At 64.1% G+C, this 223,817-nt stretch carries 218 protein-coding genes, 2 tRNA genes and 2 pseudogenes (2 of these 222 only partly in view); 116 read left to right on the top strand and 106 right to left on the bottom strand.

Translation table 11 applies throughout. The features are described 5' to 3' along the window. The 8 genes from ureC to NKJ26_RS07325 all read left to right on the top strand — a co-directional run. Window positions 1-1,585: the 3' portion of an urease subunit alpha gene (gene ureC, locus NKJ26_RS07290; protein WP_502903090.1), read on the top strand. 128 nt of this gene lie to the left of the window's left edge; only the last 1,585 of its 1,713 coding nucleotides appear in the window; its start codon lies beyond the left edge, outside the window; it ends in the stop codon at window positions 1,583-1,585. A gap of 68 nt (window positions 1,586-1,653) precedes the next feature. After that, entirely contained in the window at window positions 1,654-2,142 is a 489-nt protein-coding gene (locus tag NKJ26_RS07295; RefSeq protein ID WP_352602727.1) for a DUF29 domain-containing protein, read from the top strand. A 44-nt stretch (window positions 2,143-2,186) separates the two neighbouring features. Continuing rightward, window positions 2,187-2,780, top strand: a complete 594-nt coding sequence (locus NKJ26_RS07300) for a hypothetical protein (RefSeq protein ID WP_352602729.1) — start codon at window positions 2,187-2,189, stop codon at window positions 2,778-2,780. A 126-nt stretch (window positions 2,781-2,906) separates the two neighbouring features. Then, window positions 2,907-3,518 (top strand): urease accessory protein UreE, encoded by a 612-nt coding sequence (locus tag NKJ26_RS07305; protein WP_352694750.1) that lies wholly within the window; start codon window positions 2,907-2,909, stop codon window positions 3,516-3,518. Continuing rightward, window positions 3,511-4,182, top strand: coding sequence for an urease accessory protein UreF (locus tag NKJ26_RS07310; protein ID WP_352694899.1), 672 nt, complete (start codon window positions 3,511-3,513; stop codon window positions 4,180-4,182). The genes NKJ26_RS07305 and NKJ26_RS07310 overlap by 8 nt, the downstream gene beginning before the upstream one ends. Beyond that, a complete protein-coding gene (locus tag NKJ26_RS07315; protein ID WP_352694751.1) occupies window positions 4,179-4,619 on the top strand; it encodes a DUF3995 domain-containing protein in 441 nt (146 codons plus the stop codon). The genes NKJ26_RS07310 and NKJ26_RS07315 overlap by 4 nt, the downstream gene beginning before the upstream one ends. After that, complete coding sequence (gene ureG, locus NKJ26_RS07320) at window positions 4,616-5,248, top strand: urease accessory protein UreG (RefSeq protein WP_352602735.1); 633 nt, start codon at window positions 4,616-4,618, stop codon at window positions 5,246-5,248. The genes NKJ26_RS07315 and ureG overlap by 4 nt, the downstream gene beginning before the upstream one ends. 73 nt (window positions 5,249-5,321) lie before the next feature. Continuing rightward, window positions 5,322-6,089: a class II aldolase and adducin N-terminal domain-containing protein gene (locus NKJ26_RS07325; protein ID WP_027024026.1), complete on the top strand. Its 768-nt coding sequence runs from the start codon at window positions 5,322-5,324 to the stop codon at window positions 6,087-6,089. A 271-nt stretch (window positions 6,090-6,360) separates the two neighbouring features. Here the strand turns inward: NKJ26_RS07325 and NKJ26_RS07330 are convergent, their stop codons facing one another. Continuing rightward, window positions 6,361-6,993, bottom strand: coding sequence for an HAD family hydrolase (locus NKJ26_RS07330; RefSeq protein ID WP_352602739.1), 633 nt, complete (start codon window positions 6,991-6,993; stop codon window positions 6,361-6,363). A gap of 256 nt (window positions 6,994-7,249) precedes the next feature. Between NKJ26_RS07330 and NKJ26_RS07335 the strand changes: the two genes are divergently transcribed. Beyond that, complete coding sequence (locus tag NKJ26_RS07335) at window positions 7,250-8,209, top strand: sugar-binding transcriptional regulator (RefSeq protein ID WP_352602741.1); 960 nt, start codon at window positions 7,250-7,252, stop codon at window positions 8,207-8,209. Between the two features lie 67 nt (window positions 8,210-8,276). On the opposite strand, the gene NKJ26_RS07340 is transcribed toward NKJ26_RS07335, so the two are convergent. After that, window positions 8,277-8,462 (bottom strand): hypothetical protein, encoded by a 186-nt coding sequence (locus NKJ26_RS07340; RefSeq protein ID WP_352694752.1) that lies wholly within the window; start codon window positions 8,460-8,462, stop codon window positions 8,277-8,279. Between the two features lie 109 nt (window positions 8,463-8,571). Between NKJ26_RS07340 and gcvA (NKJ26_RS07345) the strand changes: the two genes are divergently transcribed. The 9 genes from gcvA (NKJ26_RS07345) (at window position 8,572) to NKJ26_RS07385 (ending at window position 18,593) form a co-directional block, all read left to right on the top strand. After that, window positions 8,572-9,477, top strand: a complete 906-nt coding sequence (gene gcvA / locus NKJ26_RS07345) for a transcriptional regulator GcvA (protein WP_352694753.1) — start codon at window positions 8,572-8,574, stop codon at window positions 9,475-9,477. Between the two features lie 212 nt (window positions 9,478-9,689). Next, a complete protein-coding gene (locus NKJ26_RS07350; protein WP_352694754.1) occupies window positions 9,690-11,000 on the top strand; it encodes an ABC transporter substrate-binding protein in 1,311 nt (436 codons plus the stop codon). A gap of 124 nt (window positions 11,001-11,124) precedes the next feature. After that, complete coding sequence (locus NKJ26_RS07355) at window positions 11,125-11,997, top strand: carbohydrate ABC transporter permease (RefSeq protein ID WP_352694755.1); 873 nt, start codon at window positions 11,125-11,127, stop codon at window positions 11,995-11,997. An 11-nt stretch (window positions 11,998-12,008) separates the two neighbouring features. Continuing rightward, a complete protein-coding gene (locus NKJ26_RS07360) occupies window positions 12,009-12,833 on the top strand; it encodes a carbohydrate ABC transporter permease (RefSeq protein WP_352694756.1) in 825 nt (274 codons plus the stop codon). 50 nt (window positions 12,834-12,883) lie between these two features. After that, window positions 12,884-13,882, top strand: a complete 999-nt coding sequence (locus tag NKJ26_RS07365; protein ID WP_352694757.1) for an ABC transporter ATP-binding protein — start codon at window positions 12,884-12,886, stop codon at window positions 13,880-13,882. 2 nt (window positions 13,883-13,884) lie between these two features. Beyond that, window positions 13,885-14,655 carry an L-iditol 2-dehydrogenase gene (locus NKJ26_RS07370; RefSeq protein ID WP_352694758.1) on the top strand — a complete coding sequence of 257 codons (771 nt, stop codon included), beginning with the start codon at window positions 13,885-13,887 and terminating at the stop codon, window positions 14,653-14,655. 175 nt (window positions 14,656-14,830) lie between these two features. Beyond that, window positions 14,831-16,309, top strand: a complete 1,479-nt coding sequence (locus tag NKJ26_RS07375; RefSeq protein ID WP_352694759.1) for a mannitol dehydrogenase family protein — start codon at window positions 14,831-14,833, stop codon at window positions 16,307-16,309. A gap of 14 nt (window positions 16,310-16,323) precedes the next feature. Next, window positions 16,324-17,007 carry an HAD family hydrolase gene (locus NKJ26_RS07380; RefSeq protein WP_352602756.1) on the top strand — a complete coding sequence of 228 codons (684 nt, stop codon included), beginning with the start codon at window positions 16,324-16,326 and terminating at the stop codon, window positions 17,005-17,007. Continuing rightward, complete coding sequence (locus NKJ26_RS07385) at window positions 17,004-18,593, top strand: FGGY-family carbohydrate kinase (RefSeq protein WP_352694760.1); 1,590 nt, start codon at window positions 17,004-17,006, stop codon at window positions 18,591-18,593. Before NKJ26_RS07380 ends, NKJ26_RS07385 begins: the two co-directional genes overlap by 4 nt. Before the next feature lie 300 nt (window positions 18,594-18,893). Here the strand turns inward: NKJ26_RS07385 and NKJ26_RS07390 are convergent, their stop codons facing one another. The 6 genes from NKJ26_RS07390 to NKJ26_RS07415 form a co-directional block, all read right to left on the bottom strand. Then, window positions 18,894-19,982 (bottom strand): ABC transporter ATP-binding protein, encoded by a 1,089-nt coding sequence (locus NKJ26_RS07390; RefSeq protein ID WP_352694761.1) that lies wholly within the window; start codon window positions 19,980-19,982, stop codon window positions 18,894-18,896. Window positions 19,983-19,987: 5 nt separating this feature from the next. Then, window positions 19,988-21,034, bottom strand: a complete 1,047-nt coding sequence (locus NKJ26_RS07395; protein WP_352602764.1) for an NAD(P)-dependent alcohol dehydrogenase — start codon at window positions 21,032-21,034, stop codon at window positions 19,988-19,990. Window positions 21,035-21,049: 15 nt separating this feature from the next. After that, complete coding sequence (locus NKJ26_RS07400; protein ID WP_352602766.1) at window positions 21,050-21,862, bottom strand: carbohydrate ABC transporter permease; 813 nt, start codon at window positions 21,860-21,862, stop codon at window positions 21,050-21,052. Between the two features lie 11 nt (window positions 21,863-21,873). Next, window positions 21,874-22,740, bottom strand: a complete 867-nt coding sequence (locus NKJ26_RS07405; protein WP_352602768.1) for a carbohydrate ABC transporter permease — start codon at window positions 22,738-22,740, stop codon at window positions 21,874-21,876. 155 nt (window positions 22,741-22,895) lie between these two features. Next, window positions 22,896-24,167 (bottom strand): ABC transporter substrate-binding protein, encoded by a 1,272-nt coding sequence (locus NKJ26_RS07410; protein WP_502903091.1) that lies wholly within the window; start codon window positions 24,165-24,167, stop codon window positions 22,896-22,898. A 243-nt stretch (window positions 24,168-24,410) separates the two neighbouring features. Further along, complete coding sequence (locus NKJ26_RS07415) at window positions 24,411-25,328, bottom strand: AraC family transcriptional regulator (protein WP_352602770.1); 918 nt, start codon at window positions 25,326-25,328, stop codon at window positions 24,411-24,413. Between the two features lie 266 nt (window positions 25,329-25,594). Between NKJ26_RS07415 and NKJ26_RS07420 the strand changes: the two genes are divergently transcribed. The 5 genes from NKJ26_RS07420 (at window position 25,595) to NKJ26_RS07440 (ending at window position 31,065) form a co-directional block, all read left to right on the top strand. After that, window positions 25,595-26,998 (top strand): MATE family efflux transporter, encoded by a 1,404-nt coding sequence (locus tag NKJ26_RS07420; RefSeq protein WP_352694763.1) that lies wholly within the window; start codon window positions 25,595-25,597, stop codon window positions 26,996-26,998. Window positions 26,999-27,206: 208 nt separating this feature from the next. After that, the gene (locus tag NKJ26_RS07425; protein WP_352694764.1) at window positions 27,207-28,067 is read left to right on the top strand and encodes an FAD binding domain-containing protein; all 861 of its coding nucleotides are present in this window, start codon (window positions 27,207-27,209) and stop codon (window positions 28,065-28,067) included. Next, complete coding sequence (locus tag NKJ26_RS07430; RefSeq protein ID WP_352694765.1) at window positions 28,067-28,543, top strand: (2Fe-2S)-binding protein; 477 nt, start codon at window positions 28,067-28,069, stop codon at window positions 28,541-28,543. Before NKJ26_RS07425 ends, NKJ26_RS07430 begins: the two co-directional genes overlap by 1 nt. Window positions 28,544-28,545: 2 nt before the next feature. Next, window positions 28,546-30,810, top strand: a complete 2,265-nt coding sequence (locus NKJ26_RS07435) for a xanthine dehydrogenase family protein molybdopterin-binding subunit (RefSeq protein ID WP_352694766.1) — start codon at window positions 28,546-28,548, stop codon at window positions 30,808-30,810. Between the two features lie 9 nt (window positions 30,811-30,819). After that, a complete protein-coding gene (locus NKJ26_RS07440; protein ID WP_352602777.1) occupies window positions 30,820-31,065 on the top strand; it encodes a MoaD/ThiS family protein in 246 nt (81 codons plus the stop codon). Window positions 31,066-31,136: 71 nt separating this feature from the next. Here NKJ26_RS07440 and NKJ26_RS07445 read toward each other — a convergent pair whose 3' ends face one another. The 4 genes from NKJ26_RS07445 to speB all read right to left on the bottom strand — a co-directional run bounded on the left by NKJ26_RS07445 (window position 31,137) and on the right by speB (window position 34,394). After that, complete coding sequence (locus NKJ26_RS07445; protein WP_352602778.1) at window positions 31,137-31,784, bottom strand: amino acid ABC transporter permease; 648 nt, start codon at window positions 31,782-31,784, stop codon at window positions 31,137-31,139. Then, on the bottom strand, window positions 31,781-32,437 hold the full coding sequence (locus NKJ26_RS07450) for an amino acid ABC transporter permease (RefSeq protein ID WP_352602779.1): 657 nt from the start codon (window positions 32,435-32,437) through the stop codon (window positions 31,781-31,783). Before NKJ26_RS07450 ends, NKJ26_RS07445 begins: the two co-directional genes overlap by 4 nt. Window positions 32,438-32,443: 6 nt before the next feature. Next, window positions 32,444-33,253, bottom strand: coding sequence for a transporter substrate-binding domain-containing protein (locus tag NKJ26_RS07455; protein WP_352694767.1), 810 nt, complete (start codon window positions 33,251-33,253; stop codon window positions 32,444-32,446). Between the two features lie 82 nt (window positions 33,254-33,335). Beyond that, a complete protein-coding gene (gene speB / locus NKJ26_RS07460; protein WP_352602783.1) occupies window positions 33,336-34,394 on the bottom strand; it encodes an agmatinase in 1,059 nt (352 codons plus the stop codon). 208 nt (window positions 34,395-34,602) lie between these two features. On the opposite strand from speB, the gene gcvA (NKJ26_RS07465) reads away from it, so the two are divergent. The 8 genes from gcvA (NKJ26_RS07465) (at window position 34,603) to NKJ26_RS07500 (ending at window position 43,464) form a co-directional block, all read left to right on the top strand. Then, window positions 34,603-35,577 (top strand): transcriptional regulator GcvA, encoded by a 975-nt coding sequence (gene gcvA / locus NKJ26_RS07465; protein WP_352694768.1) that lies wholly within the window; start codon window positions 34,603-34,605, stop codon window positions 35,575-35,577. Between the two features lie 149 nt (window positions 35,578-35,726). Next, complete coding sequence (pncB, locus tag NKJ26_RS07470) at window positions 35,727-37,031, top strand: nicotinate phosphoribosyltransferase (RefSeq protein WP_027028286.1); 1,305 nt, start codon at window positions 35,727-35,729, stop codon at window positions 37,029-37,031. Window positions 37,032-37,110: 79 nt separating this feature from the next. Further along, the gene (locus tag NKJ26_RS07475; protein ID WP_352694769.1) at window positions 37,111-38,499 is read left to right on the top strand and encodes a hypothetical protein; all 1,389 of its coding nucleotides are present in this window, start codon (window positions 37,111-37,113) and stop codon (window positions 38,497-38,499) included. 163 nt (window positions 38,500-38,662) lie between these two features. After that, on the top strand, window positions 38,663-39,967 hold the full coding sequence (locus tag NKJ26_RS07480) for an ABC transporter substrate-binding protein (RefSeq protein ID WP_352602791.1): 1,305 nt from the start codon (window positions 38,663-38,665) through the stop codon (window positions 39,965-39,967). A gap of 218 nt (window positions 39,968-40,185) precedes the next feature. Then, entirely contained in the window at window positions 40,186-41,067 is an 882-nt protein-coding gene (locus NKJ26_RS07485) for a branched-chain amino acid ABC transporter permease (RefSeq protein WP_352694770.1), read from the top strand. Continuing rightward, the gene (locus tag NKJ26_RS07490; RefSeq protein WP_352694771.1) at window positions 41,064-42,026 is read left to right on the top strand and encodes a branched-chain amino acid ABC transporter permease; all 963 of its coding nucleotides are present in this window, start codon (window positions 41,064-41,066) and stop codon (window positions 42,024-42,026) included. Before NKJ26_RS07485 ends, NKJ26_RS07490 begins: the two co-directional genes overlap by 4 nt. After that, the gene (locus NKJ26_RS07495) at window positions 42,023-42,748 is read left to right on the top strand and encodes an ABC transporter ATP-binding protein (protein ID WP_352694772.1); all 726 of its coding nucleotides are present in this window, start codon (window positions 42,023-42,025) and stop codon (window positions 42,746-42,748) included. The genes NKJ26_RS07490 and NKJ26_RS07495 overlap by 4 nt, the downstream gene beginning before the upstream one ends. Further along, window positions 42,745-43,464 carry an ABC transporter ATP-binding protein gene (locus tag NKJ26_RS07500; RefSeq protein ID WP_352694773.1) on the top strand — a complete coding sequence of 240 codons (720 nt, stop codon included), beginning with the start codon at window positions 42,745-42,747 and terminating at the stop codon, window positions 43,462-43,464. Before NKJ26_RS07495 ends, NKJ26_RS07500 begins: the two co-directional genes overlap by 4 nt. Here the strand turns inward: NKJ26_RS07500 and NKJ26_RS07505 are convergent, their stop codons facing one another. Together NKJ26_RS07505 and pncA are read right to left on the bottom strand one after the other, a co-directional pair. Continuing rightward, complete coding sequence (locus NKJ26_RS07505; RefSeq protein WP_352694901.1) at window positions 43,465-44,847, bottom strand: sodium:proton antiporter; 1,383 nt, start codon at window positions 44,845-44,847, stop codon at window positions 43,465-43,467. It lies immediately after the preceding gene. A gap of 70 nt (window positions 44,848-44,917) precedes the next feature. Next, on the bottom strand, window positions 44,918-45,532 hold the full coding sequence (pncA, locus tag NKJ26_RS07510; protein WP_352694774.1) for a bifunctional nicotinamidase/pyrazinamidase: 615 nt from the start codon (window positions 45,530-45,532) through the stop codon (window positions 44,918-44,920). A 262-nt stretch (window positions 45,533-45,794) separates the two neighbouring features. Between pncA and NKJ26_RS07515 the strand changes: the two genes are divergently transcribed. From NKJ26_RS07515 to NKJ26_RS07540, 6 genes are read left to right on the top strand one after another with little or no spacing between them, the layout of a single operon-like run. Then, window positions 45,795-46,646 carry an FAD binding domain-containing protein gene (locus NKJ26_RS07515; RefSeq protein WP_352694776.1) on the top strand — a complete coding sequence of 284 codons (852 nt, stop codon included), beginning with the start codon at window positions 45,795-45,797 and terminating at the stop codon, window positions 46,644-46,646. Then, entirely contained in the window at window positions 46,643-49,459 is a 2,817-nt protein-coding gene (locus NKJ26_RS07520) for a molybdopterin-dependent oxidoreductase (RefSeq protein WP_352694777.1), read from the top strand. Before NKJ26_RS07515 ends, NKJ26_RS07520 begins: the two co-directional genes overlap by 4 nt. Further along, window positions 49,456-51,000: a 6-hydroxynicotinate reductase gene (locus NKJ26_RS07525; RefSeq protein ID WP_352694778.1), complete on the top strand. Its 1,545-nt coding sequence runs from the start codon at window positions 49,456-49,458 to the stop codon at window positions 50,998-51,000. Before NKJ26_RS07520 ends, NKJ26_RS07525 begins: the two co-directional genes overlap by 4 nt. Then, window positions 50,997-51,878, top strand: coding sequence for a UPF0280 family protein (locus tag NKJ26_RS07530; RefSeq protein ID WP_352694779.1), 882 nt, complete (start codon window positions 50,997-50,999; stop codon window positions 51,876-51,878). The genes NKJ26_RS07525 and NKJ26_RS07530 overlap by 4 nt, the downstream gene beginning before the upstream one ends. Beyond that, complete coding sequence (locus tag NKJ26_RS07535) at window positions 51,871-52,455, top strand: amino acid synthesis family protein (protein WP_352694780.1); 585 nt, start codon at window positions 51,871-51,873, stop codon at window positions 52,453-52,455. Before NKJ26_RS07530 ends, NKJ26_RS07535 begins: the two co-directional genes overlap by 8 nt. Then, a complete protein-coding gene (locus NKJ26_RS07540) occupies window positions 52,452-52,913 on the top strand; it encodes a MarR family winged helix-turn-helix transcriptional regulator (RefSeq protein WP_352602811.1) in 462 nt (153 codons plus the stop codon). The genes NKJ26_RS07535 and NKJ26_RS07540 overlap by 4 nt, the downstream gene beginning before the upstream one ends. 265 nt (window positions 52,914-53,178) lie before the next feature. On the opposite strand, the gene NKJ26_RS07545 is transcribed toward NKJ26_RS07540, so the two are convergent. The 3 genes from NKJ26_RS07545 to NKJ26_RS07555 are packed head-to-tail and all read right to left on the bottom strand — an operon-like array spanning window position 53,179 to window position 57,040. Next, window positions 53,179-54,147, bottom strand: a complete 969-nt coding sequence (locus tag NKJ26_RS07545) for a substrate-binding domain-containing protein (RefSeq protein ID WP_352603495.1) — start codon at window positions 54,145-54,147, stop codon at window positions 53,179-53,181. Next, window positions 54,144-55,463: an ABC transporter permease gene (locus NKJ26_RS07550; protein ID WP_352694781.1), complete on the bottom strand. Its 1,320-nt coding sequence runs from the start codon at window positions 55,461-55,463 to the stop codon at window positions 54,144-54,146. Before NKJ26_RS07550 ends, NKJ26_RS07545 begins: the two co-directional genes overlap by 4 nt. After that, entirely contained in the window at window positions 55,460-57,040 is a 1,581-nt protein-coding gene (locus NKJ26_RS07555; RefSeq protein ID WP_352694782.1) for a sugar ABC transporter ATP-binding protein, read from the bottom strand. Before NKJ26_RS07555 ends, NKJ26_RS07550 begins: the two co-directional genes overlap by 4 nt. A gap of 220 nt (window positions 57,041-57,260) precedes the next feature. On the opposite strand from NKJ26_RS07555, the gene NKJ26_RS07560 reads away from it, so the two are divergent. Continuing rightward, window positions 57,261-58,280: a LacI family DNA-binding transcriptional regulator gene (locus NKJ26_RS07560; RefSeq protein WP_352603489.1), complete on the top strand. Its 1,020-nt coding sequence runs from the start codon at window positions 57,261-57,263 to the stop codon at window positions 58,278-58,280. 15 nt (window positions 58,281-58,295) lie between these two features. On the opposite strand, the gene NKJ26_RS07565 is transcribed toward NKJ26_RS07560, so the two are convergent. From NKJ26_RS07565 to NKJ26_RS07580, 4 genes are all read right to left on the bottom strand, one after another. Beyond that, window positions 58,296-59,066 (bottom strand): inositol monophosphatase family protein, encoded by a 771-nt coding sequence (locus tag NKJ26_RS07565; RefSeq protein ID WP_502903092.1) that lies wholly within the window; start codon window positions 59,064-59,066, stop codon window positions 58,296-58,298. 105 nt (window positions 59,067-59,171) lie between these two features. Beyond that, complete coding sequence (locus NKJ26_RS07570) at window positions 59,172-60,173, bottom strand: LLM class flavin-dependent oxidoreductase (protein ID WP_352694784.1); 1,002 nt, start codon at window positions 60,171-60,173, stop codon at window positions 59,172-59,174. 67 nt (window positions 60,174-60,240) lie between these two features. After that, window positions 60,241-61,410 carry an AI-2E family transporter gene (locus NKJ26_RS07575; RefSeq protein WP_352694785.1) on the bottom strand — a complete coding sequence of 390 codons (1,170 nt, stop codon included), beginning with the start codon at window positions 61,408-61,410 and terminating at the stop codon, window positions 60,241-60,243. 249 nt (window positions 61,411-61,659) lie between these two features. After that, window positions 61,660-62,721, bottom strand: coding sequence for an LLM class flavin-dependent oxidoreductase (locus NKJ26_RS07580; protein ID WP_352694786.1), 1,062 nt, complete (start codon window positions 62,719-62,721; stop codon window positions 61,660-61,662). 284 nt (window positions 62,722-63,005) lie between these two features. Between NKJ26_RS07580 and NKJ26_RS07585 the strand changes: the two genes are divergently transcribed. Beyond that, window positions 63,006-63,434, top strand: a complete 429-nt coding sequence (locus NKJ26_RS07585; RefSeq protein WP_352603479.1) for a DUF6481 family protein — start codon at window positions 63,006-63,008, stop codon at window positions 63,432-63,434. Between the two features lie 76 nt (window positions 63,435-63,510). On the opposite strand, the gene sugE is transcribed toward NKJ26_RS07585, so the two are convergent. Together sugE and NKJ26_RS07595 are read right to left on the bottom strand one after the other, a co-directional pair. Beyond that, window positions 63,511-63,825 (bottom strand): quaternary ammonium compound efflux SMR transporter SugE, encoded by a 315-nt coding sequence (sugE, locus tag NKJ26_RS07590; RefSeq protein WP_352694787.1) that lies wholly within the window; start codon window positions 63,823-63,825, stop codon window positions 63,511-63,513. Between the two features lie 255 nt (window positions 63,826-64,080). Further along, a complete protein-coding gene (locus NKJ26_RS07595) occupies window positions 64,081-64,206 on the bottom strand; it encodes a hypothetical protein (RefSeq protein ID WP_352603477.1) in 126 nt (41 codons plus the stop codon). 232 nt (window positions 64,207-64,438) lie between these two features. On the opposite strand from NKJ26_RS07595, the gene NKJ26_RS07600 reads away from it, so the two are divergent. Together NKJ26_RS07600 and NKJ26_RS07605 are read left to right on the top strand one after the other, a co-directional pair. Next, window positions 64,439-65,413 carry a cation diffusion facilitator family transporter gene (locus NKJ26_RS07600; RefSeq protein ID WP_352694788.1) on the top strand — a complete coding sequence of 325 codons (975 nt, stop codon included), beginning with the start codon at window positions 64,439-64,441 and terminating at the stop codon, window positions 65,411-65,413. Between the two features lie 29 nt (window positions 65,414-65,442). Beyond that, window positions 65,443-65,847, top strand: a complete 405-nt coding sequence (locus NKJ26_RS07605) for a GFA family protein (RefSeq protein ID WP_352694789.1) — start codon at window positions 65,443-65,445, stop codon at window positions 65,845-65,847. A gap of 17 nt (window positions 65,848-65,864) precedes the next feature. Here the strand turns inward: NKJ26_RS07605 and NKJ26_RS07610 are convergent, their stop codons facing one another. After that, window positions 65,865-67,112, bottom strand: coding sequence for a DNA recombination protein RmuC (locus tag NKJ26_RS07610; RefSeq protein ID WP_352603471.1), 1,248 nt, complete (start codon window positions 67,110-67,112; stop codon window positions 65,865-65,867). A 103-nt stretch (window positions 67,113-67,215) separates the two neighbouring features. Between NKJ26_RS07610 and def the strand changes: the two genes are divergently transcribed. The 5 genes and pseudogenes from def to truA all read left to right on the top strand — a co-directional run bounded on the left by def (window position 67,216) and on the right by truA (window position 70,139). Beyond that, window positions 67,216-67,746 carry a peptide deformylase gene (gene def / locus NKJ26_RS07615; protein WP_352603469.1) on the top strand — a complete coding sequence of 177 codons (531 nt, stop codon included), beginning with the start codon at window positions 67,216-67,218 and terminating at the stop codon, window positions 67,744-67,746. Between the two features lie 8 nt (window positions 67,747-67,754). Further along, a pseudogene (locus tag NKJ26_RS07620) lies at window positions 67,755-67,891 on the top strand (type II toxin-antitoxin system VapC family toxin); the annotation flags it as partial. Between the two features lie 40 nt (window positions 67,892-67,931). After that, a complete protein-coding gene (gene fmt / locus NKJ26_RS07625) occupies window positions 67,932-68,867 on the top strand; it encodes a methionyl-tRNA formyltransferase (RefSeq protein ID WP_352603467.1) in 936 nt (311 codons plus the stop codon). Further along, window positions 68,864-69,370, top strand: coding sequence for a GNAT family N-acetyltransferase (locus tag NKJ26_RS07630; protein WP_027028316.1), 507 nt, complete (start codon window positions 68,864-68,866; stop codon window positions 69,368-69,370). Before fmt ends, NKJ26_RS07630 begins: the two co-directional genes overlap by 4 nt. A 19-nt stretch (window positions 69,371-69,389) precedes the next feature. Further along, window positions 69,390-70,139, top strand: a complete 750-nt coding sequence (gene truA, locus NKJ26_RS07635; protein WP_352603465.1) for a tRNA pseudouridine(38-40) synthase TruA — start codon at window positions 69,390-69,392, stop codon at window positions 70,137-70,139. Window positions 70,140-70,193: 54 nt separating this feature from the next. On the opposite strand, the gene NKJ26_RS07640 is transcribed toward truA, so the two are convergent. Both NKJ26_RS07640 and dapE read right to left on the bottom strand, forming a co-directional pair. After that, window positions 70,194-70,826, bottom strand: a complete 633-nt coding sequence (locus NKJ26_RS07640) for a transporter (RefSeq protein WP_352694790.1) — start codon at window positions 70,824-70,826, stop codon at window positions 70,194-70,196. Between the two features lie 5 nt (window positions 70,827-70,831). Further along, window positions 70,832-72,025 carry a succinyl-diaminopimelate desuccinylase gene (gene dapE / locus NKJ26_RS07645; protein ID WP_352603461.1) on the bottom strand — a complete coding sequence of 398 codons (1,194 nt, stop codon included), beginning with the start codon at window positions 72,023-72,025 and terminating at the stop codon, window positions 70,832-70,834. A 127-nt stretch (window positions 72,026-72,152) separates the two neighbouring features. Here dapE and NKJ26_RS07650 point away from each other — a divergent pair, with 127 nt between their 5' ends. Beyond that, window positions 72,153-73,196, top strand: coding sequence for a 2-dehydropantoate 2-reductase (locus tag NKJ26_RS07650; protein WP_352694791.1), 1,044 nt, complete (start codon window positions 72,153-72,155; stop codon window positions 73,194-73,196). On the opposite strand, the gene NKJ26_RS07655 is transcribed toward NKJ26_RS07650, so the two are convergent. From NKJ26_RS07655 to dapD, 4 genes are all read right to left on the bottom strand, one after another. Then, entirely contained in the window at window positions 73,162-73,872 is a 711-nt protein-coding gene (locus tag NKJ26_RS07655; protein ID WP_352694792.1) for a hypothetical protein, read from the bottom strand. The two genes, NKJ26_RS07650 and NKJ26_RS07655, sit on opposite strands and share 35 nt — an antisense overlap. Before the next feature lie 15 nt (window positions 73,873-73,887). Next, window positions 73,888-74,280, bottom strand: coding sequence for a DUF805 domain-containing protein (locus tag NKJ26_RS07660; protein WP_081689702.1), 393 nt, complete (start codon window positions 74,278-74,280; stop codon window positions 73,888-73,890). After that, window positions 74,258-74,620 carry a DUF805 domain-containing protein gene (locus NKJ26_RS07665; protein WP_352694793.1) on the bottom strand — a complete coding sequence of 121 codons (363 nt, stop codon included), beginning with the start codon at window positions 74,618-74,620 and terminating at the stop codon, window positions 74,258-74,260. The genes NKJ26_RS07660 and NKJ26_RS07665 overlap by 23 nt, the downstream gene beginning before the upstream one ends. Window positions 74,621-74,692: 72 nt before the next feature. After that, complete coding sequence (gene dapD, locus NKJ26_RS07670; RefSeq protein WP_352694794.1) at window positions 74,693-75,547, bottom strand: 2,3,4,5-tetrahydropyridine-2,6-dicarboxylate N-succinyltransferase; 855 nt, start codon at window positions 75,545-75,547, stop codon at window positions 74,693-74,695. A 144-nt stretch (window positions 75,548-75,691) separates the two neighbouring features. On the opposite strand from dapD, the gene NKJ26_RS07675 reads away from it, so the two are divergent. After that, window positions 75,692-76,537, top strand: a complete 846-nt coding sequence (locus NKJ26_RS07675) for an LOG family protein (RefSeq protein WP_352603455.1) — start codon at window positions 75,692-75,694, stop codon at window positions 76,535-76,537. A 47-nt stretch (window positions 76,538-76,584) separates the two neighbouring features. Here NKJ26_RS07675 and NKJ26_RS07680 read toward each other — a convergent pair whose 3' ends face one another. Then, complete coding sequence (locus NKJ26_RS07680; protein WP_352603453.1) at window positions 76,585-77,295, bottom strand: pyrimidine 5'-nucleotidase; 711 nt, start codon at window positions 77,293-77,295, stop codon at window positions 76,585-76,587. A gap of 161 nt (window positions 77,296-77,456) precedes the next feature. On the opposite strand from NKJ26_RS07680, the gene NKJ26_RS07685 reads away from it, so the two are divergent. The 3 genes from NKJ26_RS07685 to NKJ26_RS07695 all read left to right on the top strand — a co-directional run bounded on the left by NKJ26_RS07685 (window position 77,457) and on the right by NKJ26_RS07695 (window position 80,067). Then, complete coding sequence (locus NKJ26_RS07685; RefSeq protein ID WP_352603451.1) at window positions 77,457-78,218, top strand: GGDEF domain-containing protein; 762 nt, start codon at window positions 77,457-77,459, stop codon at window positions 78,216-78,218. A gap of 212 nt (window positions 78,219-78,430) precedes the next feature. After that, entirely contained in the window at window positions 78,431-78,631 is a 201-nt protein-coding gene (locus NKJ26_RS07690; protein ID WP_352694795.1) for a hypothetical protein, read from the top strand. After that, on the top strand, window positions 78,628-80,067 hold the full coding sequence (locus NKJ26_RS07695; RefSeq protein ID WP_352694796.1) for a GMC oxidoreductase: 1,440 nt from the start codon (window positions 78,628-78,630) through the stop codon (window positions 80,065-80,067). The genes NKJ26_RS07690 and NKJ26_RS07695 overlap by 4 nt, the downstream gene beginning before the upstream one ends. A gap of 70 nt (window positions 80,068-80,137) precedes the next feature. On the opposite strand, the gene phhA is transcribed toward NKJ26_RS07695, so the two are convergent. Continuing rightward, window positions 80,138-80,974: a phenylalanine 4-monooxygenase gene (phhA, locus tag NKJ26_RS07700; RefSeq protein ID WP_352694797.1), complete on the bottom strand. Its 837-nt coding sequence runs from the start codon at window positions 80,972-80,974 to the stop codon at window positions 80,138-80,140. A 139-nt stretch (window positions 80,975-81,113) separates the two neighbouring features. On the opposite strand from phhA, the gene NKJ26_RS07705 reads away from it, so the two are divergent. Continuing rightward, the gene (locus NKJ26_RS07705) at window positions 81,114-81,590 is read left to right on the top strand and encodes an Lrp/AsnC family transcriptional regulator (RefSeq protein ID WP_352603443.1); all 477 of its coding nucleotides are present in this window, start codon (window positions 81,114-81,116) and stop codon (window positions 81,588-81,590) included. Window positions 81,591-81,806: 216 nt separating this feature from the next. On the opposite strand, the gene argB is transcribed toward NKJ26_RS07705, so the two are convergent. Both argB and NKJ26_RS07715 read right to left on the bottom strand, forming a co-directional pair. Continuing rightward, complete coding sequence (argB, locus tag NKJ26_RS07710; protein ID WP_352603441.1) at window positions 81,807-82,700, bottom strand: acetylglutamate kinase; 894 nt, start codon at window positions 82,698-82,700, stop codon at window positions 81,807-81,809. Window positions 82,701-82,920: 220 nt separating this feature from the next. Continuing rightward, on the bottom strand, window positions 82,921-84,417 hold the full coding sequence (locus NKJ26_RS07715) for an amidase (protein WP_352694798.1): 1,497 nt from the start codon (window positions 84,415-84,417) through the stop codon (window positions 82,921-82,923). A gap of 150 nt (window positions 84,418-84,567) precedes the next feature. On the opposite strand from NKJ26_RS07715, the gene NKJ26_RS07720 reads away from it, so the two are divergent. From NKJ26_RS07720 to msrB, 4 genes are all read left to right on the top strand, one after another. Then, window positions 84,568-85,107, top strand: coding sequence for a sigma-70 family RNA polymerase sigma factor (locus NKJ26_RS07720; protein ID WP_352603503.1), 540 nt, complete (start codon window positions 84,568-84,570; stop codon window positions 85,105-85,107). Next, entirely contained in the window at window positions 85,104-85,826 is a 723-nt protein-coding gene (locus NKJ26_RS07725; RefSeq protein ID WP_352694902.1) for an anti-sigma factor, read from the top strand. The genes NKJ26_RS07720 and NKJ26_RS07725 overlap by 4 nt, the downstream gene beginning before the upstream one ends. 221 nt (window positions 85,827-86,047) lie before the next feature. Next, on the top strand, window positions 86,048-86,605 hold the full coding sequence (locus tag NKJ26_RS07730; RefSeq protein WP_352603437.1) for a fasciclin domain-containing protein: 558 nt from the start codon (window positions 86,048-86,050) through the stop codon (window positions 86,603-86,605). A gap of 203 nt (window positions 86,606-86,808) precedes the next feature. Further along, window positions 86,809-87,312 carry a peptide-methionine (R)-S-oxide reductase MsrB gene (gene msrB / locus NKJ26_RS07735; protein WP_352694799.1) on the top strand — a complete coding sequence of 168 codons (504 nt, stop codon included), beginning with the start codon at window positions 86,809-86,811 and terminating at the stop codon, window positions 87,310-87,312. A gap of 334 nt (window positions 87,313-87,646) precedes the next feature. On the opposite strand, the gene NKJ26_RS07740 is transcribed toward msrB, so the two are convergent. Next, the gene (locus tag NKJ26_RS07740; protein ID WP_352694800.1) at window positions 87,647-89,236 is read right to left on the bottom strand and encodes a DHA2 family efflux MFS transporter permease subunit; all 1,590 of its coding nucleotides are present in this window, start codon (window positions 89,234-89,236) and stop codon (window positions 87,647-87,649) included. Window positions 89,237-89,258: 22 nt separating this feature from the next. Further along, complete coding sequence (locus NKJ26_RS07745) at window positions 89,259-90,443, bottom strand: HlyD family secretion protein (RefSeq protein ID WP_352694801.1); 1,185 nt, start codon at window positions 90,441-90,443, stop codon at window positions 89,259-89,261. 126 nt (window positions 90,444-90,569) lie between these two features. Between NKJ26_RS07745 and NKJ26_RS07750 the strand changes: the two genes are divergently transcribed. Beyond that, on the top strand, window positions 90,570-91,304 hold the full coding sequence (locus tag NKJ26_RS07750) for a TetR/AcrR family transcriptional regulator (protein WP_352603431.1): 735 nt from the start codon (window positions 90,570-90,572) through the stop codon (window positions 91,302-91,304). Window positions 91,305-91,649: 345 nt separating this feature from the next. On the opposite strand, the gene yihA is transcribed toward NKJ26_RS07750, so the two are convergent. The 5 genes from yihA to rpmH form a co-directional block, all read right to left on the bottom strand. Beyond that, a complete protein-coding gene (yihA, locus tag NKJ26_RS07755) occupies window positions 91,650-92,309 on the bottom strand; it encodes a ribosome biogenesis GTP-binding protein YihA/YsxC (RefSeq protein ID WP_352694802.1) in 660 nt (219 codons plus the stop codon). Continuing rightward, window positions 92,306-92,944: a CatB-related O-acetyltransferase gene (locus NKJ26_RS07760; protein WP_352603427.1), complete on the bottom strand. Its 639-nt coding sequence runs from the start codon at window positions 92,942-92,944 to the stop codon at window positions 92,306-92,308. The genes yihA and NKJ26_RS07760 overlap by 4 nt, the downstream gene beginning before the upstream one ends. 272 nt (window positions 92,945-93,216) lie before the next feature. After that, window positions 93,217-95,037 (bottom strand): membrane protein insertase YidC, encoded by a 1,821-nt coding sequence (gene yidC / locus NKJ26_RS07765; protein ID WP_352694803.1) that lies wholly within the window; start codon window positions 95,035-95,037, stop codon window positions 93,217-93,219. 14 nt (window positions 95,038-95,051) lie between these two features. Then, window positions 95,052-95,405 carry a ribonuclease P protein component gene (rnpA, locus tag NKJ26_RS07770; RefSeq protein ID WP_352603423.1) on the bottom strand — a complete coding sequence of 118 codons (354 nt, stop codon included), beginning with the start codon at window positions 95,403-95,405 and terminating at the stop codon, window positions 95,052-95,054. A gap of 14 nt (window positions 95,406-95,419) precedes the next feature. After that, on the bottom strand, window positions 95,420-95,554 hold the full coding sequence (gene rpmH / locus NKJ26_RS07775; protein WP_008833937.1) for a 50S ribosomal protein L34: 135 nt from the start codon (window positions 95,552-95,554) through the stop codon (window positions 95,420-95,422). Between the two features lie 279 nt (window positions 95,555-95,833). Between rpmH and NKJ26_RS07780 the strand changes: the two genes are divergently transcribed. From NKJ26_RS07780 to NKJ26_RS07805, 6 genes are all read left to right on the top strand, one after another. Continuing rightward, complete coding sequence (locus NKJ26_RS07780; RefSeq protein ID WP_352694804.1) at window positions 95,834-97,321, top strand: ATP-binding protein; 1,488 nt, start codon at window positions 95,834-95,836, stop codon at window positions 97,319-97,321. A 265-nt stretch (window positions 97,322-97,586) separates the two neighbouring features. Next, window positions 97,587-97,663, top strand: a tRNA-Arg gene (locus tag NKJ26_RS07785). Window positions 97,664-97,816: 153 nt separating this feature from the next. Then, complete coding sequence (locus NKJ26_RS07790) at window positions 97,817-98,233, top strand: hypothetical protein (RefSeq protein ID WP_352694805.1); 417 nt, start codon at window positions 97,817-97,819, stop codon at window positions 98,231-98,233. A gap of 459 nt (window positions 98,234-98,692) precedes the next feature. Continuing rightward, on the top strand, window positions 98,693-100,207 hold the full coding sequence (locus NKJ26_RS07795; RefSeq protein ID WP_352694806.1) for a multicopper oxidase family protein: 1,515 nt from the start codon (window positions 98,693-98,695) through the stop codon (window positions 100,205-100,207). Window positions 100,208-100,233: 26 nt separating this feature from the next. Continuing rightward, window positions 100,234-100,770 carry a cytochrome c gene (locus tag NKJ26_RS07800; RefSeq protein ID WP_352694807.1) on the top strand — a complete coding sequence of 179 codons (537 nt, stop codon included), beginning with the start codon at window positions 100,234-100,236 and terminating at the stop codon, window positions 100,768-100,770. 182 nt (window positions 100,771-100,952) lie between these two features. Continuing rightward, window positions 100,953-101,186, top strand: a complete 234-nt coding sequence (locus NKJ26_RS07805; protein ID WP_352603411.1) for a hypothetical protein — start codon at window positions 100,953-100,955, stop codon at window positions 101,184-101,186. 100 nt (window positions 101,187-101,286) lie between these two features. On the opposite strand, the gene NKJ26_RS07810 is transcribed toward NKJ26_RS07805, so the two are convergent. Together NKJ26_RS07810 and NKJ26_RS07815 are read right to left on the bottom strand one after the other, a co-directional pair. Continuing rightward, window positions 101,287-102,075, bottom strand: coding sequence for a hypothetical protein (locus NKJ26_RS07810; RefSeq protein WP_352694808.1), 789 nt, complete (start codon window positions 102,073-102,075; stop codon window positions 101,287-101,289). Window positions 102,076-102,187: 112 nt separating this feature from the next. Next, window positions 102,188-102,889, bottom strand: a complete 702-nt coding sequence (locus NKJ26_RS07815; protein ID WP_352694809.1) for a GntR family transcriptional regulator — start codon at window positions 102,887-102,889, stop codon at window positions 102,188-102,190. A gap of 242 nt (window positions 102,890-103,131) precedes the next feature. On the opposite strand from NKJ26_RS07815, the gene NKJ26_RS07820 reads away from it, so the two are divergent. The 7 genes from NKJ26_RS07820 to NKJ26_RS07850 all read left to right on the top strand — a co-directional run bounded on the left by NKJ26_RS07820 (window position 103,132) and on the right by NKJ26_RS07850 (window position 111,308). Beyond that, the gene (locus NKJ26_RS07820; protein ID WP_352694810.1) at window positions 103,132-104,172 is read left to right on the top strand and encodes an ABC transporter substrate-binding protein; all 1,041 of its coding nucleotides are present in this window, start codon (window positions 103,132-103,134) and stop codon (window positions 104,170-104,172) included. An 80-nt stretch (window positions 104,173-104,252) separates the two neighbouring features. Continuing rightward, the gene (locus NKJ26_RS07825; RefSeq protein WP_352694811.1) at window positions 104,253-105,335 is read left to right on the top strand and encodes an ABC transporter ATP-binding protein; all 1,083 of its coding nucleotides are present in this window, start codon (window positions 104,253-104,255) and stop codon (window positions 105,333-105,335) included. Further along, on the top strand, window positions 105,335-106,261 hold the full coding sequence (locus NKJ26_RS07830; RefSeq protein ID WP_352694812.1) for an ABC transporter permease: 927 nt from the start codon (window positions 105,335-105,337) through the stop codon (window positions 106,259-106,261). Before NKJ26_RS07825 ends, NKJ26_RS07830 begins: the two co-directional genes overlap by 1 nt. Continuing rightward, window positions 106,258-107,058 carry an ABC transporter permease gene (locus NKJ26_RS07835; RefSeq protein WP_352694813.1) on the top strand — a complete coding sequence of 267 codons (801 nt, stop codon included), beginning with the start codon at window positions 106,258-106,260 and terminating at the stop codon, window positions 107,056-107,058. The genes NKJ26_RS07830 and NKJ26_RS07835 overlap by 4 nt, the downstream gene beginning before the upstream one ends. Before the next feature lie 47 nt (window positions 107,059-107,105). Beyond that, a complete protein-coding gene (gene ggt, locus NKJ26_RS07840) occupies window positions 107,106-108,692 on the top strand; it encodes a gamma-glutamyltransferase (RefSeq protein WP_352694814.1) in 1,587 nt (528 codons plus the stop codon). Window positions 108,693-108,804: 112 nt separating this feature from the next. Beyond that, the gene (locus NKJ26_RS07845) at window positions 108,805-110,325 is read left to right on the top strand and encodes an acyl--CoA ligase (protein WP_352603396.1); all 1,521 of its coding nucleotides are present in this window, start codon (window positions 108,805-108,807) and stop codon (window positions 110,323-110,325) included. A 2-nt stretch (window positions 110,326-110,327) separates the two neighbouring features. Beyond that, window positions 110,328-111,308: a 2-dehydropantoate 2-reductase gene (locus NKJ26_RS07850; RefSeq protein WP_352694815.1), complete on the top strand. Its 981-nt coding sequence runs from the start codon at window positions 110,328-110,330 to the stop codon at window positions 111,306-111,308. A gap of 565 nt (window positions 111,309-111,873) precedes the next feature. Here NKJ26_RS07850 and NKJ26_RS07855 read toward each other — a convergent pair. The 8 genes from NKJ26_RS07855 to NKJ26_RS07890 all read right to left on the bottom strand — a co-directional run bounded on the left by NKJ26_RS07855 (window position 111,874) and on the right by NKJ26_RS07890 (window position 120,546). After that, window positions 111,874-113,631 carry an ABC transporter ATP-binding protein gene (locus NKJ26_RS07855; protein ID WP_352694816.1) on the bottom strand — a complete coding sequence of 586 codons (1,758 nt, stop codon included), beginning with the start codon at window positions 113,629-113,631 and terminating at the stop codon, window positions 111,874-111,876. A 127-nt stretch (window positions 113,632-113,758) separates the two neighbouring features. Continuing rightward, entirely contained in the window at window positions 113,759-114,703 is a 945-nt protein-coding gene (locus NKJ26_RS07860; RefSeq protein ID WP_352694817.1) for an acetamidase/formamidase family protein, read from the bottom strand. Next, window positions 114,693-116,336, bottom strand: coding sequence for an ABC transporter substrate-binding protein (locus NKJ26_RS07865; protein WP_352694818.1), 1,644 nt, complete (start codon window positions 116,334-116,336; stop codon window positions 114,693-114,695). Before NKJ26_RS07865 ends, NKJ26_RS07860 begins: the two co-directional genes overlap by 11 nt. A 34-nt stretch (window positions 116,337-116,370) precedes the next feature. Further along, complete coding sequence (locus NKJ26_RS07870; protein WP_352694819.1) at window positions 116,371-117,291, bottom strand: ABC transporter permease; 921 nt, start codon at window positions 117,289-117,291, stop codon at window positions 116,371-116,373. Next, the gene (locus NKJ26_RS07875; RefSeq protein ID WP_352603499.1) at window positions 117,288-118,154 is read right to left on the bottom strand and encodes an ABC transporter permease; all 867 of its coding nucleotides are present in this window, start codon (window positions 118,152-118,154) and stop codon (window positions 117,288-117,290) included. Before NKJ26_RS07875 ends, NKJ26_RS07870 begins: the two co-directional genes overlap by 4 nt. 19 nt (window positions 118,155-118,173) lie before the next feature. Next, window positions 118,174-118,776: an ANTAR domain-containing response regulator gene (locus NKJ26_RS07880; RefSeq protein WP_352694820.1), complete on the bottom strand. Its 603-nt coding sequence runs from the start codon at window positions 118,774-118,776 to the stop codon at window positions 118,174-118,176. Continuing rightward, window positions 118,773-119,867: a transporter substrate-binding protein gene (locus NKJ26_RS07885; RefSeq protein WP_352694821.1), complete on the bottom strand. Its 1,095-nt coding sequence runs from the start codon at window positions 119,865-119,867 to the stop codon at window positions 118,773-118,775. Before NKJ26_RS07885 ends, NKJ26_RS07880 begins: the two co-directional genes overlap by 4 nt. 190 nt (window positions 119,868-120,057) lie before the next feature. Continuing rightward, window positions 120,058-120,546, bottom strand: coding sequence for a hypothetical protein (locus NKJ26_RS07890; protein ID WP_352603380.1), 489 nt, complete (start codon window positions 120,544-120,546; stop codon window positions 120,058-120,060). 525 nt (window positions 120,547-121,071) lie between these two features. Here NKJ26_RS07890 and NKJ26_RS07895 point away from each other — a divergent pair. From NKJ26_RS07895 to NKJ26_RS07905, 3 genes are all read left to right on the top strand, one after another. Continuing rightward, window positions 121,072-121,926, top strand: coding sequence for a MetQ/NlpA family lipoprotein (locus tag NKJ26_RS07895; protein WP_352603378.1), 855 nt, complete (start codon window positions 121,072-121,074; stop codon window positions 121,924-121,926). Between the two features lie 96 nt (window positions 121,927-122,022). Beyond that, complete coding sequence (locus NKJ26_RS07900; protein ID WP_352694822.1) at window positions 122,023-123,111, top strand: methionine ABC transporter ATP-binding protein; 1,089 nt, start codon at window positions 122,023-122,025, stop codon at window positions 123,109-123,111. Next, entirely contained in the window at window positions 123,092-123,748 is a 657-nt protein-coding gene (locus tag NKJ26_RS07905; RefSeq protein WP_352694823.1) for a methionine ABC transporter permease, read from the top strand. Before NKJ26_RS07900 ends, NKJ26_RS07905 begins: the two co-directional genes overlap by 20 nt. A 16-nt stretch (window positions 123,749-123,764) precedes the next feature. On the opposite strand, the gene NKJ26_RS07910 is transcribed toward NKJ26_RS07905, so the two are convergent. From NKJ26_RS07910 to NKJ26_RS07925, 4 genes are read right to left on the bottom strand one after another with little or no spacing between them, the layout of a single operon-like run. Next, window positions 123,765-124,340 carry a Fic/DOC family protein gene (locus tag NKJ26_RS07910; protein WP_352694824.1) on the bottom strand — a complete coding sequence of 192 codons (576 nt, stop codon included), beginning with the start codon at window positions 124,338-124,340 and terminating at the stop codon, window positions 123,765-123,767. A 3-nt stretch (window positions 124,341-124,343) separates the two neighbouring features. Then, window positions 124,344-124,676 (bottom strand): hypothetical protein, encoded by a 333-nt coding sequence (locus tag NKJ26_RS07915; protein ID WP_352694825.1) that lies wholly within the window; start codon window positions 124,674-124,676, stop codon window positions 124,344-124,346. Continuing rightward, window positions 124,673-126,373 carry a hydantoinase B/oxoprolinase family protein gene (locus NKJ26_RS07920; protein WP_352694826.1) on the bottom strand — a complete coding sequence of 567 codons (1,701 nt, stop codon included), beginning with the start codon at window positions 126,371-126,373 and terminating at the stop codon, window positions 124,673-124,675. Before NKJ26_RS07920 ends, NKJ26_RS07915 begins: the two co-directional genes overlap by 4 nt. Window positions 126,374-126,375: 2 nt before the next feature. After that, window positions 126,376-128,460: a hydantoinase/oxoprolinase family protein gene (locus NKJ26_RS07925; RefSeq protein ID WP_352694827.1), complete on the bottom strand. Its 2,085-nt coding sequence runs from the start codon at window positions 128,458-128,460 to the stop codon at window positions 126,376-126,378. Between the two features lie 230 nt (window positions 128,461-128,690). Between NKJ26_RS07925 and NKJ26_RS07930 the strand changes: the two genes are divergently transcribed. The 5 genes from NKJ26_RS07930 to NKJ26_RS07950 all read left to right on the top strand — a co-directional run bounded on the left by NKJ26_RS07930 (window position 128,691) and on the right by NKJ26_RS07950 (window position 134,954). Then, the gene (locus NKJ26_RS07930; RefSeq protein ID WP_352694828.1) at window positions 128,691-129,518 is read left to right on the top strand and encodes a ferredoxin--NADP reductase; all 828 of its coding nucleotides are present in this window, start codon (window positions 128,691-128,693) and stop codon (window positions 129,516-129,518) included. A 151-nt stretch (window positions 129,519-129,669) separates the two neighbouring features. Then, window positions 129,670-130,719: a deoxyribose-phosphate aldolase gene (gene deoC / locus NKJ26_RS07935; RefSeq protein ID WP_352694829.1), complete on the top strand. Its 1,050-nt coding sequence runs from the start codon at window positions 129,670-129,672 to the stop codon at window positions 130,717-130,719. A gap of 75 nt (window positions 130,720-130,794) precedes the next feature. After that, entirely contained in the window at window positions 130,795-133,167 is a 2,373-nt protein-coding gene (locus tag NKJ26_RS07940; protein ID WP_352694830.1) for an aldehyde dehydrogenase family protein, read from the top strand. 184 nt (window positions 133,168-133,351) lie between these two features. Continuing rightward, complete coding sequence (locus tag NKJ26_RS07945) at window positions 133,352-134,083, top strand: SDR family oxidoreductase (protein ID WP_352694832.1); 732 nt, start codon at window positions 133,352-133,354, stop codon at window positions 134,081-134,083. 25 nt (window positions 134,084-134,108) lie between these two features. Further along, on the top strand, window positions 134,109-134,954 hold the full coding sequence (locus NKJ26_RS07950) for a fumarylacetoacetate hydrolase family protein (RefSeq protein ID WP_352694833.1): 846 nt from the start codon (window positions 134,109-134,111) through the stop codon (window positions 134,952-134,954). Between the two features lie 291 nt (window positions 134,955-135,245). On the opposite strand, the gene NKJ26_RS07955 is transcribed toward NKJ26_RS07950, so the two are convergent. The 6 genes from NKJ26_RS07955 to NKJ26_RS07980 all read right to left on the bottom strand — a co-directional run bounded on the left by NKJ26_RS07955 (window position 135,246) and on the right by NKJ26_RS07980 (window position 141,890). After that, window positions 135,246-136,244 (bottom strand): ABC transporter ATP-binding protein, encoded by a 999-nt coding sequence (locus NKJ26_RS07955; RefSeq protein ID WP_352603355.1) that lies wholly within the window; start codon window positions 136,242-136,244, stop codon window positions 135,246-135,248. Window positions 136,245-136,470: 226 nt separating this feature from the next. Further along, window positions 136,471-137,532, bottom strand: a complete 1,062-nt coding sequence (locus tag NKJ26_RS07960; RefSeq protein ID WP_352694834.1) for a Gfo/Idh/MocA family protein — start codon at window positions 137,530-137,532, stop codon at window positions 136,471-136,473. Then, window positions 137,529-138,368: a carbohydrate ABC transporter permease gene (locus tag NKJ26_RS07965; RefSeq protein WP_352694835.1), complete on the bottom strand. Its 840-nt coding sequence runs from the start codon at window positions 138,366-138,368 to the stop codon at window positions 137,529-137,531. Before NKJ26_RS07965 ends, NKJ26_RS07960 begins: the two co-directional genes overlap by 4 nt. A gap of 125 nt (window positions 138,369-138,493) precedes the next feature. Beyond that, window positions 138,494-139,423: a carbohydrate ABC transporter permease gene (locus tag NKJ26_RS07970; protein ID WP_352603349.1), complete on the bottom strand. Its 930-nt coding sequence runs from the start codon at window positions 139,421-139,423 to the stop codon at window positions 138,494-138,496. A gap of 245 nt (window positions 139,424-139,668) precedes the next feature. Continuing rightward, on the bottom strand, window positions 139,669-140,928 hold the full coding sequence (locus NKJ26_RS07975; RefSeq protein ID WP_352603347.1) for an ABC transporter substrate-binding protein: 1,260 nt from the start codon (window positions 140,926-140,928) through the stop codon (window positions 139,669-139,671). A gap of 2 nt (window positions 140,929-140,930) precedes the next feature. Then, window positions 140,931-141,890, bottom strand: coding sequence for an N-acetylmuramic acid 6-phosphate etherase (locus NKJ26_RS07980; protein WP_352694836.1), 960 nt, complete (start codon window positions 141,888-141,890; stop codon window positions 140,931-140,933). A gap of 198 nt (window positions 141,891-142,088) precedes the next feature. Here NKJ26_RS07980 and NKJ26_RS07985 point away from each other — a divergent pair, with 198 nt between their 5' ends. From NKJ26_RS07985 to NKJ26_RS08005, 5 genes are read left to right on the top strand one after another with little or no spacing between them, the layout of a single operon-like run. After that, on the top strand, window positions 142,089-142,970 hold the full coding sequence (locus NKJ26_RS07985; RefSeq protein WP_352694837.1) for a glucosamine kinase nucleotide-binding domain-containing protein: 882 nt from the start codon (window positions 142,089-142,091) through the stop codon (window positions 142,968-142,970). Continuing rightward, window positions 142,967-143,749: a GntR family transcriptional regulator gene (locus tag NKJ26_RS07990; RefSeq protein WP_352694838.1), complete on the top strand. Its 783-nt coding sequence runs from the start codon at window positions 142,967-142,969 to the stop codon at window positions 143,747-143,749. Before NKJ26_RS07985 ends, NKJ26_RS07990 begins: the two co-directional genes overlap by 4 nt. Window positions 143,750-143,802: 53 nt before the next feature. Further along, window positions 143,803-144,816 carry an SIS domain-containing protein gene (locus tag NKJ26_RS07995; protein WP_502903094.1) on the top strand — a complete coding sequence of 338 codons (1,014 nt, stop codon included), beginning with the start codon at window positions 143,803-143,805 and terminating at the stop codon, window positions 144,814-144,816. Beyond that, entirely contained in the window at window positions 144,813-145,991 is a 1,179-nt protein-coding gene (nagA, locus tag NKJ26_RS08000; RefSeq protein ID WP_352694840.1) for an N-acetylglucosamine-6-phosphate deacetylase, read from the top strand. Before NKJ26_RS07995 ends, nagA begins: the two co-directional genes overlap by 4 nt. 9 nt (window positions 145,992-146,000) lie before the next feature. After that, window positions 146,001-147,113, top strand: coding sequence for an NAD(P)/FAD-dependent oxidoreductase (locus tag NKJ26_RS08005; RefSeq protein ID WP_352694841.1), 1,113 nt, complete (start codon window positions 146,001-146,003; stop codon window positions 147,111-147,113). Between the two features lie 135 nt (window positions 147,114-147,248). Here the strand turns inward: NKJ26_RS08005 and NKJ26_RS08010 are convergent, their stop codons facing one another. The 5 genes and pseudogenes from NKJ26_RS08010 to NKJ26_RS08030 form a co-directional block, all read right to left on the bottom strand. Continuing rightward, window positions 147,249-148,766 (bottom strand): malonate--CoA ligase, encoded by a 1,518-nt coding sequence (locus tag NKJ26_RS08010; RefSeq protein WP_352694842.1) that lies wholly within the window; start codon window positions 148,764-148,766, stop codon window positions 147,249-147,251. A gap of 247 nt (window positions 148,767-149,013) precedes the next feature. Continuing rightward, window positions 149,014-149,757, bottom strand: a complete 744-nt coding sequence (locus NKJ26_RS08015; RefSeq protein ID WP_352694843.1) for a GntR family transcriptional regulator — start codon at window positions 149,755-149,757, stop codon at window positions 149,014-149,016. Window positions 149,758-150,176: 419 nt separating this feature from the next. Then, entirely contained in the window at window positions 150,177-150,854 is a 678-nt protein-coding gene (rpe, locus tag NKJ26_RS08020; protein WP_352694844.1) for a ribulose-phosphate 3-epimerase, read from the bottom strand. A gap of 362 nt (window positions 150,855-151,216) precedes the next feature. Then, a pseudogene (locus tag NKJ26_RS08025) lies at window positions 151,217-154,699 on the bottom strand (DUF7929 domain-containing protein); the annotation flags it as partial. 10 nt (window positions 154,700-154,709) lie between these two features. Beyond that, window positions 154,710-156,962 carry a hypothetical protein gene (locus NKJ26_RS08030; protein ID WP_352694846.1) on the bottom strand — a complete coding sequence of 751 codons (2,253 nt, stop codon included), beginning with the start codon at window positions 156,960-156,962 and terminating at the stop codon, window positions 154,710-154,712. Window positions 156,963-157,175: 213 nt separating this feature from the next. Here NKJ26_RS08030 and dnaK point away from each other — a divergent pair, with 213 nt between their 5' ends. The 6 genes from dnaK (at window position 157,176) to NKJ26_RS08060 (ending at window position 162,975) form a co-directional block, all read left to right on the top strand. Continuing rightward, complete coding sequence (dnaK, locus tag NKJ26_RS08035) at window positions 157,176-159,092, top strand: molecular chaperone DnaK (protein WP_352694847.1); 1,917 nt, start codon at window positions 157,176-157,178, stop codon at window positions 159,090-159,092. 213 nt (window positions 159,093-159,305) lie between these two features. Further along, window positions 159,306-160,436, top strand: coding sequence for a molecular chaperone DnaJ (dnaJ, locus tag NKJ26_RS08040; RefSeq protein WP_027027784.1), 1,131 nt, complete (start codon window positions 159,306-159,308; stop codon window positions 160,434-160,436). A gap of 155 nt (window positions 160,437-160,591) precedes the next feature. Further along, window positions 160,592-161,197 carry a phospholipid N-methyltransferase PmtA gene (pmtA, locus tag NKJ26_RS08045; RefSeq protein WP_352694848.1) on the top strand — a complete coding sequence of 202 codons (606 nt, stop codon included), beginning with the start codon at window positions 160,592-160,594 and terminating at the stop codon, window positions 161,195-161,197. Between the two features lie 154 nt (window positions 161,198-161,351). After that, window positions 161,352-161,948, top strand: a complete 597-nt coding sequence (locus NKJ26_RS08050; protein ID WP_352694849.1) for an NADPH-dependent FMN reductase — start codon at window positions 161,352-161,354, stop codon at window positions 161,946-161,948. An 11-nt stretch (window positions 161,949-161,959) separates the two neighbouring features. Beyond that, on the top strand, window positions 161,960-162,658 hold the full coding sequence (gene pyrF, locus NKJ26_RS08055) for an orotidine-5'-phosphate decarboxylase (RefSeq protein ID WP_502903095.1): 699 nt from the start codon (window positions 161,960-161,962) through the stop codon (window positions 162,656-162,658). Window positions 162,659-162,687: 29 nt separating this feature from the next. After that, window positions 162,688-162,975 carry a DUF1330 domain-containing protein gene (locus NKJ26_RS08060; RefSeq protein ID WP_352603319.1) on the top strand — a complete coding sequence of 96 codons (288 nt, stop codon included), beginning with the start codon at window positions 162,688-162,690 and terminating at the stop codon, window positions 162,973-162,975. Window positions 162,976-162,989: 14 nt separating this feature from the next. Here NKJ26_RS08060 and NKJ26_RS08065 read toward each other — a convergent pair whose 3' ends face one another. After that, window positions 162,990-163,730 carry a GntR family transcriptional regulator gene (locus tag NKJ26_RS08065; RefSeq protein WP_352603317.1) on the bottom strand — a complete coding sequence of 247 codons (741 nt, stop codon included), beginning with the start codon at window positions 163,728-163,730 and terminating at the stop codon, window positions 162,990-162,992. 118 nt (window positions 163,731-163,848) lie between these two features. On the opposite strand from NKJ26_RS08065, the gene NKJ26_RS08070 reads away from it, so the two are divergent. The 4 genes from NKJ26_RS08070 to NKJ26_RS08085 all read left to right on the top strand — a co-directional run bounded on the left by NKJ26_RS08070 (window position 163,849) and on the right by NKJ26_RS08085 (window position 165,715). After that, a complete protein-coding gene (locus NKJ26_RS08070) occupies window positions 163,849-164,403 on the top strand; it encodes an autotransporter (RefSeq protein ID WP_352694851.1) in 555 nt (184 codons plus the stop codon). A gap of 95 nt (window positions 164,404-164,498) precedes the next feature. Next, on the top strand, window positions 164,499-164,819 hold the full coding sequence (locus NKJ26_RS08075) for an ArsR/SmtB family transcription factor (protein WP_352603313.1): 321 nt from the start codon (window positions 164,499-164,501) through the stop codon (window positions 164,817-164,819). Beyond that, a complete protein-coding gene (locus NKJ26_RS08080; RefSeq protein WP_352603311.1) occupies window positions 164,816-165,280 on the top strand; it encodes an SRPBCC family protein in 465 nt (154 codons plus the stop codon). Before NKJ26_RS08075 ends, NKJ26_RS08080 begins: the two co-directional genes overlap by 4 nt. Before the next feature lie 18 nt (window positions 165,281-165,298). Next, the gene (locus NKJ26_RS08085) at window positions 165,299-165,715 is read left to right on the top strand and encodes a GFA family protein (RefSeq protein WP_352694852.1); all 417 of its coding nucleotides are present in this window, start codon (window positions 165,299-165,301) and stop codon (window positions 165,713-165,715) included. A 157-nt stretch (window positions 165,716-165,872) separates the two neighbouring features. Here NKJ26_RS08085 and NKJ26_RS08090 read toward each other — a convergent pair whose 3' ends face one another. The 7 genes from NKJ26_RS08090 to NKJ26_RS08120 all read right to left on the bottom strand — a co-directional run bounded on the left by NKJ26_RS08090 (window position 165,873) and on the right by NKJ26_RS08120 (window position 174,092). Beyond that, the gene (locus NKJ26_RS08090; RefSeq protein ID WP_352694853.1) at window positions 165,873-166,946 is read right to left on the bottom strand and encodes a D-alanine--D-alanine ligase family protein; all 1,074 of its coding nucleotides are present in this window, start codon (window positions 166,944-166,946) and stop codon (window positions 165,873-165,875) included. A 287-nt stretch (window positions 166,947-167,233) separates the two neighbouring features. Then, window positions 167,234-168,115: an SMP-30/gluconolactonase/LRE family protein gene (locus NKJ26_RS08095; RefSeq protein ID WP_352694854.1), complete on the bottom strand. Its 882-nt coding sequence runs from the start codon at window positions 168,113-168,115 to the stop codon at window positions 167,234-167,236. After that, on the bottom strand, window positions 168,115-168,753 hold the full coding sequence (locus NKJ26_RS08100; protein ID WP_352603303.1) for a 2-dehydro-3-deoxy-6-phosphogalactonate aldolase: 639 nt from the start codon (window positions 168,751-168,753) through the stop codon (window positions 168,115-168,117). The genes NKJ26_RS08095 and NKJ26_RS08100 overlap by 1 nt, the downstream gene beginning before the upstream one ends. Continuing rightward, a complete protein-coding gene (locus tag NKJ26_RS08105) occupies window positions 168,750-169,709 on the bottom strand; it encodes a 2-dehydro-3-deoxygalactonokinase (RefSeq protein WP_352694855.1) in 960 nt (319 codons plus the stop codon). The genes NKJ26_RS08100 and NKJ26_RS08105 overlap by 4 nt, the downstream gene beginning before the upstream one ends. Further along, entirely contained in the window at window positions 169,706-170,473 is a 768-nt protein-coding gene (locus tag NKJ26_RS08110) for an SDR family NAD(P)-dependent oxidoreductase (RefSeq protein WP_352694856.1), read from the bottom strand. Before NKJ26_RS08110 ends, NKJ26_RS08105 begins: the two co-directional genes overlap by 4 nt. Window positions 170,474-170,736: 263 nt before the next feature. Next, window positions 170,737-172,086 carry a putative bifunctional diguanylate cyclase/phosphodiesterase gene (locus NKJ26_RS08115; protein ID WP_352603296.1) on the bottom strand — a complete coding sequence of 450 codons (1,350 nt, stop codon included), beginning with the start codon at window positions 172,084-172,086 and terminating at the stop codon, window positions 170,737-170,739. A 209-nt stretch (window positions 172,087-172,295) separates the two neighbouring features. Beyond that, the gene (locus NKJ26_RS08120) at window positions 172,296-174,092 is read right to left on the bottom strand and encodes a GtrA family protein (protein ID WP_352694857.1); all 1,797 of its coding nucleotides are present in this window, start codon (window positions 174,090-174,092) and stop codon (window positions 172,296-172,298) included. A 167-nt stretch (window positions 174,093-174,259) separates the two neighbouring features. Between NKJ26_RS08120 and NKJ26_RS08125 the strand changes: the two genes are divergently transcribed. The 5 genes from NKJ26_RS08125 to NKJ26_RS08145 all read left to right on the top strand — a co-directional run bounded on the left by NKJ26_RS08125 (window position 174,260) and on the right by NKJ26_RS08145 (window position 178,687). Continuing rightward, window positions 174,260-175,270 carry a glycosyltransferase gene (locus NKJ26_RS08125; protein ID WP_352603292.1) on the top strand — a complete coding sequence of 337 codons (1,011 nt, stop codon included), beginning with the start codon at window positions 174,260-174,262 and terminating at the stop codon, window positions 175,268-175,270. Between the two features lie 3 nt (window positions 175,271-175,273). Then, window positions 175,274-175,600, top strand: coding sequence for a GtrA family protein (locus NKJ26_RS08130; RefSeq protein ID WP_352694858.1), 327 nt, complete (start codon window positions 175,274-175,276; stop codon window positions 175,598-175,600). Between the two features lie 115 nt (window positions 175,601-175,715). Further along, the gene (gshB, locus tag NKJ26_RS08135) at window positions 175,716-176,657 is read left to right on the top strand and encodes a glutathione synthase (RefSeq protein ID WP_352694859.1); all 942 of its coding nucleotides are present in this window, start codon (window positions 175,716-175,718) and stop codon (window positions 176,655-176,657) included. 183 nt (window positions 176,658-176,840) lie between these two features. Continuing rightward, a complete protein-coding gene (locus NKJ26_RS08140) occupies window positions 176,841-178,373 on the top strand; it encodes a YifB family Mg chelatase-like AAA ATPase (RefSeq protein ID WP_352603288.1) in 1,533 nt (510 codons plus the stop codon). Window positions 178,374-178,474: 101 nt separating this feature from the next. After that, window positions 178,475-178,687 carry a TfoX/Sxy family DNA transformation protein gene (locus NKJ26_RS08145; RefSeq protein WP_352694860.1) on the top strand — a complete coding sequence of 71 codons (213 nt, stop codon included), beginning with the start codon at window positions 178,475-178,477 and terminating at the stop codon, window positions 178,685-178,687. A gap of 161 nt (window positions 178,688-178,848) precedes the next feature. Here the strand turns inward: NKJ26_RS08145 and NKJ26_RS08150 are convergent, their stop codons facing one another. The 5 genes from NKJ26_RS08150 to NKJ26_RS08170 form a co-directional block, all read right to left on the bottom strand. Beyond that, window positions 178,849-181,023 carry a malate synthase G gene (locus NKJ26_RS08150; protein WP_352694861.1) on the bottom strand — a complete coding sequence of 725 codons (2,175 nt, stop codon included), beginning with the start codon at window positions 181,021-181,023 and terminating at the stop codon, window positions 178,849-178,851. A gap of 256 nt (window positions 181,024-181,279) precedes the next feature. Next, on the bottom strand, window positions 181,280-183,322 hold the full coding sequence (locus tag NKJ26_RS08155; RefSeq protein ID WP_352694862.1) for a hydantoinase/oxoprolinase N-terminal domain-containing protein: 2,043 nt from the start codon (window positions 183,320-183,322) through the stop codon (window positions 181,280-181,282). A gap of 139 nt (window positions 183,323-183,461) precedes the next feature. Continuing rightward, complete coding sequence (locus tag NKJ26_RS08160) at window positions 183,462-184,088, bottom strand: CDGSH iron-sulfur domain-containing protein (protein WP_352694863.1); 627 nt, start codon at window positions 184,086-184,088, stop codon at window positions 183,462-183,464. A gap of 117 nt (window positions 184,089-184,205) precedes the next feature. Further along, a complete protein-coding gene (locus tag NKJ26_RS08165; protein ID WP_352606802.1) occupies window positions 184,206-184,577 on the bottom strand; it encodes a hypothetical protein in 372 nt (123 codons plus the stop codon). Between the two features lie 160 nt (window positions 184,578-184,737). Then, window positions 184,738-185,094 (bottom strand): hypothetical protein, encoded by a 357-nt coding sequence (locus NKJ26_RS08170; protein ID WP_352694864.1) that lies wholly within the window; start codon window positions 185,092-185,094, stop codon window positions 184,738-184,740. 222 nt (window positions 185,095-185,316) lie between these two features. Between NKJ26_RS08170 and NKJ26_RS08175 the strand changes: the two genes are divergently transcribed. After that, window positions 185,317-185,493 (top strand): hypothetical protein, encoded by a 177-nt coding sequence (locus NKJ26_RS08175; protein WP_352694865.1) that lies wholly within the window; start codon window positions 185,317-185,319, stop codon window positions 185,491-185,493. 176 nt (window positions 185,494-185,669) lie between these two features. Here the strand turns inward: NKJ26_RS08175 and NKJ26_RS08180 are convergent. The 9 genes from NKJ26_RS08180 to NKJ26_RS08220 form a co-directional block, all read right to left on the bottom strand. Next, a tRNA-Leu gene (locus NKJ26_RS08180) sits at window positions 185,670-185,754 on the bottom strand. Window positions 185,755-185,840: 86 nt separating this feature from the next. Next, window positions 185,841-186,461 (bottom strand): 2,3-bisphosphoglycerate-dependent phosphoglycerate mutase, encoded by a 621-nt coding sequence (locus NKJ26_RS08185; protein WP_027026907.1) that lies wholly within the window; start codon window positions 186,459-186,461, stop codon window positions 185,841-185,843. A 42-nt stretch (window positions 186,462-186,503) separates the two neighbouring features. Then, complete coding sequence (dapB, locus tag NKJ26_RS08190; RefSeq protein WP_352694866.1) at window positions 186,504-187,331, bottom strand: 4-hydroxy-tetrahydrodipicolinate reductase; 828 nt, start codon at window positions 187,329-187,331, stop codon at window positions 186,504-186,506. Further along, window positions 187,328-189,187, bottom strand: a complete 1,860-nt coding sequence (locus NKJ26_RS08195; RefSeq protein ID WP_352606792.1) for an ABC transporter ATP-binding protein — start codon at window positions 189,185-189,187, stop codon at window positions 187,328-187,330. Before NKJ26_RS08195 ends, dapB begins: the two co-directional genes overlap by 4 nt. A gap of 77 nt (window positions 189,188-189,264) precedes the next feature. Beyond that, window positions 189,265-190,305, bottom strand: coding sequence for a glucokinase (locus NKJ26_RS08200; RefSeq protein WP_352694867.1), 1,041 nt, complete (start codon window positions 190,303-190,305; stop codon window positions 189,265-189,267). 179 nt (window positions 190,306-190,484) lie between these two features. After that, entirely contained in the window at window positions 190,485-191,564 is a 1,080-nt protein-coding gene (mepA, locus tag NKJ26_RS08205; RefSeq protein ID WP_502903093.1) for a penicillin-insensitive murein endopeptidase, read from the bottom strand. 73 nt (window positions 191,565-191,637) lie between these two features. Continuing rightward, window positions 191,638-192,561: an SDR family oxidoreductase gene (locus NKJ26_RS08210; protein ID WP_352694869.1), complete on the bottom strand. Its 924-nt coding sequence runs from the start codon at window positions 192,559-192,561 to the stop codon at window positions 191,638-191,640. After that, window positions 192,558-193,712, bottom strand: coding sequence for a tRNA epoxyqueuosine(34) reductase QueG (queG, locus tag NKJ26_RS08215; RefSeq protein ID WP_352694870.1), 1,155 nt, complete (start codon window positions 193,710-193,712; stop codon window positions 192,558-192,560). Before queG ends, NKJ26_RS08210 begins: the two co-directional genes overlap by 4 nt. Beyond that, a complete protein-coding gene (locus NKJ26_RS08220) occupies window positions 193,693-194,385 on the bottom strand; it encodes a glutathione S-transferase family protein (protein WP_352606783.1) in 693 nt (230 codons plus the stop codon). Before NKJ26_RS08220 ends, queG begins: the two co-directional genes overlap by 20 nt. Window positions 194,386-194,533: 148 nt before the next feature. Here NKJ26_RS08220 and NKJ26_RS08225 point away from each other — a divergent pair, with 148 nt between their 5' ends. Beyond that, entirely contained in the window at window positions 194,534-195,340 is an 807-nt protein-coding gene (locus NKJ26_RS08225) for an undecaprenyl-diphosphate phosphatase (protein ID WP_352606781.1), read from the top strand. A 68-nt stretch (window positions 195,341-195,408) separates the two neighbouring features. Here NKJ26_RS08225 and NKJ26_RS08230 read toward each other — a convergent pair whose 3' ends face one another. After that, window positions 195,409-195,789, bottom strand: a complete 381-nt coding sequence (locus NKJ26_RS08230) for a YraN family protein (protein ID WP_352606779.1) — start codon at window positions 195,787-195,789, stop codon at window positions 195,409-195,411. A gap of 57 nt (window positions 195,790-195,846) precedes the next feature. Next, a complete protein-coding gene (gene rsmI / locus NKJ26_RS08235) occupies window positions 195,847-196,743 on the bottom strand; it encodes a 16S rRNA (cytidine(1402)-2'-O)-methyltransferase (protein ID WP_352606777.1) in 897 nt (298 codons plus the stop codon). 237 nt (window positions 196,744-196,980) lie between these two features. Between rsmI and NKJ26_RS08240 the strand changes: the two genes are divergently transcribed. Continuing rightward, on the top strand, window positions 196,981-197,169 hold the full coding sequence (locus NKJ26_RS08240) for a hypothetical protein (protein WP_352606775.1): 189 nt from the start codon (window positions 196,981-196,983) through the stop codon (window positions 197,167-197,169). A 148-nt stretch (window positions 197,170-197,317) separates the two neighbouring features. Here NKJ26_RS08240 and hemW read toward each other — a convergent pair whose 3' ends face one another. Genes hemW through rph form a run of 4 tightly spaced genes read right to left on the bottom strand, consistent with a single transcriptional unit; the run spans window position 197,318 to window position 200,289 of the window. Next, complete coding sequence (hemW, locus tag NKJ26_RS08245) at window positions 197,318-198,481, bottom strand: radical SAM family heme chaperone HemW (RefSeq protein WP_352606773.1); 1,164 nt, start codon at window positions 198,479-198,481, stop codon at window positions 197,318-197,320. Continuing rightward, entirely contained in the window at window positions 198,478-199,140 is a 663-nt protein-coding gene (rdgB, locus tag NKJ26_RS08250) for an RdgB/HAM1 family non-canonical purine NTP pyrophosphatase (RefSeq protein WP_352606771.1), read from the bottom strand. Before rdgB ends, hemW begins: the two co-directional genes overlap by 4 nt. Beyond that, the gene (locus NKJ26_RS08255) at window positions 199,140-199,550 is read right to left on the bottom strand and encodes a VOC family protein (protein ID WP_352694871.1); all 411 of its coding nucleotides are present in this window, start codon (window positions 199,548-199,550) and stop codon (window positions 199,140-199,142) included. The genes rdgB and NKJ26_RS08255 overlap by 1 nt, the downstream gene beginning before the upstream one ends. Window positions 199,551-199,572: 22 nt before the next feature. Then, window positions 199,573-200,289, bottom strand: coding sequence for a ribonuclease PH (gene rph / locus NKJ26_RS08260; protein WP_352606769.1), 717 nt, complete (start codon window positions 200,287-200,289; stop codon window positions 199,573-199,575). 220 nt (window positions 200,290-200,509) lie between these two features. On the opposite strand from rph, the gene hrcA reads away from it, so the two are divergent. The 6 genes from hrcA to NKJ26_RS08290 all read left to right on the top strand — a co-directional run bounded on the left by hrcA (window position 200,510) and on the right by NKJ26_RS08290 (window position 206,057). Further along, the gene (gene hrcA, locus NKJ26_RS08265; protein WP_352606767.1) at window positions 200,510-201,592 is read left to right on the top strand and encodes a heat-inducible transcriptional repressor HrcA; all 1,083 of its coding nucleotides are present in this window, start codon (window positions 200,510-200,512) and stop codon (window positions 201,590-201,592) included. An 81-nt stretch (window positions 201,593-201,673) separates the two neighbouring features. Then, window positions 201,674-201,871, top strand: a complete 198-nt coding sequence (locus NKJ26_RS08270; RefSeq protein ID WP_352606765.1) for a hypothetical protein — start codon at window positions 201,674-201,676, stop codon at window positions 201,869-201,871. Between the two features lie 93 nt (window positions 201,872-201,964). After that, on the top strand, window positions 201,965-203,314 hold the full coding sequence (locus tag NKJ26_RS08275) for a PQQ-dependent sugar dehydrogenase (protein WP_352694872.1): 1,350 nt from the start codon (window positions 201,965-201,967) through the stop codon (window positions 203,312-203,314). Between the two features lie 189 nt (window positions 203,315-203,503). Next, on the top strand, window positions 203,504-204,121 hold the full coding sequence (locus tag NKJ26_RS08280; protein WP_352694873.1) for a LysE family translocator: 618 nt from the start codon (window positions 203,504-203,506) through the stop codon (window positions 204,119-204,121). Between the two features lie 179 nt (window positions 204,122-204,300). After that, the gene (gene cysK / locus NKJ26_RS08285; RefSeq protein ID WP_352694874.1) at window positions 204,301-205,281 is read left to right on the top strand and encodes a cysteine synthase A; all 981 of its coding nucleotides are present in this window, start codon (window positions 204,301-204,303) and stop codon (window positions 205,279-205,281) included. A 122-nt stretch (window positions 205,282-205,403) separates the two neighbouring features. Beyond that, window positions 205,404-206,057, top strand: a complete 654-nt coding sequence (locus NKJ26_RS08290) for a glutathione S-transferase family protein (RefSeq protein WP_352606810.1) — start codon at window positions 205,404-205,406, stop codon at window positions 206,055-206,057. Window positions 206,058-206,082: 25 nt separating this feature from the next. Here NKJ26_RS08290 and NKJ26_RS08295 read toward each other — a convergent pair whose 3' ends face one another. Both NKJ26_RS08295 and NKJ26_RS08300 read right to left on the bottom strand, forming a co-directional pair. Then, a complete protein-coding gene (locus NKJ26_RS08295) occupies window positions 206,083-207,327 on the bottom strand; it encodes an RNA polymerase sigma factor (protein WP_352694875.1) in 1,245 nt (414 codons plus the stop codon). A 7-nt stretch (window positions 207,328-207,334) separates the two neighbouring features. Continuing rightward, entirely contained in the window at window positions 207,335-207,703 is a 369-nt protein-coding gene (locus tag NKJ26_RS08300) for a YciI family protein (protein ID WP_352606755.1), read from the bottom strand. Window positions 207,704-208,130: 427 nt separating this feature from the next. Between NKJ26_RS08300 and NKJ26_RS08305 the strand changes: the two genes are divergently transcribed. From NKJ26_RS08305 to NKJ26_RS08315, 3 genes are all read left to right on the top strand, one after another. Beyond that, the gene (locus NKJ26_RS08305) at window positions 208,131-209,090 is read left to right on the top strand and encodes a TAXI family TRAP transporter solute-binding subunit (RefSeq protein ID WP_352694876.1); all 960 of its coding nucleotides are present in this window, start codon (window positions 208,131-208,133) and stop codon (window positions 209,088-209,090) included. Window positions 209,091-209,159: 69 nt separating this feature from the next. Beyond that, window positions 209,160-211,259, top strand: coding sequence for a TRAP transporter permease (locus NKJ26_RS08310; protein ID WP_352694877.1), 2,100 nt, complete (start codon window positions 209,160-209,162; stop codon window positions 211,257-211,259). Then, a complete protein-coding gene (locus NKJ26_RS08315; protein WP_352694878.1) occupies window positions 211,256-211,639 on the top strand; it encodes a DUF1850 domain-containing protein in 384 nt (127 codons plus the stop codon). The genes NKJ26_RS08310 and NKJ26_RS08315 overlap by 4 nt, the downstream gene beginning before the upstream one ends. A 13-nt stretch (window positions 211,640-211,652) precedes the next feature. Here NKJ26_RS08315 and NKJ26_RS08320 read toward each other — a convergent pair whose 3' ends face one another. From NKJ26_RS08320 to NKJ26_RS08335, 4 genes are all read right to left on the bottom strand, one after another. After that, window positions 211,653-212,111, bottom strand: a complete 459-nt coding sequence (locus NKJ26_RS08320) for a thiol-disulfide oxidoreductase DCC family protein (protein WP_352694879.1) — start codon at window positions 212,109-212,111, stop codon at window positions 211,653-211,655. A 51-nt stretch (window positions 212,112-212,162) separates the two neighbouring features. Continuing rightward, window positions 212,163-212,288 (bottom strand): hypothetical protein, encoded by a 126-nt coding sequence (locus NKJ26_RS08325; RefSeq protein WP_352606743.1) that lies wholly within the window; start codon window positions 212,286-212,288, stop codon window positions 212,163-212,165. Between the two features lie 2 nt (window positions 212,289-212,290). Then, window positions 212,291-212,431 carry a hypothetical protein gene (locus tag NKJ26_RS08330; protein WP_352606741.1) on the bottom strand — a complete coding sequence of 47 codons (141 nt, stop codon included), beginning with the start codon at window positions 212,429-212,431 and terminating at the stop codon, window positions 212,291-212,293. 191 nt (window positions 212,432-212,622) lie between these two features. Beyond that, the gene (locus NKJ26_RS08335) at window positions 212,623-212,811 is read right to left on the bottom strand and encodes a hypothetical protein (RefSeq protein ID WP_352694880.1); all 189 of its coding nucleotides are present in this window, start codon (window positions 212,809-212,811) and stop codon (window positions 212,623-212,625) included. Here NKJ26_RS08335 and ku point away from each other — a divergent pair. Together ku and ligD are read left to right on the top strand one after the other, a co-directional pair. Beyond that, the gene (ku, locus tag NKJ26_RS08340; RefSeq protein ID WP_352694881.1) at window positions 212,810-213,682 is read left to right on the top strand and encodes a non-homologous end joining protein Ku; all 873 of its coding nucleotides are present in this window, start codon (window positions 212,810-212,812) and stop codon (window positions 213,680-213,682) included. The two genes, NKJ26_RS08335 and ku, sit on opposite strands and share 2 nt — an antisense overlap. Window positions 213,683-213,695: 13 nt before the next feature. Beyond that, window positions 213,696-216,197, top strand: a complete 2,502-nt coding sequence (gene ligD / locus NKJ26_RS08345; RefSeq protein ID WP_352694882.1) for a DNA ligase D — start codon at window positions 213,696-213,698, stop codon at window positions 216,195-216,197. 23 nt (window positions 216,198-216,220) lie between these two features. On the opposite strand, the gene NKJ26_RS08350 is transcribed toward ligD, so the two are convergent. Next, on the bottom strand, window positions 216,221-216,895 hold the full coding sequence (locus tag NKJ26_RS08350; protein WP_352694883.1) for an ArsR/SmtB family transcription factor: 675 nt from the start codon (window positions 216,893-216,895) through the stop codon (window positions 216,221-216,223). Window positions 216,896-217,065: 170 nt separating this feature from the next. Between NKJ26_RS08350 and NKJ26_RS08355 the strand changes: the two genes are divergently transcribed. Continuing rightward, a complete protein-coding gene (locus tag NKJ26_RS08355) occupies window positions 217,066-217,398 on the top strand; it encodes an NIPSNAP family protein (RefSeq protein WP_352694884.1) in 333 nt (110 codons plus the stop codon). Beyond that, window positions 217,395-217,739, top strand: a complete 345-nt coding sequence (locus NKJ26_RS08360; protein WP_352694885.1) for an antibiotic biosynthesis monooxygenase family protein — start codon at window positions 217,395-217,397, stop codon at window positions 217,737-217,739. The genes NKJ26_RS08355 and NKJ26_RS08360 overlap by 4 nt, the downstream gene beginning before the upstream one ends. 40 nt (window positions 217,740-217,779) lie before the next feature. Here the strand turns inward: NKJ26_RS08360 and mbfA are convergent, their stop codons facing one another. Beyond that, a complete protein-coding gene (mbfA, locus tag NKJ26_RS08365) occupies window positions 217,780-218,763 on the bottom strand; it encodes an iron exporter MbfA (protein ID WP_352694886.1) in 984 nt (327 codons plus the stop codon). 162 nt (window positions 218,764-218,925) lie between these two features. Between mbfA and NKJ26_RS08370 the strand changes: the two genes are divergently transcribed. Together NKJ26_RS08370 and NKJ26_RS08375 are read left to right on the top strand one after the other, a co-directional pair. Further along, window positions 218,926-219,249 (top strand): hypothetical protein, encoded by a 324-nt coding sequence (locus NKJ26_RS08370; protein ID WP_027026873.1) that lies wholly within the window; start codon window positions 218,926-218,928, stop codon window positions 219,247-219,249. Window positions 219,250-219,387: 138 nt separating this feature from the next. Beyond that, the gene (locus tag NKJ26_RS08375) at window positions 219,388-220,365 is read left to right on the top strand and encodes a threonine/serine dehydratase family protein (protein ID WP_352694887.1); all 978 of its coding nucleotides are present in this window, start codon (window positions 219,388-219,390) and stop codon (window positions 220,363-220,365) included. A gap of 102 nt (window positions 220,366-220,467) precedes the next feature. Here NKJ26_RS08375 and NKJ26_RS08380 read toward each other — a convergent pair whose 3' ends face one another. The 4 genes in view from NKJ26_RS08380 to NKJ26_RS08395 are tightly spaced (each overlapping or abutting the next) and all read right to left on the bottom strand, a layout consistent with a single transcriptional unit that may run on beyond the window. Beyond that, window positions 220,468-221,607, bottom strand: a complete 1,140-nt coding sequence (locus NKJ26_RS08380) for an ABC transporter permease (protein WP_352608262.1) — start codon at window positions 221,605-221,607, stop codon at window positions 220,468-220,470. After that, the gene (locus NKJ26_RS08385) at window positions 221,604-222,524 is read right to left on the bottom strand and encodes an ABC transporter ATP-binding protein (RefSeq protein ID WP_352694888.1); all 921 of its coding nucleotides are present in this window, start codon (window positions 222,522-222,524) and stop codon (window positions 221,604-221,606) included. The genes NKJ26_RS08380 and NKJ26_RS08385 overlap by 4 nt, the downstream gene beginning before the upstream one ends. Then, the gene (locus NKJ26_RS08390; RefSeq protein ID WP_352694889.1) at window positions 222,521-223,474 is read right to left on the bottom strand and encodes an HlyD family secretion protein; all 954 of its coding nucleotides are present in this window, start codon (window positions 223,472-223,474) and stop codon (window positions 222,521-222,523) included. Before NKJ26_RS08390 ends, NKJ26_RS08385 begins: the two co-directional genes overlap by 4 nt. Beyond that, window positions 223,471-223,817 carry the 3' end of a CerR family C-terminal domain-containing protein gene (locus NKJ26_RS08395; RefSeq protein WP_352694890.1) on the bottom strand. It continues 373 nt past the right edge of the window, so 347 of the gene's 720 nt are visible here — the last part of the coding sequence; the start codon falls outside the window, past its right edge; it ends in the stop codon at window positions 223,471-223,473. Before NKJ26_RS08395 ends, NKJ26_RS08390 begins: the two co-directional genes overlap by 4 nt.

Genomic DNA, 223,817 nt, shown 5'->3' on the forward strand with positions numbered 1-223,817 from the left:
GAAATTCGGTGGCGGCAAGGTCATCCGCGACGGCATGGGCCAGAGCCAGGTGTCGCGAGCGCAAGGCGCGGTCGACACCGTCATCACCAACGCGCTGGTGGTCGATGCCGGCGCCGGCATCTTCAAGGCCGATATCGGCTTGCGGGACGGGCGTGTCGCGGCGATCGGCAAGGCCGGCAATCCGGACATGCAGGACGGCGTCACCATCATCATCGGCCCCGGCACCGAGATCATCGCCGGCGAAGGCAAGATCCTGACCGCCGGAGGCTTCGACGCGCACATCCACTTCATCTGCCCGCAGCAGATCGAGGAAGCGCTGATGAGCGGCATCACCACCATGCTTGGCGGCGGCACCGGCCCGGCGCATGGCACGCTGGCGACGACCTGCACGCCGGGGCCATGGCACATGGCGCGCATGATCCAGTCCTTCGACGCCTTTCCGATGAACATCGGCCTGTCGGGCAAGGGCAATGCATCGCTGTCCGCCGCGCTCGAGGAAATGGTGCTGGGCGGCGCCTGTTCGCTGAAGCTGCATGAGGACTGGGGCACGACGCCGGCGGCGATCGACTGCTGTCTGTCGGTCGCCGACGACTACGACGTGCAGGTGATGATCCACACCGATACGCTGAACGAATCCGGCTTCGTCGAGAACACGGTGGCGGCGATCAAGGGCCGCACCATTCACGCCTTCCACACCGAGGGCGCCGGGGGCGGCCACGCGCCCGACATCATCAAGGTCTGCGGGCTGCCCAACGTCATCCCGTCCTCGACCAATCCGACGCGGCCCTACACGGTCAACACGCTGGCCGAACACCTCGATATGCTGATGGTCTGCCACCATCTGTCGCCATCGATTCCCGAAGACATCGCCTTCGCCGAAAGCCGCATCCGCAAGGAGACCATCGCGGCGGAGGATATCCTGCACGATATCGGCGCCTTCTCGATCATTTCGTCGGACAGCCAAGCCATGGGCCGCGTCGGCGAGGTGGCGATCCGCACCTGGCAGACCGCCGACAAGATGAAGCGCCAGCGCGGCTCGCTGCCGCAGGAGACCGGCAACAACGACAATTTCCGCGTCCGCCGCTACATCGCCAAATACACGATCAACCCGGCGATCGCGCATGGGCTTTCGAAGGAGATCGGCTCGATCGCGGTCGGCAAACGCGCCGACCTGGTACTGTGGAACCCGGCCTTCTTCGGCGTCAAGCCGGACATGGTGCTGATCGGCGGCATGGTCGCCGCCGCCCCGATGGGGGATCCCAACGCGTCGATCCCGACGCCGCAGCCGATGCACTACCGGCCGATGTTCGGCGCCTATGGCAAGGCGCGGACCAATTCCTCGGTGACCTTCGTTTCGAAGGCGGCGCTCGAGTCCGGCCTGCATGGCAGGCTTGGTGTCGACAAGCAGTTCGTCGCCGTCGAGAACACGCGCGGCGGCATCGGCAAGCATTCGATGGTGCTCAACGATGCCACGCCGCATGTCGAGGTCGATCCAGAGACCTACGAGGTTCGCGCCGACGGCGAACTCTTGACCTGCGAGCCGGCGACGGTGCTGCCGATGGCGCAGCGGTATTTTCTGTTTTGAGTTGCCTTATACCGCGCCCGTCCCAAGAAGCCGTTTAAACGTGACGCGCTTTAGGGCATTATGCGCCCATGAACAGGATTGATCGCTTGAGGGCCCTCACGCCCTACGAAACGGATTTCGTGCAATGGAGCGCCGAACAGAGCGCGCTATTGCGCGAGGGGCGTCTTGCCGAGCTTGATCGGGAGAACGTGGCCGAGGAGATCGAGAGCTTGGGGAGGAGCGATAGGCGAGAGATCCGCAGCCGGATGGAAGTGCTGATCGCACATCTCCTGAAATGGGAGTTCCAGCCGGGCCACAGATGCCATAGCTGGCAGGCTTCAATTTCCGAACAGCGCGTTTGGATCGGAAATATCATCAAGGACAGCCCGAGCCTCCGCCGCTATCCCGCGCAGATTTTCGACGAGGCGTACAAAGACGCTTTACCTGTCGCGGTAAGGGAGACAGGTCTAAGGAAATCCCATTTCCCAAGCGAACCTCCCTTTACATCCAAGCAGGCGCTCGATGGACGATTTTGGCCTGGCGGCCCGCTTTCGATGAACGATTTTCTGCGAGACTAGCCCAGAACCCCAAGAGCGCCGTCACTCCTTAGCTTGTCGAGGCCATGGCCAACGAAATAGCCTCTCCCCACGACATCTTCCCGCATATCCGCATCGTCATGGGCATGGTGATCGGGCTTGGCGTCGCCCGCTTGCTGTCGGGGGTGGCCCGCATCGTCCAGCATCCCGGCCAGTACCGGCTCTATCCCGTGCATCTGGCCTGGGTCGCCTCGGTGCTGTTGATGCTGGTGCATTTCTGGTGGTGGGAGTTCGGCCTCTACGCCATCGAGACCTGGACCTTCGGCAAATACCTTTTCATCATCTTCTACGCCATCACGCTGTTCCTGCTCTGCGCCCTGCTGTTCCCGGATTCGATGCTGGACTACACCAGCTACGAGGATTTCTTCTATTCGCGCCGGGCCTGGTTTTTCGGCCTGCTGGCCGCCACTTATTTGCTCGACGTGATCGACACATTGCTGAAAGGACCGGAGCATTTCGCCCGCTTCGGCAGTGAATATCTGTTCCGCACGCCGGTCTTCGTCGCGTTCTGCATCGCCGCGATCCTGGTGCGCGACCGCCGCTTCCACGTCGCCTTTGTCGCCGCCGCGCTCATCTACCAGATATCGTTCATCCTGCGGCTCTTCGACACGATCGTTTGAGCGGCATTGGGATGATGCGGGGGATGGTCTAGGTTTGCCGGAAAATGGATAGTCATAGCGCATCAACGGCCGTTCGACCGGTCCCGGCACGACGCGTCCGTCCGCAAGCCAACAGGGGTCCTTTCGATGAAGCTCGACATCAAGACCGATTTCACCAAATTCCCGCGCGCCGTCTCGGTTCTGACCGCCGCCAATGCAGGAGCCGCCACGCCGTCGGGCCGTGCAGTGCTCGCCCATGACGAGCGGCATCTGCGTCGCCGGGCTGTCGAACTTTCCGACGGCAGCAGAGTGCTGGTCGACCTGCCCGAACCTGTCACCCTGAACGATGGCGACCGGCTGGTGCTCGAAGACGGCGGCCAGATCGAGATCGTCGCGGCGCCGGAAGAGGTCTACGACATCCGCGCCCGCGATGCCGTGCATCTGGCCGAACTCGCCTGGCATATCGGCAACCGGCATCTCGCCGCGAGCATCGAGGCGCACCGCATTCTCATCCTGCGCGACCATGTCATCAAGGCGATGCTGGAGGGGCTCGGCGCCACGGTGACGGACGTCTCCGAGCCATTCAAGCCGGTGCGCGGCGCCTATTCCGGCCATGCGGATCACGGCCATGATCACGGCCACGCACATAGCCACGCCGAAGCGCATTCCCACGCGCATGGCGAAGCGCATTCCCACGCGCATGGCGAAGCGCATTCCCATTCGCATTCCCATGCAGGCCATCATCACGACCATGACTGACCAGCCGTCCACCGTCGCCCTGCTGCGGCTGATGGCGTGGCTGTCGCCGGCCTTTCCGGTCGGCGGCTTTTCCTACAGCCATGGTCTCGAGCGGGCGGTGCATGACGGGCTGGTCGACGATGCCGGCAGCCTTGCCGGCTGGCTGGAGACATTGGTCGAAATGGGCTCGGGCTGGAACGACGCGGTGCTGTTCGCCGAGAGCTGGCGCCGCGCCCGGCATGCCGGCGATCTCGACGAAGTAGCGGCACTGGCCGAAGGGCTCGCCGGCTCACGCGAGCGCCACGCCGAGACAATGCTGCAAGGCGCCGCTTTCCTGAAAGCGGCAGCGGCCTGGCCCAACCCTGTGCTGGAGCGCCTGCCGGCCGAATGCGCCTATTGCGTCGCTGTCGGTGCCCTTGCCGGCGGCAACGGCATTGCGCTTCAAGACGCGCTGTCCGCCTTCCTGCAAACCTTCTTCTCAAACCTCGTGCAGGCGGCCATCAGGCTCGGCATTGTCGGCCAGAGCGGGGCCACGGCACTGCTTGCCGGCTTCGAGCCGCTGGCATTGTCGACCGCTGCCCGCGCCGCTCGCTCGACATTGGACGATCTCGGCGGCTGCGCCTTCGTTTCCGACGTCATGGCAATGAAACACGAAACCCAATACTCGCGATTGTTTCGCTCATGATCATCCTCGCCTTCGTGCTTTCGGCCGTCCTGCTGCTGATCACCGCATTGCATGTCTATTGGGGTATCGGCGGCATCTGGCCGGGCAAGGATGCGGCCTCTTGCGCCCGCGCCGTCGTCGGCTTTCGTGGTGTCGACGAAATGCCGACGCCCCTGGCCAGTTTCGCCGTTGCAGCGTGCCTTTGCCTAGCCACGCTGTGGCCACTGGCGCTTGAAGGCGTGTTTGCGTCGCCCTTCCCCAGGGAAGGGCTCGCCGCCACCTCGCTGCTCATCGGCTTGGTGTTCCTGGGACGAGGCATTGCCGGTTTCACGCCCTGGTGGCGGCGGCTGGCGCCGGAGCAGCCTTTCGCGCGGCTCGACCTGCGCTATTATTCGCCGCTGTGCCTGCTGATCGGGCTCGGCTTTGCCGTCCTTGCCATCACGGAGTTTCCCGCATGACACAGAAAAATGGTCCGCTGCGCGTCGGCATTGGCGGCCCGGTCGGCTCGGGCAAGACGACGTTGACCGAAAAGCTGTGCAAGGCGCTGCGCGACGAATTCTCGATCGCCGTCGTCACCAACGACATCTACACCAAGGAAGACGCCATGATGTTGGCCCGGCTGCAGGCGCTGCCGGAAGATCGCATCATGGGGGTAGAGACCGGCGGCTGCCCGCATACGGCCATCCGTGAGGACGCCTCGATCAATCTGCAGGCGATCGCCGAGATGAACCGGAAATTTCCGGATCTCGACATCGTTTTCATCGAATCCGGCGGCGACAATCTCGCCGCCACTTTCTCGCCGGATCTCGCCGACCTGACGCTCTATGTCATCTCGGTCTGCCAGGGCGAGGAGATCCCAAGGAAGGGCGGGCCGGCGATCACCCGCTCCGATTTCCTGGTCATCAACAAGAGCGATCTGGCGCCTTATGTGAACGTCAACCTGGATGTCATGGAGAGCGACGCCGGCCGCATGCGCGGCAAGCGTCCGTTCGGCTTCACCGACCTGTCGCGCGGCAAGGGGCTCCAGGCGGTCATCGATTTCATCGTCGAGCATGGCGGACTGCATTCCGCCCGTTCGGCCGCCTGACAACTGCGCCACCAGTTTGCCGTTGCTGGCCGGCGGCCGGCACGGCATTCTCTCCAAAACCGGAGGATTTTCGATGAGCATCGCCCGCCTGCAAAAGGAAACGCTGAGCAACCTGCCGTTCTACGCGGAGCGTGTCGATCTCGCTTGCGCCTTCCGCTGGACGGCAAGGCTCAACATGCACGAGGCCGTGGCCAACCATTTCTCGTTGGCCGTCAACGACGACGGAACGAAGTTCCTGATGAACCCCAACCAGGTGCATTTCTCGCGCATCAAGGCGAGCGACCTGATCGAGATCGATGCCAACGACCCCGACACGCTGTCCGGCCCCGACGCGCCCGACCCGACGGCCTGGGGCCTGCACGGCGCCATCCATCGCAACGTTCCCCACGCGCGCTGCGTCATGCATGTGCACTCGATCCACGCCACGGTTCTGGCTTCGCTCGCCGATTCTCGCCTGCCGCCGATCGACCAGAATTCGGCGATGTTCTTCAACCGCCATGTCGTCGACGCGCATTATGGCGGGCTGGCCTTCGAGGAGGAAGGCGAGCGCTGCTCGCAACTCCTTGCCGACCCCAAGGTCAAGGTGATGGTGATGGGCAATCACGGCGTGCTGGTCATCGGCGACACGGTCGCCGACGCCTTCAACCGCATGTTCTATTTCGAACGCGCCGCCGAGACATACATCAAGGCGCTGTGGACCGGCCGCCCGCTGCGCACGCTTTCCGACGAAATTGCGGAAAAGGCGGCGAGCGAGATGGACGACTATCCCGGCCAGGCCGAACGCCATCTCAGCGAGCTGAAGGCGATCCTCGACGAGCAGGAGCCGGTTTATCGGAATTAAAGCCGGACTCTTCCTTCTCGCCGTTTACGCTACGCTATCCATCTTTTGTGACCGGCGTGAACGACCGGCCCGAGGCTTGATTGCCAGGTGGTTCCCCCAATCCGTCGCTGCTTCGCAGCGCCACCTTTCCCCCCTCCGGAGGGAAAGGAAGGGAGCGTTGCTAGACGAGCGTTGATGAAAAAAAAGCTTGGCGCCCTTCCTCTCCCCCGTCGATCGGGGGAGAGGTGGCTCGGCGAAGCCGAGACGGAGTGGGGGTCGACCAGCGCTTAGCTCAAAGCCCCAGTTCTCTGCGCAATTCCCCGGCGCTGCTGATGACGATGGCACCCGGCGGCCCTTCCATCGGCTTTTCAGGCCAGAAGATCGTCTTCATTCCCGCCGCCAGCCCCGCCATGGCGCCCGGCCAGCTGTCGTCGATCGCCACCGCCTGCGCGGGATCGACATCGGCGAGATAGGCGGCGCGCAGGAACGGCTCGGGGTGTGGCTTGCCTTCGCGCACGTCGTTGCGGCTGATCGTCTTCATGCCGGGATAGATCATTCCGACCATGCGCAGATTGGCGTCGACGATCATCCGGTCCGAATTCGAAACCACGGCTTGCTGCACGCCAAGCCCGCGCAATTCGTTGAAGATCTCGATCGCGCCGGGGCGCGGCTTCAAGGTCGCGACAAGCGGCAGATAGTGCTCGTATTTGTGAACGATCCACTCGTCGAAGGGCAGATCCAGGCCGAACTCGTCGCGCATCATCAGGTAGACCGGCCAGGCAGCGACGCCGAGAACGCGTTCGTGCAGGTCGGGTGGGGGCGTGAGGCCGACATAGCGCATCGCCGCCACCAGGGCTGCTTCGTGCAGCGGTTCGCTGTCCACCAGCGTGCCGTCCATGTCCCAGAAAACCGCTTTCGGTGTCATGCAACGCTCCTTTTTGCGTTCCCTTAAAGGGTTTGCCTCGGGAGATAAACCATCCGGGCGGCAGAACGTGCCGCCTGCCCGGATGGAAAAACGTCCTTTTCCCTGCCGCGGGATGCGCAGGCCGAAGACGTTCCGGCCGAGCCGTGCACCGGCCGAGGCAAGCAATTGCCCTGGAGATTGACAATTGCGCAGCAGCCTGTTCCCTGCGAAAGTAGGACGGGCCGCCCTGATGACTGGCGGTTTCGGGAGGCAGGACGTGAATACCCGGCAAGATAGCGGCAGCAACAGGCTGGACGAGGCGGCGCGTGCCGGCTGGCTTTATTATGTTGCCGGCAATACGCAGGACCAGATCGCCGCCACGCTCGGCATCTCGCGGCAGACGGCGCAGCGGCTGGTGTCGCTGGCGGTGTCGGAAGGCTTGATCAAGGTCCGCGTCGACCATCCGATCGCCAACTGCCTCGATCTGGCGAGCCGGCTGAAATCCCGCTTCGCGCTCGACCTGGTCGAGGTCGTGCCGAGCGATCCCACCTCCTCGTCGACGACGATCGGCATTGCGGAGGCAGCCGCAGCCGAGATTGAAAAACGGCTGAGATCGCCGACTCCGATCGTGCTGGCGATCGGAACCGGCCGTACGCTGAAGGCGGCGATCGAACAATTGCCGCCGATGGAGTGCCCGCAGCACAAGGTGGTTTCGTTGACCGGCAACATCTCGCCGGACGGTTCGGCCGCTTTTTACAACGTCATCTTCACCATGGCCGACAGGGTCAAGGCGCGATCATTCCCGATGCCGCTGCCGGTCATCGCCTCCTCGCCGCAGGAGCGCGAGATGCTGCTCAATCAGCCGATGATCCAGCCGACGCTGGCGCTTGCCGCCGAGGCCGACGTGACCTTCGTCGGCATCGGCGACCTCGGTCCGAAGGCACCGCTCTACGAGGACGGCTTCATTTCCGAAGCGGAGCTGAAGGCGCTGCAAAAGGCAGGAGGCATTGCCGAGATCGTCGGCTGGGTGTTCGATCGCGACGGACGGATGATCGAAGGCATCACCAACGACCGCGTGTCGTCGGCGTCGCTGCCGTCACGCGAGAAGTCGCTGGTCATCGCGCTTGCGATGGGCGAACGCAAGCTGCCGGGCATCCTGGCGGCCGTGAACCGCCGGCTGGTCAACGGGCTCATCACCGACGAACGGACGGCCGCCGCCCTGCTGGCCGGCGCATGACGCCGGACTGCCATCGTATGCGAGGCCGCGGCAGCGCGGCGCGCGATTTGCGATAAGGCCAGCCGGGCTATCCATGCCGTCCGAAAGGATCGTTGCCGTCGAGGAAACCGAGGTCCCGTTGCAGATGCGGCGACAGATCCCGTATATCGAGATGCGCGCGTTTTCTGATCGCGAACCAGCCGAATCCGTCCGAAAGCCACGAAATCCAGCGGTGATCGGGAGTGGGACTGCACTTTTGCTGCGCCATGGTCATGATCGTCAACCTTCGCTATCTTGAACCCTGATGACGGGTAACGATGAATGTCGGTCTTGCCAGCCGCCTTTGCCAATCGAACCTCGATAATGACCCATAAGGAGGCTTTATGCCTGACCTGAGCTCGCGACAGGTTTCGCAGCTACCGCCGCTGCAAGCGATCCGGGTGTTCGAAGCGGTGGCGCGGCAGCTTTCCTTCACCAAGGCCGCCGAGGAACTCGGCATGACACAGGCAGCGGTCAGCTATCAGATCAAGGTGCTGGAGGAGCGGGTGGGCGGGCCGCTGTTCCTGCGGCGGCCGCGCCAGGTGGCGCTGACCGAAGCCGGACAGCGCCTTGCACCTGCGGTCAGCGAGGCCTTCGCCATTCTCGGTCAGGCCTATGCCGCGGCGCGCGCGGGAGCCGATGGATTGCTGTGCGTGAGCACGGTGCTGACCTTTGCCTCGAACTGGCTGGCACACCATCTGGGCTCGTTCCAGATCGCTCATCCATCACTTGCCGTGCGGCTCGACACGTCGAGCCGGCTGACGGATTTTGCCCGCGAGGACGTCGACCTCGCCATCCGTTCGGGCGGCGGTAAATGGCCGGGGCTGGAAGCGCACAAGCTTTTCGATGCCGATTTCACGCCGATGCTGAGCCCCAAGCTCGCGGCGAGCATCGGCGGTATCAAGGAACCGGCGGACCTGTTGCGGCTGCCGATCCTTGATCCCGGCGACATCTGGTGGACGCAGTGGTTCGAAGCTGCCGGCGTGCACTCGCACGACCTTGCCAGGCGGCCGGGCAGCAGCATGGGCGCACAGGCCTACGAGGCCAATGCGGCAATCGCCGGCCATGGCGTGGCAATCCTGACCAGGGCGCTGTTCAAGGCGGAGCTGGCCGACGGCCGCCTGGTCCAGCCTTTCGATCTGGTTGGCGACGACGGCCACGCCTTTTGGCTGGTCTATCCGGAGGCGCGCCGCAACCTGCCGAAGATCCGCGCCTTCCGCGACTGGCTGCTGGCCGAGATCGCCTGCTGAGGGGCAGCCTATACAGTCCCGAAGCCTTGCTGGCGTCGCCCGATATCCGTGCGGCGGCTGAGACCAGCCTTGCAATCTTCATGCGCTCGTTGCCCGCCGGCGTCAGCCAGTGCTGCGCTGCAGCATCGAATCCGGCTTGACATAATTAATGCCAAATGAATAATTGCTCACAGCCAAGGCAAATGCTCATCTTGGTTTATGGGAGGAATTTGATGAAACTTCGTACGCTCATCCTGGGCTTGTGCTCGGCCAGCGCGCTTGCGTTCGCCGCCCACGCCGAATCCATCACCATCGCCACCGTCAACAATGGCGATATGGTCCGCATGCAGAAGTTGACCGACGACTTCACCAAGGCCAACCCCGACATCCAGCTCAACTGGGTCACGCTCGAGGAAAACGTGCTGCGCGAGCGCGTCACCACCGACATCGCCACCAAGGGTGGCCAGTACGACGTGATGACCATCGGCACTTACGAAGTTCCGATCTGGGCCAAGCAGAGCTGGCTGTTGCCGCTCGACAAGCTCGGCGACGACTACGACACCAAGGATATCATTCCGGCGATCGCCGGTGGCCTCTCGGTCGACGGCAAGCTCTATGCCGCGCCATTCTACGGCGAAAGTTCCTTCGTCATGTACCGCAAGGACCTGATCGAGAAGGCGGGCCTGAAGATGCCCGACGCGCCGACCTGGGATTTCATCAAGCAGGCCGCAGACAAGATGACCGATCGCGCCAATGGCGTGAACGGCGTCTGCCTGCGCGGCAAGGCCGGCTGGGGCGAGAACATGGCCTTCCTGACGGCGATGTCGAATTCCTTCGGCGCCCGCTGGTTCGACGAGAACTGGAAGCCGCAGTTCGACCAGCCCGAATGGAAGAACACATTGCAGTTCTATGTCGACCTGATGAAGGCCGACGGCCCGGAGGGCGCGTCCTCCAACGGCTTCAACGAAAACCTGGCGCTCTTCCAGCAGGGCAAGTGCGGCATGTGGATCGACGCCACCGTCGCCGCCTCCTTCGTCTCCGACCCGAAGGCATCGCAGGTCGCCGACAAGGTCGGTTATGCGCTGGCGCCGGACAATGGCTTGGGCAAGCGCGGCAACTGGCTGTGGGCTTGGTCGCTGGCTATTCCCGCCGGCACCCAGAAGGCCGATGCCGCCGAGAAATTCGTGTCATGGGCAACCAGCAAGCATTATGCTGAACTGGTCGCGTCGAAGGAAGGCTGGGCCAACGTTCCGCCGGGAACGCGCTCCTCGCTCTACGCCAACCCCGAGTACCAGAAGGCGGCTCCATTCGCCAAGATGACGCTGGACTCGATCAACGCCGCCGACCCGACGCATCCGACCGTCAAGCCGGTGCCCTATGTCGGCGTCCAGTTCGTCGCCATTCCCGAGTTCCAGGGACTTGGCACCACTGTCGGCCAGCTCTTCTCGGCGGCTCTTGCCGGACAGTCGAGCGTCGACGATGCGTTGAAGCAGGCCCAGGACGCCGCCACCGCGACGATGACCGAAGGCGGCTATATCAAGTAAGGCTCCTCCCGGTGCCTAAGGCCGGCCGCCGACCATGGCCGGCAACGGCCGCCCGAAACCCAGTTCGGGCGGCCACTTTCGACAGCTTGAGAAAATTCCGTCCGATCCTTGAAGGGTGACCGTCATGGCTACTCAGCAGACCCGTTCGCTTGCCCGCTTCATGATGGCGCCAGCAGTGGTGTTGTTGTTCGTCTGGATGATTGTTCCGCTGCTCTTCACTCTGTGGTTTTCCTTTCTGCAGTACAATCCGCTCAATCCGATCCGCGACGGGTTCGTCTGGTTTTCGAACTACACGTTGTTCTACTCCAATCCGGCTTTCCTTCAGTCGATCCTCAACACCCTCACGCTGGTGGTCAGCGTGCTGTTGATCACGGTGATCGGCGGCATCCTGCTGGCGCTGCTGATCGATCAGCCGATGTGGGGACAAGGGATCGTCCGCATCCTCGTCATCTCGCCGTTCTTCGTCATGCCGCCAGTGGCGGCATTGGTCTGGAAGAACATGATCATGCACCCGCAATACGGGGTGTTCGCCGATATCGCCCGCTTCTTCGGTGTGCAGCCGATCGACTGGTTCGGGCAACATCCGATGCTGGCGATCATCATCATCGTCGCCTGGCAGTGGCTGCCTTTCGCGACATTGATCCTGCTCACCGCGCTGCAATCGCTCGACGCTGAGCAGAAGGAAGCCGCCGAGATGGACGGCGCGGGCTTCATCAGCCGCTTCATCTACCTGACGCTGCCGCATATGTCGCGCGCCATCACCGTCGTCATCCTGATCCAGACGATTTTCCTGCTTTCCGTCTATGCCGAGATCCTCGTCACCACCAATGGCGGTCCGGGATACGCTTCCACCAACTTGCCCTTCCTCGTCTACCAGAAGGCGTTGCTGGAGTTCAAAATCGGCCAGGCATCCGCAGGCGGTGTGATCGCCGTCATTCTCGCCAACATCGTCGCCTTCTTCGCCATGCGCGCCGTCGGCAAGAACCTGGACAGATAAGGGAGGACAACATGGCACGTGCAGTCACCACCCGGCACAAGACGATCGCGACCGCGGCCGCCTGGATCGTCGCTTTGCTGATCTTCTTCCCGATCCTCTACACCATCATCACCTCGTTCAAGTCGGAGCAGGAGGCGATCCAGGGCTTCAACCTGATCCCGTCCGGGACGTTCGAGAGCTATTCCGAGGTCCAGGCGCAGAACGGCTATTTCAAGTTCTTCTTCAACTCGGTGCTGCTCTCGGTCGGCTCGACCATCCTTGCCTTGCTGTTCGCCATCCCGGCGGCATGGTCGATGGCCTTCTCGCCGACCAAGCGGACCAAGGACATCCTGATGTGGATGCTGTCCACCAAGATGATGCCGGCGGTTGCCGTGCTGTTCCCGATCTATCTTATCTTCCGCGACACCGGCCTGCTCGACAGCCGCATCGGCCTGATGATCATGCTGATGCTGATCAACCTGCCGATCGTGGTGTGGATGCTCTACACCTATTTCCGGGAAATACCGGGCGAGATCCTGGAAGCAGCGCGCATGGACGGCGCCTCGCTGTGGAACGAGATCATCTATGTGCTGACGCCGATGGCCGTGCCGGGCATCGCCTCGACCATGCTCCTGAACATCATTCTGGCCTGGAACGAGGCGTTCTGGACGATCCGGCTGACCACCACGGAAGCAGCGCCGCTGACGGCCTTCATCAGTTCCTTCTCCAGCCCGCAAGGCCTGTTCTGGGCCAAGCTTTCGGCCGCCTCGACGCTGGCCATCGCGCCGATCCTGATCATGGGCTGGTTCAGCCAGAAGCAGCTGGTGCGCGGCCTGACATTTGGTGCCGTGAAGTAATACCGCCGCAAGCGACAGACGCCGGACAATAAGCCCTCGGGGAGGAAACCATGGGAAACATCACGCTCAAGAACGTCTCCAAATCCTTCGGATCGACGTCCATCATCCCCGGCCTCGACCTGGTGATCGAGAATGGCGAGTTCGTCGTCTTCGTCGGCCCGTCGGGTTGCGGCAAGTCAACGCTGTTGCGGCTGATCGCCGGGCTGGAGGACACAAGCGGCGGCAGCATCAACATCGACGGCCGTGACGTGACCGGCGAGGCGCCGGCCAAGCGGAAGCTGGCCATGGTGTTCCAGTCCTACGCGCTTTACCCGCATATGACGGTGGCCAAGAACATCGCCTTCCCGCTGAAGATGGCGGGCGAGGATCCGGCGACCATCGACAGGAAGGTGAAGGACGCGGCACGCGTGCTGAACCTGACCAACTATCTCGAGCGCCGGCCCGGCCAACTCTCCGGCGGCCAGCGCCAGCGCGTCGCCATCGGGCGCGCCATCGTGCGCCAGCCCTCGGCCTTCCTGTTCGACGAGCCACTGTCCAACCTCGACGCCGCACTGCGCGGCACCATGCGGCTGGAGATCAGCGAACTGCATCATCAGCTCAAGACGACGATGATCTACGTCACCCACGACCAGGTCGAAGCCATGACCATGGCCGACAAGATCGTCGTGCTGAACGCCGGCAATATCGAGCAGGTCGGCTCGCCGATGGAGCTCTACAAGACGCCGCGCAACCTGTTCGTCGCCGGCTTCATAGGCTCGCCGAAGATGAACCTGATCGAAGGCGCGCCGGCCGCCAAAAATGGTGCCAAGACGATCGGCATCCGTCCCGAGCATATGCAGATTTCGACGACGGCAGGCGATTGGAAGGCAACTGTCGGCGTTGCCGAGCACCTCGGCTCCGACACCTTCCTGCACGTCCAGGCCGATGGCGTCGGTCCGCTGACGGTGCGCGCCGACGGCGAACTCGCGGTGCGCCATGGCGACACCATCTACCTGACCCCGGACAAGACCAAGCTGCATCGCTTCGGCGCCGACGGCAAGGCGATGTGAGCATGCGGCTGGCCGGTAAATCTGCGCTGATCACGGGTTCGGCGCGCGGCATCGGCAAGGCTTTCGCCGAAGCCTATGCGCGCGAAGGCGCTACGGTGGCGATCGCCGACATCAACCTCGAAGCTGCCGAGAAGACGGCCGGCGAGATCGGCGGCAAGACCTACGCCGTAAAGCTCGACGTCACCGACCAGGCCTCCATCGACGCAGCGGTAGGAGTGGTGGAGACCAGGACCGGCGGCCTCGACATCCTGATCAACAATGCCGCTTTGTTCGATCTCGCGCCGATCGTCGAGATATCGAGGGCGAGCTATGAAAAGCTGTTCTCCGTCAACGTCGCCGGAACGCTGTTCATGCTCCAGGCGGCCGCGCGCTCGATGATCGCGCGGGGCAAGGGCGGCAGGATCATCAACATGGCGAGCCAGGCCGGACGACGTGGTGAAGCGCTGGTCGGCGTCTACTGCGCGACCAAGGCCGCCGTCATCTCGCTGACCCAGTCGGCGGGGCTCGACCTGATCAAGCATCGCATCAACGTCAACGCCATCGCGCCGGGTGTCGTCGACGGCGAGCACTGGGATCATGTCGATGCGCTGTTCGCCAAATATGAAAACCGGCCGAAGGGCGAGAAGAAGAAGCTGGTTGGCGAGGCGGTTCCCTATGGCCGTATGGGCACGGCCCAGGACCTTGCCGGCATGGCGGTGTTTCTCGCCAGCGCCGACGCCGAATACATCGTCGCCCAGACCTACAATGTCGATGGCGGCCAGTGGATGAGTTGAGGGCGGGACGGCCTCTTCTTCCCGTACCTCCGCGGGAGAAGAGGCCAGCACGCAGATGGGGGGCGGCATCGACCTCGGAAGGGAAGCGCCGCCCCTCCTCTTATCCTCTTCCCGCGAAGGACGGGGAGAGGGGGAATGACGAAGGCCGTAGCCTGGCCAAAAAGGGTCGAAAAACATGACTGTGAAACTCTCTTCTTCCAATCTCGCGAACCTGCCCGCCAACGTCGCCGGTCCGAAATACGACCGCTCCAAATTGAGGGCCGGCATCGTTCATTTCGGCGTCGGCAATTTCCATCGCTCGCACCAGGCGGTCTATCTCGACGACCTGTTCAATTCGGGCATCGGCCATGATTGGGCGCTGGTCGGCGCCGGCGTGTTCGAGGGCGAGAAGGCCGGCCGCGCCAGACTGGAGGAGCAGGACTGGCTGACTACCGTGGTCGAGCAGGATAGCGGCCATATGAGCGCCCGCGTCACCGGCTCCATGATCGACTTCCTGACGCCGGGGGATGCCGCCGGCATCGTCGAGCGGCTTGCCGACCCGGCGATCAAGATCGTGTCGCTGACCATCACCGAAGGCGGCTATTTCATCGACCCGGCCTCCGGCGTCTTCAACCCTACCCACCCCGACATCGTCGCCGACGCGCAAGCAGGCGCGACACCGAAGACGGTGTTCGGCATCATCCTCGCCGGACTGGTGCGCCGCCGCGACGAGGGCACAGTGCCGTTCACCGTGATGTCCTGCGACAACATCCCCCACAACGGCCATGTCACCTCCGACGGCGTCATCGGCCTTGCCCGTCTGATCGACGAGGATCTGGCAAGCTGGGTCGGGGATCATGTCGCCTTTCCCAACGGCATGGTCGATCGCATTACGCCCGCCACGTCAGATCGCGAGCGCGGCATCCTGGCCAAGGACTTTGGCGTCGAAGACAACTGGCCGGTGTTCTGCGAGCCGTTCCGGCAATGGGTGCTGGAGGACCATTTCACCGACGGTCGCCCGCCGCTGGAAAAGGTCGGCGTGCAGTTCGTCAAAGACGTTGCGCCGTACGAGTTGATGAAGATCCGCATCCTCAATGGCGGCCACGCCACCATCGCCTATCCAGCCGGGTTGATGGATATCCATTTCGTCCATGAGGCGATGCAGGAGCCATTGGTCGCCGGCTTTCTGGCAAAACTCGAACGGGAAGAAATCATCCCGACCGTGCCGCCGGTTCCGGACACCGTTCTGGAGGAGTATTATCAGCTCATCGAAAGCCGCTTTTCCAATCCCAAGATCGGCGACACGGTGCGCCGGCTCTGCCTCGACGGCTCCAACCGCCAGCCGAAATTCATCATCCCGACCATCGCCGACCGGCTGAAAGCGGGAAAAGGTGTCGCCGGACTGGCGCTGGAATCGGCCCTTTGGTGCCGATACTGCTACGGCACGACGGACAGCGGCGCCGCCATTGAGCCCAACGACCCGAGCTGGGACCGGCTGCAGGCGACGGCGAAGGCGGCAAAAGACGCGCCCGCCGCCTGGCTTGCCATGGAGGATATCTATGGCGACGTCGGCCGTGCCACGGCGTTTGTCGAGGCCTTCGCTCACGCGCTCAATGTGCTATGGGCAAATGGCACGCGCGCCACGCTGACGCGCTATCTCGCCGGCCAGCTCTGAGCGCATTCGATATTATGGCGCCTGACCTGGTCATCTTCGACTGTGACGGCGTGCTGGTCGACAGCGAGGCGCTGTCGGTCTCGGCGCTGCTGGGCATGATCGAACTCGCTGGCGGCAGCGTCGGCGAGGATGCCGCCTACGAACATTTCCTCGGCAAGAGCATGAAAAGCGTGCGCGAGATCCTCGCCCGCGACTTCGGCCTTGAGATCAGCGATCAGCATCTCACCGCGATGCGGGTCGATCTCATGCGAAAGTTCCGTGAGGAGCTGAAGCCGATACCCGGCGTCAAGCAGATGTTGCCGAAGCTCGGCCTGCCGTTCTGCGTTGCCTCCTCGGGCACGCTGGAACGCATCCGCTATGCGCTCGACGTCACCGGGCTGCTTGGGCTGATGGAGCCGCATCTGTTCAGCGCCGCCATGGTGCCGCGCGGCAAACCGGCGCCCGACCTTTTCCTCCATGCCGCCGCCGCCATGCGGGCGCATCCGCGCAAATGTCTCGTCATCGAGGACAGCCCCGCCGGCGTCGCCGCGGCGCGTGCGGCGGATATGCGCGTCTTTGCCTTCACCGGCGGCACGCATGCCGGCAATCCGGCATTGAAAGCGCGGCTTGCGTCGAGTGAACCGGACTTTATATTCGCTGACATGCTGCAATTGCCCGATCTGATTGCAGGCCTGGGAGCGAGAGCAAGAACATCTTGACGAAACAGCAGTTCGTTTGCGCGGTCGATGTCGGCACCGGGAGCGCCCGCGCGGGCATTCTCGACACCAAAGGCAGCTTGCTCGGCCGCGCCGAGCATCCGATCGCGATGCATCAGCCGAAGGCCGATCATGCCGAGCATGATTCGCGCGACATCTGGTCCGCCGTCTGCATTGCCGTGCGCGCCGCGCGCGAAAAGGCCGGTGTCGCCGCCGAAGATGTCGTCGGCATCTCCTTCGATGCCACCTGCTCGCTGGTGGTGCGTGACCGGCAAGGCGGCCAGCTCAGCGTTTCGGTGACCGGCGAAAAGCGCTGGGACACCATCGTCTGGCTCGACCATCGCGCCATCGCCGAGGCCGACGAATGCACGGCGAGCGGCCACGCCGTGCTCGATTATATCGGCGGCGTGATGTCGCCGGAGATGGCGACGCCGAAGCTGATGTGGCTGAAGCGCAACCTCCCGGAGACGTGGGCTCAGGCCGGCACTCTATTCGACCTCACCGATTTCCTCACCTGGCAAGCGACCGGCTCGCTGGCCCGTTCGCAATGCACGCTGACCGCCAAATGGACCTATCTGGCGCATGAGAAGGCCGCATGGCGGCGTGATTTTTTCGACGTCGTCGGCCTCGGCGATCTCTTCGAACATGGCAATCTGCCTGAAAGGGCCAGTCCGGTCGGCAGCGATATCGGCCAGTTGACGGCCCAAGCAGCAGTCGAGCTTGGCCTGACGGAGAAATGCCGGGTCGGCGCCGGCGTCATCGACGCCTATGCCGGGGCTCTCGGCGTGCTGGGCGGCTTTGCCGGCGACGAGCAGAATATCGGCCGTCATCTGGCGCTGATCGCCGGCACGTCGAGCTGCGTCATGGCGATGTCGCCCGACCCGCAGCCTTTTGCCGGGGTCTGGGGACCATATTACGGCGCGGCATTGCCGAAGCTGTGGCTGTCGGAAGGCGGCCAGTCGGCCACCGGCGCCTTGCTCGACCACATTATCCGCTGGCACGGCGCCGGCGGCGAGCCGGATGCCGCCATGCATGCCAAGATCGCCAGGCGCGTCACCGAACTGCGCGCCACAGAGGGCGAGAACCTTGCCGCAAGGCTGCACGTGCTGCCGGATTTTCACGGCAACCGCTCGCCGCTCGCCGATCCGCATGCCGTCGGCGTGGTCAGCGGGCTGACGCTGGATTCCTCCTTCGACAGCCTGTGCAAGCTCTACTGGCGCACCGCCGTCGGCATCGCGCTCGGCGTGCGCCACGTGCTGGAGGCGCTGAACGAGAACGGCTACCTGATCGACACGCTGCACGTCACCGGCGGCCACACCAAGAACCCACTCCTGATGGAACTCTATGCCGATGCCACCGGCTGCACGGTGATCGAGCCGCTGGCCGACGAAGCGGTGCTGCTCGGCACCGGCATGGTCGCCGCCACGGCGGCCGGGCTCTTCCCCGATCTCAACGCCGCCTGTCTCGCCATGCAGCAAGGCGGCAGGACGCGCGCGTCGAACCCGGCATCAGCCGGACGCTTCGACCGCGATTATCGCGTGTTTCTGGAGATGCACAGGCAGCGGCAGGCGCTCGACGCAATCCGGTAAATGATAGTTTGCAACTGGGCGGAGGCCGCCAATCGTCAGCGCCGCCGCCGCCCCTCATTGCCCTGCCGGGCATTTCTCCCCGTATAATGACGGGGAGAAAGTAGCTGGCCGCAACGTCGCTGCTCTCTTTGCGACGTTGGTGATTGGCGAAATCATTCATGACAGCGCCCCTCGCCCCGTCACTATACGGGGAGAGGATGCCGGTCCACCCTCCGCAGCTGCAGCGCAGCTGCTGCGGAGGACGGGCAGGCAGGTGAGGGGCAGCGCAAACATCTGAGGAGGAGTGACGAGGGCGAATTCCTATTGTCTCAGCAAAGACACTCCGGACTTGGCGTCGAACAGATGCAGGCTTTCTTCCTCGAATGTATAACGAACATCGCTGCGAACGACGGGGCACGCGCGACTGGGGACCAGCGCGCTGATTTCCTTGCCGCCCAGCCCGAAAGTCACCAGCGCATCGTTGCCATGGAACTCGATGAGATCGGCCGTGCCTTCGAGAACGTTCGGGCCGGCATCGCGGCTCGCGGTCTTCAGGTCCGGAGGTCTGATACCAAGCACAGCGCCCTCGCCATGCTGAAGCTTGAAGCGTGAGCCGTCGATGGTGAAGATGGTTCCGCCACTGGTCAGCATCCAGCCGTCTCCTTTTCGGGCTACCGTGACGTCGATGAAATTCATGTTCGGCGTCCCAATGAACCCGGCGACGAACAGATTGCCTGGCCGCTCGTAGATTTCCGCCGGCGAGCCGATCTGCTCGATCCTGCCGTCCCGCAGCAGCACGATGCGGTCGGCGAGCGTCATCGCCTCCAGCTGGTCGTGGGTGACGTAGACGGTGGTCGTGTTCAGCGACTGGTGCAGCCTCGCGATCTCGACGCGCATGTGGTTGCGCAGCTTGGCGTCGAGATTGGACAAGGGTTCGTCGAACAGGAAGACCTTCGGCGTCTTGATCATGGCACGCGCGATCGCCACGCGCTGCTGCTGGCCGCCGGACAGTTCGGCCGGCTTGCGGCCGAGATAGGGATCGAGCCCCAGCGTCTTCGACACCGCCTCGACGCGCTGCTGTATCTCGGCCTTGGCCACTTTCTGGCGCTTCAGGCCGAATGCGATGTTGTCGAAGATCGTCATGTGCGGGTAGAGCGCATAGTTCTGGAACACCATGGCAATGCCGCGGTCGCCCGGGTCGAGATCGTTGACCACTTTGCCGCCGATCGACACCTCGCCGCCGCTGATGTCCTCAAGTCCGGCCAGCATGCGCAGCAAAGTGGACTTGCCGCAGCCCGACGGGCCGAGAAAAACGACGAACTCGTGATCCTCGATGGCAAGGTTCAAGTCGCGGATGACGGTCGTGGCGCCATAGGATTTATCGACATGGGAACAGACGATCGCGGACATGGTCGTCAGGCCTTCTCGCTCGAAATCAGGATCTGCAATTTGACGTCCTCCGGGTTGCCCGCGGCCGCCCGCTCGAACGCCTCGATGCTGTCGTCGAAGGCATAGGTGCCGGTGATCAGCGGGTTGAGGTCGACCTTGCCGGAGGCTATGAGCTGCAAGGCACGGTCGAAGATATTGGCATAGCGGAACACGGTTTCGATGCGCACTTCCTTCGATATGGCCGCCGGCACGTTGAGCGCCACCGGCTCTACCGGCAACCCGACGAGGACCACCGCGCCGCCGGGGCGCACGACATCGAACAGATTAGCGAACGCCTTCGGGCTGCCGCTGGCCTCGAACACGATGTCCGCCCCCCAATTGTCGGTCGCCGCTGCAACCGCCTCGGTCAGCGACCGCTCGCCGATATTGACCGGGACGATGCCCGGATACCGGCCCGCGATCTTGAGCTTGGGGGCGGAGAAGTCGGAAATCAGCACCTTCGAGCAACCGCCGGCAAGGGCGGCCAGCGCGATCATGATGCCGATCGGGCCGCAGCCAACGACTACCGCCACGTCGCCCGGCACGATGCGCGCGCGTGCCGCCGCCTGCATGCCGATCGCGAACGGTTCGACCATCGCGCCTTCGGCGAAGGAGACATTGTCGGGCAGCTTGTAGGTGAACGCGGCCGGATGCACGGCTTGCGGCGCCAGAATCCCATGCACCGGCGGCGTCGCCCAGAAGGTGACGTCCGGGTCGACATTGTATATGCCGAGTTTTGTTGCCCGCGACGACAGGTTCGGCACGCCCGGCTCCATGCAGACGCGATCGCCGACCTTCAGCGTCCTGACATTGGCGCCGATTTCGATGATCGTTCCGGACGCTTCGTGGCCGAGCACCATCGGTGCGCGCACTACGTAACTGCCGATGGCGCCATGGGTGTAATAATGCACGTCGCTGCCGCAGACGCCGACCGTATGGATGGCGATCCTGACGTCGTCCGGGCCGACATCGAGCGGCAACGCGATCTCGCGCAGGGCCAGCTCGCCCTTTTTCTCAAGCACTAGTGCCCGCATCGTGTCGTCCTCGCTTCAAGTCTTTTTTTGCCGAAAAACGGAATTCAGGAAGCCGCTGAGCACGCCGAGAAACAAAAGCGGCGGCAGCGATAGAAGCACGACCGAGGCGTTCAGGATGCCCCACGGCACGTTCATGCCTTGCTGGGACAATTCCGAGGCGACGATCGGCAAGGTCTTGGCGTTGGAACTCGACAGCATCAGCGCGATCAGGAACTCGTTCCAGACCAGAACGAAGCTGAACGCCACCGCGCCGATCAGCGAACGCGCCGCGACCGGCAGCGCGATCCGCCAGAACACCGAATAGGCGCCGTAGCCGTCGACGAAGGCGGCCTCCTCGACTTCCTTCGGCACGGCCTGGAAGGCGGGAATGGCGAGCCACATGATCACCGAGATGGTGAGCAACGAATAGGTGACGATCAGCGCGGCGAGCGTGTCGTAGAGCCCGAGTTGCAGCCAGATCACCATCAGCGGGATGGCGACCGCCACCGGCGGCAGGAAGCGAAGCGACAAAACGAAGAACTGGATGTCGCCGGCCCAGCGGTTCGGGTAGCGCGCCACCGCATAGGCGGCCGGCAGGCCGAGCACCACACCGATCAGCACCGCGACGCCACAGGCTACGACCGAATTGTAGAGGCCGGTCATGACGCTGTCGCGGCCGATGATATAGTTGATGTTGGCAAGTGTCGGCGTGAACACCAGGCGCGGAACGCGGGTGATGATGTCGACGTTGTTCTTCAGCGAATTCAGCGCCGTCCACAGCAGCGGAAACACCGCCACGAAACCGGCGAATGCCAGCACTGTCTTGCCGATCAGGCGGCCCGGTCTCATACGATATGGTCTCATGCCTGCACCCGCTTCCACAGCATGGTGAAGGTGATGACGGTGGCGATCATCATCAGCACGGCCATGGCCGAGGCGTAGGACACCTTGCCAGACTCGATGAAGCCTTGCGAAAACGCGTACATATCGAGCGTCTCGGTCGCCACGCCAGGCCCGCCGCGGGTCATCACGTAGATCAGGTCGAAGGAGCGCAGCGATTCGATCATCTTGACGAACATCAGGCTGATCAGCGGCGCCTTCAGCATCGGCAAGGTCACATAGGCGTGGATCTGCCAGCGCCTGGCATGATCGAGCCGAGCCGCCTCGATCGGCTGCGGCGGCAGCGTTTCCAGCAGCTTCAACACGATGACGGCGAAGAACAGGCCCCATTGCCAGACATCGACCGACGCGACCGCGAACAACGCCGTCGACGGCTTGGACAGCGGGTCGAAGATCAGGCCGCCGGTCAACAGCCGGTAGGGGTAGGTGGCGATGCCATAGAGCGGATGGTAGGCGAACTTCCAGACGAAGGCCGCCGAGACACGCGGCAGCAGCACCGGGATGATGAACAGCAGGCAGTAGAAATTGCGCAGGCGCGGCGACGCGACCTCGAACATCAGCACGCCCAGCCCGATCGCCACGGCCATGGTCGCGACGACGGTGACGATCTCCCATTTCACCGACACCCAGACGGCATTCAGAAAGCGCCGGTCGAAGAACAGGTCGTAGAAATTCGAGAACCAGACATAGGAATAGTTTGCCGAGCTGAGCTCCCGGTTCTGGAGGGCGATGACGATCGCGTAGAGCGTCGGCACCATCGACAGGACAAGCAGGATGGCGAGCGTCGGCACGACAAAGGTGATTGGCAAGGAGGAACGTCGAGGCATCTGTCTATCCTGGCTTGCGTCTCGAGCAATTGAACATGGCTGGACTTTTTTCGCGCGAAGTCTTGCTCGAGCGGCCATGTTGGAAGGGCCTGCGACGCACAGGTCCCGGCATTCCACCGAATGCCGTGGACCGTGCGCCGCAGGGGGAGGATGGCTTATTTCTTCACCAGATCGTTGGCATAGGCTTCAAGCTCGTTGAGGCCGCCCTTGACGTCGGTGCGGGTACCGGTGACCAGTTCTTCGAGGATGATGCCCCAGCGGTCGCCGAGATCCGGCCAGCGCGGGTCTTGCCAGAAGTTGACCGCCGTGACCTTGCCTGTCTCTGCCAGCGCCTGGCCGAGATCGGCGCCGTAGATATCGGCGAATTCCTTGCTGGACAGGATGCTGGTGCGGTTCAGCTCACCGAACTGATGGGCGTCGAGCCGCCGCTTCTCGTTTTCCTTCGATGTCGCCCAGGCGACGAACAGGCCGGCGCATTTCTTCGACGCATCGTCGGCATTGGCTTTTGCCGCGATGGCGAGACCATGGCCGTAACCGCCGCCGGTGAGCGGCGCCGGCGGTGGCAGGAAGCCGATCTTGCCGACCACTTGCGAGGTCTTCGGATCGACCGACATACCCGACAGCGGCGTCGATTCGACGAGGATCGCCACCTGGCCCGACAGGAACGCGCCGGTCGATTCATCCCAGCTGCCGGTCTGCGTGCCAGGTGCCGAATCCTTGAACAGCTTCAGATAGGTTTCGGTCGCCTTGACGGCGGCGTCCGAATTGAAGGCGGGCTTGTCGCCGTCGAACCATTGCCCGCCATAGGCCTTGAAGAAGGGCATCCAGCGCCAGACATTGGCGCCTGAGCCACGGGCGCCGCGCAGCGCAATGCCGTACATGCCCTTGTCCGGATCGGTCAGCTTCGGCACGTCGGCGATCAGCTCGTCCAGCGTCTTCGGCGGCTGGATGCCCGCGGCCTCCAGGACATCCTTGCGGTAGACCATCAAATCGCCGCCGCCGGTCAGCGGCGCGAACCAGACCTTGCCGTCATAGGTGGCGACCTTTTGGCGGCCCGGATCGAAGTCGGCATAGTCGTAGTCCGCCGGATAGTAGTCGGTCAGCGGCACGATCCATTTCGACGACGCGAACAACGCGACGTTGGCTTCGTCGACATAGTAGACATTGTAGTTGCCGACGGTGGATGCATCGGCGCGCGATTTCGCCCGGCGGTCGTTCTCGTTCAGATAGTCGATCTGGAAGCTCGCCCCGGCGAGCTTCTGGAACTCGTCCTTGGAGTCCTCCAGAAGCGTCAGGCCGTCACGCGGCTGCGCCAGCACCTTGACCGGCGCGGAACAGACCGGCGCCTGCGCCGACGCAATGGTGGAAACGGCAGTGGAAAGCATAAAAGCTGCGCCAAGGCTGGCAGCGAGCCGAATTGGTTTCATGGTCTTTTCTCCTCCAGGAACACTTCGCAGGAAGCAGACGTCCTCGGGCTACGCGATCCTCACCATCGCCCGATTGACATGCCACCCATCGTCAAGATGCGGAGTTGCGGCGGGCCAAGCTAGGGGCCTCGTTGCAGCAGACCTGTACTTTTATGCATTGTGCGGCGCAAAAACCGGCATCCACTTGCGGAGCTTGTCACACGAGTATCGATCGAATTCCAGGACGTGATTTTTAGGATGCGCTTATGCTCGCAATGTCAGCCGTTGCCGAGACAGCCGGCGATAGGACGACGGGGTCATCCGATGCTTGCGCATGAAGGCGCGATTGAAGTTCGAGATGTTCATATAGCCGACCTGAAAACAGATGTCGGTGATCGGAATATCAGTATCCGCCAAGAGCTTGCATGCCTGCCAGAGCCTGAGCTTGGCGAGGTGGTCGCTGAAGCTGTTGCCGGTATTCTTCTGGAAGAAACGCGAGAATGTGCTCTCGGTCATTCCCGCCAGTTCCGCCACTTCCGGAAGCTTCAGATCCTCGGCGAAATGCTGGAACAGGTAGGTCAGCGTGCGTTGGACGATGTCCAGGGAGGCTGCGTCGAGGACCGGCGAGAAATCCGGCGAAGACAACAATTCGTATTCGTCGGTCCTGGCGAGAATATCCACGAGGCGCAGGAAAAGACAGAACCTGGTTAGCCCGCTAACCTCGCCCATCCGCTCCATCAGCTCGGCGCCTTCCAGCGCGGTGTGGCCATGGAAAACCATGCCGCGCAGAGATCGTTCCAGGAATGGTTCCAGCTCGCGCAATTCGGGCAGCAGGCCTGCCGACCCACGCAACCTCTCGGCGTCGAATTGCAGAACGATGTCACGGCCTTCGATCAGCTCGCCCGGCTGCACCGCCGTCACCCAGTCATGCGGCAGCCCGCCACCGACGATCGTCAGATAGCCCGGGCCGAACTCGCCGATGTGATCGCCGACCAAAACCACGCCCGAGGATTTTCGCAGCAGGTGGATTTCGTACTCCGGATGGAAATTCCAGACGTTGCGCTCCCACGGATAGTCGTCGAGCCGCCACAGAAAACTGTCGCTCGCCTCGGTGACGATATGTTCGAAGGCCGGCGCCGTCCGAAGTGTGGCGACCGGGTTCCTTCTGCGCTTGAACTGCATCCTGCCTCCTGCAAACCGGAATCTATGGTGGCACGTCTCCATGCAATCCGTAGCAGTCCACCGTCTTCAAGTGAAATGACCTCCTGTTGCGAGCCTTCCGCACTGGGCGTCCCCGCTGGCTCAATCTGTTCCCGTCCTCCTCCCTTGCCTTCATGTCGCGTTTCGTCCAAAAGCTGACGCAAACGCTGCGGAACCGAAGGTTCTGCCGTTTGCAATGCGGCTTCCGGCTCTGTGCCGACGTGCCGCAAATCGGAAAGAGCGGAATAATGTCTGCGATCGAAGCCGGCGCTCGCGCGCCGGAAAATCTTTGGCGTCAGGAAATCCGGGCGACGCTGGCGCTCGCCTGGCCCATGGTGCTGACCAATCTCGGCCAGACCGCGATGACGGCGACCGACGTCATGATGATGGGTCGGCTGGGGCCGGATACGCTGGCCAGCGGCGCGCTTGGCGCCAATCTCTATTTCATGCCGCTGATCTTCGGCCTCGGCCTGATGCTGGCGACGTCGCCGATGATGGCGACCGAGCTTGGCCGCCGCCGCTATTCGGTGCGCGACCTGCGTCGCACCGTGCGCCAGGGCCTGTGGCTGGCGATCCTCATCTCAATCCCGATCTGGGTGTTCCTCTGGCATGGCGAGAGCCTGCTGCTGGCCATGGGCCAGGAACCCGTGCTGGCGCACCAGGCCGGCATCTATCTGCGCTGGCTCGAATGGGCGGTGCTGCCGTTCTACGGCTACATCGTGCTGCGTTCGTTCATCTCGGCGCTGGAGCGGCCGGGCTGGGCGCTGGTCATCGTCTTCGTCGCCGTCGCCTGCAATGCCTTCTTCAACTGGCTGTTCATGTTCGGCAATCTCGGCGTGCCTTCGATGGGCATCGCCGGCTCGGGCCTTGCCACGTCACTGTCGAGCACGCTGATGTTCGCCGGCATGGCCGTTGTGGTGATGCTGGAAAAGAAATTCCGGCGCTATCGTCTCTTCGGGCGCTTCTGGCGGTCCGATTGGCCGCGCTTCAAGGGGCTGTTGCGGCTTGGCCTGCCGATCGCCGGCATCCTTGCCTTCGAAGTGACGATCTTCAACGCGGCGGCGCTGCTGATGGGCCTGATCGACGCGGATTCGCTGGCCGCGCATGCGATCGCCATCCAGATCGCCTCGATCAGCTTCATGGTGCCGCTCGGCCTCAACCAGGCGGTGACGGTACGCGTCGGCCTTGCGCATGGCGCCGGCAATCCGGAAGGTGTTTCCCGCGCCGGCTGGACGGCCTTTGTCATCGGGGTCTCGTTCATGGCACTGATGGGGCTGGTGATGATCCTGTGGCCGCACCCATTGATCAGCGCCTTCATCGATCTCGCCAACCCGGCCAATGCAAGGGTGATCGCGCTTGCCGTTTCGTTCCTGGCCTTCGCCGCGCTGTTCCAGGTTTTCGACGGCGCGCAAGCGGTTGCCGCCGGCATGCTGCGCGGCCTGCACGACACCAAGGTGCCGATGATCTACGCCGCGATCGGCTATTGGGGCGTCGGCCTGCCGCTCGGTGTGCTGCTCGCCTTCCATTTCGGCTTCAATGGCGTCGGCATCTGGATCGGCCTGTCGACCGGGCTCGCCGTGGTGGCGGCCTTGTTGCTGGCGCGCTGGCTACGCCGGGACCGCCTGGCGCCGCCGCTCGCCTTCGGGCATTGAACGAACGGCACCGGTTGTCCGCCGGCCGTCAAGTCCTGGCGTCGTGGCTAGCGGCGCTGGCAGGGTGTGCCTCACGGGGCGCCAATTCAGTTCGGTTGGAACTGGATTTACGGCGCCTGGCCTAATCGCCAGGACTGAGGAAGAGGATGGCCATTATGAGGAGACCCTTTATAACGGCCGATGAGATTGCGATACTCAAGGGGAGACGATGCGCTACATACGTCCGCTTTCAATCGAAGATGCCGCTGGCCTGCTGGCCGGCTCCACCGGCACGGCCGCCATACTCGCCGGAGGCAGCGACCTGCTGGTGAGGATGAAAGGCGGCTTTATCGAACCCGACCTGATCGTTGACATCAAGGGCATCGACGGGCTCGGCGAGATCAAGGAAACCGCGGAAGGCTTCAGCATAGGTGCTGCCGTCCCCTGCGCCGTGCTGGGAGAAAGCGATGCCCTGAAGAAGGCATGGCCAGGCGTTGTCGAAGCGGCCAAGCTGATCGGCTCGAAGCAGGTGCAGGGGCGCTGCACCATATCAGGCAATCTCTGCAACGCCTCGCCGGCGGCCGACAGCGTGCCGGCGCTGGTGGCTGCCGGTGCCAGGGCATTGGTTGTCGGGCCGGGAGGCAGGCGCACCATTGCGGTGGAGAGCGTGCCGATCGGGCCGGGCAAAACGTCGCTGGCCAAAGGCGAGATCATCGAGGCGATCCTGCTCGACAGGCGCCCGGCGCGTTCGGGCGATGCCTATTTGCGTTTCATTCCACGCACGGAGATGGATATCGCGGTGGTCAGCGCCGGGGTGAATTTGACACTCGATGAGCAAGGGGTCGTCAAAGCGGCCCGCGTGGCGCTGGGCGCCGTGGCGGCGACGGTGCTTCTGGTCGAAGAGGCCGCCGAGGTCCTCATCGGCTCCAAGCTGGACGAAGCCACGCTTGAGCGGCTCGCCAAGGTCTGCTCGGGAGCTTGCCGTCCGATCGACGACAAGCGAGGCACCGTCGAATTCAGAAGGAAGGTTGCGGGCGTGCTGGCCAAGCGGGCCGCCACGACCGCCTATGCACGTGCAGGAGGCAAATGATGGCCGGTATAGCAGTCTCAACGACAATCAACGGCGACAGCGTCGAATATCTTTGCCAGCCGGACGAGACGCTGCTCGACGTCCTGCGCGATCGCCTGGGGCTGACGGGCGCCAAGGAAGGCTGCGGCACCGGCGATTGTGGCGCCTGCAGCATCATCCTCGACAACCGGCTGGTGTGCTCGTGCCTGGTGCTCGGCGCGGAGGCTGAGGGCCGGCGCGTCGAGACCATCGAGGGCATGGCCCAAGGCGACAGGCTGCATCCATTGCAGCAGAAGTTCCTCGAACACGCAGCACTTCAATGCGGCATCTGCACGCCTGGTTTCCTGATCGCGGCGAAGGACCTGCTGGCCAAGAACCCTGACCCGACCGAGGAGGAAATCCGCTTCGGCCTCGCCGGCAATCTCTGCCGCTGCACCGGCTATGACAAGATCGTGCGTGCCGTCCAGGATGCCGCCAGCGTGATGAAGGGAGCATGACGATGAATTTCGATCCGCGTTACTCCACTCGCAATTTCACATCGGTCGGCACCCGGCCCATCCGCCCTGACGGCGTCGACAAGGTGACGGGCCGCGCGCGCTACGGCGCGGACTTCAACATGGCCGGCCAGCTGGTCGGACGCATCCTGCGCAGCCCCCACGCACACGCAAAGATCCAGAAGATCGACATCTCGAAGGCTGAGAAGCTTCCGGGCGTGAAGGCGGTGATCACCGCAGCCGACCTGCCCGACCTCACCGATGGCGATTCCGCCATGTACGACATCCTCGACAACTGCATGGCGCGCAAGAAGGCGCTCTACGACGGCCACGCGGTGGCCGCGGTCGCCGCCGTCGACGCCCGCACGGCCAGGCAGGCGCTGAAGCTCATCGAGGTCGAATACGAGGTCCTGCCGCATGTCACGGATGTCGACGAGGCGGCGAAGCACTCGGCACCCCTGATCAACGACACGATCTTCACCGAGGGCCTCGAGGAAAAGCCGGTAAAGCCGTCCAACGTCACCAAACGTAGCCAGTTTGGCCACGGCGATACCCATCAGGGTTTCGGGCACGCCGATTTTATCGTCGAGCGCTCGTTCAAGACCGAGCAGACGCATCAGGGCTATATCGAACCGCACGCCTGCGTGGCGAGCGTCTCGTCCGACGGCACCGCCGACCTCTGGGTCTGCACGCAGGGCCATTTCGTCTATCGCCAGCATTGCGCCCAGCTGCTCGGCATGGAAGCCTCGAAGCTGCGCGTCACCTCGTCGGAGATCGGCGGCGGTTTTGGCGGCAAGACCCATGTCTGGGCCGAGCCGGTGGCGCTGGCGCTGTCGCGCAAGGCGGGGCGCCCGGTCAAGCTGGTGATGACCCGCGACGAGGTGTTCCGCGCCTCGGGCCCGACCAGCGCCACCTCGATCGACGTGAAGATCGGCGCTCGCAAGGACGGCACCATCACCGCCGCCGAAGCGACGCTGCGCTACAGTTGCGGACCGTATGCCGGCTCCTGGGCCGAGATCGGCGCCATGACGGCGTTTGCCTGCTATAAGCTCGATAACGTCAAGACGGTGGGCTACGAAGTGCTGGTCAACCGGCCGAAGACGGCGGCCTATCGCGCGCCCTCCGCACCGATGGCGGCGTTCGCGGTGGAAAGCGCCGTCGACGAGCTGGCCAAGGAGATCGGCATCGATCCGGTCGAGTTCCGCATCAGGAACGCCGCCCAGGAAGGCACCAGGTCTTCCTACGGCCCGGTCTACGGCCCGATCGGCATCGGCCCGACGCTCGAGGCTGCGAAGGACCATCCGCACATGAAGGCTCCGCTCGGCAAGAACCAGGGCCGCGGCATGGCTTGCGGCTTCTGGTTCAACTTCGGCGGCCAGACCTGCACCGACCTCAATATCGGCATGGACGGCTCGGTCTCGCTTGCCGTCGGCACGGTGGACGTCGGTGGTTCGCGCGCGTCGCTGTCGCTGGTGGCGGCGGAGGAGCTCGGCATCGACTACGCTCAGGTCAAGGCTGTAGTCGCCGACACGTCCAGCCTCGGCTACAACGACATGACGGATGGAAGCCGGGGCACCTTCTCCTCCTCGATGGCGACGATCTCGGCCGCCCGCAATGCCATCAAGATCCTGCGCGAACGCGCAGCGCAGATGTGGGACATTGCCGTCGACGACGTGGTCTGGGAGAAGGGCCATGCAATTGCCAAAGGCGAGAAGCACGGCAATCTCGGAAAACTGTCGCTGAAGGAGATCGCGGCCGATTCGGGCAAGACCGGCGGACCGATCGCAGGCCACAGCGAGCTCGTCGCCGATGGGGCAGGCGTCTCCTTCGCCACTCATATCTGCGATATCGAGGTCGATCCCGAGACCGGCGCCACGCGGGTCATCCGCTACACGGTGGTGCAGGATGCTGGCAAGGCGGTGCACCCGACCTATGTCGAGGGCCAGTACCAGGGCGGTGCCGCGCAAGGCATCGGCTGGGCACTCAACGAGGAGTATATTTACGGCCAGGACGGGCGGCTGCAAAACCCCGGCTTCCTGGACTATCGCATCCCGGTCTGCTCGGACCTGCCAATGATCGACACGCAGATCCTAGAGATTCCCAACCCCAACCATCCCTATGGTGTGCGCGGCGTCGGCGAGACGTCGATCGTGCCGCCGCTGGCGGCGATCGCCAATGCGGTGTCGAACGCCGCCGGCGTGCGCATGACGCACATTCCGATGTCGCCGCCACGGATTCTCGCGGCGATCGAGGCGGAACGGGGAGGCTAGAGCTGGCGGATGGTCGAAGTCACGCTCTGGGGCGCGCTCGGCCAACTCGCCGGCGGCAAGAGCAAGGTCGAGGTCGAAGCCAAGGACATAAGGGAGCTGTTCAGAAAACTGGCTGAACAGTATCCCGGCCTTGAGCCGCTGATCGACCGCGGCATCGCCGTCGCCATCGACGGGACGATCTATCGCGATACGTGGTCGAAGGAACTGCCGCAGGGGGCGGAGATCTTCCTGCTGCCGCGTCTTGCCGGGGGATGACCTGGACGACCGCCTGATGACCATCGACGACCACGGCCGGCGGTTCACCGCTTCACGGATGCGCTCGTGGCTCAGCGCGCCGGCGCCCGCTTTTCGAGCCGGCGAGCATATTGCGTCAGCGGAAAGCACATGACGAAGAAGATCAGCGCCACCAGCCCATAGACTTTGAACGGCTCGAATGTCGCATTGTTGATGGCGTTGGAGGTCCGTACCAGCTCCTCGAAGCCGATGATCGAGGTCAGCGCCGTCGACTTGATGAGCTGCACCAGGAACCCGACAATCGGGGCGCGGGTGATAGAGAATGCCTGCGGCAGGATGATCAGCCTGAGCTCCTGCAGGCGGTGCAGGCCAAGGCTGGCACCGGCGTCCCATTGGCCTGATGGCAGCGCGTCGACGCCGGAGCGCCAGATTTCAGCGAGATAGGCGCTGGCAAAGAAGGTGAGGCCGAGCACAGCGGCCGTCCACGGCTCGATGCGCAGGCCGAGCATCGGCAGCCCGAAGAACATCAGGAAAAGCTGCATCAAGAGAGGCGTTCCCTGGAACAGGGCGATGTAGCCGGAGGCAAGGCGCCGGCTCCATCTGTTTTTGGCGATCCTGAAGAACAGGACGATCATGCCCACGACCGCACCACCGGCGAATGCGGCCAGCGACAAAAGCACGGTCCAGCGGGCGGCAAGCAGCAGGTTGCGAACGATGTCCCAGAAGGTGAATTCGATCATGACACGCCAGCCCCCAAGGCGCGGCGTCCGCCTGTAACCAGCAGACGGCGCAAGGCCATCGACAGGACGAGATAGACCAGCGTCACGACAAGATAAGTCTCGAAGGAGCGGAAGGTGCGCGCCTGCAGCATGTCGGCCTCATAGGTCAGTTCGCGCACGGCGATCTGCGAGACGACGGCGGACTCCAGCATCATGATGACGATCTGGCTGGTGAGCGCCGGATAGATCACCTTGAGCGCCTGCGGCAACACTATCTTGACGAACACCTGGCGTGGCCGCAGCCCGAGCGCCAAGGCGGCTTCCGTCTGCCCGCCAGGCACGGCGTCAAGTCCGGCCCCCACGATCTCGATCGTGTAGGCCGCCATGTTGAGCGTCATCGCCAGCATGGCGGCCAGCATCGGGTCGAGCCGTATGCCGAGGCTCGGCAGCCCGAAGAAGATGAAGAACAGCTGCACCAGGAAGGGTGTGTTGCGGACGATCTCGACATACCAGGCGATGGCCCGGCGCAGCAGCACCGGGCCGTTTCGCCGTCCCGCGGCACCCAGGATGCTGAGGAAGGTTCCGGCAAGCGTGGTCACGGCGATCAGCAGGATCGTCGTGGCCGCCCCGCGCGCGATATCTCCCGCAGCACCGGGAAGCCAGGCAAAGGCCACGGAAACTCAGTCCTTGAGGTTGTCGGGATTGAGCGGCGTCTTCAGCCAGGCTTTCGAGCTTTCGTCCAGCTTGCCGTCGGCCAGCATCTTGGCGATGGCGTCGTTGACCGCCTTCTTTAGAGTATCCTCGTTCTTGTTGAGACCGATATGCGAGGGCGAGGTCAGAAGCTGGAACTTCTGCTCCGGCTTCAGCGCTTCCTGGCGTGCCAGCACCTGCGCGCCGACATCGTTGCCGACTACCATCAGCTGGGTCTGGCCGGAAATGAAAGCCTGGATCACCGAATTGTAGTTGTCGAAACGCTTGATGTCGGCCGACGCGGGCGCGGCCTCGGTCAACGAGGTGTCCTCGAGCGTGCCGCGATTGACGGCGATAGACTTGTCGGCGAGGTCTTCCTTGCCTTTGACCGCCATCGCCGCAGGGCCGATCACCGCGATGTAATAGGGCGCGTACGCGGCGGCGAAGTCGATGACCTGCTCACGTTCCTTCGAATAGCCGACGCTCATCAGCAGGTCGACGCGATGGTCGTTGAGATAGGGAATGCGATTCTGGCCGGTGACGGCAATGAGGTTGAGCTTCACCTTGAGCGTGTCGGCAATGTATTGCGCGACGTCCATGTCGTAGCCCTTGAGGCTCATGTCGGCGCTGGCCGAGGAGAAGGGCGGAAAGTCGGCGAAGACGCCGACATTGATGGTGCCGGCCTTGGTGATGTCCGCCAGCGCGTCGGCATTGGCGGCCTGTGTCGCGAGGCCGAGACCAACGGTGCCGAGCATCAGAGCAGCGGCGATGGATGATCTGAGTGTCGTATGGATTGTCATTGCTATTCCCCTGTCTGGAAGCTTTTGATTGTTTGAGGCGGCCGCCGGCTCCAGCGCGGCGGCCGCCTTGGTTTTCCGGATTTCAGGCTCGCTTGGCGATGGCCGGGCTGAACACCATGAGGCTGAGTATCTCGAACAGCACCTGGGCACCGGCATGCGCCGTGTTGGTGGTGGCGTCATATTGCGGCGCCACCTCGACGACGTCGCCGCCGACGATGTTGAGGCCTTTGAGACCGCGCAGCAGCTCGAGCACTTCGCGCGTCGTCAGTCCGCCGACTTCCGGCGTGCCGGTGCCGGGCGCGAAGGCCGGATCGACGCTGTCTATATCGAAGGAGACATAGGTCGGCCCGTCGCCAACGATCTTGCGCGCCTTCTCGATGATGGCGGGGATGCCGAGACCGGTTACCTCCTCGGCGTGGATCACGGTCATGCCGGATTCATAGGTGAACTCCCACAGATACTCGGCCGAGCCGCGGATGCCGATCTGGATGGTGCGCGTCGGATCGAGCACGCCGTCGAGCACCGCATTGCGGAACGGGCCACCATGGTGGAACTTGGTCATGTCGAACAGGCCGCTGGTGTCGCAATGGGCGTCGATGTGGATCAGGCCGACAGGAGCCTTCTTGCCAACGGCCTTCAGGATTGGATGGCTGATCGAATGATCGCCGCCAACCGACAGTGGAATGACGCCGGCATCGACGATCTGGTTGGTGCGCAGCTCGATATCTTCATGGCTGATCTCCAGCCGGTAACGGCTGCGGAACGGTGTGTCGCCGATATCGGCGACCCGGAGTTCATGCGTGGGGGCGCATTCCAGCACGTGATTGTAAGGGCCGATCCGCTCGATGGCGCGCAGTGCCCTCGGCCCGAAACGCGAGCCCGGCCGGTTGGTGACGCCGAGATCCATCGGCACGCCGATCATCGCCACCTGCAGGTCGCCGAAATCCGGGTTCTCGGCTGTGATTTCACGATAGGGCGCGGCAAGGAAGGTCGGGATGCCGGAATAGGGCGCCAGCCGCGTGCCGCTCTTGGAAAAGATCTTGTCCGCGACCTTGCGGAATTTCGGGTCGAACATCTCGCCGCCATGGCTCTCGCCATATTTGCGACGCAACGCATCGAGCTTGCCGCGATCGTAACCCATCCCATTTCTCCCGGGCTGATGCAGTGCAATTCCAGCGACATCTGCCGAACCGGCCTTCATCCGGCCGGTTCGCTGCCCCGCTGGCTACCTGCTGATTTCACGTCTTGATGCTGGTCCGGGCCAAAGTGTCCGGCAGCCGCATTGAAAAATCAAATGATATTGTTAGGGTATTCGCTGTGAGAAAACCTCACAATTAACCCGGATGCCGATGGCCAACCGCCTGCCGCCCCTGAACCCGTTGCGCGCCTTCGAGGCAACGGCACGCCATGGCTCGTTGACCAAGGCCGCGAGTGAGCTGAATGTCACCCATGGCGCCATCAGCCACCAGATCAAGGCGCTCGAGCAATCGCTAGGCGTCAAGCTGTTCGAGCGTGTCGGCCAGCGGATCAAGCTGACGCCGCATGGCGCCGAACTTGTGCCGGCGGTATCGGCCGCATTCGAAGGCATCGCCGCCGCCACCCAGCGGCTGACACGGCCGGCGAGCAGCGGCGCGCTGTCGGTCTCCTGCGTGCCGGCATTGCTGTTGTTGTGGATGACGCCTCGGCTGGGCAGCTTCACCGCGCAATATCCCGATATCCAGCTGACACTTGTCCCGTCCAACGATGCCAGGGATATTCGCGCGGCGCACATCGATGTCTGCGTGCACTATGGCGACGGCAGCTGGACCGATTGCTGGATGCGCAAATGGTCGGGCCTCGAACTGTTTCCCGTGGTCAGCCCGACCCTGATCAACAACCGGCCGATCCGCGGCGTCAGGGATCTGGCCGACCATGTCTTCCTGCACGGCGACGACGGCCGAGAGTGGCACACCTGGCTGGCCGCCGCGGACGCCCTGGATCTCGAGCGCGGCCGCCGCCATCATCTCGGCGACGCGCGAATGGCGGCCGAGGCCGCGGTTCATGGCCATGGCGTGGCGCTCGGCGATTCGGTGACGGCAAGCGCGCTGCTGGCCCGGGGCATGCTGGTCGCGCCGTTCAGCCTGTCGGTGCCGGCGGTCGACGATTTCTACATCGTCTGCCGCAATGAAATGCGTGCGACGCCTATCGTGCAAGTGTTCATCGACTGGCTGTTTGCCGAGAAGGCGCAGGATGACGGCCGCGCCGATGCTCCAGTGGCGGGCCGCCTCGTCAGCCGCCGTAAGCGCCCGGCACTCAGGGTCATCGGCGGCAAACCTGGGAGTTGATAGCGGCGTGTCGCCGTTGATTGCCAGCAGGGATGCGCAGGGTTTTCTTTTTGTCGGGCCAGCCTGAAACCGGGCAGCGTTTTGGTCAATTCGATGCTATGAGGCCTGTCGCGGTTGTGGATAGCAGGCAGCGAAGGCAGTGTTGAAACATGGCTAAGACCGATATTGCGCGGCGTGTCTACAACCACACCTGGAAGCTCGACCCGATCGTGCGCAGCCTGCTCGACACGGATTTCTACAAACTGCTGATGCTGCAGATGATCTGGGGCATGTACCCCAAGGTCGAGACCACCTTCTCGCTGATCAACCGCACCACATCCGTGCGGCTGGCCGACGATATCGACGAAGGCGAACTCCGCGAGCAGCTCGACCATGCCCGTACCTTGCGCTTCTCCAAGAAGGAGATGATCTGGCTCGGCGGCAACAATTTCTATGGCCGCAAGCAGATTTTCGAGCCGGAATTCCTCGCCTGGCTGGAAGGCTTCCGCTTGCCTGACTATGAACTCTCCAAGCGCGATGGCCAATACGAGCTCTCCTTCAGCGGCCCGTGGATGTACGCCACACTCTGGGAGATCCCGGCGCTCGCCATCATCAACGAACTCCGGTCACGCGCGGCCATGCGGGCCTTCGGGCCCTTCGCACTCGATGTGCTCTATGCCCGCGCCAAGTCCAAGATGTGGGCCAAGACCGAACGGCTGAAAGCATTGCCCGGCATCCGCATTTCGGACTTCGGCACGCGCCGACGCCATTCCTTCCTATGGCAGCGCTGGTGCGTCGAGGCGCTCAAGGAAGGCATTGGCGAGGCTTTCACCGGCACCTCCAACGTGCTTCTGGCCATGGACAACGATCTCGAAGCGCTGGGCACCAACGCGCATGAACTGCCGATGGTGTTTGGGGCGCTGGCCAATTCGGAAAAGGAATTGAAGCAGGCTCCCTACAAGGTACTGCAGGACTGGCAGCGCTACTATGGCGGCAATTTGCTGATCGTGCTGCCCGACGCTTTCGGCACCGCCTCGTTCCTACGCGACGCGCCGGACTGGGTGGCCGACTGGACCGGCTTCCGCCCCGACAGCGCGCCGCCGATCGAGGGCGGCGAGAAGATCCTGTCCTGGTGGCGCGAGAAGGGCAAGGACCCCAAGCAGAAGCTGCTGATCTTCTCCGACGGGCTCGAGGTCGAGACCATCGAGGAAACCTACCGCCACTTCAAGGGCAAGGTGCGCATGTCCTTCGGCTGGGGCACGAACCTGACCAATGATTTCGAGGGCTGCGCGCCTACGGCAACCGACAGCCTCGACGCCATATCGCTGGTCTGCAAGGTCACCGAGGCCAACGGCCGGCCAGCGGTCAAGCTCTCCGACAATCCGGCCAAGGCGACCGGCGATCTCAAGGAGATCGAGCGGTATCTGCGCATTTTTGGGGAAAAGGATCGCGTGGAGCAACTGGTCAAGGTGTGAGTGGTGGGCAGGGCCAGCCAAGATGGCAATCTTGGATAGCATGAGTTCCTTGGCGCCCGCCGTAGAGCGTCAGCGTCTGATGCTGGTTCTCGTAGCAGTCCTCGCCCTCCTCCCCACCCCGTCCTTCGCCCATGCCTCCGCCCGTGGCCATGTCCTGCTTCTGCCGACCGGCTATTATCTGATCGGAGGCGCTTTTGCCGTGGCAATCAGTTTTCTGGTGCTGGCGCTGTTGCCGGCGGAAAGGCTTCAGCGTTTCTGGCGCCGCCGCCTGCCGCTGCTCACCCTCGGCGACAGCGCCCGTCCCGTCATCAGCCTGATCTCCTTTGCCGGCTTTGCAATTCTACTCGCCGCCGGCGTTTTCGGCAGCCGCGACCCGCTGTCCAACCCGCTGCCGCTGATGATCTGGACCTTGCTGTGGGCCGGCATCACGCCGCTGCAAGGCGTGTTCGGCGATCTCTGGTCTTGGCTCAACCCGTGGTATGGGCCATGGCAGGTCATCTCATGCCTGTTTAGCAGAGGCGACGAGGGTGCATGGCGCTTTCCCCGCTGGCTTGGCTGCTGGCCGGTAGTGATATTGTTTTTCGCCTTTGCCTGGTTCGAACTCATCGATCCGGCGCCCGACGATCCGGCGCGGCTGGCCTGGGCCGCCGGTCTCTACTGGCTGTTCTCTTTCCTCGCCATGCTGGTGTTCGGACATCGGCAATGGAGTCGCAGCGGCGAGTTCCTGACGATCTTCTTCTCGATGGTGGTGCGTTTCGCAATCGTCGAGCGTAACAAAACCGGCCGGCTTGGCCTGTGCTGGCCGGGCGCCAAGCTTTCAGCCGCCGAGCCGTTGCCACCCAGCGGCATCGCGTTCTTGCTGCTGGCCCTGTCGTCAGTGTCCTTCGACGGCCTGTCGAAAACCTTCTTCTGGCTCGGCCTGTTCGGCATCAATCCGCTCGAATTCCCCGGCCGCACAGCGGTGATCGGCAGCGGCAGCTTGGGACTGGTCCTGGCTTTCGTACTGCTGGCAGCGGTGTTCCTTTTCGCCGTCTGGCTCGGCCAGCGGCTTGCCGGCAGCGATCGATCATTCGGCCAAGCCGCGGGGCTGCTGGTCTGGTCGATCGTGCCGATCGCGCTTGCCTATCATGTGGCCCACTATCTGACGGCATTGCTGGTCGACGGCCAATATGCGCTTGCCTCCCTGTCCGACCCGTTCGCGCTAGGCTGGAACCTGTTTGGCACCGCCGACATGCAGATCGAAGCCGGTATCGCTGCCGGCGCGGACTCAGCCTGGTGGCTGTGGAATGTCCAGGCCGGGGCCATCGTTCTTGGACACGTGCTGGCCGTCCTCGTCGCCCACGGCTTTGCCTGGCGGATGCACCCGCAGCCCGCCCGCGCCATGCTCAGCCAGTTCCCGCTTACCTTGCTTATGATCGCCTACACCGTCTTCGGTCTCTGGCTGCTTGCAACCCCGACGGTCGGCTGAGCCGGTTGCGCTGGAAAATAAATCGGGATTCCCCTAGGGAACCGGCATTGCCGTGTCCGGACTTTGGTGATTTAGTTTGTACACATGCAATTTTGCCCATCTGCAAAGATGGGCATGCTACGTTCCAGCCATTGGTCAAAACTCAAAAGACAGGGGAACTGCCGTGACTGACAAGAATGGGTTTTTCGATCTCTCCAAGACCGGTTTCACCCGCCGCACCGCGCTGAAAGGACTGGCTGCCGGCGCTGGCCTTGCCGTGGCGCCAGGCTTCGTCCGCTATTCCCAGGCGCAGAGCTCGGCGCCGATCAAGATCGGCTTCCAGTCGCACCGCACCGGCATCGGCGCCGCCTATGGCCGCTGGTACGAGAAGACTACCGCCGCGGCGGTCAAGGCGATCAACGCCGCCGGCGGCATCAATGGCCGCCAGGTCGAGGTTATCATCGAGGATGACGGCACCGATCCGGGCCGCGGCGCCGAGGTTGTCGGCAAGTTCGCCACTCAGCACAAGACCGACATCGTCTTCGGCACGCTGTTTTCGCACGTCGTTATCGGCTCGGCACCCGCCGCCGGCGAAGCCAAGATGCCCTACTTCGTCGTCAGCGAGGGCCATCACGTCGCCTCGACCAAGCTCAACCGCTACGTCTTCCAGCCCGGCATTACCGATGTGAAGAGCCAGATCCAATCGATGGCGCCTTGGATCGCGGCCAATGCCGGCAAGAAGGTGACGCAGATCTTCCCCGATTTCGCCTTCGGCTACGACCACCGCGATTACCTGCCGCCGGCACTGAAGGCGCAGGGCGCCGACGTCATCGCCCAGATCGCCATCCCGCCGACGGAATCGTCCTTCACCAAATATTTTCCGCAGATCCCGGCCGAGACCGAGGTGATCTACCACGTCATGGTCGGTCCGGCCGTGCTCACCTTCGTCAAGGAGCTCGGCGAGTTCTACGGCTCCAACCGGCCGCAGCTGTTCGGCTTCATCGATTCGCTGGAGGCCGTCGACATCAACAGCCCCGGGCTGGAATTCCTCGACGGCAGCCATTTCTGGGAAGGCTCTCCGCGCTATGCGCAGCCCGATGATTCCGAGGCGCAGAAAGCCTATCGCGCCGCCGTCGGCATCGACGACAATGGTGCGGCCGTCGGCGATCCCAAGGACGTCTCCACCGCCGCCCACATGTTCGGGTGCTGGGAGACGCTCTATGTCGTCAAGAAAGCGATGGAGGATGCCGGCTACAAGGGCCCGGAAGACCGCGCCAAGCTGGTCGAGGCGACCGAGGCGCTGACCGCCTTCGCCGAAGGCCCCGAGCACCCGCAGGGCGCAAAAACCTTCAACGGCAAGATCCACCAGTGTTTCGGCATCCAGAACATCTCCAAGGTCGAAGGCGGCAAGCTCAAGGTCGTGCACAAGACCAAGATCGAGGACGGGCTTTACGAGGCCGAGGGGGATTATACGAAGCAGGCGCTCTAGGCCTAGCTCCTCCAGCAAACGTGAGCGCCAAGCCACCCCCCTCTGTCCTGCCGGACATCTCCCCCTCAAGGGGGGAGATTGGCTGTCCCCGCCGCTTTCGCCAAATGCCTAAGCCGGTAAATGGCCGCCATCGCAGAAACTGCCAATCTTCCCCCTTGAGGGGGAGATGGCCGGCAGGCCAGAGGGGGGTGCTTCGCGCATCCGCCGGTGCATAGCCGATGCACTTCGGTCCCCACCTCCTCCTCGCCGCCCTCGAAGGCCTGGTCACCTCGGCCGTGCTGGCGCTGACGGCGCTTGGCCTGTCGCTGGTGTTCGGTGTCATGCGCGTCGTCAATGTCGCCCATGGCGAGTTCTTCATGCTCGGCGCCGTGCTCGCCTGGGCGATCACCACCGCAATCGGCGGCCATCCGGCGCTCGGCTTCCTGGCGGCATTGGTGATTGCGCCACTGATCGTCGGCGCCATTGCGTTGATTGCCGAGCGGCTAGTGCTGCGCCGGCTCAACTACAATCCGGAAGCCACCATCGTGGCCACCATCGGCATGCTCTACATCATCCAGCAGCTGGCCCTGACCTTCTATGGTCCAGAGGCGCGGCCCGTAGAGCCGCCCTTCAGCTACCGCATCCTTTTGCCGTGGTTCGGCTATTCCGGCTACAAGCTCTCGATCATCGCCGCATCGGCGCTCCTGCTGATCGCGACATGGCTGGTGCTGACGCGGACCAAGATCGGCCTCGTGATGCGCGCCACACAGTATGACAGCGAGACGGCGCAGGCCTTCGGCATTCCTGTCGGCCGCGTCTATGGCGGCGTCTTCGCGCTTGGCGCCATGCTGGCGGCCCTCGCCGCGGTGCTTATCGTGCCGATCAGCCAGGCGCATTATCTGATGGGACAGGACCCGCTGCTGCTGTCGTTCATCGTGGTCATCATCGGCGGTCTCGGCTCGCTGCGCGGCTCCGTCGTCGCCGCCGTCCTGATCGGCCTTTCCGATGGCATCATCTCGATGTTCTTCTCGCCGACCCTGGCCAAAATCATAGCCACATTGCTGGTCGCCATGGTGCTGGTATTCCGGCCACAAGGCCTGTTCGGAACGGCCGCGCGATGAGCGAAGCTTCGCCGGCAAAAGCCTATGGCCTGCATATCGGCGTCATCGCGCTGCTCTTCGCGCTGAACTTCCTGCTGCCGGACTATTATCACGGCCTGCTTGCCCGTATCTTGGTGCTGGCGGTCTTCGCCATGGGTTACAACATGCTGTTCGGCTATGTCGGCCTGCTCAGCCTCGGCCACGCCATGTTCTTTGCCGCCGGGCTCTACGGCGCCGGCCTTACGGTCATCCATCTCGGCTGGAGCGTGCCGGCGGCATTCGCCGCAGGTCTCGGCTGTGGTGTCGTTCTTTCGCTGGTGATCGGCTTCCTGGCGCTGCGCACCACGGGCGTCGCCTTCATGATCGTCACCATGATGTTCGCCCAAGTGTTTTACCTGGTTATCCTCTACTTCGCGGCATGGACCGGCGGCGATCAGGGCATGGTGGTGCCGCAGCCGGCGCGTTTTCTGTCCCTTGGCGCGACATCATTCGACCTCACCAACCCGACTGTCCGCTATATGGTTGCACTGGTATTGTTCTCACTCGTGCTGTTCGTCACGCTGGCGACCGTCCGCTCCAGATATGGCCGCGTGCTGGTCGCCATCCGCGAGAACGAGGAGCGGACGAAGATGCTCGGCTATGATACGTTCTCCAACAAGCTCGTCGCCGTGCTTGTCTCCGGCACGATCTGCGCTGCTTCGGGCGCTGCCTACGCGTTGCTGTTCGGCTATGTCGGCTCGAGTTTCGCTTCGGTGCAGTACTCGATCCTGCCGCTGCTCTGGGTGCTGCTCGGCGGCGCGGCCACCACGCTCGGGCCGCTGCTCGGGACGCTGTTCATGTATTATGTCATCGACATCACCAGCGGCTACACCTCGGCCTATCTGCTGATCGTCGGCATCGCGCTCATTCTGCTGGTGCTGTTTTTTCCGAAAGGCATTTTGGGCACCATCCGCCAGCGCTGGCTCGGGTGGCTGCCATGACACCTCTTCTGACGACGAAAGGCCTATCGCGCAATTTCGGCGGCCTGCGCGCGGTCGACAGTGTCGATTTCACCTTGGTGCCGGGCGAGATCCGCGCCGTCATCGGGCCCAATGGGGCCGGCAAGACGACATTCGTCAGCCTGATCAGCGGCCGCATCCAGCCGTCTTCGGGGGCGATCATCTTCGACGGCACCGACATTACCGGCCTGCCGGCCTACGCCAGGGTGCGGCGGGGCATCGCCTACACCTTCCAGATCACCAGCGTCTTCGCCAACCTCAGGGTCTACGACAATGTCGCGCTGCCGGTGCAGCTCACGCTGAGCGATGGCCTTTCGAAGGGCGCGATCAAGGCAGGCGTCATGTCGGCGCTCGAACGCACCGGCCTGGCCGACCGCGCCCATATGCCGGCCGGGCAGTTGTCCTATGGCCACCAGCGGCTGCTGGAGGTGGCGATGGGCCTGGCGCTGAAACCGCGCCTGCTGATCCTCGACGAGCCGACGCAGGGGCTGGCCGACAGCGAGATCGACAATTTCATCGCACTTGTGCGCGACATCGCCAACAGCGCCACGGTGCTCCTGATCGAGCACAACATGCCCGTCGTCATGCAGCTGGCCGACCGCATCACGGTCTTCAACGCCGGCAAGATCCTGGCCGAAGGCACACCCGAGGCGATCCGCGAAAACGCGGCGGTGCAGGAAGCCTATCTGGGGACGGCCCCGTGACCGCGGCAAACTCCGAAGCGCTCACCATCTCGGGACTGGACTGTTTCTATGGCGAGGTCCAGGTGCTCTACGGCCTCGACCTGGTGCTGAACAGGGGCGAGGTGCTGTGCCTGTTCGGCCGCAACGGCGCCGGCAAGACGACGATGCTGAAGGCTATCATGGGCCTTGTCCCGCCCAGCGCCGGTTCGATCAGGCTCGGCGGCCAGGAATTGACCGGGCTGCCGGCGCATGAGGTGCCGAAGGCCGGTGTCGCCTATGTGCCGCAAGGCAGGCGGCTGTTCGCCGAGATGACGGTGGCGGAAAACATCGAGATCGGGCTGATGGCCCGAGGCAAGGGGAAGGCGGTGCGGGAAAACGTCCTCGACCTTTTCCCGCTGCTGCGCCAGCGGCTCAGGCAGCGTTCGGGCACCTTGTCCGGCGGCGAGCAGCAGATGTTGGCCATGGCGCGCGCGCTCTGCCTGGAACCCCAGGTGCTTTTGCTCGACGAACCGACCGAGGGGCTGATGCCGTCGATGATCGCAAAAATTCGCGAGACGGTGTCGAAGCTGCGCGGCATGGGCGTCTCGACCATCCTGGTCGAACAGCGGGTCGATGCGGTGCTGTCCGTCGCCGACCGGGTTTGCTTTATCGAGAACGGTCGCAACCGCGAGACGGCCGATGTCGAGGACCTGCGCGCCGACCCGTCGGCTGTCAGGCGCTATGTCGGCGTGGGCTGATCAGCCGAAAAACAGAAAACCGGCGATCAAGAATGTCGGGATCAGCACCAGCCCCGACCACAGCATGTAGCCGAAGAAGCTGGGCATGCCGACGCCGCGCTGCCTGGCGATGGCATAGACCATGAAGTTGGGGGCATTGCCGATATAGGTGTTGGCGCCCATGAACACGGCACCCGCCGAGATCGCCGCCAATGTCGAGGCAAGATCACCCATCAGGTGCCGCGGGTCACCGCCGGCGAGTTCGAAGAACACCAGATAGGTGGGGGCATTGTCGAGGAAGGACGACAGTGCCCCGGTCAGCCAGAAATAGGCGAGGTCGATGGGCTCGCCCGAGGACGAGGTGACCAGCGCGACCAGCGGCGCCAGCGCGCCGTCGTGACCGGCCCTGAGGATGGCGACGACCGGCACGATGCAGATGAAAATGCCGGCAAACAGTTTCGCCACTTCCGATATCGGCTCCCAATTGAAGCCGTTCGCCTCGCGGTATTGCTTGCGTGAAACCGCTAGCGAAACGAAGGCCAGCGCCAGGATGAGGGCATCGCGCACCAGGTTTTGAAGTTCGAGGCTGACGCCTTGGATGGAAAAGCTCACGCCGGGGTTCCAGGTGGCGGAAAGCAGGATGGCGCCGATGACGCCGGCCAGCAGCGGGATGTTGGCCAGACCGCGGATGCGTATCTTCGTATCCGGTGTCGGATCCTTGATCTTCGGGGCGCCGGCCTCGCGCCGGTGCACGATGATGTCGGTCGCCAGGAACACCACCAGCACCACGCCGCCAACGAAAAAGGTCTCGCGCCAGAGGTTCGCGGTGGTCCAGAAGAAATCGACGCCACGCAGGAAGCCGACGAACAGCGGAGGGTCGCCGAGCGGCGTCAGCGATCCGCCTATGTTCGAAACCAGGAAGATGAAGAAAACGATGACATGGGCGTTGAACGGCCTGGCGTCATTGGCGCGGATGATCGGCCGGATCAGGATCATCGAGGCTCCGGTCGTGCCGATGACCGAGGCCAGCAGCGCTCCGATCAGAAGCAGCCCGGCATTGACCAGCGGCGTGCCGTGAATGTTGCCGGCTACCAGAATGCCGCCCGAAATGGTGAACAACGCGAAAAGCAGGATGATGAAGGACATGTATTCGGTGAGCAGGGCATGCAGCACCGCCTCGCTCGCGGCGGCAGCACCGAAAGCCGATGCCAGAGGCACGACCACCAGCGCCGCCCAAAGGGCCGCGATCTTGCCGCAGTGGTGCTCCCAGACATGATGGAAGAGCAGCGGACCGGTGGCGATCGACAGCAGCAGGCCGGCGAAAGGCAACGCCCACCACAGCGACATCGAGGCGCCGGGCAGGCCACGTTCTTCCGCCGCCAGCGCCTGTGCAGGCAACAGCATGGCGAAGGCGATGACAACGCCCGCGCCTATCCAAGCCGGCAAAAACCCCCTCGACCCCCCCATGCCCCGTTCAGTCCGCCGCGTGATCTTCAAGCGTCACGCCGGCGTCGCTCATTTTCGCCAGCATCGTCTCGACCGAACCGTTGAGATCGATGCCGCGACAGGCATCGAGCCGCACGGTGGTCTTGAAGCCTTGGCCGACGGCGTCAAGCGCCGAGAAGGCGACGCAGAAATCGGTCGCCAGGCCGACCAGGGTCAGCGTGTCGATGCCGCGTTCCCTGAGATAGCCGGCGAGGCCGGTCGGCGTCGCGCGGTCGTTCTCGAAAAAGGCCGAATAGCTGTCGATCGCAGGCCGAAATCCCTTGCGGAGGACGAGTTCGGCCTTGGTCCAGGCGAGGCCGGAGTGGAAATCCGAACCGAGGCTGCCTTGGATGCAGTGATCCGGCCATAATGTCTGCTGGCCATAGGGCATGTCGATCATCGTGAAAGGCTGCGCGCCCGGATGGCTGGAGGCAAAGCTCGAATGGCCGGCGGGGTGCCAGTCCTGCGTCAGCACGACATGATCGGTTCGCCGGATCAAATCGTTGACCAGCGGCACGATTTCGTCGCCGCCGGCCACCGCCAGCGCGCCGCCAGGGCAGAAGTCGTTCTGCAGGTCGATGACAACAAGCGCTTCGTCGGCCATGGGCTTCCTCTTGGTTGTCGCGGGAGTGCGCTTCAGTGAAAAAATGCCGCTGACGCGACCGGACGCAGAAACTTGACCAGATGGCCGGCTGCGTCAACCTCTGGCAGCATGACAATGCGTGCCGGCCAAGTTTCGGCAAACTCCGGCTTTGACAATTCCCACGGGCTTGATATCATTTGCATACGAATGAATTTTGCCCGGTACTGACGCCGGAGAATTTCGAAGTACCGGTTCTGACAGGCCTCTTTCTGGAAGGCAAAGCGTGATCCGTTACGCGAAACCCACCACGGTCGACGAGGCGCTCGCTCTGCTTGGCGAGGGCGCCTGGCGTATCCTTGCCGGCGGCACCGATTTCTATCCGGCGCAGGGCGCCAGGCCCTTTCGCGACGACGTTCTCGACATCAACGGCCTCGCGGCATTGCGCGGCATTGGCGAAACCGGCAGCCACTGGGTCATTGGGGCGCGGACGACCTGGACCGATATCATCCGCCATCCCTTGCCACCCGCTTTCGATGCGCTGAAGCAGGCGGCGCGCGAGGTCGGCTCGGTGCAGATCCAGAACGTCGCCTCGGTCGCCGGCAATCTCTGCAACGCCTCTCCAGCGGCCGATGGCGTGCCGGGCCTGCTGGTCCTGGATGCCGAGGTCGAATTGCGTTCGGCGGCCGCGACGCGCCATCTGCCCTTACCGGACTTCATTCTCGGCAACCGCCGCACGGCGTTGCAGCCGGGCGAGATGGTCACAACCATCCGGGTGCCTAAGCCTGCCGGCACGTCGGCTTTCGTCAAGCTCGGCGCGCGCCGCTATCTCGTTATTTCCATCGCCATGGTGGCTGCACGGCTCGTCGTGGAAAATGGAATGCTTGCGGACGTGGCCGTCGCCGTCGGCTCCTGTTCGGCGGTGGCCAAGCGGCTTGCCGGCGTCGAAGCCGCGTTGCTGGGATTGCCGGCGGATCGTGGGCTCGCCGCTGCGATCCAGTCCGCGCCGATGACCGAGCTGTCACCGATCGCCGATGTGCGCGGCAGCGCCGAATATCGGCTCGATGCGGTGCGCGAGATTGTCGCCCGCGCCGTGCTGATGGCCTGCGGACAGACGAACGAGATGGTGGCGGCATGAGCCAGATTCTGCCTGAAGTAGATAAAACTCTGCCCGATCTCGGCGGAGTTCGCGCTGGCATCGGCCCTGAGCGCGCCGACATCGCCTTCGCGGTCAACGGCGCTGCCGTCTCGGTCAATGTGCCGCCGCTACGCCGATTGTCCTCGGTGCTGCGCGACGAATTGTTGTTGACCGGCACCAAGGTGGGCTGCGACGCCGGCGATTGCGGCGCCTGCACGGTGCTGGTCGACGGCGATCCCGTCTGCGCTTGCCTGATGTCGGCAGCATCCGCCGCTGGTACATCGGTGACGACGATCGAAGGGCTCGCCAATGGCCGGCTGTCGGCATTGCAGGCCTCCTTCCTCTCCCATGGCGCGGCGCAATGCGGCATCTGCACGCCGGCCTTGCTGGTCGCGGCAACCGCGCTGCTGGACAAGAGACCCAGCCCAACCGAGACGGAAGTGCAGGATGCCCTGGGCGGTATTTTGTGCCGCTGCACGGGCTATCGGAAGATCATCGCGGCGGTGATGGATGCCTCCCGCCAAGCCGACGACCTCGACTTCCGTCTGCCTCAATCGGGCCATGCTGTGGGCTCCTCGCCCATCAGGTTGGATGGCGCACCAAAAGTCACCGGGGCTGAAAAATTCGGCGGCGATTCCTTCCCCGCCGATGCACTTTGCGTGCTCGTGGTCCGCTCGCCGCACTATCACGCCAGTTTCGCCTTCGGTGACCTCGACGGCTGGGCGAAAGAGCATCATGGCATAGCCGGCGTCTTCACCGCCGCCGATATTCCCGGAAAGAACTGTTTCGGCGTTATCGGCCCGTTTGCCGACCAGCCGGCGCTGGCCGAAGGGTTTGCTCGCCTGCGCGGCGAGGCGGTGGCGTTGGTCGCCGGCGAGCGCGAGGCCATCCTCGATCTCGACCTGTCGGATTTCCCAATCCGCTGGACCGAGTTGCCGCATCTCCTGCGGCCCGGCGAAGCGCAGGCCGATGGCGCGCCGCTGATTCATGACCGCCGTCCGGTCAACCTGCTCACCTCCGGTTTTGTCGAACGCGGCGATCCCGAAGCGGCACTCGCCGGAGCAGCGATCACGGTCTCGGGCGCGATCGACACCTCCTATGTCGAGCACGCCTATATCGAGCCGGAAGCCGGCTATGCCTATGTGGATGGTGACACGCTGGTCGTGGTCGCCTGCACCCAGGCGCCCTATATGGACCGCGACGACACAGCGAAGGTGCTTGGCCTGCCCGTCGACAAGGTGCGCATCGTGCCGACCGCTACCGGCGGCGGCTTCGGCTCGAAGCTCGATGTGTCGCTGCAGCCGCTGATCGGCCTTGTGGCTTTGAAGACCGGCCGGCCGGCGGCGCTCACCTACACGCGCAACGAATCGATGATATCGACGACCAAGCGTCATCCGGCCGAGATGAAGGCGACCATCGGGGCCGATGCCGACGGCCATGTCACCGGCATGATTTTCGATGGCGATTTCAACACCGGCGCCTATGCCAGTTGGGGGCCGACCGTCGCCAATCGCGTGCCGGTGCATGCCTCAGGACCTTATACGACGCCGAACTACCGGGCAGAAGGCCGGGCCATCCACACGAACGGCCCAATCTCCGGAGCCTTCCGCGGCTTCGGCGTGCCGCAGGCGACGATCATGCAGGAGACGCTCTATGACGAGCTGGCCGGCAGGCTCGGCATGGACAGGCTCGAGTTTCGGCTGAAGAACTGCCTTCGGAACGGCTCCGAAACGGTTACCGGGCAGAGGCTGGACTCCGGCGTCGGCATTGCCGAGTGCCTGGAAGCCCTGCGGCCGCATTGGACACGGGCGAAGGTCGATGCGGATGCATTCAATAACGCCACGGTGGATAGAAAGCGCGGCGTTGGCGTCGCGTCATGCTGGTATGGCTGCGGCAACACTTCACTGCCCAATCCGTCGACCATCCGGGTCGGCATCGCCGCTTCGGGCGACGTCATCCTGCACCAGGGCGCCGTCGATATCGGCCAGGGCTCGAACACTGTCATCACCCAGATCTGCGCCGATGCACTCGGCCTGCCGCTGGAGAAATTTAGGCTGAAGAGCGCCGATACGGCAATCAGCCCCGACGCCGGCAAGACGTCCGCGTCGCGCCAGACCTTCGTCACCGGTAAGGCGGCGGAGAAAGCCGGCCGTGCCTTGCGCGAAGACATCCTGCGCTTTGCCAATGTTTCCGAAAAGGCATCCCTCCGGCTGGACGGGCCTGCCATCGTCATCCGCGAAGGCGAGGCCGCGCGCCGCATCGATCTTGCCACTCTTGACGCGGATGCCGACGGCTTCGTCTTCCGCGCCGAGGAGACCTACGATCCGCCGACGCTGCCGCTCGACGCCAAGGGCCAGGGCAAACCCTATGCAGTCTATGGCTATGGCGCACAGATCGCCGAGCTTGAGGTCGATCTCAAGCTCGGAACGGTGAAGCTGATCAAGATCACCGCCGCGCACGATGTCGGCAAGGCGATCAATCCGCTGCTGGTCGAGGGCCAGATCGAAGGCGGCATCGCGCAAGGCATCGGCATGGCGCTGATGGAGGAGTATATCCCCGGCCGCACCGAGAATCTGCACGACTATCTCATTCCGACCATCGGCGACGTGCCGCCGATCGAGACCATCCTGATCGAAGTTCCGGATCCGGAAGGGCCGTTCGGAGCCAAGGGCCTGGGCGAGCATGTGCTGATCCCGACGGCGCCGGCGATTCTCAACGCCATTCGCCACGCCACAGGTGTCCTGGTCACCAAGATTCCGGCGACGCCGGCACGTATCCGTGCCGCCATCCGCGAGAAGGAGGCGCGCCAATGAGCGAGCTTGCCGAGCGTTTTGAGACGCATGATCCCGGCGAGAAGCTGGTGGCGGAAAAGATCCGCTGCGATGCCTGCCCGGTCATGTGCTACATATTGGATGGCCGCACCGGCGCTTGCGACCGCTACGGCAATATCGGCGGCAGGATCGTGCGGATGGACCCGCTGACCATCCTCGACCATGCCTCCGAGACCGGCGCCGCCGTGGTGCCTTTCGTAGCCGAAGGCGAAGCGTGGGACGGCGAACTGGTCAACACCGGCCGCCGCTTCGTCACCGCCATCGGCGCGGGCACCACCTATCCCGACTACAAGCCGGCTCCGTTCATCGTCAGCCAGGAAGTCGAGGGTGTCGATCTCGTCACTGTCGTCACCGAAGGCATCTTCTCCTACTGCGGCGTCAAGGTGAAGATAGACACCGACCGTCATATCGGACCCGAAACGGCTGTCGTGCGATCGCAAGGCGAGGCGATCGGCCATGTCACCACGGGCGAATATGGCTCGCAAATGCTGTCGCTGGGCGGCGTGCATCATCTGACCGGCGGTTCCAAGGCCGAAGGCCGCGCCACCTGTGATGCGCTGCTCGATTTGTGCAATCGCAAGCCGGTGGAACTTGCAATCGACGGCGGCGCCACCATCATCGTCGAAGCCGGCAAACCGCCTGTCATCGACGGCAAGCAGGAACACCGCATGCGCGTCGGCTGCGGCTCGGCCACGATCGGCATGTTCGCCACGCAATGGCGCGGACTGGTTGACGAGGTGGTGGTGGTCGACGACCACATTACCGGCGTCGTTTCCGAACACCAGGCTGGCAAGGTGCTGGGCTGGCATGACACCGGCATAAAAATCATCGGTCGCCGTTCGACGCCGGGCCGCTATTTCAAGGTGTCCGAGCCCGGCCTTGGCTGGGGCGGCACCAGTATTTCCGACCCGCTGTCGATCCTTGGCGAATGGAATGCCAAGAAGGGCGCGCGGCCCGGCCTGTCGCTGCTGATGGTTTCGACCACCGGCGAACAGTTCGCCTATTACGAGCTCGACGACGACTTGAAGCCGGTCCAAAAACCGTTTCCCGAACGGCTGCAGAAGTCCGTCGAGCTGATCGAGGACAATTGCGAGCCGGCATTGTGCACCGTGCTGTTCATTGGCGGCGCCGGCGGCTCGCTGCGCGCCGGCGTCACTGAAAATCCGGTCAATCTCACCCGCTCGGTGCAAGGCCTGACCACCTACGTCACCGTGGGCGGCGCGCCGGTCTATGTCTGGCCAGGCGGCGGCATCACGCTGATGGTCGACGTCACACGGGTGCCGGAAAACGCCTTCGGCTATGTGCCGACGCCGGCACTGGTGGCGCCGATCGAATTCACCTTGCGCCGCGACGACTATGTCAGGCTCGGCGGCTACGAAGCCGAGATCCGCAGCCTCGACGATATCGTCGCCAAGGGCGGCGAGTACCTCAATCCGCGCCATGGCACGGGTGCCGCGGTCGGCAACCCATGGCCGCCGCTGGCGCAATTGCGCCGCGCCGGCTCGGACGGGGCCGGACGATGAACGGCCCACAAGCGCATTGGCTGCAGGACGGCAAGCGGCTGCATCTCAACCACGGGCCGATCGACCTGATCGTCGAGGTTTTTGGGGAAGCGCGCGAATGCCGGCAGGCCTATGAGCAGGCCGTGGCGCGATTCCAGACCATCCTGCCCGAACTGGTGGAGGAATTGGCCGAACTTCGGCGGCCAGCGAGCCTCCATTCACGCAGCTTCGCCGGTCCAACAGCGCGGCGCATGGAGGCGGCGGCCGCGCCGCTGGCGCAAGACTTCATCACGCCGATGGCCGCCGTCGCCGGTTCGGTAGCCGACGAAACACTTGAAGCGCTGCTTTCGGGTCGCCGGCTGGACCGCGCCTATGTCAACAATGGCGGCGACAGCGCGATTCATCTCGGTGCCGGCCAGTCGATAACCCTTGCCATTGCCGGGACTGGCCACGGCCTTGCCGACCGCATCGCCATCGGCGCCGGGGATGGCGTACGCGGCGTCGCCACCAGCGGCTGGCGCGGACGCTCGTTTTCCCTGGGCATAGCCGACGCCATCACGGTGCTGGCGCGGACCGGCGCCGAAGCCGATGCAGCCGCGACGTTGATCGCCAATGCCGTCGACTTGCCCGGCCACCCGGCCATTCGGCGCGTGCCCGCGCATGATCTGGCGCCGGACAATGACCTTGGCGACAGGTTGGTGACGCAAGAGGTCGGCCCGCTTTCTCCAACCGAGATTGCCGCGGCGCTGGACAGCGGACTTGCCGTTGCCGAAGATTTCCGCCGCAGGGGATTGATCGCCGCATCGGCACTGTTCCTTGCTGGCCAGAGCCGCATCGATGGTTCCATGGCGCTTGCCGCGCCCCACAAAAGTCCAGGGAAGGAAGTTGCCCATGCCTGAGTTTCCGATCCGCAAGATCGTGGTTCTGACCGAAGAGATCTTTCACGAGGGCGGGCCGGCGGCCAAAGTGCCGCGCCGCCGCGCCGCCGCCATGGCGCTGGTGAAGAACCCCTTCGCCGGGCGCTATGTCGAGGATTTGCAGAGCGCCATGGACGATCTGAAGCCGCTCGGCTTGCTGCTCGCAGACCGGCTGATCGCGGCCCTCGGCGGCGACGTCAAGCTGATCGACGGCTACGGCAAGGGCGCCATCGTCGGCACATCGGGTGAACTCGAGCACGGCGCGCTCTGGCATGTGCCGGGCGGCTATGCCATGCGTGAGCGGCTCGGCGACGCCAAGGCGATCGTGCCTTCGGCCAAGAAGGTCGGCGCCTTCGGCTCGCGGCTGGATGTGCCGCTCGGCCACATCAACGCCGCCTATGTGCGCAGCCATTTCGACGCCATGGAAGTCGGCGTCAGCGACGGCCCGCGCCCGGATGAGATCCTGTTCTGCCTCGCCATGACCTGCGGCCCGCGCGTGCACGACCGCATGGGCGGTCTGGCCGCCGGGGATATCAAGGCTTGGGACGGGCTGCGATGAGCGCCGAGGACAATTTGCTCAAGCTCGTCGAGGCCGAAGAGCCTGACGAAAACGACTATCGCTTGCAGGAGCAGGTCGGCTTCATTCTGCGCAAGGCACACCAGCGCCACGTCTCGATCTTTGCCGCGCATATCGGCGATCTGACGCCGCCGCAATTCGCGGCACTGGCCAAACTGCGCGACGTCGGCGAAACCTCGCAGAACCAGCTCGGCACGCTGATCGCCATGGACGCGGCAACGGTCAAGGGCGTCATCGACAGGCTGAAGGCGCGCGGCCTGGTCGAGCTTTCCAAGCATGAGATCGACAAAAGGCGGCTGCTGGTCAACCTCACCGCGCAAGGCCGCGACGCGATCGAGCGCCTGATCCCGCTGGCCCGCGAGATTACGGAGGAAACCTTGGCGCCGCTCACGGCCAAGGAGATCGCCATCTTCATGAAATTGTTGGCGAAGCTGGCGTAGGTGCGGCAGCAAAATCCTTTCCTCTCCCTCCGGAGGGGGCAGGTGGCGCTGCGAAGCAGCGACGGAGTGGGGGAACCACCTGGCAACCGCCGCCAACGGATATTGAAAGGCGATCAGGGCAAGAATCTTTCGCCAAGGGTCGACCCCCACTCCGTCGAGCTGCGCTCGACACCTCTCCCCCGCTCGACGGGGGAGAGGAAAGGTGCCAAGCTGTCCCTGGTACGAAGAACCTGGACCTGGGCCGGCGCTTATCTGCCGTGAAAACTTACAGTCCGTTGTCCTTCAGCACCTTGGCGGCATTCTCCTTGGTGATCTTCTCGGTCGGCAAAGTGATGGTCTTCTCGACCTTCTCGCCGTTGAGGAACTTGATCGCCTGGCGTAGGCCTTCCGCACCGGGGGTGACATAGGTGAAGGTCGCCGTGAGCTCGCCCTTGTTCACCATTTGCACGCCTTCGTTGGGCAGGCCGTCGATGCCGATGAACTTGATGTCCTTCTCGCGGCCGACATCCTTGGCGGCGAGGTAGGCGCCGTAGGCCATCGGATCGTTGTGACCGTAGACGAGATCGATCTTCTCGTTGCTCTTCAGCGCGTTGGCCATCAAATTGTAGGCCTGGTCCTGCTTCCAATCGCCCGACTGCTGGTCGAGCAGGTACTTGATGCCCGGCTCCTTGTCGGTGAATTCATGGAAGCCGTCATGGCGGTCATGCGCCGGCTGGGTGCCCATGCCGCCCCAGATCTCGACGACGTTGCCCGAAGCCTTGCCCTTGCCGCCGAGCAGTTCGACGGCATATTCGCCGGCCGCGCGGCCGATCAGCTTGTTGTCGCCGCCGACGAACTGGGTGTAGTCCTTGGTTTCGACATTGCGGTCGAGCACGAAGACCGGGATCTTGGCATCGATCGCCTGCTGCACGACGCCCGTCAGGCCGGCGGATTCCTTCGGCGACACCAGCAGCGCATCGACTTCCTGGCGGATCAGGTTCTCGACGTCGGCGACCTGCTTTTCGGTCTTGTCCTCGCCGTCGGTGACGATCAGCTCGACTTCGGGATGCTTGGCCGCCTCGGCCAGAATGTCCTTGTTGAACTGGGCGCGCCAGGGTTCGATCGTGGTCACCTGCGAAAAGCCGATCTTCCACTTCTTGTCCTGGGCGTAGGCATCGTTGCTGGTCAAAACCGCGGTAGTGGTCAGCAGGGCCGCGGTAATGGCGGCAAGCTTCAACATGTCACGTCGTTTCATTTCTTGTTTCCTCCAAGATTTAGAGACGGTGTCTCTTGCGACGGTCGCTTTGCCGCGGCCGTTTCCTTGTGCGCCGCTTGCCCGCCGGGCAGACGCAGATAGCTGAGAAGATCAGCGGCATTGCGCTCCTGGACGAGCACGGTGCCGATGATGATCATCCCCTTCAGCACCAGCTGAAGGTTCGAATTGATGTTGTGGAGCTGCAATATGTTGGACAGCAGCCCGAAAATCAGTACGCCGCAAAACGTTCCGATGAGGCTGCCGCGGCCGCCCATCAGGCTGGTGCCGCCGATGACCACCGCGGCGATGGCGTCGAGCTCCAGCCCGGCGCCGGCATCCGGCTTGCCTTGCCGGTACTGCGCGACATAGAGCACCGCGGCGATGCCGGCGAGCAGGCCCGATATGGCATAGGTGGCGATCTTGACGCGGCCGGCGGCGATGCCGGAGAGCCGGGCCGCCTCCTCATTGCCGCCAATGGCATAGACATAGCGCCCGAAAGGCGTGAAGCGCAGCACCGCGCCATAGATGACGATCGCGCCGAGGAAGAACAGGCCGGGCATCGGGATGACGCCGAACACCAGCGAGCGCAGCATCTCGAAATCGGCGGTGGCATTCGAGCCGGTATAGACCGGCAGCACAGCATTGTTCTGGCCGGCGGTCAGACGGGCGATGCCGAGCGCCGTCACCATCATCGCCAAGGTGACGATGAAGGGCTGCAGCCGCCCGGCAACGATGATGAAGCCGTTGATCGCGCCGAACAGAAGGCCGACACAAGGCGCCACGAGCAGTACGCCGAGCACGCCGAACTTGGGTTCGATCTGCGGCAGCAGGTACCACAGGGACAGGCCGCAGAGGACCACGCCGACGACGGCCGGCGTGATCAGGCCCCGAACGCCGTCCAGCCTGACGTCGCGCGCGGCGGCATCCGTACCGGCGCGGGACTTTTCCAGGTTGAGGAAGATGAAGCGGGTGACGACGAAGCCCAGGCAAAGAGCCACCAGCGCGACCGTCGGCACGCCCAGCACGACGCCCGGCGTTACGCCCGGAACCGTCAGCAGCATGGCGCAGACCACCGAGCAGATGGCCATCAACGAGCCGACCGACAGGTCGATGCCGCCGGTGATGATCACCGCCGTCATGCCGGTGGCGATCAGGCCGGTGGTCGACACCTGGCGCAGCACGTCGAGCAGATTGCCATAGGACAGGAAGATGTTGTTGCCCTTCGAACTCACCGGCGAGGCCAGTACGCCGATCAGGAATATGGCGATCAGACCCCAATAGAGCTTGGTCCGGGAAAGAAGTTTCAGGGCAGTCATGCAGCGGATCTCGAAATGGTTCGACGGGGTGCGGCGAGGCGCATGATGGCTTCCTCGCTGGCGGAGTCGCGGGAAAGGATACCCGTCTGGCGGCCATCGGCCATCACCAGGATGCGATCGGAGAGATGCAGCAACTCCGGCAATTCGGAGCTGATGACGGCGATGGCGAGGCCATCCCGCGCCAGCTTGAAGATGAGGTCGTAGATCTCGCGCTTGGCGCCGACATCGATGCCGCGCGTCGGCTCGTCCAGCAAAAGCACTCTTGGCTTGGTCGCCAGCCACTTGCCGATGACGACCTTCTGCTGGTTGCCGCCCGATAGCGTGCCGGCGGGTTGGTCGATGTCCCGGCAGCGGATGCCGAGTGCCTTGACCGCTTGCCGCGCCAGCCCCTGTTCGCCGGCAAGCGAGCGGATGCCGAAGCGTGCCAACGATCCGACCAGCGGCAGCGCCACATTGTCTGATATCGATGCCTGGAGATGCAGGCCTTGGGTCTTGCGGTCTTCGGTCACCAATGCGATGCCCAACCGCCTTGCGTCGCGCGGCGAACGGATATCGACGAGCCGGCCATCGACACGGATCTCACCGCCGGCGCGGCCATCGCTCGAGCCGAAGATCGCTTCCAGGATCTCAGTGCGCCCCGAGCCCAGCAGGCCGCCGATCCCGAGTATTTCGCCTTCGGCAAGATCGAAGCTGACGCCGCCGATCACTGGCCGCCAGCCATGGGCATCGGGCTTCGACAGCGCCAGGTTGCTAACCGAAAGCACGGTCTCACCGCCGGGGTGCCGCTCTTCCTGGGAGGAAGCCAGCAGGTTGCGACCGACCATCGCCGAGATGATGGCGTCCTCGTCGAGCTTGACCATCGCCTCGGTGAGCACATGGCGCCCATCGCGAAACACGGTGACGCGACTGGCCAGATGCATGACCTCGTCGATACGGTGGGAGATGTAGACAATGGCGACGCCGCTCTCGGCAAGCTGGCCGATGATCCGGAACAGCCGCTGGCATTCGGCTGGCGACAGCGCCGAGGTCGGCTCGTCCATGATCAGGATGCGTGCCGACATCGACAGCGCCTTGGCAATCTCGACCAATTGCTGTTCGCCGACGCGCAGGGCGCCGACACGCGCTTCCGGATCGAGTTCGATGCCAAGCCGCTGCAGAAGGGCCGCCGCCGCGCGGCTGCTCGCCTTGCGATCGACGATCAGCCCGGCGATCAGCTTCTCGCGGCCAAGGAAGATGTTGTCGGCGACGCTGAGTTCGGGGACCAGGTTGAGCTCCTGGTGGATAATGGCGATGCCGGCATCTTCGGCATCGCGCACGCCGGCGAAGCTGACCGGACGGCCATCGACGCTGACCGCACCTTCATAGCCGGTATAAACGCCGGAGAGTATCTTCATCAGCGTCGACTTGCCGGCGCCGTTCTCGCCCATCAAAGCATGAACCTCGCCGCGCCGCAGCTCGAAGCCGACATCGACCAGGGCAGCGATGCCGCCGAAACTCTTGGAAATGCGCTCCGCGCTCAGGACGACATTTGAACCGTCGGTCGCCGCGGCATGGGCGGTTGAACTTCTCTGCTCCATGACAGTGGCGGCCTCCCTTCCGTCGTCGTCAGATTTCCACAAACGCTAATCTAAACGTTTCGATCGTGTCAAGCCGATATCTGATAACGTGGGATTGATCCATTTCAAATCTTGCGAAAAATTGCGGTATTACGTAGGTATGGCGAAGAGATGGGCGGCGAAACGTTTCGAAATGACAATATCCAGGCGAACGAAACAGCGGAAATCCACGGCGCCGACCATGCTTCATGTTGCGGAGGCGGCGCGGGTCTCGGTCGCCACCGTATCGGCGCTGATCAACGGCACGGCAACCGTCAGCCCGGAGCTCAGCCAGCGCATCGAACAGGCGATCCGCGACATCGGCTACAAGCGCAATGCGATCGCGCGCAGCCTGAAGATGGGCACGACGCGCACCATCGGCTTGACGGTGCCGCACATTACCAACCCGTTCTTCACCGACGTCGTTTCGGTCATCCAGCAGGCATTCGACCGGGCCGGATATGCCGTCATGCTGTGCTGCACGGACGAGGATCTAAACACCCAGGACGACCAGATCAGGCTGCTGCTCGACCGCATGGTTGACGGGCTGATCGTGGCGCGTGTCGGCGACGGCGCGATCCTCAAGGCGATTGTCGATGACGCCAATGTGCCGGTCGTGCTTCTGGACCGTCTCTGCGAAGGCGTCGACACCGACGCCGTGGTCCTCGACAACCAGCGCGCGGTGTTCGACGCGATCACCTACCTGATCGATCTAGGCCACCGGCGCATCGGGTACATCACCGGAACATCGGATATTTCGCCCATGCATGACCGCATGGCGGGTTATCGCGAGGCGCTTCAGGCAGCCAATTTGCCGATAGCGGAGGAGCTGATCCGCTTCGGCAATTTCCATGAGATCGACGGCTACAACGCGACCATGCAACTGCTTTCGGCGCACGACCGGCCAAGCGCGATCTTCTCCGCCAACAACCCGATGGTGATCGGCACCATGAAGGCGATCCGCGATATCGGCCTGTCCTGCCCGGAAGACATTTCAGTCGCCTGCTTCGACGATTTTCGCTGGTCGGACGTGTTCCAGCCGCAGATGACCACCGTGGCGCAGCCGGTGCAGGCGATCGGCGAGCAGGCGGCCAATCTTCTGCTCGACCGGCTCGCCGGCAACCGGGAGGCGCCGCCGCGCAAGCTGGTGCTCAAGGGCCGTCTGATGATCCGTGATTCATGCCGGCCGCTGCGAGCGGTGGTGCAGAGCGTGAGCGCCTGACCGTCGCGTCCAGAATCAAGCGCCAAACGCCTCCGAACAAAGCTCGCGCAGCTTCGGAAACACGCCCTTGCCGCCCGTGATGACCAGCGCCCCGTCCAGCAGCACCGTCTGTGGATCGGGCTTCACCACCGTGCCCCCGGCCTCCTCGACCAGCAGCATGCCGGCCAGGCAATCCCAGGCGTTCATATGTTCCTCGACATAGCCAAGCAGCCGGCCGGAAGCCACGTAAGCGAGCATCAGGGCACCTGACGCGTTGCGGAAGAAAACGCCGCCTTGCGTCAGGATCATACGGACCAGCATAGCGACGTTTTCAGTATCGGCCCGGTTCGAAAATCCCGTCCCCACCGACCCTTCTTCGAGGCTGGTCGCCACGCTCGTCCTGATCGCTCTGCCGTTGACGAAGGCGCCGCCGCCGAGGCGGCCGTGGAAGGTCTCGCCTGTCGACGGCTCGTGGATAACGCCAACCACCGTCTCCCCGTCCTTGGCGCAGGCGATCACCACGCACCAGGCCGGGATGCCCCGCACGAAATTGGCGGTGCCGTCGATCGGATCGATGACCCAGACGTGGCCAGTCGAGCCCGCGACCGAGGCATGTTCCTCACCGACGATGCCATCTTGCGGATAGGCGGCGGCGATTGCCGCGCGTATGAACAGCTCGACTTCGCGGTCTGCTTGCGAGACCAGGTCCTGATGACCCTTGCTCTCAATGGTCAGGTTTTCCAGGTCGCGGAAATATTTGAGCCCGAGCTCGCCGGCGCGCCGCGCCAGCTCGATTGCAAACTGCATGCGCGCGTCATGGTCATTCGTCACGGGGTGCCCGATCTTCCTGAGGAATACCGGCCCATAGCAAAACAACGCCGTCTGCGACAGTGCCAGACAGCGGGAAGCCGGTCACGCCGCTTGCGACAGCGATTTGTGCGCGTCAGCCAAAATCTCGAACGACCGCACCCGTGCCGCATGGTCGAAGATCTGCGCGGTGACCATCAGTTCGTCGGCGCCGGTGCGGCGCACGAACGCGTCGATGCCTTCACGGACCGTTTCGGGAGAACCGACGACGGCGCAGGACAGCGCCTGGCCGAGCATGGTCTTCGCCATCGGATCGAGATCGCGATCATAGCCTTCGACCGGGGGCGGCAATTTACCGGGCCTTCCGGTGCGCAGGTTGACGAAAGCCTGCTGCAGCGATGTGAAAAGCAACCGCGCCTCGGCGTCGGTCGGTGCGGCAAAGACATTGAGGCCGAGCATGACGTGTGGCTTGTCGAGCTGTTCAGACGGCTGGAAGCGCGAGCGGTAGATGTCCAGCGCATGATCGAGCTCCGCCGGCGCGAAATGCGAGGCGAAGGCGTAGGGCAGGCCGAGCATGGCGGCAAGCTGGGCGCCATAAAGGCTGGAGCCGAGGATCCAGATCGGCACGTTCTGGCCCTCGCCTGGCACGGCGCGGATGCGCTGGCCTTCCTCGGCCGGCTGGAAATAGCCCGTCAGCTCGACGACATCCTGCGGGAAATTGTCGACACCGGCCTCGAGATTGCGGCGCAGTGCGCGCGCCGTTCCCATGTCCGTACCCGGCGCCCTGCCGAGGCCGAGATCGATACGGCCGGGGAACAAGGCGGCCAGCGTGCCGAACTGCTCGGCAATCACCAGCGGCGCATGGTTGGGCAGCATGATGCCGCCGGCGCCGACGCGAATCGTCTTGGTGCCCCCGGCGACATGGGCGATGACGACAGCCGTCGCCGCGCTGGCGATGCCCGGCATATTATGGTGCTCGGCCAGCCAGTAGCGTTTGTAGCCTAGACGCTCGGCATGACGGGCAAGATCGAGCGAATTGGCGAGCGAGTGCGAGGCATCGCTGCCTTCGACGATCGGCGACAGGTCGAGAACGGAAAGGGCGGTCATGGGCGGAATCCTGTGTGGGAACCGCATGTAGGAAGCGGCCTGCGACGCCGCAAATTCAAAAAATTGATCAGCCCTTCGTGGATTCGGCGTCGGCCATCTCGTCCTCGTCCACCACCGCGGTATGCTGTGCGGCAAGAAAATTGCCGACATGGCTGAGCCCGTCGAAGTGGTCGCAAAAGGCCTTGATGACGACCAGCAGCGGCACCGCCATCAGAGCGCCGACGAAGCCCCAGAGCCAGGACCAGAAGGCGAGCGCGATGAGGATTGCCACGGCGTTGATCTCGAGGCGCCGGCCAACCACCGTAGGGGTCACGAACTGGCCTTCGATGATGTCGCATAGCAGCACGAAAGCCGGGGCCAGCAGCGCGTAGGAGATGGTGTCGAAACTGATCAACGCCATGATGGTGACGAGCAGGATCGTGATCAGTGCCCCGATATAGGGCAGGAAATTGAACAGGGCGGCGGCCACACCCCAGACCGACGGATTGGGCACCCCAAGCGCCCACAGGCCAAGAGCTATGACCGTGCCGAGACCGGCGTTGATGAGGGTGACGGTGAGCAGATAGTGCGAGATCTCGCGCTCGACGTCGTAGATGACGCGCAACGCCCGCTTCTTCTCGCTGAGGCTGGCGAAGGACTGGATGATCTTCTCATAAAACATGGTGCCCGAAGCGAGCAGGAACAAGGACAACACGAAGATGATGGTGAGGCTTGTTCCCGCCGACAGGAGGTTGCTGGCGGCTGACGACAGAACGCCGGACTGCGCCACCGCCACCTTCTGGATGCCGGGTTCCTGCGATGTCTCGGTCAGCTGTTCGATCTGATGCGATATCTGCATGATCCTTTCGAAGGGCCGCCGCAATTGCGCCAGGCGCTCGGTCAGTTGCTGGCCGATCGACGAGGTGTTGTTGATGATATCGATGATCGGACCGCTGAGCAGATAGCCGGCGCTGGCGAAGACGCAGATCGACAGCACCACCAGCAGCGTCGCCGAAACCAGCTCGGGAATGCCGTGCCTGCGCAGCAGCCGGACAATCGGCGTCAGCGTCAACGCCAGCAGGAAGGCCAGGATCACCGGCATGAAGAAGGCGCGGGCGAAATACAGCGCATAGACGACCATCAGCAGAAAGATGCCGACGAGCAGCAAACGCATCATGTGCGTGTCCGCGCGCGCCGCGGCGCGCGGGTCTGGGCTTTCGGCGACGCCTGCGCTCAAGACAGTGGGTTCGGTTTTCATAGTCACCCCTCGAGCGGGCGTCCCTCCGCGCGGTTATTGCTTGCATGGAACGCGCAGTTCCGGACGCCGGTTCCATGAGCCGGCTTTGAACCTGGGCTGTTGGCGCTGGGGCTCGGCGGGGAACCAGACGGCAGCCGAACCTACCGGTCTGACACAGGTCGGGCACATCGAACGGCTATCGGATGCAATCGAGACCGCGCCTTCGCAAGGTCCAAGCCGTCATGAGCCGGGACAAGCCCGGCCCGCAGCTCAGGCGACGGGCGCCGCTACCGCCGGTGCGGACTTCGCCGTTTCCTTGCGCACGATCGGCGCCACCTTGATGCCGTAGAGTTCGATCGCCTTCATGATCTTGGCGTGCGGCATGGTGCCGATCGCCATCTGCAACAGGAAGCGGTCATTGTTGAAAATCCGGTGGTGGGCGACGATTTTTTCAGCCACCTGCTCGGGATTGCCGACGAACAGGGCGCCATCGGGACCACGCGACTGATCGAAATGTGCCCGCGATGTCGGGCCCCAGCCGCGCTCGCGGCCGATGCGGTTCATCACTTCCGCCTGCGGCCCGTAGAAATCGTCGGCCGCCTGCTCTGTCGTGTCGGCGATGAAGCCGTGCACGTTGATGCTGGTGGCGAGGCCGGCCGGGTCGCTACCGGCACGCCTGGCGGCCTCGCGGTAGAGATCGAACAGCGGCGCGAAGCGCGCCGGCTCGCCGCCAATGATGGCGAGCGCAAGCGGCAGGCCAAGCGCGCCGGCGCGGGCGGCAGATTGCGGCGTCCCACCAATGGCGATCCAGATCGGCAGTTTTTCTTGCAAGGGGCGCGGATAGACGCCGCGATCGTTGATCGGCGCGCGCAGATTGCCCGACCATGTGACCGTCGCCTGGTCGCGGATGGCAAGCAGGAGATCGAGCTTTTCAGCGAAGAGTTCGTCATAGTCCTCGAGATTGTAGCCGAACAGCGGGAAGGATTCGATGAACGAACCGCGTCCGGCCATGATCTCGGCACGGCCGCCCGACAGCAGATCGAGCGTCGCAAACTGCTGGAAGACGCGGACCGGATCGTCGGAGGAGAGCACGGTGACGGCGCTGGTCAGCCTGATGCGCTTCGAGCGCTCGGCAGCCGCGGCCAAAGCCACGGCCGGTGCGGATGCGGCATAGTCGGGCCGGTGATGTTCGCCGAGGCCAAAGACGTCGAGGCCAACCTGATCGGCGAGTTCAACCTCCTCGATCAGGTTGCGCAATCGCTCATGCGGACCGATGGCGCCCGGGCCGGGCTGCGGGCTGACGTCGGCGAAGGTGTAGAGACCGAGTTCCATCTCAATGTCATCCTGGTTTCGGCGAATCGTATTCGCGAGGGATCCAAAAACGGCGCGCGGCGAATAGACCCGCCATGCCGGCTTCTGCTTCGCACCAGAGTTAGCGACCCGCCCACCGCGCCGCCAGAGGGCTGGACGGTGAACAGTGCATGTCGGTTTCGGGCCGAAAGGCGTCTCCCGCGCGCAACAGACCAGAATTTCATGGCTGGCATACCGTTTTGGCGCTTGAACTCTCGGTTTTCACGCGTATGTAAGCCTCGCGAATTGACTCTAGGGAAGTGGACTTGGCTATTTACAGGGAAAAAGACGTTTTCGAGCGGCGCAACGCCGCAAACGAGGCAAAGAAGGCGCTTCTCGAGCGCTTCAAGGCAAAGCCGGCCGCGGACGATCCCGCAGTGCTGGCACGGCAGGCAGAACGCAAGGCTATCCTCGCGGCCCGCGAAATCCGCGAGGCCGAGAAGGCCAGGCTGAAACAGGAAAAGCTGGCACGCGAAGCGGTCGAGAAGGCCGAGCGCGAGGCAGCAGCCGAAGCGGCACGCATCGCGGCCGAAGAGGCAGCACAGGCTGAAGCCAAGATTCGGGAAGCCGAAGAAAACGAGCGTATCGCCCGTTTTCTGGCCGACGAAGCCGAACGCAAGGCCAAGCGCGACGCGCGTTATGCGGCGCGCAAGCAGCGCACCGGCAGAACGCCTCCAGGCTTCTCCGCCCGCTAGCCTTCAGGTTACCGGAGCAATCTGCTTCGAGACTCAGGGTCGCCTCGCAGCGGCCCTGAAGGCGTTTGTCGTATGATCAGGCGGCGAACTTCAATCCCATGATACCGCAGACGATCAGCGCGATGCAGGCCAGCCTGATCGCGGTGGCTGGCTCGCCGAGCAGCCAGATGCCGAGCAGTGCCGTGCCGACGGTGCCGATGCCGGTCCACACCGCATAGGCGGTGCCGACGGGAAGAGCTTTCAACGCCAAGCCGAGCAGAGTGAGACTGACGATCATCGAGGCTACCGTAAGCACGGTCGGGACCAGCCTGGTGAATCCGTCGGTGTATTTGAGGCCGATCGCCCAGCCGATCTCGAACAGGCCGGCGCAAAACAGCAAGATCCATGACACGGGAACGCTCCACCAGCATCGGGCCGAAAAGCGTCCGGATTTCGGACAATCCGATGCGCAATCAGCCAAGCACCAAGCCGAAATGAAACCCGGTTCTCGCGTGCTCAATGGACGGGTCGTCCGGCCGAATTTCTGGGAGGTGCGGGCCGTCCCCGCGCCACACACATAGAGCTGCCCAAACGTCCGATCAGCAGCCTGCCGGCGACACACTCGAATGCCGCCGGTGAAATCTCGCCGTGCCGAGGCTACCGAGGCTTACTTTTCCTTGAGCCTCGTTGCCTTGACCGGCGGCGCCTTCAGGACCGGAGCGGGTACGGGCTTCTTGGCGTCCTTCTTCGGCTTGCGGGCTTCCTTGCCTGCCTTCATCGCACCTTTAGCCATGATTCGTTCCTCCAATTGCGGGAAACGAAGTGAAACAAGAGAAACGCCGGTAAGCAAGGGGCTGTTTCCAGCTGGTCGCAGGGCGCGGATGGCTGTCAACCGGTTTCGTGGATCCGCACGGGCTCCACACGCAGGCACGGACTGACGGTCGATGGCCGTGTATTGCCGATAGCTATGGAGCTTCGGCGGGCGGGCCGCTAAGCTTCGCCTCATCGAGCAAGGCGAGAAAGCGATGGCGGGGCACGGCGGCTCTCGAAAGGTCATCTATGCGGCGCTGGCCGGCAATCTGGCCATCGCTGTAACCAAATTCGCCGCCGCTTTCTTCACCGGCAGCTCGGCGATGCTGTCGGAAGGCGTGCATTCGCTGGTCGATACAGGCAATGGCGGCCTGCTGCTCTACGGCATGCGTCGTGCAGCACGCCCGGCCGACCGCACGCATCCGCTCGGTCACGGCCGCGAACTCTATTTCTGGAGCTTCATCGTGGCACTTCTCGTCTTCGCGCTGGGCGCGGGCGTGTCGTTCTACGAGGGTATCATCCACATCATGGCGCCGGAACCGATCGCCAACGCCAAGGTCAACTACATCGTTCTCGGTCTGTCCTTCCTGTTCGAAGGCAGCTCCTGGCTGGTGGCGCTGAGGGAATTCCGCCGGCAGAAGGGCCAGCAGGGCTGGCTGCAAGCCGTGCAATCGAGCAAGGATCCAAGCGTCTACACCGTGCTCTTCGAGGACAGCGCCGCCCTTCTCGGCCTCGTCGTCGCCTTTGCCGGCATCTTGGCGGCGGAATTGCTTGAGATGCCGAAGCTCGACGGCGCCGCTTCAATCGGCATCGCGCTCATCCTCGGCGCGACGGCGATCTTCCTGGCACGCGAAAGCAAGGGCCTGCTGATCGGCGAGCCGGCATCGCCCGAGGTGCAGAGACAAGTGCTCGCCATCGTCCAGAAGGATCCTGCGGTGCAGCAGGCGAACGGCGTGCTGACCGTTCACATGGGACCGGAGGAGATCGTCGCCGCCCTGAGCATCGAGTTCGAGGATCACCTGACGGCGCCTGAAATCGAAGCCTGCGTCGAGCGCCTCGAGGCGCGGCTGAAGAACGAGATGCCGGAGATCGCCCGGCTGTTCGTCAAGCCGCAGACGACCGGCACCTGGGAAAAGCGTCGCAAGATCGTCGAAGCCGCGTCAGGAGACGAGCCGGACCGGGCCGGCTAAGATGCTGGTGAGACAGGAGGAGGAAGACAATGAAGATCGACGGCGGATGCCATTGCGGCGCCATCACCTACGAAGCGGAGGTCGACCCGGAAAACACCGGAATCTGCCACTGCACCGATTGCCAACAACTGACCGGAACGGCTTTTCGAGTGACTGTGGGCGCTCCGGAAGACCGCTACCGGACCACCAAGGGCGCACCGAAGGTCTATATCAAGACCGGGTCCAGCGGCGCCAAACGCGCGCAGGGCTTTTGCGGCGAGTGCGGCTCGCATCTCTACGCCACGTCGGTTGGAGATGGACCGAAGGTTTATGGCATCCGGGTCGGCACGGCGCGGCAACGCGACGAGTTGGTTCCGCGACGACAGAGCTGGCACCGCTCGGCGCTGCATTGGCTGCCGGAATTTCAGGGCATGGCGACCATCGAGGAGCAGTAGCGCTCCTTCGGCCGAAATCAGTCGCCGTCCTCGACGACCCGCAGCCTGAGCTGCCCGGTCTTGGAATCGGCAACGCGCGTCGCCGTTTCGGTCTTGTCGCCGCGCGGCGGCTCGGCTTCGCTTTCGCCAAACTCCAGCGCCTCGATCTTCTGGCCGCGCTTGGTCACCTTCGACGTCGAGACGAGAATGTCGTCGATGTCCTTGGCCGACTGGCCGAAATGGACCTGCAATTTGCGCACCCGCTCGTCGACCCGCGCGACATCCTCCATCAGCCGGATCACTTCGCCCTGGATCAGGTGTGCCTGCTCGCGCATGCGGGCATCCTTGAGAATGGCCTGGATGACCTGGATCGACAGCATCAGCAGTGACGGCGAGACGATGACGACGCGGGAGCGGTGCGCCTTCTGGATGATCGCCTCGAAATTCTCGTGAATTTCGGCGAATACCGATTCCGACGGCACGAACATGAAGGCGGTATCCTGCGTCTCGCCCCGGAGCAGGTATTTTTCCGCGATATCGCGGATATGAACCTCGATGTCGCGCCGGAACGCCTGGGCGGCTACCTTCTGCAGGTCGGCGCCGTCGGCGGCGCGGATGGCGTTCCAGGCTTCCAGCGGAAACTTTGCGTCGATGGCGAGCGATGGCGCGCCGTTCGGCATCTTCACCAGGCAATCGGGCCGGCTGCCGTTCGACAGCGTCGCCTGAAATTCGTAGGCGCCGTGCGGCAGGCCGTCGGCGACGATCGCCTCCATGCGCGATTGGCCGAAGGCGCCGCGCGTCTGCTTGTTGGAGAGGATCGCCTGCAGCTGCACGACCTGGCCGGCGAGGGCCTGGATGTTGCCTTGCGCGGTGTCGATGACCGCCAGGCGCTCCTGCAGCCTGGCCAGGTTTTCATGCGTGGATTTGGTCTGCTCGGTCATGGTCTGGCCGATGCGGCCGGTCATGGCGTCCAGTCGCTGGCCGATCGACTGCGTCAGCTCCGCCTGCCGTGCCCCGAACACTTCGGCGATCGCCCCCATGCGGCCCTGCATCTCCGCCTGGCTTTGCAGAATGCCAGCCATCCGCGCCTCGGCGTCGCGGGCATGGTCGGCGGCTTCCGCGGCGGCGACGGCGCGCGCCTTGGCCGACCGCCACAGCGCGACGACAAGCGCCACGAACAGGCCGAGAAACAGCAAGGCGCCGAACGCCAAGGCATGGCCGAGCGTGATGGTGGTTGCGCCAAGCCGCGCGACAGGTTCGGAAAGGATGGTGCTCAGATCGTTCATGGGGACAGCATAGCCGATTCGCGCGGCCGGCACAGATCAAAACGTGAACGCCGTTCAAGCGCACCGGTTGACGCTTTTCGCTGGACGTCTTAGGTGGAACGCCATGCCGATCAAGCCGCTCATCATCCTTCCCGATCCCGTCCTGCGCCAGGTTTCCAAGCCGGTGGAGCGCGTCGATGCGCCTTTGCGCGAACTGGCCGACGACATGCTGGCGACCATGTATGACGCGCCCGGCATCGGGCTCGCAGCAATCCAGGTCGGCGAGCCGCTGCGCATGCTGGTCATCGATCTCGCCAAGGAAGACGAGACCCCGGCGCCGCACGTCTTCATCAACCCGGAAATCCTGGAAAGCGCCGACGCTCGATCGGTGTATGAGGAAGGCTGCCTGTCGATCCCGGATTACTACGCCGAGGTCGAACGCCCGGCCGCGGTTCGGGTCAAATATCTCGACCGCGACGGCAAGTTGCAGGAGATGGAGGCCGAGGGCCTGATGGCGACCTGCCTGCAGCACGAGATCGACCACCTCAACGGCGTGCTGTTCATCGACCACATCTCGAAGCTGAAGCGCGACATGGTGGTGAAGAAGTTCAAGAAGCTCGCCAGGGACAAGGGGCCCGGCAAGTTGGTGGGATAGGGAGCAATGGCCGCCCAATCAGTCTTTCCGACGCCATGATTGCCGCGCTTTGTCTTGCCCATGACGCTGCGCTTGCGACTCGCAATGTTCGCGACTTTGAAGGCTTGACCTGAGGATCATAAACCCGTTTGAAGCGGATGCCTGAGCCGGCTCACGGCGGGGGCGCAAGACAGGATCCGAAGAAAATGCCTCTTCGCGTCATCTTCATGGGCACGCCGGAGTTTTCGGTGCCGACGCTGCGCGCGATCGCGGAAGCTGGCCATGATATCTCAGCCGTGTACACGCAGCCGCCGCGCGCCGCCGGACGGCGCGGCCTGGAATTGACGCCGTCGCCGGTGCAGCGCGAGGCGGAACGGCTGGGCGTCGAGGTGCGTACGCCGGCATCGCTCAGGGGCGAGGCCGAGCAGGCGGCATTGCGTGCCTTACAGGCCGATGTCGCCGTGGTCGTCGCTTACGGCCTGCTGCTGCCGAAGGCGGTTCTCGAGGCGCCCAGGCTTGGCTGCATCAACGGCCATGCATCGCTTCTGCCGCGCTGGCGCGGCGCCGCCCCCATCCAGCGCGCCATCATGGCCGGTGACCGCGAAACCGGCATGATGGTGATGCGCATGGATGAGGGCCTGGACACCGGCCCGGTGGGATTGGTTGCAAAATGCTCCATCGAACCCGATATGACGGCCGGCGATCTGCATGATCGATTGATGACCATTGGGGCCGCGCTGATTGTGGAAGCGCTGGCGGGACTGGAGGGAGACGCCCTGGCGTTTGCCGCACAAGCGGTGGAAGGGGTGACTTACGCCAGAAAGATCGATAAGTCCGAGACGCGCGTGGATTGGACACGGCCTGCGGTCGAGGTCCACAACCACATTCGCGGCCTGTCGCCCTTTCCCGGCGCTTGGTGCGAGGTTGAAATTGGCGGCCGCGTGGAACGGCTGAAACTGCTTCGCTCGACGCTTTCGCAAGGCATCGGCGAGTCGGGAGGAATTCTCGATGACCGGCTGACGGTCGCCTGCGGAACAGGCGCGGTCAGACTGGTCGAAGTTCAACGGGCGGGCGGAAGGCCCGCCGCCGCGTCGGAATTCCTGCGCGGGGCCAAGATCGAAAAAGGAACGAAGTTGTCATGAGCATGATGTCGATACGCGCGGCGACGCCGCGGGATCGCGAGGCCATCCGCCTCGTCGAGGAGCACGCTTTCGGCCAGCAGGCGGAGGCCGGGCTGGTCGACGCGCTGGTCACCGGCGGCGATGCCGTTGCCGAACTGGTGGCGGAAGAAGACGGACAGGTGGTCGGCCATATCCTGTTTTCGCGGCTGTTCGTCCAGAACGGCGGCAAGAGTTTTGCGGCCGTGGCGCTCGCGCCGTTGGCGGTCGAGCCCTCGTTCCACGGCAGCGGCATTGGCGGCGCGCTCATCCGCGAGGCGCATATCCGCCTCAGGGATGCCGGCGAGACGCTGGCCGTGGTGCTGGGCGATCCGGCCTATTACGGCCGTTTCGGCTACAGCCACGCTCGCGCCGAGAAGTTCGAGAGCAAATACCAGGGCGAAGCGCTGCAGGCGCTGGCTTGGGGCGACGCACCGCAGACCGGCAGACTGGTCTACGCCTCGGCGTTCACCGCGCTCGCCGCCTAGGCGCGCGCGCTCGTCTGCCATGCCGCGTTTTCGCCTCGACATCGAATATGACGGCAGCCTGTTCGCCGGCTGGCAGCACCAGGCGGATCAGCCTTCGGTGCAGCAGGCGATCGAGCAGGCGATCGAAAAATTCTGCGGCGAGGCGGTCCGGTTGCGGGCGGCCGGCCGCACCGATGCCGGCGTGCATGCGACCGCCCAGGTGGCACATGTCGACCTCGTCAAGGCGTGGCCCGACGACAAGGTGCGCGATGCCGTCAACGCCCATCTGCAGGCGGCCGGCGCGCGCATCGCCATCCTGAAGGCCACCATCGTCCCGGAGGACTTCGACGCGCGCTTTTCAGCCACCGGCCGACACTATCTCTACCGCATCCTCAACCGGCGCGCGCCGTCGGCGCTGGAAAAGGGCAAGATCTGGTGGGTGCCGAAGCGGCTCGACGCGGGCGCCATGCACGAGGCGGCGAAAATCCTGCTCGGCCGGCATGATTTCACCACCTTCCGCTCGACGCAGTGCCAGGCCAACAGCCCGATCAGAACGCTGGAGCGGCTCGATGTCAGCCGGACGGGTGACCTGATCGAGGTGCGGGCGTCGGCGCGCTCCTTCCTGCACAACCAGGTGCGCTCCATGGTCGGCTCGCTCAAGCGCGTCGGCGAAGGCGGCTGGACCGCCGCCGACCTCAAAACGGCACTCGATGCGCGCGACCGTGCAGCCTGCGGCCAGGTGGCGCCGCCCGACGGACTTTTCCTGGTTGGCGTCGACTATCCAGGATAGAGAAAGCTCTATCCGGGCTAGAGAAAGAAAGCTCTATCCGGGCTAGAGAAAGCTCTATCCTGAGATGAGCCCGGAAAGACTCTGAGGCCCGACATCGTCCGGCACGCTGATGCCGAGCAGCATCTTAAGGCCGAACAGCACCACCAGCGACACGATGAACATGCCGACGAAAACCGCTGTGCCCACCGCCGCGCCCCTGCCGATCGTCGCATTGGTCATGCGCCAGGTCAGCACCATCGACAGCGCGAACAACAGCAGCGACACAAGGCTTGAAACCTGGCTTGCCGACGACAGGAAAAGCCTGGCCAGCGCCGAGGGCAGCATCAGCCAGGCGGTGATGGCCGAGGCCCAGTTGCTGGCAACGACGTAATGGACGAAGCGGCCGCCAATGCCGGCGCGCGGCGCGATTAGCGCGAGCGCGACCAGCGGCAGCACCCAGGAGCCGATATCGACGGTCGCCAGACGCAACAGCATGCTGAAACGGCCCGCGAAGGCATCGGGATCGCCGATTTCATTGGCGATGCCGACCCAGCCGACGATCAGCGCAGGCGCCGCAACGACGATAGCGAAAAAGGAATTCCAGAAACCATCCGCCGACAGGTCGAGCAGGCGCAAGCCGTCGACCTTTCCCAGCATCAGCCGCCAGGCGCCGGTCAGCGAAGCTTGGGTTTCATCCGCCGAAAGCATGCTACTCAGTCCTGTCCGAACCAGTCTTCGATGAAGCGCTGATAAATCTGCGTCAGCGTTTCGAGGTCGGCAATGGCAACGCGCTCGTCGACCATGTGCATGGTCTTGCCGACCAGGCCGAACTCGACCACCGGGCAGTAATCCTTGATGAAGCGCGCATCCGATGTGCCGCCGGAGGTGGAGAGCGCCGGCTGCTTGCCGACGACCGCCTTGATCGAACCGCCGAGCGTCTCGATCAGCCTGTCGTCGCGGGTCAGGAAGACATGGCTCGGCCGGTCGCGCCAGACGAGATCGTAGTCGACCGGCGTTTTCTTGGCCTGCCGGTATTTCCTGCGTTTGGCCGCCTGGTCGAGGCGGTTGTGAATCTCGGCCTGCACGGTCTCCGCCGTCCAGCTGTCGTTGAAGCGGATGTTGAAGGTAGCTAGCGCCTTGGCCGGGATGACATTGGTGGCCGGGTTGCCGACATCGATGGAGGTGACCTCCAGATTGGTCGGCTGGAAATCCCTGGTTCCCTTGTCGAAGACAGGATGCAGCAGGGCGTCGACCAGGCTCATCAGCCCGCGCACCGGATTGTCGGCAAGCTGCGGATAAGCGGCATGGCCCTGGCGGCCATTGACGGTGATGGCGCCGGAGATGGAGCCGCGACGGCCGATCTTGATCATGTCGCCCAGCGCGTCCGGGTTGGTCGGCTCGCCGACGATCGAGGCATCCCACTTCTCGCCCCTGGAAGCCGCCCATTCGAGCAGCTTGACCGTGCCGTTGATGGCCGGGCCTTCCTCGTCGCCGGTGATCAGCAGCGAGACCGAACCTTTTGGGCCGCCATTTGTTTCGACATGGCGCGCCACGGCGGCGATGAAGCAGGCAATGCCGCCCTTCATGTCGACGGCGCCCCGGCCATACATCTCGCCATTGGCGATCTCGGCGGCGAAAGGCGGATGCGTCCAGGCGGCTTCGTCGCCGACCGGCACCACGTCGGTATGGCCGGCAAACATCAAATGGCGGCCGTTGCCGGAACGCCGTGCATAAAGGTTTTCGATATCGGGCGTGCCATCCTCGGAAAACACCGGCCGATCGACCAGGAAGCCGAGCGGTTTCAGCATTGTTTCCAGCGCGCTCAGCGCGCCGCCTTCGGCGGGCGTCACCGAAGCGCAACGGATAAGAGCGGCGAGGTTTTCGGCGGGATCGGTCGGCAGCGTCATGGCAAAAGCGATAGTCGAAAGCAGGGGGCCTGTCACGGCCAGACATGGCGACCAGCCCAATGGCCGGCGATACCGCCGACATTATGGTTTTCATGTCGTATAGTTGGTGCCGGTGCGGAGCGACGGGATGGTGGAAGCGGACAAGACGATCGTCATCGCGGGCGCCGGCAGCATCGGTTGCTATGTCGGCGGCTGCCTGTCGCTTGCCGGGCGCCGGCTTATTCTGCTGGCCCGGCCTCGCATCCAGGCGGCGTTGCGGCAAGGCGGATTGCGGATCACCGACCTCGAAGGCCGCGATCGCCCGATCAAGCCGGAGGCGCTTGTCGTCACCACCGATCCGGCCATCGCCTTGCCGCGGGCGGATGTGATCCTGGTCACGGTCAAGAGCGGCGCGACCGAAGACATGGCCGCGCTCATCAGGGCTCACGCTCGCCCCGACGCTGTGGTGGTCAGCCTGCAGAACGGCGTCGACAATGCCGACAGGCTGCGAGCCGGGCCTGACGGCCGAACGGTGCTGGCCGGCATGGTGCCGTTCAATGTCGTGCAATCGCCCGACGGCGAGTTGCCGCTGCGCGTCCACCGCGCCAGCGACGGCAAGGTGATGGTGGAGGACGGCGCCGCCGGGCTTGTCGGCCTTCTCGGTGTCGAAGGGCTTGCGGTCGAAACCCATGGCGACATGAAGGCGGTGCTGTGGGGCAAGCTGCTGATGAATTTGAACAATGCGCTGGTGGCGCTCTCCGGTCTGCCGCTCGCAACCGAATTGTCCGATCGGCGCTGGCGGCTGATCCTGGCCGGCCAGATCGACGAGGCACTGGCCGCAATGAAGGCCTCCGGCATCGTGCCGGCACGGATCGCGGGCTTGCGGCCGGCACTGCTGCCGAAAATGCTCAGCTTGCCGGACTGGCTGTTCAGGCTGCTGGCGCGGCGCTTGCTGGCGATCGATCCTGAGGCGCGTTCGTCGATGTGGGACGATTTGCAGCGCGGCCGGCGAACGGAAATCGACGAATTGCAAGGCGCCATTCTGCGGCTGGCGGACCAAGCGGGCACGCCGGCGCCGACGATCAAACGGATCGCCGGCTTGGTGCGCGAGGCGGAAACGGGCAGGCATGGCTCGCCCGGCCTGACGCCGGAGCAGGTCAGCGCGCGGCCGGACGACCTTCGATCAGCGTGATCTTCTGCCAGATCTTGCGTGACAGGTTGGATGCCAGGTTCTCGATGTCGTTGACGCCGTCGATAACCACGTCGTCATTGACCGACTGGGCGAACAAGGCCGCGATCTTGCCGGTGATCGACAGCATTTCGGAGCAATAGTCGAGGTAGCGTGCCAGATCGGCGGGTTTGGTGATACGGGCCGGCGAATGCGTGGTCGGTTTGAAACTGGTGGAAAGAGCGGCCGGGTCCTTGGTCAGCTGGTGCATGTCGATGACGTGGATCAGCGATCGCAGGCCGTGCAACTGGCGAAAGACCTGCTTGCGCTTGATGCGCTCCTCGGAGCGGATCAAGGCGAGGAAGCCGACAATGGCGAGGATGAGCATGTTGAGCGAGGCTTCGATGCCTTGCACCGACTGGACGGCGTCACCGGGTTTGGAAATGCGGTCGAACGGCAGCACCGTGCCGACGAAGATGAACATCAGTGCGCCGGCGGCGACAGCGGCAATGACGAGGCCGCGCAACCACCAGATCGGCGCTTCCAGCGCCTTGGCGCCCTTTGCCAGATCGCGCGAAAGGGACACTAGCTCGGCGGCGACGCCGCGCAGGCCCGCCTCGGGAAAACGCTCGGCGACGCGCACTTCGAGCCGTTGCGCGGTCTCGATGATCAGTTCCGGATCGAGCGTGCGGTAGCGCATGGCGCCGGTCGCCCCTCAGGGTTGGGCAGGCTCGTTGGTGCGCCGGCCATAGCGGTTGGGCCCAGGCTGCCCTGGAAACAGGCACAAGACAAGGAAGGCGACGATCGAGACGACCGGCACGAATAGGATCACCGCGGCGATACCCGGCTTGTCAAAATCATGCAGCCGCTTCACCGCCAGCGCGATGTTCGACCAAAGCGATGCGATGAAGGCGACGAAGAAGATGAACGACCACATGTTGCTCTCCGCCGAGCCCTCCGGCACCAGCGTGAAACGGTACAGCGGAAAGGCCTGTATAATGGCGACGAGCAATCCGCCAAGAAAATAGGCCGCGCGACTGACGCGGCCCGATGTCTTGAAGAAAAGCCAGGTGAGATCCGGTCTGTCAGGCAAGCGGGTCCTGTCCATATTGATTGGCACCCCGGGTGCCTTCGAGGATGCCGAGTTCGAGCAGCAGCCAGATGCCGCCGATAAGGGGTACGAGGCCGATCAACGTCCACCAGCCCGACTTGTTGCGGTCGTGCCAGCGTTTGGCGTAGAGGGCAATCGCGAAATAGATCGACGCCAGCGCAAACAGGATGCCGAGGATGCCGATCTGGGCACCGCTGGCCGTGGTGAAACGTGTGCCGAGGATCGCATCGAGAATGAAGGCAACGATGCCGACAGCGACGAATATGCCGATACCGGCCCAGAACTTGGCGCGGTTGATGCGGCCGTCGAAACTTGTGAGCAGATATTTCCAGTCCATATCACCCCTCCATATTGAACCAGCGCGACCGATTGTCGCGCCGGCGGAAGGTGCGCCCGCTTTGCGGAAAGATCAATCGCGCAACAATTCGTTGATCGAGGTCTTGGACCGGGTCTTGGCGTCGACGCGCTTGACGATGACGGCGCAATAGAGGCTGGGGCCCCAGTTTTCGCCCGGCACGTTCTTGCCCGGCATCGTGCCGGCGACGACGACGGAATTCGGCGGCACTTCGCCATAGAAAACCTCGCCGGTTGCGCGGTCGACGATCTTGGTCGACTGACCGATGAAGACGCCCATGCCAAGCACCGAGCCTTCGCGCACGATGCAGCCTTCGACCACCTCCGAGCGGGCGCCGATGAAGCAATTGTCCTCGATGATGGTGGGGCCGGCCTGCATCGGCTCCAGCACGCCGCCGATGCCGACGCCGCCAGACAGATGCACGTTCTTGCCGATCTGGGCGCAGGAGCCGACCGACGCCCAGGTGTCGACCATGGTGCCCGAGTCGACATATGCGCCGACATTGACGAAGGACGGCATCAGCACCGCGCCCGGCGCGACATAGGCGGAGCGGCGCACCACCGACGACGGCACGGCGCGGAAACCCGCCTTCTCGAAATCGACGGCGCTCCAGCCGTCGAATTTGGAAGGCACCTTGTCCCACCACACCGCCTGGCCGGGACCACCCTTGATGATCTCCATCGGGTTCAGCCGGAAGGACAACAGCACCGCCTTCTTCAGCCACTGGTTGACATGCCATTTGCCGTCGGGCTGGCGCTCGGCGACGCGGGCGACGCCACGGTCGAGCAGGTCGAGCGCCGACTGGATGGCGTCTCGCGTCTCGCCGCTCGTCGCCGTCGAAATCGCGTCGCGTTCCTCGAAAGCCTTCTCGATGGTCTTTTCGAGGCTCGCCAGATCGGGCTTCGACATGATTTCGCTCCATTACCAAGCTGTTAAGGGCCTGAGCCTTAACCTGTCTAAAAGTCGCGCGGACCCTATGTTAAGGCTCAAAGGGGGTCAATCGCGTGTGCGTCACGGGACGGCGCAGTTAAGGGAATTGGACGGGTGGATTTGATGACTCCCATGGAAAAGGCGGGATGGACGCCGCTGCCGCACTCGGACGAGGATCTGGAGCGGTCGAAAAGCGTGCCGGACACGCCGCAGACGCGCGCCGAAACCTACCGGCTGGCGTGGAACGACCCCGACTTCATGACGCGGCGCGAACTGCGCGCGGTGCGCCTGCAGCTGGAACTCCTGAAACCGGAAATGATCCTGGCCGAACGCGGCATCCGTTCGACGGTGATCCTGTTCGGCGGCGCGCGCCTGCCCGAGCCCGGCGGCGAGGCCTGGGCGGCCAAGAACGAGACGCAGAAGAAGAACCTCGAGGAAAACAGCAAATATTACGAGGAGGCGCGCAAATTCGCCCGCCTCTGCTCGCAACAGTCGGCCACTTCATACTACCGGGAATATGTGGTGGTGACCGGCGGCGGGCCCGGCGTGATGGAGGCGGGAAACCGTGGCGCCGACGATGTCGGCGCACCCTCGATCGGCCTCAACATCGTCTTGCCGCATGAGCAGGCGCCGAACGCCTATGTGACGCCTGAGCTCTGTTTCAACTTCCACTATTTCGCTATCCGCAAGATGCACTTCGTCATGCGCGCCAAGGCGGTCGCGGTGTTTCCTGGTGGCTTCGGCACGATGGACGAGTTCTTCGAGACGCTGACCCTGATCCAGACCGGGCGCATGGAACGCGTGCCGGTGATCCTGTTCGGCAAATCGTTCTGGAAAAGGGCGATCGACCTCGACTTCCTCGCCGAACAGGGCACGATCAGCCCCGGCGACCAGGACATCATAGATTTCGTCGACACCGCCGACGAGGCATGGGGCATCATCAGCCAATTCTATAAGCTAGGTGAGTAGTGAGTAGTGAGTAGTGGAGACTGCAAGCGGCTCCTACTCACTACTCACTACTGCCTTATTCCCACAACTATCTCCGTCAGGAACTCGGCAAGATCGTCGGTGACGAAGTCGACGTCGTCTTCCTGGGCGGGATCACGTTCCCATATCTCGGAGAAGGTCGGTTCGAAATTGCGCGGCACCACCAGCACCGTGGTCATGCCAAGCGACTTCGGCACGGAAAGGTTGCGGGCGAGGTCCTCGAACATCACTGCATTGTGGCCGGTGACGGCGTGCAGCTCGGCGAACTTTTCATAGGTCTGACGCGCCGGCTTGGGATTGAGGCCGGCGGCGACGATGTCGAAGATGTCGTCGAAATGATCAAGGATGCCGAGCTGGCGGGCGGTGCGTTCGGCATGCCTGCGGTCGCCGTTGGTGAAGATGAACTTGCGGCCCGGAAGCTGGCGGATGGCGGTGCCGAGAACGGGATCCGGCACCAGCCACGAATAGTCGATGTCATGCACCTTTTCGAGAAAATCGTCGGGATCGATATTGTGGCGCGTCATCAGCCCGTTCAGCGTCGTGCCGTATTCCAGATAAAGCTCCTTCTGCAACTTGCGCGCCTCCTCGCGCGGCAGCGCCAGCAGTTCCCCGACATAGGCGGTCATCTTGACGTCGATCTGCGAAAACAGATTCGAATGATGCGGATAGAGCGTGTTGTCGAGGTCGAACACCCAGTCGGTGACATGAGCGAAACGGGCGGGATCAGGGAGCGTCGTCATGCGCTCCTTATCGCATGAAACGTCGGGACTGAAAGGAACTTTATCCACAACTTCTACGCGACGAGAGTGGCAGAAATGGCTTTACGATTCAAATTTTAAGCATCCCGGAAAGGTGACATTCAGGGCTTGCTGGCACAGAGACAGTCCTGTGGGAGCCAGCGATGAACAGCATAATTCTGAAATCCGCCGCCATCGCTTTCGCCTCAGTCGCCGCCTCTCTCCTGCTGACGCTGATCATCGTTCCGGCCATGGGATTCCCGGTCAACCGGACGATCTGGTTGACCTCGACGCTTTGTCCGCTGGTGCTTGCATGGGCGGCCTGCGCCGGCACCGTCTGGCAGAGCGACAGGCTGAAAAACGCGCATCGCGAGCTTGCCCGCGCCCATGCCCAGCTTGCCGCCGCGCACCGCCGCCTGGCGGAAAAGGCAAGCCGCGACGACATGACCGGCATGCTCAACCGGGAGAGCTTCTTTGCAGCGCTCGACGGTTCGCGCCGCAAGTCCGATCGCGGCGCGCTGCTGATCATCGATGCCGACCACTTCAAGGCGGTCAACGACAGTTTTGGCCACCTGACCGGCGATGACGCGCTGCTGTTGATCGCCAGCGCCATTGAGCGCGGCGTGCGCGGCGGCGATGTGCTCGGCCGCATCGGCGGGGAGGAGTTCGGCGCGTTTCTCGTCGGCGCCACCGAACAGGAAGCCAAGCGCGTTGCCGAACGCATTCGCCGCGAAGTCGAGTTGATCCGCTTCCGGCCCGTCGACGAACGGACCATTCCGCTGACCGTCAGCATCGGCGGGACCGTCTGCGGCGAAGACGTCAACGTATCGGAGCTGATGCGGGCCGCGGACAGGCGCCTGTATCAAGCCAAGCATCGCGGGCGCAACCTGGCGATCCTCGACACCGACCTTTCCGAGGCGGCGTGAGGCTGGCCGATCCAGCGCACGCTCAATCCAGGGCCCCGCTAAGGGTTCTCTAACCCTGTTTGCATTCGGTTGTGCCGCTTGCACGCCGTTTTGGTGGGTTGCTGCCAAGCTTGGCACGATACTGGCTTCAGTCGTGATGCGTGTTCCGTTTCGGGGAACTGTCGTTCCGGGAACGCCATGCGGATCGAGGCCCCTTACCCGAGAGACCGGTCATGAGTTTCTTCATAAAAAACATATCGCGCCGCACGATCGTGCAGGCGCTGATCGCACTGCCTGCCCTGTCCTTGTTCCGCAAGCTGCCTGATGCCGATCCTTCGCATGCCGGTCCATCCCGGGCCGACCCATCCAGAAACGACCCGGACGAGATCGTCGAGGTCAATGGCTGGATCCTGAAGCGGAGTGACCTGGCATGATCTTCGACAGCTACGAGGCGTATCGCGCCGCCGACTTCAAGCCCAGGGTCTGCATCCTGGGTTCCGGCCCGGCCGGCACCACCATTGCCCGCAAGCTTGGCGCCTCGGGCATTCCGGTGGTGGTGCTGGAGGCCGGTTCCAGGGACTTCAGCGACGAGTCGCAGGATTTCTACCGCGGCGCCACGGTCGGCGATTTCTATTTCGATCTCGACATCACAAGGCTGCGATACATGGGCGGCAGCTCCAACCACTGGGCCGGCTGGTGCCGTGTGCTCGACAAGCAGGACTTCGAGCCGAAGGCTTGGGTGCCGGATACCGGATGGCCTATCCGCCGCACCGACATCGAGCCGTATTTGCCGGAAGTGCGCGACATCCTCGACCTCCCCGACTTCCGCCCTGACATGCCGGTCTCGGACGACATCCGCTGGGTGCAATTGATCAAGAGCCCGGCGGTGCGCTTTGCCGAAAAGTTCGGCGACGAACTCGACAAGAGCCGGAACATCGCCGTCGTGCTCAACACCTATGCCACCTCGCTCGCCGGCGACGGCAGGCGCGTGACGGGCGCCAGACTGTGGTCCGACGGGCAGGACGCCGGCTCGTTCAGCGCCGATTATTTCATCGTCTGCACCGGCGGGCTGGAGAATTCACGGCTGTTGCTTTGGTCGAACCAGCGCTCGAATGGCGGCGTGGTGCCGAACGCGACGGCGCTCGGCCGCTACTGGATGGAACACCCGACCTTCCAGGGCGGCAACGCCATCCTGTCAAACTATGGCGAGTTCGAGGTGGATGCCGTCAACGAGGCCTTCTTCTCGCCGACGCTTGCCGCGACGGAGCGCCTGCGGATCATGAATTTCGGGATCAGGCTGATCAAGACGCCTTATCCGGGTGTCAAGAACCTCATCGCCGATCTCGCCTGCACGGCGCCGAACATGGCCGAGTGGATGTCCTCCAAGCTCAGCCAGAACCTGCGCTGCGCGGCCCAGCTCTATGTCGCCTGGGAGCAGGCGCCGCTGGCCGCCAACCAGATCGACCTGTCAAAGACCGAAGTCGACCATGCCGGCGTGCCGCGCATCGAGCTGCACTGGCAGAAATCGGAACTGGAACGCCGCACCCTTCTCGAAGGACTGAGGCTGTTCGGCACGACGTTGATCGAGAAGAATCTCGGCCGCGTACGCATCGCCGACTGGATCATCAATGATCAGGACTATCCGACCGATGACGAGACCGCGGGCCACCACCATATGGGCGGCACGCGCATGGGTAGCGACGTCACCAAGAGCGTGGTGGACGCCAACTGCAAGGTGCATGGCATGGACAATCTCTATGTCGGCGGCTCATCGGTGTTCTGTACATCCGGTCAGGCCAACCCGACGACGACGATCACCGCGCTGGCCTGCCGGCTGGGGGAACATCTGAGCAAGGTGGTCGGCGCCTGACAATTCCGCCGGCAAACTCTCCGCATCGCTGCAACACGATGTTCGGCGATGCGGAATTCGCCAGCGTGGGTCAGACCGTCGCCGGATCGAGCGCCGGCTGGCCCTTGCGGCGGGCGACGATCGCCTCGAAATCAGCGGTCTGGAAGGCGTCGCGCAAGGCGTCGAAGGACGGCAGCACGAAATAGGCCCGCTGGAACTTGTCGATCTCGTAGCCGGTGCGCATCACCGTTTCCAGGTCGAAGGGTACATGGTGGGCGTCCTTGCCGTCGACGGCGAACTGCAATTCGGTGAAGGACGACATCAGGCCGGCGCCAAAGGCCTTCAGCGGCTGGCCGGCCTCCTGGATGAGGCCGTATTCGGCCGTGTACCAGTAGAGCCGGGTGATCATCTCGTCGCCGCCCAGCGCAATGATGTCGCCGGCCTTGCGGCCGTACATCTGCATGAAATCGGCGAACACCGGCTGCGACAGCACCGGCACGTGGCCGAAGAAATCGTGGAACATGTCCGGCTCAACGATGTAGTCGAGTTCCTGCCTCGTGCGCAGCCAGTTGGTGACGGGGAAGCGGCGGTTGGCGAGGTGGTCGAAGAACGGTGCGGCCGGAATGAGACCGGGCACGGCCACGATCTCCCAGCCGGTCAGCTCACGCAGCTTGGCGCTGACCTCGTCGAAGTCCGGGATGCGGTCCAGCAGGCCGAGCTTCTCGACACCGTCGAGGTAGGAGTGGTGGGCGAGCTTGCGCGTCAGTTTGGTCTGGCGGTCGCAGAGCGTGCGCCACACCGCCTGTTCCTCGGTACTATAATCATAGCCCTGCGCCACGGTGAAATCGGCGCGGCAGACCGAATAGTCGCCGCGCAACCCTTGCGCCGCGCAGTCGCGGGCATATTCGGCAACGCTCATCGTCGTCATGGCTTTTCTCCTCGCAAATCATGAATGGCTGACGTGCAGCAAGACTAACCGGATTTGCCGAGGCAAATCGGTTTCGATGATGGCGCGAACGCAACATTTGGGATAACATTCACTCATAAAATAAATCAGGGGAGTGAAAATGCCTCAATTCGACGATTTCGAGATTAGGATGCTCGACGTGCTGCAACGCGACGGACGCAAGCCTGTGTCCGAATTGGCGCAGGAGGTGGGCCTGTCGACGACGCCGTGCGCGCGGCGTTTCGAGGCGTTGCAGGATGCCGGCATCATCAAGGGCTTTGCCGCCGTGATCAGCCGCCGCGCCGTCGGCCTGATGGTCGAGGTGTTCATCCAGGTTCGCCTCGTCAGCCATAGCGACGGTTCGCCCGAGAGCTTCATTGCCGCGGTGCAACGCATGGACGAGGTGTCGTCATGCTGGACGATGACCGGCGACCACGATTTCCTGCTGCATGTCATGGTGCCGTCGGTCGACGAACTCAACGCCTTCGTCATGCATCGGCTGATGCGGCTCGAGGGCGTGCGCGACGTCCATACGCAATTGGTGCTGCAGAACATCAAGGGACCCGGCCACGTGCCGCTTGGACATCTCAGGCGGTGACATCGTTTCGTTTCGGCATTCCTGCCGAAAAGCTGCACGCAAACTGCTGAAACGGGCCAATCGGGCGTCGACATCGCCGGCCGGCATGCACGGACCAATTTCCCGGAGGTCCGCCATGAAAGGCCTGACGCTTGCCGAATTCTGGGGGCGCGCCACGGGACGCGGAAGAGGAATCGACGACCGGCGCGCAAGCCTGCCTGACCGGCCGGCGGCCGCTCAGGGCACGATCAGCGTGCCGGCGCCGTGTTCGGTGAACAGTTCGAGCAGCACCGAATGCGGCGTCTTGCCGTTGAGGATGACGACACCCTCGACGCCGCGCTCGATCGCCTCGATGCAGGTCTCGACCTTGGGGATCATGCCGCCCGAGACCGTGCCGTCCCGGATCAGCGCCCTGGCCTCGGCAACGGTCAGTTCGTCGATCAGCTTCTTGTTCTTGTCGAGCACGCCCGGCACATCGGTCAGGAACAAAAGGCGCGAGGCCTTGCAGGCGCCGGCGATGGCGCCGGCGAAGGTGTCGGCATTGATGTTGTAGGTGTGGCCGTCGCGGCCGGGCGCCACCGGCGCCAGCACCGGGATCATTTCAGAGCGCGCCAGAAGGTCGAGCAGCGTGCGGTCGACCTCGACCGGCTCGCCGACGAAACCGAGATCGAGCACCCGCTCGATGTTGGAGTCCGGATCAATCATCGTCTTGCGGGCCTTTTCGGCGAAGACCATGTTGCCGTCCTTGCCGCACAGGCCGATCGCCCATTCGCCCTCGGCATTGATGAGAGCGACGATCTCCTTGTTGATCGAGCCGGCCAGCACCATCTCGACGATCTCGACCGTCTTCTGGTCGGTGACGCGCAGGCCGCCCTCGAACTTGGATTCGATGCCCATCTTGGTCAGCATGGCGCCGATCTGCGGCCCGCCGCCATGGACGACGATCGGGTTGACGCCGGACTGCTTCAACAGCGCGATGTCGCGCGCGAAGGCCTTGCCGAGTTCGCTGTCGCCCATGGCGTGGCCGCCATATTTCACCACGACCGTCTTGTTCTCATAGCGCTGCATGTAAGGCAGCGCCCTGGAAAGCAGGGCTGCCTGCATCTCGGCGGTGGCGGTTATCTCCGTCATCGGCGTGGTTCCCGGCTTTTGATTTTATGCATCTCGTTGTCCCAAAACCGCGAAGCACTTTTGGGCGACATGCACTTGGTTTTTGCATGTCGTTGTCCCGCGACATGCACTTGGTAAGGACGGCGGCGTCTTAGCGGGAATTGATGCGCGCCGCAAATGGCTTTGCTGTCATATTCGAGCGCCTCATGACCTCGTCATCACGATGGCACCACCGGGGCCATCACGATGGCACCATCAGCGGCGCCCTGCGGCCGAGCCAGCCCGAGATCTTCTCCATCTGCGCGGCCAGCGACAGCAGCGTCTCCTCATCGCCCGGGCGGCCGGCGGCCTGGATGCCGAGCGGCAGGCCGGCGTCGGTGACATGGACGGGCAGCGCGATCGACGGTTGGCCGCTGACATTCTGGATCGACGGCCACGGGGTGAACCAAAGGCTCTTGTCCATCATCTGGCCGAAAAACGGCCTCAACTTCAGCAGCGGCGTGAGGTGAAGCCTGTCGAGCAGGTTTTCGATGAGTTCATCGGCGCCTTTCGGATCCATCGCGCCGCAAGTCAGCGGCGGATGGGCGATGATCGGCATCAGCACGGCGTCATAGTGCGCGGTCTCTTCGATCACCCGCCGCGAGGCCGCGTGCAGCCGCTGCAGCGCGGCATAGGTCTCGCCGGCCGAAACCAATTCACCCAACCTGCCGAGCACCCGCGTGGCGCGCTCGACGTCGCCGGTCACGGAACGGCCGACGCGCTGCTTTTCGGCCCGCATGGTGCCGGCGACGGCGGAAGCAACCGTCCTGCAGAAGTCGGCGACGAACTCGCGGCCGATGGAGGGCAGGTCGATTTCCTCGACCGTGTGGCCGCCCTCGCGGGCGAGCGCCACCGCCGTGTCGAGTGCTTTCAACGTCTCGGTCGAAATCGGCAGGCCGAGCGGCGATTTGCGGTACATGGCGAGCCTGAGCTTGCCGGGATCGCGCGCGGCGGCGGAAGCGAACGTCCCCTTCGGCGGCGGGGCGGCATAGGGCGACAGAATATCCGGACCATGGGTGAGATCGAGCAGCAGTGCGCAATCGCGCACCGAACGGGTGACCGCATGGTCGACGACCATGCCGTACCAGCTTTCGCTCACCAGGGGCGTCAGCGGGATTCGGCCCCGCGAGGTCTTGAGCCCGACAAGCCCGGTGCAGGCCGAAGGCACCCGGATCGAACCGCCGCCATCGGAGGCATGCGCAACCGGCACGACGCCGGCGGCGACCAGTGCCGCCGACCCTCCGGATGAGCCGCCGCTGGTGTGGCCGGTGTTCCACGGATTGCGGGTGATGCCGAAAGCCCTGGATTCGGTCATCAGCCGCAGCCCATGTTCCGGCGACGTCGAGGTGACGATCGGAATGAGCCCGGCGGCGAGATAGCGATCGGTCATCACCGAATTGACGTCGGGCAGCCAGGCCGGAATGCGGCTGCCGCCATGCGTCGGCACGCCCTTGATGGCGATGCCGAGATCCTTGATGGCGAAGGGAACGCCGGCCAGCGGCAGCGAGCGGTCGATGCTCTTCGCCCGCGCCCGCGCGGCGTCATAGAGCGGCTGGGCGGTCGCATTGATTTCCGGCCTTGTGGCCTCGGCGCGCGCGATCGCCGCTTCGGTCAGCTCGATCGCGGACAGCTCGCCCTTGCGGACCAGCCCTGCGAGGCCGGTGGCGTCTTCTTGCCAAAGTATCCGTTCGACCGACATGCGCGTTCCCCCACTGCCGGCAAGCTAGCCAGTGGCGATTTCCTTGGCAATCAAAGGTTTGCGTGCGCGGGGCGACACCCGCGATGTTTGAGGTCCGCAAGTCAATTTCCGCCGTTGCAAACACATTACAACAGCCTAATTTGCCTGGCCATGACGCCGCAGGACATCACCAAGCTGATCGTCCGGACCTCGATGAAGGATCGGGCCGCTTTCGATCTGCTCTACAGGCAGACCAGCGCGAAACTTTTCGGCGTGTGCCTTCGTGTATTGAACGACCGGGGAGACGCGGAAGAAGCGCTACAGGAAGTCTTCGTCAAGATATGGACGAAGGCCGACCGTTTTGCCGTCTCCGATCTCAGTCCGATCTCCTGGCTGGTGGCGATCGCGCGCAATCACGCGATCGATCGCGTGAGGGCGCGGCGCAAGCCTGCCGCCGATATCGACGCCGCGCTCGACGTGGCCGATCCGGCGCCGGGACCTGAAGCGATGGCGGTGTCGGGCGACGAATCCGAACGCATCCATCATTGTCTCGAGGAGTTGGAGCAGGACCGGGCGGCGGCCGTCCGGGGCGCCTATCTCAAGGGCGAAAGCTATGCCGAACTGGCGGAGCGCCACAGTGTGCCGCTGAACACGATGCGTACCTGGCTGCGCCGCAGCCTGATGAAACTGAGAGAATGCCTGGAAAGATGACGCTTGCAGAGGACAATGGACCGGAACGTGGAGGCGACGATTTGCTCGCCGCCGAATACGTTCTCGGCGTGCTGCCGGCGGACGAGCGGCAGCTTGCGTCCAGGCGCATCGACGCGGAAAGCGGTTTCGCGCGGCTTGTCGAAGGCTGGGAGGTTCATCTCTCGCCGCTGGCCGCCGCATATCCGGAAATCGAGCCCCCGGCTTCGGTGAAGCCGGCGATAGATCACCGGTTGTTTGCGTCAGGGGCGGCGACGCCCGCCGAATCGCGCGGTGGGCTGTGGTCGAGCCTCGCCTTCTGGCGCGGCCTTGCGGCGGCGGCGGTTGCCGCGCTGGCGATCTACATCGCCGTGCCCATTCTCAACCCGCCGGCCGTGCAGCCACAGACGCGCCTTGTCGCCTCGCTTGCCGCCGCCGGCTCCGACGTCAAATATCTCGCCATCTACGACGCCGCGCATCATGACGTCAGCCTGTCGCACGTTTCCGGCGAGCGCGCCGCCGGCAAGGACTTCGAACTGTGGATGATCGAAGGCAAGAATGCCCCGGTCTCGATGGGCGTCATCCCGGCCGGTACGACGGCACGTCTGGCGATTTCGCCGGCCGTGCAGGAAAAGCTCGCCATGGGCGCGGTGCTGGCCGTCAGCCTCGAACCGACAGGCGGTTCGCCGACCGGCCAGCCGACCGGGCCGGTGGTTGCCGCAGGCGATTTGAAGAGCATCTGAGCGACCGATCTCGCGCCAGCGATCAACAGAATATTTCAAGTCTATCCTCCGTTTGCCGTGACCTGTCGATTCTATGGCAGGAACATCCTGGCGCACAAAAAATCCGTCCAGCACCACGAAGGAACAAAAAACTGCGAACGTTCTGAAACTCTCGCTTTTGTGCTCCGTATCTCCTCGCGTCCCTAAAAATGGGAAGAGAAAAACCCGAGGAGTTTGACATCATGCGTAAATTCGCCACCCTTTTGCTTGCCGGTACGGTCGCCGTTTCAGCGCTTGCCACTGCGGCCTATGCCCAAAATCCGATGGTCGGCGGCGCCGCCATGTTCGCCAACAAGACCATCGTCGAGAACGCCGTCAACTCGAAGGACCACACAACGCTGGTCGCCGCTGTCAAGGCTGCCGGCCTGGTCGACACCTTGCAGGGCGCCGGTCCGTTCACCGTGTTCGCGCCGACCAACGAGGCCTTCGCCGCACTGCCCGCCGGCACCGTCGAGACGCTGCTCAAGCCCGAGAACAAGGACAAGCTCACCAAGATCCTGGCCTGCCATGTCATCGGCGCCAAGGCGATGGGAGCCGATGTGGCCGCCATGGCCAAGGCCGACGGCGGCGCGCATCAGGTCAAGACCGCCGGCGGCTGCGAATTGTCGCTCAAGGCCGAGGGCGGCAAGGTCACCGTCACCGACGAGAACGGCAATGTCGCCAATGTGACGATCGCCGATGTCGAACAATCCAACGGCGTCATCCACGTCATCGACAAGGTTCTCTTGCCCAAGATGTAACAAAGGGCCTGCCGCGGGCGAAGTTGCAGCAAGGGCTCTCGGTCGGTTGCAGGTCTCGCTCCCGTGATCCGCAACCGGCACGCGCTCCGCGCCGTTCAGATGTGGAACGGCGCGGAGTATCCGTTCCGGGAACTCACCCGTCACCGGCTTTTGATTTCCGACTGGCGGCATAGTTGGCTAAGAGACGACAGGAGGAACTGGTCATGAACCGTCGCGACTTTCTTTTGAGCGGCGCCGCGACGATCGGCATCGTCGGGGCCGCGGCGACAATGCTGCGGATGGGCAAACCTGAGGCCGCGCGGGCCGCCGAAAGATTCGAAGTCACCAAGACAGAGGCCGAGTGGAAGGCCATCTTGTCGCCGGCCGCCTTTGACGTTCTGCGCAAGGAAGGCACCGAATATCCCGGCACCAGCCCGCTTCTCAACGAACACCGCAAGGGCATCTTCGCCTGTGCCGGCTGCGACCTGCCGGTTTACCCGTCCGAGACGAAATTCGATTCCGGCACCGGCTGGCCGAGCTTCTGGCAAGAGATCGCCAATGGCATCGGCAAGACCGAGGACAGGTCGCTCGGCATGACCCGCGTCGAGGTGCATTGCCGCCGCTGCGGCGGCCATCTCGGCCATGTCTTCGACGATGGCCCTGCGCCGACCGGCCTGCGCCACTGCATCAACGGCGTGGCGCTGACCTTCAAGCCCGCAACGGCCTGACAAGAACCGTTCACGGGAACGCAGAACCGCTCGATTTCCGACAGCCGCCGCCTTGGAATGAGGGTGTCTCGAGATTTCCACTGCGCTAGACTCCGCTTTGGCGATAATAGGATTATATTCTCACATCGGGGCGGATTTGTCAAGCCCATAATCGTCGTGGGACCAGATCCCGGCCGGAATACGAAAAACTCCGGGCTTGCGGCCCGGAGTTTTTGCGCGGTCAGAATTTTCGGGCCTGGACTGGAGGAGCTTCCCGAAACCGCTGCCCACGGTCCTTGTTTCAGCGCATTCCCGACGGAAAACCGTTTCACAGTTTTCCTGGAATTGCTTGGTATCAGTGCCCGCCGCCGCCGCCGGCCGCGACCGGCTTGCGGATCAGCATGGTGAACAGGCCGAGCGTCGCGAACAGCACCGTCAGCATGTAGAACACGTCCATGAAGGACAGCAGCGCCGCCTGCTGATGGACCATGCCCGACAGCTTGGAAATCGCGGCGCTGGCGGCATCGAGGCCGGCGGTCTGCTCGAAATTGACCGTCATGTTCCGCAGCTTTTGCTGCGCGGCGGCACTGCCCCACTCCACATGTTCGGAGAGCCGGGCGTAGTGGAAGGCATTGCGGTCGATCAGCACGGTGTTGATGATGGCAAGGCCGACGGCGCCGCCAAGGTTGCGGGTGAGATTGAACAGGCCGGATGCATTCTTCAGCCGCTCGGGCGGCAAGGTGCCGAGCGCGATGTTGTTGATCGGCACCATGCACAGCATCATCGAACAGCCGCGCAGGATCTGCGGGATGAGCAGCTCGTAAAAATCCCAGTCGGCAGTCAGATGCGTCATCCACCACGTGCCCGTGGCGAAGCCGAAGAAGCCGATCATCATCATCAGGCGCGGATCCATCTTGTTCGACAGGATGCCCGAGACCGGCGCGGTGAAGAACATGGCCAGTCCGCTGACGAACAGCGCCTCGCCGATCATCATCGAATCGTAGCCGCGGATGCGCCCGAGGAAGACCGGATAGAGATAGGTCAGGCCATAGAGGCCGATGCCGATGACGAAGGAAAACAGCGAGCCGAAGGCGAAGTTGACGTTGCTGAAGGCCCGGAGGTCGACGATCGGTTCCTCGGCGGTGAAAACGCGCCAGAAGAACAGCACCGCGCCAATGGTCATGATGACGGCGCAGATCAACACCGCCTGGTCCTGCAGCCAGTCATTGTTCGGCCCTTCCTCGAGCACATATTCCATGCAGCCCAGGAAGGCGGCCATGCCGGCGAGACCCCACCAGTCGAACTTGCTGAACAGTTTGAGATTGGGCTTGTCGAAGTCGATCAGCGACCAGGCCGCGGTCGTCACCAGGATGCCGGGCACGACATTGACCAGGAACAGCCAGTGCCAGGACATGGCGTGGCTGATATAGCCACCGACGGTCGGGCCGATGGTCGGCGCCAGGGTCGCGACAAGGCCGATCATCGGTGAAACGACGGCGCGGCGCGAGGGCGGGAAAATGGTGAAGGCGGCCGCGAACACGCTCGGGATCATGCCGCCGCCGATGAAGCCCTGGATGGCGCGGTAGACGATCATCTGATCGATGTTGGTGGCGGTCGCGGCGAGCGCGCTGGCCGCGGTGAAGCCGGCGGCCGAGACCGTGAACAGCACCCGCGTCGACAGCATCCGGCTGAGAAAGCCCGACAGCGGGATCATCACCACCTCGGCGATGAGGTAGGCGGTCTGCACCCACGGGATCTCGTCGGAACTGGCGCTCAGGCCCGCCTGGATCTCGGCCAGCGAGGCCGAGACGATCTGGATGTCCAGGATCGCCATGAACATGCCGAACACCATCGCCAGGAAAGCGATGACGCGCCGCGTCGAGATGGTCTCGGGGGCGGCCGGCCTCGCCGGCGGCGCTCCCGCGGTCAGGGTTGCTGTTGCCATGGCATTGCTCCCCGGCGTCCGATCAGTTCGACGACGCGACGGGTGCCGTGCGGCTGTCGACGTCGACGATGACGCTCAAGCCGGCGCGCAGCCTGCCGCTCTTCAGCACGTCGGCCGGCACGTCGATGCGGACCGGAACGCGCTGCACCACCTTGGTGAAGTTGCCGGTGGCGTTTTCGGGCGGCAGCAGCGAGAACACCGCTCCCGAAGCCGGCGCCAGCGACGAGACGGTGCCCTCGAAATCCTGGCCGCCGATCGCGTCGACCGAGATCTTGACCTTTTCGCCTGGCACGAGGCGGGCAAGTTGGGTCTCCTTGAAGTTGGCGACGATGTAGAGCTTGTCCATAGGCACGACGACGGCGAGCTTCTGGCCCGGGCTGACGAGATCGCCCTGTTCGACGGAACGGTTGCCGACGACGCCGTCATAGGGCGCCTTGAGCACGGTGAAGGAAAGGTCGCGGGCGGCCTTGTCGCGGGTGAGCTGCAGGGAGGCGAGCGTGCTTGCCGATTCGGCACGCTGCGCCTCGAGCACGCCGATGTTGGCCTGTGCGGCGGCGATCTGCGCGTCGGCGCCGACCAGGGCGGCATTGGCCTGGTCGAGCGCGGTCTGGGCATCGTCCAGCTGCGCCTGCGTGCCGACATGCGTCTTGAGCAGTTGCGCGGCGCGCTGCTGGGCGCGAGCGGCGTTGCCGGCGGCTGCCTGGTCGGCGACCTTCTGTGCCTGCGCCTGCTGCAGCGAAGCCTGCGCGGCCTTGGTCTGCGCGTCGATGCGGTCGAGCGTCTTCGACAGCGTGGCCATCTGCGCCTCGGCCTGGGCAACGGCTATCTTGTAATCGCCGCTATCGATCGTCAGCAGCGGGTCTCCAGCCTTGACCAGCTGGTTCTCGCTGACCTTGACCTGGTCGACATAACCGGAAATCTTGGGCGAAACGAACGCCATGTCGGCCTGGACATAGGCATCGTCGGTCGAGATCATGAAACGGCCCGTGGTCCAGTAATTATAGCCATACCAGGCGCCGGCGCCGAGCAGCGCGAGGCCGATGACCGGCAGCAGAAACGAACGTACGGAGCGCTTCTTCCTGGCCGGCGCCTCGACCGGCATAGCGACGGCAGGTTGGACAGGCACTTCCGGTGCTTCCGTTGCCGGGGCAACCTTGGCGGTGGGGAAGGGGCGGACTTCGGCTGACGTGGGCGCGTTCGAGGACATGACATCTCTCTAATTTAACAAAACTGAACCGTTCGGTTCGATCGAGCCGTTGACATAGCGCGGAAAGAGGACCATATCAAGAGCAATCGAACCGCTTGGTTCGAATTATTTCGAGGTGCGACTTTTATGGCCGAGACTACGCCCGACGCCGAAAACGATGCCTGCGGCGACCTGCTGGACAGCCTGCGCCGGGGCCGCCCCGCCGCCGGCCAGGACCCGGTCAAGCGCAGCCAGATCATCGAGGGCGCGCGTCGCGTGTTCATCGAGAAAGGCTTCGAGGCCGCGTCGATGAACGACATCACGCGCGAGGCGGGCGTTTCCAAGGGAACGATCTATGTCTATTTCGCCAACAAGGAAGAGCTGTTCGAAGCGCTGATCGAGGAAGAGCGCGGCACCATCTTCAAGAACATGTACGACGTGCTCGACCGGGCCGACGACCTTCGCGAGACGCTGGTGAAGTTCGGCAAGGTGCTCGCCATCAAGATCACCTCGGCCAAGGTCATCCAGGCGCAGCGCACGGTGATCGGCGCGGCCGACAGGATGCCCGAACTTGGCGCGCGTTTCTATGAGCGCGGGCCGCGGCGCGGCCATGACAAGATCGTGGCCTTTCTCAACACCGCCATCGAGCGCGGCGTGCTGCGGATCGATGATGTCGATCTCGCTGCCTACCAGTTCACGGATCTTTGCCTGGCCGGTCTTTTCCGCCAGTGCATTTTCGCCTACCGCACCAAGGCGCCCAGCCAGAATGAGATCGACCACATCGTCAGGTCCGGCGTCAGCATGTTCCTGAAGGCCTATGGCACCGAAAGCCTTGTCTCGGAAGAAAGCCACCAGACGATCGCTCTGGAGGCAAAGCGGTAACATAGCCGGTCATGCCTCGACCATAACGAGCGATCGGAGCGCCTCCCCATCCGCTGCATCTCTCGGCAGGCGTCGCGGCATGGATCCTAGGGTCTGCGCCGCGTCGCTACGCTCCTTGCTCCGCCCTAGGATGACGAGGCGTGGAGGGCCTGAGACTAATCGTAAGCGCTGGAGCTTGGCATCGGTGGATGCTTGGTATCAACGGAACTCGGTATCAATGGTCGTCGGCAACCTTCGAGATTAGCCCAAACATCTCTCCCGTCGTCATCCACGGGCGGAGCAAGGAGCGAAGCGACGCGGCGCAGACCCGAGGATCCATGCCGCGACTTCAAACGACGACATGTATCAGCCGCCATTGGCGGCGAGCACGATTGCCGCGCGCAGCTCTTCGAGGCCCTCGGCCTTTTCCGACGACGTCGCCAGGACGAACGGAAACGCCGCCGGCCGCTTCTTGATTTTCTGCAACGTTTCCTCGATCAGCCGCGGCACGCCGGCGGCCTTTATCTTGTCGGTCTTGGTCAGCACGATCTGGTAGGACACCGCCGCCTTGTCGAGCAGCGACAGCACCTCGTCGTCCTTAGCCTTGATGCCGTGGCGGGCGTCGATCAGCACATAGACCCGCTTCAGCGTGACCCGGCCCTTGAGATAGTCGAAGACCAGCTTGGTCCATTCGTCGACCTTCTCCTTGGGCGCGGTGGCGTAGCCGTAGCCCGGCATGTCGACCATCGCCATTGGTGGCAGGTCGGCGCTCTCGCCCGTAAATCCATCCGGCACGAAATAATTGAGCTCCTGCGTGCGCCCCGGCGTGTTGGAGGTGCGGGCCAGGCCCTTCTGGTTGACCAATGCGTTGATCAGCGACGATTTGCCCACGTTCGAGCGGCCGGCAAAGGCGATTTCCGGCGGTCCTTCCGGCGGCAGGAACTTCATTGCCGGCACGCCGCGGATGAAGATCCATCCACGCGTAAACAGGTCGATGCCGATCGCGGTGCTGTTCAAGGCGTTCAAGTTGCTGCCTCCAGAAGAGAAATATCGGCGCCTCTGATGGCGTCGAGGTTGCGGCTGACCTTGTCCGCGGGCCAGTCCCACCATGCCACCGAAAGCAGCCGCCTGATTGTCCTGTCGTCGAAACGCATCTTCACCACCTTGGCAGCATTGCCGGCGACGATCGCATAGGACGGAACGTCGTGCGTGACCACCGATTTCGCGGCGATGATGGCGCCATGGCCGATTTGCACACCGGGCAGGATGACCGCCTCCATGCCGATCCAGACATCGCTGCCGACCACGGTGTCGCCGCGCACTTCCCTGGACCAGGTGGTCGGGTCGAAACCGTTCTCCCAGCCATGGCCGAAAATGTTGAACGGATAGGTGGAAAAACCGGACATGGCGTGGTTGGCGCCGTTCATGATGAAGCGCACGCCCTCGGCAATGGCGCAGAACTTGCCGATGACCAGCCTGTCGCCGATGAAGGCGTAGTGGTGCAGCACGCATTTTTCGGCGAATTTGTCCGGCCCGTCCGGATCGTCATAATAGGTGAAATCGCCGATCTCGATATTCGGCGCGGTGACCAGCGGCTTCAGGAACCCGACGCGGGTATGCATCGGGATCGGGTGCTTGATGTTGGGGTTGGGTCCGTCCATGTCGGTTCGTCCAGGAATTGGGTCGGTTCGTCCAGGAATTGGTCGCCAGTTGCGTCGGATATCCGCACGCGCCGGTCAAAAATAGCGCGATCCGCCCTATAGCACCAATTGCCCGGCGAGCGAGCCTTTCCTGGGCGGCCAGGTCCTCTTATTGCCGCGGGCACGCCCCAGCAGCACCGGGCTTCACCTATCCGGCCAAGCCTGCCAGCGTCCCCAACCTGAGCCCAAACAAAAAGCCCCGAACGGGGCTTTTTGACGCAAGAAATGGCGTTTTATTCCGCTGGTGACGGTTTCTTGCGGAACAGCGCGACCAGATTGTCCCACAGCTCGATCTTGGCGCCCTGGCGCTTCATGATCACGCCTTGCTGGAGGATCGAAAGCGTGTTGTTCCAGGCCCAGTAGATGACGAGGCCGGCCGGAAAACCCGCCATCATGAAGGTGAAGATGACCGGCATCCAGGTGAAGATCGCGGCCTGGGTCGGGTCCGGCGGCGTCGGGTTCATGCGCATCTGCAAGAACATGGTGACGCCCATGATCAGTGGCCACACGCCGATCATCAGCATGTGCGGCAGCGTGACCGGAACGAGGCCGAACAGGTTGAAGATCGACGTCGGATCGGGTGCCGCAAGATCCTGGATCCAGCCGAAGAACGGCGCGTGCCGCATCTCGATGGTGATGTAGAGCACCTTGTAGAGCGAGAAGAACACCGGGATCTGCAGCGCCACCGGCCAGCAGCCGGCAAGCGGATTGATCTTCTCGGTCTTGTACAACTCCATCATCGCCTGCTGCTGCTTCATCTTGTCGTCCGCGTATTTCTCGCGGATCTCCAGCATCTTGGGCTGCACCTTCTTCATGTTCGCCATCGACGCGTAGGACTTGTTGGCGAGCGGGAAGAAAATGGCCTTGACGATAACGGTGGTGGCCAGGATCGCCAGGCCGAAATTGCCGAGGAATTTGTAGAGCGTATCGATCAGCCAGAACATCGGCTTGGTGATGAAGTGAAACCAGCCCCAGTCGATCAGCAGGTCGAACCGCTTGATATGGCGGTCTTCCGCATAGGCGTTGATCTTGGCTACTTCCTTGGCACCGGCGAAGATTTCGGTCTCGACGGTCGCCGACTGGCCGGCCTCGACATTGATCGGGTCGGTGAGGAAGTCGGACTGGTAGCGGTGGCGGCCGTCCTCGAAATAGGCATAGCGCGGCTGGAACGGCTGCTTCTCGGTCGGCACCAGCGTGACGGCCCAGTATTTGTCGGTGATGCCGAGCCAGCCGTCGGTCGATTTGCCCGGCTGGTACTGCTTGTCCTTCTCGACGGACGCGTATTTGTGCTCCTGCAGGCCTTCCGCGCCGGTGAAGCCGATCAGGCCCTCATGCAGCACATAGGTGCTGGCGACCGCCGGCTTGTCGTAGCGCGTGACGCGGCCGTAGTTGAACAGCGAAACCGCGCCGCTGCCGGAATTCTGCACCGTGTCCGAGACCGTGAACATATAGTCGTGGTCGACGGAGAAGGTGCGCTTGAAGGTCAGGCCCTTGTCATTGGTGTAGGTCAGCGTCACCGGCGTCGACGGGCTCAACGTCGGATTGCCCTCCACGCTCCACACCGTCTCCGAGCCCGGCACCGCACCGGTCTTGTCGTTGCCGACGAAGCCGATCTCGGCGAAATAGCCGGTGGGCAGCGCCTGCGGATTGAGCAGTTCGATCTCGGGCGAATTCTTGTCGACGGTTTCCGTGTAGTGCTTGAGCTTGAGGTCGTCGAGGCGCGCGCCGGTCAGGCTGATCGAGCCTTCGAGGCTCGGCGTGTCGATCTTGACGCGCTTCGAAGCTGCCAACGCCTGATCGCGGCTGGCGGTGGTGACGGTTTCGCCGCCGGGCGCATTGGGAATGGCATCTGGAGCCGTGGTACCCGGCGCCGGCGTTCCCGCGCCCGGGTTGGTCGCCTCGGCCGTCTTCTTCTGTTCTTCCGTGCGCTGCTGTTCGACGCGCGCGGCCTCTCGCTGCTGCTCGACGCGCGGGTTCATGTAGAACACCTGCCACAAAGTCAGGATCAGCACCGACAGCGCGATGGTGATGAAGAAGTTCCGGTTGTTTTCCATCGAGAGCCCTTGGCCTATCGTGTTCCGCGAATTCGGCGGGAGAGTTCGGCCTTCAATTGGCCGAAGGGGGCGCGGAGCGCATCATCGCGCCCGACGATGACATAATCATTGCCGGGCATCATGTCATCGGCCGCATGGACGCGAACGGCTTCTTTCAGCCGCCGCCTGACGCGGTTGCGCACGACGGCGTTGCCGACCTTCTTGGTGACCGTGTAGCCGACGCGCGGCGCTCCGCCGTCGCCGCGGTCGAGAACCTCGACGAGGAAAAACCGCCCGCGGCGCTTTTCACCACGGCGGACGGCCAGGAATTCCGCGCGTTTCAGAAGCCGACTGGGGCTTTTCCCCTCTGGCTTGCCGGTTGCGGGCAACGATCTCGTCTCGCTTAGGCGCTGAGCCGCTTGCGGCCACGATTGCGGCGAGCTGCGACGACGCCGCGACCACCCTTGGTGGCCATGCGGGCACGAAAGCCGTGCCGGCGTTTGCGGACGAGTTTGGACGGTTGGTAGGTACGCTTCATTTGTTTTAATACCGCGGGGTGCGGCCCTTCTTGATTCTGTCACTCTGTAACAGGAGCTTAGCCGGGCCGGCTTTGGCGCGATCGAAACCGCGCCGGGACGAATGGCCCGAGCGTGTGCGGGCTTATAGAAAGAAGGGGTTTGGAAGTCAATCCGGCGTTGGCGTGCCGTAAACGCACGCGTTCCGGCACGAATTATCGCTTCCGACCAAGGATGAAATTGGCAAAAAAGCCACGATCGCCTAAAGTCGGCCGATCAAGTGATTGTGAAGATGGGACCGCATGAGCGAAGCCACGCAACCGGGGGAAGGGATCGGCACGGCGCCCGCCGCCGTCCGCACCGTTCCCTTGTCGCGCGGGTTGTCGACGAAACTGCTGCTCTTGACCATTGTTTTCGTGTTGCTGGCCGAGGTGCTCATCTTCCTGCCCTGGATCGCGAGTTACCGGCTGAGCTGGCTCAAGGAGCGGCTGAGCACGGCCGCCGCGGTATCGATCGTGCTGGTGCAGGGCGAGCTGACCTCATTGTCGCGCGCGGCCCAGAACGACGTGCTGATGGCGATCGGCGCCAAGGCGATCGCGGTGCGCGACGGCGGCGTCTCCCGGCTGCTGGTGGTGGCCGACATGCCGCCGCAGGTCGATTCGCACATCGACCTCGCCAATGTCGGGATGATCAAGGGCATGACCGGCGCGCTGGACACGCTGTTCTTCGGCGGCGACCGGATGCTGCGCGTTTTCGGTCCGGTCGGCGACAGCGACAAGGAATTCGAGCTGATCATGCAGGACTACTCCCTGCGCAATGCCATGCTCATCTATTCGCGCAATGTCGCCTTCGTTTCGCTGCTGATCTCATTGTTCACCGCCATGCTGGTTTATGCGGCGATCGACCTCATCATGATCGGGCCGATCCGCGCGATGACGCGCTCGATGCTGTCCTTCTCCGAAGCTCCCGACGATCCCGGGCGCATCATCCACCCGGCCGCCCGCGCCGACGAGATCGGCGTCGCCGAGCGCGAGCTTTCGCAGATGCAGGTGCGGCTGCAAAAGATGCTTTCCGAGCAAAAGCATCTTGCCGACCTTGGCCTGGCCGTGTCGAAGATCAACCATGACATGCGCAACATCCTGGCCTCGGCACAGCTGATGTCGGACCGCCTGCGCCAGGTCAAGGACCCGACCGTGCAGGCCTTCGCGCCGAAACTTCTGCGCGCGCTCGACCGCGCGGTTTCCTACTCGGAAGGCGTGCTGGCCTATGGCCGCACGCAGGAGCCGCCGCCTTCGCGGCGCAGGGTGAGGCTGCGCCAGCTGGTCGAGGACGTGCACGGCCTGCTCGACATCGGACAAGGCATCGAGTTCGTCAATGCCGTCGAGACGACTTTCGAGGTCGATGCCGATTCCGACCAGTTGTTCCGGGTGCTCACCAATCTGTGCCGCAACGCGGTGCAGGCGATGGCGGCGGACAGCGAGAGCGCCCTTGTGCGGCGCCTGGCGGTGTCGGCCGAGCGCATGGGCAGCGTCAGCCGCATCGTCGTCACCGACACCGGCCCCGGCCTGCCGCCAAAGGCGCGCGAGAACCTGTTCGCGGCGTTCCGCGGTTCGGCCCGCAGCGGCGGCACCGGCCTTGGCCTGGCCATCGCCTATGAATTGATCCGGGCGCATGGCGGCACGGTGGAACTGGTCGAGAGCATAGGCGGACGCACCACATTCGCGGTCACCATTCCCGACCAGCCGGTGCGGCTCGACCAGGCCCGCGGCAATTTGCGCCGCCCGGCATGAGCTTCGGCGCCGGTTTCCGTTGGCCCTCGCCTCCTCGCCCAAGCCCTTCCCGGCCTTCCAGGTCCCGGTACTTTCCCATTCCCGGCTGAATTCAGGCGGTTCGAGCCGCCGGGGTCCGGGTTCGCCTCGCCGGATGAGGGATCTTGCGACAAAACTTTTGCCGGATCGGCTTGCTTTTCGCAAATTCAGTCGCTAGGGAACAGCTCACATCGCGGCCGGCCGTCAAGGACTGGACCGCGAGGTCATGAAAAGCATGGCCTGTTGCGCGCCCGTAGCTCAGCTGGATAGAGCACCAGACTACGAATCTGGGGGTCAGGAGTTCGAATCTCTTCGGGCGCGCCATTTCGGAATATGCTATCGCCGCCAAAATCAGCAGGTTCTTCGATTCACCAAGTCAAACTGTCGAATCGGCTCGGCGCATATTGTCGCCAAATTGGTCGGTCATATGGGAACTGTCAGTTCATGAGAGGTGAGAGTTCGAAGAAGGTCGGTCCAGTGTGCCGCCCGATCAGCATAGTCTGGTACGAGCGGCTCGCTGTCGCAGGGGTCGCTGCCGCTCTGGCATCCGCCGCCGCGGACGGGGCGACTCTCGCCAAGTATTACAGCCAGAACCCGATCTTCTATCCGATCTTGATCGCCTGCGTCTTTGCTGTGCAGTTGCTGTGGATCTGGCTGATCGCTCGCAAGCGACAGAATTGGGCCCGCTGGATCAGCCTCGTCGTGATGGTTCTCGGAATTCCAGCTGAAATCCTGGGTTTCGACGAACGCGTCCGGTTCAATGCAACCTCGGCAATCGCCTCTTACGCGGCATTCGTCATATGGTTGGCTGCCGTGTTGCTGCTCTTCCGCCGCGACGCCCGTGGGTGGTTCGCGGGCCAGCGCTTCGCACCGGACGCAGGTCAGCCGTCGTAAGAGACGGCTTTACCTGCATCTTTACCCGTATTTGTATCTTCGGTGCGCCTTCGGAAGAAAGATGCCCCATGCAGCCGCCTCGCTTACCTCGTTCGGGCAATGTCATCGAGTTCCGATTTCGGTCCCATAATGCATCTCGGTAGACCTCGACGCGTTGCGCGAGCGCCCAAATGGTCCCGCCGATATGTCCATCAGCGCGCCGTCTCCTTGTGGTCGCGTGCCAGAGCCATCCAGATCGCGCGGGCAGCGTGCCCCATTTAGCTCAGCTCGGATCATATTCGGCGAATATTTCTCGCCCCATTCCGATAAATTCGACGATGTTGTCGTCGGATCCTCGACAAAGATGGTGCCGATGCCGAAGTCGAGCGGCTGCTCGATCCCACTTGACCTTCCAGCCGCTGGAACCCTTAGCGTTCCGGGGCGGTCATCCGGCGGGGCTTTCCAGTGAGGAGCAAAAGAATGCATCGACGCGGTTTTCTGGCGGCAGGCCTGGCGACGGTTCTGGCGAGCTCGCGCGCGCTGGCGCAGATGAAGATGGACGACACGTCGATGCCCGGCATGGACATGGGCGGCAATGCCGGCCACGACATGGGCGCGATAGCGCAAGACGCCGTTACCCTGCCGGATGGCCAGGCGTTGCGCGACCTGCCGCTGCTTGCCAACGAAACTGATAGACCTGGGCTGTTCAGGGCGAGGCTGACAGCGGAGCCGGCCGTCGCGAGATTTGCCGAGGGGCTCGACACGCCGATCCTCGCTTATAACGGCATGACCCCGGGGCCGCTGATCGAAGCCTTCGAGGGCGACCGTGTCGAGATCACCTTCGCCAACCGCATCGATGGCGAGGCGAGCACTATCCACTGGCACGGCATGCCGGTGCCGCCCGACCAGGACGGCAACCCGATGGATCCGGTCGCGAGCGGCACCGAGCGCGTCTACGCCTTCGATCTGCCGGAGGGCTGCGCGGGCTCCTATTGGTACCACCCGCATCCCCACGGAAGGACGGCGGAGCAGGTCTATCGTGGCCTTGCCGGTGCCTTCATCGTCAAGGCCAAAGCCGATCCCGTCCCGATCGAGTATGGCGACACGGTGCTGGTCTTCACCGATCTCAGGCTCGCCGCCGATGGCTCGATGCCCGGAAACGGCATGAGCGATCTGATGAATGGCCGCGTCGGCGACCACGTGCTGGTCAACGGCCAGAAGAATCCCAGGCTCGCCGTGGCGAAGGGCGCAAGGCGTCGCCTGCGCCTCTACAACGCCACCAATGCGCGCTTCCTGAAGCTTGCCTTCGACGGCGCGACGATGACGGTCATCGGGACGGATGGCGGGCTGCTCGCGGCGCCGGCCACGGCGGACGAGGTCCTGCTCAGCCCGGGCGAGCGCATCGAGCTGATCGCATCCTTCAACAGGCCCGGCCCCGTCACCTTGTATACGCTCGATTACGACCGGGGCTGGATGGGCGCTGGCCGCCCGGCCGATGCCGGGCTGACGCTGCTGACGGTCGATGTCTCTGAGGCGGAAGCCGAGGGAATGCCGCCGCTACCGGCGCGGCTGCGCCCGATCGCACCGCTCGCCGCTCCTGCCCTCAGCCGGCGGCTGGTCTTGACGGAAACCATGGCGATGAACGCCACCGGCATGGAGATGGGCTTTCTGATCAACGGCAAGGCCTTTGACATGGCCCGCGTCGACATTGTCGCCAAGGTCGGTGAGACCGAGCTTTGGGAGATCGTCAACCAGGCCGACATGGACCACCCGTTCCACGTCCACGGCACACAGTTCCAGGTGATCGAGCGCGAGCGCGACGGCATGGTCTCGAAGGCGCCCTACCTTGCCTGGAAGGACACCGTCAACGTAGCGCGCGGCGAGACGGTGCGGCTCCTGCTGCGCCAGGACCGCCCGGGACCGCGCATGTATCACTGCCACATCCTCGAGCATGAGCAGCTCGGCATGATGGGCGTACTCGACGTCGTGGCATGAAGGCCCTCAACGCGCCCGGGGCGGCCATGCTGGCGCTGGCCGGTTCGCTGACACTATCGTCGCCACAGGCCGTCGCCTCCGGCGATGGGATTGTGGCCGCGCGTCAGGCCTCCATGAAGGCGATGGCGTCGGCGGCAAAAGCCATCGCCGGGATGTTCGACGGCAAGCTTGCCTATGACGCCGCCAGATTCAAGACCGCGGCCAAGGCGCTCAGCGCCCGCACCGGCCCCGCCTTGATCGCGGAATTCCCTGCCGGCACCCTGGGCCCGCCGTCGGGCGCCAAAGCGGAGATCGAGCAGGCGCGGCCGGAGTTCGAGGCCCTCGCCAGCCACATCGACAAGCTTGCGGGTGCGTTGGCCGTGAAGGCCGAAGCGGCGCCTGCCCAGATCACCGGCGACATGCGCATGGGCGCGAAGGCGCCGATGGACGGCGGCAGCCTGCTCGGCAAGCGGCTGAGGGCAACGCAAGCAGATCCGGCCGGATTACCGGCGGAACATCTCCTGCACCTTATCCTCCAGGACTGCTCAAGCTGCCATTCCAAGTTCCGGCAACAGATCAAATGAGAATGGGGCGACGGCGCCGGGCGCGGCCAGCGGAATCCATGTGCCGCCAAGCACAGGCTCGGCCAGATCACGAACTGGCTGGACTATGCTGCAATTCGGGGCTTCCGGCGTCCTACTCGGCCTATCGGCGGAGCCGCGAATCTGTGCTAAGCCGCCGCCCAACCAATTAAAGGACGACACCTGTGAGCGAACCGACCGTGGCCGAAGCGACCGAAAATATCTATGCCTCGCTCCGGGCGGACAATGCCGATATCGACGCACATATCGCGACGCTTAAGGCAGCGCTGACGCGAGAGGGCATAAAACAGGCGGTGTTCGATCCGACCAAATTAGCGCAAAGCAACCGCTCGGGCCGCAAGTTGATGCAGGCTTATTTTCGGCAGCGCGGCGTGAGCGTGAGGTTTTCGGACCAGTAGAACCGCGCCTGACCTCAAGCGCGCCGTTGCTCGGCCGGTCCGGTGGTTTGCCAACCAGAATCAGCAGGCCCGCATCGGGTCATACGCCGACAGAAAACCTCTAAAAGTGCCATATGTCCGGCTGCTTCCATAGATCGATCGGCGCTCGCCAAAGCCGGTAGCTAGCCGCCTGCTCGATCTGCTGGCTGACGGCCAGGTGGCCGTTGCCCGCAAAGAACGTCTGAAGACGCCTTCGGGCAAAAAGTTTCCGGCCTCTGGTGGTGTAGTTTCGAAGCGGCAGGCGGTGTGGGGCTATCCTGCATCCATTCCTGGACAGCGCGACGCCGATGCAAAACTGTTCCAGCGTATGCGCGCTTACGACACCAATCAGTTGCTCGATGGCGCGATAGGCGTCGGCCAGGGCGGGAAGAGCGGAGTTGTGGACGCCGAGGACCCCGCTGCTCCACATCGGCTCGTCGCCGGTCAGCATCTTGTCACCAAGCATGAAATGCCTGCCTTCGATCGCTCGATAAGGAACCTTTGGCCGTCCTTCCAATCTGTTCATTACGGAGTGTGACGGCGAAATCCGGTCGAAACAGCCCGACATGTCACCAACCGGGTACATGTCGGTATCCATGAGGAACAGGCGGTCGCAATGCTTGAGCAGGTCGACAAGGCCTGCCGCCTTTATGCCGAAACGATACCGGCCGCCGAAAGACATTTCGGTCATCCGGCTGGCCGTCAGCTCTACCGTCTGGATGGGATAGCCGTCGAAAACGCACGTCCGATCGGTCAGAACCGTGACCTTCGCAGCCGGGCAATAATGCAGCAACCTCAGCGCACTGAACAGCGCGCCGCGCGCGTATAACTCGTCGTCGCCGAACGCGATATATCCGAAACTGTCGCCCATTTCCGCCCTGCAGGAGCACCGCACACCTTGATTTCGCTTAAATCTGCAGAGGAGTCTATAAGCTATAACTTATACAGCTTGCCGAAATGTTCGAAGGCGATGATCGCCGGTATCAGGATGCCTTGGCCAGGAAGTTCTGATAATCCGACTTGGCCTGCAAAAGGCGCAGCACATTGTTGCGCGATCCCCGTACATGGGCGCGTGCCAACGTGCCGGCGCGGCTGGCGTCGCCGGCACAAATCGCCTCAACAATCCCGGCATGCTCGTCGCGGGCGATCTTCCATTCGTCCAGCCACAGCAGCTCCGTCCAGACATAGTGCTGGCACTTGTCGAGAATGCCGCACAGCATGCCCTGCAGCATGGCATTGCCGCTGATCTCGGCGATGACGCGATGCAGGTCGATGCCGACCTCCAGCTCCTGGAATTTCTCCCTGGTGGTGCGCTCCGGGATGGCGGCCAGCCGCTCGCATTCGGCCAGCATGGCGCGCAGCCGCGCCTTGTCCTTCTCCGTCGCCGCGGCCGCCGCCAGTTCGGTCGCATGGCCGTCGAGCAGCTCGCGGATCTCGAAGGCCTCGCGAAACATGTTGATGTCGAACTCCGTGACGACATAACCCTGGCGCGGCCTGCCGGTGACGAGGCCATCGCGCTCGAGGCGGTTGAAAGCCTCGCGCACCGGCGTGCGGCTGACATTCAGCTTCACGGCGATGTCGTTCTCGGTGACGCGCGAGCCCGGCGGGATCTGACCGGTCACGATCATCGCCTTGAGCGATGAGTAGACCGAGTCGCGCAGCGTGTTTTTGGTTTCCTTGGCCAAGGTTCCGTTTCCCGTTCTCCGGGCTTTCGGCCGGAAGTAGATGTTTGCTCGATCGTATCTGTATTCAAAGCCGGCGCCATTTGCCACGTCTCGACGAGGCCGTTCCTGCATCCCTGTTGGATGCGTTCGCGACGCGCGCTCGATGGTGTTGACATCGCCGGTCCCGAAGCTACACTCAAAATTGTATACAAAATAGCATGCGAAATCAAAAAATCATGGGAACACCGGTCGGAGAGCCGAAAATGAACAGAACCAGAAGCGTTAGCATCGTTGCGATGGCGGGCCTCATGGCGTCGCTCGCGGCCCCCGCCATGGCGGGCGATACCATCACCGTCGCCTCTTGGGGCGGCACTTACCAGGAGGCGCAGACCAAGGCCTTCTTCAAGCCGGCCGCCGATGCGCTCGGCATCACCATCAAGGAAGACACCACCAACGGCCTCGACGACGTGCGGCTGCAGGTGACAGGCAATGCGGTGAAATGGGATATCACCGAGCTCGGCGCGGACGAATGCGCGCGCGGTTCGAAGGAAGGGCTGTTCGAAAAGCTCGATTACGCCGTGATCGACAAGAGCGGCATCAACCCGAAGCTTGTCCATGACGACTGGGTCGGCATTTCCTACACCTCGGTCGTGCTGATCTACCGGACCGATGTTTTTGGCGACAAAGGCCCCAAGAGATGGGCCGATTTCTGGAACGTGGAGAAATTTCCCGGACGGCGCGCGCTGAGCGGCAGCCAGGCGACCGAAACGCTGAGCGTCGCGGCACTCGCCGAAGGCATTCCGATCGACAAGGTCTATCCGGTCGATGTCGACGGCGCGCTGAAATCGGTCGACAAGATCCGCGGCCATGTCGACGCCTGGTGGACTTCCGGCGCCCAGGCCATGCAACTGGTGAAGGACGGCGAAGTCGACATGGCGAGCATCTGGAACGGCCGCGCCGGCACCTTGAAGAAGGAAGGCGCGCCGGTCAGCTTCTCGTTCGACCAGGGTGTTCTCACCGCCGACTGCATGATCATCCCCAAGGGCGCCAAGAACAAGGACGCGGCGATGAAGGCGCTGGCGATGTTCGTCAGCCCGCAATTGCAGGCCAATCTGCCGCTCTATGTCGACAATGGGCCGGTCAACGAAAAGGCCTTCGAGACCGGCAAGATCCCGCAGGAGCGGATCAAGGACATCAACTCGTCGCCCGAAAACGTCAAGAAACAGGTGCTGCAGGATGCCGGGTTCTGGCGCGACAATCTGGTCGAGGCGACGGAAAAGTTCGACAATCTGATTCAGCAATAGCCGCGGCCGGAACCAAACCACGGCAGGGCGTTAGCCGCCGCTTCGCCCTGCTGCCGCCCTGCCCTCAGGAGACGATGATCTTGTCCATTGCACCATCCGCGCTGCCGATCAGCATGCGCCGGATAGAGAAACGATTTGGCAGCGTCGCGGTGCTGCGCGACCTGAACCTCGATGTCGAGGCCGGCGAGTTCCTGACGCTGCTGGGGCCTTCCGGATCCGGAAAGACGACGCTGCTGATGATCCTGGCCGGGTTCGTCCGGGCCAATGCCGGCTCGATCAAGGTGGGCGACGAAGAGATCATCACCACGCCGCCTCACAAGCGCAACATCGGCATGGTGTTCCAGAACTACGCATTGTTTCCGCATATGAACGTGTTTCACAACATCGCCTTTCCGCTGAAGCAGCGCGGCGTCGCGCCCGCCGAGACGGCCGAGCGTGTGGAGAAGGCGCTGGAGCTGGTGAAATTGCAGGGCCTGGGCGAGCGCCGGGTCGACCAGCTCTCCGGCGGCCAGCGCCAGCGCGTGGCGCTGGCACGCGCCATCGTCTTCGAGCCGCGCATCGTGCTGATGGACGAACCCTTGTCGGCACTCGACAAGGGCTTGCGCGAACACATGCAGATCGAGCTGCGCGCCCTGCATCGCCGGCTTGGCATGACCACGGTCTATGTCACGCATGACCAACGCGAAGCCATCACCATGTCCGACCGTATCGCCGTCATGAATGCCGGGCGGATCGAACAGCTCGACCGGCCCGAGACCCTCTACGCCACGCCACGGACGCGGTTCGTCGCCGGCTTCATCGGTGAATCGAATTTTGTTCCCGTCGAGTGCCGCAACGGTTCGGTCTGGTACGAGGACAGGCGCATCCACACGGCGGCGCCCGCACCCTCGTCGGGCCAGCACCTGATGGTAGTGCGGCCGGAAAAGCTGCGGCTGCTCGCAAATGCCGAACCGGCTAGCGGCGTCAATGTGCTCGACGCGACGCTCAGCGACATCATCTATCAGGGCGACAGCTTCGTCTGCTACGCGGTGTTGCGCGATGGCCGCCAGCTGACGCTGCGCGATTATTGCCGCAGCGACGTGTTGGCGAAAATGCCGGCTCCCGGCCAGCCGGTCAGGCTCGGCCTCGATGCGCAGGACACCATCCTGGTGGCGGCCGACTGATGAGCGCGCAATCCGTCCTCATGGAGGAGACCGGCGGCCGTGCGGGTCAGGAGCTGAACACGCGGGCGCTGCACGCCGACGCCCGGCGCGAATCGCTGCGGCTGCTGGCGCTGCTGTCGCCAAGCCTGTTGCTCGTCTTCGCCATCGTCATCGTGCCGATCGGCTGGCTGTTCTGGCTGTCTCTGTTCGACGAAACCGGCGCCCTCAGCGCGGCCAACTATGCGCGCTTCTTCGAACAGGGCTCCTACATCAAGACCTTCGTCACCACCTTCAAGGTCGCCTTCATCGTCACCGGCGCCTGCGTCCTGCTCGGCTATCCCCTGGCCTACATGCTGTCGCAACTGCCGCGACGGGCGGCGTCGATCTGCCTGATTTTCGTCATCCTGCCGTTCTGGACGTCGGTGCTGGTGCGCACCTATGCCTGGCTGGTGATCCTGCAGCGCAAGGGCCTGATCAACAGCTGGCTGATGGACCTCGGGGTGATCAGCCAACCGCTATCCCTCGCCAACAATCTGTCGGGCGTCGTCATCGGCATGACGCATATATTGCTGCCGTTCCTGGTGCTGCCGCTTTATGCCTCGATGAAGACGATCGACACCGACTGCCTGCGCGCCGGGATGAATCTTGGCGCCGGTCCGACCGCGACCTTCCGGCAGATCTTCTTTCCGCTGTCGCTGCCGGGTCTTGCCTCGGGCGTGGTCATCGTCTTCGTGCTTTGCCTGGGTTTCTTCGTCACCCCGGCGCTGATGGGCGGCGGCAAGGTGATCATGTGGGCCATGCGCATGGAACAGACCACCAGCCTTTATTCCAACTGGGGCGCGGGCGCGGCACTTGGCGTCGTGCTGCTCGTGGTCACGCTGGCGCTTCTCGGCCTCTTCCAGTGGCTGCTCGGCGCGCGCGCTACCGGCGTGTGGAGTTCGCGATGAGCGAGGATGTCGGCCTGCCGATTTCGCACCGCCAACGGCTTTGGCTCTACGCGCTCGGTGGCCTCGTGCTTCTGTTCCTGATCGCGCCGTCGATCATCATCGTCATCATGTCCTTCTCCGACTCGACGCTGCTGCAATTCCCGCCGCAGCAATGGTCGCTGCGCTGGTACCAGACCTACTTCCAGTCGCTGGAGTGGCGCGACGCGACGATCGTCTCGGTGAAGGTGGCTGTCATGACGGTGCTCGTGGCGACACCGCTGGGCACCGCCGCCGCCTATGCGATCAACAGGGGCACGCTGCGCTTCAACGGCACCATCAACGCGCTGCTGACGGCGTCGCTGATCGCCCCGGTGATCCTCATCGGCATCGGGACCTTCTTCCTCTATGCCAGCATCGGGCTCAACAACACACTGACCGGCCTGGTCATCGCGCATACGGTGCAAGCGCTGCCGCTGGTGGTGCTGACCGTGCTGTCGGGGTTGCGCTCCTACGACATGAACCAGGAGCGCGTCGCGCGCAGCCTAGGTGCCGGACGCATCGCCGCGTTCTGGCAGGTGACCATGCCGCAGATTCGCTTCTCGATCGTTTCGGGCGCGCTGTTCGCCTTCATCACCTCTTTCGACGAGGTGGTGGTTTCGCTGTTCATATCGGGCGGCGACACGACGACATTGACGCGCCGCATGTTCAATGCGCTGCGCGACCAGATCGACCCGACGATCGCCGCCATCTCGACTTGCCTGATCGTGCTGTCGATCATCCTTTTGTCGATTGCGCAGATCTTCGGGCGGCGGCAATGATTTCATCCGGCCAATTCGCTTCAAGTGAGAGGGGATATCCAGACAGAATGCGTGATTTCCAGTTTCCCGGCCGCTCGCCGGTCCGTGCCACGGAAGCCATGGCAGCGACCTCGCATCCGCTTTCGACCCTTGCGGCCATCGACATGCTGCGCTCCGGCGGCAATGCCATGGATGCCGCTGTGTGTGCCGCCGCCGTGCAGGCCGTGGTCGAACCGCAGTCGACCGGCATCGGCGGCGATTGCTTCGTGCTTTACTGCCCGGCGGGGCAAGGCGACGTGCTGGCCTTCAACGGCTCCGGCCGCGCCCCTTCCAAAGCAACGGTCGACTGGTATCTCGAACAAGGCTTCGACCGCATCCCGTTGCAAGGCCCGCATGCGGTCACCGTGCCGGGCGCCGTCGACGCCTGGAGCCGCCTGCTCGAGGATCATGGCCGCAAGGGTCTTGCCGATGCGCTGGCGCCGGCTATTCATTACGCCGAGGACGGCTATGTCGTGCATGACCGCGTCGCCTTCGACTGGGCGGAACCGGAAACCGACCTTTCGGCCGACGAGCATGCCGCGCGCATCTTCCTGCCGGGCGGCAAGGCGCCGAAGGCCGGAGATGTCCACCGGCAGCCGGAACTCGCCGCCACCTTGCGCATCGTCGCCAGGCACGGCCGCTCCGGTTTCTACGAAGGCGTCGTCGCCGACGACATCGTGCGCCGGCTCAACGAACTGGGCGGGCTGCACTCGCGCGAGGATTTCGCGGCGACCAAAGGCGACTATGTAGCCCCGGTCAGCACCTCCTATGGCGGCTACGACATTCACCAGATGCCGCCGAACAATCAGGGCCTGACGGCGCTCTTGATGCTGAACGTGCTGTCGGGTTTCAAGCTTGGCGGGCTCGACCCCAACGGTGCCGAACGCCTGCATCTCGAAATCGAGGCCGGGCGGCTGGCTTATCGCGATCGCGATCGCTACGTCGGCGACCAGGACCATGTTCCGGTGCCGGTGGAGCAGCTTCTGTCCGGCGCCTATGCCGACAGGCTGCGCGCCGAGATCGACCGCGACCGCGCCATGACGCATCTGCCGCCCATGGAGTTGCCTGGCAGCGACACGGTCTATATTTCCATCGTCGACCGCGACCGCAACGCGGTCTCCTTCATCAACTCCACCTATTATTCCTTCGGCAGCGGCGTCGTCAGTCCGAAAACCGGTATCGTGCTGCAGAACCGCGGCTCGAGCTTCCGCCTCGACCCGTCGCATCCAAACGCGATCGCGCCCGGCAAGCGACCGATGCACACGATCATGCCCGGCATGGCAACCAAGGGCGGCCGCGTGGTGATGCCGTTCGGCGTCATGGGAGGCGGCTACCAGCCGTTCGGACATGTGCATCTTTTGACCAACATGATCGACTTCGGCATGGACCCGCAGCAGGCGCTGGATGCGCCAAGGGTGTTCCATAGTGACGGCATGGTGGAGGCCGAGCGCGGCGTTCCGGCCGAGGCGATCGAAGGCTTGCGCCGGCGCGGCCATCGCATGGGCGAACCGCATCACCCGCTTGGCGGCGGGCAAGTGGTGGCGATCGACTGGGAGAAGGGAACGCTGACCGGCGCCTCCGATCCGCGCAAGGATGGGATGGCGCTGGGGTATTGAGGTGGTTGGGGAATTGGAGGACTGCTTTCAAGGCGCCAGCGTCGACAATTGTCCGGACCGGAATCGTCCGCTGGACTTTCAAAAGCTGCCGTTTGAACCATAATCGGTGACCATGAGCACGAATTCAAAAGACCTCTCACGCCGTCTTGCCGCCGGCGCCGACGACGCCCCGGCGATCCTGGCACCCGAACGGACGACGCTCACCCATGGCGGGTTGCGCGATCTCATCGCGGCCACGGCGGCCGCCCTGCATGCGCGCGGCATCGGACGGGGCGACAGGGTGGCCATCGTGCTGCCGAACGGGCCGGAGATGGCCACCGCCTTCGTCGCCGTGGCGGCAACCGCCTCGACGGCGCCGCTCAATCCGGCCTACCGGGCCGACGAGCTCGATTTCTATCTCACCGACATCGGCGCCAAGGCGGTCCTCGTTGCGGAAGACGAAACCGGACCCGCGGTGACGGTGGCCGAACGCCTCGGCATCGGTGTGCTCAGGCTTGTGGCGCAGCCCAACGAACCGGCGGGAAGTTTCACGATCGAGGGCTCGGCGATCGGTGCGCCGGCTGCGCCCGACATGGCGCGGGACAGCGACATCGCGCTTTTGCTGCACACGTCCGGCACCACGTCGCGGCCCAAGCTGGTGCCGCTCAGCCATGCCAACATCGCGGCCTCGGCCGTGCACATCGGCGCGACGCTTGGCCTGACGGCCGATGACCGCTGCCTCAACATCATGCCGCTGTTCCACATTCATGGCCTGATCGCGGCGGTGCTGTCGTCGCTGGCGTCAGGCGGCAGCATTTACTGCACGCCAGGCTTCAACGCGCTGCGCTTCTTCCAGTGGCTGGGAGAGGCGCGGCCAAGCTGGTACACGGCGGTGCCGACCATGCATCAGGCGATTCTGCCGCGCGCGGCACGCAATGCCGAGGTGCTGGCGGCGGCGCGTCTGCGCTTCATCCGCTCGTCCTCGGCGTCGCTGCCGGCGCAAGTCATGGCCGAACTCGAGGCGACCTTCGGCTGTCCGGTGATCGAGTCCTATGGGATGACCGAGGCCGCGCACCAGATGGCGTCGAACCGGCTGCCGCCAGACCGGCGCAAACCGGGCAGCGTCGGTGCCTCCGCCGGACCGGAAGTGGCTGTCATGGCGCCCGACGGGCGACTGCTCAAGGCCGGCGAGACCGGCGAGATCGTCATTCGTGGACCCAATGTGACGGCGGGTTACGAGAAGAACCCCGATGCCAACGCGACGGCCTTCGCGCATGGCTGGTTCCACACCGGCGACCAGGGCGTGCTCGACGAGGACGGCTATTTGCGCGTCACCGGCCGGCTCAAGGAGATCATCAACCGCGGCGGCGAAAAGATCTCGCCGCTCGAGATCGACGACGTGTTGATGGACCATCCGGCGGTGGCGCAAGTCGTCACCTTCGCCATGCCGCATGACAAGCTTGGCGAGGAGGTGGCGGCGGCAGTCGTGTTGCGCGAAGGCATGGTTGCCGACGAGACCGATATTCGCGCTTATGCCGCGATGCGGCTCGCCGACTTCAAGGTGCCGCGCAAGGTGCTGATCCTGGCCGAGATCCCCAAGGGCGCGACCGGCAAGCTGCAGCGCATCGGCCTGGCCGCCAAACTCGGGCTTTGACGATGAAGATCACCATTTTTGGCGCCGGTGCGATCGGTGGCTATCTCGCCGCCAAGCTTGCCCTGGCTGGCAGGACCGATCTGTCGGTCGTGGCGCGCGGCGCGCATCTGGAAGCGATCAGGGCAAATGGACTTCGCCTGATCGAAGACGGCCAGGAATCGGTGGCTGCCGTCCGCGCCGCGGCGGACGCCGAGGAGCTTGGCGTGCAGGACACCGTCGTGCTGGCGCTGAAGGCGCATTCGCTCACTCCCGCCCTCGACCAGATCGCACCATTGCTTGGACCGGAAACCGCTGTCGTCACCATGCAGAACGGCGTGCCGTGGTGGTATTTCCACAAATTGGGCGGGCCGCTCGAAGGCGTCAGGCTGAACGCGGTCGATCCCAACGGCGCGATCTGGCAGCGGATCGGGCCGCAACGCGTCATCGGCTCGGTCGTCTATCCCGCGGCCGAAGTCGACGCGCCTGGCCTCGTCCGCCATGTCGAGGGCAAACGTTTCTCGCTCGGCGAACCCTCCGGCGAGCGCAGCGAACGGGTCGTGAAACTGGCCGAGGAAATGGTCAAGGCCGGCCTGCAGGCGCCTGTGCGCGACGACATACGCAGCGAAGTCTGGGTGAAGCTGTGGGGCAACCTCTCCTTCAACCCGATCTCGGCGCTGACCGGCAGCACGCTGGCAGCGATCGTCGCCGACGATGGCACCCGCACGCTTGCCCGCACCATGATGCTGGAAGCGCAGGCGATCGGCGAAAGCCTCGGCGTGCGTTTTCCCATAGCCGTCGACCGGCGCATCAAGGGCGCCGGCGATGTCGGCGAGCACAAGACCTCGATGCTGCAGGACCTGGAACGCGGCCGGCCGATGGAGATCGACGCGCTGGTAGGCGCGGTGCAGGAACTGGGGCGACTGACCGGGAATTCAACGCCGACGATCGATGGAGTGCTGGCGCTGGTAAGGCGGCTGGCGGTGGAGCGGGGATGTTACGGGTAAGGCAGTCCGTTTGGTCTCGACGCGCCGGCGGCGTACTGCGCCGAAGCGATCAAAGGCCGAAGCTGGGAACGACCCAAGGTTCCCCGATGTATCCCAAGCGCGGCTCGAGCTTTTCGTCTGCAGCGCCACGCCACACTGGCGATACGGTTCCTGTTGAACGGCAGTCCAGCCCTTTCCGCCCATTTAGAACCGTACGAGACAGATCGGCGCGTGGCGGAGCTATGATCTTTGTCAGTTTCTTCTCGTGCGCATCGGCGGCGGTGAATCCGGAAATCACGATGGCCGCGCACACAATAGCCGATCTCATCCTACATCTCCCATTACAGCACATCCCATAAGAGGAGGTGATCCGCCCTTACGGGCAGTGTCGTTGGGATGGGCGTTTGACCTCGGCCGGTCTTGAGGCGTCGGCTTGCCGGAGATCGTGGCGTTATATTAGCAATGGCGCAATTAGCTCTTTCGACGTAGCACAGGGGCACGATCGACGAGCGGTTTGAATTTGCGGCGCAATCCTGTGTCGGCCCGTGCGACGCCTGGACCCTGGACGGGCCACGCATCCCAGCCCTCATCCCGCCACCAGATGCCCGCCTCCGACATCGCTCAGCACCAGCCTCCGCGGGCTCTCGCCAACCCTTCTCGTCGCGCTCGGGATCTCCTGGTCCAGCCTTGCGAACCGGCTCCTGCGCTGCGCCGGGTCGGGCACCGGCACGGCTTCGATCAGGCGTTTGGTGTAAGGATGGCGTGGGTTGGAAAAGACTTGGTCGCGCGTGCCCATCTCGACGATCTGGCCGAGATACATGACCGCGACGCGGTCGGAGATGTTTTCCACCACCGCCATGTCGTGCGAGATGAAAAGGTAGGCGACGCCGAATTCGCGCTGCAATTCCTTCAACAGGTCGAGCACGCGCGCCTGCACCGAGACATCGAGCGCCGAGACGCTTTCATCGGCGATGATCAGCTTCGGCCGCAGCGCAAGCGCCCGTGCGATACAGACGCGCTGGCGCTGCCCACCCGAGAATTCATGCGGATAAAGCTCCATCTGGACGGCCGACAGGCCGACGCGCTCGAACAACGATGCCACACGCTCCCTGCGCTCTTCTTTTGAAGCGATGCCATGGATGACGAGCGGCTCGGCGACGAGATCGCCAACGCGCATGCGCGGATCGAGCGAAGCGAAGGGGTCCTGGAAGATCATCTGGACGTCGCGGCGCACTGCCTTGCGCGCGTCACGGCCGAGACCGGACAGATTGCGCCCACCGATGACGATGCCGCCGCTGTAAGGCACAAGCCCGGCCAGCGCCTTGGCGGTGGTCGACTTGCCGCAACCGGACTCGCCAACCAGTGCCAGCGTCTCGTTGGGTGCGATCGAGAAGCTGACGCCCTCGACGGCATGAACTCTGGCGTTGACCCGGCCGAAGACGCCGCCGCGCAGGTCGAAGCGGACATGCAGGTCGTTGACCTCGGCGACATTGGCCGGCGTCGCCGTCTCGGCGTCCCTGGACGTCTGGCGGCCGACGCCGCTGCCGATGCGCGGCACGGCGGCCAGCAGCTCTCGGGTGTAATCGGCTTGCGGCCGGGCGAAAATATCAGCGGTTTTTCCCTCCTCCACCATGCGGCCGTGCCGCATGATGATGACGCGATCGGCCATTTCGGCGACCACGCCCATGTCGTGCGTGATCAGGATGACGCTGGTGCCGTGCTGGCGCTGCAGATCGCGCAGCAGTTCCAGCACCTCGCCTTGCACGGTGACATCGAGCGCCGTCGTCGGCTCGTCGGCAATCAGCACGTCCGGTTCGAGAGCCAGCGCCATGGCGATCATCACACGCTGGCGCATGCCGCCCGACAGTTCGTGCGGAAACTGCTTTAGCCGGCTTTCAGCTTCTGAAATACGCACCGCTTTCAACGCCTCGATGGCACGCTGACGTGCCTGCGTCGGTGACAGGCTGGTGTGCGCCTCGATGGATTCGGTGAGCTGCCGGCCGATCGACAGCACCGGATTGAGCGAGGTCATCGGCTCCTGGAAGATCATGGCGATGCGGTCGCCGCGAATGCGGCGCATCCGGCGCTCGTCGAGCGCTGTGAGTTCCGTCTCACCAAGGTGGATCGCGCCTGAGGATATGCGAGCCGCTGGCTGCGGCAAGAGCTGCATGATCGCCAACGCGGTCATCGATTTGCCGGAGCCGGATTCGCCGGCAATGCAGAGCGTCTCGCCGCGTTTGAGCGTCAGCGACAGGTTGGAGACGACATCGCGCTCGCCGTCCTCGCCACGCACGCTGACGGAGAGATTGGCGATGTCGAGGATTGTTTTGCCGGCTGAGGTCATTGCAGACGCAGACCTGCAAGGGATTTATTCTGTGGCGCCCCCCTCTGTCCTGCCCACCCTCCGCAGCAGCTGCGCTGCAGCTGCGGAGGACGGGCAGGGCAGAGGGGGGTGCCTTGGCGCTGACCTCTCATTCGAACACGCAGCGCGGGAAGTAGAACGACACCACCCAGTTCGGCAGGTCGACGATCTCGCTGATGCGGAGATCGCCGCAGACCGAGGCCAGCATATAGGCCTCGACCGGATCGATCTTGTGGCGGCCGGCGAGCAGGTCGACCATCTGCAGAACCGCCTCCCTGGCGCCGGCCATCAGGTCCGGGCCGATGCCGGTCGTCACCTCATAGCCCTTGCCGTCGAGATGGCGGGTCACCGGCCCTGATGTGGTGAAGCGCGGTGTCTTTAGCCTGGCGTCCTTGACCAGGTCGAGCTTGATCACCACGTCCATCGGGCTTTCGATCGCCGTGCCGCAGACCTCGCCGTCACCCTGCGCGGCGTGCGTGTCGCCGACCGAAAACAGCGCGCCGGCCACTTCCACCGGCAGATACAGCGTTGTGCCGGCGGCGAGATCGCGGATATCGAGATTGCCGCCGACGCGCCTGGGCGGCACCACCGAATGATGGCCCAGCTCGCCCGGCGCGTTGCCGATGGTGCCGGCGAACGGTTTCAGCGGCACGCGGGCGTTCCTACCGAACAGCGCCGGCTCGAGCGAGGCGGCGTCGTACTTCCAGATGTTGAGCGCCGGCTCCTTGAAGTCGTCGGCGAGCAGCCCGAAACCCGGAATGTTCGCCGTCCAGCCGAAGCCGGACGGCTTGAACATCTCGATCGTCACCTTCAGCGCGTCGCCGGGCTCGGCGCCCTCGACGAAGATCGGCCCGGTGACCGGATTGATGGTGGCGAAATCGAGCTTGGCGATGTCGTCGACCGTGCTGGCGGCGTTCAACTGGCCGCCGGAGGAATCGAGGCACTGGAACTCGATGGTCGATCCAGGCGCCACCCGCTCGGCCGGGGCAAACGAATTGTCCCAGCCGAAATGGTGATGGCGCCCGTGGATGGTGTAGTCGCAGCTATTGCACATCTTTTACGTACACATTGTCGTAGTTGATCGGAATATGGACTGGGTCGACATAGAGGTTGTCGGCGCCGCCCATACGGGCCGATTTCATGGTGAAGCGCTGCTCGTTGAAGACCGGCGCCCAGGGCGCGTCTTCCATCACCTTGTCGTAGATGGCGCTCCACATCTTGCTGCGCTCGGCGGCTTTCGCCGGGTCGACCACCGAATCGGCCTCGGCAGCCTTGGCATCGAGATCCTTGTTGCAATACCAGGACCAGTTCCAGCCGCCCGGAACCGCGCCGGCGCAGCCGAGGATCGGGCCGTAGAAGTTGGACGGATCGGGGAAGTCGGCGATCCAGGCCATGCCGCCGGACCAGATCATCGGCGCGCCGTTTTTGTCGCCGCCGGCGGCGATGACGTTGGCCTGCGCCAGCGACTGGATGCTGGCCTTGATGCCGATCGCGGCCAAATCCTGCTGGATCGCCTGGGCGATGCGCGGGTTGGGATCGGTGTTCATGGCGAACAGTTGCGTGTCGAAGCCGTCGGCATGGCCGGCCTCGGCGAGCAGCGCCTTGGCCTTGGCGACGTCATAGGGATAGCCCTTGTATTCCTTGTCGTAGCCCGGCATCGACGGCGGCAGCGGCTGGTTCGCCGGCACGGCGCGGCCGTTGATGATCTGGATAATGCGCGCCTTGTTGATCGCCATGTTGACGGCCTGCCTGACCTTCACATTGTCGAACGGCGCCATCGTCGTGTTCATGGTGATGTAGCCGGTGTGCAACTGGCCGCCTTCGACGACACGCGCCTTCTGCTCGGTATCGGCCATCACCTCCTGGAACTTGGCCGGCGGAATGCCGTCGCCGGGCACATCGATCTCGCCCTTCTGCAGGCGTAGCAGCGCCACGATCGGCTCCTGGCCGATCTCGAAGGTGATCTTGTCCAGATGCGGCAGGCCCTTGTGCCAATAGTCGGCGTTGCGCTCGAAGACGATGCGCTGGCCGAGCGTCCATTCGGCCAGCTTGAATGCGCCGGTGCCGACCGGATGCTTGCTGAAATCGGCGCCGTATTTCTCGACCTCTTCCTTGGGCACGACATGCGAGAAGTTGATCGCCATGACATGCAGGAAGGTGGCGTCGGGCCGGGTCAGTTCGAACTTGACCGTGTAGGGGTCGATAGCGGTGACGCCGGAGAGGCTTTCGGCCTTGCCCGCGACGACATCGTCATAGCCCTTGATCGAGCCGAAGAAGCCGGCGCCGGGGCTCTGCGTCTTGGGGTTGGTGACGCGGTCGAGCGAGTATTTCACATCATCGGCCGTCATTTCGCGGCCATTGTGGAATTTGACGCCATGGCGCAGCTTGAAGGTGAAGGTCTTGCCGTCGGGTGAAATTTCGTAGCTTTCGGCGAGGTCGGGCTTCAAATTGGTGGTGCCCGGCTCATAATCCATAAGCCCGTCGAACAGGCTCTTGATCATCGACCAGTTCTGCCAGTCGTAGCCGATCGCCGGATCGAGGGTCGCGACATCGTCCTTGTAGGTGATGGTGATGGCGCCGCCCTGCTTGGCATTCGGATCGACGGCGTCTTCGGCGCGCGCGCTTGCCATACCGAGCATCAGCGCCAGCGCCGATGCGGCCACGGTGGATGCCAGAAACTTTTTCATTTTCATGTTCCCTTTCTCTGTTTGTTTTTCATTTTCATCTGAGCTTGATGCGCGGATCGATGAAGGGCGCGATGATGTCGGCCAAGAGATTGCCGAGCACGATGGCGAAGGCCGACACCAGCGTGACGCCCATGATGATCGGGATGTCGACGCGCTGGATGGCCTGCCACGCCAACTGGCCGATGCCGGGCCAGCCGAACACGCTTTCGACGACGACGATGCCGCCCATGAAGATGCCGATATCGATGCCGATCATGGCGATGACCGGCAGGATGGCGTTGGGGAGCGCATGGCGGAACAGGATGGCGCGGCGCGCAAGGCCCTTGGCGCGGGCGGTGCGCACATAATCCTGGCGCAGCACGTCGATCATCGACGAGCGCATCATGCGCGCGTACCAGCCGGCGCCGAGAATGCCCATCGTGAGCGAGGGCAGCACCAGATGGCGCCAGCTGCCGTAGCCGCCGATCGGGAACCAGCTCAGCCGCACGGCGAAGACATAAAGCAGCAAGAGCCCGACGACGAATTGCGGTGCCGAGACGCCGACGAAGGAGGCGACCATCAAAGTCTGATCGGTGGCGGTGCCACGCTTGACGGCGGCGATCAGGCCCATGCTGAGGCCAATCAGAAGTTCGCACAGGATGGCGCCGACCATCAGCAGCAGGCTGGCCGGCAGCCGCGAGACGATCAGTTCGGTCACCTCGGAGCGCTGGATGTAGGAGCGGCCGAGATCGCCGCTGGCGAGCCTGGCCAGATAGTGCCAGTACTGGATGACGAAAGGCTGGTCCAAGCCGAGCTGCTGGCGGATGTTCTCGACCGTCTGCGGCGTCGCGCTGCGGCCGGCGATCTGCCGCACCGGATCGGCCGGCAGCAGATAGAGCAGCGCAAAGGTGATCAGCGAGACGCCGAGCAGGATGAGCAGCGACTGGATCAGGCGGCGGCCGAGATAGGCGATCATGCGCGGCCCCTTTGCGTCGGATCGAGAATGTCGCGCAGCGCATCGCCGATCAGGTTGAAGGCCAGCGCCAGCGCCAGGATCGCGGCACCGGGGAAGAACACCAGCCAGGGCGCGGCTTGGAAGTAGGTCTGGTTCTCGAAGATGATGTTGCCCCAGGAGGCGGTCGGCGGCTGCACGCCGATGCCGAGGAACGAGAGCGTTGCTTCCAGCAGCACCGTGGTCGAGATGCCGAGCGTGCCCCAGACGATGATCGTCGGCAAAAGATGCGGCAGGATGTGGCGGAACAGGATGCGCGGCGCGCTCGCCCCGATGGTCCGCTCGGCGTCGATGAACTCGCGTTCGGCCAGCGAAGAGGTTTCGGTGTAGATGACGCGGGCGGTCTGCACCCAGTTGACCAGGGCGATGACCATGGCGACGATCCACAGGCTGGGCTGGAAAACCGCCGCCAGGCAGATGGCGAGCAGCAGCGCTGGAAACGCCATCATCAGGTCGGTGAAGCGCATCAGCGCGCTGCCGACCCAGCCGCGGAAATAGCCTGCGGTAACGCCGACCAGCGTTCCTATGAACAGCGCCACGCCATTGGCGACGATGCCGATGATCAGCGAGGTGCGGGCACCATAAAGGATGCGGGTCAAGAGGTCGCGGCCGAGCAGGTCGGTGCCAAGCCAGAATTTTGCGTCGGGCGGCAAGGGCGAGCCTTCCAGCGTCAGCCCGTCGAACATCTGCTCATTGGGATCGTAGCCGGTCAGCCATGGCGCCAGGACAGCGCCGACGACGACGATGGCGACGATCACCAGGCCAAGCAGCGCCAGACGGCGCTTGACCAGCCGGCGCCAGACGCCGGCGCGCGGCTTGACCGGCATGCGCCCGGCGGCCGGGAGATCAGGCGCGATGGGACTGGTCATCGCCGCCTTCTTCCTCGGTCATCGCCACGATCCGGCGCGCAGCGTCCTCGACGCTGATCTGCCAACCCATCGCCAGCGAGCGCAGCTGCGCATAGGCGCGGCCGCCATCGATGCCTTTCGAGAGTGCGGCCACCGCGCGCACGATGGTTTGCCGCTCGGCGACGCGCTGGCGAAGCGAGGCGATCTCGCCGGCCAGGTGTTTGCGCGCCTCGAAACTCTGCCGCGCGATCAGCAGCGCGCTGTAGACGCCGGCAGTGCCGACCGGCTTCAGCAGCTGCGCATCGGCCTTGTGCGACAGCGCCCATTCGATGCGGCCCGGCGCCTCGGAGCCGATCAGCGCCACCAGCGGCATCGGCGCCTCGCCCGGCTTCCAGGGGAATTGCTCGTCGAAGCCGAGATCGGCGTCGAAGAAGACGAAATCGGCGGCCAGCGCCTCGGGCGGCAGTTCCGGCCAGCAATCCAGCGTGATCAGGCCGATGGCCGACAATTGCCTGGTGATCGCCTGCACCGTCGGGTGCGGGCGATGCAGGATGAACGCCCTGGCGCCGCCGAGATTGGGGATGCGTGGCGCCCTGGTCACGACACCACCCTCAGGCGCGGCCGACCGAATGTCCTGGCGGGATCGTAGCGCGACAGATACGGGTCCGGCGCGACCTCGTGCTGCCGGCTGACGACCTCGAAGAAGCCGTCGGCGATCCGCCCGATGATCACCGGCAGCGTCGCGTGCTGGGAGCGGGCGTCGATGGCGATGGGGCCGAGCCGGGTTGAGAAGCGCCGCTCGGCGAAAGCCTTGGAAAATTCCGCCGGACCGGCGTCGGGATCACGCGAAAGCACGTCGGCCATCACTTGCACCGAGGCATAGGCGGATGCTTCGAAAGACGAGGCGAAGGCCGCCGGTCGTGGTGCGAAATAAGGCCCGACCGACAAATGCCCTTTTCCGGATTCGCCGATGGCCGGCAGCTCGCCTTCGGTGAGGTTGCAGGAGATGACAGGGCAGGTTTCTGGGCTGAAGGCCTGATCCTCGACGCCCAGGTCGCGATAGGCGGCCAGGAAGGCGTAGGACGAGGTGCCGATCAGATTGTTGAGAATGAAATTTGGCCGCGTGGCGCGGATTTCGGCAATCAGCCGCGACACGTCGGTCTCGCCGATGCGCAGATAGCGCTCGCCTAAAACCTTGCCGCCGGCATCCGCGATCAGGTCGCGCGCGACGCGGTTCATCTCCCAGCCCCAGATATAGTTCGAGCCGAGCAGGAAGCCGTTGGCGCCGAAGCGAGGCACGACATGGGCCATCAGCGGCACCAGATGCTGGTTGGGGCAAGCGTGCATGTAGACGACGTGCTCGTTCGCCTCGAACCCCTCATAGGGGCAGGCGTACCAGAGCATGCCGCCGGCTTTCTCCAGCACCGGGATCGTCTCCTTGCGGCTCCAGGAGGTGACGCAGCCGACGACGTGGCGCGCGCTGCTGGTCTTGAAGATGTCCTCGCACAGCGTTGCGTAGCGATCGGCATTGCTTTGCGGATCGCGCTCGACCGGCACCAGTTCGATGCCGTGGCTGCGGTCGGCGTTGATGTCTGCGATGGCGCGCATGGCGCCCATCCGGCACGCATCGGAGACGAGCTGATAGCTCCCCGAGCGGGAATAGAGGATGCCGATCTCGATGCGCCGTTTCAAACAGAACCCCAAAAATAACAATGCCCCGCAGCCGCCGCCGGAGGGCGAGGCATACGAGGCATTCTTGCCGCCCGGCGATCAGGGCCGGTATTTTTCCAATCGCCAGCCTATTCGGTACGGCCGGTCAGTCAAGCCCTCAAAGCGACAGCCCTCAAAGCTAGCCGCGTGCAACACGGTCGGCCATCGACGGCTATTTGGCCGCCGGCCTTTGATTGCGTTGGCGGGCATAGGCCACGCAGGCGTCCACCGTGCTGACACAGAGCGCGTCGCGGCTGTTCGGCATATTGTTGTCGCCGGCGTAGGCGACTTCGGCGACGCGGCCGTCGACCAAGCGAATTTGCGTGTTGCAATAGCCGCCGGGGGCGACATTGACGGAGCCGCCTACCGCCGGGATCGCACCCAGGCCCAAGGTTGGAACCACGATGCTGAGATTGCCGCGCTGGACGGCGCGCTGATAAGTCCAGATCTGGCCAGATGGGCCAGCGTCCGCGGTGGCGGTCGGAAACCCCGCGCACATTCGAACGTCGGCTTCGCTGAGACCGACCATCTCCTTGCGCGCCGCCGCCGTCGTCGGGTCGATCTTGGCGATGCGCGACGTGTCGTCGGGAACGACGCAGGAAGACAGGACAACGACCGAGAGAACAGCAAGGGCAAGCTTTCGAATGCAGGAAAATGTCATGCCGATTTTGGATTTTCTATCGGATTTACGTGGCGCCCGCCGTTCCTCTACCTAGGCGACCGGACCACCGGATCAACCCGTGCAGCTTCACGAAAAAGGTAGCCATGCTGGTGCATCACCTCCGGCAACCGGGGCCAACGTCCCCTGCGCAAGACGCGGGAAGCGCACTAGGTGTCTGCGCGGCGGGGCTGCTCCAGCCTGTCATGTCCGAAGCGCTGTTCGGTGTCGTCATAGATGACGCGGCGCTCGGGTGAGAGGGCGTCGATCAGAGCCGAGCCGGACGGCGCTACCGTCGGGCGACTCGGCGGCCGGGCCTCCGAGAATCCGACCTTCCTCTCGGGCACGGTTGCGGGCGGACCGGTGGCGTCCTGTGCTCGCTGCCGTGAAATTTTTGAGAGAATATTCCCGGCTTCGGCCAAGCCGAGAAACGCCGTTCTTTGATATGAGTGATAGAATTTCTGATGATGTGACCAAGGCTAGGTAAACCGCTTGGCCGCCACGACTTCACAACTGCAGAGATCAACAATGTCCGATTTCAAGAACACTTTGCCATCTTCCCTTTGGTCAGCCATCAACCGCCGCAGTGGCCTCGCTCTGCTGTTCGCATCGGCTGTCGCGATCGGCAGCCTGATGGCGCCCGGTGCGTCGTTCGCCGAAGACAAGAAGGCGATCAAGGTCGGCATCATCAGCGGCGAAGACGAGGATGTCTGGCGCGTCGTCGTCGCTCAGGCAGCCGAAAAGGGCCTGACCATCGAGACCGTGGTGTTCAACGACTACACCCAGCCCAACGAGGCGCTCGAGCGCGGCGAAATCGACGCCAATGCCTTCCAGCACCAGCCCTATCTCGACAACCAGATCAAGACGCAAGGCTACCATATCGTGCGCGTCGGCTATACCGGCGTCTGGCCGATCGGCCTTTACTCCAAGAAGTACACCAAGGTCGCCGACCTGCCAGAGGGCGCGGTCATCGGCGTTCCGAACGACCCGTCCAATGAAGGCCGGGCGCTGCGCGTGCTGCAGAACGAGGGCGTGATCAAACTCAAGGACGGCACCGGCATTCTCGCCACCACCGCCGACATCGCTGAGAACGCGAAGAAGGTCGAGATCAAGGAATTGGATGCGGGCATCGTCGGGCGGTCGGTCGAGGATCTCGACGCCGCCGTGGTCAACACCGACTGGGCGCTGAAAAGCGGCCTGACGCCGGAAAACCGCATCGCGCAGGAGCCGATCGCCGACAATCCCTACCGCAACTTCATCGCGGTGAAGGCCGGCAGCGAGAACGAGCCCTGGGTGAAGACGCTGGTTGCCTCCTACCAGAACGAGGCGGTGAAGGCCGAGTTCGACAAGGTTTACAAGGGGACCGGCCTCAGCGCCTACTGAGAAGGTCGGCGCCGGCAGGCGTCATCCATCATGGCGGTCCGCGCGCAAGGCGCGGGCCGCGTTCGCGTTTAGCGGATCATGAGAACAGGGCCGCGAATGAACCAGCATGTCACCGCAACCGCCGAGACCGCGGATTCTCCGAGCACGACGCCGCACGATGTGGTGCGCCTCGTCGAGCTGAGGCGCCGCTTCGGCGTCACGCCGGCACTCGATGGCGTCTCGCTGACCGTGCGCAAGGGCGAGATTCTCGGCATCATCGGCCGCAGCGGCGCCGGCAAATCGACGCTGATCCGCTGCCTGAACGGGCTGGAACGGCCCGATTCCGGCGAAGTGTTCATCGAGGGCCGCGAGATCAGCCGGCTCGGCGAGCGCGATTTGCAGCCGCTGCGGCGGCGCATCGGAATGATCTTCCAGCATTTCAACCTGCTGTCGGCCAAGACCGTCGAAGACAATGTGGCGCTGCCGCTCAAGATCGAGGGCCGCCCGAAGGCGGAGCGGTTGCAGCGCGCCGCTGAGTTGCTTGAACTGGTCGGACTGTCGGAGAAGGCAAAGGCATATCCGGCGTCGCTGTCGGGCGGACAGAAGCAGCGCGTCGGCATCGCCAGGGCGCTTGCCGCGCGGCCGGCGCTGCTGCTGTCGGACGAAGCGACCTCGGCGCTCGATCCGGAGACGACGCGGTCCATTCTCGCCTTGCTGAAAGACATCAACCGGCAGCTTGGCCTGACCATCCTGCTCATCACTCATGAAATGGAAGTGATCCGCTCGATCGCCGACCGGGTGGCGGTGATCGATGCCGGGCGCATCGTCGAGGAAGGGCCGGTCTGGTCGGTTTTCTCCGACCCGCGTTCCGGCATCACGAGAAGCCTGCTTGGTGCTATCCGGCCGCAACTGCCGGCCGAACTGGCGATCCGGCTGGTGCCGGCGGCCGGAGCTGAAACCATCCTGCGCGTCGACGTGGCCGGCGAGGCAGCGCGTAGTCCGCTGCTCTCCGACCTTGCCGCTGCCGTGCCAGGCTCCTTCCGTCTTGTCCATGGCGGCATCGACCATGTCCAGCAGCAACCGGTCGGCACGCTCTTCCTGTCTGTCCCGGGCAGCGATGCGGATCACCTCGCTGAAGTAATCACATTCCTGAAGGCTCGCCAGGCGCGGGTGGAGGTGCTTGGCCATGTCGCCAGTTCTGTTTGAACTCCTGCTGCGTTCGATCTGGGAAACGGTGCTGATGACGGCCGCATCCGGCCTGATCTCGCTCGTTTTCGGCCTGCCGCTTGGTCTCGCTTTGATTGCGACCGAGCGTGGCGGCATCGCCGAAAGCCTGTGGGTGAACCGCGTGCTCGGTGCCGTGATCAACGGCTTCCGCTCGGTGCCGTTCATCATCCTTCTGGTGGCGCTGATCCCGGTGACGCGGCTGATCGTCGGCACCTCGATCGGCACCTGGGCGGCCATCGTGCCGCTGTCGATCGCCGCCACCCCCTACTATGCGCGCATCGCCGAAGTGTCGCTGCGCGAGGTTGACCACGGGCTGATCGAAGCGGCGCGCGCCATGGGCGGTAACCGCTGGACGATCATCCGCGAGGTGCTGGTGCCCGAAGCGCTGCCTGGCATCGTCGCCGGCTTCACCGTGACGCTGGTGACGCTGATCGGCGCCTCGGCCATGGCGGGAGCCATTGGCGCCGGCGGGCTCGGCGACCTCGCCATCCGCTACGGCTATCAGCGCTTCGAGACGTCCGTCATGATCGCCGTGGTCATCGTGCTGATCATCCTGGTCTGCGGCATCCAGTGGGCCGGCGACCGCCTGGTGGCGAGGCTGGATCGGCGAGGATAGAGACTGGACCGGCGAGCTAGGCGATGATGTCTTCGATGAGAGCCTGCAGAGGCGTTTCGGAACCGCTGAAACTGTCGATCATGGCCTGGATTACGCGATCACGGTCGAGAATGTCTGCGTTGAACGTGAAGCCTGCATGCTCGGCGAGCATGGCGAGGAATGTGAGCTGGGTGCGCCCATTGCCTTCGCGAAACGGATGCACGGCATTGATTTCGGCGACGACGTGCGCCACGAGACTGGCAAACCGAGTGCTTTCAAGATCCGCCAGACGATCGGGGTTCCCGAGTTCGCGGAACACTCGGGCCATCTCGCTGGCGATGTGTTCGGGATAACAGAACCAGCTGCCGCCTTTGCCGATGCGAATACTGCGCACCTGACCGGCCCAGGCATATAGGTCCTGAAACAGGTGCCGGTGCAGGCTAAGGTAGTGCTGGAAGTCGAGTTCGCCCGCCGGCAAGGGCTCGTCGGCGCGAGTCAGGAACAGAGCGAGCTCGACCTCGTCAAGTTTGGCCTGATCTCGGATGTCCAGCAAATTGATGAGCACCGACGTGCCGGGGTAGCAGAGCGGATCGAACTCGGCAGCGTAGACCAACGTCTATTTCTTCTTGCGGATTTCTTCCTTAATGAGCGAACGCCGCTCATCGCCGGACAATCCGCGCCGCACACCTAGGCTGAGGACCTCCCTCATGCGGGGCGACAGCTTCATACCTTCCACCGCGCTGATCTTCTCGCCACGCGCGCTCGTCAGCACGAACTGGCCGGTCTTGGCCGAGCGGCCGATTCTGGAACCAGGAGACTTCATTTGAAAATCATACCATAACCCCGGTAGGGAGGCCAAAACGATTTCCGGGACAAGCAATGCCAGCCACGCAGCCTGGCTCCTTCCGGATCGAAAAGCGGGATCGGTGTCGCGAGCGACCGTTCTCACGCGGCCCCAAACATCTCCCTGGCTTGCTCTGCCGTGTAATAACCAAGCCTGACGTCCTGAGCTATCAATTCCGGGTCGCGCTCCAGCGGATCGCCGTAGCCACCGCCACCGGGCGTGCCGACACGCACGCGGTCGCCGGCCGTGAGCGCAATGTCCTGCTCCTTGGAGAGGTGTGGCGGCACATGTTCCTCGCCGTTGCGGAAGACGGTCACGGTGTTCGGTGCGCCGTCCTTGCCGCCGAGCGCGCCTTGCGGGCCGAACCGGCCGTGGTCCATGACGAAAGAGGCGCGTGCATCGCCACGCAGGATCTCGACCTCATAGGCCAAGCCAAAGCCGCCGCGATGCTTGCCGGCCCCACCGGAGCCCTCGCGCAACGCATAGTGGCGGTAGAGCACCGGAAAAGCCTGTTCCATGATCTCGACCGGCGGCGACTTGGAGATGCCGATGGTCGAGCAGCCATTGGTCAGGCCGTCATGGTCCGCGTTGCCGCCATAGCCGCCGCCGGAGATCTGGTACATGACGTAGTCGCGGCCGCGCGCCGGATCGTTGCCGCCGAGCGCGAAATTGCCGCTGGAACCGGCGGGCGCCGCCGTCACCTTGTCGGGCAATGCCTGCACCATGGCCGCGAACACCGCCTCGGCGATGCGCTGCGACACCTCCGCGGCGCAGCCGGAAACGGGCCGCGGATATTTGGCGTCGAGGAAGGTACCTTCCGGCCGCTTGACGACCAGGGGTTCGAACGCACCGGCGCTGATCGGCACATCCGGGAAAATATGGCGCATGGCGAGATAGACCGACGACAAGGTCGTCGCCAGCACGCTGTTCATCGGCCCGGCGCATGGCTTTGACGAGCCGGCAAAATCGAAGGTGAGCATGTCGCCCTCCTTCTCGACGGCGAGTGCGATGGTCAGCGGCTCGTTGACCACGCCGTCGGAATCGACAAACGCCTTCGAGCGGTAAGTGCCATCGGGGATCGCCGAGATGTGGGCGCGCATCTGTTCGGCGGCGCGGCGGCGCAATTCGGCGATCGCCTCGACAACTGTTTCGTCACCGTAACGATCCAGGATTCCGTCCAGCCGGTCCTGGCCGATCAGCAATGCGGCGGCCTGGGCGCGGATATCGCCGATGCGCTGGTCGGCGACGCGGATGTTGGAACAGATGATGGCGTAGATTTCCGCGTCGAGCAGACCCTTCTTGAACAGTTTGACCGGCGGCAGCCGCAAGCCTTCCTGCTCGACCGCCGTTGCCGATGCGGAAAAACCGCCCGGCACCGAGCCGCCAATGTCGGGCCAATGGCCGGTGTTGGACAGCCAGCAGAAGATTTTTCCCGCGCGGTAGACCGGCATGACGAAGCGCACATCCATCAGATGGGTGCCGCCGAGATAGGGGTCGTTGACGATGTAGATATCGCCGGGTTCGGGCGCCAGGCAGCGGCCGTCGGCGATCATCTCGATCACCGTTTTGGTCGAGTATTGCATGACGCCCACGAAAACCGGCAGGCCTTGGCTGCCTTGCGCGATCAGCGAGCCGTCAACGGCGGAATAGATGCCGTCGGAGCGGTCGTTGGCCTCGGCGATGACCGGCGAGAAGGCGGCGCGGGAAAACGTCAGGTCCATCTCGTCGCAGACCTGCTGCAAGGCCGCCTGGAGAACCGAAAGCGTGATGGCGTCGAGCTTTGCCCCTGTTAAAGCCGGCATTGTCAGGCCTCGCCGATGTCGATGATGATATTGCCGTCGACGTCCGAGCGGGCGCGGTCGCCGGGTTCGAGCACGGTGGTGGCGTCCATCTGTTCGAGGATCGCGGGCCCTTCGACGACCGCGTCGAGCGGAAGCTTTTCCCTGACATACACCGGTGTGTCGTGCCAGCGTCCGCTGTACCAGACCGGCCGGATCTCGCGCCGCGCCTCATCGAGCGTCTTTGCCCGTCCGGCAGGATCGATCAGCCGCGACAGATCGATCGCCGGCCTGACACCCGTCACGGACGTGTTCAGGTTGACCAGATTGGCGCGGATTTCCGGCAACTCGACCTTGAAGCGGGCGAAATAGGCCTTTTCGAACAAGGCTTGCAATTCCTGCCGGGTCACCGACGAGGACGGCAGCGCCACATTGATGATGTGAGTCTGACCGACGAACTGCATGTCGGCGGAATGGGTGACACGGATCGTCTGCGGCTTCACCGCTTCCTTGCCGATCAGCTCCTCGCCTTCGTTTCGGTGCCGTTCCAATACCGCGTGGAGTTGGGCTTCGTCGAGAACAGCCACCGGCTGGTTGACTGTGTTGACGAAATCATGGCGCAGATCGGCGACGACGCAGCCGAGCGCGTTGGTGATGCCGGGCCGGGCGGGTACCAACACCCGGGGCAGGCCGAGTTCGCGGGCCAGGGCGGTGGCATGCAGCGGCCCGGCGCCGCCGAAGGCGAACAGCGCGAAATCGCGCGGATCATGGCCGCGCGACACCGAGACCATGCGGATGGCGCCGGCCATTTTCATGTTGCCCAGCCGCAGCACCGCACCGGCCGCCTCGACCCCGGACAGGCCGGTGGCCTTGCCTATCCTGTCCTCGAAGATACCGGTGACACGCTCGACGGTGACTGGATTTTCGACGGCAAGCAGCTTCTTCGGCGCCAGCCGGCCGAGCACCAGATTTGCATCGGTGATGGTCGGCTCCAGGCCGCCGCGCCCGTAGCAGATCGGGCCGGGATTGGCGCCGGCGCTTTCCGGGCCGATCTGGATCAGGCCGGCGGCATCGACGCGGGCGATCGAACCGCCGCCGGCGCCGACCGTGTGCACCGCCACCATCGGCACGTGGATCGGCATCGCGTATTCGATCTCGATCTCGTTCGATACCGCCGGTTCGGCGTTGCGGATCAGCGCCACGTCGGTCGAGGTGCCGCCCATGTCGTAGGTGACGAGATTTTCGAAGCCGGCACGCTTGCCGGTATAGGCGGCGGCGATGACGCCCGAGGCCGGACCGGACATGACCGTCTTGGCCGATTCCCGTGTGACGAAGCGGGCCGAGATCATGCCGCCATTGCCGTTCATGATCAGGAAGTCGCGTGCATAGTCCTTTGCCGCCAACTCCTTGCGCAGCCGCTCGACATAGCGTTCGAGGATCGGCTGCACCGACGCATTGACCGAAGCGGTGACGCCGCGCTCGAATTCGCGCGCCTCCGACAGCAGGGCATGGCCTGTCGTGATGTAGCCGTTCGGCCAGGCTTCGGCGGCGATTTCGGCGGCGCGCCGCTCATGCGTGGGGTTGGCGTAGGAATGCAGGAAATGGATGACGAGGGATTCGCAGCCGGCCGCGATCAGCGTCTTCACCGCCGCGCGCATTTCGGCCTCGTCGAGCGGCGTGCGAATGGCGCCCGATGCTTCGACGCGCTCCGCCACTTCGAGCCTGAGATCGCGCGCGATGATCGGCACGAAGCTGCCGGTCATGCCATAGGCTTGAGGTCGCGTGCGCCGGCCGAGTTCGATCACGTCACGAAAGCCGCGCGTCGTGATCATGCCCGTTTTCGCCAGCCGGCGCTCGAGCACGGCGTTGGTGGTTGTGGTCGTGCCATGCACGATGAGGTCGATGCCGGCGATGGCAAATCCGGTGGCGCCGAGTGCCGAAACGACGCCGAAAGCCTGGTTGTCGACCGTGGTCGGGGTTTTGGCGATGTGCACCTTGCCACCGTCCTTGCCATCGATCAGAAGCAGGTCGGTGAAAGTTCCGCCGACATCGATGCCGGCGACGACGCTGGCTTGAGAATCTGGCCGCCGCACCGAAAAATTCTGTTTCATTGTCGAAACCCGAAACGCTGAGACTACGGATATGTCACAGTTTGGAAAGGTGTTTTACGGTAGCGTCTTGACGCAAATATCGTTTGTATACTAATAAATTCCGGACACAAGAGCTTACCCGCTTCTCCAAGCTTCGAAGTGTGGGAACAGCACGCCGGGACCTGACTGGTCCGGGCGCGCAGGAAAAGTTTGGCGCCCACGTCCGCAGTTGGGCCACAAGGTTGGATTTGATGAACACCACATCCGCTCTCAACATCGCCGGCGCCCGCCCGCTGCAATTCCCAATACCGGCCAACGTCTATGCCGAGACCGTCGTCTCGGTGAAGCACTACACCGACCGGCTGTTCTCGTTCCGCATCACCCGCCCGCAGTCGCTGCGCTTCCGCTCCGGCGAGTTCGTCATGATCGGCCTGCCCAATGCCGAGAAGCCGGTGTACCGCGCCTATTCGGTTGCCAGCCCGGCCTGGGACGAAGAGCTGGAATTCTTCTCGATCAAGGTGCCGGACGGCCCGCTGACCTCGGAGCTGCAGAAGATCCAGGTCGGCGACACCGTCATCATGCGCCAGAAGTCGACCGGCACACTGGTGCTCGATGCGCTGACCCCGGCCAAGCGGCTGTTCATGATCTCGACCGGCACCGGCATCGCGCCTTTCGCCAGCCTGCTGCGCGACCCAGACACCTACGAAAAATTCGAGCAGGTGATCCTGACCCACACCTGCCGCGACATCGCCGAACTCACCTACGGCCAGGAACTGGTCGCGGCGCTCGAAAGCGATCCGTTGATTGGCGAGCTGACCGGCGGCCGCGTCACCCTCTACAATTCGACGACGCGCGAAGAGTCGCCGCGTATGGGCCGCATCACCGCGCTGATCGGCTCCGGCAAGTTCTACACCGATCTCGGCATCGACAAGCTCGATCCCGAGACGGACCGCATCATGATATGTGGCTCGATGCATATGCTCAAGGACGTCAAGGAGCTGGCCGAGAGCCTTGGTTTCAAGGAAGGCTCGCTCAGCCATCCGGCGACATTCGTGGTCGAGCGCGCTTTCGTCGGCTGAGACCAGCGCCTCGCTCAAAAACGAGTTTTGACCTTTCGGTCAAAAACTAGCTGCTTTCGCAGCCTTTTTCGGCTATCCCTCGCTTGAGGACTCGTGAAGCGTCAATTCACGGGCTATCTTCGGCGCACGTCGCTGAATGAAAGGGCAGGAGATGAGCAGCACAATCCGCGAAGCCGAGCTTGGCTCGTCCAAGGTGACGCCGCTGCCTGCGCGTGCCGCCGCCAACACCCCCATCCCGCTGGACCACCGCATCGCGCGCAACCCCGGCATGAAGCTCGACCTCGGCTTCATGGAATCGGTACGCAGCGTCAACCGCTCGGCGCTGGAACGGCGCGTCGCCAGCCTCACCAAGCGGCGCTCGATCAAGGCCGACAACCAGGCGGCCTGGCTGCTGCGCGCCGTCGCCTGCATGGATTTGACGACGCTGAACTCCAACGACACCGAGGAGCGCGTGCGCCGGCTCTGCGCCAAGGCGATCAACCCGTTCCGCCGCGACATCGTCGAGGGTCTCGGCATTTCCGGCGAAATCATCCGCCCGGCCGCGATCTGCGTCTACCACCCCTTCGTCGCCACCGCTGTCGACGCCGTGCGCGGCACCGGTATCCATGTCGCCGCCGTCTCCACAGCCTTCCCGCATGGCCTTGCGCCGCTCTCCACCCGCCTGCAGGAAATAGAGGCCTCGGTGAAGGACGGCGCCGACGAGATCGACGTAGTCATTCCACGCGGCCTGGTGTTCGGCGCCAAATGGCGCGAGCTCTACAATGAGATCGTCTCGATGCGTGCCGCCTGCGGCGATGCGCATCTGAAGGTCATTCTCGGCACCGGCGACCTCGCCACGCTGCGCAATGTCATGCTGGCCTCGATGGTGGCGATGATGGCCGGCGCCGACTTCATCAAGACCTCGACCGGCAAGGAAAGCGTCAACGCCACGCTGCCGGTTGGGCTGGCCATGGTGCGCGCCATCAGGGCCTATTTCGAGGAGACGGGTTATCTCATCGGCTTCAAACCCGCCGGCGGCATTTCAACCGCAAAAGCCTCGCTCGATTGGCTGGTGCTGATGAAGGAAGAGCTCGGCCGGCCGTGGCTGGAGCCGACCTTGTTCCGCTTCGGCGCGTCGAGCCTTCTGACCGACATCGAGCGGCAGCTCGAGCATCATCTGACCGGGCATTATTCGGCCAATCATCGCCACGCCATGGCGTGAGCGCCCCATCCCCCACCCCCGATCGGCCTTGCCGATCGATCCCTCCCCACAAGCGGGAGGTGAAGGAGGCACCTGATGAACATCCTCGAACGCTATCACGCCATGGAATACGGCCCGGCGCCGGAGGCCCGCAACGAGGCGGATGCCTGGCTTGCCGCGCGCGATTTTTCCAAGGCACTGTTCATCGGCGGCGACTGGAAAGCCGCTTCCGGCGACAAGACGTTCGATACCAGCGAACCGTCATCCGGCGGGCTGCTGGCCAAGGTCTCGGATGCCAACGCCGCCGATATCGACGCCGCGGTCGCGGCGGCCGCCAAGGCGCTGCCGAAATGGTCGGCCTCTTCGGGCTACCAGCGCGCGAAAGTGCTTTACGCCATCGGCCGCGCCATGCAGCGCCACCAGCGCCTGTTCGCGGTGCTTGAGACAATCGACAATGGCAAGCCGATCCGCGAAAGCCGAGACATCGACGTGCCGCTGGCCATCCGCCATTTCATCCACCATGCCGGCTGGGCGCAGGCGCTGGACAGGGATTTCCCCGGCCACAAGGGCGTCGGCGTCGTCGGCCAGATCATTCCGTGGAATTTTCCGCTGCTGATGCTGGCCTGGAAGATCGCGCCGGCGCTCGCCGCCGGCTGCACGGTGATACTGAAACCGGCCGAGTTTACGCCGCTGACATCAATCCTGTTCGCCGAAATCTGTGAACGCGCCGGCGTGCCGAAAGGCGTCGTCAACATCGTGCAGGGCGGACCGGAAGCGGGCGCGGCCATCGTCAACCACCCCGGCATCCAGAAGATCGCCTTCACCGGTTCTTCGGAAGTGGGCAAGATCATCCGGAAAGCCACGGCTGGATCGGGCAAAAAACTGTCGCTGGAGCTCGGCGGCAAGTCGGCCTTCATCGTTTTCGAGGATGCCGATCTCGACAGCGCCGTCGAAGGCCTGGTCGATGGCATCTGGTTCAACCAGGGCCAGGTCTGCTGCGCCGGTTCGCGGCTTCTGGTCCAGGAAGGCATCGCCGAAGCGCTGATCGCCAAGGTCAAGGCCAGAATGAGCCGGCTGCGCGTCGGCAGCCCGCTCGACAAGAACACAGATATCGGCCCGTTGGTCGACGCTACCCAGCTTGACCGCGTCAAGAGCCTGGTCGCCGAAGGCGCCCGGCAGGGCGCGGTCTGCTGGCAGCCGGATGCAACACTGCCATCTTCCGGCTACTATCACCTGCCGACGCTCGCTACTGGCGTTTCGCCGGCTAACATTCTGGCCCAGGAAGAGGTCTTCGGCCCGGTGCTCGCGACCATGACCTTCCGCAACACCGAGGAAGCGATCGAGCTCGCCAACAACACCCGCTACGGCTTGGCCGCCTCCGTGTGGAGCGAGAACGTCAATCTCGCTCTCCACGTTGCGCCGCAATTGAAGGCCGGCGTCGTCTGGATCAACGGCACCAATATGTTCGATGCCGCCTGCGGCTTCGGCGGCTACCGCGAGAGCGGTTTCGGTCGGGAAGGCGGGCGCGAGGGCATGTTCGAATATCTCTTGGCAAAACTGCCGCTCGGTCCGGTGATCAAGCCGGCGACGACATCCGCGCAGCCTGTCGAGCAGGCCGACGGCGCGGCGATCGATCGCACCGCCAAACTTTTCATCGGCGGCAAGCAGGTACGGCCGGACGGCAACTATTCACTGGCGGTCGCCACCGCGAAGGGCAAGCTGGCGGGCGAGGTCGGGCTCGGCAGTCGCAAGGACATCCGCGACGCCGTTTCAGCCGCCCGCGCCTGTAAAGCCTGGCCGGAAGCGACCGCCTACAACCGTTCCCAGGTGCTGTATTATCTGGCCGAGAACCTTTCCGGCCGTGCAAGCGAGTTCGCTGCTCGCCTGACGGAACTGACCGGCACCAGCGCCAAGGCGGCGCGCGACGAGGTTGAGCAGTCGATCGAGCGGCTGTTCCTCTATGCCGGTCTTGCCGACAAGTTCGAAGGCCGTGTGCACCAGCCGCCGGCCCGTGCCGTGACACTGGCGCTGCACGAGCCGGTCGGCGTCGTCGGGATCGTCGCGCCCGATACATCGCCGCTGCTCGGCCTGATCTCGCTGGTTGCGCCGGCGCTGGCCATGGGCAACACGGTGATCGCCGTGCCCTCCGAGCGCTATCCGCTGCTGGCCACCGACCTCTATCAGGTCATCGAATATTCCGACGTGCCGGCCGGCGCCATCAACATCGTCACCGGCCGCACGGCGGAACTCGCCGGCGTGCTGGCCAAGCACGACGATGTCGACGGGCTGTGGGTGTTCGCCGATGCGGAGACCTGCGCCAAGGCGGAAGCCGAGTCCGTAGGCAACCTCAAGCGCGTCTGGAGCGGCAATGGCCGCAGCCTCGACTGGGCATCCGACGAGGCGGCCGGCGATGCTTTCCTGCGGCGCGCCGTCGAGGTGAAAAACGTTTGGGTGCCTTACGGAGACTGAGTATGTACGCTGCTGCGGCTACGGTGATCGCGTTCGGGCTTGACGCCCGGAAGCATGTTCTTTAACGAGAAAAAACATCTTTATCTGTGAACTGACGCGGCGCAGGCCGCATAGTGGCGCCTGACTGGCACATGACGCCCCGGCCGGCCGCCGATAACGCCAGATGACCCAGGAGGAGAAAAACATGGCGGATCTGGCAAGCAAGGTCGTTGTCGTCACAGCAGCGGCGCAAGGCATCGGCAAGGCGAGCGCGCTGGCCTTCGCCAAGGCTGGTGCCACCGTCTACGCCACCGACATCAACGAGACGCTGCTGGAGGAACTGGCCAGGGACTCCGGCATCCAGACCTGCAAGCTGGACGTGCTCAACGACGAGGCCGTCAACGCCGCCTTTGCCGAAATCGGTGCCGTCGACGTGCTGTTCAACTGCGCCGGTTTCGTCCACTCCGGCTCGATCCTCGAAATGAAGGATGCCGATCTCGATTTCGCCTTCAATCTCAATGTCCGCGCCATGATCCGCACGATCCGTGCCGTCTTGCCCGGCATGCTAGAGCGCGGCGATGGCTCGATCATCAACATGGCGTCGCTGGCCGGCTCGACCAAGGGCGTGCCGAACCGTTTCGCTTATGGCGTCACTAAGGCCGCGGTGGTCGGCCTGACCAAGGCAATCGCCGCCGATTATGTCGGCAAGGGCATACGCTGTAACGCCATCTGTCCCGGCACGGTCGAGAGCCCGTCGCTGGAGGACCGCATGCATGCGCAGGGCGATTATGAAGCGGCCCGCGCCGCCTTCATCGCCCGCCAGCCGATGGGCCGGCTCGGCACCCCGGAGGAAATCGCCGATCTCGCCGTCTATCTGGCCGGCGCCACCTATACGTCCGGGCAGGCTTATAATATCGACGGTGGCTGGTCGATCTGAACCAATCTGACTGAGGAGACATACCATGAAGCTGCTGCGCTATGGCGAGGCGGGAAGCGAACGCCCCGGCCTGCTCGATGCGGATGGAACGGTCCGTGATCTTACCGGCCACGTCGCCGACATCGGCGGCAAGGCGCTCGATCCGGCATCGCTGGCGACGCTGGCGAAGCTCGATCCGAAGTCGCTGCCGGCGGTTTCCGGCAAGCCCCGCATCGGCGCCTGCGTTGCCGGCACCGGCAAGTTCATCTGCATCGGCCTCAATTATTCCGACCACGCCGCCGAGACCGGCGCCACCGTGCCGCCGGAGCCGATCATCTTCATGAAGGCAAGCTCGGCGATCGTCGGGCCGGACGACGACGTGCTGATCCCGCGCGGTTCGGTGAAGACCGATTGGGAAGTCGAACTCGGCGTGGTCATCGGCAAGACGGCGAAGTATGTCAGCGAAGCCGATGCGCTGGATTACGTCGCCGGCTATTGCGTGGCGCACGACGTCTCCGAACGCGCCTTCCAGGCCGAGCGGCAAGGCCAGTGGACCAAGGGCAAGTCCTGCGACACGTTCGGTCCGATCGGCCCCTGGCTGGTGACCAAGGACGAGGTGGCCGACCCGCAGAACATCAAAATGTGGCTGACGGTCAACGGCAAGACCATGCAGAACGGCTCGACCAGGACCATGGTCTACGGCGTGGCGTATCTGGTATCCTATCTCAGCCAATTCATGTCGCTGCACCCCGGCGACATCATCTCCACCGGCACCCCGCCCGGTGTCGGGCTCGGCATGAAGCCGCCGGTGTTCTTGAAGGCGGGCGATGTTGTGGAACTCGGTATCGAAGGGCTCGGCCAGCAGAAGCAGACGTTTAGGGCTGACGCGTAGGCGCAACTTCTCCGTTCTCTCCTTGTGGTGCTCTGAAGGAGAGAAGACGGTTTCGCGCCCTTCCTCTACCCCGTCGATCGGGGGAGAGGTGGCGAGCGAAGCTCGACGGAGTGGGGGTCGACCTTGCTCCGTTGTTTACGTCAAGCCGGGGCGATGCCTCGCCTAGATCGAGACCCTGTGGTGAGTTGCCAGGGCGGCGCATTTGAGGACCGCCTTCCCCCACTCCGTCGCCGCTTCGCGGCGCCACCTCTCCCCCCTCCGGAGGGAGAGGAAGGGAGAAGCGCCGTGTATCTACTTCAGCACCCTTCCATCCATCCCAAACCGATAGGTCTTCGCCGGATCCGGCGTCGCGTACAGCGTCGCGCCCGGCTCAGCATCATAGACTCCGAAAATCCGTACGGTGATCAGTCCGGCCTTCTCGCAGTCGAGATAGAGATTGGTGTCGGCGCCGAGATGCTCGGCGTGCACCACCGTGCCCTTCCAGGCGCCGGACTTCGGATCGACGGTCAGATGCTCCGGCCGCACGCCGATGGTCTTGGCGGTTTCGCCGAGACGGGCGCCGTCGACAAAATTCATCTTCGGCGAGCCGATGAATCCGGCGACAAATTCATTTGCCGGCGAATTGTAGAGCTCCATGGGCCCGCCGATCTGCTCTATCCGGCCGGCATTGAGCACGACGATCTTGTCGGCGAGCGTCATCGCCTCGACCTGGTCGTGGGTGACGTAGATCATTGTTGCCTTCAGGCGGCGATGCAGCTGGGCGATTTCCAGCCGCGTGTTGACGCGCAGCGCCGCGTCCAGGTTCGACAGTGGTTCGTCGAAGAGAAACAGCTTGGGCTCGCGCACCACCGCGCGGCCGATGGCGACGCGCTGGCGCTGGCCTCCCGAGAGTTCGGCCGGCCGCCTTTCCAGATAGGGCTCCAGCGACAGCATCGACGAGGCGATACCGATGCGGCGGTCGATCTCGGGCGCCGGAGTGCCGGCCTGCTTGAGGCCAAGGCCCATATTGTTCTTCACCGTCAGATGCGGGTAAAGCGCGTAGGTCTGGAACACCATGGCGATACCGCGTTTGGCCGGCGGCGTGGCGGACACATCCCCGCCATCGATGACCACCCGGCCCGAGGTCGAATCCTCCAGCCCGGCGATCACCCTGAGCAAGGTCGACTTGCCGCAGCCCGAGGGCCCGACGAAGACGACGAATTCGCCATCCGTCACTTCGAGGTCAATGCCCTTCAGCACCTCGACCGGACCGAAGGCCTTCTTCACATTCTCGATCTTCAGCGAGCCCACGGCGATCCTCCGGATTGGAATGTGGGCGCGAATGCACCCCCCTCTGGCCTGCCGGCCATCTCCCCCTCAAGGGGGGAGATTGGCAGCTTTGACGCCGCAGCGCTTTTTTCGACCTCGGTGATTGGCGAAGGCAGTGCCGACAGCTGATCTCCCCCCTTGAGGGGGAGATGGCCGGCAGGCCAGAGGGGGGCGCCGTAGAGCGCAATTCCCAAGAATAATTCCGCACTCACAACCGCACCGCCTTTCCGCTACGCACGCTCTCGTCGGCAGCGAGACAGACCGCGAGCGATTTCACCGCGTCGTCCATGTGCTTGGTGAGATCCATGTCCTCGCGGATCGCCTTGAGGACAAAAGCCTGTTCGAGGTCGCAGAGGTCCTGGTGGCCAGGTTCGCCTGCCATCGACAGCATTTCGTCGGCTTTGGCGAACTTGCCGTCCGCGCCGGTTGCCGCGCTGTGCAGGCGGATGGTCGAGGTCTTGGTGTGGGTGTCGATATCGTCGGACTTGACGCCTTCTTTCATGACGATCGACACGCAGCCGTTCGGCGAGATGACGTCCTTCACGAAGAAGGCCGTCTCCGAAATCATCGGACCCCAGCCGGCTTCGTACCAGCCGACCGAGCCGTCGTCGAACAGCACCTGCAGATGGCCATAATTGTACATCGACGGCGCGACGTCTTGCGTCAGCCGCACACCCATGCCGCGCACCTCGACCGGCTTGGCGTCGGTGATCTGCAGCATCACGTCCAGATAGTGAACGCCGCAATCGACGATCGGCGAGGTCGTCTGCATTAGCTGCTTGTGCGTCTCCCAGGTGGGGCCTGAGGATTGCTGGTTGAGGTTCATGCGAAAGACGTAAGGGCCGCCGAGCTTGCGCGCCTCGGCGATCAGCCTGATCCAGGACGGGTGATGGCGCAGGATGTAGCCGATCACCAGCTTCTTGCCGTTGGCCTTGGCCGCCGCGACGACGCGCTTGGCATCGGCCACCGTCGTTGCCAGCGGTTTTTCGACGAAGACATGGCAGCCGGCTTCGAACGCCTTCACCGCATAGTCTGCATGGCTGTCGGAATAGGTGGCAATGCAGGCGACATCGGGTTTTTCATCGCGCAGGGTTTCGTCGAAGGAACGACGGATGGCATAGCCGGAGAGCCCTTCAGGCAACGGCACGTCGGAGCGGTTGACCAGGGCCGCGATCTCGAAGCCCGGATTGGTGTGGTAGGCCAACGCATGGCTGCGCCCCATATTGCCGATGCCGGCGACGACGACGCGAAGGGGGCTTTGCGAACTCACTTGACGGCTCCCGACGTGATGCCGCGGATCAGTTGCCGCGAGAAGATGACGTAGAGGATCAGCACCGGCATGATCGCCAGCGACAGGGCGGCCAGGATGGCGTTCCAGTTGGTGACGAACTGGCCGAGGAACAATTGCGCGCCGAGCGTCACTGTCTTGGTCTCTTCCGACGGCGCCAGGATCAGCGGGAACCAGAGATCGTTCCAGATCGGGATCATGGTGAAGACGGCGACCGTCGCCATCGATGGCCGCACCAGCGGCAGCACCAGGCGGAAGAAGATCGTGTATTCTGAGAGCCCGTCGATGCGGCCGGCGTTCTTCAAATCGTCGGACACCTGCTTCATGAATTCCGACAGGATGAAGACGGCGAGCGGCAGGCCCTGCGCGGTGTAGACCAGGATCAGCGCCGTCAGCGTGTTGACCAGCCCGCTCGCCACCATCAATTGCAGGATGGCGACGGTGCCCAGCCGGATCGGGATCATGATGCCGAGCGCCAGGTAGAGCCCCATCAGCGAATTGCCGCGAAACCGGTATTCCGATAGGGCAAACGCGGCCATGGCGCCGAACAACAGCACGAAGAACAGGGAAGCGACGGTGACGACGAAGCTGTTCTGGAAATAGTGGATGAAATCGCCCTGGCCGATGACCGTGGTGTAGCCGATCAGGTCGAAAGTCTTGGGCGTCGGCGGCGTCAGCGGCGCGCCAAAAATGCCGGCGCGGGATTTAAACGAATTCATGATGACGAGGATCACCGGAAACAATGCGATCGCCGTATAGGTCAACAAGATCGCATGGGCGCCGATGGTGCGGGGCAGGGAATGGGTCGCGGTGCTCATTGGGACGTCTCCTGATGAGGCGCCTTGCGGGGGAGATGGCCGGTCCACCCTCCGCAGCATCTGCGCTGCAGCTGCGGAGGACGGGCAGGCCAGAGGGGGGTGTTCAGCCGTGACATCTCCGACCCTCAGAACTGGTAGCGACGCAGGCGCGTCTGCACGAGGAAGAGGTAGACGCAGACGCCGCCGAGGATGATCAGGAACATCATCGTCGCGATCGCAGCACCCATGTTGGGGTCGCCGACCTGCAGCTGGAAGCCGAAGAAGGCGCGGTAGAGGAAGGTGCCGAGAATGTCGGTCGAATAGTTCGGTCCGGCGAGCGCGCCTTGCGCGGTGTAGATCAGGTCGAAGGCGTTGAAATTGCCGACGAAGGTGAGGATCGAGATGATGCCGATCGACGGCAGGATCAGCGGCAGCTTGATCTTCCAGAACTGCGACAGGCCGGTGATGCCATCGCATTCGGCCGCCTCGATCACCTCTTCGGGGATCGACAGCAGGGCTGCGTAGATCAGCATCATCGGGATGCCGACGAACTGCCAAACCGAGATCAGGCTGAGCGCGGTCAGCGCATATTGCTCCTTGCCGAGCCATGGCGTGAACAGGCTTTTGAGGCCGACCAGGTCCATCATATGCGGCGCCACGCCCCATAGCGGCGACAGGATCAGCTTCCAGGCGAAGCCGACGATGACGAAGGACAGGATGGTCGGCACGAAAATCGCCGTGCGGTAGAAGGCCGCGAATCTCAGTCTTGGGCTGGACAGCAGAGCCGCCAGCATGACGCCGATCGGGTTCTGCACCAGCATGTGGATGATGAAGAACCAGACGTTGTTTCGTAGCGCGTTCCAGAAACCCACCGACCAGTTCGGATCGCCGAACAGCGTGCGAAAATTTGCCAGCCCGACGAAGACCTGGGACTGCTCGATGTTGCGGAACAGCGACAGCTGCAAAGTTCCTGCCAGCGGCAGGATCATGATCGCCGTATAGACGAGCACCGCCGGCGCCAGGAAGACGCCGATGTGCCAACGGAACGGTCTCTTCGGTCTGATATCTGTGGCCATGAGTTCGGTCCCCGCCGATCAGGTCTTGGAGAATACCGCTAAAGGCGCGGCGCCTCCCTCCCCCTTGAGGGGAGGGTGCCTCGCGAAGCGAGGCGGGTGGGGTCGGTCAAGGCAGCGCGCCATCGACATTTGACCGTGCTTCCCAGCAGCGATCAGGTCGCGGCCTGCCTCCACCGACCCCCTCTGTCGCCTTTGGCGACATCTCCCCCTCGAGGGGGGAGATAAGCAGCGCTCAGCCGGAGCTCTTACTTCGCCGGATGATACCAGCTGTCGAGACCGGTCTGCAGCTTCTTGGCGGCAGCTTCGGGCGTATCGGTGCCGTTGATGACGTTGGCCGATTCAACCCAGGTCTCGTTCTCGAGGTTCGGCGTGCCGCGCGACAGGATCTGATAGGTCGAGCGGATCGTCGACTTGCACTTGCCGCGCCAGGAGACGAATTCCTGCGCCAGCGGGTCTTCCATCTTCACCGGCGCGGAGTTCAGGCTGAAGAAGCCCGGCAGCGCGTTGGCGTAGATGGTGGCGAAATCCGGCGAGGCCACCCAGGACAGGAAGGTCTTGGCGGCATCGGCGTTTTTCGAGGCCGCGTTCAGGCCCATGCCGATATCGGTATGGTCGGAGATGTAGCACGTGTCGCCGGCCTTCTCGACCGGCGGCGGGAAGGCGCCCATCTTGAACTGGGCCTGGGTGTTGAACAAGCCGATTTCCCATGAGCCGGCCGGGTAGATGGCGGCGCGGCCGAGCGTGAACAGGTTCTGGCTGTCCGGATAGGTCTGGGCTTCGAAGCCGTCGCCGAGATAAGGCTTCCACTTGGCCAGTTCCTCAAACGGCGCGACCCAGTCCTTGTCGGTCAGCTTCTGCTCGCCCTTGATCAGCGCGGCGCGGCCTTCCTCGCCCTTCCAATAATTGGGGCCGATGTTCTGATAGCCCATGGTCGCGGCTTCCCAGAGATCCTTGGTGCCCATGGCCATCGGGATATAGGTGCCGTCGGCCTTGATCTTGTCGAGTGCCGCAAAGAACTCGTCGCGGGTCTGCGGCACCTTGATGCCGAGCTTGTCGAAGGCGTCCTTGTTGTAGATGAAGCCGTGGATGACGGAGGCCATCGGTACGCAGAAGCTCACCTTGCCGTCGTCGGTCTGCCAGGCGGACTTGGCCACCGGCGAGAAGTTCTCCATGCCGGGCAGCGCCGAGAGATCGGCGAGGTTGCCCTTCTTGTACAATTCAAGCGACTTGTCGAACGGGCGGCAGGTGATCAGGTCGCCCGCCGAGCCGGCGGCGAGCTTGGCGCCAAGTGCGGCATCATATTCGGTCGGAGCCGATGGCGCGAACACCACCTTGATGCCAGGGTTCTTGGCTTCGAAAGCCGGGATCAGCTTGTCCTTCCAGATGGCAAGGTCGTCGCCGCGCCAGCTCTCGATGTTGAGCGTTACGTCCTCGGCATAAGCCACCCCGGCGGAGCCGAGAATGCTGGTGCCCAGAAGCAGTGCCGTCAGTAGTTTCGTTGTCATGCTCAGTCTCCCTGTTGACCTTTTTCAGGTTCGGTTTTGATGAGAACGGAGGCTTTTGACCCCTTGCTCCCCTCGATCGCGGAAAGTGCCGGCCGCAATTTGTGGCCGGTTCCTTCCAGTAGTTTCTCAGCCGCATCGGCGCTGGCGGCGCCGGCGGCAAGCAAAATGGCGGTCTTGACGCCGCCGCCGCTCGTTTCGAGCAGCCGCGCCGCCTCGTCCTTGTCGTGCCCGGTAATGGCGGCGACGATGCGCGCCGCGCGGTCGCGCAGCTTGATGTTGTCGGCCATGAGGTTGACCATGTAGCCGTCATGGACATGGCCGAGATGAACGGCGGTCAATGTCGACAGCATGTTGAGCGCGATCTTCTGCGCGGTGCCGGCGCCCATGCGTGTCGAACCGGCGATCAGCTCCGGCGGTGTTTCGAGCAGGATGGCGGTTTCGGCCTGGCGCAGCAGAAGCGAATCGCGGTTGTTGGCGATGGCGATGGTGGCGGCGCCCCGGCCGCGCGCTTCCTGGACGGCGCGCACCGCGTAGGGCGTCGTGCCGCTGGCGGAAATGGCGATAAGACAGTCGCCCTTGCCGATACCGGCGTTGGCGACGGCAGCCGCTGCCTCCTCGGTGTCATCCTCGGGGCCGCCGGCCAACGTCCTGAAAGCCTCGTCGCCGCCGGCGATCAGGATGGCGATGCGGTCGCGCCGGATGCCGAACGTGCCGGGCAGTTCCAACGCATCGGCAAGCGCCATCAGGCCCGAACTGCCGGCGGCCGCATAGGCAAGCTTTCCGCCGTTGTTCAGGCTGCGGGCGATGATCTCGGCCGCTCCGGCTATGGAGGGGATAGCGGCGCGGACGACTTTCGCGGCTTCGACCTGCGCGTCGGCCAACGAAGCAAGGATGGTTTCCGGGGCCTGGATATCCAGTCCTTCGGCATTTCTGTGAAGCGCTTCGGTGCGCGTTTCGGCCATCCCGGTTCCTCCGATATCGGAACAATACCAAAAAAATACCACTTGTCCACACGCATTAAGGAATTCTCGAGCTGGAAACCGTCGAACTGGCAAAATGTGCAAAGTTTCCAATGAAATGCGGCTTAATTTTCTTGAAACGGAAATTAACCCTTGGCTATTGGTATTTTATTGGTATTATCCGCCCGGAGGAGAAATCGCTTGAATTTCGTGCTCGGTATCGATGGCGGCGGCACCAGCTGCAGGGCCGCCCTGGCAACAGTGGACGGCACTGTCGTCGGCCGCGCCAAAAGCGGCGCGGCCAATATCCGCACCGATCTCACCGGCGCCCGGTCGAACATCGTCGAGGCTGCACGGCAGGCGTTCCTCGCCGCCGGGCAGGACCCGGACCTGGTCCCGCAAACCCCTGCCATTCTCGGCCTCGCCGGCGCCAATGTCGGCACCTATAGGCAGCAGCTCGAAGCGATCCTGCCGTTCAGCATCAGCCGCGTCGAGACCGACGCCGAGATCGCCCTCGAAGGGGCGGTCGGCGCGGGCGACGGCGCCATGGCGATCCTCGGCACCGGCACCGCTTATATGGCGCGCAGGAACGGCAAGTCGCGCGCCATCGGCGGCTGGGGTTTTCAGGTCGGCGACCAAGGCAGCGGCGCCCGCATCGGCCGCGACCTGCTCGAACAGACGCTGCTTGCCTATGACGGCGTCCGCGAGGGCTCGCCGCTGACGCAGAGCATGCTCGCGGTTTTCCGCAACAATCCCGAGGACGTGGTCGAATTCACCACCAACGCCAAACCCGGCGATTTCGGCGGTTTCGCGCCCAAGGTGTTCGAGCATGCCGAAAAGGGCGACAGCGTCGCCAACTGGATCCTCGACCGTGCAATCGCCGACGTCGAAGCCGCGCTCGGCGCGCTGGACCTAGCGGACGACGCGCCGCTCTGTCTGCTCGGCGGGCTGGCGCCGCTCTATGCCCCGCGCCTGTCCCAGCGCTACCGGGCGCTGCTGAAGCCGCCGCTCGACGACGCGCTGGGCGGCGCCGTGCAGATGGCGGTCCGCCTTTTCGCGGGACCAGCGGAGGCGGCGCGATGAGCGATGCCGCCGACCAGATCTTCGCCACGCTGAAACAGTCGTCGCAAAGCGGCGCGCCGCTCTATCTGCAGCTGCGCAAGAGCATCGAGGACGCGGTCAATCGTGGCCTGATCGGCCCGGGCGACGCGCTGCCCTCCGAGCGCGACATCGCCACCAAGGCCGACATTTCGCGCGTCACCGTTCGCAAGGCGGTGCAGGATTTGGTCAAGGGCGGCATTCTTGTGCAGCGCCACGGCTCCGGCACGTTCGTGGCGCCACGCATGGAGCGCGTCGAGCAGTCGCTGTCGCGGCTGACCTCCTTCACCGAGGACATGGCGCGGCGCGGCATGGCCGTGCGTTCTGCCTGGCTCGACCGCGGCCTTTACGCGCCCTCGCCCGATGAAATGATGGTGCTCGGCCTGTCATCGAGCGAACTGGTGGCGCGGGTGGCACGCCTGCGCATCGCCAACGATACGCCGCTGGCGATCGAGCGCGCGTCGCTATCGGCCAGCGTGCTGCCCGACCCGGCCGCCATAGGCTCCTCGCTCTATGCGGCGCTGGAATCGAACGGCAATCGGCCGGTGCGGGCGGTCCAGCGCATCTCCGCCGCCAATCTCGGCGACGACGATGCGCGCCTGCTCGAAGTCCCGCCAGGTATTGCCGGCCTGCACATCGAACGTATTTCCTATCTGGCGAGCGGCAAGGTGATCGAATTCACCCGCTCCATCTACAGGGGCGACGCCTATGATTTCGTCGCCGAATTGCGGCTGACAGCGCCGAGCGAAGAGGCCCGACCATGAGCACAGTGCCAACCATGCCGTCAGAGCCGACCGTGTCTACTGAGATGACCCATATGCGGCGCGAGATCGAGGAGATCCCGCAGGCTGTCGCCCGCCTGCTCGATGGCTCCGGCGTCGTGCTCTCCGAGGCCGGGCGCGGTATTCGCGAACGCGACCCGCAATTTGTGGTCACCGTGGCGCGCGGCTCGTCCGACCATGCCGCCACCTTCATGAAATATGCCGTCGAGCTGACCGCTGGCCTGGCTGTCGCTTCGGTCGGTCCGTCCATCGCTTCGATCTATGGCCGGAAGCTGAAACTCGGCGGCTCGGCCTGCCTGGCGATCTCGCAATCGGGCAAGAGCCCCGACATCGTCGCCATGGCCGAGACCGCGCGGGCCGGTGGTGCGCTGACCATCGCCATCACCAACACTGCCGATTCGCCGCTGGCGCGCGCCTCGGACTATGCGATCGATATGCTGGCCGGGCCGGAGCGCAGCGTGGCGGCAACCAAGACCTTCATCAATTCCGCCGTAACCGGGCTCGCCCTGATGGCGCACGCCACCGGCGACGATGCGCTGCTCGCGGCGCTCGCCGGCTTGCCCGAGCATTTCGGCAAGGCGATCGCCTGCGACTGGATGGGCGTGCTGGCAGAGACGATCGAGAAGCAGAAATCGCTGTTCATCCTCGGCCGCGGCCCGTCCGCAGCGATGGCCAACGAGGCGGCGCTGAAATTCAAGGAAACCTGCGGCATACATGCCGAGGCATACAGTGCGGCCGAGGTCATGCACGGCCCGCTGGCGCTGATCGGCCCCGATTTTCCGGTGCTGGCGCTGGCCGCGCGCGACGCGTCCGAGCCATCGATCGCCGAGGCCGCCGACAGCCTGGCAGCCAAGGGTGCGCCGGTGTTCGTGACCTCCGCACTTGCCAATCGCGCCGTGCGCCTGCCGCATGTCGCCACGGGCCACTCGCTGACGGATCCGCTGACGCTGATCGTCTCGTTCTATATGTTCGTCGAGGCCTTTGCCCGCCATCGCGGCCTCGATCCGGACACACCGCGCAATCTCCGCAAGGTGACGGAGACCGTATGAGCACCCGCTTTGCCCTGACTGGCGCCCGCATTTTCGACGGCGACGACTGGCATGAAGGCGCGGCACTTGTCGTGCGTGATGGCCTCGTCGAAGCCATCCTGCCCACGGGCGCCCTTGCTTCCGATATTCGCGTCGTCGACACCGGCGGCGTCATGCTGGCGCCGGGATTCCTCGACCTGCAGGTCAATGGCGGCGGCGGCGTCATGCTCAACGACCATCCCGACGTCGCCTCGATCGAAACCATCTGCCGCGCGCATGCGCCGTTCGGCACGACGGCGCTGCTGCCGACGCTGATCACCGACACGCCCGCGATCACCGCCGCCGCTGTCGCTGCCGGCGAAGCAGCGGCGCTGCGGCAGGTGCCGGGCTTCCTCGGCCTGCATCTCGAGGGCCCGCATCTGTCGATCGCCCGCAAGGGCGCGCATGATCCGGCGCTGATCCGGCCGATGACGGATGGCGACCAGGCGATGCTTATCGCGGCGCGGCAAAAGCTGCCGGTGCTGCTCACCACCATCGCACCGGAATCCGTCGAACCGGGGCGCGTCGCCGCACTCGCCAAGGCCGGAATCGTCGTCAGCCTTGGCCATTCCAACACCGGCTACGCCACGGCCCGCACCTTTGCCGAGGCCGGTGCATCGATGGTCACCCATTTGTTCAACGCGATGAGCCAAATCGGCAACCGCGAACCCGGACTGGCGGGCGCGGCCATCGACATCGGCACATTGTCCGCCGGGCTCATCGCCGACGGCATCCATGTCGATCCCGCCACCATCAAGATCGCCCTGCGCGCCAAGCAGGGACCGGGCAAGGTCGTGCTGGTCAGCGACGCCATGGCGACGATCGGCACCGACATGACCTCATTCACGCTGAACGGCCGCACCATCTATCGCAAGGACGGCAGCCTGAGGCTTGCCGACGGAACGCTGGCCGGGGCGGATCTCGACATGATCTCGGCTGTTAGATACGTCCACCGGATTGTCGGACTGGACCTGTCGGAGGCGTTGCGCATGGCCTCGCTCTATCCGGCGCAAGCGATTGGCCAGTCGCATCGGCTTGGACGCTTCGCCAATGGCACGGCGGCGGATATCGTCGCGCTGTCCGATAATCTCGACATCAGAAGCGTCTGGATCGGCGGCGACAAGGTTTTTGCGGCCGGCTCCGAAAACGCTCGGTGATATCAGGTCATGCATGACATCGATTGCGTCATCGCTGGCGCAGGCGTCGTCGGGCTCGCCATCGCCAGGGCGCTCGCCCAGTTGGGTCGCGCAGTGGTGGTGGTCGAGCAGGCCGGCTCGGTCGGCACCGGCACCAGCTCGCGCAATTCGGAAGTCATCCATGCCGGCGTCTACTATGCGCCGGGAAGCCTGAAGGCCCGGCTCTGTGTCGAAGGACGCGAACGGCTTTATGCCTATTGCCGTAAGCACAACGTCGCTCACGCGCGCACCGGCAAATTGATCGTTGCGGTTGAGCCCGGCCAGTTGGACCGATTGCGGGCAATCCAGGACAACGCACGAAGTTGCGGGGTTGGCGACCTCGAACTGTTATCCCGTGGTGAGGCCGAGAGCCTCGAACCCGCGCTGCAATGCGCCGGCGCGTTGCTTTCACCATCGACCGGCATCGTCGACAGCCATGCGCTGATGCTGTCGTTGCGCGGCGATGCGGAGGCCGCTGGTGCATCCTTCGCCTTCCTCACCACTGTTGCCGGAGCAGCCGTTGAAACCGATGGGATCCGGATCGACACACAGGATACCGAGGGCGAGACCTATGCGTTGCAGGCCGGCGCCTTCATCAACGCCGCTGGCCTCGATGCCCAGTCCGTGGCTCGCCGGATCGAGGGGTTCCCGCAAGACCTCGTTCCACCGCTGTGGCTGGCGCGCGGCAACTATTTTGCGCTCTCGAGCCGGTCGCCCTTCTCGCGGCTGATTTATCCGGTGCCGGTCCATGGCGGGCTCGGCGTGCATCTGACCCTGGATCTTGCCGGCAGCGCGCGCTTCGGTCCGGATGTTGAATGGGTCGAAAGCGTGGACTACACCGTCGACCCCGGCCGCAGCGCCGCCTTCTACGCGGCGATCCGACGCTACTGGCCTGATCTTGGCGACGGTGCCCTGCTTCCGGCCTATGCCGGCATCCGGCCAAAACTGTCCGGCCCCGGCCAGCCGGCGGCCGATTTCTCGATCCAGGGTCCAGCCGACCATGGCGCCGGCCGGATCGTCAACCTGTTCGGCATCGAGAGCCCTGGGCTGACAGCGAGCCTGGCGATCGCCGATCATGTCGTCGAGCTGATATACCCTGGCTGAGCCGGGATTCGGCTGATGCCGGAGCGCCGCGTTCGCTAGAACTGTTCACCGTTTCACGGAACGCCGAACCGCTCTAACTCTTTGCTTTTACGCAATTCCAAGAAAACCGTTTCATATCTTTCCTGGAATTGCTCCCTAGCCGGCAGTGTAGAGATCTTTATAGGCCTCGCGCAAAAGATTCTTCTGCACCTTCCCCATCGTGTTGCGCGGCAGTTCGTCGACGAAGATCACCTGCTTCGGATGCTTGTATTTTGCCACACGCCCGGCGATGGCGCCGAGGATCTCGGCAGCCGTTATCCGTGATGTCGGCGTGCGCACGACGACAGCTGTGACGCCTTCGCCGAAGTCCGGATGGGCGACACCGATGACGGCGCTTTCCAAAACCCCGTCAAGCGCGTCGATCTCGCTTTCGACTTCCTTCGGATAGATGTTGTAGCCGCCGGAAATGATCAGGTCCTTGCCGCGCCCGACGATGTGGACATAGCCGTAGGCGTCGACCATACCGAGATCGCCTGATATGAAGAAGCCGTCGGCGCGGAATTCCGCCTTGGTCTTCTCCGGCATGCGCCAATAACCAGCGAAAACATTCGGGCCTTTCACTTCGATCATGCCGACCTCGCCCTCGGCAAGCGGTCGGCCGGTGTCGGGATCGGCGATACGCAGCGCGACGCCGGGCAAGGGGAAGCCGACCGTTCCGGCGCGCCGCTCACCGTCATAAGGGTTCGAGGTGTTCATGTTGGTCTCGGTCATGCCGTAGCGTTCCAGGATCGCGTGGCCGGTGCGCTCGCGCCAGGCCTTGTGCGTTTCGGCCAGCAGCGGCGCCGAGCCGGAAACGAACAGGCGTATGGTTTTTGCCGCCTCGGCGTCGAGACCCTCCTGCTGCAACAGGCGCACATAGAAGGTTGGCACACCCATCAGGGCAGTGGCGCGCGGCAACAGCGAGACGATGCGGCCTGCGTCGAATTTCCGCTCGAACAGCATGGAAGCGCCGGCCATCAGGACGACGTTGGTGGCGACGAACAGGCCATGGGTGTGGAAGATCGGCAGCGCGTGGATCAGCACGTCATCACTGGTGAAGCGCCAGTGATCGACCAAAACCCGCGCATTCGAGGCGAGATTCTCGTGGGTGAGCATGGCGCCTTTCGAACGACCGGTCGTCCCCGACGTGTAGAGGATTGCCGCGAGATCATCCGGCCCGCATGCCACATCACGAAAATCCGCCGGCAGCCGCGAGGCGTGATCGGTCAGCGACCCCTCGCCGTCGCTGCCGAGCGTCACGGTGGCGGCGCCCGTCTTTTGCGCCAGCGCAGCGATGTCGGCTGCCCTTGCCGGATCGCAGACGACCAGCCGCGGTCCGGCGTCGCCGAAGAAGTACTCCAGTTCGGTCAGTGTGTAGGCGGTGTTGAGCGGCAGGAAGACGGCGCCGGCGCGCAGGCAAGCGAGATAGAGCAGGACGGCCTCGGGGCTCTTCTCAACCTGCACGGCAACCCGGTCACCCGGTTCGACACCCAGCTGCAGAAGCGCGTGCGCCAGCTGCGCCGATCGCGCCAGCATATCGCCATAGGTGAGCGAGCGGCCGTCATCGGTTTCCATCAACAGGCGGCCTGCCGCCGGCATCCGGGACCGGAAGGCGTCGAACAGATGGTTGTTCATGAAAGTCTTCCCGCAGTGACGGCGGCGAAGAGTTCGCGGTTCCTGACGATGTCGTCAAGCCAGATCGCATCAGCCAATGGCAGTTTTCGACTGTGGCGGAAACCATTTGCCGAAGTCGGCGCCGCCCCTCATCGCCCTGCCGGGTACTTCTCCCCGTATAGTGACGGGGAGAAGAGGGCAATGCTCGGGATCGAGCGAATTCGAAGCCTGAAAAGCGATTGCCCTGCGGACGGTTCACGCCCGACCGCTATCGCCGCGCGCGTTCGGCCGGGGCGACAGCCTTTGAGTCTTCGTCCTGCTTTAGGCGCTCCATGCACATGGCCGCGGTCAGCTGGTAATGCTCGATCAGCGCCTCCACGGCACCGTCGGCATTTCCGTCCAACGCACATTCGGCGATCAGCCGGTGTTCGCCGAAATCGTCGCGCGGGATGCCTTCGCCGTCATTGGCCATTTGCCGGTAGCGGTAGGCATGATCGGAAAGCTGATCGCAAAATCCCTCCAGCCATTGCGACCGGCAGGCTGAAATCAAAACCCTATGGAAGATGCGGTGCAACTTCTCCCAGTCCGGATTGAGCGATGACTGGTTCTGCGGCGAAAGACGTGAAGCCCGCCCCAGGCGATGCAGCGCCAGCACCAGCTGTTCTTCCCATGCGGCGGTGCGGTGAGCAATCGATTCGCGCAGCGCCCGTTCCTCGAGCCAGCAGCGAGTGCGCGTCAGCTCTTCGAGCTCCGTCGCGCTAACCGGCATGATGAAAAAGCCACGCTGGTCGTGGCGGCCGAGAAGTCCCTCCGAGGCAAGGCGATTGAGGGCTTCCCGGACCGGAGAGGCACCGGCGCCATATTTGGAAACAACCCACTCGACCCGCAGCTTGCTTTCCGTTTCAAGAGCACCGCCGAGAAGATCGCCACGCAGTTGATGATAGACCGTGCTGGCAAGCGTGCTCTTGGAGTCCGTGCCGTCGCCGTTCAGATTGGCAGCTCCGTATGTCAAAGCGACTCCTTGTCCCCCATTCTCGTCTTGGGCAATTCGAGTCCGAAACAGAAGACCACGCTACTATACTTTAGCACAAAGAAATATACCAGCCCCTCCGGCCGGTGCCACAAATCCGCGCGGCTGCAACCAGCGGAAACTTAGCATGTTTTGTATGCACGCAGGAACCACCCGTGTTTTGTGTGCTGCGCATGTATCTTCTCTATCGCGCGCCAAAATTATGACCAGCACAACCGAAATCGGGCCTCGTTTCCAAGCTCGATGCTCTCGGTGGATCGAGCCTTAGCCGGCCTATTGGAACTGAAGCGGGATGACCGCGGCGCGTCAAAGCGTTTTCACGGAAAACGGTGAACCGCTCCAACTCTTGTTTCGACGCAATTCCGGACGGAAAGCCGTTACAGACTTTTCCTGGAATTGCCCTAGCCAGTGGCCTTGTCGGCCGCCGTCCTGATCGCCTCGATGTTTGCCCGGTAGGCTTCGACGCTGCCGCCCTTGAAGATGGCGGCGCCGGCCACCAGCACATCGGCCCCGGCGGCGGTGACCAGCGGCGCGGTTTCCGCCGACACGCCACCGTCGATCTCGATGCGGATCGGCCGGTCGCCGATCAGCGCCTTGACCCGTCTCACCTTGTCGACGATCTCCGGAATGAACGCCTGGCCGCCGAAACCCGGATTGACGGTCATGAGCAGGATCAGGTCGAGGCGGTCGAGCACGTATTCGACGGCGCTTTCGGGCGTCGCCGGATTGAGCGACACACCGGCCTTCTTGCCGAGATTCCTGATCGTCTGCAGCGAGCGGTCGAGGTGCGGCCCGGCCTCGGCATGCACCGTCATACCGTCACAGCCGGCCTCGGCGAAGGCGGCCAGATAGGGATCGGCAGGCGCGATCATCAGATGGCAGTCGAAGAAGGCCTTCGTACGGTTGCGGATCGCCTTGATCACCGGCGGGCCGAAGGTGATGTTGGGCACGAAATGCCCGTCCATCACATCGAGATGGATCCAGTCGGCACCGGCCGCCACCACCGCCTCGACCTCGTCGCCGAGCCGGGAAAAGTCGGACGCAAGCACCGATGGTGCGATCAAGGTCTTTTTGCTCATCCTGCGGCCTTTCCGAGCGCCTGTCATCCCGCCACTCTCAATCGACTGCCTAATGGGCAGCAGGAGACTTGTCGAGTGCGCAGGTACCTTGATCGGTCGACGCCCCGGCGGGGCTTGCCCGTGTTGCGCCGGCCCGGCCGCCCCGGACCCCAGCAAAAACCCGCCGGATTGCTCCGGCGGGTTTTTGGTTGGCGTCACATGGACGGCTACGGCTTGAAGGTCTGGATGTTTCTGGCCGGATCATCCTGCTGTTGCTGCTCGATCTGGGGTTTGCTCCTAGGCATAAGCTGCTGCAGAATGTTCGGGTTCAGCAAGTTCGGGTTGAACTCCAACGATGGCCGGCGGATCGGCCTGCAGTTGGGGTAGCGCCCGATCGTGCCTTCCGGGCAGCGCCGCTTGATGATCGGCTGGCATTGGCCATTGACCATCTGCGAGCCCGGTGCGCACTCCACCTGCTGCCTGCGGCATGCGCCGTCGATCACCTGCGTTCCACGCGGACAGACACACTCGCCGCGCTTGTTATGGACCTGGCCGCGTATGTCGCACTGTTCCAGTTCCGGTTTCTTCTGTCGGCAGGCGCCGTCCCGGATCTCCGTACCCCTCGGGCAGACGCAATTGCCGTCGGCGTCGTGGACCTGGCCACGGATGGTGCACTGCTCCTGCTTCGGCCGGATCGGTCGGCAGGCATTGGCCCTGACTTCCGTACCTTTCGGGCAGACGCAGTCTCCGTCGGCGGTGTGGACCTGGCCCCGGATTGTGCACTGCTCGGGGTTGTCGGTCCTGACACATTTTCCGTTCTCAAGCCCGGTTCCACGTGGGCAGACGCAACGTCCATCCCCGGTCCGGATCTGGCCTTCGAGCAGCACGCAACGCTTCGGCTTGGGCTCGACGATGACGCCGCCGCCCGTGCACTGGCCGTTGCGGAAGGTGGTGCCTTCCGGGCAGACGCACCTGCCGGCACCGTTCATGACAAGACCTGCCGAGCATTGCTTCTTCACCTCATGCGTGATGGTGAAGGGATGGCAGGCATAGGCCTTGCCGCGATCGCCCTGCCCGTTGGCCGCGTCGTGCGGCAGCACGTCGCCGCCGCCTTGCACCCTCGTGTCGGGAGACAGGACGCCAACGCAGTTCTGGCCGCTGACATCGCCTTGCAGATTGGCCAGACGGCCGTCTTCGGGAATGACCACGGTGACATGGTGCGTATGGCTTTGCCCGGCGCCGAGCGTCAGGTTGGCGATGCAGGACAGTGGCAAGGTCGCCGGCTCGGGCGAGCAGCCGAATGGCGGGTCGATCGAGGTAACGGCAACGCCGGCCAGCCGGCCCAGCCCTTCCACGCCGATCGCATCACCGATACGGACAGGGCCGGAGAAGGAGCTCGTCCCGTCATTGGTTATGGTGATGTCGAACGAACAGGGCTGGCCGAGCCGGCATTCGCGATCGCCGGTCTTTTCCACGCGGATGGTCGAAGGGGCCCCGCCCTTGGCGCAGGCCTGGCCGATCGGATAGACGACGTCGTCTCCGGGTGCTGGCCCATAGGAGCCGCGCGCGCAGTTCTCGAACTCGCCATTGGCCCGGACCGTCACGTCGAAGTGGCGGCTGGTTCCAGGTGTCATTACGGCACCGGGAATCTGGCAGGACAGCGCGTTGGCCGGGACCGGTCCGCACGCCCATTCCGCGCCGTCTGATGTGACGGTCTGGATCTGGACGGGTGCGCCGCCGGCCACCAGCGAGGCGGCGTCGTTGACCCGCACCGGACCGGTGGGGGCAGCCGTGCCGGCGTTGGTCACCGTGATGCGGCAGGAGACCAGCGCGGCCCCTGCAAGCGAGCCGCTGCACAGCTTGGTGATGCGCAAGGCCGGCTTGCCGCCATTGGGATGGCGAATGCGTTCCTTGGCACAGGCTTTGTTGTTGGTGAGGTCGTCTTCACCAGGGATGGCCTTCACCTCGGCGCAGTTTTCCACCGTGTCCAACCGATAGCCGGCCGGCATGACCGCCTTGACTACGATCGACGTCGAGGCGCCAGGAGGCAGCGATATCCCAGCATTGTCGCAGCGGAACCGGCCGGGACCGTTCGGTCCGCATGTCCATGGCGGGCTCGGCCCGAAGGTCGAGGTGGCCGGCGCGCCGCCGGGATAGGTGTCGATCACCGTCAGCGGCCCGTTATAGGTCCCGGTGCCGTTGTTGATGACGTCTATCACGAAGCTGCAGACGCCGTCTGCCGTGCAGATTTCGGCGCGGGCGCGCTTCTTGAGGATCAAATCGACCTTCTTGTCGACCGGCGGCCGGCAGTCCGGGTTGCGGTCGCCGCGCCGGCAGATCGGGATCGAGGCGCAGCCGCGGTCGTTGGACTGGCTGCCGAACAGCGGCTTGCCGCTGGCCGCGTAGTCATAGGCGGCGCAATTGCGCAACACGCTGCCTTGCCAGCCGCCTGCCGGCTTGAAGCCGAGCTTGAGGTCGACAAAGGCCCCCGGATTGAGCGTGGTCACCGGATAGGTGCATGTCATCGGGGTGGTGCCAGGCACGCAGGCCCAAGGCGGATTGGGCCCTGAACTCAGCGTCGAGCCGGCCGGCAGCGTCACCTCGTCGAGCACGATCTTGCCGTGATAGGCACCGGTGCCGACATTGGTGACCCTGATGGTGAAATCGCAGCCGCCGGCCATCGTGCAGCGCGCGACATCGGCGCGTTTTTCGACCTTGAGGTCCGGCTCCTTATCCTTGGGCGGGCACCTCTGGTCGCGCGGGATGACGATGTCGATGGTCTGCGTGCAGCACAGGCCCCAGCCCTCCTTCGGCCCGGCATAGGTGTCGATGCCGGTGACGACGAGGTGGATGACGTCGCCGGGCGATGCGCCGGCGATCTTCCAGTTGAGCACGCCGCCGCCCGCCGGCACCTTCTGGGTGTCGGGGATGATGATGATGCCGGGCGTGGTGGTCGAAAGCTGCACCCATTTGCCGCCCATCTCGGGGCCGACCGGCATGTGGTAGATGAAGGCGCCGCCGCCGGGCACGCAATCGACCGTGCCGCGTTCCACCTTGAAGCATTCCTTGCCGGGAGGAGGCGGTGGCGGGTTGCACTTGGTCAAATCGATGCGGATCGAGGTCTTCTCGCCGGTGAGGATGTTGCCGTCATCCGGCTTGCCCGGATCCTGCGACGGGATAATGATCCCGGTGCCGGGTCCGGCGGTCACCTTGATCAGACCCTGGTTGTCGACGATCGTCGGCGAGGGGAAAGCCGCATGGTCGATCTTGGCCGTGATCTTGAAGGTGATGACCCGCTCGTTCGGAGCGCCGACGCCGTCGAGATCGGAAGCGGAAATCCGGAAGTCGGAAACTTCAGCCGTATCGTTGGGGTTCGCCGAACTGCTGATCGTGGCGCCCGGTAGCGGACCGCCGGACGAATTCGTGCCGTCGCCGGACACATTCACGTTGACGATCTCAAGACCGTGCGGAAGCTGGTCCTTGAAGTCGATCTTGACCTTGTTCAGTCTGGCCGCGAGGCCTGGGTCGGCAAAGCGTTGCGGATCGCCGCGCAAGCCGAAGCTCAGCGAATAAACGACATAGTCGCAGCCGCGCTGGCCGCCCGTCTTGGTAAAGAAGGGCACCACGCGCCCAGGCTCCGGATTGATGACGCGCGGGTTGTCGAACTGCAATGGCTGCACATCCGGGCTGGTGGCCTGGATGTTCTGGGCGGCGATTGCCGGCAGTGCGGGCGCGAGAGCGACCGCGATACCGGCCGCCATTAGCCAGCGCGCGCCGCGCCTGGCGTATGACAGGGGTTTCATGATCGTCTCCACGACGGTTTTGTGAGTGTTCGTCGCGCGTGGGGATGGGACAAGAATGTTCATCTTCCCCTCCTCAACGTTCGCAGCTGACGGCTGGTGTGCGGAGCGGCAAGGTCATCTTGCAGCAAGGGTAATAGCCACCCTTGTCCTTGTCGGACTTCCTGTAGAAGCAGAGCCCGACATCGACCCGATCGCCCGGATAGTGGCCAGTGATGCCGATCGTGTAGGGTTGGCCGGGCGCATGCGTCAGGGGTGAGGTCACCCCGACGCCTGGCGTCCTGGACTTTGTCTCGATCGAGGGCTGGGCCTTGAGCGAATCGCCGCCGAAGCCGGCATGGTCATGGAGATAGAGATCGGCCTCGAGGCCGTGCGGCGTGCAGAAATACCGCACGTCCTCTACGTCGAGGCACGGGGGCAGATTGCCGGGCGGTGGAAAGTCCGGCGGGTAGAAGGGTGGCAAATAGCTGCCCGGGATTTCTTCATAATAGCCGGCGCGACCCTCGCAGGGGCGCCAGACGGCGACATCGCCGACATGGCCTTCCACTTCGGGGTCCTCGAAATAGCCGTCGAAGTCGACAAACCAGGAACCGAAGGGCGGCACATTGGCCGGCTTTACCAGTTCCTTGGGCGTGATCTGGACGCCGTGCACCGCCAGCGGCCCGCCGGCGGCGAGCTGTTCGGCAAGCATCGGGTTGTCGCGCAGCTTGTCGCCTGACTTGACCAGCGTCTGGGTACAAACCGAGGTGTCGAGATTGCCGTCCGCGTCATAGCCATATTGCAGGTCGAGACCGCCGGCCGACTGCCTGAAACCCTGCGGGAAGCCGACGGCATATTCCTGCGGCACTTCCACCCAGACCGATTCCGTCGCCGGATCGTCCGGGCTCTCGCGCCAGTAGCGGATGACCTCGCCCTTGCCGGAATCGGCGAACTGGCTGTAGTCGTAGCGGTTCTCGACCGGGCCGCGCTGGGCCAGGTACATGAAGCCGCTATTGTCGAAGGCGATATCGGTGACGGCGTAGTCCTTGTCGGCCTTGACCGTCAGTTCCCAGCGCGCGTCGCCGGCAAAGCTGCCGTCGCGGGCAATGCCCACCGACCAGATTTCCGCCTTTTCGCCGACCGAATAGTAGAGCCGGCCGCCGTGATAGGAGACGGCCCAGACGCGGCGCTCGTCCTGCGTGTAACCCCAGCCGTCGGGGTCCTCGCTGTCGAAGGCCGCGCCCTGGATGTCCATCACCGCGCCATCGTCGGCGACCGGAGCCAGCCCATGCGCCGGGCGTCCGGCAACACCATGGTCGAAGCTGTCGATCAGCGTGCCGTTGGCGTCGATGCGCTGGATGAGTCCGGTGTCGAGGTCCGAGGCGAAGAACTGGCGGTGGATGGGATCGAAGCCGAGATTGCCGAGGCCAGGACCGCTATTGGTGTCGAGGTCGGCGAATTTGTAGACTTGGCCGGTGATGCCGTCGATCTTCCAGATGGTGCCCGGCCCGCCGCCGTTTTCGGTGCCGAACTGGCCCTCCATGAAGGTGGCGCCGGCCACGCCCCGGCGCTGCCGCTCCGGCCTGCCGTCGTCGTCGGCATCCGGCGTGACGATACGGATACCGTGCAGCGAGGTCGCGCCGGCATACAGGTTGGGAATGCCCGACGGGACGCCGTCGCGCACGCCGTCATCATAGGTGACGCCAAACACCTGGCCGATCTGTTCGGCCGTCACCTCGAAGGGCGGCGGCGTGAAGACGAGCTGACCCGACGCCGGGCCGCCAAGATGCGAAACGTCGAACACGCGCAAGGTGGCGCGCGTGGTGTCGACGAAGGTTTCGTCGACCGGATCGACGCCGGGCGGCAGGCCCTGGTCGAAATCAGGAATGACGGTGCCGGAAAATCCGGTCACCGCCATCGAGCCGGGATAGATGATCTGGGTTTCCTGCGCCTGGGCAGCGCTGCCAAGCCACAGGCTGGTGGCGAGTGCCAGTGCCAGCAGACCGCCTGCACGCGCGGTGCGACACAGGCCGACGTCAAGACAAGACACGGACGTGTCGCGGACGCGAGACATCAAGCTACCCCCGTTAGCCCCGGGAGAAACATCCGGCGTCGCCGCGCAAATCAGAGCAAGGCGCGGTGGTCCGGCACGTTCTTCCCTGATCGAATTGTCTGCTTTCCTCGCAGTCACGATACGCTTGCTCTTACCTACGGTCAACGGAATCAGCGGAAAGCCCAGCGCATCGACCCCGTCCCGAAGGCGGTGGCCGCGCCGAGCTCCTGCTGTTCCCGGAGACCGCGGAGTCTCAGGGTTGCTGGTCATGGGGGCTTCCTTTCCGGGCCGCATCATGCGGCACCTGGACGTCAGTCGCAGGCTGAGGCGGAAAGGTTCATGGAAGCCTTGCGCAGAATGCTTGCGCGCGATGCTGCCTGTTCTTATATACGCGCCAAGCCGTTCGGTGCCGGGATGCCGGTTGCCGGAACGGGATTTCTTGTGAACAGGGGCTTTCGTCGGAACGCCTTACCGGGTCCTGAGAGCCTGCTTAGCGGAGAGACTAGAAAAATGGCAAAAGTAATCGGTATCGATCTCGGCACCACCAACTCCTGCATCGCCATCATGGATGGCAAGGAGCCCAAGGTGATCGAGAATGCGGAAGGCGCGCGCACGACGCCTTCCATCGTCGCCATCAGCGGCGACAGCGAACGTCTCGTCGGCCAGCCGGCCAAGCGCCAGGCGGTCACAAATCCAGAAAATACCATCTTCGCGGTCAAGCGGCTGATCGGCCGCCGCTATGACGATCCGGTGACGGAGAAGGACAAGAAGCTTGTCCCCTACAAGATCGTCAAGGGCGACAATGGCGATGCCTGGGTCGAAGCCGGCGGCAAGAAGCAGTCGCCCAGCCAGATCTCGGCGATGATCCTGCAGAAGATGAAGGAAACGGCGGAAGCCTATCTCGGCGAGAAGGTCGAGAAGGCGGTCATCACCGTTCCGGCCTATTTCAACGACGCCCAGCGCCAGGCCACCAAGGACGCCGGCAAGATCGCCGGCCTCGAAGTGCTGCGCATCATCAACGAGCCGACCGCTGCCGCACTTGCCTACGGCCTGGACAAGAAGGAAGGCAAGACCATTGCAGTCTATGACCTTGGCGGCGGCACGTTCGACATTTCGGTGCTCGAGATCGGCGACGGCGTGTTCGAGGTGAAGTCGACCAATGGCGATACCTTCCTCGGCGGCGAGGATTTCGACATGCGCCTGGTCGAGTATCTGGCGTCCGAGTTCAAGAAGGAACAGGGCATCGACCTGAAAAACGACAAGCTCGCCCTGCAGCGCCTCAAGGAGGCGGCTGAAAAGGCCAAGATCGAGCTGTCTTCGACGACGCAGACCGAAATCAACCTGCCCTTCATCACCGCCGACGCGACCGGGCCGAAGCACCTGACGCTGAAGCTGACGCGCGCCAAGTTCGAAAGCCTGGTCGAAGACCTCGTCCAGCGCACCATCGATCCCTGCAAGGCGGCGCTCAAGGATGCCGGCCTGAAGGCCGGCGAGATCGACGAAGTGGTGCTGGTCGGCGGCATGACCCGCATGCCCAAGATCCAGGAAATCGTGAAGCAGTTCTTCGGCAAGGAGCCGCACAAGGGCGTCAACCCGGATGAGGTCGTCGCACTCGGCGCCGCCATCCAGGCCGGCGTGCTGCAGGGCGACGTCAAGGACGTGCTGCTGCTCGACGTGACCCCGCTGTCGCTCGGCATCGAGACCCTGGGCGGCGTGTTCACGCGACTGATCGAGCGCAACACGACGATTCCGACCAAGAAGAGCCAGGTGTTCTCGACGGCGGAGGATTCGCAGTCGGCCGTGACCATCCGGGTCTTCCAGGGTGAGCGCGAAATGGCCGCCGACAACAAGGCGCTCGGCCAGTTCGACCTGGTCGGCATTCCGCCAGCCCCGCGCGGCGTGCCGCAGATCGAGGTCACCTTCGACATCGACGCCAACGGCATCGTCAACGTTTCGGCCAAGGACAAGGGCACCGGCAAGGAGCATCAGATACGCATCCAGGCATCGGGGGGTCTTTCGGACGCCGACATCGAGAAGATGGTCAAGGACGCCGAAGCCAATGCCGAGACCGACAAGAAGCGGCGCGCGATGGTCGAGGCCCGCAACCAGGCCGAGGCGCTGGTGCATTCTTCCGAGAAGTCGCTGAAGGAATATGGCGACAAGGTCTCGGAAGCCGACCGCACCGCAATCGCCGATGCGATCGCGGCACTGAAGACCGCGGCCGAAGGCGACGACGCGGCCGATATCGAAGCCAAGTCGCAGGCGCTTGCCGAAGTTTCGATGAAGCTCGGCCAGGCCATGTACGAGGCCTCGCAGAAAGAAGCCGCGGAAGCCGACGCCAAGGCGGACGCCGCCAAGGACAGCGACGTGGTCGATGCCGATTTCGAGGAAATCGACGAGGACGACGACAAGAAGAAATCGGCCTGAGTCGTTTGACGGCAGGATAATGCGGAAAGCCCGGCGTCAGGCCGGGCTTTTTTGCAACCCCTTGCAGAAAAAGCGCGGGTCTTCCTGAAAAAACACGCACAAACCCGCGTCGCCACTGGCATCGCGGCTTCATCGCACCTAAATCGAAACGGCAATGCCGGCAAACGACGCAACAATGCTTGAAGACATTGAGCATCCGGACAGCGGGAAAAAATGAAAGCTGATTTCTACGAGACGCTGGGCGTGCAAAAGGGCGCCGACGAGAAGGAGCTCAAGAGCGCTTTCCGCAAGCTCGCCATGCAGTTCCACCCCGACCGCAATCCCGGCGATCATTCCTGCGAACACAAGTTCAAGGAAATCAACGAAGCCTACGAAACGTTGAAGGACCCGCAGAAGCGCGCGGCTTACGACCGTTTCGGCCATGCGGCATTCGAACAGGGTGGCATGAATGGCGGCGCACAAGGCTTTGGCGCCGGCGGCTTCGCCGACATCTTCGAGGACATTTTCGGCGACATGATGGGCGGGCGCCAGCGCCGCTCTTCCGGCGGCCGAGAGCGCGGCGCCGATTTGCGCTACAATATGGAAATCTCGCTGGAGGAAGCGTTTGCCGGCAAGACCGCGCAGATCCGCGTGCCGGCCTCGATCTCCTGCTCGGAATGCTCGGGCACCGGCGCCAAGCCGGGCACCCAGCCCGTCACCTGCTCGATGTGCAACGGCCATGGCAAGGTGCGCGCCACGCAAGGTTTCTTCTCCATCGAGCGCACCTGCCCGCAATGCCAGGGCCGCGGCCAGACGATCAAGGATCCGTGCCCGAAATGCGCCGGTCAGGGCCGCGTCACCGAGGAACGCTCGCTGTCGGTCAACATCCCGGCCGGCATCGAGGACGGCACCCGCATCCGTCTTGCCAATGAGGGCGAAGCCGGACTGCGGGGCGGTCCCTCGGGCGATCTCTATATTTTCCTGGCGGTCAAGCCGCACGAGTTTTTCCAGCGCGACGGCGCCGATCTCTACTGCAAGGTGCCGATCTCGATGACGACGGCCGCTCTTGGCGGCTCGTTCGAGGTGACGACGCTGGATGGCACCCAGACCAAGGTGAAGGTGCCGGAAGGCACCCAGAACGGGCGCCAGTTCCGTCTCAAGGGCAAGGGCATGCCGGTGCTGCGTCAGCCCAACATCGGCGACCTCTACATCCAGACCGCGGTCGAGACTCCGCAGAACCTTTCGCGCCGCCAGCGCGAACTGCTGGAGGAGTTCGAGCAGCTCTCTTCGCAGGACAATTCACCCCAATCGAGTGGCTTTTTCGCCCGCATGAAGGATTTCTTCGAATCTTTCGGCGAGCGTTGACAACAAGACCCCAGTGCATGGCGCGTGAACCCGTGAAACGCGCCGCTCCGAGGTACGACGCAATCTATCTTATCCACGACATGCTTGCTGCCGTGCCTTGCCTTGCGGCAACCAGGTGTTAAGTAACTTTGCGGGGAGTGCTGAGGAGAGCTTGCATGACACGGGGTCCCGGACTGCGGAAGGCGCTCGCCGAAAAGTTCGACGACGAGCTCAAATTCTTCAAAGGCTGGATCGACAAGCCGAAGACGGTCGGTTCGATCGTGCCGACCAGTTCGATCACCGCCCGCAAGATGGCCTCGATCGTCGACCCGAAGTCCGGCCTGCCGGTGCTCGAGGTCGGTCCCGGCACCGGCGTCATCACCCGCGCCATCCTCGCCCAGGGGGTAAGGCCCGAAAACCTCTACGCGGTCGAATATTCCACGGATTTCGTGCGCCATCTGCGCCGCCTCTATCCCGGTGTCAACGTCATCGAGGGCGATGCCTTCAATCTCAACGCCACGCTTGGCGAAAAGAGCGGGATGATCTTCGATTCCGTCGTCTCCGGCGTGCCGCTGCTCAACTTCCCGGTCGCCCAGCGTATTGCCTATATCGAAAGCCTGCTCGATCGCATTCCGGCCGGCCGGCCGATCGTGCAGCTGACCTACGGCCCAATGTCGCCGATACCGCCCGGTCGCGGCGACTACAGCGTCGAGCATTTCCATTTCGTCATCCGCAACATCCCGCCGACGCAGTTGTGGATTTATCGCCGCGGAGCACATTAGTTCCTCCGCGCAGACGTTTTGACGGGCGTCGTGCGCTGACGGACCGCATGCCTTGGCGGCCAGGGAAACCGCCCCTCGCTTCGAGCGCTTTTTCGGGACTGTGCGTTGATTTGCTCGAACCTTGGCTGTACCTGTCCGGGAACAAGGGTGGCCAATGGCAGTGATCCCGAAAATCCTCGTCTTCGCCGGCTCGGTGCGCAATGGCGCCTTTAGCGGCAGGACCGCTGATGTGGCACAGAAGGAGCTTGCGATTCAGGGCGCCGAGGCGACCCGCATCTCGCTTGGCGACTATCCGCTGCCGATCCTCGACGAGGACGTCGAAAAGGACACGGGCGTACCTGAAAACGCCCATAAGCTTGCCCGGCTGATTGCCGCCCATGACGGGCTGCTGATCGCCACGCCGGAATATAACGGCTCCATTCCGCCGCTGCTCAAGAACACGATCGACTGGGTGAGCCGCGTGCGCAGGGATGGCGGCCGGCCTGTCAGGCCGCTCGCCGGCAAGGTGGCCGGCCTCTGCTCATCCTCCAGCGGGCACTTCGCCGGCATTCGCTGCATCAACCATCTGCGCGCCGTGCTGGTGCGTTGCCAGATGGAGGTGGTGACGCCGGAGTGCTCGGTGCCCGAAGGCGGCAACGCCTTCGACGGGGACGGCAATTTCCGTGACGAAAGACTGCAAAAATCGATGGAGCACCTATGCCGCACGCTGATCGAAACCTCGCGCATGCTGTCCACCCGGATCGAGGTGTGACCGGCGGAACGATGCAGGCCCAATCCATGCAGGAGAGATTGATCGTCGGCCTCGACGTGCCGACCGTGAGGGAGGCCGAGCAGGCGGTGCGCGAACTCGACGGCGTCGTCTCCTTCTACAAGATCGGCTATCAGCTGGCCTTCGCCGGCGGGCTCGATTTCGCCAGCGAGCTGGCCAGCGGCGGGACGAAGATCTTCCTCGACATGAAGCTGCTGGACATCGACCACACGGTGGCCAAGGGCGTCGAGAACATCGTCAAGATGGGCATGACCATGCTGACCATCCACGCCTACCCCAAGGCGATGCTGGCGGCGGTGGAAGCGGCCCGGGGCAGCGACCTTTGCCTGCTTGCCGTCAGCGTGCTGACCTCGATGGACGAACAGGACGTGATCGACGCGGGCTATGAATACGACCCGCACACGCTGGTGCTGAGGCGCTCCGAACAGGCGCTGCATGCCGGCATGGGCGGCATCGTCTGCTCGGCGGCGGAGGCGGAAGCGGTGCGCCGGATCGTCGGGCCTGACCTGGCGGTGGTGACACCGGGCATACGGCCCACGGGCAGCGACCATGGCGACCAGAAACGCGTGGTGACACCGGGCCAGGCGATCCGAAACGGCTCCAGCCACCTCGTCGTCGGCCGGCCGATCGTCGCTGCGGCAAACAAGCGCGAAGCGGCCGAGGCGATCCTCGACGAAATGCGCTCGGCCTGATTTCCCAGGAACAAACTCGGAGAGAAAACATGCCCAAGGGATATTGGATCGCCCGCGTCGATGTGCGCGACCCGGAAGGCTACAAAGACTATGTCGCCGCCGCCAAACCCGCCTTCGAGCGCTTCGGCGCGAAATTCCTGGCCCGTGGCGGCGCACACGAGAAGGCCGAGGGGCCTGGCCGCGCACGCAACGTCATCATCGAGTTCGAATCGCTAGCGGCAGCCCATGACTGCTACCACTCGCCGGAGTACCAGCGCGCGGCCGCCATCCGCCAGAAGGTCGCCGACGGCGAGATCGTGCTGGTCGAAGGCGCCTGAGCCGGCATGGCGCTTCAGACGAAGTCCTGAAGGTTCGCGTCCCGTATCTTGGCTCCGCCAAGCAGAGCCCCGATCAGCTGGTGCTTGAGGGCCAGGCACTGCGAGCGGGCAAGCTTCACGATGCCGGGAATGTCGTTCTTCTCGCAGGCCTCCAGCAGCTGCTTCTGTTGTTCGACGATCATCGGCATGAAGTCTCGCGACTTGAAGCCGAGATGGAGAGCCCGCTCCGACTGATCGAGAATCTGGCTGAGGAGCTGCGCCAGCCGCAGGTTTCCGGAGAGCTCGGCGATCGCCAGGCGAAAGGCCCGATCGGCGGCAAGGAATGCGACAGGGCTGCGCAGCGTTTCGGGTTTCAGCACCTTTCTTGCCGCCAGCCTGATCTCATCCAGCTCGCGCTCGGTAATACCTGCAGCGGCTGCCCTGAACACTTCGGGTTCGATCAGGCTGCGGACGTCGAAGATCTCATTGACGTCGCGCAAGGTCAGCGTCGTGATGACATAGCCGCGGCGCGGCTCGCTGCGGACCAACCCTTCCTGCATGAGGCGGGCGAGCGCCGAGCGGATCGTCGCCTTCTTGATTCCGTAACGGGCCTCGATCTGTTTCTCGGTCAGTCCTTCGCCAGGCGAGAGGACGCAGGCGACGATATCGCTCTTCAATTGTTCGTAAGCCTGCTCGCTGCGCAGCACGTCCGCCGTCGACAGCGCCGTTGTCCCGGACGCGGGCGATCTGGATGGCGTCGCTTTCGTGGATTTCATGGCTTCTCTCGCTTCGGCCGGCGCCAGCTTGGGTCACCTGGTTGACGTCCGCATCGGCATTGGCTAGCGTTAATCATCCTAGATATCGCGGCTGAGCATCTCAGATAGGAACCGTGGCATGCCTCTATCCACCGACTCCCCTCTCTACCCCGCCATCAACGATATCGTCAACGCGGCGGCGGGTCCCGATCCCTTCGGCCGGGTCAAGGCAGTGCTCAGCGACTATACGGACCGCTTCCATGCGCTCGGCAGGCTCGTTCACGAGGAGGAAGAGGACGAACTGCTGCTGCACGCCAGTCCGAACCTGACCATCTACCACATCACGCTGTCGCCCGGCGTGCAGTATCCGCCGCACAATCACTTGATGGATGCGTTGATCGGCATCTACAGCGGCGGCGAGACCAATTTCATCTACCCGCTCGCCGAGGACCAGATCGAGGCGCCGGAACGGCAGGACTTCACCGCACCCGCGCTGGTGCATATGTCTTCCAGCACCATTCACTCGGTTGCGAATACCGGCAGTGCCCGCTCTGGAGCCCTGCATGTTTATCTGGGTGACCTGCCAGCCACCAGCCGCCAGTTGTGGAGCCTGGCCGACAACCGGCCGGAGCCTTTCGACAACGACCGCTACATGGCCGGCGCGCGACCCATCCGGCAGTCGACCGACGGATAACCCCGTCCGAGCAATCGGCAAGAAGGAACCGGTTGGCGGTTGACATGCAGGCATTTACCTGCGTATTGTCACCTCACGATGAACGAGTGAGGCCGATGGACGCTGACAAGGTCTTCAAGGCGCTGGGCGACCCGACACGCAGAAGGCTGCTGGACCTTCTCTGCGAGAAGAATGGACAGACGCTCGGCCAGCTTTGCGAAAATCTGGACATGGCCAGGCAATCCGCCACCCAGCACCTCGACCTGCTGGAGGCGGCCAATCTGGTGAGCACGGTCAAGCGTGGCCGTGAAAAACTGCACTTCATCAATCCAGTGCCGCTGCACGAAGTCTACGAGCGGTGGGTGCGAAAATTCGAACGGCAGCGGCTCAGTCTGCTGCACGACCTGAAACAAGAACTCGAAGGAGAGGACCAATGACCAAAGAGACGACAAGCTTTGTCTACGTGACCTATATTCGCTCGACGCCGCAGAAGGTGTTCGAGGCCATCATCAAGCCCGATGTCGCAAGGCGCTATTGGGGCCACGAGAACGTCTCCGACTGGAAGGCGGGATCGAAATGGGAACATATCCGCGCCAACGACGAGCGCACCGTCGAACTCGTCGGCGAGGTCGTCGAGATTTCGCCGCCGACCCGCCTCGTCATCACCTGGGCGAACGCCTCGCAGGCCGACGACCCGTCGAAATACAGCCGGGTCACGTTCGGCATCGAGGAATACGACACCATGGTGCGGCTGACCGTCACCCATGACGAACTCGAAGCCGGCAGCGGCATGGCGAAAGGCATCAGCCAAGGCTGGCCGGCCGTGCTGTCCAGCATGAAATCCTTCCTCGAAACCGGCAGCGGCATCGACATCTTCGCCAAGCCGAAATCGGCCTGACTTCAGCGGAGAACGACAATGACCAGGCGTTATAGCGGCGGATGCGCATGCGGTGCGATCCGCTATGAAACAAGCAGCGAACCCATCTTCGAGAACCACTGCCAATGCCGGGAATGCCAGAAGCGAAGCGGCACGGGCCACGGCTCCTATCTGACCTTCCCGGAGCGGGCCGATGTGACAATCACGGGCAAGGCAAACACCTGGCGGGTGGCGGGCGACAGCGGCAACGAAAAGATCCACGCCTTCTGCCCGACCTGTGGAACGCCGGTCTACCTGACGCAAGTCGCAATGCCCGAACTGATAGCGGTCCACGCGACCAGCCTCGACGACCCTGGCCAGTTCAATCCGCAGGTGGTCACATACGCCATCCGCGGCCATGCCTGGGACATGATCGATCCATCATTAAAGACCTTCGACCGCATGCCACACGGATAGCTTCACCGGAACGTCGAAGCATCGCGATGCTGCGGGTTCGCTTAGAGCAATTCCAGGAAAAGTGTGAAACGGTTTTCCGTCCGGAATTGCGTAAAAACAAAGAGTTAGAGCGGTTCGTCGTTTCCGTGAAACGATGAACCGCTCTACCGTCGCACCGTTAGAAGCGACGGTCCGGTCCGGTCATTCGGTTCGCCGCGGTTTCCGCGATGGCGTCGGCAAGCCCCAGCCCCCACTGCGACCTGCAATAGGCGCGGAAATCGAAGCAAGGCAGGCCGGGGCAGACCTCGAATTCTATGAGGTGGACCGTGTCGTCGGCCTCGACGCGCAGATCGATGGAAAACACGTCACGCAGGCAGAGCCCGCCCATCAGCCGCTCGGCGATTGCGCGAATCCCAGCGTCGGCGGCCGGCTGGCTGTCGGCAACCGCGACGAGCTCCGGTTCGGCGTAGCGGCCCGCCGCCTTCGCCGCCTCACCGGTATCGCCATAGAGCGCCAGGCTGTCCGCCATGGTCTGGAAATCGCTGCCTGAATCGACAAAGGCCACGCCAAGCGCTTCGACGCCATTCTCCGGCGTCAGTCCGAGGAAGCTCGCGCGCACATTGCGGCCGGCGACATAGGGCTGGACGACGACGTCGTCGCGATAGGCGGCGAAAACACGGCGGCTGAGCTCCAGCGCGTGGCCGAGATCGCCGCAACGCGAATCGGGCCAGATGCCGATCTTGGCGCCGAGCCGGTTCGGCTTGACGAACCAGCCGGCGGCCGAAACCGGCGGCTCGACCAGCCATTGGCCGTCCCTGGCAAGGCCGGCGGGCGGCGCCGGCAGGCCGAGCGCGCCGAGCACGGCGCCGGAGCGGAACTTGTCCTGGCAGAGCGCGAACAGCGTTTCGTCGGCGCCGACCGTTCTGAATCCGCCCAGTCTCGCCAAAGCGGGTGCCGCGCCGCCGCGGAAATAGGCGACGCCGTCGGTCAGCGTCCAGACCAGCGTCGTGCCGGGGTCCTCGCCGTCGAGCAACCTTGCGGCTTCGTCCAGCGCGACCGGCGCGAAAGACAGGCCGCGCGCCAGGCAGGCACCGGCAAGCGCGTCGAATTCGGGCGCGAGGTCGGTCGACTGCGCCAGATAGGAAGCGATTTCGGCGGCGCGCTCCGGGGCGTGGCCGTCGGCGACCAGGCGGTCGAAACAGGCTTTTTCCGGCTCATGGACGAGGATCAGTTTCGGCTTTTTGCTCGTCATGGTTTGAACAGTTTTCCGGCGGCGACATCGCCTACCATCGCACGGCGACGGCAATCGGCTCCCGCGAAACCGACACGGTGCGGGCGCCTGCGTGACAGCACCTCAAAGCAATTTTAGCGGAGGCCATCAACTGTTGAAGCCAGCGCCGCCCCTCATCGCCCTGCCCGTCCTCCGCAGCAGCTGCGCTGCAGCTGCGGAGGGTGGACCGGGCGCTTCTCCCCGTAGGTGACGGGGAGAAGGAGGCCGGCCGCGAAGCCGGCGTTCTTCCTGGAGCGCTGGAGGTATGCTCAGGCGATCAGCACGCGGGGCTCGAAGCGGCCGTTGACGGGGATATCGAGCAGGAAGGTCATGCCGCCTTGCAGATCGAGCAGCCGCTGCTTTTCGTTCTTGCCCGACCAGGCGGAGGTGACCGCCAGCCGGTCGGCGTTCTTTCCGACAAAGGCGGGGCAGGAGGGCTGCGTCACCGGCATGGCGACGGTGCGGACGAGCTTGCCGTCGGGTGCATAGGCTTCGACGACGCTGCCGCCCCAGCAGGCGTTCCACAGGATGCCGTCGCGGTCGAGAACGGAACCGTCGATATAGCCCTTGGCCGAACGGTGATCGACGAACACGTTCGGCTCGCCGCTGGGCAGGCCCGTCGCCGGGTCGCAGTCGACGCGCATCAAAAGGCCGGTCGAGGTATCTGTGTAATGAGCGGTTGCGCCGTCTTCGGTAAAGCAGATGGAATTCGACACAGTGATGTCCGAGAACAGTTTGCGCAGCTCTCCCTTGAAGAACCAATAGATCGACCCGGCGCCCTTTTCTTCCTTCTTGCCCATCGTGCCCGCCCACAGGGCGCCGCAGGGGTGGACGCGGGAATCATTGGAGCGGGTGACCGGATTGTCGGCCTCGATCGGTGTGTGCAGCGTCATCTTGCCGGTCGCGACATCGCGGACATAGAGGCCTGTCTCGGCGGCGATCAACTGGCGTTTTTCGTCGATGATGGCGATGGCGCTCGCCATCCGGCCGAGATCGTGGACGGTCGTCGCGCCGCCTGACAGCCGCTTTTCTAGAAGCTGTCCATTGACGATGTCGAACCAGTACAGAGTGTCTGTAGCAGGATCGTAGCTCGGCCCTTCGCCGAGCTGGCAGACGTGATCGGAAAGAACCGAAACGATCGCTTCGCTCATCATGCTTCTCCGAACGCCGCGTCCCAGGCCGCGACCGCAGCGTGCGCGCGCGCCGCCACCTCGTCGACGCTCATCCCCGGCTTGAACAGGCTGGAGCCGAGACCGAACACCGTCACGCCCACCGCCTTGTAGCCGGCAAAGTCCTTTTCCGAAACGCCCCCGACCGCGCCGACCAGGGTCTGCGCCGGCAGTACCGCGCGGATCGCGGAAATGCCGCCCGCGCCGAGCACGCTCGCGGGGAAGAATTTCAAGGCCGAGGCGCCAAGCCGGATCGCCTGGAAAGCTTCGGTGGGCGTGAACACGCCGGGCATGGTGACCATGCCGTATTCCGTGGCACGGCCCATCACCCCGGCATCGATGTTGGGGCTGACCAGCAGCCGGCCACCGGCCTTGTGCAAGCCGTCGACATCGGCCGGCGTCAGCACCGTGCCGGCGCCGATCAGAGCTGTCGTGGGAAGCGCTTCGACGATCCTGGCGATCGACGAGAACGGCTCCGGCGAGTTGAGCGGCACTTCGATCGCCTCGATTCCGGCGTCGAACAACGCCTGGCCCATGGCGATCGCTTCAACCGGCTTAAGGCCGCGCAGGATGGCGACAAGCCCCCGCTTGAGCTTCGGGAAGGCTGCTGTCTGGGTCATGCCAAGGCTCCACTTCTCGCAATCATGCCGTTCTCGCGCGCGGCTTCGATGAGCCCGGCGCGCACCGCTTCGTCGGCGTCGACGCTGCGCACGTCGAGACCGGCGATGCCAAGCGCAGCCTGATAGAGCGCGCCGAGCGCGCCTGAGGCGATCAGCACCACGGATGCCGCGCCGGCGCCATGACGGCGCCTGGCCGAGGCGATCTCGCCACCGATCAGCAGGCCGGACAGGCAAGCGGCGGCATCGTCGGCCTTCAGGTCCTGAAGCAGGCCGGCGGCACGAATGGAAAACAGCCGCGACGTGACATCGCCGCCATCCGCCAACGCGATTTCGCACCAGCGCCGGAAGAACGGATTGTCCGGGGTGACCGGTTTGGGATGTTCGCCTAGCGAATGGCGCAGGATCGAGTGCCCGGCAAGCACCGAGAACAGCTCGCCGGTCGGCCATGTGCCGAAGCCGGCAACGGCGCCGTCCTCGACCAGCACCCATTTCGAATGGGTGCCGGGCATGCAGACAAGCTGGCGTCCCTTGGCCGGCAGGCCGGCGCCGGCAAGCTGCGTTTCCTCGCCCCGCATGACGTCGGGCGCATCGGCCAGGCGCTGGGCAAGGCCGGGTACGATGCGGATATCGCGGCTCTGGCCGGGCACCCGGGCCGCACCGCCCAAAATGGCGCCGATCGGTGCCGGCACGCCGACATAGGGCGCCTCCAGCCAGCCCTGTCGCGAGCCGGCCATGCCGCAGATGATGACCGGCAGTGCCTCCGGCGCGGCCAGGGCCTTCAGATGACCTTCGAGAAGCGTCGAAAACCCCTTCTGCTGTGCGGTGATCAGGCCGTCATCGCCACGGCGTTCGGCAAGGACTTTGCCACTCTTGTCGACAAGCCAGACCCGCATGCGGGTCGTGCCCCAATCGACGGCGGCTACCGCGGGCACGTTGCCGACAAACCCTGGGCTCACAGGAAACCTCCATCGACGATCAGCATCTGCGCGGTCAGCATGCGCGAGGCGTCCGAGGCCAGGAACAGCACGGTGCCGACCATGTCGTCCGGATGCATGACGTCCTTGATGCACTGCTTGGCGACATGGGCGGCAAGTCCCTGTTCGGTCACCCAGCGGTCTTTCTGCCGTTCGGTGATCACCCAGCCGGGCGCGACGGCGTTGACGCGGATGCGGTCGGGCCCAAGCTTGCCGGCCAGCCCCTTGGTGAGGCCGAGTATGCCGGCCTTGGCGGTAGTGTAGGCCGGCATGTCGGGGTGGTTGATGAGATAGGAAGTCGAGGTGAAATTGATGATCGAGCCGCCGCCGGCTCGCTTCATGCCCGGTGCGACGGCCTGCGCGGTGAAGAAATGCGGGCGCAGATTGACCGCCTGGTTGTTGTCCCAGAATTCGACCGTCACGTCCTCGACGGCGTGGCGTTCATCCCAAGCGGCATTGTTGACCAGCACGGTCACGTCGCCATGCGCCTCCGCCGCCCTGGCGGCCGAGGCCCGCAGCGCTTCGACATCACGCAGGTCGGTCTTGAGATAGAGCGGTCGGCGGCCGGTCTCCTTCTCGATGCGGTCGGCAAGGGCGGTGCTCGGGCCATCGGCGATGTCGATGAAAGCGACGTTGGCGCCCTGGCGCACGAAACCCTCGGTCAGCGCGGCACCAATTCCGGAGCCGCCACCGGTGATCAGCACCGAGGCGCCCTCGAGGTCGGCAAAATGCGCCGATGGCATCATATCTGTCTCTCCCAGCGCATGGCCCCGAAATCGGACCGATTTTCGGAAAGGGATCATGCACAAATATTAAAGCGCTGCAGCGTCCTTTGCGCATCCTGAAAGACCCGCGGCGCTGTAGCGTGACCGGCGCGCATCCTAGCCAGAGAAGTCTTTCGGGCAAGGGCGAAACGTCGGTTTGCCGGGCTTATGTCAGACAAAACGACAATGCGCCACACTGAACGCACTGCGCTATCGACGGATTGCGGATCGCTTCGAAACTTCCGTCAGATCGCCTTGGCGCGCAAGGCGCCGCGGAAGGAATCGCGGAGATAGCCCAACGTGGCGTCGGCATCGACAGGCTTGCCGAACAGATAGCCCTGCCCGCCGGCGCAGCCGAACTGGACGAGGCGGTCGGCCTGCGCCTCCTGCTCGATGCCTTCGGCGACCACGTCCATGCCGAGTCCCTCGCACATGGCAAGAATGGCACGGATGATGTGTTCGGACGGGCGATCGTCAAGAATGGACGAAACGAAGGCGCGGTCGATCTTGAGCTTGTCGAAATGGAACTCGCGCAAGCGGCCGAGCGAGGACTGGCCGGTGCCGAAATCGTCGAGCGAGACGCGGATGCCGACGCGGCGCAGATCCTCGACGATCTTCTCGGCCGAGGCCGGGTCGTTCATCAGGCCGGTCTCGGTGATCTCGATCTCCAGCCGGCGCGGATCGAAGCCGGTACGGTCGAGGATCGCCAATATGTGCAGGCCTGTGTTCTGGTCGACGAGTTGCGAGGGTGACAGATTGAACGAGAGGAACAGGTCCTTCGGCCAGTTCCTCGCCGCTTCGGTCGCCTTACGCAAGACAAGCTGCGACAGCGGGCCGATGATGCCGCGCTCCTCGGCGATGGGAATGAAGACCGTCGGCGGAACCGCGCCGAGGTCGCGGTCGGTCCAGCGCGCCAGCGTCTCGAAGCCGATGGTGCGGCGGGTGTTGAGATCGACGATCGGCTGGAAATGCGGCTCCACCTCGCCGGCCGAGACGGCACGACGCAGCGCCTGCTCGATGCGGGTGACGCGCTTGGCCGCCTCTTCCATCTCGCGGGTGTAGACGACGACGCGGCCACGGCCGGAACGCTTGGCGTGGTAGAGTGCCGTTTCGGCCTTGTTGATGAGGATCTCGGTGGTCTCGTCGCCGGAATAGAACAGCGAGCAGCCGACCGAGGCCGAGAGCCGGGCGGTGCGTTCGCCGACATCGTAGGGCGCTGAAAGAATCTCGATCAGCATGCGTGACTTTTCAGCCGCCGCCGCTTCGCTGAACACCATGGGGTAGAGAAAGGCGAATTCGTCGGCGCCGATGCGGCAGACCGTGGAGCGGTCGTCCATCGAGGCGCGCAGCCGCATGGCGACCTGGATCAGAATATCGTCGCCGGCCTTGTGGCCGAACAAATCGTTGATCGGCTTGAAGCCGTCAAGGTCGAGAATTCCGACGGTGAATGGGGCAGGATCGTCGGCACGGTCGCTGATCAGGCGATCGACCTTGTCGAAGAAGCGGCGATGATTGCCAAGCCCGGTCAACGGATCGGTGAAGGCCAGATCCGTGCTCTCCCTGTTTGCCTGACCGGTGCCAAACGAAGTTTGCATCGGTGTCCCTGTTTCTCGAAGTCGGAATTTATTTCGAGACTGGCAGCAAACCCTTTAGGAAACGTATCGCGAAAATCGATTTTTTCGCGGCCGGAGCATGATCCCGAAAACGGAGTCCGGTTTTCGCCGGAGCCGATGCCCAAGCAAAATGTAGCATCGTGTTCAGGGGATCGATGCGCGTGCATCAAGTCCTTGTTTTCACGCGGACCTCAACCGTTTGATCGCACGCGATAGAGCTCGAGCGCGGTACCACGGGTTTCGGCCACCGGCTCCAGCCAATCCGGCACGTTTCCCCGCATCAGCCCGGCCAGAAAGCCGTCCGGCGCCTTGGCCGCGAAAAGCCTGCTTTCCGGATTGCCGCGGCAGACCGCGACAAGGCCGACATGGTGGTTTTCGACGATTGCTCTGGCAGCGGCAGCGGAGCCTATCAAGGCATCCAGCATAAGCAGGTTTCCGGCGGCGTTGCGGTGATAGGGCCCCGCGAACACGCGATGGCCGGTGAAGGCCAGGATCGGCGAGCCAAGATTGGAGATCGCAAGAACCGTGGTGTCCGGCATTCTGCCGAGAGCGGCGAACGAGGCCTTGCTGCCGCAAGGTGCATCGATGCTGGCGTCCTTGACGGCCGGATTGGTTTCGAACGCGTTCGATGCCGCCGCTGCGGCGCCCGACCAGATCGAATTCACCGAAATCAGCCAGGCCGCGGCCATTCTGAACACGGAGCCGCTGGACGGATCGGTTTCGGCCCGCCGCCGCCACTTCGCGATCCAGGCGGAGAGCGGGATCACTGCGAAGGCGATGGAGAAGGTCGAGCCGCGCACCTCCCAGGCGCTGACCAGGAATGCCACCAGAAGCAACGCTCCGATGAAGCTGTCCTGCCGTCGCCAACCGCCGTGGGCGAAGCGAAGCGCCATCAGGACGATCGCAACCAGCGGCGTGGCAAAACGAGCCACGACCCTCGCCGGGTCATCGGAGACAAGGTGAACGATCGACTGTGCCTCCTCGATATGGCCGAGCCACATCTGCTGGAGGCGTGGGTCGAGATTGGCGTAAGGGGCGGCAAGGCATTGCGGAAACAGGAATACCACGACGGAAGCGAGAACGACCGCCAGCAGGCCAAGCGAGGCCATGCGCCGAGCGGCTGTCGCATGGGCAACTTTCCATGAAGCAGTGACCGCCAGGCCGGCGCCGGCGATCGCGGTGACGGCGAATTGCACGATTGAAAATGTGTCGCACTGCGCCTGGCCCCATGACGACATGGGAATGGTGGTGACGAAGACGAGGGCCGAGACGCCGGCGACGCCGAGGCCAAAATCCCTGGCGACCAGCCTCTCGCCGTCACCCCTGCCAAGAAACAGCAGGGCGACAACGGCACCGAGGGTTCCGGCGTAGGGAGCGCTTTCCATGCCGATGGCCAATGTCAGCGTGGCGAATGCGCCAGCAAACAGGGCGGCAGGCCGATGCGCGGGCCCCTCAAGCAGCAAGGCGAGGCTGGCCAAGGTCAGCGTCATCTGGACATTATGATGATCGAGCGAACCGGGCGAGAAGATACCGATGTAATACAGGGCTGCTCCACCGACGACGGCGGCCGGCAGGACCGCGTGCCCGCCGGCGAAACCGCGCGCGGCGCGGATGATGAAGAAGACCGCGAGGCAGAACAGCAGGGCAGGCCACAGTACCTGCACGACCTGTTCGGCCAAGGTGGTGCTGCCCGTCAGGGCTGACACGGCAAGCATGCCGAGGGCCAGCGGCCCGTCGAGCAACCGCGACCAGTGCATGATGAAGCCGCCTTCCAGCCCCATCCTGTATTGGTGCAGGTCGAACCACCCCTGGCCGGCCAGAAGGTCGCGGACTTCGACCAGTTGCAGCAGGCTGTCATTGTCACCCGCCGGATTGGCCAATTGCGGGAAGCCGGCATAGGCATTGAGGGCCAGCAGTAGCAAGGCGGCAAGCAGCGCCAATGCAATATCTGACCTCCAGGTGGCCGCGCCGTCCTTTGCTGTGCTCATGCCGATCGCCCTTGGCAGGAATGCCGGGCTTTATTCAGGCCAATCGACACTCATGGAGTCGGGCTTAAACCTAGCCTTAACGGCTTCAATAAATAGTAAAACAGCCTGAGCGAGCCCGACGGGCGCTCGCATGATCGCGTGGTCTCGACAAGGGCACCGGAGACGAAATGCCGCAAGACGTTCGCCACGAACCTGTCATCGCCGTGCTCCTGCCTTGCTACAATGAGGAGCTTACCGTCGCCGAGGTAGTGCGGCGGTTCCGTGAGACACTGCCGACCGCCACCATCTATGTCTACGACAACAATTCGCGCGACCTGACTGCGCTCAGGGCCCGCGCGGCCGGTGCGATTGTGGTTCGCGAACCGCGCCAGGGTAAGGGCAATGTGGTTCGGCGCATGTTCGCCGACATCGACGCCGACATCTATTTGATGGCCGACGGAGACGGCACCTATGCGCCGGAGGATGCGCCGCAGCTGATCAACACGCTGCTGACCGAACGTTGCGATATGGTGGTGGGCACCAGGCGCGGCATCACCGACGACGCCGGCAGGGCGGGCCATGCATTCGGCAATCGCATCTTCAACACGCTCTACAAGCGGCTGTTCGGCAGCGATTTCACCGACATCTTCTCGGGCTACCGCGTTTTCACCAGGCGCTTCGTCAAGAGCTTTCCCGCCGTGTCCGGCGGCTTCGAGATCGAGACCGAGATGTCGGTGCACGCCTCGCAACTCAAACTGCCGGTAAGCGAGATCGCGCTCGACTATGGCAGGCGGCCCGAGGGCTCGTCGTCAAAGTTGTCGACCCGGCGCGACGGCGCCAGGATCCTGTGGATGTTCGCCATGCTGATGAAGGAGACCCAGCCGCTGCGCTTTTTCGGTTCCTTCGCCGTGTTCTTCCTGGCTTCGAGCCTATTTCTGATGGCACCGGTGCTGGTCGAGTTCGCCGAAACCGGCCTCGTCCCGCGCATGCCGACCTGGGTGCTGTCGGTCGGCCTGCTGCTTCTATCGACGCTGGCGGCGGTGACCGGGCTGATCCTCGATTCGGTGTCGCGGGGCCGGGCTGAACAGAAGCGTATTTTTTATCTCTCCATGCCTTCGGGCCGTGTGGAACGGCGCAACCACCGAGGTGAGCCCGTGGTGGTGAAACCGCAACCGGGCAAGACGCCTCGCGCGGCCTGAACGATGCAACGCATCGCCCGCTTCTTCCTTGCCGGCGGGCGTCGGTTTCGCGGCCGATGCCGCAGCGCTCCTGGCTGCTGCTGGCGATCACGGAGGCCGCTCGTCGCCCGCATCTTGTCTATCGGCTTTGCCCTCTGCAGCACCTGGCAGATCAACCGCCAGCTGACCTTCGCGCCTTCGCGGCACCGTATGGCACAAGAGGGTGCGCGCTATGGCGGCGTCGGCGTCGCCACCAACATCGTCAACTATCTCGTCTATTCGGCCACCCTGCTCGCCATGCCGGCGCTGCCACGGCTCGCCGCCTTTGCCGTCGCCTCGCCGGTGGCATGACGCCGTCTTTCCTCGGCTATTCCAGGTTGGTCTTCGACCGTTAGCGGCCTGGCCCGATTGGCAGAAGCCACCCGGTTCCTTATATCGCTGTGGTCGACTGCGCTGGGGACCTGCCATGAAGCTGAAAATCGCCGTCCAGATGGACCACATCTCCACCGTGTCGATCACCGGCGACACCTCGTTTGCGCTGTCGCTCGAAGCACAGCGGCGCGGCCACCTTCTGTTTCACTACACGCCCGACCGGCTGTCGATGCGCGATGGCAAGGTGTTTGCCCGCGTCGAGGAGATGCAGGTGCGCGACGAGAAGGGCAACCATTATTCGCTGGGCGAGAAGGTTCGCACCGATCTGTCGGAGATGGACGTCATCCTGCTGCGTCAGGATCCGCCCTTCGACATGAATTACATCACCACGACGCATATTCTCGAGCGCATCCATCCCAAGACGTTGGTGGTCAACGACCCGGCGTGGGTGCGAAACAGCCCGGAAAAGATCTTCGTTACCGAGTTCCCCGACCTGATGCCGGAAACCCTGATCACCAAGGATCCGCTGGAGGTCGCCGCGTTCCGCAAGGAGTTCGGCGACATCATCGTCAAGCCGCTCTACGGCAATGGCGGCGCCGGCATCTTCCATCTGCTGGAGGCCGACCGCAATCTCGCCTCGCTGCTCGAAATGTTCGGCCAGATGTTCCGGGAGCCGTATATCGTGCAGCGTTACCTCAAGGACGTACGCAAGGGCGACAAACGCATCATCCTGATCGACGGCGAGCCGGTCGGCGCCATCAACCGGGTGCCGGCCGAGCACGATTCCCGCTCCAACATGCATGTCGGCGGCCGCGCTGAAAAGACCGAGCTGACAGAACGCGAACGCGAGATCTGCGCCCGCATCGGCCCGTCGCTGAAAGAACGAGGCTTCATCCTGGTCGGCATCGACGTCATCGGCGACTACATGACCGAGATCAACGTGACCTCGCCGACGGGCGTGCGCGAAGTCAGCCGCTTCGGCGGCGCCGACATCGCCGGCCTGTTCTGGGACGCCGTCGAGGCGAAGCGGAAATAGCCGTTTTCATTTTGTCTTAACCATGTTCCGGTTTTGCAACCGGGCATACCTCGCCTACAACCCTTGCGCTCACCTGTTCCTGTAATGTTCTTGCTTTGGCCGGAAAATTATGATTGTCTCTGCCAACGGGCCTTCAAGGGCTGATCGAACGGGCTGGGGCAGGCCCATATCCGGGGTTGCAAGATGGTGGCGCGGGTTCGCACGGTCGCTTTCCAGGGCATAGAGGCCGTGCCGGTCGACGTGCAGGTGATGATCGCACCCGGCAAGGTCAACATGCACATCGTCGGTCTCGCGGACAAGGCGGTGGCCGAGAGCCGTGAGCGGGTGCAGGCGGCACTGCATGCCTCCGGCCTGTCGATGCCGTCGAAGAAGGTGACCGTCAATTTGGCTCCGGCCGACCTGCCCAAGGAAGGCAGCCACTATGATTTGCCGATCGCGCTTGGCCTGATGGCGGCATTGGGCGCTATTCCCGGCGATATGCTGGCCGGCTATGTCGTGCTTGGCGAATTGTCGCTCGACGGCACGATTGCCGCCGTCGCCGGCGCCTTGCCGGCGGCGATCGGCGCCAATGCCGAGGGCAAGGGGCTGATCTGCCCTTTCGCCTGCGGGCCGGAAGCGGCCTGGGCGGGGCGGGAATTCGATATTCTGGCGCCGCGCAGCCTGATCGCCATCGCCAATCATTTTCGTGGGACGCAGGTGCTGTCGCGGCCGGAAGCCGGCATCCACGCGGCGGCACGCGACCTGCCCGACCTCGCCGATATCAAGGGGCAGGAAACCGCCAAGCGGGCGCTGGAAGTGGCGGCGGCCGGCGGGCATAATCTGCTGATGGTCGGCCCGCCAGGGTCGGGAAAATCGATGCTGGCGCAGCGGCTGCCGTCGATCCTGCCGCCACTGGCGCCGAAGGAGTTGCTCGAAGTCTCGATGATCGCCTCGGTGGCGGGAGAACTTGGCGAGGGCAAGCTGACCGACCGGCGGCCGTTTCGCGCCCCGCATCATTCGGCCTCGATGGCGGCGATGGTCGGCGGCGGCATTCGCGCACGGCCGGGCGAAGTGTCGCTGGCGCATCACGGCGTGCTGTTCCTCGACGAGTTCCCCGAATTCACGCCGCAGACGCTCGATGCGCTACGCCAGCCGCTGGAGACCGGCGACTGCATGATCGCGCGCGCCAACCATCGCGTCACCTATCCGGCGCGCATCCAGCTGGTGGCGGCGATGAACCCGTGCCGCTGCGGCATGGCCGGCGAGCCGGGCTATCGCTGCCTGCGCGGCGAACGCTGCCGCACCGACTACCAGGCGCGCATTTCAGGCCCGCTGCTCGACCGCATCGATCTCAGAATCGAAGTGCCGGCGGTCTCGGCCAGCGACCTGATCCGGCCCGACCGGGCGGAGAAAAGTGCCGATGTGGCACTGCGCGTGGCACGCGCCCGCACCATCCAGCGCGAACGCTTCGAACGGCTCGGCGCTACCCGGGCCACCACCAACGCACATTGCGCGCCGTCGGTCATCGAGGAGATCGCGATGCCGGATGCCGCCGGCCTGTCGCTGCTCAAGGACGCCAGCGAAAAACTCGGCTTTTCCGCCCGCGCGTATCATCGGGTGCTGAAGGTGGCGCGGACACTGGCCGACCTCGAGGCCAGCGAGACGGTTGGACGCATCCATCTGGCGGAAGCTATTTCCTATCGCATGAGCTCGGAGCGGATGGCGCAGGCGGCTTGACGGGAGGTGAGGCGATGCGACGTGCGGCAAGATCCTCGTGATGGTCTTGACAAATCCTGTGAGGGCTATCTCGCGCGCTGTGACCACGCGGGGATCCAGCGATGAGCACTCGCATCCAAGACATGAGAAATCTCGGACCAGCCATGGCGCGGATGCTGGCGGAAATCGAGGTCCTCTATGAAGGGCATTTGCGCAATTTAGGCGCGGTTGAAGCCTATTACCGTCTGAAATTCCGATTCGGACAGCACATAACGATCAACGCACTCTATGCGATGGAGGCGGCGATCCGCGGCTGTGACTGGCGGGCGCTTTGACCGCGAAACCAAGGAACATCTGCGTCGGCAGGTACGCTAGAGCAATTCCAGGAAAAGTATGAAACGGGTTTCCCGGGAAAAGCGCATCGCTTTCCGTAGGGAAATTGCGTAAAAACAAAGAGATAGAGCGGTTTGGCGTTTCGGTGAAACGGTGAACCGTTCTAGACCCCTTTCTGCTTCGCTTTCAGCTCCAACCGCCGCGCGTGCAGCACCGGTTCGGTGTAGCCATTGGGCTGGACACGGCCCTTGAAGACCAGGTCGCAGGCGGCGAGGAAGGCAATCGAATTGTCGAAGTCGGCGGCCATCGGCTGGTAGAACGGGTCGCCCTCGTTCTGGCGGTCGACGATCGCGGCCATGCGCTTCATCGTCTCCATCACCTGGCCGTCCGTGCACACGCCGTGATGCAGCCAGTTGGCGATGTGCTGCGAGGATATGCGCAGCGTGGCGCGGTCTTCCATCAGCCCGACATCGTTGATGTCGGGCACTTTCGAACAGCCGACGCCCTGGTCGATCCAGCGCACGACATAGCCCAGAATGCCTTGCGCGTTGTTGTCGAGTTCGCGCTGGATCTCGCCCGGAGTCCAGTTCGGCCGCACGGCTACCGGCACCGACAATATGTCGTCGAGCTTGGCCTTGGGCCGGCTCTTCAGCGCCGCCTGGACGGCGTGGACATCGACCTTGTGGTAGTGCGTGGCATGCAGCGTCGCCGCCGTCGGCGACGGCACCCAGGCGGTGTTGGCGCCGGCCTTGGGATGGGCGATCTTCTGTTCGAGCATCGCCGCCATCAGATCGGGCATCGCCCACATGCCCTTGCCGATCTGGGCGTGGCCGGCCAGGCCGCATTCGAGCCCGACGTCGACATTCCAGGCCTCGTAAGCGGAAATCCAGGCAGCTTGCTTCATGTCACCCTTGCGGATCATCGGGCCGGCTTCCATCGAGGTGTGGATCTCGTCGCCGGTGCGGTCGAGGAAGCCGGTGTTGATGAACACCACGCGCTCTTTCGCCGCGCGGATCGCTTCCTTGAGGTTGACGGTGGTGCGCCGTTCCTCGTCCATGATGCCCATCTTGATGGTATTCCTGCCCATGCCGAGCAGGGCTTCGACACGGTCGAAGATCTCGACGGCGAAGGCGACCTCCTCCGGCCCATGCATTTTTGGCTTTACCACATACATCGAGCCGGCGCGGGAATTGGCGCGACGTCCCTTCGGTCCGACGTCGTGCAGCGCGATCAGCGCCGTCAAAGCGGCGTCCAGGATGCCTTCCGGCACTTCGCTGCCGTCGCGGTCCGTTATCGCCGGATTGGTCATCAGGTGGCCGACGTTCCTGACCAGCATCAGCGAGCGGCCGGGCACGGTCAGCGTGCCGCCGGCGGGCGCTGTGTAGGAGCGGTCCGGGTTGAGCTTGCGGGTGAACGTCTTTCCGCCCTTGGTGATCTCTTCGGCAAGGTCGCCCTTCATCAGGCCGAGCCAGTTGCGGTAGACGACGACCTTGTCTTGCGCGTCGACCGCCGCGACCGAATCCTCGCAGTCCTGGATGGTGGTCAGCGCCGATTCCAGGATGACGTCGGCGATCCCTGCCGGATCGGTGCGGCCGATCTGGTTGTTGCGGTCGATGACGATCTCGATGTGCAGCCCATTCCTGACGAGCAGCACGGCATCGGGATTGGCCGCGTCGCCACGGTAGCCCACGAATTGCTTGGGGTTGGCCAGCGTCGTGGAGCCGGCGCCGGCGCTCAGCCGCAACGCACCGCTGGTCACCGACAGACCGTTCACCCCGGCCCATTTTCCCAAGGTCAGCGGGGCGGCCTCATCGAGAAAGGTCTTTGTCCAGGCGACGACCTTGGCGCCGCGCGCGGGGTTGAATCTCCCGCCCTTTTCGGCGCCGTCCGTCTCCGGAATGGCGTCGGTGCCGTAGAGCGCATCATAGAGCGAACCCCAGCGCGCATTGGCGGCATTCAGCGCATAGCGGGCATTCATCACCGGCACGACCAGCTGCGGCCCGGCGACATCGGCAATCTCGGGGTCGACGTTTTCAGTGGTGACGCTGAAGGCCGGGCCTTCAGGGACGAGATAGCCGATCTCCTTGAGGAAAGCCTTGTAGGTCTCCATGTCGACGGGCGCGCCATTGTCGCGATACCAGCCGTCGAGTTTTTCCTGCATGGCGTCGCGCTTGGCCAGCAGCGCGCAGTTCTTCGGCGCGAGGTCGTGGACTATGACCGAGAAGCCGTTCCAGAACGCATCGGCCGCGATGCCGGTACCAGGCAACGCCTCGTTGACGACAAAGTCATGAAGTTCGCGGGCGATCCGCAATCCGGCGATTTCGACGCGATCGGTCATCAGCTTGTCTCCAGACGATAGGCTCGGGCGGGCGTTTGGCATGTTGGGTTTGCAGGGTCAATTCGGCTTAAGGTGAAGGGAACGTTTAGGCAAGGTTGGCAGAGCTGCCGGGTCTCCCCCCTCGTGGGGAGATGGCCGCAGGCCAGAGGGGGTCGGTTCGACCGGGTACGACCTCTTGCGGCTGTCGGAAGCCGGCGCTCGACGTGAGACGACCCCCTCTGTCGCCTTCGGCGACGCCCCTCAAGGGGAGAGATCGCTAAACCGCAATGCGCGGCCTTCCCGAGGCCACCGCCACCACATGCGCCTCGATGAACATGCGCTGGGCTTCGACCGTGGACACGCGGAACTCGGTGGCGACCTCGATCTCGGCGCTGTCGGTGCCGGCATCCCTGGCCCGCTGGGCGGCAATGGCCCGCACATCGGCCTCGGCCGCCGCGATCGCCGCCGCCTCGTCGAGGAAGTCGCGCACCGTTTCACCCGAGGCAAGACGAAACAGCCCTTCCTTGGGCTGACTGACCCGCGCCTCGGCCGACACCCTGACCTGACCGACGACGGCGCCGAGCGCATTGGCGACGTCGGTATCCTCAGGCACCACGCAGTCATTGCCGATCAGCGGCGGCAGGCCGGCATAGTGCAGCGGGGCGGAAGCGCCAAGGCCGATAAGCGGCCGGTCGAGCGCGACGCTCAGCCGGGCGATGCCGGGGTGCGCGTCGACGGCACGCTGCACCAGCGCGTGCGCCACGGTCGCCGCGCCATCGAGCCCATCCTCGGCAAAGGCGGTTTCGAGGATCACTTCGGCCGACCAGCGCGTCAGCGTCACCAGCACCCGCTCCGAGAGCGCCTCCGGCGAGGCGGCGATCGGCTGGCCACGGCCGTCGCGCCTGCGGGCGAATAGTTCGGCGCCCAACCGAGCGGCGGCAGGATCCCAGTTCGCCTGCTTGCCCAGCACATGGGCGGCGTCCGACGGGGTGAATCCGGCTATATGCACCAGGCCGCGCGACACCAGCCGGTTGAGCGTCGCGTTCTGCGCGTTCGAGGTGAGTAATTTGTCAACGGCAAGCGGGACCGCGCCGATCACCTCGTAAAGTCGGGCTTCAGCCCCAGTGAGGCCGGCGGCAAGCCGCTCCGGCACGCCGGTGCGAACCGCGAAGCGGCCATCCATGCGGCCTGGGTTGGGCGCGCGCAGCTGGCGTTCGAGTTCGTTTGTGACCGCCTTGCCGTGCGCCATGCCAGCCAGCGCCAACGGCACCAGGCGGCGCGGCCCGAGCAGAATCTTCGGGTTGAGCGCGCCGTCCTCCAGCGCCACCTCGGAATCGCCGCCGAGGCCGAAGGTGCGCATGGCAACGGCCTCGACCATGGTGCGGAAACCGCCGACAGTGGCGCCTTCCGGGTCAAGCCGGGGGCGGCCGTTGTCGAGCACGGCGACGTCGGTGGTGGTGCCGCCGATATCGGAGACCACGGCATCGTCGAGCCCGGTCATATGGCGGGCGCCGACCAGGCTGGCGGCCGGGCCGGAGAGGATGGTCTCGATCGGCCGCTGGCGTGCAAATGCCGCCGATACCAGCGCGCCGTCGCCACGCACCACCATCAGGGGGGCCACGATGCTGCGCGCCTCCAGAAAGCCTTCGGTAGCCGCAACCAGCCGGTCGATCATCGAGATCAGCCTGGCGTTGAGCAATGTCGTCAATGCCCGGCGCGGGCCGCCAAGCTTTGCCGACAATTCGTGGCTCGATGTGACCGGCAGGCCGGTCTTTTCGCGGATCAGCTCGCGCGCGGCGATCTCATGCGCCGGATTACGGGTGGCGAAATAGGCGCAGACGGCAAAGCCGGACACCGAGGCGCCGAGTTCCGGCAAGGCGGCCTCCAGTCCGGACAGATCGAGCTTGGCGGCATTGCCGTGCACGTCGTGGCCGCCGGGGCAGAACACCACCGGGTCGGTGCCGAGCGCGGCCTTCAGCCCGTCGCGGGCGAGGTCGCCCTCGGAAAAGCCGATCATCACCAGCGCCACACGGCCGCCCTGGCCCTCGACGAGTGCGTTGGTGGCAAGCGTGGTCGACATCGAGACCAGCTTGATCGCCGCGGGATCGGTGCCGGCTTTTTCGAGCACCGCGCCGACGGCGCCCGAAATGCCGACGGCCAGATCATGCCGCGTCGTCAACGCCTTGGCCTTGGCCAGCACCTTGCCCTTGTTCGGTCCGTGCTGCGGACCCTCGGTTTCGGACCACAACACGGCATCGGTATAGGTGCCGCCGGTGTCGATGCCGAGGAAAAGGGGGGTTGGCTTGGTCTTGGCGGTCATTGCTCTTGGCGGTCCGATTTACCTGCCCAGCCCCTTAGCCGATACGGAGCGAGCGATAAAGCCGCGAGCGCTGGGCCAAGGGAGGAGTTCGATCTCCCCCGCGAGAGGGAAGATCGGCAGCCTCGGCCGTGGCGTCAACTTACGCGACGAACCCCACCTTCTTGTGCGTGCCATCGCAAAACGGCTTGTTGGCCGAATGGCCGCAGCGGCACAGGAACGTGCGTGTCGTGCGCTCGACCGTGTGGCCTGTGCCGGTGACGATTTCCAGATTGCCTTCGAGTTTTAACGGGCCGTTGGTGGTGGGCGTCACTTTGAGCGGCCCATTGCGCGCGTCGAGCGCCGGCGTGTCCTTCAGCGCCGGTTCGCCGGTGGCGGTGAAACCCGATTTGTTGTGGCTGCCGTCGCAGAACGGCTTGTTTTCCGAGGCGCCGCAGCGGCAGAGCGTGGCGCGATAAGATGTCGAGCCGTCGAGCATGATTTCGGCATGCACGGCAAGCGGGCCGTTTTCCCGCAGCCGCACGGTGTTGACCACAGGCGGTTTTTCCTGTGGCCCGCCATCCTTGCGGACATAGGTGATGGCGCCGGAGGGGCAGCTTTCGGCAATCGCGACGATCTTCTCGACGCTTGCCGCGTCGGGGTGGATCCATTGCCCCGGCGCGTTGGGCACGAAGACATGCGGGTCGCCGAGCACGCAATTGCGCGAATGGATGCAGCGCCGCCCCGAAAAGCCGACATCGATCTTCTCGCCTTCGACGGTGCCGGCCATTGCGGTTGATCCTTTCGCCTGAACCACATCCCGCCCGAGCAGGCACGATGTGCTTTGGGTATTTGCCCTTGTACAGGCTATGGCGCAGGCAGGAAAACCGTCAAGCTGGCAATCCGATCAGGGGACCAGATTGATTTCCTCCGTCTCGCCGCCGCTGCAAGTATAGCAGCAATCATCGCATTTTTCCTTATTGCCTGGACCGACGCCCCAATAGGTGCCTTCGTCGCCGTCGACCCAGGCGCCGTAGCAGATGGATTCGCCTTCCTCGCAGGAGATCGGCAACTGCTTGGTCTCGCCGTCATCGAGGTAGAAGTCCTTGCCGTCACCCGGCCAGACATAGTCGCGGTCCTGGCTGTAGAGTTCGACGCGCATGGCATTGGGATGGCTGTTCTTGACGGCAAAGGTAACGTCGCCCGCATGCGCCGCAGGCGTGACCAGCATGATGAGAGACAGCGCGGCCAACGTGCGGCGCGCATAAGCGTAAGACATGACAACCCCCTGAAACAAACGGCCCACCCGGCCGCGCGACGAACATCGCATGCTGCGGGCGGCCGCTAAAGGGATGATTGCGACAATCCCCCGACTGATTTTGGGGGTATCGGCATGCCATTTTTCCTTCTCCTTGTGGGGGAGAGCAGGAAGCGCCCCGTCACGGCACCAGATCGATCGTCTCGGTAGAATGTTCCACGCAGATGAAGCAGCAGGTGTCGCAGGGCTGGTCGTTGTCCGGCCCGACACCGGCGGAGATGCTGTCGTCGCCGTTGACCCAGGCGCCGTAGCAGATGTGCTCCCCTTCATTGCAGGACAGCGGCACCGATTTCTGCGAGCCCGGATCGATCAGGAACACCTTGTCATCGCCCGGCCAGACCGTTTCGCGGTCGCGGCTGAACAGCTCGACCGCAACCGCTTGCCTGCGCAGGTTCTTGACGAAGAAAGCCATGTCGGCGGCCTGCGCCGAAGTGGTGAGGACCAATGCCGAAAGCACAGCCATGCGAAACAGCGTCACGGTCGGACCTCCCGAATCATTCGGGGAGAATCGCACGGACGTCCCCAACTGGGAAGGCGTCCGCCTACCTGCGCCTGCCTGGACCGCTCCGCGCGAACATATAATGGCCGGCACGGATCGAGGCAGAGCGCGGGCCAGCTATTCAGGTTAACGAAGTCGTAAGTGGTTGCTTAACAGTTCGTGGCTATGTCACGGCCCGGGGGGCCTGACAAAGTGAGCATGATGAGCAACAGCCCTGAAAAGCGCAGCGAATGGCGCGCCATTCTTCATGTACAGGCCCGCGTCGCCGTCCTGTTCGTACCCGTCGTTGCCAGCCTGCTGATCATAGCCGCACTTGCCGGCAACGAACGCAAATCAGTTCCTGACGTCGACCGGACCGTTACCGGGTCGATAAAGTAGGCAGAGTCGCTGCCCGAATTCTGATCGGGTGCTTGCACGGCCGAGAACCCGCGCGACGCCAGGGATGATCGCGCAAGGCAACGGCGGGATGCCGACGATCAGGCAAAGAAAAGCCCGGGCGAACCGGGCTTTTTCTTCTTGGTCTCTGAACCATCGAGCGGCTCGAAACGGGAATTTGGTGCCCAGAAGAGGACTCGAACCTCCACTCCTTGCGGAACACGGACCTGAACCGTGCGCGTCTACCAATTCCGCCATCTGGGCTGGTGCGGGCTCAATAAGCGGGCAAGTCCCTACTGTCAACGCGCTTTTTTCACGCGCTTTTTTCAAACGCGTCGCCGAGCGTCGGCTCAGCCTTCCAGCACTTCTTTCGAAGCCACGGTGGAATCGGCGTTGAGCGTGTAGATGACCGGCACTCCGGTGCCGAGTTCCAGCTTGACGATCTCCTCGCCCGACTTGCCGTCCAGCGCCATGATCAGGGCGCGCAGTGAATTGCCGTGCGCGGCTACCAGCACGGTGCCGCCGCGCAGAACATGCGACTGCATGTCATGCAAATAGTAGGGCCAGACGCGCGCGCCGGTGTCCTTCAGGCTTTCGCCGGCGGGCGGCGGCACGTCGTAGGAGCGGCGCCAGACATGCACCTGCTCCTCGCCCCATTTCTTGCGGGCATCGTCCTTGTTCAAGCCGGAGAGATCGCCATAGTCGCGTTCGTTCAGCGCCTGGTCGCGGATGGTCTTCAGATCGCTTTGGCCGACCGCGTCGAGAATGTGCTGACAGGTTTTTTGCGCCCGGATCAGTGCCGAGGTGAAGGCGATGTCGAACTTCAGGCCGCGTGCCTTGAGTTTTTGGCCGGCGGCCTTGGCCTCGGCGTGGCCCTGCTCGGTCAGGTCGACGTCGCGCCAGCCGGTGAACAGGTTCTTCAAATTCCATTCGCTCTGGCCGTGGCGCACGAGCACGAGGGTTCTCGACATGTTTGCTCCCTTCAGATTGGCAAATTTGGCAGATTGGCCGCTTCAGTTCAGGCCGAGCACGTCCCGCATCGAATACAGTCCAGGCTTCTTGCCACGCGCCCACAGGGCCGCCTTGACGGCGCCACGGGCGAAGATGGCGCGATCCTCGGCATGGTGGGACAGCGTGATGCGCTCGCCGGTGCCGGCCAGCATCACGCTGTGATCGCCGACCACCGAGCCGCCGCGCAGCGTGGCGAAGCCGATCGAGCCGGTCTTGCGTACGCCGGTGTGGCCGTCGCGGATACGCACATCGTTGCCGGCAAGCGCGATGCCGCGCCCGGCGGCGGCGGCCTCGCCGAGCAGAAGTGCGGTGCCCGAAGGCGCGTCGACCTTGTGCCTGTGGTGCATTTCGAGGATCTCGATGTCGAAATCGTCTGCATCGAGCGCGCGTGCCGCCTGTTCGACCAGCACCGCCAGCAGATTGACGCCGAGGCTCATATTGCCCGATTTGACGATCGTCGCGTGACGCGCCGCCGCCGCGATCTTCGCATTGTCGTCGGCCGAGCAGCCCGTCGTGCCGATGACATGGACGATGCGCGCCTGCGCCGCATAGCCGGCGAACTCGACGGTCGCAGCCGGCGCGGTGAAGTCGAGCACGCCGTCGGCCTTGGCGAAGGCCGGCAGCGGATCGTCGACGATCGGTACGTTGATGATGCCGATGCCTGCGAGTTCACCCGCATCCTTGCCGAGATAGGGCGATCCCGCGCGCTCGACGGCGCCGGCAACACGCGCCCCGGGCATGGTGTGGATAGCGCGGATCAGCGTCTGGCCCATGCGGCCGGCCGCGCCGACGACGACCAGGCCCATATCGGTTGCTGATGTATCGCTCATGTCGTGCTCCCGGCAATGCTCTGCGTCTCAAAGCCTCGAGCCGAAGTCTGGATCGGTGCGCTGTCGTCGACAAGCCCCAGGCCCTTGACGCCCTGTATCCGATGGAAACGGGCATAGACGCTGTGCGGGTCGGCCATGAGCGAGGCATGCGTGCCTTCCTCGACCAGCCGGCCCTGCTCCATGACGATGATGTGGTCGGCATTGACCACCGTCGACAGCCTATGCGCGATAACGATGGTGGTGCGGCCTTCCATGACCTGGGTCAACGCCTGCTGGACACGGGCTTCGGCCTCGTTGTCGAGCGCCGATGTCGCCTCGTCGAGCAGCAGGATCGGCGCCTGGCGGACGATGGCGCGAGCGATCGATACACGCTGGCGCTGGCCGCCCGACAGCGTCACGCCGTTCTCGCCGACCGGCGTGTCGTAGCCCTGCGGCTGCTGGCGGATGAAATCGTCGGCCGCCGCCTGTCGCGCGGCCTGCTCGATCTCGCCGTCGGTAGCGCTCAGCCGGCCGTAGCGGATGTTGTCGCGAATGCTGCCTTCGAACAGATAGGGCTGCTGCGAGACATAGGCGATGGAGTTGCGCAGCGACTGCTTGGTGATCTTCGAGATGTCTTGGCCGTCAATCTCGATGCTGCCCGCCTCGACGTCGTAGAAGCGTTGCAGCAACGCCACCAGCGTCGTCTTGCCGGCGCCCGACGCGCCGACTATTGCCGTCACCTTGCCGGCGGCGGCGACGAAACTCAGGTCCTGCAGCACCGGCGCCTCCTCGACATAACGGAAGGACACGTTGTTGAAGCGCACTTCGCCGGAGGTGAAATTCGCCTCGGCCGCGCCCGACACATCGCCCTGCTGCGGCTCGATGTCGAGAAGCTCGTAGATCATGCGCGCATTGACCAGCGCGCGCTCCATGCCAACCTGCATTCGCGCCAGCCGGCGGGCGGGATCATAGGCGAGCGTCAGCGCGGTGATGAAGGAAAACACAGCACCCGGCGGCTGGCCAAGGACGGTGGCCTGGTAGCCGGAATAGGCGATGACGCTGGCGAAAGCGATGCCGGCCAAGAGTTCGGAAACCGGCGTCAGCCGCTCGGAGACGCGAGCGATCTTGTTCGACCGCTGTTCGGCGTCATCGGCGAGCTTGCTGATCCGGCGCGACAGCTCATCCTCCATGGTGAAGGCCTTGACGATGGCGATGCCTTGCGTGGCCTCCTGCATGGCGCCGATCAGCCGCGAATTGATCTGCACCGATTCGCGCGTGATGCGCCGCACCCGGCGCATCAAATAGGTGACGGTCCAGATCAGCGGCGGCCCGATCAGCAGCGAGCTCAAGGAGAGGATCGGGTCCTGATAGATCATGACGCCGACCAGGCCGATCAGCGAGACGGCGTCGCGCGCCGTCGAGGTCACCGTCATCGACAAAAGGTCGCGAATGCCGTTGACGTTCTCGTTGACCTGCGCCGCCAGCCGGCCGGAGCGGGTGTCGTTGAAGAAGCTGACGCCGAGCTTCATCAGGTGGTTGAAGATGCGCTGCTGGTAGCGCGCCACCAGATTGTTGCCGATCCTGGCCATCGTCACCGCCTGGCCGTAGCCGGCGAGCCCGCGCAGGATGAATGCCCCCAGCAGTGCGGCACATATCCACGGAATCAGATCACCGCGCCGCTCGTAGAAAATCTGATTGACGACCGGGCTCATGATCCAGGCGGCAAGCGCCGTCGTCGCCGACACCGTCAGCAGGCAGAGGATCGTGAAAATATAGGCCCCACGATAGTCGCGGCCGTTTTCTCGCAGGATACGGCGGATGACCGCCACGATCTCGCCCGCACGGGGTTTAGAAAAATTTGGGGGCTGAGGTGTCAAATCGGGCGCTTCACAGGTTTCCGCTTCCCGCGGCCGGGCAATTCGGCACCCCTCTTAGCGCCAAGGGGCCGGCTTGCCTATGCCTTGGGGTGACTAACTTCGTCGCGCCAGCGCCTTCCCGCCGTCTGGACGCCGAACAGCGAGGGGTTGCGGGCATAGGCGGCAAGACCCAGAAGCGCTGCCAGCGGGTGGGTGATGACATAGACGGGCATGGTGCGCATCAGCGCGCTGTGCGGCGCCTTGTCTTCGAAGGCGGCGCGGAAATTCCCTTCCTTCAGCGCCGGCACGATTTTTTGTGCGATGCCCCCGGTGAGAAAGACGCCGCCACGGCTCATGAACACCAGAGCGAGATCGCCGGCGGTACGGCCGAGGCAGGTGACGAAGGTCTCCAGCGCTTCCTGCGCAACCGGATCGGACTTCGCCAGCGCCGCGGCGGTGATCTCGGCCGGCGTGGTGAAGGGCGACGGCTTGCCGTCGGCCTTGGCCACGGCCCGGTAAACGTTGACAAGACCGCGTCCGCACAGGATCTGCTCGCCCGAAATGCGGCCCTCGAGCTTCTCGATATGCGGGAAGACTTCGTAGTCACGTGGTGTGCGCGGGCCGATGTCCATATGGCCGCCTTCGCCGGGCACCGGTATCCAGTGGCGCAGCGCATGGACCAGTCCGGCGACGCCGAGCCCGGTTCCAGGACCGAGCACCACGCGCCCGGCATTTGGCTCCGGCGTACCGCCGCCGATCTTTTCCATGTGCTGCTCGCCGAGCGCGACGACGGCCAGCGCCTGCGCCTCGAAATCGTTGAGCACGACGATATCGCTCAGGCCGAGGCTGGCGAACATCTCTCTCGGCTTGACGATCCACGGGCAGTTGGTGAGCTCGATCTCGTCGCCGTCGACCGGGCCGGCCACCGCCAGCACCGCCGAATTGGGGCGGATCGAGGAGCGGTCGAGGACCGCCGCCTGGATCGCCTCGTCGATGGTGCCGTAGTTGGCCGTCTGCACGATCGCAGGCTCGCCAGGCTCCGAATTGGCATCGAGCACGATCGAGAAGCGCGCATTGGTGCCACCGATGTCGCCGATAAGAATCGGAAACCGCAGCGCTGTTTCGTCTTCACCTGCCATGCTCTTTGTCCGTCCCATGCCGACGGCTTCTCACCGCCTCGTCGTTGACTAACGCATGACCTTGCAAAGGGAAAGCCGCCGACGCCAGTTCTCGGGGGCAATCCTATCCTGCGTTCGCGCTGCCCTGCCTGCTGGCAGGCGGATGAGGGGCGCGCCGATTTGGACGCTTGGTCCTGGCGTCAATTCCTTGGCGGCCGTGACCGCGGCACCGGTACGCCGATCTCGGGCGTTGCCGTGAAGGCGTTCAGCGCGCTCGGCAAGGCAGGCGCACCGCTGGCCGTGGTGGCGGGCAGGGAAGGCGCTTCAGGCTCCGTCGGCGGAACGACCGCGACCGGCACGGCGCCGCCCTGATAGGTGGCGGCTTCGGCCGAGGCCGGCCCTGGCGCGTCGAGAACGACCCGGCATTGCTGGGGCAGGTTCGCCATCGTCATCACATCGCGCGCCTTGGGCGCATCCGGGTTCTTGTTGGGACGCCAGGGTTCCTCGGTGAACCACCAGGCAAGCGGCTTGCCGCAGCCGTCATCCGCCGGGGTCGCTTCCTGCGCCCGGCAGTCGGGCGAGCCCGGCTGGCATCCGATGCGCATGTGAAAATGATAGTCATGGCCCCAGAACGGCCTGACCTTGCGCAGCCAGCCGCGGTCGCCCTTGACGGTGTCGCAGAGCTTTTTCTTGATACCCGGATTGACCAGGATGCGTTCTACTTCCGCATAGCTGGCCGCCCGCTTCAGCAGCCTTGTATGCGCCGGCGTCCACAGCGCGTCCTTCACGAGATGCGTCTTCTCGTCGACCATCAACGTGGCGCTCATGCTCTCGCGCTGCGCCGCCGACAGCGGGCGGCTGGGCATCGGCGTCAGCCAGATATCGGCGTCGAGGCCGATCTGGTGCGAGGCGTGGCCAGTCAGCATCGGACCGCCGCGCGGCTGCGAAATATCACCGATCAACAGACCCGGCCAGCCGTCGGCATGGGCGTCACGCGCGAGCTTTTCGATCAGCGCGATCATCGCCGGGTGGCCCCAGCGGCGATTGCGCGACGGCCGCATCACCTCCCAGCTCGGGCCGTCCATGGGAATGGCCACGCCGCCGGCAAAACAGCCCTTGGAATAGAAGCCGATCGACTGCGCCGATGTCGCGGCAGGCAGTTTCTTGGCGCCAAACAGATCTTTCGCCCGTTCCTCGGCCGCTGCCGGCTGCGCGGCCAGCCCGGTCAGGGCAAGCAGTGCGGCCGCGAGAAGCGCCCTTCCGCCCAGAGACGATGGCATCGATGCCCTCATGAATCCGACCCCTCCTCACCTTGAATCGCCGAATCATATCACGCCCGCCGCGCGGCTTCGATCATCCGCGCTTCATCGGGCTGCGCGCTTCGCCGTCTCGCCAGTCGCCGCTGGCCCACATATGGTCGAAGGCGGCGCGGTAGTCCGGAAAGCGAAACCGATAGCCCGCCGCCTTGATCGCCGCATTGGCGACGCGTTTGTTCTCGCCATAGAATGACCGCGCCATGGGCGAAAGTTGGGCGGCGTCGAAGGGAATTCCGGGCGGTGGTGTGACACCCATCAGCGAAGCGGCATAGGCGACGACGTCCTGCGGCGGTGCCGGAAGGTCGTCGGTAACGTTGAAGATACCGCCTGTATTGGCTTCGATGAGTTGCCAGAGAGCACCTGCGATGTCGTCGCAATGGATGCGGTTAAACACCTGGCCCGGCTTGACCAGCCGCCTTGCGGTGCCGTTTTCCAGATTGACCAGGGCGTTGCGACCCGGACCATAGATGCCGGACAAGCGCAGGATCGCCACCGGCCGGCCGATTTCCCCGCCCAGTCGTAGCCAGTCCTGCTCGGCCTCGACCCGCATCACCGAGCGCTTGGACACCGGCCGGCATCGCGCTGTTTCGTCGACCCAGGCGCCGCCATGATCGCCATAGACGCCCACGGTCGAGAGATAGCCGATCCATTCCAGCGCCGGCATCCGGGCGATTGCCTCTCGGGCAGCATTCAGCACGGGATCGCCGGCCTCTTCCGGCGCGACCGATATCACCAGATGCGTTGTTTTGTTCAGCGCATCGCCGATTTCATCGGTCAGCGCGCCATCGAACAGCAGCGGTGCGATGCCGGCCTGTCGCAGCGCCTCGAATTTCTCCGATGAACGCGTCGTGCCCAGGATCATGGCGGCCCCTTGTTTGGGTCGGGCAAAAGCCTTGCCGGCTCGGGCAAAAGCCTTGCCGGAATAGCCGGCACCGAAGATGAAGACCTGTTTTTCGCTCATGGATTTGCCTTGCTCGGCCGCGCCAGAAACCATTCCTCGCGCACGGCCGCGTCGCTCTCGGTTTTCAGGCCGGCAGCGGCCCGCTCGGAATATTCCGCGTCGGACACGAGCCGCGCCAGCGCCCATATTGACGCGCCCCGCACCAATGGCGAGACGTCCTCCAGCAAGGCACGCACCGCGCCCGCCAACGAAATATCGCCGGAATTGCCTGCAGCGATCAGCACGTTGCGGATAAAACGGTCGCGGCCGATGCGTTTTATCGGCGAGCCGGAGAAGAATGCGCGGAAGGCAGCGTCGTCCAATTGCAAAAGCTCGGCGAGCGTCGGCTCGCGCAAATCGTCGCGCGCCGCGAGCTTGGCCTCCGAAGCCGCCCGGGCGAACTTGTTCCATGGGCAGGCCGCGAGGCAGTCGTCGCAGCCATAGATGCGGTTGCCGATCTTGTCGCGGAATTCATGCGGGATCGGCCCCTTGTTCTCTATGGTGAGGTAGGAGATGCAGCGCCGCGCGTCGAGCCGGTAGGGTGCCGGAAAGGCGTCGGTTGGGCAGGCATCGAGGCAAGCGCGGCAGGAACCGCAATGGTCGATCTCGGCGCGGTCGGGCGCAAGTTCGGCCGTGGTGAAGATGGTGCCTAGGAACAGCCAGGAGCCATGTTCGCGGCTGACCAGGTTGGTGTGCTTGCCTTGCCAGCCGAGCCCGGCAGCCTCCGCCAGCGGCTTTTCCATGACGGGTGCGGTGTCGACGAAAACCTTCACGTCGCCGCCGGCGCGCGCCACGATCTTGCCGGCGATCTCTTTCAGCCGGCCTTTCATCACATCATGATAGTCGCGGTTTTGCGCATAGACGGAGATGGCACCCCGGTCGCGCCTGGCCAGCACTTCGCGCGGATCGCGGTCCGGGCCGTAATTCATCGCCAGCACGATGATCGAGCGCACTTCCGGCCAAAGCGCTGTCGGCGCGCCGCGACGTTCGAGCGTCTCGGCGATCCAGTCCATCGAGCCGTGAAAACCGTCGGCGACGAATTCGGCCAATCGCGCCGACGCCAGCGGAATCGCGTCGGGGGTGGTGACGGCCACGGCATCGAAGCCGGCGCGACGCGCCTCTGCGTCGATCAGCGCGCGCAGTTTTGACGCGTCAGAAGTCGAGGTCCGCATAATGCGACACCGGCGAAAGACCGCGCACGCGGTCGGTCAAAAGCGGCCGGAAGGAGGGCCGCGACTTGACCCGCGTGTACCACTCGCGCGCCGCGGCATGTTCGCGCCAGTCGACCTCGCCGAGATAATCGAGAACGGACAGCGTCGCCGCCGCCGCGAGATCGGCATAGGTCACTCTGCTGCCGGCCAGCCAATGACGGGTGCCGGCCAGCCAGTTGGTGTATTTCATGTGCTGGCGGATGTTGGCGCGGGCCGCACGGATCGCGGCCGAATCCGGCGAGCCGCCGCCCGCCGTCTCCGGCATCACCGGCTTCAGCACGCGCTCGCGCACCAGATGCCTCGTCACTTCGCTCTCGGCCTTGTTGAGATACCAGTCGGTCAGCCGGCGGATTTCGGCGCGCTGCATCGGGTCCTCGGCGAACAGCCGCTTGTCGCGCTTCAAGACGCCGCGCGTCTCGTCGAGATATTCCGAGATCACCGTTGCGCCGACGATCGGCACGTCGCCTTCCGCCAGCAGGATCGGCAGCGTGCCGGCAGGGTTCAGCGCCAGGAACTCCTTGCGCCGCGTCCAGGGCTTTTCCTCGATCAGGGCCAACTCCTCGCCATATTCGCCGAAAGCGAGGCGGACGAAGCGACAAGTGGCGAACATGGGATGATGGAAAAGCGTCAGCATGGTTCCGCGATGATAAAGCGCACTGGCGAATCGCCGGGCGCACCGGTAAGTCTTGGCCGCCCGGTTAGCGGGCCGTCAGGGTGCTGCGACCTATAGGGGGAGTTGCGGGCCATGACAAGCAAGCCGTCCCGCCAATGCCGAGGGTGCCATGGAAAGCCAGACCATTGTCGAAGCCCTGCTGCTCGGCCTGCTGGAGGGGTTGACCGAGTTCATACCGGTGTCCTCGACCGGCCATATCCTGCTCGCCGGGCATTTCCTCGGCTTCCATTCGACTGGCAAGGCTTTCGAGATCCTGATCCAGCTCGGCGCCATCCTGGCGATTCTCAGCGTCTATTTCCGCCGTTTGTGGCAGATGCTGTTCGAACTGCCCCATGACCGGCTGACGCGACATTTCGCCATCGGCATACTGATCGCCTTCCTGCCGGCAGCGGTGATCGGCGCATTGGCGCATGATTTCATCAAGACCATCCTGTTCGAATCGCCGCGGCTGATCTGCATCATGCTGATCATCGGCGGCGTCGTGCTGCTGGCGGTGGACCGCATGAAGCTGAAGCCGATGTACCGCGACGTCGAGCGGTTCCCGACCAGGCTCTATCTGCAGATCGGGCTTTTCCAATGCCTGTCGCTCATTCCGGGCACGTCGCGCTCGGGTTCGACGATCGTCGGTGCGCTGCTTCTGGGCGTCGACAAGCGGGCAGCCGCGGAGTTCTCGTTCTTCCTGGCCATACCGACGATGGTCGGCGCCTTCGCCTTCGATCTGTTCAAGAACCGCAATGTGCTGACATCAGCCGACCTGCCCATCATAACCGTTGGCTTCGTTGCCGCCTTCGTCACGGCGCTCATCGTCGTTCGATACCTGCTCGATTACGTCTCGCGCAACGGCTATTCGCTGTTCGGCTGGTGGCGGCTGGTGGTCGGTGTCGTCGGGCTGGCGGCGTTGATGATCTGGGGGTGAGGAGCGGGCGGAAAGCCAATTGGCTTTCCGAACGACGAACGCCCCGAGCATGCGAAGGGCGAGCAACCTCAACTCCGTCCATAGAACGCGTTCTCGACATGCACCGGCCAGCGCCAGGGCAGCACCGCGACCATGTCGAAACGCATCGACAATCTGCCATAGTCGGGCTGGCGCGACAGCCAGATGTCGGCGGCCCCTTCGATGCGGCGCTCCGATTCGCGGCCGATCGCCTCCATGGCTTCCATCAGCGTGCGGCGCGCCTTGACCTCGACGAACAGCACGAGGTCGCCGCGCCGCGCGATCAGGTCGATCTCGCCGAAGCGGGTGCGGTGGCGGCGCGCGAGAATGCGGTAGCCCTTCAGCATCAGCGCTGCGGCCGCCAGCCATTCGCTGCGATGGCCGCGCCGATAGGCTTTTTGGCGGCTGGCGCTGGGGCGGTGCTCAGCCACTGCCGGAACTTTGTTCGACCATGATCTTTCCCGAAAACCGGTTTCCACTTTTCGGGATCATGGTCTGTCCCTAAGCTCCAGCAGCCGCCGGTAGAGCGCCTGTTTCTGGCCGCCGGTCATTTTCGCGGCTTCCGCCGCCGCCTTGGAGGCCGGCATTTCGGCGGCGAGCGACAGCAGCAGGCGGTCGATGTCGGCAGGTTCCTCGGCCTTGGCCTCGGCCGGACCGACGCAGACGACGATCTCGCCCTTTGGCGTATCGGCCGCCGCGTAATGGTCGGCGAGCGTTTGCAACGTGCCGGTGCGCATCTCCTCGAAGGTCTTGGTCAATTCCCTGCCGATCGCGGCCTTGCGCTCGCCGCCGAGGGCTTCGACCATGGCGGCGAGGGAGTCTGCCAGCCGGCGCGGCGATTCGAAGAAGATCAGCGTCGCCGGCACCGCCTTGAGGGCCTCCAGCCGCGTCAGCCGCTGCCCGGTCTTTACCGGCAAAAACCCGGCGAACATAAAGGCGTCCGACGGCAGGCCGGATGCGGTCAGCGCGGCGAGCGGTGCCGACGGACCTGGGATCGGGACGACGCGGATGCCAAGGTCGAGCGCCTCGCCGACCAGCCGGTAGCCGGGATCGGAGACCAGCGGCGTGCCGGCGTCGGAAATCAGCGCCACGCTCTGTCCGGCTTGAAGGGCCGCGATCAGCTTCGGCCCGGCCTCGCCGGCATTGTGCTCGTGATAGGCCGTGGTGCGGCGGCGAATGCCGTAGCGGTCGAGCAGCACGCGCGACACCCGTGTGTCCTCGCAAGCGACGATATCGGCGGCGGCCAGCGTCTCCAGCGCGCGCAGCGTGATATCGGCGAGATTGCCGATCGGCGTCGCCACCAGATAGAGCGCCATTTCGAGCGGTCGGGCCGCGATCTCGGTCTGTCCGACCACATAACTGCGCTTGCCAGTTTCGCCGGTCACCGATGCATCTCCGTTCAACCCCTGTTTGGCACGGCCGGCGCCGGGTTGCAAAAGCCGACATCGGTCCTCTCGCCATTCCTTTGCCACAGTAGGGAACGAAACCGGGTTCGGCAGATTTACCCCTGAATCCGGAGGAGGACAGGATGGACAGACTGACCAAAGAGCTCGCCGCAAGCACCTTGCCCGAGAGAGTGACACTTTCCGAAACCGACAGCACGACGGAGCACTGACCGGACGATGCCCAATCGCTTCGATATCTTCATCACCCGTCTTGAAACCAAGAGCTCCCGCAACGGCGTGCCGCATCCCTCGATAGGCGACCAGCACCGCGCCCGACGCGACAAGGACGACGCCAAGCCGGTTCGCTCTGGAGAGGCGCATGCCGAAAAGGAGCGCGGCAAACACCGCCACAAGCACGACGCTTAGCCGAGCAAGTTTGGCAGAGACGGCTCTCCTTCGTCGTCCCAAGACGGGGCAAGGAGCGAAGCGACGCAAAATGAAAGCCGATCGGTAGCGTACCTTCGCACCCCCCTCTGCCCTGCCGACACTAGGTTCGGCACTCGCCTCGTAGAACCTACCGCGCGAGATCGGCCACCACGGCGTCGAGCACGATCATGCCGGCCGGCGTGGCGCGCAGCCGGGTGTTGCCGATCGGCGCGACCAGACCTTCGCCCTGCAACACCGACAGCCGTGCGCTCGACAGGCCGCGTCCGGAGAACGCCTCGTAGCGCGAGAGGTCGATGCCCTCGGCCAATCGCAAGCCCATCAGCAGGAATTCGTCGGCTTCTTCGGAGCGCGTCAGGATCTCGCCACCGGTGACGCCATGGCCCTTGGCCTCGACCAGATTGGCCCAGGTTTCCGGCATCCGCTCGGCGATCGTCACCACGCGGCGGCCATTCTCGACGAAGCGGCCATGCGCGCCGGGGCCGACGCCGACATATTCGCCATAACGCCAGTAGGTCAGATTGTGCCGGCTCTCGGCGCCCTGCCGGGCATGATTGGAAATCTCGTAAGCCGGCAAACCATGCGCGGATGTGATCTCCTGCGTCAACGCATAGAGGTCGGCGGCGTGGTCATTATCGGGAATAGTGAATTTCTTGGCCGCATGCAGGGCGTGAAATGGGGTGCCTTCCTCGATGGTCAGCTGGTAGAGCGACAGGTGGTCGGCGGCATGGCCGATTGCCTGTTCAAGCTCGGCCTGCCAGGCCTCGGGCGTCTGGCCGGGCCGCGCATAGATGAGATCGAAGGAGAGCCGCGGAAAAATCTCACGTGCAAGACCGATGGCGTGCAGTGCTTCCTCGACATTGTGCAGCCGGCCGAGGAAGCGCAAATCCTTGTCGTTCAGCGCCTGCACCCCGAGCGAGACGCGGTTGACGCCCGCCGCCCGGTAGCCGCGAAAACGCTCGGCCTCGACCGAGGACGGGTTTGCTTCCAGCGTCACCTCAATGCCGGCCGGAACGGTCCAGTACTTCGCTACCGCATCCAGGACCCTGGCCACCGTTTCCGGCTTCATCAGCGATGGCGTGCCGCCGCCGAGGAATATGCTGGTCACTTCTCGTGGCCCGGTGCGCTCGCGCATCGTCGCGAGTTCCGCCTCGAAAGCGCTCGAAAAACGGTCCTGGTCAACCGGCTGATGGCGGACATGGCTGTTGAAGTCGCAATAAGGGCATTTGGCCGCGCAGAACGGCCAATGCACATAGACGCCGAAGCCCGGGCTGCGGTCGAGCAGCATGGTCATGTCGAACCCGTTCGCGCCAGATTCAATCGTGCCTCGGCGAATTTCTGGAAAGCCCGGGCGCGGTGCGACAGCGCGGCCGACTGGCCGGGCTTCCAGCCGTGTTTCTCCTCAGCACTCATCTCGCCAAAGGTCTTGTCGAAGCCATCCGGCAGGAAAACCGGGTCGTAGCCGAAGCCGAGTCCGCCGCGCGGCGGCCAGACCAGCGTGCCTTCGGCCTCGCCGCGATAATATTCGGCCTCGCCGTCGGGGAACGCCAGGCATATGACGGCGACAAAGCGCCCCTTGCGCTGTTGCGGCAAGGCGGCTCCGACTTCCTGCAGTGCCACTTCGGTGCGCTGCATGGCCATGCCGAAATCGCGCGACCCGTCGGGGGTTTCGGCCCAGTTGGCGGTATAGACGCCTGGCGCGCCGTCAAGCGCGTCGACGCACAGGCCGGAATCGTCCGACAGCGCCGGCAGGCCAGTGGCTTTAGCGGCGGCGAAGGCCTTGATATAGGCGTTTTCCTCGAAGGTGGTGCCGGTTTCCTCCGGCTCCGGCAGGCCGTATTCCTTGGCCGATTTCGCCTCGAAACCGAACGGCGCCATCAGGTCGGCGAATTCGCGCAGCTTGCCGGCATTGTGGCTGGCGACGACGATCTTCTTTCCGTCGAGTGAATGCATCAAAGTCCCCAGATTCTCGGCTCGGCGAATTCGATCGAATTGCCGGAGGGATCGCGGATATAGATCGAGCGGCCGCCTTGCGGCCATTCGAATTCGCTTTCGATGGCGATCTTCTTCGCCTTCAGATGGGATTTCCAGCGGCTGATTTCATCGGCGGTCGCGGCAAAGCAGAGATGGCCTTCGCCGACCGCGCCGTGCGGCGGCACTTTCAGCCGCGCGTCGGGCGCCGGCGGGATCTTGGTCGCCTCGGCGTTGAAGATCAGCAGCACGCCGGGGCCGCAGCGGAAGAAGAGGTGGCGGCCCTCGACCTTGCCGAGGAGGTCAAGGCCGAGGATCTCGGTGTAGAACGCTTCCGCTGCGGGGAGATCGGTGACGTAGAGGGCTGATTCCAGGATTGCGGAAGGAGTCACGCTCAAGCTCGGCATTTGAAACCTACGCCACCGCCATCTGCTGCAGGCTGACCAGGCGCTGGATGCCTTTCTTGGCCAGGCCCATCAGCTCGGCGAACTGCCCTTCCGAAAAAGGTTCGCCCTCGGCGGTGCCCTGGATCTCGACGATGCCGCCTTTGCCGGTCATGACGAAATTGGCATCGGTGCCGGCGGCCGAATCCTCGATATAATCGAGGTCGATGACCGGCTGGCCGTCATGGATGCCGCAGGAAATCGCCGCGACGTGGTCTTTCAGCACCTTGGCGACGCTGGTCATCTGCCGCGCTTCCATCCAGCGCAGGCAATCGTAAAGCGCGACCCAGCCGCCGGTGATCGAGGCGGTGCGGGTGCCGCCATCGGCCTGGATGACGTCGCAGTCGACGGTGATCTGCTGCTCGCCGAGCGCCTGCAGGTCGACCACGGCGCGCAAGGAGCGGCCGATCAGCCGCTGGATTTCCAGCGTGCGGCCGCCCTGCTTGCCGGCGGAGGCCTCGCGGCGCATGCGCTCTCCGGTCGAGCGTGGCAGCATGCCATATTCCGCCGTCACCCAGCCCTTGCCGGAATTGCGCATCCAGCCCGGCACTTTTTCCTCCAGGCTGGCGGTGCACAGGACATGCGTGTCGCCGAATTTCACCAGGCACGAGCCTTCGGCATGCTTGGAGACGCCGCGCTCGAAGGATATGGCGCGCATTTCGTCGAATTGGCGTTTGGAAGGGCGCATTCAGGCTACTTTCTCGTTCATTTTTCGGAATCTTGGCCGGCTTGTAGCCGCATGGGACGGATGGCGCAAAGGAAAATGGCCGAGCGATCTGGCACAGACACCGGGTGATCTGACACAGACACCGAGCGATCTGACACAGACGCCGGGGTGATCTGACGCAGACACCGGTTGCGCGGGTCGGGCGGAAGTCTATATCCTTAAGCTGGAGGTTTTTGGCGCAATGACCAAGGCAGTCGATCCGAACTCGCAGGCGCCCGCGCTTCAATCCCTCGACATGCGTTCGCGCGACATCTTCCGGCGCATCGTCGATTCCTATCTCAGGGACGGTGAACCGGTGGGATCCCGCAGCCTGTCGCGTATCCTGCCGTCCTCGCTGTCGCCGGCCACCATTCGCAACGTGATGAGCGACCTCGAGCACCTCGGCCTGATCTATGCGCCCCATATCTCGGCCGGCCGGCTGCCCACGCAGGCCGGGCTGCGCTTCTTCGTCGATGCCTTCATGGAGCTTGGCGACCTTTCCGACGAGGAGCGCCGCAGCATCGAGGCGCAGGTGCGGGCCTCCGGTTCGGGCGCCACTCTGGAGCACATGCTGACCGAGGCCAGCCAGATGCTGTCGGGCATGTCGCGCGGCGCCGGCCTGGTTCTGGCCGCGAAGAACGAGGTCGCGCTGAAGCATATCGAATTCATCCAGCTCGAGCCGACCAAGGCGCTGGCGGTGCTGGTGTCGCAGAACGGCGATGTGGAGAATCGCGTCATCGAGCTGCCGGCCGGCATCACCGTGTCGCAACTGCACGAAGCCTCGAACTTCCTCAACGCCCATATTCGCGGCCGTACGCTGGCCGAGGCGCGGACCGAGATCGCCCGCATCAAGGAAGAGACCAGGGCAGCGCTCGACACGCTGTCGCAGGACCTTGTCGAGAAAGGCCTGGCGGTTTGGGCCGGTGCCGAAAGCGGCCTGCCTGCGCGGCTTATCGTGCGCGGCCGCGCCAATTTGCTCGAAAACGTCACGGCCCAAGCCGATATCGAATTGCTGCGGCACCTGTTCGAGGACATGGAGACGCAGGACGGGCTGATCCAGCTGCTTGACCTTGCCGAGCAGGGATCGGGCGTGCGCATCTTCATCGGCTCGGAAAACAAGCTGTTTTCGCTGTCGGGCTCGTCGCTGGTCGTCGCGCCCTATCGCGACAAGGACGCCCGCGTCGTCGGCGCGCTCGGCGTCATCGGCCCGACGCGGCTGAACTATGCCCGCATCGTGCCGATGGTCGACTATACCGCGCAGCTGATTTCCCGCATGTTACGCTAAGGCGCTGATACTCAGGTGATGCCGGCCCGCGAATGGCGGCTTCCCGCGCTTCCGAAGAACAGGCTGCCGAGGAGAAAAAGAATGGCGCTCGAAGAATTCAAGGCCCGCATCAGCCTGCTGCTGGAGGAAATGGTCAACCAGCCGGAAGACCAGCACGAAATCCAGGAACAGTTGCGCGAAAAACTGCGGGAGATGCGCGCCATGGGGCTGCCGCTGCCGGCCGATCTCGTCGCGCTGGAAAAACGCCTGGATGACGATTTCTACGCCGCCGGCAACTGAGCCTGGAAGTGGTCTGCCTTCAACTCGTCGTGTAAAGCGGAACGATCGGCGAAACCTGCCGTTCCTGACCCGTGACCAATGTTGGAGGACGGGATGATCCGTTTCGCTGGTACGGCCTTTGTCGCCCTGTTTGCCGTCACGACGGCATCCGCCCAACAGGCCGATCAGCCGGTGCTCAAAGGTGCCGCCGCCTTCGGCGACTGGCGTGCCGACAGGCCGGGGGTGCGCCGGCTGATCAAGCCGGAAGACCTGCCGAAGCCCGACGTCACCAAATCCACCTCGAATAGCGCCGGCCTGGCGGAGCGGCCGCAAGGCGCCAGGCCGCGATTGCCGCCCGGTTTTTCGGCCGAACTGGTCGCATCGGGCATCGCCAATCCGCGTGTCGTGCGCGTCGCTCCGAATGGCGACCTGTTCGTCGCCGACAGCGAAGCCAATCGGGTCCGCGTCTTTCGGCTGGCCGCAGGCAGCGCGAAACCCGCCGAGAAAGGCATCTTTGCCGGCAACCTCAATCAGCCCTATGGCATTGCCTTCTATCCGCCGGGCAATGACCCGCAATGGGTCTATGTCGCCAACAGCGACAGCATCGTGCGCTTTGCCTATCGCAATGGTGATCTGAGCGCTTCCGGCGAGCCGGAAACCGTCGTCGACGACATTCCCGCCAATCATCACTGGACCCGCGACATCGCCTTCTCGCCCGACGGCAAGACGCTCTATTTGTCGGTCGGCTCGGGTTCGAACGCCGCTTCGGACATGGCGAAGGAGCCACAAGGCGGCCTTGACGCATGGGCCCGGTCGAAGCCGCTCGGCGCTGCCTGGGGCTCCGAGAGCGGCCGCGCCGAGGTGCTGGCCTTCGATCCGGACGGCAAGAATGGCAGAACTGTCGCCACTGGACTGCGCAACTGCTCGGGCATGACCGTGCAGCCGGCGACCGGGGCGCTGTGGTGCGTCGTCAACGAGCGGGACGGGCTTGGCGACGATGTGCCGCCCGAATACGCAACGGCCGTCAAGGACGGCGCCTTCTATGGCTGGCCCTGGTATTATATCGGCGACAATGAGGATCCGCTTCATGAGGGCGAGCGTCCCGATCTTGCCGGCAAGGCGACCATTCCCGATGTGCTGATGCAGGCGCACTCGGCGCCGCTCAACATCGCCTTCTACGACGGCAAGACTTTTCCACAGGAGTATCAGGGCGACGCTTTCGTTGCCCTGCATGGCTCGTGGAATCGCGGCAACAGAACCGGCTACAAGGTTGTCCGGTTGCTGTTCAGGGATGGTAAGCCTACCGGCGAATACGAGGATTTCATGACCGGCTTCGTAGCCTCCAACGGCAATGTCTGGGGCCGGCCGGCAGGCGTGGCGGTGGCAAGCGACGGCGCGCTGATCGTCACCGAGGATGGCAACGGCACCATCTGGCGCGTCACCTATGGCGACGGCCGTTCCTGATTCTGCTCGCGCAAGGGAGGCTCTCCACCCGCGGAAAGGGGGGAGGAGGCTGCTGCTCGCAGCGGCGAGAAGTTGGCCGCGAAGCGACCAGAGGGGGACCAGCGACATCTGGTGCAATGAATTCCGGCCGCAGGGAATCAACTTTGGTTCCGTTCCATGCGACAAGGCATGTGATCTGAGGCCAACGCCATGACCCTTACCGGATTTCTCGCCTACAGTGCCGCACTCGGCATCGCTGCCGCCATTCCCGGCCCTGGCGTCACCGCGCTCGTCGCGCGTGCGCTCGGTTCCGGCTTTCGCTCGTCGCTTGCCATGTCCTTCGGCCTGATGCTTGGCGATCTCACCTATCTGACCGCCGTGGTGCTCGGCCTCGCTTTCGTCGCGCAGACCTTCGGCATGGTTTTTCTCGCCATCAAATGGCTGGGCGTTGCCTATCTGGCCTTTCTCGGCTGGCGCTTCTGGAACAGCGGCATCACGCCCGAGACGGTCGAGGCGAGGAAAGGCAAGGGCGGGCTGCTGTCCAGCTTTGTCGCCGGCCTGACCGTCACGCTCGGCAATCCGAAGACGATGATCTTCTATCTTGCGATCACGCCGACCATCGTCGACCTGAAGACGATCACGCTGGCCGACTACGGCATTCTCGTGGCGATCACCATCGTCGTGCTCTTGGTCGTGCTGGTGCCCTATCTCGCGCTGGCGGCCAAGGCGCGCTGGTTCCTGAAATCGCCGCGAGCGCTCAAGGCGCTGAACCGCACTGCCGCCGGCTTCATGGTCGGAGCGGCAGCGGCGATTGCCGCCCGCCAATAGGGCACTTTCGGCCAAAACATTCCCGAGATCGGCTTTTCCCGAAAACGCTTTTCCAGGACAAGGGCGTTTTAGACACGGCCCCCACTCGGATATTTTCGGCCGACAGTCTATCTTGCGCGACCGAAGGCTCTATCTTGCCGGCTGAACGCCAATCGCCTGAAGTTTTGGGAGCGAAACCAATGAACAAACCCGTCACCTCCGCCCGCGTGCCCGGTCGCGGCCGCATCTACAATTCGATCACCGACACGATCGGCGATACGCCATTGGTGCGGCTCGACAAATTCGCCAGGGAAAAGGGCGTCGTCGCCAACCTCATCGCCAAGCTCGAATTCTTCAACCCGATCGCCTCGGTCAAGGACCGCATCGGCGTGGCGATGATCGAGGCGCTGGAGGCGGCCGGCAAGATTTCTCCCGGCAAGACGACGCTGATCGAACCGACATCCGGCAACACCGGCATCGCTCTCGCCTTCGCCGCCGCCGCCAAGGGTTACAAGCTGATCCTGACCATGCCGGAGACGATGTCGGTCGAGCGCCGCAAGATGCTGGCGCTGCTCGGCGCCGAGCTGGTCCTGACCGAAGGGCCGAAGGGCATGAAGGGCGCCATCGCCAAGGCCGACGAACTGGCCGCGACGATCCCCAACGCCATCATCCCGCAGCAGTTCGAAAATCCGGCCAACCCAGAGATACACCGCACCACGACCGCCGAGGAGATCTGGAACGACACGCATGGCGAGGTCGATATCCTCGTCTCCGGCATCGGCACCGGCGGCACCATCACCGGCGTCGGCCAGGTGCTGAAGAAGCGCAAGCCCTCCGTGCATGTCGTCGCCGTCGAGCCGGAGGCCTCCCCGGTGCTGTCCGGCGGCCAGCCCGGTCCGCACAAGATCCAGGGCATCGGCGCCGGCTTCGCGCCTAAAATCCTCGACACCACGATCTACGACGAGATCGTCAAGGTCTCGAACGAGGATTCGGTCGCCAATGCGCGCCTCGTCGCGCGCCTCGAAGGCGTGCCGGTCGGCATCTCGTCGGGCGCCGCCCTGCAGGCGGCGATCGTCGTCGGCTCGCGGCCTGAAAACAAGGGCAAGAACCTCGTCGTGGTCATCCCCGACTTCGCCGAGCGGTATCTGTCGACCATCCTGTTCGAAGGATTGGGTGCGTAGGCCTCTGGTCTTCGGCACGGCCGCGAAATAAACCACGCTTGGCGGCCGCAGCCGGCTTGAGCAGAACCCTGCTTCCGGTTCATATCGCCGCCAGCCCGCTTATGCGGCCGGCGGAGGATTTCATGTACAAGCTCTACACCCGCCCCGGCAGCGGCGGCTTCGTCGTCGAGGCGGCGCTGGCATTGGCGGACGCGCCGTTCGAGCAGATCGACGTACCGAAGGACCGGCCCGACCAGGCCTTCCCCAACCAGGCCTTCCCCGACCAGGCCTTTCTTGACATCAGCCCGTTGAACCAGGTTCCGGTGCTGACGCTGCCGGACGGCCGTTCGATGACCGAATCGGCGGCGATCTGCATCCTGCTTGCCGAGCGCCACCCGGACGCCGGCCTGGCGCCGGCTGTCGGCGCGCCTGCCCGCGCCGACTTCCTGCGCTGGATGGCCTTCATGTCCTCGGTGCTCTATCCCGCGATCCTGCGGCTGTACTACGCCCATCGCTACACCACCGACGCCGGCGGCACGACAGCCGTTGAACAGGCCGCCATTGCCGAGATGGACCGCGGCTTCGCCGTTCTCGATACCGCCTTGCGCGGCCGCGACTGGCTGGTCGGAGACCAGATGTCGCTGGCCGACATCTATCTCGTCATGCTGGTGGCCTGGCATCCCAACATCGACAAGGCGCGAGCGGCTTGGCCCAACGTCGAACGGCTATGGTCCACGCTGCGCGCGCATCCGCTGATGAAGAAACTCAACGCCTCGCACGAGATGTGGCCGGGCTGATCGATCCACCTCCGCTCCAGGAGACTCAATTTCCAAGGATTGCCCGCTTCTCCTGCAGGAACCGGCGCACGGCCGGATCGTGTTCGAGCCCGATCGCCCGGTCGTAGGCGTCGGCGGCTTGCGTGATCTCACCAAGCCTGGCCAGCAGGCCGGCGCGGGCCGCCCAATAGGGCTGATAGTCTGCAAGCCGCTTGTCGTCGCCAAGCGTGTAAAGGACCGCCAGTCCCACCACCGCGCCCTCGGCTTCGGAGATCGCCACGGCACGATTGATCGACACAACGGGTGAGCCGGCAATCACCGACAGCGCGTCGTAGAGTTCCCGGACCGCGGCCCAGTCGGTCCGGCCGGTCCGCCGCCGCGCCGCATGGGCGGATTGCACGGCCGCCTCCAGCTGATAGCGGCCGATGACATCTCTCGTTGCGGCGCGGCCGAGCAGCGCTTCCGCCTCGTCGATCAAGGCATTATCCCACAGCGCACAATCCTGCTCGGCAAGCGGCACATAGTCTCCGTCCGCATCGCGGCGCGCGGCGCGACGCGCTTCGGCAAACAGCATCAGCGACAGCAGGCCCAGCGCTTCCGGCTCATTCGGCATCAGCGACGCCACCAGCCTGCCGAGCCAGATGCCTTCTGTCGCCAGATTGCGGCGGCGAGTCTCGGTGCCGGCCGGGTCGGACCAGCCTTCGGCAAAGGTCGCGTAGATGGCCTCCAGCACAGCATCCAGCCGCTCGCCGAGTTCGGCCCGCTCCGGCACCCGGAATGGAATGCCTGTCTCACGAATGCGGGCCTTGGCGCGCACCAGGCGCTGGCCCATCGTCGCGGGCGAGACCAGGAAGGCGGACGCGATCGTGGCCGCATCGAAGCCAAGGATGGTCTGCAGGATCAGCGGCGCACGCACGCCGGCTTCCATGGCCGGATGGGCACAGGCGAACATCAGCCGCAGCCGTTCGTCGGGCAGGTCTTCGTCGGTCATGCGTGCCTCCGCCTCCTCGGCAATCAGCTTGAGATGCTCGCGACCGGCCTCGCTGGTCAGCCGCCGCCGCACGGCATCGACACGCCGGCGCCGCGCCACGGCCAGCAGCCAGGCTTCCGGCTTTTCGGGCACGCCGGTTCGTGGCCAGCTTTCGAGCGCGGCGGCAAAGGCATCGGCCAATGCATCCTCGGCGGCGGCCACGTCGCGCGTGCGCGCAGCGAGCCAGGCGACCAGCTTGCCATAGCTTTGCCGGGCGGCGGCCTCCGCGGCCGCCCGGGCGGTCTCCGGGCGACTGTCCATCACGGCATCATTTCTGCGGCATGTAGTCGGCCATTTCCCAGATCGGCCGCAACTCGACCGTGCCGGTGCTGGCCGCCGGACAGCGCGCCGCCCAGTCGATGGCGGTATCGATATCGGCCGCCTCGATCATGTAGAAGCCAGCAAGCTGCTCCTTGGTGTCGGCATAGGGGCCGTCGATCACGTTGGTCTTGCCGTCAGAAATCCGCACCGAGGTGGTTGCCTGGGTCGGGCGCAGCCTTTCGCCGGCCAGCCACGCACCGGATTTCTTCAACGCTTCGGTATAGGCGCCATAAGCCGCGCTCATCTGCTGGGCCTTCTCGACCGGCGTGTTAGCCAGTGCGGCTTCGTCGTTGTTGATCAAAAGCATGTATCGCATGGGTCTTCTCCCGTGGTTTCGAAGGCCGCGTCCTTGCGGGGCCAGACGTATGTCGCGCGGCGGCGACCGATTTCGACAAGCTACGCAAAATTTTCGGCTGCGATGGCATTTTGTGCAAGCCGCCATCTGTTTCCGGCACGGCTCCGAATGCATGTCGGCAAAAGGCCTGACGACGGCCAGCACCGGTGCCGACAGCTTCTTGTGCCGCCAGTTTTTCATGATAGGATTTTTTTCCTTGACTTTGTGAGCGCAGCCATGGTACATAGTTCTCATGGTGCAGGTTGCGCCGATGACCCGCCGCACAGGCGAGTTTTTCGTTTGATGCCCCGACAGAATTGCGGGTTGGCATTTCCGGCTCGCCGTCTAAACTCGCCCGGTTCGCATCTGGGAGGCGGTGCGGTTGTCAGCATTGCAGGGAGGAAATCAGGTGTTCCATTTCAGAACGAAAACCGTTGCAGCCGCCATGGTGGCGCTTTCACTTGGCTTCGGCGTTGTTTCAGCCGGAGCGCAGGAATTCATCAACGTGCTGACCGGCGGCACGTCGGGCGTCTACTATCCGCTTGGTGTGGCGCTGTCGGAAATCTACGGCAAGGGTATCGCAGGCGCCCGTACCCAGGTGCAGGCTACGAAGGCTTCCGTGGAAAACCTCAATCTGCTGCAACAGGGCAAGGGCGAGATCGCCTTCGCGCTCGGCGATTCCGTCAAGCTGGCCGCCGAGGGCAATGCCGAGGCCGGCTTCCCGGGCAAGCTCGACAAACTGCGCGGCATCGCCGCCATCTATCCCAACTACATCCAGATCGTCGCCAGCCGGGAGTCCGGCATCAAGACGCTGGCCGATCTCAAGGGCAAGAGCCTGTCGGTCGGCGCGCCGGCTTCGGGCACCGAACTCAACGCGCGTGCCATCTTCGCCGCCGCCGGGCTGAAATACGAGGATCTTGGCCGGGTCGAATACCTGCCTTTCGCCGAATCGGTCGAGCTGATCAAGAACCGGCAGCTCGACGCGACCCTGCAATCGGCGGGGCTCGGCGTCGCCTCGATTCGCGACCTCGCCACTTCCGTGCCGATCAACGTCGTGTCGGTGCCGGCCGAGGACGTTGCCAAGATCGGCTCGCCCTATCTTGCGGTGGTCATTCCGAAGGGCACCTATGAAGGCCAGAGCGAGGACGTCGCTACCGCCGCCGTCGGCAATTTCCTGATTACCCGCGCCGATGTCTCCGACGAGACCGCCTATCAGATGACCAAGCAGATGTTCGACCATCTCGACCAGTTGGCCGCGGCGCATGCCGCCGCCAAGGCGATCGACCCTGCCAAGGCGCTCGACGGCATGCCGGTGCCGCTGCATCCGGGTGCGGAGCGCTATTACAAGGAGAAGGGGCTGTTGAAGTAGGCGGGGACTATCTGAGATGTCTTCGCCAGGCGCCTCGCGCTGTAATTCGCCCATTTTGGAGTGCGTCGGATGAGCGGAACAACGACCGATGGCGCTCTCCATCTCCCTGCCGCCGAGGAACAAGTCGAAGGGCTGCCGCCGGGCTTCGGCGAGGGCATCGCCGGCAAGGTCGCATTCGCCATCGCCGTCGCCTTTTCCGCGTTCCAGATCTATGTCGCCGCCTATGGCAGCATTCCGAGCCAGGTGGTGCGGGCCATGCATGTCGGCTTCCTGCTGCTGCTCGGCTTTGCCCTGATCGCCAACCTGCGTGCCACCAGCGCACCGGCCAAGGTCGTGTTCTGGACGCTCGGCGTGCTCGGCTTCGGCACCGGTATCTACAATTGGGTATTCTATACCGACCTCATCCGCCGCTCCGGCTTCCTGACCACGCCGGACCTGATCGTCGGCGCGGTGCTGGTGGCGCTGGTCTTCGAGGCGGCCAGACGGCTGATGGGCCTGCCGCTGGCGGTCATCGCCTTCATCTTTCTCGCCTACTGCTTCGTCGGCAATCATCTGCCGCCGCCCTTCATCCATCGCGGCTACGATTTCGCCCAGCTGGTCGACACCTTCGCCTACGGCACCGAAGGTATATACGGCACGCCGATCTATGTCTCGGCGGCCTATATCTTCATCTTCGTCGTCTTCGCCGCCTTCCTCGAACGCGCCGGCATGATCGCGCTGTTCAATGATTTCGCGCTCGGCCTGGTCGGCTCGTGGCGCGGCGGCCCGGCGCAGGTCTGCGTGCTGTCCTCGGCGCTGATGGGCACCATCTCCGGCTCCGGCGTCGCCAATGTGGTGGCCAGCGGCCAGTTCACCATCCCGCTGATGAAGCGCTTCGGCTTCCGCTCGGCCTTCGCCGGCGCCGTCGAAGCGACGTCCTCGATGGGCGGCCAGATCATGCCGCCGGTCATGGGCGCGGTCGCCTTCATCATGGCCGAAACGCTGAACATCCCCTACGCCGAAGTGGTCAAGGCGGCGATAATCCCGGCGCTGCTCTATTTCGGCGCCTGCTTCTGGCAGGTGTATCTGGAAGCCGGCAAGGCCGGCCTGCACGGCATGGCCAAGGCGGACCTGCCCAATCCTTGGGACGCGGTGCGCCAGCACTGGCCGCTGGTGCTGCCGCTGGCGGCCCTCATCTACCTCCTGTTTGCCGGCTACACACCGATCTTCGCCGGCACGATGGGCCTGGCGTTGACCATCGTGCTCATCCTCGGCACGCCGCTGGCGGCCCTGATCGGCCCGCTCGCCTTTCGCATCGCATTCTGGCTGGCGCTGGGGCTCGCCGCCGCCTCGTTCATGCGCTTCGGCGTCAACATACTCGGCCTGGTCATCGCGGCGCTCGTCGTCGCCTGCTTCGCTTTCAAGGGCGGGCGCGAAACGCTGCGGATCTGCGTGGATTCGCTCGCTGAAGGGGCGAAGAACGCGCTGCCGGTCGGCATCGCCTGCGCCATTGTCGGGATCGTCATCGGCACGCTGACGCTGACCGGCATCGCTTCCACCTTCATCGGCTGGATCATCTCCATCGGCGAGGACAATCTGTTCCTGTCGCTGGTGCTGACGATGCTCACCTGCCTGGTGCTCGGCATGGGCATCCCGACGATTCCCAACTACATCATCACCTCGTCGCTGGCCGGGCCGGCGCTGCTGTCGCTCGGCGTGCCGCTGGTGGTCAGCCACATGTTCGTCTTCTATTTCGGCATCATGGCCGATCTCACGCCGCCGGTGGCCCTGGCCGCTTTTGCGGCGGCACCCATGGCGAAGGAGAGCGGCCTCAAGATCGGCATCCAGGCGACCAAGCTTGCCATTGCCGGCTTCGTCGTGCCGTTCATGGCCGTCTATACGCCGGCGCTGATGCTGCAGGACCCTGGTCCGATCGCCGCCCAGTTCGGCTACCCCGTCGAGGTCGCCTACATCGTCGTCAAGGCCTGCATGGGCATCGTGCTGTGGGGTGCGGCGGCCGTCGGCTTCCTGGTCCGCCGCATGGCGTGGTGGGAACGGCTTGTCGCCTTCGTCGGCGGCGCGCTGCTGGTCATGGCGGTGCCTCTCACCGACGAGGCCGGCTGGACGTTGTCGCTCGTCTGGATCGGCTGGCATTGCTGGCGGGCGCGGCAGGCTTCGGCCGCTGCATGAGCCTGTGCATCCTGGCCGCCGGCAAGACGGTGACGCTCTCCGTTGCCGCCTTCACCCTGTCCTGGACGCATTCGGTGGAACGGACGCGCTGGGAAGAAGACTGGAAGGTGGCGCCTGCCGGCCTGCAAGTGACGGAGGCGCGGATCAAGGGCTCGGGCGCCGGCATGGAGCCGCCGGAGGGCGCGGTGCTGCGAGACGGCTGGTGGGCCTATGCGCCGAAGGTTGGACCGCAGCGCCGGCTCGTGCTCGCCGCCTCCGGCGCGACAAGCGCGGGCTGGACGCTGTGCACGGTTCAGGGCTGCCGGGAACTCGGCAAGGCGGCGGGCGGCGCGATCGTGCTGGAATCGTGTGAGCCGGATGGGGCGAGCCAAACGCGATAGCCCCCAGGAGCCTCTAGCCGATCAACCGCGCGCGCAGCTCGGCCGACGGAATATCGCAGGTGTTCTTCCTGCCGAACAGGGCGTAACGGTTTTTGGCGATGCGATTGTACAGCCAGTTGCGGATTGGGCGAGGCAACAGCAGCAGCGCCCTGGCCGCCCGCCACGGCCAGCCGAGTTCCGACATGACCTCGATGAAGCTGTCGAGCTGCGTGAAGGCGGCGCCGTCGACAAGGACAAGATTGGTTTCGTAGGAATCCGTGCGCAGTCCATGCTTTCTGAACAGCGCCTCGCCCAACGGCGACTGCGCGGTGGCGAAGCGGAAGCGGCGTTTGCGGTCGAGCCTGACCACCATGCGAACGAAGCCGGAGCAGAGCACGCAGGCACCGTCGAAAACGATCAGCGGCTGACTTCCGTCGAAGGGTTCAAAGGGACGGCTGGACTTACGACGGGTAGGCTGGGGAAGGTCGGTCACGCGGGCCTCGGCTGCTCGTGTCCGAAGACACTAGATCAGCCTGAGGCGGCATCAAAGACGTGGCGATGTCGCACGCCGGCGGTCGCCGAGGATAGGGCGCTCGGCGCGATAGGTGGTGGCGCGGGTGTCGGCGCCCGGCCGGCAGATGCGGCTGTTGTGGCGGCTCTCGAAAGTCATGGTCAGTGCGCGCCCAGCGAATTGCCGCGGCGGGCGCAGGCCGGACCGGGGCCGCGCATGTAATAGCGCTCGGGCCGATAAGTCGGCGAAATGAATTCGCGAATGACCGCGGCATAGCCGATGAGGTGCGTGAGGAAGTTCATTTTACCTGGGTCCCTGTCCCGATTTTCGGCTGTCCCTTCCGAATTGCCGGAACGATAGCATCGAGGCGTGAATAGTCGGTGAACGTGATGTTAATTTCTGGTCGAAAACCCGTTGCTTCGTGGCTGGAATGCGGCTGATTCGCGGTGTTTCCGTGCCGTTTGTCGCCATTTCGCCGAGTGTGACTTTTGCATCACATATGTTTCGTTTGAATGCCGCCCGGGCGCGCTTGCGTTTCAGTTTTTGCGGTCACCGCGAAACAATCGTTCTTGCCGTCATGATGCTGGAGGCGGTCTCCCGAGACCGCTTCATCACGCAGCGGCGGAACTGGAGCGGCACCTATCCGTTCTCGTTGATCTGGTTCGTGAAGGGAAAATGTCATGGCGCCGCGCCCGGCCTGGAAAGGCTATCTGAAGCTGTCGCTGGTCACCTGTGCCGTCGAACTTACGAACGTCGTCACCCACGCCGAGAAGGTCTCGTTCCGGGTCCTGAACCGCAAGACCGGCAACAGGGTGAAGCGCCTCTATGTCGATGCCGAGACCGGCGATCCGGTGGAGGATGACGACCAGATCAAAGGCTACGAAGTCGAAGGCGGCGGCTTCGTCCATATCGAGAAGGACGAAATCGAGGCGGTGCAGGTCGAATCTTCGCACACGATGACCCTCGATGGCTTCGTCGACAAATCCTCGATCCAGCAGATCTATCTCGACACGCCCTATTATGTCGCGCCCGCAGACGAGGTGTCGGAGGAGGCTTTCGCCGTCATCCGCGATGCCATGGCGGACAAGAAGACAGCCGGTCTCGCACGCGTCGTGCTGTATCAGCGCGAGCGTCCAGTGGTCATCGAACCGCTGGGCAAGGGCATGGTGCTGACGACGCTTCGCTATGACGACACGGTGCGCCAGCCGGACACCGTCTTCGGCGACATCAAGGCGGTGAAGACCGATCAGGAGATGACCGATCTGGCCGGGCTGATCATCGACAAGAGGAAAACGAAGTTCGACGCTTCGAAGTTCGAGGACAAATACGAGGATGCGCTGCTCGAGTTGATCCGCGCCAAGAAGGCCGGCCGCAAGGTGCCGGAGGCCAAGGCCGCCCCCAAACCCTCGAACGTCGTCAATCTGTTCGATGCGCTGAAGAAGAGCCTCTCGTCGGATGCCGGCTCGGCCAAGGCTTCTTCATCGAAGAGAGCCAAACCCGCGGCCAAACGCGCCGCGCCGAAGGCCGGCGCGCCCAAGCGCAAATCGGCCTGAGGGGCACGAACGGATGGCCAGCCTCGAACAGTACCGGTCCAAGCGCGATTTCAGGAAGACCGGCGAGCCGGCCGGCAAGGTCGCGCGCGGCAAGAAAGCCGGCGGCATCTTCGTCGTCCAGAAACATGCCGCGACACGATTGCACTATGATTTTCGCCTAGAGCATGAGGGCGTGCTGTGGAGCTGGGCAGTGACGCGCGGTCCGAGCCTCGATCCGCACGAAAAGCGGCTGGCCGTGCATGTCGAGGACCATCCGATCGACTATGCCTCTTTCGAAGGCACCATCCCCAAGGGCGAATATGGCGGTGGCTCGGTTATCGTCTGGGACGAGGGCACCTGGACTCCCGAGGCCGATCCGGCCAAGGCGATGAAGAAGGGCCATATCAGCTTCGAGCTTAACGGCCGGAAGCTGCACGGCCTCTGGCACCTGGTCAGGTTGAAGCCTCGGTCGGGCGAGAAACGCGACAACTGGCTGCTGATCAAGTCGGACGATGCGGCGGCGCGTCCCGGCGAGGACATTCTCCAGGAAGCCCCCGAATCGGTGAAATCCGGCCTGACGATCGAGGAGGTCGGCGAAGGCAAGGCCGCCAAGGGCGAGAAGCCGAAGGTCTGGCATTCCAATAAGCCGGCCGCTGGGAAGGCGAAGGCAAGCAAACGCCTCGACTTCGTCGAGCCGCAGCTAGCGACGCTCGAACGGGACGCGCCGTCTGGCGAGGACTGGCTGCATGAGGTGAAATTCGACGGTTATCGCATGCAGGCGCAGATCGCCGGCACGGAGGTGCGATTGCTTACCCGCACCGGGCTCGACTGGACGGAGAAGTTCGGCGGCGAGATCGTCGGAGAACTCGCTCGCCTGAAATGCAGCGACGCCATCATCGACGGCGAGATCGTCGTGCTGGCCGATAGCGGCGTCTCCTCCTTCGCGCTGCTGCAGGCCGACCTCTCGGCAAAGCGGACAGACCGTTTCAGCTATTATGTCTTCGACCTGATGCGGCTCGACGGCAAAGATCTGCGTCGCGAGCCGCTGGTCGAGCGCAAGCAGGCCTTGGCTGAACTGCTCGGCGAGCAGTCCGAGAGTTCGGCGGTCCGCTTCAGCGACCATTTTTCGGAACCCGGCAAGATCATGCTGGAGCATGTCTGCCGCATGGGACTGGAAGGCGTCGTCTCCAAACGCGCCGACGCGCCCTATCGCAGCGGCCGCGGCCCCTCCTGGGTGAAGTCGAAATGCACGGCGCGGCAGGAGTTCGTCATCGGCGGCTATCTGCCGTCGGACAAGACCGGGCGCGGGCTGCGCTCGCTGCTGGTCGGCTATCATGAGGGCGGCAGACTGCATTATGCCGGCCGCGTCGGCACCGGCTTCTCCTCCAGGACCGCCACGGACCTGAAAACGAAACTCGATGCGCTCAAGGCAAAGTCATCGCCCTTCGACAAGGCCGTGCCGAAGGGCAAAGGCCTGGTCTGGGTCAAGCCCGAGTTGGTCGGCGAAGTGGAGTTCCGCAGCTGGACCTCTGACCGTATAATACGCCACGCCTCGTTCCAGGGATTGCGCGAGGACAAGCCGGCGGAGGAAGTCGTGCAGGAAAAGCCGATGGCATCGACAGGCAAGAGCACGGCCAAGACCAAGCCGACGTCGAAGACCGCCAAACCTGGCGGGACGATGGCGACCACCATAAAGCTCTCGCATCCCGACAAGCTGCTGTGGCCGGACGAAAAGATCTCCAAGCAGGGGCTGCTCGAGCATTACGAGCGGGTATGGCCGCGCATGCAACAGTTCGTCGTCAACCGGCCGCTCAGCCTGGTGCGCGCGCCGGATGGGGTCGGTGGACAGCGCTTCTTCCAGAAACATGCCTCGCCCGGCATGAGCAACAAGATCGCTCGCATGAAAGACCCGACGGATGGCGAGGAGATCCTGTTCATCCGGGATTTCGACGGCATTGCGGCCCTCGTCCAGTACGGCGTGGTCGAGATCCACATCTGGGGCTGCACCATCGACAAGATCGAGCAGCCGGACCAGATCATCTTCGACCTCGATCCCGATGAAGGCGTCGACGTGAAGGCGGTACGCGCGGCAGCGCTCGACATCAGAGGCAAGCTGGACGAGCTGTCGCTGCCGAACGTCGTCAAGACATCGGGGGGCAAGGGCTATCATGTGCTGGTGCCGCTGAAGCCGGCGGCGGATTGGGACGAAGTCAAGGCCTTCGCCCACGACTTCGCCCGGGCGCTGGAGCAGGGCGCCCCCGATCGCTACACGGCAACGCTGTCGAAGAAGGCCCGCACGGGAAAAATCTTCGTCGACTATCTGCGCAATGGCCGCGGTTCGACGACGGTCGCGCCCTATTCGTCGCGGGCCAAGAAGGGCGCAACCGTGTCGATGCCGGTGACCTGGGGCGAGATCGAGGCCGGGCTGGCGCCGAACGCCTTCCCGATCGGCGACAAGACGACGTTGAAGCGGCTGGCGCAAGCCGATCCGTGGGCGGATTTTTTTGAACAGGGCAAGGTGTTGAAGCGGGGATAGAGGGGCGCTGTCCCGCCGATATCTCAGGCCAGAAACACCCTTTCGAACGCCTGCTTGCCCGGCGGCGAGAAGATCACCGCACGGCTATCCTTCTCGCGGCGCGCCCATTTCTCGGCAAGGATCTTGTCGAGAATGGCGGCACCCAGACTGCCGGCGAGATGCGAGCGCCGCACGCTCCAGTCGAGGCAGGCGCGGCACACCGGCCGTCGTGGCCTGGCACCGACATCGATGCCGATGGCGGCGAAATGCGACGCCGCCGACGGTCCCAGTCCGATCTCCTTGTCGTCGCGGACCAGCAGGTTTCTGTCGACGAGACGATCGAGCATCGCCACCGCCTGTCCGCCGGCGAGATGATCGTAGCAGACGCGCGCCACGCGCATGGCGGCGTCGCGCGGACCCGGCCGCACACGCTGCGGCCCGACGGCAGCGGCAACGCCGGTGATGGCTTCGATCATGCCGGCCACCTGCGGCCCGGCGAGGCCGTAGTAGCGATGCCTTCCCTGGCTCGCCAGCGTCAGCAATCCGCCCTCCATCAGCTTGCCCAGATGCGAAGACGCGGTCGGCAGCGACACGCCGGCTTCGAGCGCCAGCTCGCTCGCCGTCAGCGCCGTGCCGCCCATCAGCGCACTCAGCATGTTGGCGCGGGCCGGATCGCCGACTAGGCTGGCGATGCGGGCGATGTCGGGTCCTTCACGCATAGTTCGATCCTTGTCGAAGTGTTCTCGTGAAACTGCCTCTATTCTCGGTTCGGTTCAAGAGCCGCCGATGCACGCAATGACGGCTCCTGACACGACATTGCCTAGCACGTTGCTGCGCACGACGTTTCGACCGCGCTCGAACGATTGATGTAGGACCTCAGGAGACCACAATGACCATCACCTGCTTCATCCGCTATGAGATCGACCCATTCGGCAAGGCTGCCTTCGAGGAGTATGCCCGCAATTGGGGCCAGGCCATTCCGCGCTGCGGCGCCGACCTGATCGGCTATTACGCGCCGCATGAGGGCTCGGCCACGACGGCCTATGCCGCCTACAATATCGACAACCTGGCGGCCTACGAGGCCTACCGCGCCCGGCTTGCCGCCGACCCTGCCGGCAAGGCAAATTACGAGTTCGCCCGCCGCGAAAAGTTCATCCTCAAGGAGGACCGCATGTTTCTGAAGCACGTCTCGGGACCGCATGCAAAGCTGGTGCTGCCGTGATCGCCGTCATCTTCGAGGTCGAGCCAGCGGCGGGCAAACGCGATGCGTATCTGGGCATCGCCGCTGACCTGCGGCCGCTGCTAGACGACATCGACGGGTTCATCTCCGTCGAACGCTTCCAGAGCCTGGCCGACCCGAACCGCGTCCTGTCCTTGTCCTTCTGGCGCGACGAGGACGCGGTGAAGGCCTGGCGCAACACGGAAGAACACCGCCAGGCGCAAAAGGCCGGCCGGGGCGGTATCTTTGCCGGCTATCGTCTGCGCATCGCCCATGTCGTGCGCGACTACGGGCTGACGGAGAGGGCAGAGGCGCCGGTGGATAGCCGGGCGGTGAATGGTTAGCGGTTATCCTTCTCCCACAAACGAGGAAAGAACGACAAACTCACGCATTCCCGATCAGGACGCCGGCCGCGAACACCAGCGCACCGCCCAGCACCACCTGGAAGGCGGCGCGCAGGAAGGGCGTCTGCATGTAGCGGTTCTGGACGAAGGCGATCGCCCACAATTCGAAGAACACCACGACGGCGGCGACCCCGGTAGCCGTCCAGAAATGCGGAATGAGATAGGGCAGTGCGTGGCCGAGCCCGCCTAGTGCCGTCATGATTCCGACGGTAAGGCCGCGCTTGACAGGCGAGCCGCGGCCCGAAAGCTTGCCATCGTCGGACGCGACCTCGGTGAAGCCCATCGAGATGCCGGCGCCGATCGAGGCGGCAAGCCCGACCAGCAGCGTCTGCCAGGTGTCATGCGTGGCGAACGCCGCCGCGAAGATCGGCGCCAATGTCGACACCGATCCGTCCATCAGCCCGGCCAAACCCGGCTGCACATAGGTGAGGATGAACTGCCGCTGCTCGGCGGCCGCCTCTTCGTCCTTCACGGCGCCGGGTACGTGCTTTTGCTCGATACTCTGCGCCAGCGTCTCGTGGCCTTGTTCGACCAGAGCCAGATCGCCGAGCAGTTTTCGCGTGGAGGCATCGGTGGTGCGCTTTGCCGCCTCGACATAGAACAGGTAGGCTTGGCGCTCCATTGCCTCGGCCTGGCTGCGCACATGCTCGATGCCGAGAGGTCTCACAAGCCAGTCGGGCTTTCGCTCGTAATAGCCCTTCACATGCTCGCGCCGAATCAGTGGAATGCGCTCGCCGAAACGCTTGCGATGAAGCTCGATCAGCGAATTGCGATGTCCATCCTCCTCCTCGGCCATCTCCTCGAACACCTTTGCCGATTGCGGAAAGTTTTCGCTAAGTCCTTCGGCGTAAGCCCGATAGATGCGCCCGTCGTCTTCCTCTGATGAAATGGCCAGCGCCAGAATCTCCTGTTCGGAAAGCGATTCAAAGGAACGGCGGCCAAAACCGAAAACACGGGAAAGCATGAGGAAATCACCCTAGTTTAGAATTGTTCTAAACTAATGTTTACGGCACCCCCGGTCAATCGGCGGGTCAAGAATTGGTGAAGCCCGGCGCGAACGCGCCCCTTCATTATCAGCGAATGTTCACCTATATGTCTCGATCCATCCGAGAAAAGGAATCCGCAAATGACGGCAAAACAGCCCCCGCACAGCTATGACCCGAAGCCCGTTCTCGACCTCATCGTCAGCATCGAGGCCGACCTGCAGCGCCTGAAGGGCCTGGTCGAGCAGCAGGTCGAAAAATTCGATCCCGCCAATCCTCACAACAAGGCTCCGGACGGCAAGTTGACCGAGGAAGGCGTCGAATGCTGCTACCGCATGTTCGACGAAGGCAAATCGCGCTATTCGGTCGCCCAGCAGATGAAGATCTCCTTCGCCGCCGCCACGCACCGGTTCAACAACTGGCGCAAGCTTGGTGGCAGCAAGAGACAGCGGGCGCTGTTGGGTTAGGAGTGATCGGCCGCAAGGCCAACTGCCAAGTCTCGGCGTCGTGACTCACCACACTTTGTAACGGTCACATTTTTTTGGTGGTGTCGCGCGGCCCTTTCCGTGCACCATGGCCGGATCGCATCGTCGCAGGATCTCGCCATGACCACCCCTCCAGGAATTGCCGACATCCACGCCGCCGCGGCCCGGCTTTCCGGCCTCATCGTCGAAACGCCATTGATCGAATCGCAGGAACTCAACAAGCGCTTCAACGCCCGCATCCTGTTCAAGCCCGAGACTCTGCAGCGCACCGGCTCATTCAAGTTCCGCGGCGCCCACAACAAACTGTCGTCGCTCAGCGAAGACGAGCGCAGCCATGGCGTCGTCGGATTCTCTTCCGGCAACCATGCGCAAGGCGTGGCAGCATCCGCCGCGATGTTCGGCGTCAAGGCGGTCATCGCCATGCCCGTCGATGCGCCGGCGATGAAGGTCGACAACGTCCGCAAGATGGGTGCGGAAGTGGTGCCGTTCGACCGTTTTCGCGACGACCGGATGACCGTGGTCCGCCCTTATCTGGACAGGGGCATGGTGCTGGTGCCGCCCTTCGACGACCCGGCGATCATTGCCGGCCAAGGCACGATCGGTCTTGAGTTGATACGTCAGGCGAAAGCGCTTGGCGTCAGCCTCGACGCGGTCGTCGTTCCCTGCGGCGGCGGTGGCCTGTCGAGCGGCATTTCCGTTGCCGTCAAGGATGCCTCGCGCGATACCGCCGTGTGGGCGGTCGAGCCGGAGCATTTCGACGACACGCGCCGCTCCTTGGCCGCCGGCGCAAGGGTTTCCAACGAGCCGGGCTATAGCTCGATCTGCGACGCGATCCTGACCGCCGAGCCCGGCGTGATCACCTTCGAGATCAACCGCAGGAATCTCGCCGGCGCCATCGCCGTCTCCGATCAGGCGACGGCGCAGGCGATGCGTGATGCCATGGCCTACCTCAAGCTGGTGGTCGAGCCCGGCGGCTGCGTGGCGCTGGCGGCACTGTCTTCGGGCGAGATCGAGCTGGCAGGCAAATGCATCGCCGTGGTGCTCTCCGGCGGCAATGTCGATTTCGGCACTTATGCGCAGATCATGGCGGCCGCTTAGGCGTTGGTGCAACAGGCCCGCCGCGATCCTCCGCGCCGTTACTGTGCTGCCGGCATGGAGAATTTCTGCACCTCAGTAGCCTGACGCCGCAGTCTGGACACTCTAATCCAGCGTCCGCCTGAACCGCACCAGCGCAACGCCGGCAAACAGCGCCACGAACACCACCAGCCAGCCGATCTCGGTCGCCACCGCCGGGAGTTCTGCGCCCTTCAGCATCACCGCGCGGATGATGCGCAGGAAGTGCGTCAGCGGCAGTATCTCGCCAAAAATCTGCGCCCAGTCCGGCATGCCGCGATAGGGGAACATGAAGCCCGACAGCATGATCGACGGCAGGAAGAAAAAGAAGGTGAGCTGCAAAGCCTGCATTTGCGTGCGGGCGATGGTCGAGATCGTATAGCCGAGCAGCACCAGCGCCAGCACGAAGATCAGCACGGCGCTCAACAGCAGCGACGTCGAGCCGGTGAAGGGAATGGCGAACAGGAGCTTGGCCGCCGCCAGCACCACCACCACCTGCACGGCGCCGACCACCAGATAGGGCAAAACCTTGCCCAGCATGATCTCCAGCGGGCTGGAGGGCATCGCCAAAAGGTTTTCCATCGTGCCGCGCTCGGTCTCGCGCGTCAGCGCGATCGAGGTCATCATCACCATCGTCATCTGCAGAATGACGCCGAGCAGGCCTGGCACGATGTTGTATTGCGAAATGCCTTCCGGGTTGTAGCGCCGGTGCACCACCACATCGAGCTGTCCCTTGGCGGCCTCGGCGGCGGTTTCCTGCGTACCCTGGGCTCTTCGCAATGCCTGGCCGGCCACGGTGCCTAGCGTCGATATGGCGCCGCTGGCGACAGCCGGATCGGTGGCGTCGGCCTCGATCAGGATCCGCGGGTTGTCGCCGCGCTCGACGCGCCTGGCGAAATCGGCGGGGATGGTGACGACGAAAGCGACATCGCCGCGTGCCATCAGGAACTCTGCCTCCTCGGCACTTTGGGCGACATGGTCGAAGCGGTAGTAGCCGGTGGTCTGCAGCGCCGCGACTATGGCGCGGGTGTAGGGGTCGCTGCTCGTCGCCACCAGTGCGGCAGGCAGGCTCTTCGGATCGTTGTTGATGGCGTAGCCGAACAGCACCAGCTGCATCAGCGGTACGCCGAGCATCATGGCGAAGGTGATGCGGTCGCGCCGCATCTGGATAAATTCCTTGATCAGCAGCGCGCCAAGCCGGGCGAAGGAAAAGACGCTGTTCCTCATGCCATGTTGTCCTTCGAACCCGACATGAACTGGATGAAAACATCCTCGAGGCTGGTCTCGCCCGGCGCCACCTTCACGCCCTTGTGTTCTCTCTCGACATCGGCAAGGGCTGCCTCGAGCTTCTTCCTGTCGGAACCGACGACATGCAGCGTCGCGCCGAACGGCGCCACCTGATCGACACCGGGGCGGCCCTGGAGCGCTTCCGCCACCTGGTCGAGACGCGGGCCTTGCAGGACGAACGTGGTCAGGCCGGCATTTTTCACCACCTCGGCAACGGTGCCGGTGGCAAGCATCTTGCCGTAGGAGATATAGCTGATGCGGTGGCAGCGCTCGGCCTCATCCATGTAGTGGGTGGAGACCAGCACGGTCAGCCCGCCGCTGGCGAGGCGATGGATCTCGTCCCAGAATTCGCGCCGCGCCTTCGGGTCGACGCCGGCCGTCGGCTCGTCGAGCAGCAGCAGCTTCGGCTTGTGCATGATGCAGGCGGCCAGCGCCAGCCGCTGCTTCCAGCCGCCCGACAATGTGCCGGCCAGTTGGTTGCGGCGCGTCGTCAGGCCAAGGTCCTCCAGCGTCTTCGCTACATGCTCCTCGACCGGCTTCAGCCGGTAGAGCCGCGCCACGAATTCAAGATTTTCGCCGATCGTCAGATCCTCGTAGAACGAGAATTTCTGCGTCATGTAGCCGACTTCGCGCTTGATGTGCAGGCTGTCGGTGCGGATGTCGTAGCCGAGCACCTTTCCTTCGCCCTCATCCGGCGTCAGCAGGCCGCACATGATGCGGATGGTGGTGGTCTTGCCCGAGCCGTTGGGGCCGAGAAAGCCGACGATCTCGCCTTCGGCGACCGTCATCGTCACATGGTCGACGACGGTCTTGTCGCCGAAACGCTTGACCAGGCCATGGACGTCGATGGCGTTCATTTTCCGACGTCCGCGAGATCGACGTCGACGATCTGGCCCGGCTGCAGCGGGCCTGCATCGCCCTGCGGCCGCGCCTCGACCAGATAGACCAGCTTCTGCCGGTTCTCCAAGGAGTAGATGACCGGCGGGGTGAACTCGGGATCGGGCGAGATGTAGCTGACCCGCGCTTTCACGTCCGGACCGCAGCCGTCGCAGCGAACCGTGAGCAAGGTGCCGACCTTCACCGAGGAGAAGGCGCTTTCCGGTATATAGACACTGAGCTTCACCGCGCCGTCGGGCAGGACCGAAATGACAGGCGCCGTCGGGCCAGCCGTGTCGCCGGGATTGCGGATGACATCGTTGACGCGGCCGGGAGATGGCGCCGCCAGCACCCGTTTCGACAGCCGCCACTGCGCCTGTTCCAGCTCGGCCTGCGCCTGCTTGACCTGATTGTCGGCGGCCTTGATCGTCTCGGAACGAGCCGGCAGGCCGCCGACGGCGAGATTGGCCTGAGCTTGGCCAACCTGCGCATCGGCGGTCTCCAGCGTCGCGGAGGCGGTGTCGTAATCGGCCTGCGTGCCGGTGCCGCGCTTGAACAGATCGGCGGCGCGGTTGTATTTGCGCCTGGCGTCATCGGCCTGCGCCTTGGCCATGTCGAGCTGAGCCTTCAGCGCCGCGATTTCTTCCGGCCGTTTGCCGACCTGCAGGTCGGCAAGCTGCGCCTGCGCCTGCGCCAGGCTTGCCTGCGCCTGCGCCACGGCGATATTTGCATCGGCACTTTCCAGCGTCACCACCACCGTGCCGGGGGTAACGCGGTCGCCGCGCTTCACGGCGACGGTTTCGACCTGCGCCACCTCGATCGGCGCCAGCAGTACATAGTCGCCCTCGACATAGCCGACGGCGAGCGGTGCCGCGGGAGCGCAGGCCCCGAGAAGCTGCGCGGCGAGCGGCAGCGAACATAGAAAGCTCATGGTCTTTGCCCCTTCATTTCTTGGTCCTTCATCTCTTGGCCCTTCCTGGCGGCCAGAATGGCGCTGAGGTTGTCCGCCGTGACCGCCACCACCTTGGCGGCCTCGGCGGCGCCGATGTCGCCCCAGCCCATGCGGCGCATCACCGCCTCGCGGCCGATGCGGAAATAGACGACCTGGCCGATCAGCGTGAACACGGTGAGCCTGGTTGCCTCGCTTTCGGCGGGCTCGCCCGTCGCCTGCTCCCAGAGCTGGCATAGGCGGCGATGCGTCGGTTCGAACACGCCGTCATAGATGCGGTCGAGTGCCGCCGTCGGATGCGAAAGCTCGCGCAGCACGAACTGTA

Source organism: Mesorhizobium sp. M0152, assembly GCF_040322415.1.
Taxonomy (GTDB): domain Bacteria; phylum Pseudomonadota; class Alphaproteobacteria; order Rhizobiales; family Rhizobiaceae; genus Mesorhizobium.

Coding starts and splice junctions, on each gene's coding strand:
- NKJ26_RS07295 (WP_352602727.1), top strand. CDS start 1,654: ATGAACAGGATTGATCGCTTGAGGGCCCTCACGCCCTACGAAACGGAT.
- NKJ26_RS07300 (WP_352602729.1), top strand. CDS start 2,187: ATGGCCAACGAAATAGCCTCTCCCCACGACATCTTCCCGCATATCCGC.
- NKJ26_RS07305 (WP_352694750.1), top strand. CDS start 2,907: ATGAAGCTCGACATCAAGACCGATTTCACCAAATTCCCGCGCGCCGTC.
- NKJ26_RS07310 (WP_352694899.1), top strand. CDS start 3,511: ATGACTGACCAGCCGTCCACCGTCGCCCTGCTGCGGCTGATGGCGTGG.
- NKJ26_RS07315 (WP_352694751.1), top strand. CDS start 4,179: ATGATCATCCTCGCCTTCGTGCTTTCGGCCGTCCTGCTGCTGATCACC.
- ureG (WP_352602735.1), top strand. CDS start 4,616: ATGACACAGAAAAATGGTCCGCTGCGCGTCGGCATTGGCGGCCCGGTC.
- NKJ26_RS07325 (WP_027024026.1), top strand. CDS start 5,322: ATGAGCATCGCCCGCCTGCAAAAGGAAACGCTGAGCAACCTGCCGTTC.
- NKJ26_RS07330 (WP_352602739.1), bottom strand. CDS start 6,993: ATGACACCGAAAGCGGTTTTCTGGGACATGGACGGCACGCTGGTGGAC.
- NKJ26_RS07340 (WP_352694752.1), bottom strand. CDS start 8,462: ATGACCATGGCGCAGCAAAAGTGCAGTCCCACTCCCGATCACCGCTGG.
- gcvA (WP_352694753.1), top strand. CDS start 8,572: ATGCCTGACCTGAGCTCGCGACAGGTTTCGCAGCTACCGCCGCTGCAA.
- NKJ26_RS07350 (WP_352694754.1), top strand. CDS start 9,690: ATGAAACTTCGTACGCTCATCCTGGGCTTGTGCTCGGCCAGCGCGCTT.
- NKJ26_RS07355 (WP_352694755.1), top strand. CDS start 11,125: ATGGCTACTCAGCAGACCCGTTCGCTTGCCCGCTTCATGATGGCGCCA.
- NKJ26_RS07360 (WP_352694756.1), top strand. CDS start 12,009: ATGGCACGTGCAGTCACCACCCGGCACAAGACGATCGCGACCGCGGCC.
- NKJ26_RS07365 (WP_352694757.1), top strand. CDS start 12,884: ATGGGAAACATCACGCTCAAGAACGTCTCCAAATCCTTCGGATCGACG.
- NKJ26_RS07370 (WP_352694758.1), top strand. CDS start 13,885: ATGCGGCTGGCCGGTAAATCTGCGCTGATCACGGGTTCGGCGCGCGGC.
- NKJ26_RS07375 (WP_352694759.1), top strand. CDS start 14,831: ATGACTGTGAAACTCTCTTCTTCCAATCTCGCGAACCTGCCCGCCAAC.
- NKJ26_RS07380 (WP_352602756.1), top strand. CDS start 16,324: ATGGCGCCTGACCTGGTCATCTTCGACTGTGACGGCGTGCTGGTCGAC.
- NKJ26_RS07390 (WP_352694761.1), bottom strand. CDS start 19,982: ATGTCCGCGATCGTCTGTTCCCATGTCGATAAATCCTATGGCGCCACG.
- NKJ26_RS07395 (WP_352602764.1), bottom strand. CDS start 21,034: ATGCGGGCACTAGTGCTTGAGAAAAAGGGCGAGCTGGCCCTGCGCGAG.
- NKJ26_RS07400 (WP_352602766.1), bottom strand. CDS start 21,862: ATGAGACCGGGCCGCCTGATCGGCAAGACAGTGCTGGCATTCGCCGGT.
- NKJ26_RS07405 (WP_352602768.1), bottom strand. CDS start 22,740: ATGCCTCGACGTTCCTCCTTGCCAATCACCTTTGTCGTGCCGACGCTC.
- NKJ26_RS07410 (WP_502903091.1), bottom strand. CDS start 24,167: ATGAAACCAATTCGGCTCGCTGCCAGCCTTGGCGCAGCTTTTATGCTT.
- NKJ26_RS07415 (WP_352602770.1), bottom strand. CDS start 25,328: ATGCAGTTCAAGCGCAGAAGGAACCCGGTCGCCACACTTCGGACGGCG.
- NKJ26_RS07420 (WP_352694763.1), top strand. CDS start 25,595: ATGTCTGCGATCGAAGCCGGCGCTCGCGCGCCGGAAAATCTTTGGCGT.
- NKJ26_RS07425 (WP_352694764.1), top strand. CDS start 27,207: ATGCGCTACATACGTCCGCTTTCAATCGAAGATGCCGCTGGCCTGCTG.
- NKJ26_RS07430 (WP_352694765.1), top strand. CDS start 28,067: ATGGCCGGTATAGCAGTCTCAACGACAATCAACGGCGACAGCGTCGAA.
- NKJ26_RS07435 (WP_352694766.1), top strand. CDS start 28,546: ATGAATTTCGATCCGCGTTACTCCACTCGCAATTTCACATCGGTCGGC.
- NKJ26_RS07440 (WP_352602777.1), top strand. CDS start 30,820: ATGGTCGAAGTCACGCTCTGGGGCGCGCTCGGCCAACTCGCCGGCGGC.
- NKJ26_RS07445 (WP_352602778.1), bottom strand. CDS start 31,784: ATGATCGAATTCACCTTCTGGGACATCGTTCGCAACCTGCTGCTTGCC.
- NKJ26_RS07455 (WP_352694767.1), bottom strand. CDS start 33,253: ATGACAATCCATACGACACTCAGATCATCCATCGCCGCTGCTCTGATG.
- speB (WP_352602783.1), bottom strand. CDS start 34,394: ATGGGTTACGATCGCGGCAAGCTCGATGCGTTGCGTCGCAAATATGGC.
- gcvA (WP_352694768.1), top strand. CDS start 34,603: ATGGCCAACCGCCTGCCGCCCCTGAACCCGTTGCGCGCCTTCGAGGCA.
- pncB (WP_027028286.1), top strand. CDS start 35,727: ATGGCTAAGACCGATATTGCGCGGCGTGTCTACAACCACACCTGGAAG.
- NKJ26_RS07475 (WP_352694769.1), top strand. CDS start 37,111: ATGCTGGTTCTCGTAGCAGTCCTCGCCCTCCTCCCCACCCCGTCCTTC.
- NKJ26_RS07485 (WP_352694770.1), top strand. CDS start 40,186: ATGCACTTCGGTCCCCACCTCCTCCTCGCCGCCCTCGAAGGCCTGGTC.
- NKJ26_RS07490 (WP_352694771.1), top strand. CDS start 41,064: ATGAGCGAAGCTTCGCCGGCAAAAGCCTATGGCCTGCATATCGGCGTC.
- NKJ26_RS07495 (WP_352694772.1), top strand. CDS start 42,023: ATGACACCTCTTCTGACGACGAAAGGCCTATCGCGCAATTTCGGCGGC.
- NKJ26_RS07505 (WP_352694901.1), bottom strand. CDS start 44,847: ATGCTGTTGCCTGCACAGGCGCTGGCGGCGGAAGAACGTGGCCTGCCC.
- pncA (WP_352694774.1), bottom strand. CDS start 45,532: ATGGCCGACGAAGCGCTTGTTGTCATCGACCTGCAGAACGACTTCTGC.
- NKJ26_RS07520 (WP_352694777.1), top strand. CDS start 46,643: ATGAGCCAGATTCTGCCTGAAGTAGATAAAACTCTGCCCGATCTCGGC.
- NKJ26_RS07525 (WP_352694778.1), top strand. CDS start 49,456: ATGAGCGAGCTTGCCGAGCGTTTTGAGACGCATGATCCCGGCGAGAAG.
- NKJ26_RS07530 (WP_352694779.1), top strand. CDS start 50,997: ATGAACGGCCCACAAGCGCATTGGCTGCAGGACGGCAAGCGGCTGCAT.
- NKJ26_RS07535 (WP_352694780.1), top strand. CDS start 51,871: ATGCCTGAGTTTCCGATCCGCAAGATCGTGGTTCTGACCGAAGAGATC.
- NKJ26_RS07540 (WP_352602811.1), top strand. CDS start 52,452: ATGAGCGCCGAGGACAATTTGCTCAAGCTCGTCGAGGCCGAAGAGCCT.
- NKJ26_RS07545 (WP_352603495.1), bottom strand. CDS start 54,147: ATGAAACGACGTGACATGTTGAAGCTTGCCGCCATTACCGCGGCCCTG.
- NKJ26_RS07550 (WP_352694781.1), bottom strand. CDS start 55,463: ATGACTGCCCTGAAACTTCTTTCCCGGACCAAGCTCTATTGGGGTCTG.
- NKJ26_RS07555 (WP_352694782.1), bottom strand. CDS start 57,040: ATGGAGCAGAGAAGTTCAACCGCCCATGCCGCGGCGACCGACGGTTCA.
- NKJ26_RS07560 (WP_352603489.1), top strand. CDS start 57,261: ATGCTTCATGTTGCGGAGGCGGCGCGGGTCTCGGTCGCCACCGTATCG.
- NKJ26_RS07565 (WP_502903092.1), bottom strand. CDS start 59,066: ATGCAGTTTGCAATCGAGCTGGCGCGGCGCGCCGGCGAGCTCGGGCTC.
- NKJ26_RS07570 (WP_352694784.1), bottom strand. CDS start 60,173: ATGACCGCCCTTTCCGTTCTCGACCTGTCGCCGATCGTCGAAGGCAGC.
- NKJ26_RS07575 (WP_352694785.1), bottom strand. CDS start 61,410: ATGAAAACCGAACCCACTGTCTTGAGCGCAGGCGTCGCCGAAAGCCCA.
- NKJ26_RS07580 (WP_352694786.1), bottom strand. CDS start 62,721: ATGGAACTCGGTCTCTACACCTTCGCCGACGTCAGCCCGCAGCCCGGC.
- NKJ26_RS07595 (WP_352603477.1), bottom strand. CDS start 64,206: ATGGCTAAAGGTGCGATGAAGGCAGGCAAGGAAGCCCGCAAGCCGAAG.
- NKJ26_RS07600 (WP_352694788.1), top strand. CDS start 64,439: ATGGCGGGGCACGGCGGCTCTCGAAAGGTCATCTATGCGGCGCTGGCC.
- NKJ26_RS07605 (WP_352694789.1), top strand. CDS start 65,443: ATGAAGATCGACGGCGGATGCCATTGCGGCGCCATCACCTACGAAGCG.
- NKJ26_RS07610 (WP_352603471.1), bottom strand. CDS start 67,112: ATGAACGATCTGAGCACCATCCTTTCCGAACCTGTCGCGCGGCTTGGC.
- def (WP_352603469.1), top strand. CDS start 67,216: ATGCCGATCAAGCCGCTCATCATCCTTCCCGATCCCGTCCTGCGCCAG.
- fmt (WP_352603467.1), top strand. CDS start 67,932: ATGCCTCTTCGCGTCATCTTCATGGGCACGCCGGAGTTTTCGGTGCCG.
- NKJ26_RS07630 (WP_027028316.1), top strand. CDS start 68,864: ATGAGCATGATGTCGATACGCGCGGCGACGCCGCGGGATCGCGAGGCC.
- truA (WP_352603465.1), top strand. CDS start 69,390: ATGCCGCGTTTTCGCCTCGACATCGAATATGACGGCAGCCTGTTCGCC.
- NKJ26_RS07640 (WP_352694790.1), bottom strand. CDS start 70,826: ATGCTTTCGGCGGATGAAACCCAAGCTTCGCTGACCGGCGCCTGGCGG.
- dapE (WP_352603461.1), bottom strand. CDS start 72,025: ATGACGCTGCCGACCGATCCCGCCGAAAACCTCGCCGCTCTTATCCGT.
- NKJ26_RS07650 (WP_352694791.1), top strand. CDS start 72,153: ATGGTGGAAGCGGACAAGACGATCGTCATCGCGGGCGCCGGCAGCATC.
- NKJ26_RS07655 (WP_352694792.1), bottom strand. CDS start 73,872: ATGCGCTACCGCACGCTCGATCCGGAACTGATCATCGAGACCGCGCAA.
- NKJ26_RS07660 (WP_081689702.1), bottom strand. CDS start 74,280: ATGGACAGGACCCGCTTGCCTGACAGACCGGATCTCACCTGGCTTTTC.
- NKJ26_RS07665 (WP_352694793.1), bottom strand. CDS start 74,620: ATGGACTGGAAATATCTGCTCACAAGTTTCGACGGCCGCATCAACCGC.
- dapD (WP_352694794.1), bottom strand. CDS start 75,547: ATGTCGAAGCCCGATCTGGCGAGCCTCGAAAAGACCATCGAGAAGGCT.
- NKJ26_RS07675 (WP_352603455.1), top strand. CDS start 75,692: ATGACTCCCATGGAAAAGGCGGGATGGACGCCGCTGCCGCACTCGGAC.
- NKJ26_RS07680 (WP_352603453.1), bottom strand. CDS start 77,295: ATGACGACGCTCCCTGATCCCGCCCGTTTCGCTCATGTCACCGACTGG.
- NKJ26_RS07685 (WP_352603451.1), top strand. CDS start 77,457: ATGAACAGCATAATTCTGAAATCCGCCGCCATCGCTTTCGCCTCAGTC.
- NKJ26_RS07690 (WP_352694795.1), top strand. CDS start 78,431: ATGAGTTTCTTCATAAAAAACATATCGCGCCGCACGATCGTGCAGGCG.
- NKJ26_RS07695 (WP_352694796.1), top strand. CDS start 78,628: ATGATCTTCGACAGCTACGAGGCGTATCGCGCCGCCGACTTCAAGCCC.
- phhA (WP_352694797.1), bottom strand. CDS start 80,974: ATGACGACGATGAGCGTTGCCGAATATGCCCGCGACTGCGCGGCGCAA.
- NKJ26_RS07705 (WP_352603443.1), top strand. CDS start 81,114: ATGCCTCAATTCGACGATTTCGAGATTAGGATGCTCGACGTGCTGCAA.
- argB (WP_352603441.1), bottom strand. CDS start 82,700: ATGACGGAGATAACCGCCACCGCCGAGATGCAGGCAGCCCTGCTTTCC.
- NKJ26_RS07715 (WP_352694798.1), bottom strand. CDS start 84,417: ATGTCGGTCGAACGGATACTTTGGCAAGAAGACGCCACCGGCCTCGCA.
- NKJ26_RS07720 (WP_352603503.1), top strand. CDS start 84,568: ATGACGCCGCAGGACATCACCAAGCTGATCGTCCGGACCTCGATGAAG.
- NKJ26_RS07725 (WP_352694902.1), top strand. CDS start 85,104: ATGACGCTTGCAGAGGACAATGGACCGGAACGTGGAGGCGACGATTTG.
- NKJ26_RS07730 (WP_352603437.1), top strand. CDS start 86,048: ATGCGTAAATTCGCCACCCTTTTGCTTGCCGGTACGGTCGCCGTTTCA.
- msrB (WP_352694799.1), top strand. CDS start 86,809: ATGAACCGTCGCGACTTTCTTTTGAGCGGCGCCGCGACGATCGGCATC.
- NKJ26_RS07740 (WP_352694800.1), bottom strand. CDS start 89,236: ATGGCAACAGCAACCCTGACCGCGGGAGCGCCGCCGGCGAGGCCGGCC.
- NKJ26_RS07745 (WP_352694801.1), bottom strand. CDS start 90,443: ATGTCCTCGAACGCGCCCACGTCAGCCGAAGTCCGCCCCTTCCCCACC.
- NKJ26_RS07750 (WP_352603431.1), top strand. CDS start 90,570: ATGGCCGAGACTACGCCCGACGCCGAAAACGATGCCTGCGGCGACCTG.
- NKJ26_RS07760 (WP_352603427.1), bottom strand. CDS start 92,944: ATGGACGGACCCAACCCCAACATCAAGCACCCGATCCCGATGCATACC.
- yidC (WP_352694803.1), bottom strand. CDS start 95,037: ATGGAAAACAACCGGAACTTCTTCATCACCATCGCGCTGTCGGTGCTG.
- rpmH (WP_008833937.1), bottom strand. CDS start 95,554: ATGAAGCGTACCTACCAACCGTCCAAACTCGTCCGCAAACGCCGGCAC.
- NKJ26_RS07780 (WP_352694804.1), top strand. CDS start 95,834: ATGAGCGAAGCCACGCAACCGGGGGAAGGGATCGGCACGGCGCCCGCC.
- NKJ26_RS07795 (WP_352694806.1), top strand. CDS start 98,693: ATGCATCGACGCGGTTTTCTGGCGGCAGGCCTGGCGACGGTTCTGGCG.
- NKJ26_RS07800 (WP_352694807.1), top strand. CDS start 100,234: ATGCTGGCGCTGGCCGGTTCGCTGACACTATCGTCGCCACAGGCCGTC.
- NKJ26_RS07810 (WP_352694808.1), bottom strand. CDS start 102,075: ATGGGCGACAGTTTCGGATATATCGCGTTCGGCGACGACGAGTTATAC.
- NKJ26_RS07820 (WP_352694810.1), top strand. CDS start 103,132: ATGAACAGAACCAGAAGCGTTAGCATCGTTGCGATGGCGGGCCTCATG.
- NKJ26_RS07830 (WP_352694812.1), top strand. CDS start 105,335: ATGAGCGCGCAATCCGTCCTCATGGAGGAGACCGGCGGCCGTGCGGGT.
- NKJ26_RS07835 (WP_352694813.1), top strand. CDS start 106,258: ATGAGCGAGGATGTCGGCCTGCCGATTTCGCACCGCCAACGGCTTTGG.
- ggt (WP_352694814.1), top strand. CDS start 107,106: ATGCGTGATTTCCAGTTTCCCGGCCGCTCGCCGGTCCGTGCCACGGAA.
- NKJ26_RS07845 (WP_352603396.1), top strand. CDS start 108,805: ATGAGCACGAATTCAAAAGACCTCTCACGCCGTCTTGCCGCCGGCGCC.
- NKJ26_RS07850 (WP_352694815.1), top strand. CDS start 110,328: ATGAAGATCACCATTTTTGGCGCCGGTGCGATCGGTGGCTATCTCGCC.
- NKJ26_RS07855 (WP_352694816.1), bottom strand. CDS start 113,631: ATGACCTCAGCCGGCAAAACAATCCTCGACATCGCCAATCTCTCCGTC.
- NKJ26_RS07860 (WP_352694817.1), bottom strand. CDS start 114,703: ATGTGCAATAGCTGCGACTACACCATCCACGGGCGCCATCACCATTTC.
- NKJ26_RS07865 (WP_352694818.1), bottom strand. CDS start 116,336: ATGAAAAAGTTTCTGGCATCCACCGTGGCCGCATCGGCGCTGGCGCTG.
- NKJ26_RS07870 (WP_352694819.1), bottom strand. CDS start 117,291: ATGATCGCCTATCTCGGCCGCCGCCTGATCCAGTCGCTGCTCATCCTG.
- NKJ26_RS07875 (WP_352603499.1), bottom strand. CDS start 118,154: ATGCCGGTCAAGCCGCGCGCCGGCGTCTGGCGCCGGCTGGTCAAGCGC.
- NKJ26_RS07890 (WP_352603380.1), bottom strand. CDS start 120,546: ATGACATTTTCCTGCATTCGAAAGCTTGCCCTTGCTGTTCTCTCGGTC.
- NKJ26_RS07895 (WP_352603378.1), top strand. CDS start 121,072: ATGTCCGATTTCAAGAACACTTTGCCATCTTCCCTTTGGTCAGCCATC.
- NKJ26_RS07900 (WP_352694822.1), top strand. CDS start 122,023: ATGAACCAGCATGTCACCGCAACCGCCGAGACCGCGGATTCTCCGAGC.
- NKJ26_RS07905 (WP_352694823.1), top strand. CDS start 123,092: ATGTCGCCAGTTCTGTTTGAACTCCTGCTGCGTTCGATCTGGGAAACG.
- NKJ26_RS07920 (WP_352694826.1), bottom strand. CDS start 126,373: ATGCCGGCTTTAACAGGGGCAAAGCTCGACGCCATCACGCTTTCGGTT.
- NKJ26_RS07925 (WP_352694827.1), bottom strand. CDS start 128,460: ATGAAACAGAATTTTTCGGTGCGGCGGCCAGATTCTCAAGCCAGCGTC.
- NKJ26_RS07930 (WP_352694828.1), top strand. CDS start 128,691: ATGAACACCACATCCGCTCTCAACATCGCCGGCGCCCGCCCGCTGCAA.
- deoC (WP_352694829.1), top strand. CDS start 129,670: ATGAGCAGCACAATCCGCGAAGCCGAGCTTGGCTCGTCCAAGGTGACG.
- NKJ26_RS07940 (WP_352694830.1), top strand. CDS start 130,795: ATGAACATCCTCGAACGCTATCACGCCATGGAATACGGCCCGGCGCCG.
- NKJ26_RS07945 (WP_352694832.1), top strand. CDS start 133,352: ATGGCGGATCTGGCAAGCAAGGTCGTTGTCGTCACAGCAGCGGCGCAA.
- NKJ26_RS07950 (WP_352694833.1), top strand. CDS start 134,109: ATGAAGCTGCTGCGCTATGGCGAGGCGGGAAGCGAACGCCCCGGCCTG.
- NKJ26_RS07965 (WP_352694835.1), bottom strand. CDS start 138,368: ATGAGCACCGCGACCCATTCCCTGCCCCGCACCATCGGCGCCCATGCG.
- NKJ26_RS07970 (WP_352603349.1), bottom strand. CDS start 139,423: ATGGCCACAGATATCAGACCGAAGAGACCGTTCCGTTGGCACATCGGC.
- NKJ26_RS07975 (WP_352603347.1), bottom strand. CDS start 140,928: ATGACAACGAAACTACTGACGGCACTGCTTCTGGGCACCAGCATTCTC.
- NKJ26_RS07980 (WP_352694836.1), bottom strand. CDS start 141,890: ATGGCCGAAACGCGCACCGAAGCGCTTCACAGAAATGCCGAAGGACTG.
- NKJ26_RS07990 (WP_352694838.1), top strand. CDS start 142,967: ATGAGCGATGCCGCCGACCAGATCTTCGCCACGCTGAAACAGTCGTCG.
- NKJ26_RS07995 (WP_502903094.1), top strand. CDS start 143,803: ATGCGGCGCGAGATCGAGGAGATCCCGCAGGCTGTCGCCCGCCTGCTC.
- nagA (WP_352694840.1), top strand. CDS start 144,813: ATGAGCACCCGCTTTGCCCTGACTGGCGCCCGCATTTTCGACGGCGAC.
- NKJ26_RS08005 (WP_352694841.1), top strand. CDS start 146,001: ATGCATGACATCGATTGCGTCATCGCTGGCGCAGGCGTCGTCGGGCTC.
- NKJ26_RS08010 (WP_352694842.1), bottom strand. CDS start 148,766: ATGAACAACCATCTGTTCGACGCCTTCCGGTCCCGGATGCCGGCGGCA.
- rpe (WP_352694844.1), bottom strand. CDS start 150,854: ATGAGCAAAAAGACCTTGATCGCACCATCGGTGCTTGCGTCCGACTTT.
- NKJ26_RS08030 (WP_352694846.1), bottom strand. CDS start 156,962: ATGATGCGGCCCGGAAAGGAAGCCCCCATGACCAGCAACCCTGAGACT.
- dnaK (WP_352694847.1), top strand. CDS start 157,176: ATGGCAAAAGTAATCGGTATCGATCTCGGCACCACCAACTCCTGCATC.
- dnaJ (WP_027027784.1), top strand. CDS start 159,306: ATGAAAGCTGATTTCTACGAGACGCTGGGCGTGCAAAAGGGCGCCGAC.
- pmtA (WP_352694848.1), top strand. CDS start 160,592: ATGACACGGGGTCCCGGACTGCGGAAGGCGCTCGCCGAAAAGTTCGAC.
- NKJ26_RS08050 (WP_352694849.1), top strand. CDS start 161,352: ATGGCAGTGATCCCGAAAATCCTCGTCTTCGCCGGCTCGGTGCGCAAT.
- pyrF (WP_502903095.1), top strand. CDS start 161,960: ATGCAGGCCCAATCCATGCAGGAGAGATTGATCGTCGGCCTCGACGTG.
- NKJ26_RS08060 (WP_352603319.1), top strand. CDS start 162,688: ATGCCCAAGGGATATTGGATCGCCCGCGTCGATGTGCGCGACCCGGAA.
- NKJ26_RS08065 (WP_352603317.1), bottom strand. CDS start 163,730: ATGAAATCCACGAAAGCGACGCCATCCAGATCGCCCGCGTCCGGGACA.
- NKJ26_RS08070 (WP_352694851.1), top strand. CDS start 163,849: ATGCCTCTATCCACCGACTCCCCTCTCTACCCCGCCATCAACGATATC.
- NKJ26_RS08075 (WP_352603313.1), top strand. CDS start 164,499: ATGGACGCTGACAAGGTCTTCAAGGCGCTGGGCGACCCGACACGCAGA.
- NKJ26_RS08080 (WP_352603311.1), top strand. CDS start 164,816: ATGACCAAAGAGACGACAAGCTTTGTCTACGTGACCTATATTCGCTCG.
- NKJ26_RS08085 (WP_352694852.1), top strand. CDS start 165,299: ATGACCAGGCGTTATAGCGGCGGATGCGCATGCGGTGCGATCCGCTAT.
- NKJ26_RS08090 (WP_352694853.1), bottom strand. CDS start 166,946: ATGACGAGCAAAAAGCCGAAACTGATCCTCGTCCATGAGCCGGAAAAA.
- NKJ26_RS08095 (WP_352694854.1), bottom strand. CDS start 168,115: ATGAGCGAAGCGATCGTTTCGGTTCTTTCCGATCACGTCTGCCAGCTC.
- NKJ26_RS08100 (WP_352603303.1), bottom strand. CDS start 168,753: ATGACCCAGACAGCAGCCTTCCCGAAGCTCAAGCGGGGGCTTGTCGCC.
- NKJ26_RS08110 (WP_352694856.1), bottom strand. CDS start 170,473: ATGATGCCATCGGCGCATTTTGCCGACCTCGAGGGCGCCTCGGTGCTG.
- NKJ26_RS08115 (WP_352603296.1), bottom strand. CDS start 172,086: ATGCAAACTTCGTTTGGCACCGGTCAGGCAAACAGGGAGAGCACGGAT.
- NKJ26_RS08120 (WP_352694857.1), bottom strand. CDS start 174,092: ATGAGCACAGCAAAGGACGGCGCGGCCACCTGGAGGTCAGATATTGCA.
- NKJ26_RS08125 (WP_352603292.1), top strand. CDS start 174,260: ATGCCGCAAGACGTTCGCCACGAACCTGTCATCGCCGTGCTCCTGCCT.
- NKJ26_RS08130 (WP_352694858.1), top strand. CDS start 175,274: ATGCAACGCATCGCCCGCTTCTTCCTTGCCGGCGGGCGTCGGTTTCGC.
- gshB (WP_352694859.1), top strand. CDS start 175,716: ATGAAGCTGAAAATCGCCGTCCAGATGGACCACATCTCCACCGTGTCG.
- NKJ26_RS08140 (WP_352603288.1), top strand. CDS start 176,841: ATGGTGGCGCGGGTTCGCACGGTCGCTTTCCAGGGCATAGAGGCCGTG.
- NKJ26_RS08145 (WP_352694860.1), top strand. CDS start 178,475: ATGAGCACTCGCATCCAAGACATGAGAAATCTCGGACCAGCCATGGCG.
- NKJ26_RS08150 (WP_352694861.1), bottom strand. CDS start 181,023: ATGACCGATCGCGTCGAAATCGCCGGATTGCGGATCGCCCGCGAACTT.
- NKJ26_RS08155 (WP_352694862.1), bottom strand. CDS start 183,322: ATGACCGCCAAGACCAAGCCAACCCCCCTTTTCCTCGGCATCGACACC.
- NKJ26_RS08160 (WP_352694863.1), bottom strand. CDS start 184,088: ATGGCCGGCACCGTCGAAGGCGAGAAGATCGATGTCGGCTTTTCGGGG.
- NKJ26_RS08165 (WP_352606802.1), bottom strand. CDS start 184,577: ATGTCTTACGCTTATGCGCGCCGCACGTTGGCCGCGCTGTCTCTCATC.
- NKJ26_RS08175 (WP_352694865.1), top strand. CDS start 185,317: ATGAGCAACAGCCCTGAAAAGCGCAGCGAATGGCGCGCCATTCTTCAT.
- NKJ26_RS08185 (WP_027026907.1), bottom strand. CDS start 186,461: ATGTCGAGAACCCTCGTGCTCGTGCGCCACGGCCAGAGCGAATGGAAT.
- dapB (WP_352694866.1), bottom strand. CDS start 187,331: ATGAGCGATACATCAGCAACCGATATGGGCCTGGTCGTCGTCGGCGCG.
- NKJ26_RS08200 (WP_352694867.1), bottom strand. CDS start 190,305: ATGGCAGGTGAAGACGAAACAGCGCTGCGGTTTCCGATTCTTATCGGC.
- mepA (WP_502903093.1), bottom strand. CDS start 191,564: ATGCCATCGTCTCTGGGCGGAAGGGCGCTTCTCGCGGCCGCACTGCTT.
- NKJ26_RS08210 (WP_352694869.1), bottom strand. CDS start 192,561: ATGAGCGAAAAACAGGTCTTCATCTTCGGTGCCGGCTATTCCGGCAAG.
- queG (WP_352694870.1), bottom strand. CDS start 193,712: ATGCGGACCTCGACTTCTGACGCGTCAAAACTGCGCGCGCTGATCGAC.
- NKJ26_RS08220 (WP_352606783.1), bottom strand. CDS start 194,385: ATGCTGACGCTTTTCCATCATCCCATGTTCGCCACTTGTCGCTTCGTC.
- NKJ26_RS08225 (WP_352606781.1), top strand. CDS start 194,534: ATGGAAAGCCAGACCATTGTCGAAGCCCTGCTGCTCGGCCTGCTGGAG.
- NKJ26_RS08240 (WP_352606775.1), top strand. CDS start 196,981: ATGCCCAATCGCTTCGATATCTTCATCACCCGTCTTGAAACCAAGAGC.
- hemW (WP_352606773.1), bottom strand. CDS start 198,481: ATGACCATGCTGCTCGACCGCAGCCCGGGCTTCGGCGTCTATGTGCAT.
- rdgB (WP_352606771.1), bottom strand. CDS start 199,140: ATGCATTCACTCGACGGAAAGAAGATCGTCGTCGCCAGCCACAATGCC.
- rph (WP_352606769.1), bottom strand. CDS start 200,289: ATGCGCCCTTCCAAACGCCAATTCGACGAAATGCGCGCCATATCCTTC.
- hrcA (WP_352606767.1), top strand. CDS start 200,510: ATGACCAAGGCAGTCGATCCGAACTCGCAGGCGCCCGCGCTTCAATCC.
- NKJ26_RS08270 (WP_352606765.1), top strand. CDS start 201,674: ATGGCGCTCGAAGAATTCAAGGCCCGCATCAGCCTGCTGCTGGAGGAA.
- NKJ26_RS08275 (WP_352694872.1), top strand. CDS start 201,965: ATGATCCGTTTCGCTGGTACGGCCTTTGTCGCCCTGTTTGCCGTCACG.
- NKJ26_RS08280 (WP_352694873.1), top strand. CDS start 203,504: ATGACCCTTACCGGATTTCTCGCCTACAGTGCCGCACTCGGCATCGCT.
- cysK (WP_352694874.1), top strand. CDS start 204,301: ATGAACAAACCCGTCACCTCCGCCCGCGTGCCCGGTCGCGGCCGCATC.
- NKJ26_RS08290 (WP_352606810.1), top strand. CDS start 205,404: ATGTACAAGCTCTACACCCGCCCCGGCAGCGGCGGCTTCGTCGTCGAG.
- NKJ26_RS08295 (WP_352694875.1), bottom strand. CDS start 207,327: ATGGACAGTCGCCCGGAGACCGCCCGGGCGGCCGCGGAGGCCGCCGCC.
- NKJ26_RS08300 (WP_352606755.1), bottom strand. CDS start 207,703: ATGCGATACATGCTTTTGATCAACAACGACGAAGCCGCACTGGCTAAC.
- NKJ26_RS08310 (WP_352694877.1), top strand. CDS start 209,160: ATGAGCGGAACAACGACCGATGGCGCTCTCCATCTCCCTGCCGCCGAG.
- NKJ26_RS08315 (WP_352694878.1), top strand. CDS start 211,256: ATGAGCCTGTGCATCCTGGCCGCCGGCAAGACGGTGACGCTCTCCGTT.
- NKJ26_RS08325 (WP_352606743.1), bottom strand. CDS start 212,288: ATGACTTTCGAGAGCCGCCACAACAGCCGCATCTGCCGGCCGGGCGCC.
- NKJ26_RS08330 (WP_352606741.1), bottom strand. CDS start 212,431: ATGAACTTCCTCACGCACCTCATCGGCTATGCCGCGGTCATTCGCGAA.
- ku (WP_352694881.1), top strand. CDS start 212,810: ATGGCGCCGCGCCCGGCCTGGAAAGGCTATCTGAAGCTGTCGCTGGTC.
- NKJ26_RS08335 (WP_352694880.1), bottom strand. CDS start 212,811: ATGACATTTTCCCTTCACGAACCAGATCAACGAGAACGGATAGGTGCC.
- ligD (WP_352694882.1), top strand. CDS start 213,696: ATGGCCAGCCTCGAACAGTACCGGTCCAAGCGCGATTTCAGGAAGACC.
- NKJ26_RS08350 (WP_352694883.1), bottom strand. CDS start 216,895: ATGCGTGAAGGACCCGACATCGCCCGCATCGCCAGCCTAGTCGGCGAT.
- NKJ26_RS08355 (WP_352694884.1), top strand. CDS start 217,066: ATGACCATCACCTGCTTCATCCGCTATGAGATCGACCCATTCGGCAAG.
- mbfA (WP_352694886.1), bottom strand. CDS start 218,763: ATGCTTTCCCGTGTTTTCGGTTTTGGCCGCCGTTCCTTTGAATCGCTT.
- NKJ26_RS08370 (WP_027026873.1), top strand. CDS start 218,926: ATGACGGCAAAACAGCCCCCGCACAGCTATGACCCGAAGCCCGTTCTC.
- NKJ26_RS08375 (WP_352694887.1), top strand. CDS start 219,388: ATGACCACCCCTCCAGGAATTGCCGACATCCACGCCGCCGCGGCCCGG.
- NKJ26_RS08380 (WP_352608262.1), bottom strand. CDS start 221,607: ATGAGGAACAGCGTCTTTTCCTTCGCCCGGCTTGGCGCGCTGCTGATC.
- NKJ26_RS08385 (WP_352694888.1), bottom strand. CDS start 222,524: ATGAACGCCATCGACGTCCATGGCCTGGTCAAGCGTTTCGGCGACAAG.
- NKJ26_RS08390 (WP_352694889.1), bottom strand. CDS start 223,474: ATGAGCTTTCTATGTTCGCTGCCGCTCGCCGCGCAGCTTCTCGGGGCC.